Genomic DNA, 222,163 nt, shown 5'->3' with positions numbered 1-222,163 from the left:
AGCTCCGCGCGCGCCTTGCCGATCATGGCTTCGGCGTGCTGCAACCCGATGTCGCGGAGCGCTCGCTCCAGCACGTCGAGGTCGGCCGCGGTCTCGGTCGCCGCACGCCCCTGCCGGGCCTTGGCCTTCACCAGGCCGAGCCGGGACAGCGCCTCGCCGCGCGGCTCGCCCATCGCGCGGAACTCCGCCAGCGACCCGCTGTAGCACTCCTCGGCCTCGGCGTAGCGCCCCGCCCGGTACAGCACGTTGCCCCGCATCTTGTGGTTGTAGGCGAGCGCGCCGACCAGCTGGATCTCGCGGCAGAGCACCTCCGCCTCGGTGAGCAGGGCCAACGCCGCTTCCGGGTCGCCCTGGGCGGAGCGCACATCGGCGATGCCCCGCAGCGCCCAGGCCCGGCCGCGGTCGTCACCCGCGTCGCCGGCTATCTGCGCGGCCTCCTCGAAGAGGGCGAGCGCGCTGTCGAAGGAGCCGGTGTTGCGGTGCATCTGCGCGATGCCTTCGAGCGCCCACACCGTGTGCCGGGCCTCGCCCCGTTTGCGCGCCTCGGCGAGCAGCTTCTCGTGGAGCCTGCCCACGGCCTCGTAGTCGCCCTGGATGCGTCCGGTCTCGGCGAGCCCGGCCAGGGAGTAGCCGCGGGCCACGATGTCGCCGCCCTGTTCGGCGAGTTCTGCCGCGGTGGCGAGCCGGCGCCGGGCAAGTGCGAGGTCGCCGCGCTGGCGGGCCAGGGTGCCGCCGCTCCACACCGCCCAGGCCATCGCGCCCCGGTCGTCCGCCCGGCGGGCCGCACGGTAGCTGTCCTTCCACGCCCGCTCGGCCTCGTCCACGTGGCCGAGCCGCCTGCTCGCCTCGGCCACGGCGAGCCCCGCGTGCGCCAACTCCACGGCATCGCCACTCAGTTGGGCCCGCCGCTGCTCCTCGACGGCCTTGGCGAGCACTTCCTCCAGGGATGTGTTCACCGAGAGCTCGCCCAAGGATCCCCGGTACTCGGGGGCGAATGCCTTGCCGTACATGGTTGTCTCGCTTCGGATCGGAATGCGGAAGCAGAGCGCTCCCGCCTTGATCACGAAGCTATGAGACAACCGGGTGCCGAGGAGTCAGCCTCAGAGCTCGTGTGCCGTACATCTGAAGTCTGACGCCCGGCGCGGAGGTCCGCCCTCAGCGGGACTCCGCGATCTTGGCAAGATAGGCGTCGGCCCGCTCCGGGTCGATCAGCCAGTCTCGGTAGTCGAGCGGGTCCGCGTAGCCGTTGGCGAAGCGGTGGGCGATCTCAGGGAACTCGAAGGCGGCCCGCACCAGGCGCGAGATGTGCTCGGCCGGCGGCTGACGCAACATCAGATCCGTGAAGGCGTGCACGTGCCGCGTGTGCTCCCAGTACGCGTCGAACGTCCCCCGCATCCACCGCTCGTCGTACGGGAGCTCGCCGCGCCGCACGATCGCGTCGAGGTACGCGGCCGCGGCGCGGGCCGCGTTGTTGGCTCCCTGCCCGGTGATCGGGTCGTTGACGACGACCGCGTCCGCCATGCCCAGGACGTACTGGCCGCCTCCGAGCGCGGCCACCCCGTGCCGGACCGTCGGGGTGATCGCGCCGTACAACGCGGCGCCCTCGTCGGTGGGTTCGGCTCCGGCGAAGCGCTCGTACTCCCCCGGCGCGTACGTGCGCAGCAGCTCCACCGCGCGCCGCAGCCCCTCGCGCGGCTTCGGCCGGTCCTCCCAACAGTCGTACGGGCCGCCGAATTTGGCTTCGAGCAGCAGGATTTCGCACGGTCCGCCCACGGTCAGCGCCTGCAGCGCGATCGCGTCGCCGGCCGAGGGCATGCCCGTGTTGCGCAGATACGCATCGGTCTCGTCTCCCCGCGGTGTGACGCCCCATGCGTAGAACGCGGCGAGGGCGCGCTGGGGGCGGTCGTACACCGAGCGCGCTTCGTCGCGGCCGAACAGCGAGGAGAGCGCGCCGCGGCCGGCGGCGACGACGGTGAGCTCGTGGCGTGCGGCGATGTCCGCGAGGTAGTCGGCATCGGCCGCCCGGAACTCCACCCGGCCGCCGCGCGCCTCGAACAGCTCCAGCCACGCGGAGAGTTTGACCCGCTGGTCGACCGAACGGACCTCCGCGTCATAGGTGGTGGTGAACCGCGCCGACCAAGGCTCTTCGGCCGTGGGGTCCCCCTGGTTCATCTCCAGGCCGCCCATCACGGGCGCCGAGTCGTCCCAGAGGTTCAGCCCGGCCGCCCGCTCCAGCGCCAGGGCCGGCCCGAACATCAGCTGAGTCGAGGTGACCCGGCCGTCGCGGATCCGGTCCGCGGTCCGCTCCGACACCAGCGTCACGTCGTACTCCGCGGCCTGGAGTCCCAGCGCCAGTTGGAGCCCGGCCTGCCCCGCCCCGATGATCGCGATCCTGCGCACACATGCCTCCACCTGGTCCACCACCCGTCCCGACTCCCCCGTTGTACTGGGTGGTGTGCGGGACTGCCTAGACGACATCGGCGCCCATGAGGTCGCTCGCAGGACGTGACTGCCCGGCACGCGCCGCACCGGAGCGGGCGGTCACTGCGCGGCGGCCGGCTTCCTGACGCCCTTGGTGCTGTCGCACACCAGGCTCCTGATCCCGGCCGAGCCCTTGGGCTCGGCGACCGCCCGGCCCTTGCGGCAGTCCCCGTCTCCGGCCGCGTCCCGGCAGCCCTGGAGCCACTGCCCGGGCGATCCCTCGGCCTTGGCACCGCCCTGCTCGCTGCGCCACTGCTCGCAGCCACCGTTCTTGAGGAAGTCCTGGGTGCGTCCGGTCGGGTCCGCCTTCATACCGGCCAGGGCCACGACATAGCCGCCTTCGTAGGCGACCTGATCGTGGAAGAGCGGCTTGTCGTTGAACTTCGAGACGACCACGGCTCCGATGCCGAGACAGACGGCGATGCCGACCGCGAGGGCCATCAGGAGGTTCCGTCGGGACGGGCCTTGATGGGACACGTATTCCGGTGCCTGATCGAGAAGAACCATATGGCCGACCTTGGCACACCCGGCCTAACACTCCGCTAACGTCCCGACCAGTATCGGCCTTGCATCAGGGCAACTGACGAAGCATCAGGGACGCGGGCCGCTAATTCCCCCGGTACTGACGGACCATCCAATGCCGGTACGACGACCACAGGGGGCCGGTGTAGTCGGCGCACGCCGTGGCGCACAGCGTCGTGGAGAGATACCGCCGGAACACGGATTCCTTTCGCCGGGCCTGTTGAAGGGCGAGATTCGGCGACAGGGCGTTGATGGAATATCCGCGGTATCCGATGACGACGGGTTTCGGGCCCGGAAGGGAAGCGGCCGCCGATTTCACGAAGCGTGCCGCGACTTCGTGATCGCTGTGATCGCTTCTGGGGCCGCTTCCGCGGTCGATGTTCCGGTAGTCCAGGGTCCGTACGGTCCTGGCATGCGAATCCGCGACCAGCCAGGACAGCGTCGCGGTGAGTTCCTTCGCGTCGTAACTCGCGCTGCGGTCCATGGTCGTGATGCGGCGGATCCTTCGCTGTTCGAGCTTGAGGAGGCTCTGGCCCCCCTGCAGACGGGTGCCCGAGCCGTCGTGCAGCCCGTCCGGCAGCCGGAGGAAGGTGACCCGCACGCCGGGCCGGCCCGCCGGGACGCGCAGCGCGAAGGCACGGACCGTACGCCCGGCGTGTTTGCGGTCCTGGCGGCGCCAGTCGTTGGGGACGCCCGCCAACAGCGCATAGGCGCGGCCGACGCCCTGTTCGCGCCGCTCGGCGTACCCGGTGCCGGAACTGCCCGCGTCACCCGCAGTGAGGTAGACGATGTCGAGACAGGCGCCCCTCCCCCAGTCGTTCAGCAGGTCGGGACTCATGAAGAGGAGATCGTCGTCCTCGTGCGCCACCCCGGCGAACACGGTGCGAGGACAGGGCGCGGGAACCGCGGCGAAGGATCCCACGGGTACGGCGATCTGCCCGCACGCCAGAATCGCCAGGCCGCACACCGCCGAAGCGGCTCGCATTCCGCGTTTTCCCAGCCATTCCGCTGTCCCGTTCACGGGACGGATTATTATCGCAGAATTCACTCAGATCCTGGATTTCCCTCCGGGCGTGCCGCGACCGGCAATTGACAGCGGAATTTCTGGGGTCCGCGGGAGTGCGAATCGGCGGCGGGACCGCCCCGCTACGCTGGCGTCGTGACTCAACTCACCGCCGCCGTCGTCCAGGCGGGCTCGAAGCTGTTCGACACCCCGGCCGGCCTGGCCAAGGCACTGGACCTCATGCGCGATGCGGCCGGCCGGGGCGCCGAGGTCGTCGTGCTGCCCGAGGCGTTCCTGGGCGGCTACCCCAAGGGCCTCGACTTCGGGGTCCGGGTGGGCAGCCGCACCCCGGAAGGTCGGGAGACGTTCCGCCGCTACTTCGAGTCGGCCATCACCGTACCCGGACCGGAGACCGATGAACTGGGCGTTCTCACGCGGGAGTTGGGATGCCACGCGGTGGTCGGAGCGGTGGAGCGTGCGGGCTCCACCTTGTACTGCGTCGCCCTGTTCTTCGGGCCCGAGGGGTATCTCGGCAAGCACCGCAAGCTGATGCCGACCGCCGCCGAGCGCCTGATCTGGGGGTTCGGCGACGGCTCCACGATGCCGGTGGTCGACAGCGGGCACGGCAGGCTGGGGGCGGCGATCTGCTGGGAGAACTACATGCCGCTGTTCCGTACGGCGATGTACGCGAAGGGAGTCGACCTCTGGTGTGCGCCGACCGTCGACGACCGGGAGAACTGGCAGGCCACCATGCGGCACGTCGCCCTCGAAGGGCGCTGCTTCGTGCTCAGCGCCAACCAGTACCTCCTGCGGTCGGATCTGCCCGGCGACGTGCACCCGGTACAGGGCGACGCGCCGGACACCGTCCTCATCGGCGGCGGCAGCACGATCGTCTCCCCGCTCGGCGAAGTCCTGGCCGGGCCCCTCAGGGGCGGCGAGGGGATCCTCGTCGCGGAGCTGGACCTCGGGGACATCCCTCGCGGCCGCTTCGACTTCGACGCCACCGGGCATTACGCCCGCCCGGACGTCTTCACCCTGCACGTGGACGAGACCCCGAGGCCCCCGACCCGGCCGCGTACCCCCTGAGCGCTTACACGGTCTTGACCGGATTCGGACACCGGAGCGCCCGGCCGTGCAATACCGTGCCCCCGTGGACCAGTTGATCTCCCAGGACCCGACGCACATAGGACCGTACCGCCTGATCGCACGCCTGGGCGCGGGCGGCATGGGCCTGGTGTATTTGGGCCGTTCCGAGGCCGGGCGGACCGTTGCCGTCAAGGTCGTCCAGGCCGAGCACGCCCAGCACCCCGAGTTCCGCAGGCGCTTCGCCCGTGAGGTGGCCGCCGCCCGGCGGGTGGGCGGCGCCTGGACGGCGGCCGTGCTCGATGCCGACACCGACGCCGCCGTGCCCTGGGTAGCGACCCAGTACATCCCCGGGCCCGACCTGACGACCGTGGTGGGCAAGGACTTCGGGCCGCTGCCCGAGAACTCCGTGCGGGTCCTGGCCAACCGGCTCGCCCTCGCCCTGCAGGCGGTACACGGGGCGGGGCTGATCCACCGCGACCTCAAGCCGTCCAACGTGCTGGTCACCGTGGACGGCCCCCGCGTCATCGACTTCGGCATCGCGCGGGCCATGGACAGCCTCGCCGGGGACAGCCTGCACACCCGCACCGGCATGCTGATCGGCTCGCCCGGCTTCATGTCGCCGGAGCAGGTGCGCGGCCTCGAACTCACCCCGGCCAGCGACGTGTTCTGCCTGGGTGCCGTCCTCGTCCACGCCGCGACCGGCCGGCTGCTCTTCGGCGCCACGGAGACCGGGCTGAACGCCCACCTGTTCCGGGTCGCCGAGGAGGAGGCGGACCTGACCGGCGTACCGGAATCGCTGATCGGTCTCGTACGCGCGTGTCTCGACAAGGACCCGGCCGGGCGGCCCACTCCCCAGCAGGTGGCCGACCACACGGCGGCAGACACCGGCGAGGAGTGGCTTCCGGGCGCGGTCCTCGCCCAACTCGGCCGTCACGCGGCCGAGTTGCTGGACTTCGCACCCCAGAGTCCGGTTCCCCCGGCCACGGTCCCCGCCGACCCGCGCGTCCCGTCCGGGCAGCCGCTGCCCCCGCCGCCCGCGTACGCGCCCACGACCCCGGCGCATCCCGTGTCACCGCCGGGGGTGGCTCCCTCCCCCACCGACCTCCGGAAATCGCCACCGCCGCATCCCAGACGCTGGTGGGGCCTCGCGGTAGTCGCTCTGGTGCAGCTCTTCGTGCTGCTCGACGCGACGTCCCTGCGGATGGCGCTGCCCTCCGTCATGATGGATCTGCATGCGCCCGCATCCGGCCTGAACCGGGTGTTCTCCGCGTACGAACTGGCCTTCGGCGGGCTGCTGCTGCTCGGCGGTCATCTCGCGGACCTGATCGGCCGCAAGCGGATGCTGATCATCGGCCTGGTGGGCTTCGCGGTGGCCGGGGCGGTCGGCGGCGCGGCCCCGTCGTTCGACGTGCTGGTCGTGGCCCGCGCTCTGCAGGGCGCGTTCGCCGCACTCCTGTCGCCGGCCGCTCTGGCCCTGGTGACGGTCGGCTTCCCCGACGGAAAGGCCCGGGGCAGAGCCTTCGGCCTCTACGCCGCGATCGCCGCGGGCGGCTCCGTCGTGGGCCTGTTCACCGGCGGCTGGCTCCTGGAGAACATGAGCTGGCGTATCTGCCTGTATGCCGACGTGCCGCTCGCCCTGATCGCCGTGATCGGCGCGGCCACCCTGGTCCACGACGGCCCGCTCCGCACCCGCCGCCGCCCCGACCTGCTGGGCCTGCTGCTCGGCTCCGGCGGGATCGTCGCCCTTGTCCACGGTTTCCAGGAGACGGGCTCGCGCGGCTGGACCGACGTTGTGGTGCTCGCCCTGTTCGCGATCGGCATCGCCCTGCTCACGGCGTTCGTGTTCTGGCAGTTCAACACGGCCGCCCCGCTCCTCGCGCCGTACATCCCCAGGGATCTCAGTCGCACGGGTTCCCTGGTCACGTTGTTCCTGACCGGCGCCGGCGCGTTCGCGCTGGTCCTGGTCCTGAACGCGTACCTCCAGAACATCCGCGGAGACGCCCCGGTGCAGAGCGCCGTGCTCCTGCTGCCCGCGGTCGCCGCGATCATCGTCGGCGCCACTCAGGTCTCCGGCCGACTGCTCGACCGCGTTCCGCCGCGCAAACTGATCCTGCCGGGGCTGCTGCTCGCCGCGGTGGGACTGGGACTGCTGACGTTCCTCGACACGGGCAGCGCGTACGTCACGGTGGCTCTGCCCGGCATGCTGCTCGCCGGATTCGGGCTCGGCATCGCCGTGATGCCGCTCTACTCCATCGCGACGGGCGGCACCGGCGCGCAGGACTCCGGCGGCGGCGCGGCACTGACGAACGCGGCCGGCCAGGTGGGCGGAGTACTCGGCACGGCGATGTTCGCCGGCATCCTCGCCACGGCCGTCGCCTCCCGCATGGCGGCGGTCGGGGGACTTCCGCCGACCCTTGCCGAACTGACCCGCAGCGGCCGCGCCGTCGACCCGCGAGCGCTCCCGGGGCCCCTGGCGGACGCGATGAGGCAGGCGACGCTGGACGGTTACACCGACACCCTGTGGTGGGCGGCCGGCCTCACCCTGCTCGCGGGACTGGTCGCCGCGCTGCTGGTCAAGTCCACCCCGCGCTGAGGACTGCGCCGGGTGCCACGCGGGCACCCGGCGTCCCCCGGTCAGACGGGGAGGCTGTCGACGGTCGGGGCGACCGTGCCGAACAGGTCGGTGATCGTCGTCAGGCTCGCGCTCTTCAGTACGGGGGCCGGGATCGGCTTCCCGTCGGGGCCGGGCAGGGTGCGGGTGGCGGTGGCCTCGGCGACGACGGTGGGGCGGTAGCCGAGGTTGAAGGCGCCCTGGGCGGTGAAGGTCACGCACATGTGGGTCATGAACCCGGCGAGGACCAGATCGCCGCCGACGCCGAGCTCGCGCAGCATCTCCTGCAGCTCGGTGTCGTGGAAGGAGTTCGGGAACCGCTTGACCACCACGGGCTCGCCCTTGAGCGGGGTGACCTGCGGGCAGATCGCCCCTATCTCGGCCCGGATGTCGTACGGCGTGCCCACGCCCCCGTCGTTGACGACGTGGATCACCGGGATGCCGGCGCCGCGCGCGGCGGACAGCAGCCGGGACCCGGCGTCCAGCGCCTGCTCGGAGCCTTCGAGGGCCATGACTCCGGTGGTGTAGGTGTTCTGGAAATCGATCATGATGAGGGCGGTGTCGGACAGGTGCGGGAGCTGATTGTCGAGGCCGATCACGTTCCGCAGGGTGGTGGCTGCGTTGTCCATGTGTGCCCTCTCCAGGGGTGGCTGACCTGTGTGTGGCCGACCTATGTGGCCGACCTATGTGTGGCTGACCTATGTGTGGGCGCCAGGAGGGGCGCCGCTGCGCGTCAGGTGAGGGTGCGAAAGCGGCGGCGGTAGGCCGCCGGGGTGGCCCGGAGCTGCCTCTGGAACGCGCGGTGCAGGGATTCCAGGGAGCCGAGGCCCGAGGCCGCCGCGATCTGCCGAAGCGACTGGTCGGTGCTCTCCAGAAGGCGCCGGGCCGCCTCCACCCTGGCCGCTTCGACATAGGCGGCGGGGCTGGTCCCGGTCTCCTCGCGGAAGACCCGGGCGAAGTGCCGCTCGCTCAGGCACATCCGCCGGGCCAGGACGGCGGCGGACAGGTCGCCCTCCAGATGGTCGTCGATGAACCTGCGCAGTTCGGCACTGTCCCGCCGGGTGGATGCGGGCCGGGACAGCGGCACGCTGAACTGGCTCTGTCCGCCCTGCCGTTTGAGGTACATGACCAGGAGTCGGGCGACCGACAGGGCGGCCTCCTCCCCGTGGTCCTCGGCGACCAGGGCCAGCGACAGGTCGAGGCAGGCGCTGATGCCCGCGCCGGTCCAGACCCGTCCCGAGCGTACGAAGATGGGGTCCGGGTCCACCGTGACGCCGGGGTGCTCGCAGGCGAGCTGGGCCGCGGTCGACCAGTGCGTGGTCGCGGTGTGCCCCTCCAGGAGCCCGGCCGCCGCGAGGACGTGCGCGCCCACGCACACCGACGCCACCCGCCGGGCATGGGGCGCGGTGTCGCGCACCCATGCCACGACCCGGTCGTCGATCCGGGCGATGGGCCCTTCGGGGGTCATGTCGACCGCCCCCGGCACGATCAACGTGTCGACCGCGGCGCCGACTTCGTCGAAGGCGAGGTCGGCGAGCAGCCGTACCCCGGCGGAGGTGGCGACCTCGCCCCGCACCGGACCGGCGAGCCGGACCCGGTACTCGGCCCGGCCCCGGATCACCCCGTTGGCCAGCGCGAAGACCTCGGCGGGGCCGGTCACGTCCAGAACGTCGACGTCCGCGAAGACCGCGATGACCACACGATGAGGAGTGGGCATGCCACCATCATCGGGGTGGGGTCCGATGGCGGCAATGACGGTTTTCTGTCACATCCGGCCATCGTCGCAGCGCGTCGGCCGAGGGTCTCCGCCTCCGCCGGCGCCCGCTCCCCCGGCCGTGCTTCAGGCGGCCTCGGCCGCCACGCGGATGTCGGCACGCGGCCGCGTGTAGAGGCGGCCCCGCACCTCACCGCGGGCCAACCGGTCCATCGCCGCCGGGAGTTCGGCGAACGGCACCTCCTGCACCGCCGGCTTGAGCGCGCCGCTCGCGATGAGGTCGTACACCTCGCGCAGTTCGTCCTTGCTCGCGCCGAGGGAGCCGACAAGCTGGACGTTGCGCATCACCAGGGAAGCGATCGATATCGGGGCTACGGCGCCGCCGAGTCCGACGAGCACCACACAGCCGCCCGGGCGCACGCTCTCCACCGCCGCGGCGGCCGTCGAGGGGACACCGGCGAAGTCCACGATCACATCGGGGTGATGGGCCGTGAGCTGCCGTACGTCCTGGAAGCACCCCGAGGCTCCGGCCTGCGTCGCCGGGCCGAAGGTGGCCGTGTTGATGTCGACCCCGTACACGGTCGCGCCGAGCAGTTTCGCGATCCGTACGCCGTTGAGACCGAGGCCGCCGAGTCCTATGACGCCGACGGTCCGGCCGCGCCGCACCGAACCGGCCGTCCGCACCGCGTGATAGGCGGTGGCCACCGAGTCGGTCGCGACCGCGGCCTCGGCGAACGTCACGTTGTCCGGAATGCGCACCAGCGTGGACACATGGGCCAGTTCCTGCTCGGCGAACGCTCCGTCGTGTCCCACCCCGGGCGCGAAGCGGGCCGCTTCGATCGGGTGCGTGACCAGGGCGATGCCCACCCGGTCGCCCACCGCGAAGCCCCGCACCCCCTCGCCTACCGAGGAGATCACCCCCGCACCCTCGTGCCCCAGCGTCACGGGGGACTTCACGGTGAGGTCACCGAGATCCATGCCGCTCATGATGTGCAGGTCCGAGTGGCAGAGGCCGGCCGCCTCTATGTCGACCACCACCCATTCCGGCCCGGGCTCCGGGTCCGGAACGGTCTCCATGTTGAGCGGCCGTCCCGCCCCGGCGAACCGCATGGCCTTCATCTGTACATCCCCACCTTCACCCCTGTGTCGCACAGGTGTTCCCTGTTCTGATGGTTGAATTCCCAAGGTTCGGGCGTTTTATGCGCGTGAATCGTTTCAGCAGACATGATCGTGACACGGGTGTGGCGGGAGATGCCAACGGCGGCCCGCTCCCGGTGAGTTGGGGCGGGCCGCCGAGGGAATCGGCGTGCGGAGCGCCGAATCCGTCTCGCTCAGCTGTCGGCGGCGATCAGGTTCCGTTCACCTCCAACTCGTATACGCGAGCGGCCGGGTCGCTGTTCTGGGTCGGGGTGATCACCGCGAGGCGTACATAGCGGGCCGATCCCGTGACGGAACTCGTCGTGGAATCCGCGGAGTTGCCCCGGACCTGGGCCGCCGTGGTCCACGTAGTGCCGTCGGCGGAGACGCTCAGGTCGAAGTCCTTGGTGTTCCAGTCCGCGCTCTCGCCGCCGGCGCCCGCATGGCGCACGGTGATCGAGGTCAGCGGGTGGGACGCACCCAGATCGACCTGAAGGGTCTTGATGCCCGACGCCTTCGAGCACCACTTGTCACCGGAGCCTCCGGTGAAGCTGCCGTTGACCGCCTTGTCCGGGGTCTCCGAGGTGTTGCAGGACGCGGAGCCCGTGGCAGGCTGCCCGATCGCGAGGTCCCGGGCGCCGCCGCTCGCCCCATAGACCTCCAGCTCGTAGACGCGGGCCGCGTCACTCCCGCCTCCGCCGGTGTTGGAGGGGCTGGTGACGACGAGGCGCACGTAGCGGGCGGATCTGGCCGATACGGGGTGGTACGTGCGGCTGGAGCGCGAGCCGGTGACGGTGGCCGCGGTCGTCCAGGCGGAGCCGTCGGTGCTGGTCTGGATCTGGAAGGCGCCGGTGTTCCAGCCGGTGTTCTCGCCGCCCAGACCCGCGTGTTTGATCACGAAGGACGACACGTTCCGGACGGACCCGAGGTCGACCTGAAGCGACTTGTCGGCCGCGGACGAGCACCACTTGCTGTTGTTCGTCAGGGAGCCGTCCACCGCCTTGTCGGCCGACTCGGCGGACGCGCAGGACGCCGATCCGGTCACCGGCTTGCCGAGCGCGAGGTCGGTCCCGAGCTCCGGTGCGGCAGGCACGGGCGTGGCCCCGTCCTGGAACGAGGGCGGCACGTCCGAGGCGCCGGTGCCCCAGGTGGTGCTGGGCGCGCCGCCCATCGTGTAGGTGAGGGTCGCGCCGCCCGCGACGTCCGGGTAGCGCAGGTAACTGTGGCTGGTGGACGCGCCGTTGACGGCGAGGGACTGCACATAGGAGCCGGTCCCGGAGCTGTTGACGGTGATGTTCCCGGCCGCGCGCTGGATCAGGATGGACGGGAACTGCGGCCCGTGCACCGCGAGCGTGTCCGCGCCGGGCGTGGCCGGGTACATGCCGAGCGCGGCCCACACGTACCAGGCCGAGGTCGCCCCGAGGTCGTCGTTGCCGGGCAGCCCGCCGGCGCCGGTGGTGAACGACTCGGACATCACCTTGCGTACCGCGTCGGTGGCCCCGGCCGGGTGGCGGGCGTAGTTGTAGGCCCACGGCACACCGTGCTCGGGCTCATTCCCTATGTAGTAATAGGGCCTGCTCTGCCCGGCGTTGACCTCGGTGAAGTGGTGGTCGAGACGCTGGACGGCGGTCTGGGGGCCGCCCATGGAGTTGATCAGGTCGGAGAAGTCGTACGGCACCATCCAGGTGTACTGGGAGGCGTTGCCCTCGGTGAAGGTGGACTGACTGGCCGGGTCGAGCGGCCAGCTCCAGGAGCCGTCGCCCTTGTGCTGCTGCACATAGGACGACTCGGAGTTGAATGTGTTGCGCCACCACTGGGCGCGCCCCATGTGTGTGGTGTAGCTCGATGTGTTGCCGAGCGACTTCGCGAACTGGGCCACCGCGAAGTCGGACGCCGAGTATTCGAGGGAGTCGGAGGGGTCGTCGAGGTAGTGCAGGCTCGTGTACGTGGACTGGCGACCGCGTATCGGACTGCCTTGTGCGGTACCGCCGTTGGACGCCTTCTCCATGAGGGACAGGGCCGCCGAGGTGTCGAAGTCGCGGGCTCCGAAGGCGTACATGCTGCCGACGATGATCGGGCCGGGGTCGCCCGTCATGACGAAGTCCTCGTTGGTCTGCTGCGACCACTTGGGCAGCAGCCCGCCCTGCTGTCCGTCCAGAACCATCGACTTGGCGATGTCGCTCGCTTCGGTCGGTGCCATCAGCGCGATGAGCGACGCCCAGGACCGGTAGATGTCCCAGCCGGAGTAGTTCTGGTACACGGGTCTTGCCGAGTTGTGCACGGCGTTGTCGAAGCCCCGGTAGTCACCGTTGACGTCGCTGGAGATGTTGGGGCTCTGGAACACGTGGTAGAGCGCGGTGTAGAACTTCTGCTTGTCTGCGGTACTGCCGCCGGAGACCTGGAGCCGGTTGAGCATCTGGTTCCAGGAACTGTCGGCCGCGGCGCGGACGGCGCCGAAGTCCCAGCCATTGTTCTCCGAGCTCACATTGGCCTGCGCGCCCGCGACACCGACGTAGGACAGGCCGACCTTGAACTGGACCGCCGCGTTGCTGGTGGTGTCGAAGGTGACATAGGCACCGGTGTTGGTGCCGGACGCGCTGGCCGAGCCGTCGCTGACGGTGCCGCCCGACCAGGTTCCGAAGCCGGTCGGCGCCCGGTCGAAGCGCACGTCGAAGTAGATCTGGTACGTCTTGGACGAGCCGCAGAATCCACCCGCGGTCACGCTTCCGGTCAGCTCGTTGCCGTTGATGTGCACCGTTCCGGCGCGGTTTCCGGTGGCACTGCGGCCGGTGTTGATCAGCAGCCGGGACGTGGTCGAGGCGGGATAGGTCAGCTTGCCCATGGCGGTGCGGGTGGTGGCAGACAGCTCCACATCGGTGGCGTAGCGGTCGAGGCGGGTCTTGTAGTAACCGGGCTTGGCGACCTCGTTCGCCTTGGTGTAACCGGACGCGTAGCTGGTCCAGTTGGTGCCGGGCGAGCTGCCGAGCGCGCCGGTGACCGGCAGGAGCGGCAGGTCCTCGTTGTTGGCGCAGCCCGCGCCGTCGAAGTGGGTGAGGCTGAAGTCCTCGACGGAGGTGTCCTTGTAGCGGTAGCCGGACGGGGAGGCGGTGGGGGTGTCGGGGCCGAACTGCACGCCGCCGAAGGGCACCACGGCGCCGGGGTAGGTGCTGCCCCCGGCGCCGCCGGGCACGGGGTTGGGGGCGTTGCTGTCGTCGGTGCCGATGAACGGGTCGACGTACTGGGTCAGCGGAAGCGTCGCCGCGTGGGCGGGCGCCGCGGTGAGACCGGCGAGCCCTAAGGCGGAGAGGGCGAGGGCGCTGAAGGCGCCGACGCATCGGGAGAGGCGTCTGGACCGGATCACGGATCCGGAGGAGGGCACGGAGCGGAGCACGAGGGGGGACCACCTTCTCGCAAAGGACCGCTCGCCGTCCGACGGGCGGCCTCGGGACGGGGGGGATGCTCGATGTGCATGTGAACGTTACCAATCAACTCAGGATTGTTGAGGTGTCCCTGACCACCCGTCAAGGGCCGTGGGTGAAATCGAGCCCCTTGTTCACCTTGAGGTTCCGCCGTCATGGGCCAGAGGGAGCAATCCCCGCCTGTTCGGCTGATTTTGACGACTGGTCAGTTGAGGATGACCCCCGGCCCTCCCCGCATGGGAACGTTAACAAGCCGCAGTGACCCTTGTGACGGCTTCGCCCCCGCCGCCCCAGGCACCCCGTTGGCCGCCTGACATGGGGTGTCGTCTGTCATCATCGAGCCGTCGCCGTGCCGGACCGGGCACGGATCGGTCGATGAGGAGGCTCGTGAAGCGCCCGACGATGAAGGACGTGGCCCGCGCGGCGGGTGTGAGCCCCATGACCGTCTCGCGCGCGGTGTCGGGCGAGCCCGGGGTCTCACCGGACACGGCCGCCCGAGTGGAGCAGGCCATACGGCAGTTGGGCTATCAGCGCAACGACAACGCCCGCAACCTGCGGCAGAAGAACCTGCGCACGTCCACGATCGGTCTCGTCGTCGACGACCTGGCCAACCCGTTCTACGCGCTCATGGCCCGCTCCGTCGAGGACGAGGCGCATCGGCGGGGCTTTCTCGTCCTGGTCGGCAGCACCAATGACGAACCCCGCCGCGAACGCGAGGTCATAGCCGCGTTCACCGCCCGCCAGGTGGACGGCCTCATCCTGGTGCCGACGAACGGGGGCCACGGTTTCCTCAAGCAGCCGATGGAGGGCGGGACTTGCGTCGTCTGCGTGGACCGGCCCGCCAAGGGGCTGGCCGTCGACACCGTCACCGTCGACAACCGCGCGGGGGCCGAACGGGCCGTCAGCCACCTGCTCGGCCACGGACACACCCGGATCGCCTATCTCGGCGACCGCTTCGACATCTGGACCCAGCGCGAACGCCATGCCGGTTACCTCGACGCCCTCGCCTCCCACGGCCTGCCCGAGGACCCGGCTCTCGTACGGCACGGACTGCGTTCCCAGTCCGATGCCGCGGCCGCCCTGGCCGAGCTGCGGGCGCTGCCCGATCCGCCCACGGCGCTGTTCACCACCAACGATCTGATCAGCATCGGCGTGATGGACGGACTCGGCCGCCCCGACCCCGTCGCCCTCGTCGGATTCGACGACTTCCCGCTGGCCGACCGGCTCAGCCCGCCGCTGAGCGTGGTGAGCCAGGACCCGGTCGCGCTGGGTGCGACGGCCGCGAACCTCCTGTTCTCCCGGATCGACGGCGACCTCTCCGCGCCCCGCTCCGTCGTCCTCCTGACCCGGCTCATCGTCCGGGGGTCGGGATCGGTGGGGGGTGTGCGCGGCTAGCCGGTGTCATCTCCGTCGGCGGCCGCGCTTGCGGCCGACGGCCGTACTCCCCTTACCGGAGCAGCCCCTCGGGCAGATAGGGCGACCGTATGGGGACGGGCCAGCCGATGCGGCGGGCGTGGCAGGCCAGCCCCAGGACGTCAAGATTGACGGCGGCTTCCATGTCCTTCCCCCGGGCGCCGACCGTGTAGTGCTCGCGGTGTTCCTCCAGGGCGTCGGCCAGCGCGAGGGCGAAGCCCTGCTGGTCGCCCTGGACGAGCTGGGAAAGGAGCGAGACCGGTGGGGCGAGGAAACCGCCACCGGCCATCCGGGCGGTCGTCGTCAGCGCGTGGTCCGTCGCGGGCTCGGGATCGACGCCGCGCAGATAGTCGTGAAGGGCCGCGCAGTACGCCCCGCCTGGCGAGGGATGGTCGTCCTCCACGAAGAACTCGGGCTCGACGAGCACGCAGTCGGCCAGCGGCCTGCGCGCGCCGACGACCAGCGCGAGCGCCACGGCCTGCTGCCACTGGTGCGGATTGGGCCGGTAGGAGCTGCGCCACGCCGGCAGCAGCCGGGTCGTGCCGCCGATCGCGACCTCCACCTCCGTGCCCGGCCCGGCGCGTGCCACCCGAAGGGCGCCCGCTCCCGCCTCGGCGCCGAGCAGCAGCGCCTCGTACTGGCACGGATCCGTCCCGTACGGATCGAGCGCCGCTCGCACCAGGAAGCGCTGCCGCTGATCCGACATCAACGACGTCAGATCCCGCGCGAGCGCCTTCGGGTCTTCGCAGCGGTCGTGGAAGCGCTCCAGCTCCTGCGCGGCGAAGTCGTCGTACAGCGACGGGTCGATGGACTGCGCCACGAAGGGGTGCGGCGGCCTCTCGACCACCAGGGGGCCGGCAGCGAGCGCGGTCACGGCATCGGCGCGCTTGCCCCGCCCGTACGCCCGGACCCGCGGCACGCCCGGGGCGAAGCCCGTCACCAGCGCGTGCGGAAGGTAGGCGGAGTCGACGCGGGTGGGCCAGCCATGACGGCGGTGAGCCATGGCCATGAGCGCTATGGCATCGAGCGGCAGCAGGCTCCGCGGCCAGGCGTCTCCTCCCGCGGCCCGGCTGCGATGCTGCTCCAACTGCGCGGCCAGACAACGGGTGAAGCCCTCTTCGTCGCCCGCCGCCAGGGCTCGCAGGGTGCTGAGGGCGGCCCGGTGGCCGGGCCAGTCGTCGCCTTCGCCGAGCGTCGCGGTCACCATGTCGATCAGCGCGCACTTCTCGATGTCCTGGACCGGCCCCGGCGAGGCCGGGTCGTCCGGCCCCTCCTCGGGTCCGAAGGCGTACGCCATCAACGCGTGGACGAGCGCCACGTCGGCACGCCCCTCGTTCCCGCGCCACGGCGGGGCGGCCTCGATGAACATCTCGGCCTTGCGGTCCGAGATCCGGGCCAGGAAGGCCAGGCAGAAGCCGTCCAGCCACTCGAAGGAGCGGACCTGTCCGTCCCGCGTCCCGTTCTCCTCATCGCCGTCGAACTCGCCGCCGTACGACACTCCGGCCTCGGCGTAGTCGATGAACACGTCGAACTGCCACCCCGGAAACACGGTCAGCTCCAGGGCGCCCACCGCGGCGGCCGCCGCCGATCCGAGCGCGACCTCGGCGTCCTTACCGCCCAGTTCGGGCAGCCGCGTCGACCGCGCCCCGAGGTAGTCGAGGAAGGCTCCGGCGATCGCACGCCAGCCCCGGGCCGGACGCGGATCGTCCTGCATCCGCTGTACGTCCCCCGCGATCCGCTCGGCGAAGCCGGCCTCCGCGGCGGCCAACGCCGCCTCACCGATTCGATGGCGCTCGATCCGCACCTCTGCCTCCCGACGAGTCCCCGTTCGATCTTGCCCTGCCAGCATAGGAAGGGGGTCTGACAATGCGCCGGGCCCGGCGGACGACCGAGGACGCATGATGGGTCCCGCGGCGCCTTTGTCATCATTTGGTCACATGGACGTGCGATCGTGGTGCTGCCTGCTTGGTCACTTGGCGCCTCGAAGGTTTCGGACCAGATCGGAAATGAAGACTTCCGACTGGAACGCCTTCGTATGTTCCTGGCGTCTTGGCGGCCGACAGCGCAGAGCACAGGGCGAGATCAGCACAGCAAGGCGGGCTGCACTACGTATGAACGAGAAGAACAGCGCAAAGGCGGGCGAGCTTTCCGGCAAGGAGGCAGCACCGGGCGACGAGGCCGATGCGGTGAATGCGGCGGAGGAGGCGGCTGACCGGGCCGAGGCCCGGGCGGTTTCAGCGCCTGCGGACCAGGCCGACGAGGGGGCCGACGAGGCCGGCCCCAACTCCGGCGGCTCCGAGCCGACTCGGGGCCAGGCGGATCCGGCCGACCGGGCCGACCGGGCTGACCGGGCTGACCGGGCTGACCGGGCTGACCGGGCTGACAAGACCCTGGCCGCCGTTCCCCCGGTGTCCCGGCAGGACTCGGCTAGCCCGGCGTCGGAAGGGGCCTCCGAGCCCGACGACGAACACGCCGACGCCGCGACCGACGGCAGCGAGGCCGACGGCAGCGTGGCCGCCCGCGACCCACGCGCCGAGGGCGCCGCGTCCAGCACCCCGCCGAGCGACGAACAGCCCGAACAGCCCGAACAGCGCGAAGAGCGCGAAGAGCGCGAGGAGCAGGCCGGGGAAGAGGGCAAAGGGCAGCCCGAGGCCGACGCGCCCAAGTCACCCGACGCACCCGAGGCATCCGCGAAGCCCGACCCCGTCCGCGCCCCCACACCTGTACGCGGCCCGAACGCGGACGGGGATGCGGATCCGGAGTCCGCGCCGGCCCCGGCGCCCGACTCCGCGAGGAAGCCCCCGGCTCCCTCCTGGGCCGCCCGTAGAGAATCGGATTCCGAGCGGACCAGCGAGTTCGTCGCGCTGAAGCCGGACCTGCCGCGCCCGACCTCGCCCCGACCCGTCACCCCGACCCCCGTGCCGTCGTCGTCCGGCGAGAAGCCCGGCGGGGGTTCCGCCGACTCGGACCGCACCCGGGAGCTCGCCGCGCCCTCGCGTGCGGACAACGACCGCACCATGGCGCTGAGCCGGCCGCCCGCCCCCGCCGCCGCATCGCCCGCGACCTCCTCCGGAGCCGGTGATGCAGCCGGTCCGCCGCCCCCGCTCGACCTGCTCGCGCAGCTGACGAACACGCCGCCGAAGCCCGAGACGGTGGGCCGTACGGTCGCGCGAAGGGTCAAGATCTGGGGCACGCTGGTGGCACTGCTCGCCGTCGTCCTGGTGGCGGTCCAGGCACTGCGCCCCCTCCCGACGCCGACGCTCGAACTGACCGGCAAGTCGAGCCACACCGCCGACGGCGGCGCCCTGTCGCTGCCGTGGCCGACCGAGGGACAGGCCGTGGTCGACATCGACGGCCTCGGCCGGATGGGCTCGTACGGGGAGATGAAACCGCTGCCCATCGGCAGCGTGGCCAAGGTCATGACCGCCTATCTCATCCTGCGGGACCACCCGCTCAAGGCCGGCGACAAGGGGCCGTCGGTCCCGGTCGACCAGAAGGCCGAGGACGACTACACCAGCGGCGTCGCGGAGAAGGAGTCGGTCGTCGAGGTCAAGGCGGGTCAGCAGGTCTCCGAACTGGAGGCCCTGCAGGCCGTCATGCTGCCCTCGGCGAACAACGTGGCCCGCCTGCTGGCCCGTTGGGACGCGTCGACGGAGGAGGCGTTCATCAAGAAGATGAACGACACCGCCAAGGAACTCGGGATGACCAACACGACGTACACCGACGCGAGCGGTCTGATCGAGTCCACGGTCAGCACGGCCGAGGACCAGGTGAAACTGGCCAAGCGGGCCATGACGAACCCCGTCTTCCGGCAGATCGCCAAGCTGCCGTCGTACCAGTCGACGACGACGTCCGGCGGCAGCACGGTGGAGACGGCCAGGACGCAGTACAACTTCAACAAGCTCGTCCCGCTGAACGGTGTCGTCGGCATCAAGACGGGGTCCACGACCAAGGCGGGCGGCAATCTGGTGTTCGCGGCCGAGACGACGGTCGGCGGCAGCAAGCAGCTGATCATCGGCGCCGTGTTCGGACAGCACAAGACGCCCATCATCGGCACCGCGACGGCCGCCAGCAAGAGCCTGATACTGGCCGCGGACAAGGCACTCAGGAGCGAGACGGTGGTGAAGAAGGGCGAGGTGGTCGGCCAGGTGGACGACGGTCTCGGCGGCACGGTCCCGGTCGTCGCGGCCAAGGACCTGACCGTGCCGGTGTGGTCCGGCGCCTCGGTCGCGATCAAGCTGACGGACGGCGGCAGGGCGCTGCCGCACTCGGCGAACGCCGGTACAGAGGTCGGCGTGCTGACCGTGGGCAGCGGATCCGGCGATGCGAAGGTGCCGGTCACGCTCCAGGACGACCTGTCCGAGCCCTCGTTCGGCGCGAAGCTCACCCGGCTCGGCTGACCCCGGAGTCGACGACAGCCCAGCGCGGCCCCGCCGGTTCCGGCGGGGCCGCGCTTCGTTACGGGTCAGCAGGGGACGGCGCCTCCGCACTGGCAGGGTCCGCCGCTCTGGCATCCGCACTGGCAGCTCGGTCCGCACGAGCAGTTGGCCGCGCGGAGCGGTGGGGCCGTCGCGGGGCGGGGAGTTGTGAACGCGGGGTTCGGTGGAGTCGTAGGAGGAACAGGCTGCTCGGGAATCACGGTCGGGCTCCTTCCCTGGTGCGCTGTTTCAGCCCCGAGTCAACTCCAGGCCTCGTCGGTCGTCAACGCCCCGTCCAGTAGGGGGAGTTGTGTCGCTCGAATGACCTCCGCCCGGGTGCCGTACTACGCCCCGGCGCAGCCGGCGTACCCCGTTCGGTCACGTCGGCCCAAGCGCGGGCGAATCACGGGCTCGCGGGGTGCTGCCAGCGGCGATGGGTCCGGGTACGGCGTTCCCTCGCCTTGGCGCACTTCCAGCACAGCCATCCCTCGGGCCGGGCGTGCACACTGGAGTTGAAGCAGTCCGGCTCGGCGCAGCGCCAGAGTTCGCGCGGCCCCTCGTGGATGGGGAATTCCTCCGCGGGGCGTTCATAGCCGGTGGGCTGCTCGGTCACGATGTACTCGGCGTGCCTCCAGGTCTCGAACGGCACCCACTCGGTGCCCATATGGTCCGCCACGACGACGTCCTCATGCGCCGGACAGCACTGCTTCCACCAGCGGCGCACATGCATGAACTCGGGGACCGACCAGACCCACATCAGCCCGCCGGACGAGTTGAGGACCATCTGCCCGGCCCGCCCGGCCGCGTACGGGACGTCCACTCGCTCCCAGCAGCCCTCCCCCAGGTCGAAGATCATGTTCGGGCAGCGCTCGCCCGCGGAGCCCTCCGTGACGATGCACCGCACCTCCTCGATCGCTCCCGGCCCGAGCTGGAGGTTGGTGTGGTGGCGCAGCACATGGCGGACCGGCACCTCCGGCACCTTCGCGGCGGCCGGTGCGGCCGGCTCCTTCGGCTCCACGAGAGCGGGGGCGAACTCGCCTTTTTCGATACGGCTCCTCATGCGTACGGCCAGCATCTGCACGATGGAGTCGATGTCGGGCGGCAGGCCGGTGTGTTCCACGGCGGGGCAGACCGCGGTGTGCGGGATGCGGCAGTAGCCGGAGTCGGCCGGCGCTCCGCGGTAGGCGACTCCCACGTTCACATGCCAACGGAAGCGCTCCGGCACCCGGCGGGCGGGGAGTTCCGGTGTCAGCGGGATACGGCCCGAGTCGTGCCGGTCGAACCATTCGATCGGGGTTCCGCAGTATTTGCAGCGGGCCACGGCTTCGCTGCGCAGGAGTTTGGACTGGTTGTCCCGATGCAGCCGCATGTCGACAGCGCACCTCCGCAGGCTCGGACTTTCACTCCACCGGCCTAACGAGAGCCCGCCCCGCGTGGCACGGCCGGGACCCCGTCGCTTGCTTGCGAAGTCCGATTGTCAGTGGTGCGCGGCACGATGGTGGGCAGGCTGAACGGCAGGCGCGCGCAGAGCCCGTCCGTTCGGCGCGGGAATCGGTTCGGTCCGACAAGGGAGTCCGGGATGACGTCCAGGTTCAGGTTCGGAGCACGTACGGCGGGCGGCGCGGGCCCCGTGAGCGGGGCGGGGCTCCCGGCGCTGCCGGTCGCCGCGGCACTGCTCACCGCCACCGTCGCGCTGTACATGGCGCTCGTCGCCTTCGGCAACATCACCGACTTCGACACCAACCGCCAGTTCGTCCGTCACGTCCTGGCGATGGACACCACGTTCAAGGATCCGGATCTCATGTGGCGGGCCATCACGTCGAGCACGCTCCAGGACATCGCGTACGTCCTGATCATCGTCTGGGAGACGCTGACGGCCCTGGTGCTCATAGCGGCGGCCGCCGTGTGGTTCGGCGGGCTGCGGCGCCGGGCCGGTTTCGCGCGGGCGCGGCGCCTGAGCACGATAGGGCTGCTCATGGTGCTGCTGCTGTTCGGCGCCGGGTTCATAGCCGTCGGCGGCGAATGGTTCTCGATGTGGCAGTCCAAGTCCTGGAACGGCCTCGACGCGGCGGCCCGCAACTTCATGGTGGCGGGCATCGTCCTGGTGGTCGTCCATCTGCCGGGCACCAACTCGCCAGCGATCCTGTGAGTTGACCCCTACGCCGGACCGTTGGGCGCATCCTGCGCGGGCGTCGAACGTGCCCGCGCAGGTGCTGCTCACCCGGGCTGTGCGCTGTTCGCAGCCGTGCCGGTGGCAAAGGAAGTCGGGGCCTTCATCGCGCCGTCACGAGACGTCGGACGGTGTCAGTCGCGCGCCGCGCACAGGTCGGTCCAGTCGAAGCTGTGGTGGCCGGTGTCGCAACACATCATCGGCTCCAGCTGCTGTTCATCGGTTTCGGGCAGTTCCTGCAGTTCCAGAACGAGGCTCTCCATGTGCCGCTTCCCTTCCAGGAGTTGGGTGGTTCTCTCGGGCCGGCCGGTCGACCAGCCACGATCGTGGTCCGCCGTGCGTGAGGCGGAGCAGGAAATCGAGTACGCCGGAGATGCCCACGTTGTACGAGGCGCAGATCTCGCGCAGTGTGTCGTCGGGCACCAGGAAGCGGCCCCGCCGCCGGGCCGCCCGTACGGTCAGGCAGGAGGAGAGGTCGAAGGCGGCCTCCCGGTGCCGGGCCTCGCCGGTCAGCTCGTGGAGGTCGAGCAGCAACTCGGCGTTGCCGGCCACGCCGTGGCAGCTTCCCGGGCCGATCTGCCAGCGCTGCTGCCGGACGGCGCGCGCCGCGCCCTCGGCGTGTTCCAGGAACCGTTCGTCTCCGGTCTCGTGCCACAGCCGCACGAGGAAGGTGCCGATGCCGGAGGTGCCGTTGCACCAGAAGTTCAGCCCGGGGCGCTCGCTGCGGCCGGGGCCCTTCGGCCAGTACGCGCTGCCCGAGCGCCATGCGGCGACAGCGCACAAGGCGTGCCCGCCACCGACGGCGATGTCGGTCAGGTCGGGGCGATCGAGGTCCCGGCCTGCGGCGAGGAGAAAGGCCGCGTTCCCGGCCACGCCGTGGCCGAACCCGTAGCACGCCGAACCGGCCAGCTCGGCGCGGAAGTCGGGGCCCGCCTCCCACTCCACCCCCGGCCCGTCGTGGAGCAGCCGGAGCACGCCGTTGGCACACTGGGCGGCTCGTTCGGCGAAACGCAGGTCGCCGGTCGCGTGCCACAGGTGCAACTGCGCGAGGCCCGCCCCGGACAGGCCGTGGCAGACATCGGGGTTGGCGCCTTCGAGCGGGATGTTCAGGGCGTACGCGATCGAGCGCTCCGCCAGCGCGGCGTCTTCCAGCGTCGTCGCCGCCTCGTACAGGGCCCAGGCGGCGCCGGAGCGGCCGAAGTACAGACCGGGCAGGACACGGCTCGGCGCGGTCAGCCGCCGGTCGAGCCATTCGGCGGCGGTACGCAGGGTGGGCGCGGCCGCCGCGTGCCCGCAGCGCACCGCCCGGTCGAGCACGGCGAGCACCCCGGCGGCTCCGAGCTGCACGTTGCAGGGGTCCCCGTACGGGAGCGCGGCCGGGCCCGGCCAGAGGTACTCCTGCGAGGGATCCATCGTGTCGGCGAGAAAGGCGAGTCCGTCGGCGAGCAGACGGTCCGCGGAAGGGAGGGAGGGGGTTGGGCAGGAGGGCACGGGTTGCGCCCGCTCTCCCGTACGCAAGAACTCCGCAGCCCGTCCCAGCGTCCACCGCCCCGCGCCGTCCCGCGTCAGCCCCGTGATGAGCGGGGCCAGCACGCGCAGGGCGGGGATGCCGGGGGCCGCCTCGGCCATGAGCGAGGCCAGGCGTTCGCCGGTCGGCCGGGCCGGCGCCGAGTCCGGGGCGAGCACCGGGCTGATCCCGGTCGTCACATGGAGCAGCGTCGCGCCCAGGCTGAAGCAGTCCGCCTCCGGTCCGGGCGCGGGCGGGGCGGCGTCGGGGCCGGCGGCTTCGAGGTATTCCGGCGCCGTGAAGCCGCGCGTTCCCGCGACGGGCGCCGGGGCGCCGGTGGGTACCGCGCACTCCAGGTCGACCAGGACGGGCCGGCCCTCGGGGGTCATCACGACATTGCCCGGTTTGAAGTCCCGCAGCACGAGGCCTTCGGCGTGCAACCGGCCGATCATCCGGGCGAGTTCGCGGGCGAGGTTCCACGCCTCGGCGACGCGGACGTGGCGGTCGCCGGTGCGCAGCCGGTCGGCGGTCCACTCCTGAAGGTTCACGCCGTCGATGAGGTCCTCGGCGAGGAAGACATGGCCGCCTGCCTCGAACACCTCGCGTACGGCCGGGGTGATTCCGAGCGGGGCGAGCCGGCGCAGGATCTCGGCCTCGTGCCGGAGCCAGTCCCGCGCGTCCCTGCCGTCGGGTCCGGCGCCGACGTGCGGGCGGGCCTCTTTCAACAGGACGGTGTCGCCGGTGCGCTCGTCGCGGGCACGGTAGACGCCGCCGCGGTTGGAGTGCCGGATCGCCTCCTTGACGAGGTAGCGGCGGGCGAGGAGCACGGGGTCGCCGCGTCGTCGTCCGGAACTCGCCGATGCAGTTCTGGGGAAGGGGCTGCCTGCCCAGGGCGGCGGGGCGAACCAGGGGTTCCGCTCGTCGGCGACGAAGGTGCCGTCGGGCGCGCGCAGGCGGCCCTCGTAGAACCCCTCGTCGTTGAGTTCGCGGGGCCGCGCGAAGCAGCCGTAGCGGTAGTGCACCAGACTGCCGGGACACAAGCGCCGGTCGGTCAGGATCGCAGGCCCGGTCAGGCCGCGCGTCCGGTCGTCCAACTCCTCGGCCAGGAGCCGGAGTTGGCCGTCGTCGGCGGGGTAGGCGGTGAGGAACTTCCCCGACTGGGCGCGGGCGGCGCGGACCGCGTTCATCTCGGCGGCGATGGCTGGAGTCGCCGCGAATTTGAACGCGCACCCGTGAGCCACCAGGACACGGGCCGCGCGCTCCAGAACCTGGGGCGCCGAGACGGGCGTGGCCGACACATGGAGCTTCCAGCCCTGCCTGCGGCTGATGTGGTGGGCCGGAGCGGCCATGTACCAGGGATCGCGGTGGTGCACCCGCCATGGGGTGGTCGGTTCCGCCTGCGCCAGGACCCGCGCGAGGATCGGCCGGTAGCTCGACGTCACCCGGCCAGCATGGCAGCGCGCTCCCCGGGTGCCGGGAGGCGTTTCCCAGCCAAGTCACAGGGGTGTCTCATCTCGCGTCCGGCTCGGCAATCGATCGTATTCGGCTGGGAGTTGAACGGAGCCGGTCGTATCCCCATCGAGGGTGGTCGCCGGACCCCACAGACAAGGTGCATAATGCATGTGTAGCCCTTCGCGCGTCCCCCGTCGCGAAGGGCTACACCTGCTTGCCGCGGCTGTGCGTCCCGGACGCGCCAAGCGCGCAGGGCACAGCAGCCACCCGAGCAAGGAACTCCCCTCGTGGCTCCTTGTTCGTGTTTTTTCGAGTTAACAGTGACGTAGAGTGTTTCCGCAAGTCCGATTACGATCGCGGAGCGAGATGTTCCGTTTTGTCGCCGACGACCGTGGCCGACAGCCTCCCCGTCGGCCGGGCTCCTGTACCAAGGTCGGTTAAAGTACGAATCCGTTGACCGAATCGAACATCGCGCATCCTCGGACAGCGCATGAGCGGCGGACGTGGACGTGGGGACCCTGATGGACAACGGCGAAGAGCGCACTCCCGAGCTGACGACGTTGCAGCAGAAGGTCGAGTACATGGTCGAGAAGACCTTTCCGGGAGAGAAGATCTCGGGCCGGGTCTTCGCCGATCTCGTCAAGGAGCGGGGCGGTTCGCTCTCGCACAGCTATTTCTCCAACATCCTCGCCGGCAAGGTCACCAACCCGTCCGAGGAGATCCTCAAGGCGCTCGGGATCGGCTTCGGCGTGGACTGGCGCTTCTTCAAGGACGAGTCCGAGGTGGTGGACGACGTCGTGGCGGGGCTCCAGTTCCTCGCGAAGCGGCGGACCGGAGAGATCAGCGGTCTGGCGGGCCGGGGCATCGACGACGACGGGCTCGACCCGGAGCTCCTCCAGTTCGTCCTCTCCCTCCTGGAGGACAACAAGGACAGCAAGGACGGGCGGGACAACGGCCCCGGAGCGGCCCCTGGCGGACAGCCCGGGTAGCCGGCACCTCGTGTTCATGACCATTGGCTAAGATCGCAGACCGCTTGTCACACACGCGTGACTACGATCAAGAGGTCTCCATGTCCATGCGCGAGCTGCGGAGAGAGTGCGAAGCCGGCCTTGCGGATCTGCCCATCCCGGCCCCGTTCAGCATTCCGGGGCTTGTGGCGAATATGGAAGAGGCCCGCGGCCGCACCATCGTGCTGCACGAACTGCCCGACCGCCTTGCCCGTGTGAACGCCGCCTGCGGTCTCCGCCTCAAATCGGGCGGCACCAGTTTCGTCCTCTACCGCAAGCGTCCGACCCTCTACCAGACCCAGCACGTCATCCTGCACGAGCTGTGCCACGAGTGGTTCGACCACGGTACGACCCTGAACGCGGACCAGCTGCGACAGCTGCTTCCCGTCTTCAACACCTCGCTGATCAAGCGCGTCCTCGCCGGCGATGAGCCCGCCGCACCGGCAGAGCCCGCCTCCACCGAGCCGGACGAGCTGCCGCCCGCGGTCACCGAGGCGTTCCGCTCCGGCGGCCCCATCCAGGCGCGGGCCCAGTACGACACCCATGACGAGCGGATCGCCGAGTTCGGCGCCTCGCTCATCCCCCGCATGGCCCGCGACGTGACCAGCGACGACATGGTCGGGCGGCTCGCGAACTCCCTCTCGCGGCCTGTCGCCCACCGGCGCCGCGGATTCTTCCGCCGCTCGTAGCCCGCTCCCCCTCCTGTCCCCTTCCCCGTCCCCCGAGGAATCCCCGTGACCGCGCTTGACCTTGCCGGCTATCTCATAGCCGGCGTGATGACTGCCGTCGCCCTGTGGCGCATGCCCGCGGCGCTCTGGGGAGACGAGGAGGACAAACGCAGACGCGCCCTGTGGGGCTGCTACGCCGGCTTCGCCGTCGCCCTGTGGACCAAGACGAAGGTCGTACGCATCGGGCTCAACAACAGCCCCGTCGTCGACCTCGCCGTACTGATCAAGCACTACACGGCGACCATCGCGATCCTGGCGATCCTCAGCTACATCGTGGCGATCTACGGGCACTTCCCGGAGGGCGGCGTCATCCCCCGCCACGTCCGGTTCGCCCGGATCATCCAGCAGGTGGCGGCCAAGGCGTCCGTCGCCACGCTGATCCTGCTGACCGTGCTCTTCTTCACCGTGGTCGACCGCTCGTACGCCTCGGACCGGTTCGTCTCCGACCACGCCGGGCAGTGGGGCGCCACGCTCTACATGAGCGTGTTCTACCTGTACTTGGGTGCCGCATCCGCCGTCTGCGCCTACCAGTGGGCGCTCGCCACCGCCGGGGCCACGGCCCGCCATCTGCGGATCGGGCTCGGCATGATGACGTTCGCCATGTTCATCGGCGTCGGCTACACCCTCAGCCGCACCCTGTTCCTGTGGATCAGCGTGGCCGACCAGCCGAGCCCGGGCTTTGCCCTGAAGTTCGACGAGGTCACCGAGGCGGCCCAGGTCGTCCTGTTCGCGTTCTTCGCGCTCGGCGCGTCCATCCCCGCGTTCAGCAAGGGCTGGCGCCGGGTGCGGCTGTGGCGGGCGCAGGCCCGGCTGCATCCGCTGTGGCGGGAGCTGATGACGGCCTTCCCCGACCAGCCCTTCGAGCCGCCGGCCTCGCTCACCCGCGAGCTGACCCGGTTCGGCACCCCGGCGGACCTGCGGATCGACCGGTGGGCCGCCGACATCGCGGACGCCGTCGAGAAACTGCGCCACTACGTTCCGGACGGCCTGCTCCCGGCCGCCAAGCGGGCCGCCTCCGCCGACAGTCCGCGCGCCGAGAATGAGGGGCCGCTCGCCGAGGCGTACTGGATCAAGGCCGCCCTCGCCGCCAAGGCCGACGGCGCCCCCGCGGGCGATGCCGCGGCCGTCGACACCATGCACGCCACCGATCAGGACGGCGAAGTCGCCCGGCTGGTACGGGTGGCCGCCGCCTACCGGACCATCAGCGGCGAGCGCGCCCGCAGCGTCCTGGACTCCCTGGAGAAGACCGCGTGAGCGACACCCTGACCCAGCCCGTCAGCCGTACGACGGCCACGGCCCGCACCGTCACCGACGTCCTGCAGCCCCGCAACGTCCTGCTCGCCGGGATGCTCGGCATCGGCCTGGCCGCGGCCGGCGAGTGGACCGGTCTGCTGTGGGGGCTGCTCGGCGCGCTGTGTGCGGGGCTCATACCGGCCGGCTACATCGAGTGGGAGCGCAAGCGCGGCACCTGGGGCGACCGGCATGTCGTCGACCGCACGAAGCGGGCGCCGATCTTCTTCGTCATCCTCGGCTCGATCGGGGCCGGCTCGGTCGTCATGGTGCTCGGCCACGCCCCCACCGGCATCCTGACCGCGATGCTCGCCCTGTGGGTGATGACGATCTTCCTGCTTGCCGTGAACACGGTCTGGAAGATCTCGGTGGATTCCGCCGTCGCCTCGGCGGTCGTGGCGCTGCTCGCCGTGGTGCACTCCCCCTGGTGGCTGCTCGCCTACGCGGTCACGGCCGTGGTGTGCTGGTCGCGGGTCGCCCTGACCTACCACACGGTCATGCAGACGGTGGCCGGTGGCGCGCTGGGCGCGGCCACGTCGGCGGCGTTCCTGTTCGTCTGATCCCGGGCGTCAGGCCCGCGCGTGCCGGGCATAGCGTCCCGGCGCCGTGCCCACCACGCGCTTGAAGTGGCGGGTCAGATGGGACTGGTCGTAGAACCCGGTGGCGCGGGCCACGTCACCGGGCGCCTGCCCGTCGAGGAGCAGCCCGCGGGCCCGGTCGATCCGACGAGCCGTCAGATACTGGTGCGGCGCGATGCCGAACTCCGCGGTGAAGGCGCGCACCAGATGGGTGGGGTGCGCGTGCACCAGACCCGCGGCCTCCTCCAGCGTCACGCCGTCGGCGAGCCGGGCGTCGAGAAGCTCGCGCAGGCGCCGTGCCACCGAGCGGCCGGGACCCGCCGGGCCTCTCACGTGGCGCGGGCGCAGATGGCCGCGCAGCCGCTCGGCGATGAGCGCGAGCCTGCTCTCGGCCTCAAGTTCCTCGCCCCGGTGCGCGAGCGCCGTGTGCAGCTGCCCGACCCGGCGCCGCAGTACGGCATCCACGAGGTCCGGCCCGTCGACGGCGGGGGCGATGAGGCTGTCGTCGAGCTGGGTCCGCTCCAGGTAGACCACCCGCTTGCGAAAGCCCTGCGCGGTCGCCGGGGAGCCGTTGTGGGGGACATCCGGCGGCAGCAGGGTCACCGCGTCGCCCGGGGTGCCGTGGGCGTGGCGGTCCAGGTCGTAGCGCACCGCGCCGTCGTCGACGATGAGCAGCGTCCAGCTGTCGTGGACGTGCATCGGGTAGGAGTGCTCGGTGAACCGGGCGTGGAAGACCTCGACGACCCCCGCGACCCGGGGCCGCCAAGCGGAGATCTCCTGTCCGGCCGTCATGCAAGGAACGTACAAGACGAGGCGCGGGCGGGTTCGGCAGTCTCAGTCCATGACATCGCAGCCCATGACCTCAGACAGTGCGCCCGTACGTTTCGACACGAAGATCGCCGTGCTGCTGCGCGACGACCTGCAGACCTGGCAGCGGCTCAATGTGACGGCCTTCCTGGTCAGCGGGCTCGGCACGGCGCTGCCCGAGATCATCGGCGAGCCGTACGCCGATGCCGACGGCACCCCCTATCTCCCGTTGTTCCGTCAGCCGGTCCTCGTCTTCGAGGGGAGCAAGGAGGTCCTGCGCGCGGCCCACACCCGCATCCTGAGCCGCGAGCTGCCCCGGTCGGTGTTCACGAGCGACATGTTCGGCACGGGCAACGACGCGGACAACCGTGCTGTGGTCCGGGCCGTCCCCGGCGCCGACCTCGATCTGGTCGGCCTGGCCGTCCACGGACCGCGCAACGCGGTGGACAAGGTCCTCAAGGGGGCGCGCATGCACCCCTGACCGGGCTCCGCTCAGGGCAGCTGGACGGTCACCGTCAGGCCGCCGCCCGGGTTCGCCCGGGCCGTGGCCTCGCCGCCGTGGGCGCGCGCGATGGAGGCGACCAGAGCGAGGCCGAGGCCGGCGCCCTCGCCGGGCGCGTGCCTGCGTTCGTTCAGACGGCGGAAGGGCTCGAAGAGCTCCGGCACCGCGTCCTGCGGCACGGCCGGGCCGGTGTTCGTGATCCTGAGCGTGCGGTCGGCCGCGGTGAGGACGATGTGGACGCTGCCGTCGCGGTGGTTGTGGCGGAGCGCGTTGCCGATCAGGTTGCGGATCAGATGGGTGAGCAGCACGGGGTCACCGTCGACGGTCAGGGGTTCCAGGGCGGTCGTGAGGGTGATGCCTCGTTCGTTCGCCTCGTCGTGGTGTTCACCGGCGACGGCGGCCACGCTCTCGTCGAGGGTCACCGGTTCGCGGTGCTCCAGGCCCTGGTCGGTGGCGGCGAGCAGGAGCAGCGACTCGATCAACTGCTCGCTGCTGTCGGCCACTTGGAGGAGTTCGCCGCGGATCCACTTGATCCGCTCGGGATCGGGGTCGACGAGGCCGATCTCGGCGGCGGCCCGCTGGACGGCGAGCGGCGTGCGCAGTTCGTGGGCCGCGTTCGCGGCGAACCGACGCTGGGCGCCGACCAGTTGCTCGATCCGGCCCAGCATCTGGTCGAAGGTGTCGGCGAGTTGCTTGAGCTCGCCCGGAGGCCCCTCCAGGTCGATGCGCTGGTGGAGGTTCTCGCCGGAGAGCTTCTGCGCGGTGGCGGTGATGAGACCGACCGGGCGCAGCACCCGCCCCGCCATCCACCAGGCCAGGAACACCGAGAGCACGGCGAACACGGCGAGCGCGATCCCGGAGACGGTCAGCAGCCGGTTGAGGGTGGTGGCCGCGACCACCTGGACGACCTGGGTCCTGGCGTGCTCACCGGCCTGCTCGGACGGGATGAGGTCGCCGGGCAGGGTGGCGGTGGGCTGCGGCTGGGCGCGGCCGCCGGGCACAACTCCCGTGAAGGCGGTGCCGATTCGGTTGTCGAGGCCGTACTGGACGAATGCGTAGATCACGCCGACCAGTACGCATCCGGCGAGCAGGAGGAGCCCTCCGTACAGGGCGGTCAGCCGGGCCCGCTCGGTGGTGGGCAGCAGGCGGCGGATCATCGCTCGGCCCGCCGGGCGCCCTCGATGCCGTCGGGGTCGCGGGCGATGCGGTAGCCCGCCCCGGGGACGGTTTCGATCACCGGTGGGTCGCCGAGTTTGGCGCGCAGCCGACTGAGGGCGACCCGTACCGGGTTGGTGTCGTACCCGGCGTGCTCCTCCCACACCTGCTCGATGAGGTCCTCGCCGCTGACCACCCCGCCGTCGGCCCGCATCAGCGTTTCCAGGACGGCGAACTCCTTGCGGGTCAGGGTGAGTTCGCGGCCGTGGCGGCTCGCTCGGCGGCGTGCGGTGTCCAGGACGATGGCGGCCCGCTCGATGACCGGGGGCAGCGCGGGCCGGGCGCGGCGGCCGAGCGCGAGCACCCGGGCGAGGAGTTCGTCGTACGCGAACGGCTTGGTGAGGTAGTCGTCGGCGCCGAGCCCGAGGCCCTCGACCCGGTCGCGCACGGTGCCCGACGCGGTGAGCATGAGCACCCGGGTGAGCAGTCCGTCGGCGACCACCCGGCGGCAGACCTCGTCGCCGTGCAGGCCGGGCAGGTCGCGGTCCAGTACGAGGACGTCGTAGTCGCCGAGCTGTACTTTGCGGAGCCCGCTGAGGCCGTCGAGGGCGACGTCCACCGCGATCGCATCGCGGCGCAGGCCCTCGGCGATCATCGTGGCCAGGAACGCCTCGTCTTCCACCACCAGTACGCGCATGCCCCCTGTCTACCGGAAACGGACCTTTCGTCGTTGTTACGGCGAGCGGCGGCGGGCGCCGTAAGGGAAACGAAACAGCGGGTTCCTGGACGCTCTCCTCGGCCGCTGCCCGGCGGTCGGCGCGCGCTGCCGCGTCCACGCATGTCCGCGAGGAGACAACGATGAGGAACCACCGGTTCACCCTGGTCCTGGCATCCGGGATGGCAGGTCTCGCCCTGCTGGCCTCCGGTTGCTCCGGCTCGTCCGGCGGGGGACCGGGGAAGGACTCGGGCGCCTCCGGCAACGGGTCCGGCGACGGCTCCGGCGGCGACTCGTCGGCCGCCGACAAGGCCCAGGCGCTGCGCGGCTGCCTGCGCAAGCAGGGCATGGACGTGCCCGACCTCAAGCCGGGCGAGAACCCCTACGCCCAGTCCCTCTCCCAGCCCCCGGGCACCTCGGCGGAGAAGTGGAACAAGGCGCTCAACGCCTGCGGCTCGGGTGTCGAGGGAGGCGGTGGCACCGGCGCCCCCGACCCGAAGCAGCAGGACCAGCAGGTCAAGATCGCGCAGTGCCTGCGGGGCAAGGGCTTCGACATGCCCGACCCGAAGGTCGAGGGCGGTCGCAGCAGCGGCTTCAAGATTCCCGACGGGGCCGACAAGGACAAGTTCATGAAGGCCCTCAACGAGTGCGCCGCATGAGGCCCCGGACCGTGATCGCGGCGCTGGTCGGCGCGGCGGCCGTGACGGGCGGCGGGTTCGCCGTCACAGGTCTCGCTCACCCCGGGCCCGAGGACTCCGGACATCGGCGGACCGGCCTTCCACCCGCCACCGCGCCCATCCAGCAGGGCGATCTGGTGAGCAGCACGAGTGTCGACGGCACCCTCGGCTACTCCCGCGAGAGCAAGCTCAACGCCGGCGCGGGCGGCACGCTGACCTGGATCGCGAGCAGCGGTTCACGCATCGGGCGGGACGGCCGGCTGTACGCGGTCGACGGGAAGGACGTCCGGCTGATGTACGGGGCCGAGCCGATGTACCGGGTCCTCAAGAGCGGAGACAACGGCGCCGACGTACGGCAGTTGAAGGCGAACCTGCGGGCGCTGGGGTACGGCGGCGGCCTTGCCGACGACGAGACATACACGCCCGGAACGGCCGATGCGGTCAAGCGCTGGCAGAAGGAGCACGGGTTTCCCCCGAGCGGTCGGGTGGGGCCCGAGCAGATCGCCTTCGCCACCGGTCCGGTCCGGGTGCAGAGCGCGGACGCCGCGGTGGGCGATCGCACCGCGCCCGGCCAGAAGGTCATGACCACGACCAGTTCCGACCGGGTCGTCCAGCTCCGGCTCAAGGTGTCGGACGCGGCGCTCGCCAAGGCCGGCGGCAAGGTGCAGGTGGAGCTGCCCGACGGGACCAGCACCTCGGGCACGGTGTCCTCGATCGGCGGGACCGCCACGGCCGGCGACGACCCGAACGACAAGACGCCCCGGATCGCGGTGACCGTGACCTTCGACGACCCCGGCAACGTCAAGGGCATCGACAAGTCCCCCGCGACGGTGAAGCTCACCGGCGAGACCCGTAGGAACGTGCTGAGCGTGCCGGTCGGTGCGCTGCTCGCGCTCGACGACGGCTCGTTCGGGGTGCAGGTGGTGGCGGACGGCACGGCGCGCGAAGTGAAGGTGAAGCTCGGCATGTTCGCGCAGGGGCGGGTCGAGATATCCGGCGACGGGCTGCGATCGGGGCTGCGGGTCGGGGTGCCCTCGACATGAGCACTGCCGCCTTCACCCGGCCGCCCGTCGTCGAACTGACCGGCGTGACCAAGGAGTACCCGGGCGGCGTCGCCGCGCTGCGCGGGGTGGACCTCACCGTCGAGCGGGGCGAACTCCTCGCGATCGTCGGCCCGTCCGGCTCGGGCAAGTCGACTCTGCTGCACATCATCGGCACCCTGGACCTGCCGACCGCCGGGTCGGTGACCATCGCGGGGCACGACGTGGCCGCCCTCACCGACCGCAGACTCTCGGCACTGCGGGCCCAGCACATCGGCTTCGTCTTCCAGGCCTTCCATCTCGTGCCGGGCATCAGCGCGCAGGACAACGTGGCCGAGGGGCTGCTCTACTCCGGGCTGCCGCGCGCCGAACGCCGCAGGCGGGCGGCCACCGCCCTGGAGCGGGTCGGCCTGGGCGACCGCATGAAGCACCGGCCGCACGAGCTGTCCGGCGGTCAGAAGCAGCGGGTGGCCATCGCCCGGGCGGTCGTCGGCGAGCCCGACCTGCTGCTCGCCGACGAGCCGACGGGCGCACTGGACTCGGTGTCCGGCGAAGCGGTGATGGAGCTCATCCATGAACTCAACAAGGAGGGCGCGACCATCGCCGTGATCACCCACGACACGGAGATCGCGGCACGGCTGCCGCGCCAGGTGCGGATCCGGGACGGACGTGTGGTGCGGGACATCCGCACGCCTCTCGGGGATGACCACCCTTCGTGCTCCGAGGGGGTCCGATGAGCGGGCAGCCGGTGCTCAGGCCGGCCCGGCTCGGCCCGCGCGACATCCTGCACACCGGTGCCGCCGGGATGCGCAGCCGCCCGCTGCGGGTGGTGCTCTCGGCGCTCGGCATCGCGATCGGCATCGCCACGATGATCGCGGTGGTGGGCATCTCGGCGTCCAGCAAGGAGCAGTTGCTCCGGGAGCTCGACAAGCTCGGCACCAACATGCTGGTCGTGACACCCGGCACCGACCTGCTCACCGGGAAGCCGGTGCCGCTGGCGAAGGACGCGGCCGGGCGGGTGGGGCGGATCGCCGGGGTGGAGCACGTCGGGGCGACGGGCTCGGTGCCGCAGACCGTACGCCGCTCGGAGAAGATCCCGGAGACCATCACCGGCGGCATCCAGGTCCAGGCCGCCACCGATGACCTGCTCACGACCCTGCGCGGCACGATGCGCAGCGGAACCTTCCTCAACTCGGCCACCGGGAAATACCCGTCAGTGGTGCTCGGCGATGTGGCGGCGGGGCGGCTCGGCATCACCGCGCCCGGTCAGCAGGTGTTCATCAACGGCCAGTACTTCACCGTGCTCGGCATCCTCGACCCGCTGCCGCTGGCCCCCGGCATCGCCCGCTCGGCGCTGGTCGGCTGGGACGTCGCGACCAGCCGCCTCGGTTTCGACGGCCGTCCCACGGCCGTCTACGAACGCTCCGCCGACGCCTCGGTCGATCGCGTCCACGACCTGATCCCGCGCACGGTCTCGCCCGAGACACCGCGCAATGTCGGCGTCACCGACCCGTCCTCCGGCCTCCAGGCGAAGGCCGCCACGGAGGGCGCGTTCAGCAGTCTGCTGCTCGGGCTCGGCGGGGTGGCACTCCTGGTCGGCGGGGTCGGCGTCGCCAACACCATGATCATTTCCGTTCTGGAGCGCCGCTACGAGATCGGCCTGCGCCGTTCCATCGGTGCGACCCGGGGCCAGATCAGGGGCCAGTTCGTCACCGAGTCGCTGCTCCTGTCGGGGCTCGGCGGCGCGGCCGGCATCGCGCTCGGGGGCGCGGCGACAGCGGTGTACTCGGTGTCGAGCGGCATCCCCTGGGTGATTCCGCCGTGGGCGGTCGCCGGGGGCTTCGGCGCGACTCTGATGATCGGGACGGTCGCCGGGCTCTATCCGGCGGTCCGGGCGTCCCGGCTGTCCCCGACGCTCGCCCTGCACTCGGCCTGAGCGTCGCGGTCCTCTCCCTGCGGGACCGGGCCCGAGCCATCCGGGCCCGGTTCGCCCGGCGCCGTCCCGACGTGAGGTATCCGACGTCCGACACGCCGGTGCGCACGGAATGCGTGCGCACCCTCGCAGGTTGTCCTCGCGTACGGCCGGGGCGGTACCGGCCCGGGGGACGCACACGGAGAACGGAATACACAGCCATGGGTGAGTTGATCCTCGTACGTCACGGGGAGACCGAATGGTCACTGTCGGGACGGCACACGAGCTACACCGACCTGCCGCTCACGGCACACGGCGAAGAGCAGGCCCGCGCGGTCGCACCGCTGCTCGCCGACCGGCCCGTCGGCCTGGCCCTGGTCAGCCCGCTCCAACGGGCCGTCCACACAGCCGAACTGGCCGGATTCAAGAACGCCCGAATCACCCCTGATCTCCATGAATGGGACTACGGCGGCTACGAAGGCATCACCACCGTGGAGATCCACCGCAGCCGCCCCGACTGGAACCTGTGGACCGACGGCGTCGCCCCCGGCCCCGCCGACCACCCCGGCGAGAGCCCGGCCGAAGTGGGCGCACGGGCCGACCGGGTCCTGGCCGAGGCCGACGCGGCCCTGCGCGCCGGCGACGAGGACGTCGTCCTGATCGCCCATTCCCACTTCCTGCGTGTCCTCACGGCCCGCTACCTCGGCCTGCCCGCCTCCGGCGGCGCGCTGTTCGTCCTCGACACGGGCGCGCTGTCCCGCCTCGGACGCGAACACGACCGCCCGGTCATCACCGCCTGGAACGCGGTGCTGCAGCACACGGCGAACTGAGCGGGCCGATCGCGAGAATGCCGTGCGGATCCCCGGCTCGGGGCGGGTGACGCGCTCCGTCCGGATCAGCCTGCGGGGTCCAGTGCGTGCGGGGTGGACAGGCAAGGGAGGCGGGGCTCAACTGGCCCGTGGCCTGCCGGGGCGGGGTCCCCGCCGGGCAGCGCGAGGCGGCCGGCATCACCTGCACGGTGACCGGGCTCCGGTGCCGCGCGCGTCGGGCGCCGCACACCTGGGCCGGGTTCGGCGACAGCCCTCTCAGACCGCCGCAACCACCGCACGGGCCCTGCGCAGCGCCAGCGCCGCCAGGGCCTCCGGGGCCCCGGCCTGCCCCCGGATCCCGGGGAACGCGTTGATGTCGACGATCAGCGGGATGCCGTCCCCCGTGTCTATGACATCGACCCCGTAGACGTCGAGGCCGAAGACAGCGCCGACCTCGACCACCAACTCGGCCCAGCCGCACGGCAGTTCACCGAGTGCGAGCGGGACGGTGGGGCCGCGCCCCTCGGGAGCGAGCTCGGAGCGGCGCAGTGCCGCGAACACCGTGCCGTCGATTACCCAGAGTTTGTGGTCATAGCCGTTGTTCTCGGCGAACTCCTGCGCCACGACGGGCTCGTCCGCCCAGGCCCCGGCCAGCTCGGCCAACCGGTCCGGGCCGTCGACTCGCGCCACGAGGTCGTGCCGCCTGCTGTGGCGGCTCTTCACCACCAGAGGACGGGCCGGCCCCGCATCGGCCGCGAACTCGGCAAGCGAACCGAACGTCCGGGTCGCCGAGAAGGGCAGCCCCGCAACACGGGCCCGCTCCGCCATGGCCGTACGGTCCTGGCACAGGCTGGTCGCCTCCGCCGAGTTGATCACCGCGGCCCCCCGGGACTCCAGGTCCCGGGCCAGCGCGAGAGCCCGGGGCGTGCGCGACTTCAGCAGGTAGACGTCCGCGAGCGAGCCGATCACTGCGGCGTCGGCCGTCTCCGGGTGGACCGTCACCACCCGGTGTTCGCGGCCCAGCAGTTCCGTGGTGGCGGCCAGCAGCGGATGGTCCGGCTCGGGCGTGATGAGCCCGACCGTCGTCGTGTCCCTCACCGGCCCTCGCCCGCTCCCGCCGGACTCCGGACGGGCTGTGACCCGAACGACTGCTCCGGGATGCGTCCCGTGCCGGACACGAAGGCCGCGGCGGCGACCTCGCTGCCCGTGCGGGCCAGTTCGAGCACCGCGCGGGCCACCTTGGCCGCCGCGTCCGGGACCTGGCGGAAGCTCGGGAAGTCGTTCACGTCGACGACCACCGGCCCGTCCGGGCCGAGCAGCACGTCCACGCCGTACAGGTCGAGTCCGTAGACCGCGCCGACCCGGTCGACGATGGCGGCCACTTCGGCGGGCAGCGGCACATGGCGTTCGCGGACGCCCTGGTCGGGGTGGAGCGGCGAGCGGCGCTCGGTGGCGTACAGCTCGCCTCCGACGCAGTACACCTTGAGGTCGATGCCCGAGTTGGGGACGTACGGCTGGGCTATGAGCATCCCCTCCCCGGCGAGGACGGGCAGCATCTCACCGAGCCGGTCCGGCGACGGCACGAGGTGCACGGCCCGCCCCGAGCTTCCGTCGGCGGGCTTCACCACCAGCGGGTACTCGGACTCGGGTATCTCCGCGAGCAGTTCGGGCCGGGCCGCCGCGTACGTCATCGGCACCGGGAGGCCCCGGCTGCGTCCGATGGCCGAGGCGAGCGCCTTGTCCCGTACGCCGCGGATGGACCGCACATCGTTGACCGTGGTCAGGCCGACCGCGGCGGCGGCTTCCAGGAGCGGGAGCCCCGGGCCGCCGGACACCGTCTTGAGCACCCAGGCGTCGTGACTGCCCGCGCGGACCGCCTCCGACATCCGCAGCAGGGACCCGCCGGGACGCACCACATCGACCTGGTGCCCCCAGGCGTCGAGTTGGCGGATCACCTCGACGGGCATGCCGTCATGGCGGTAGTGCTCTTCCACCAGGAAGCAGAGCCTCATCGACCTTCCCCGTAATGCCCGGACGTCCGCCGATCCCGTCCGGCGAGCTGTGACGTCACAGGATGTCATGAACTTCGGCCGGGCCGACCGCCCACCCCGGCCCGGCTACTTTCCCCGCCGTAGCCGCCCCAGCAGACTTCGCTGTACCCGCGCTCCTCCCTCCTGCGAGGTGGGCTTCCGCCGGGTGCGTTCGGGCCCGGCAGGACGCGCCGCGGGAGCACCGGTCCGGGGGCCGGCCCGCCCCAGGGGCCGCGGCGCGGGCGGTTCCACGCCTGCCGGGGCGCCCCGCTTCGTCACCGCCTCCACGCTCGCCGGCGCACACCGCTTCGTCACCGGCTCCGTGGCCGCCGGGACACCCCGCTCCCCCACCGGGTCCCCGATCGGGCGCGGTGCCGGGCACTGGTCCCGCGCGTCCGCGAGGGCCTCCACCAGGCGCAGCCGGTACCACTCGATCTCGTCCGGCTCGTCCGCCAGGAGCACCCGGTCGGCAATGGCCTGGGCGATCGCGGACTCGGGGTGGATCCTGAACGTCTCGGGCTGCAGGCGCCTGAGACAGGCCCGTTCGTAGGGATCCCGGACGATCTCGGCGAGGTGGGCGCCGTCGAGGACGGAGGCCACCGCGGCCGCCTGTTCCCACTGGTCGTCGGTCTGGCGGGCCAGCATTGCGATCCTGCGCCCGCGCCAGTTGCGCGCCCGCCAGTCCTGGCCGCCGTCGGGCTCCGGGTGGCGGCCGCTCAGCGACTCCGGCTCGCGCAGGGCCAGTTCGACCAGGTCGTCGGCCAGGTAGAGCCAGACGACCGCCCGGTAGCGGTTGAGGTAGCAGCGCACCGGCGTGAGCCGGCCTGTGCGGGCCAGTCTGGTGAAGCGACCCGGGGCGATGCCGAGCAGGTCGGCGCCCTCGCCTGTGCCGACGGTCCGCACCCGTTCGCGCAGGCCCTCGGGAAAGTCGGCCGCGGCTCTCAGCCGGGCCACCTCGCGCGCCGTGACCCGGCGCTGTCCACCACCCGGATCCGGGACCGTGCGAATGTGGCCGAGCTGGACGGCCAGCTCGAACTCACCGCGCCTGAGTTCCAGTTCGCGGGCCGCTGCGCCCGGCGTGAGCCGTGGCGCGGCCGGCGCCGTAGCCCGCGCGGCGACGGCGGGCACCACGGCGTTCTTGGTGGTGACTGTGGCGAAGACGGTCATCGGATCCTCCCCCGTGAGGAACGAGTACGCGAGAGACGAATACTCTCGGTGACGACCGTAACCCGCCGCACGGACATCCCGCGCGGCCTGTGGATAACTCAGATCGAGTGCGTGAAGCGCCGGTTCGGACAGCTCAGAGCTCTGTTGGGCCGAAGTTCCCCGGCTGCCTGGCCGCCACCGAGAGGTGCTCGCCGACCCGGTTGACCAAAAGGGTCATCTCGTAGGCGATCTGGCCGATGTCGGCCTCCGCGGAGGCGAGCACGCACAGGCAGCTGCCGTCGCCGGCCGCGGTGACGAACAGGACGCCCTCGTCGAATTCGACCATCGTCTGGCGGACCTTGCCGGCCCGGAAGTGCAGGCCCGAGCCCTTGGCGAGGCTGTTCAGCCCGGAGGAGACCGCGGCCAGGTGTTCCGCGTCCTCGCGCTCCAGGTCGGCGCTCGCGGCGGTGACGAGACCGTCGTTGGACAGCACGATCGCGTGGCGGACGTGCTCGACCCGCCGGGTCAGGTCGTCGAGCAGCCAGTCGAGTTCCTTGTTCATAGCCATGTCAGGCCTCCCCGCTCATGCAACTCCCCGTTTCCCCGTTCTCCTGCCACCCTTCACCACCGGCGCGCCACGGGCAAGCGGTGCCGGGCGCCGGGGAGTCGCGCGGCGGGCGCGGGCGGCGCATCAGCCGACCGAGTCGAGCAGGCGCGCGGTATACATGCGCCCCGCGTATTCGACCAGCCGGATCAGGACCTCCTTCCCGGAGTCGCGGTCGCGTGCGTCGCACAGCACCACGGGGGTGCCCGGGTCCAGGTCGAGGGCCGCGGACACGTCGGCCGCGCCATAGGAGCGGGCTCCGGCGAAGCAGTTGACGGCGACGACGAACGGGATGCGGCGGTGCTCGAAGTAGTCGACGGCCGGGAAGCAGTCCTCCAGGCGGCGGGTGTCGGCGAGCACCACGGCGCCGAGTGCCCCTTGGGAGAGCTCGTCCCACAGGAACCAGAAACGATCCTGCCCCGGCGTGCCGAACAGATAGAGGGACAGGCCCGAGCGGATGGTGATCCGGCCGAAGTCCATGGCGACGGTGGTCGTGGTCTTCTGGTCCACGCCGCCGGTGTCGTCCACCGACTCCCCCGCCTCGCTCAGGAGTTCCTCGGTACGCAGCGGCCGTATCTCGCTGACCGCTCCGACAAGGGTGGTCTTGCCCACGCCGAATCCGCCCGCGACGAGGATCTTCAGCGCGAGGGCGGGGGTGGGTTCAGAGGGCTCGGAGGCCATCGATCACTTCTCTCAGGATGATCTCGTCGGGCAACTGCGCGGGCGGCACGGGCCGGCTGACAACCACGTGGCCGGCTTCGAGCAGGTCCCCGACGAGGACGCGTACGACACCGACGGGCAGGTCCGCGTCGGCGGCGAGCTCGGCGACGGACTGGGTCTCCTTGCGGCACAGGGCGAGCAGCGCCCGGTGTTCGGGGCCGAGGAGGGATTCCTCGGCGGGCTCGGGCCCCTGCGGCACGGCGAGGGTGACGAGCGCGATGAGATCGAGGCGGACACCACTGGGACCGGGTGCGGTGCGGCCACCGGTCATGGCGTACGGGCGGACCAGGGGCCCCGCTTCGGCGTCGTACCAGTGACTCGGCCGGTACGCGGGGCCGTCCGGCGGGTGCTCGTTCATGGGGTGGGCGTCCCCTTTCCGGTCAACCGGCGGCCGGCGGGCGCACGATGTGGCGCGGCGGCGTGTAGAGGTGTTCGCCGACACGTTTCACCAGGCGCGCCATTTCGTACGCGATGAGCCCGATGTCGGTGGTGAGCGAGGACAGCACGGCGAGGCAGGAGCCGTCTCCGGCGGCCGCGACGAAGAGGAAACCGTCGTCCATCTCGACCATGGTCTGGCGCACGCCCCCGACGTGGAAGTGGCGTCCGGCACCCTTGGCCAGGCTGTGGAATCCGGAGGCGACGGCGGCGAGATGTTCGGCGTCCTCGCGGGTCAGCGCGCTGGAGGCGCCGACGGCGAGGCCGTCGTTGGACAGGACGACGGCGTGCCGGACCTCGCCCACCCGCAGGACCAAGTCGTCCAGCAGCCAGTCGAGTTCGCCGGAGCCGGATCGGGATCCGGAGCGGGCGTCGGAGGCGGGTGCCGCCCCGGCATGGTGCGGGGCGTCGAGCCTCTGGTGGTCGATCATGCGCGGTCTCCTTCGCTCGGGTGGCCGCCGCCGGGCTCGCCCGGTGCGGGAGTGCTTGTGCGGGCGGCGCCGCCGCGGGCCCAGCCGCCCATGTAGGCCGTCATGCGGTCGCGGGCCTGCTCCGGCGTGGGCGAGGCGGCGTCCGGTCCGGTGTCGGGCTCGGGGACGGGGGCCTCGCGCAGTTGGGGGGCGAGGCTCGCCTGGCGTACCCGGCGCGGAAGTCCGGCTTCCGCGCCGTCCGGGGCGACGCCGCGGCCCCGCTGGCGCAGGGTGGTGACGCCGGGCGTCGCGGGTGGTTCGGGCCGGACGGCCGGGGGTGCGTGCTGGGCGACCAGGGCCGGCCGGGGCGCCGCTTCGAGGGGCACCTCGATCCTTCTGCGGGGTTCGTCGCGCGGCCGGTCCTCGCGCCGGGCGGTGGCCGGCGCGGGCTGGGCTGCGGCTGTGACGGCGGCCTGGAGGAGGCCGGTCGGGAGCAGCACGACCGCGGTGGTGCCGCCGTACGGCGAGGTGCGCAGATGGACCTTGATGGCGTGGCGGGCGGCGAGGCGGCTGACGACGAAGAGACCGAGGCGGTCGCTGTCGAAGAGGTCGAGCGCCTCGGACTGCTCGATCCTGCGGTTGGCCTCGTCGAGGGTTTCGTCGCCCATGCCCAGTCCACGGTCCTCGATTTCGAGGGCGTAGCCGTTGCCGACGGGCTCGCCCGTGACACGGACCTTGGTGTGCGGGGGCGAGAACTGGGCGGCGTTCTCGACGAGTTCGGCGAGCAGATGGGTGAGGTCGGCGACGGCGCCGCCGGTGACGGCGGCCTCGGGGAGCCGGCGCACTTCCACCCGGGCGTAGTCCTCGATCTCGGAGACCGCGGCCCGTACGACGTTGGTGAGCGGGACCGGCACGCTCCAGGCGCGGCCGGGCGCGGCGCCGGACAGGATGATCAGGGATTCGGCGTGCCGGCGCATGCGGGTGGTGAGGTGGTCGAGGCGGAACAGGTCGCCGAGTTCTCCGGGGTCGTCGGCGCGCCGCTCCATGCGGTCGAGCAGGTTGAGCTGGCGGTGGACCAGGACCTGGCTTCGGCGGGCGAGGTTGACGAAGACACCGGAGATTCCGCTGGCCAGCTCGGCGCGTTCGACCGCGGCATGCAGGGCGGCTCGGTGGACGGTGCCGAGCGCCTCGCCGACCTGCGCGATCTCGTCCCGTGGGGGCGGCCCGGGCGGCGCCTCGGCCTGGATGTCGAGTTCCTCGCCGGACCTCAACCGGCGCATGGCGGTGGGGAGTTTACGCCGGGCGATCTCCAGGGCGCTGTTGCGCAGGCTGATCAGTTCGACGACGAGCCCGCGCCCGATGCGTACGGAGATGACGAGGGAGGCGGCGACGGCGGCGAGGCCGAACAGGACGGCGGCGCCGCCCGCGGTGAGCAGTCCGCGGCCGAACGGGTCGGCACGGTCGGCGGCGCCGGCCGCGGCGCCGGTCCCGATGTCGCGCATGCCCTTCTGCACGGTACCGAGGACGGCGTCCCAGGCGGCGGGGTCCACGGCGGTGGCGGCGGCGCGCCCCGGCTCTGCGGACTGGATCTTGTCCTCGGCGGCGCCGAGCGAGGCGTAGGCGCTCTGCCCGCTGAGCGTGGCCCAGGCGCTGTGTTCGGGCCCTCTCAGGTCGGCGGTGGCGCCGGCGGTGAGGGTGCGGCGGCTGTCGACGGCGCCGGTCAGGCGGCGCAGGTGCTCGGCGGTAAAGGTGCGGCCGAGCTGCGCGGACGACACCAACGCGTCCTCGCGGGCCAGCATTTCGCCGGCCCGGCCGAACTCGTACAGCACGCGTGCGCCGGAGCCGAGCGCCGGGGCCTGGACCTCGGCGAGCGCGCCGGCGACGGCGAAGCCCGCGCCGATGGTGTCGGTGTACCGCTGGTAGGCCGCGTCCCAGCCGGTGGAGCGGTCTTGGACGCCGGTGCGCAGCGCGGGCAATTTCAGGGCCTCGGCGACGAAGGTGCGCAGCCGGTCGGTCACGCCCGCGGGCATGTCGCCCGCGTCGGCGACGGTGTGTTCCCGGTCGAGCCTCAGCCTGCCGATCGCCGTGTCGGTGCGCTTGGCCTGCTGATCGAGTTCGGCGGCCCGGTCGTCGGCCGGAGACGCCAGGTACCGGACGGCGGACCGGCGTTCGGCCTGGAGTTCGGCGACGGCCGCCACGACCGGGGTGCGGACCTGTTCGTCGACGCGGCGCGCCTGGCGCAGCGCGGACACGTCCTGGGCTGTGGTGACGGTGGCGAAGCCCCACAGGGCGAGCAGGGACACGACGGGCACCATCAGGAGCGAGACGATCTTGGCACGTACGGTGCGCGGCCGCAGCCTCCACAGGGCCTCGGTTTCCTGGGGTGCGGGAGGTTCCCCGAGGGCGTGTTCGTCGGCGGCCGGCGGTCCTGCGTGGGCGCGTCGCCCGCGGGCGCCCACCGGGATCGGCGGCGCGGCGTCCGGGGCCTTGCGGGGTATGCGCACGGATCTCCTCGCTTACGAATAGAGCCAACTGACGGTCGGAGCAGGGGAGTTCAGGAGGTGGGGGCGAGTTGTTCGGCGGAGGCGTACTCGGCGCGTTCGCGGGCCGTCGGCGAGAGGGCGACGAAGGCGGCGGTGATGAAGAGGTAGGACCCGAGGCCGACGGCGAGGGGGAAGATGAACTGCATCGCCGTCGCCCCGGGCAGCTCGGAGCCGCTGGGGGCCACGTCCACGCTCACCGAGATCATTCCGGTGTAGTGCATGCTGCTGACGGCCGCGCCCATCACCAGGGAGGCGACGGCCACCGCGATCGGCGATTTGATGTTGAGCCCGGCCCACAGGGCGGCGGTCGCGGCGACCACGGCGATGACGACGGAGAGCGCGACGAGCACGGGGTCGTAGTGGACCTGCCCGTGCAGCCTGAGGGCCGCCATGCCGAGGTAGTGCATGCCCGCGACGCCGAGTCCGGTGGCGAGGCCGCCGAGCAGCAGGGAGCGGGTGCGGTCCTTGCCGTAGCCGACGGCGAAGACCCCGGCGCCGACGAAGGCCATGGCGACGAGAAGACTGAGGATGGTCAGGAGCACGTTGTAGCGGATGTCGGTGCCGGTGACGGCGAAGCCGAGCATCGCGACGAAGTGCATCGTCCAGATGCCGGTGCCGATGGCGGATGCGGCGGTGATCAGCCAGTTGCGCCGGGAACGGCCGCTCGCCCCCAGAGCGCGCACGGTGCAGCGCAGCCCGAGGGCGGCGCCTATGCAGGCCATCACGTACGACAGCACGGGTGTAAGCCAGCCGAAGGCGGCGTGGTCCAGGTGTCCCATGGCCCAGGGACGCTAGTCCGGGGAGGGGCGCACGGCGGGGGCGCAGTTCGAAAGCTGCTGGAATATGACGAAGAAATGTTCCAGTGCGATCACCCTTTGTTCGAACCTGGCCGCCACGGTCGATTTTCAGCCACCACCGGACCGACCCCCCATGCGGGATCATGACGGTATGGCCGAAGACCACACACACGTTCAGGAATTCTTCGCCGCCCGGGCGGCCGACTGGGACCGCAAGTTCCCCGACGACGGCCCTGCCTATGCCGCGGCCGTCGCGGAACTCGGCCTCGCGCACGGCGATGCCGTCCTCGACGCGGGCTGCGGCACGGGCCGCGCCCTGATGCCGCTGCGCGCCGCGGTCGGCCCCGAGGGCACCGTCCTCGGCGCGGACCTCACGCCCGAGATGCTCGCCGAAGCCGTACGGGCCGGGCGCGACCGGTATGCCGCACTGCTGCGCACGGATGTGGCCCGGCTGCCCCTGCGCACCGGGTCCGTCGACGTGGTGTTCGGCGCCGGGCTCATCTCGCATCTCCCCCGACCGGCCGAGAATTTGCGGGAGTTGGCGCGGATCACCCGTCCGGGCGGCCGCCTCGCCCTGTTCCACCCGATCGGCCGGGCCGCGCTCGCCGCGCGCCAGGGCCGCCGGATCACCGACGACGACCTGCGCGCGCAACCCATGCTCCGCCCGCTGCTCGCCTCGGCCGGCTGGCGGCTGACGTCGTACGCCGACGAGGACGAGCGCTACCTCGCGGTGGCCGTGCGCGAGGACTGACGGCCACCCAGAACCGGTATCCGGTACCTGGATTCCGTCCGGATCAGGCTGCCGCCCGACCAGCCACTTCGCGCACGAAGGCGGCCGGGTTGTCGAACATGATGTTGTGGCCGGCGTCCGGAATCGTCACGACCCGGACGCCGGAGCCGACGAGCTCGGCGCGCCCGGGCAGGGAGTCGTCGAGCCCGCCCACCAGATAGGTGCGGTCGAGCGGCAGCTTCATGAGGAGCTCGCGCATCGTCGGCTCCGTGCCGCGCACGAGGCCGACGGCCGTGCGGTGCAGGCCGAGCGGGTCGGCGAGCCGCATGGTCGCCGCCCACAGCGGGCCGACGCGTTCGAGCACCGCCGCGAAGCCGCCCCCCTGCACGAATTCCTCCTCGCTGTACGAGGCGATGCCGCTGCTGCCCGACGTGGGCCGCGGATGGGGATCGAGGTTGGCCTCGGTCAGGACAAGCCGGGTGACCAGGTCGGGGCGGCGGTCGGCGAGCACGACGGCGACCGCGCCGCCCATGCTGTGCGCCACCAGCTCGGCCCCGGTCACGCTCGCCGCGTCGAGGGCCGCGGCGAGCGCGCCCGCATGATCCTCCAGGGTGTAGCCGAAGTCGGCGGGCCGGTCGCTGATGCCATGGCCGGGCAGGTCGACGAAGAGCAGGCGGCGGCCCGCGAGCGCCGGATGCCCGGCGATGTGCGCGTGGTAGACGGCCGACATCGACCCCAGGCCGTGCACATACACGAGCGCCGGCCCCTCCCCCTCGCTCTCCGTCCACCGGATCCGGCTGCCCCGCCCGTCGAACTCCGCCTGCCGCATGACGCACTCCCCGTCGCTGGTCGCTTCCTTCGGACGAGACCATACCTCGTTAGCGTAGTACTACGCCATCGATGTACACCACACATGAGGCAGAATGCGGGCATGCTCGAACTCGCCATCCTGGGATTCCTCCACGAAGCGCCGCTGCACGGCTATGAGCTGCGCAAGCGCATCACCGCGCTCACCGGTCATGTGCGCCCGGTCGGCGAGAGCACGCTCTATCCGGCGATCAAACGCCTGGAGAAGGCGGGGCTCCTTGCCCGCGAGACCCGGCCGGGGGCGGCGGCCGCACCCCGGCACATGCTCACCCTGACCGAGGCCGGCCGCCAGGATCTGCTGCACCGGCTCGCCGAACCGGACCGCCTCGATGTCACCGACGAGAACCGCTGGTTCACGCTGCTCGCGTTTCTGCGCCATCTGCCGGACCCGGCCGAGCAGGCGGCCGTACTGCGCCGCAGGCTGGCCTTCCTGGAGGAGCCCGCGAGTTTCTTCTACGACGGCGAACGGCCCATCGCCGCAGAGGAGCTGGACGACCCGTTCCGGCGCGGCATTCTCACGATCGCCCGGGCCACCAGCGCGGCGGAGCTCAAGTGGCTCCGCACCACACTGCGTTCACTGGAGTGAGCCGGCCTCACTCGCCTTCGGTCACCTTGAGATGCCGGACGGGACAGCCGCGTACGCCCGGCGTCGGGAACGTGCCGAGCTCCGGCACGCGGTAGCCCTGGGGATAGCCCTTGACCTCGGGGTTCTGGCGCGCGTAATGAGGCACGGAGCGCGGCGGGAGCAGGCGTACGGCGCGGGCCCGCAGGCGCAGTGCACCGCGGACCAGGGCCCGTGCGGCGGGGGCGGGCGGGGCGTAACGGAACGCCCGCAGCAGCGCGTCGTCGAGGAGGGCGATGCTCGCGGTGCGCAGTACGGGGGCCAGCGGCTTCGGATACCACGACGCCATCAGGTCGAGGGTCGCGTCGGACACCCGGCGCGCCCCCTCGTCGAAGCCGAAATGGGCTGCCTCGTACGCGTCGAGACAGCGCTCGAACTCCTCGTAGGAATCCGGGATTTCCTTGATGCCCATGTGCTTGCCGAGCGTCTGGTAGTAGCGGGCCGAGGCGCGCAGTTCGTGGTCGCTCAGGCGCCGCCAGCCGTAGGCGTCGATCCAGCGCTTGGGCATGACGACGAAGGTGCAGAGCACGTAGCGCATGTCGTCGTCGCTGATGTCGTACGAGCGGTGCATCTGGTTGATGCGACGCACGGCGGTGCGTCCGCCCACGCTGTCGAAGCCGTGCTCGAGGACGGTGTCGAGGAGGAGAGCGGTGTCGTCGTACCGCTTCTGAGGACGGTCCGTCAGTTCCGCCGTCTCGGCGAGGAGTCGGCCGATGCCGGGCACGGCGTAGGTGCGGTACAGGGCGAGCTCCAGGGCGCGCGCGTGGTCCCAGGGGAATTCCAGCGTCGCCGACATCCGGTAGACCGTGAGGAAGTCCCGATCGGGGTCGAGCCGCTGGATTTCCTTGAGCCGGTCGAAGCGAGTCACCGCTGCCCCCTATGTCTCGGCGGAGGTTCAACTCTACGTTGGACAGGACCGTTTGTGAGATCGGCGCTGCCGCGCTGCGGCCGGGTCGTCCACGGGAATCCAGGTGGCTCCCGGGGAATCCAGGGAAGGTGGTCCTGATGTTCGGGAGATTCCGGAAGCCGGCCCGGTCGCAAGCGGCCGACGATCGCCACCACAACATCTTCGAGGCGGCGGCCGCGTATGTGGCGGCCTGCGCGGAGGACGACCAGGACGCGCTGGAAGAGGCGGCGGGCTGGGTCTCGCCGGAGGCCCTCTCCTTCGGGGTGCGCGAGCTGGCCTGCCGGGCGGTCATCGCACTGGCCCGCGACCGCGGCGAGTCCCCGAGCGCGGTCGCCCAGGAGCTGATGGGCCTGCCGGCGGCCTGAGGGGCACCCCGCGGGCCGGTGGTTCGGGACCGCCCTGCCACTTGGTCGTTCGCGACCCTCGACGTCCGCGTTACCCACTGGTTAGGGTGCGCCGACGAGCGAACCGAAGGGGAGGATTCCGTGACCGGGACGGACGAGGCCGAAGCGGCCGCAACCGCCGCAGACGAGGCGCTGTATGTGCTCACGGCGGTGCTCCTTACGCCGGCGCAGTTCCCGAGCGTGCTCGGCGACGACTACCCCGAGGCATGCGCGGCGCTCGGCCTCGGGCCGTACGCCCAGGGCTACGGTCTCGTCCTCGGCCAGGACGGCGCGGGCGCCCGCTGGACGGTGGTCGTCGACGACGTGTCGCTGGTGGCGGTCGCGATCGCGTCCTGGGACTGCGGCATGGAGTACGACCTGTCGCCGGACGAGCGCACGGTGGTAGCGGCCCTGCCGGGCTGGCCCCTGGAACTGGCCATCTCGGCCCCGGACGTCCCCGCCCCGCACGACCCCGACCCCAGCCCCGAAGCAGAGGGCCGTGCCCCGCTCGCGCCTCCCGACACGACCAAGTGGGGCCCGGCCCAGCGCCGCCTCGGCGCGGACGAGATCGCACTGCAATGGGCGGCGTGGCGGGACCAGCTGGGGGACGACGCGTTCGGGCCGGCGCCGAAGGACACCGCCGCCTCCGGCTCTGCCGAGGAGGAGGACAACGGCGACGGCTCCACCGATGTGCGTCGCGCGCCGCTGGAGGACGCCCCCGCATTGCCTGGCGCCTCGGACGAGGATTCCCCCGCCCCGGGTGACGCCGACGACACCGAGACGCATGGGGCCACCGGCGGCACAGAGGGCGCTGCGAAACCCGTGCCGGGCACGGATGACGCCGAACTCCCCCACATCGGGGCTCAGTTGTCCGGGGTACGACGCGTGCTGGCCGAGCTGCGCGGCTACCTCGACTCCGCGCCGCCCGTCGGCCGCGTCCGCTCGGCCTTCGCCCCGGGCGACGCCCGCATGCTGCGGGCCGACGGCCCCGGCTGGTCCCTGGTCGCCAGGACGGACGACATCGCCTTCGTCCTGCTCGACGAGTCTCCCGGCGAGGTGCACCCCGTGGGCCGCGGCACGGAACTGCCCGCCCTCCTCGAAGCGCTGGAGGCCATGGCCGTGCGGCCGTCCTGAAGGCGGTTGCCGCCGCCGGACCGGACCCCGACCTGGCGTTCGGCACCACCGTGCCTACGATCGTCCCCGGCACTTCGATCCGATCAGGTGCCGGTCAAGTGCCGCACCAGGCGCAACGGGTAACGGGGAGGAACTGGCATGGCAGGAAACGCCGTCGACGGGGACAAGGCCGGGAACGCGGAAGGGGAAGCCCTGGACGGGCAGGACGTGGTGTGCCGGCCCGTCGGCTGGGTGGTCGGCGGGCGGACCGAGGTCGCCGATGACCACTGGGACCGCGAGACGGCCGTGATCCGGCTCGACGCGGAGCAGTTCGGGCCGGAGGCGCTGTACGGTCTCGCGGACTTCTCGCATCTCGAAGTGGTCTTCCACTTCGACCGGGTGGCCCCCGAGAAGATCGAGTCCGGCGCCCGGCGCCCGCGCGGCAACCCGGACTGGCCGCTGGTCGGGATCTTCGCCCAGCGCGGCAAGAACCGCCCCAACCGCCTCGGCGTCTCGCGCTGCCGTGTCCTCGCGGTCGACGGTCTGGAGGTGCGGGTCGCGGGGCTCGACGCGGTGGACGGCACGCCGGTGCTGGACATCAAGCCGCACATGGCCGAGTTCGGCCCGCGCGGCGAGACCGCACAGCCGGAGTGGTCGGTGGAGCTGATGCGGGACTACTACGTGTGACTCGGGCGGACGCAAGGGAGTGACGCGGGTGCGCGTCGCCGGAGATCGGACGCACGTCGGGGGCAGCGCGGGCGACCGGTGGGCCCGCTGCCCACCCACGCCAAAGCCTGGGGCAGCGCGGGCGACCAGCCCGCACCCGCCTCACCCCTCAACTCCCCCGCACCGCACCCCGGTTGGGGCCCGCCGCCAAGCCTGCCTAAACCCGCTCGAGCGGCCGGTGCGGGCCCGCCGGCAGTTCGGCCGTGATCGGGTCCCCTGGGCGGATCTCGCCGCCCTCACGGACCACACTCATGATTCCGGCCTTGCGGACTATGGTGCCGTCGGCGTCGCGGCCGACGACCTGCTTCAGGAGGCCGTTCTGGAAGCCGTCGATCTGGAGGCACGGGTTGCGCAGGCCGGTGACCTCGACGACCGCCTCGGCGCCGATGTGCAGCAGGGTGCCGGTGGGCAGGCCGAGGAGGTCGATGCCCTCCGTCGTCACGTTCTCGCCGAGCTGTCCGGGGGCGACCTCGAAGCCCTGCCCGGCCACCTCGGCGAACAGCTCCCCGTGGATCAGGTGGACCTGGCGCAGGTTCGGCTGCGTCGGGTCCTGGGCGACGCGGGAGCGGTGCTTGACGGTCACGCCCGCGTGGACGTCTCCCGCCACCCCGAGCCCGGGCAGCAGCGTGATGCTGTCCCGGTTCGGCTTGGTGAACGAGTACTCACCGTTGCTGCTGACCGCCCTGACCGTGCCCTTGGTGCCGCTCATCGCGCGGAGCTCCCCTCTGCCGTGACAATGATCGGCCCGAGCCTATCCCGGCAGTTCAGGGGCATCCAGGGGCTGCCTAGCGGCCGAGCTCCTTGCGGGATATGTTCCGCAGCCTGCGGCGCTGGCTCGGGTCCAGCATCAGGTAGGCCGCCACGGGGACGCCGATCAGCACCAGCAGAGCGAGCCAGAAACCGATCAGTGGGATCAGGATGAGCCCCGCCACGACTCCACCGGCGGCGATCATCGCGCGCTTCGACATGTCCGTCGCCTTCCTTTTCGCGGCCTGTGGCCGCTCTTCCTGTCCAGAGAACGCGCGGCGGCGCCCGCTGGTTCCAGCCCTGCTTCCACTATGCGTCACTTCCGCAGCGGCGCGCCGACCTCGTGCATGTGCTCCAGTGCCTGCCGGTAGGAGTCGGTCAGCGAGGTCTCGGCGTACGGGACACCGAGGGCGGCGCAGTGGGCGCGGACCATCGGCTGGGCGAGCCTGAGGTGCGGGCGCGGCATGTTCGGGAAGAGGTGGTGCTCTATCTGGTAGTTCAGGCCGCCCAGGAACCAGTCGGTGAGGAAGCCGCCGCGTACGTTCCGCGAGGTCAGGACCTGGCGGCGCAGATGACCCCAGCCCGAGTCCCCGGGGTCGTTCGGGTCGGGCATCTCCATGCCCTTGTGGTTGGGGGCGAAGGTCATGCCGAGGTGCAGGCCGAACAGCGCGTGGTGCATCAGGGCGAAGACCAGCGCCTTGCCCGGCGACATGACGCTCAGGAGCAGGGTCGCGTAGCCGACGAGGTGGGCGATCAGGAGGGGCGCCTCCACGGCCCGCTCGCGGGGCGGCTGCCGCTTGAGGTCCTGGAATCCGTACACCTTCAGAGCGATGCCCTCCAGGAGCAGCATCGGGAAGAAGAGGCGGGCCTGGTTGCGGGTGAGCCAGCGGGCGAAGCCTTCGCGCTGCTCGGCCTGGCGCTGGGTCCACACGAGGGCGCCGACCCCTACATCGGGGTCCTTGTCTATGTGGTTGGGGTTGGCGTGGTGGCGGTTGTGCTTGTCGTTCCACCAGGCGTAGCTCATGCCGAGCAGGAGGTCGCTGTGGAACAGGCCGATGAGCCGGCCCGCGCCCTTGCCCCGGGTGATCTGGGCGTGCCCGGCGTCGTGGCCGAAGAAGGCGCTGCGGGCCCAGAACACCGAGAGCGGCACGGCGAGCAGCAGATTCCACCAGGTGTCGCCGGTCAGCACCATTCCCGTCACCGTCGCCGCCAGGGCAAGGAGGTTGACGGCGATGCGGGTCGCGTACCAGCCGGTGCGCCGGTCGAGCAGGCCCTGCCCCTTCACCGTCTTGAGCAGCGGCGCGAACTCGCTGCCCGCCCGCGGCTCGGCAGGGGCGCCGAGGCCCGTGGCGGGCTGCGGCATGGTCGCCTGTGACATGACGTCTCCGGTGGTCGGTCGTCCCCCGCAGTCCCCTGCGCTGACCCGATTGAACGTACGGATCGGCACCCCTCGACGACCATGGAGCCACCACCCCACTACGGGCGGGGGCTTACCCCGCGCCCCCGGGTGGTGCTGGCAACACCCACCCGGATCCCATGTGACGCAGGCCACCCCCAGAAGCCCCCGCCCGGGCCTTCTTTCCTGTACCCTCGGCCGCTCCGGCAACGTAGTCAAATTTGAGGAATGCGTTATCGCTGTGCAGAGGCTCCCCGCTCCCACACCGCCCCAGCTCGCCGAACTCGCCCGCTGTTCCGTGACCTTCCTGCCCGCCGACCCGTCCCGAACCGGCCTGATCGCCTTCTGGCACCCCGAGGCCGGAGAGCCCCCGGCTGCGCCCGGCACCATCGAGGACCTCACCGTCGTCGGCGCGGACGCCACGCTCCACGACGTACGCGCCCTCCTGCTGCCCGTCCGCGACGCGCTGCCCGTGCTCACCCGGGCACGCGCCTCGGCCGAGGCGTCGCGCCCAGCCGCGTTCTGGGGCACGGCCGCGCTGCTCGCCCTGCAACTCGCCGCACGGGGACTGCTGTTGCCCGGTCTCACCGCGAGCGACCACGATGCGTGGCGGGTCGGTCCGCTCGGCGCCGACGAGCTGGACAAGGTGCGCGAGCTGGCCGCCGCCATGCCTCCCGAGGCACATGCCGTGCCGCTCGACGCACCCGGCCCCGTACTGCTTCCGGAGCCCGAGCGGCTGCTGCGCGCCTTCCTCGACGCGGTCGCCGACGGCCTTCCGCGCACCCCCGCAGCCATGCGGGCCACCGGCTCGCCGGCCTTCGCAGCCGAGGCCCCGCAGCGGCTGCCCGAGCAGCGGGCCTGGGCCGCCGATGTGGCCGCCGGACACGACGCGGGCGTACGGATCTCGCTGCGGGTGGAGCTTCCCGGGCTCGCCTCGGCCGATCCGGAGAGCGCGGGGCCGGTGTTCCGGGCCGTGCTCCAGATGCACAGCGTCAGCGATCCCACGCTGGTCGCGGACGCCGCCGAGGTGTGGGCCGGATCCGGTACGGCCGCCGCGTTCGGGCCCCGGGCCCGCATGGACGCGCTGCTCGCTCTGCGCCGGGCGGCCCGCGCCTGGGCCCCGCTGGCCCCGCTGCTCTCGGCCGCCGTGCCGGACGCGGTCGAGCTCGCCGACGACGAGGCGGCCGAGCTGCTCGGCGCGGCCGCGCGCACGCTGGCCGCGATCGGCGTGCAGGTGCACTGGCCGAAGGAGCTGTCCCGCACGCTGACCGCGCGTGCGGTGATCGGCCCGCAGGACTCGCCGGCCCCGCAGGGGCAGGGAGCCGAGCGGATCGAGTCCGGTGCGCCCTCGGCTCTCTCCGCCGACGCGCTGCTCGCGTTCGACTGGCGGTTCGCGCTGGGTGGCGCCGAGCTGTCCCGGCAGGAGCTGGACGCGCTCGCCGAGGCCAACCGTCCCGTGGTGCGGCTGCGCGACCAGTGGGTGCTCGTCGATCCGGTGGAAGTGCGGCGCGCCCGCTCCACCCAGGACCGCAAGGTGACCCCGGTCGACGCGCTCGCCGCCGTCCTGAGCGGCTCGACCGAGATCGAGGGACGCCGCGTCGACGTCGAGGCGACCGGCTGGCTGGCCCGCCTGCGCGACCGGCTCGCCGACCCCGAGGGGGACCGCGAACAACCCGTCGCCCAACCGGCCGCGCTCACCGCCCAGTTGCGCGACTACCAGCTGCGCGGCCTCAACTGGCTTGCCGACATGACGTCGTTGGGCCTCGGCGGCTGTCTCGCCGACGACATGGGCCTCGGCAAGACGATCACGCTCATCGCCCTGCATCTGCACCGCCGGAGCGACCCGGCGACGGCGGGCCCCACCCTCGTCGTCTGCCCCACCTCCCTCATGGGTAACTGGCAGCGGGAGATCGAGAAGTTCGCGCCGGGCACGCCCGTGCGCCGCTTCCACGCGTCCTCCCGCTCGCTCGACGCGCTGGCGGACGGCGAGTTCGTGCTCACCACATACGGCACCATGCGCCTGGACGCCGCCAAACTGGCGCGTGCGCAGTGGGGCATGGTGGTCACCGACGAGGCCCAGCACGTCAAGAACCCGTACTCCGCGACGGCCAGAGCGCTGCGCACCATCGGGGCGCGGGCCCGGGTGGCGCTCAGCGGCACGCCCGTCGAGAACAACCTCTCCGAGTTGTGGGCGATCCTCGACTGGACCACGCCCGGACTGCTCGGCCCGCTCGCCGCCTTCCGCACGAAGTACGCGTCCGCCGCCGAGAGCGGCTCCGACCCGGCGGCCGCCGAACGGCTCTCCCGGCTCGTGCGGCCCTTTCTGCTGCGCCGCCGCAAGTCCGACCCGGGGATCGCTCCCGAGCTGCCGCCCAAGACCGAGACCGACCGGGCCGTCTCGCTCACCAAGGAGCAGACCGGCCTGTACGAGGCGGTGGTGCGCGAGACGCTCGCCGAGATCTCGGGCGCGGACGGCCTGGAGCGGCGCGGCCTGGTGATGAAGCTCCTCACCGGACTGAAGCAGATCTGCAACCACCCCGCCCAGTACCTCAAGGAGGACAGCCCCAGGATCACCGGCCGCTCGGGGAAGCTGGAGCTGCTCGACGAGCTCCTGGACACCATCCTCGCCGAGGACGGCTCGGTCCTCGTCTTCACCCAGTACGTACAGATGGCCCGGCTCATCGAGGAGCATCTGGCGGCGCGCGGCGTGCCCACGCAGTTCCTGCACGGAGGGACGCCCGTGGAGCGCCGCGAGGACATGGTGCGGCGCTTCCAGGACGGTCACGTCCCGGTGTTTCTCCTGTCGTTGAAGGCGGCCGGGACCGGCCTGAATCTCACCCGGGCCGGCCATGTCATCCACTACGACCGCTGGTGGAACCCGGCCGTAGAGGCGCAGGCCACCGACCGGGCGTACCGCATCGGCCAGACCCAGCCGGTCCAGGTGCACCGGTTGATCGCGGAGGGCACCGTCGAGGACCGGATCGCGGAAATGCTGGACCGCAAGCGGGAGTTGGCGGATGCGGTGCTCGGCTCGGGCGAGTCCGCGCTGACCGAACTCTCCGATGCCGAGTTGACGGATCTGGTGGCACTGCGAGGGAGCGGACGATGAGCGACACGTACGAGAACGAGCGCACTTTCGAGCCGCTGCCGCCCGCGCACGGACGGGGCTTCGCGACGAGTTGGTGGGGTCTCGCCTGGCTGAAGGCCCTGGAGGACACCGCGCTCGACGGTCAGCAGCTCAAGCAGGGGCGCCGGCTCGCCAGGGAAGGCGCGGTCGGCGCGGTGACGGTACGGCCGGGCCGGATCACCGCGGTGGTACGCGACCGGGACGGCTCGCACCATCGCGGCGACGTGCTGCTCCAGGAGCTGGACGAGGACGACTGGGACCGCTTCCTCACGATGGCGGCGGAGCGCGCGGGGCACATCGCGGCGCTGCTCGACCGCGAGATGCCACCGCACCTCGTGGAGGACGCGACGAGTGCGGGAGTCGAACTCCTCCCCGCGATAGGCGACTTGGAGCCCAGGTGCACCTGCGAAGCATGGGACCACTGCCCTCACACGGCGGCCCTCTGCTATCAGGTGGCACGGCTCCTGGATCAGGATCCGTTCGTGCTGCTGCTGATGCGGGGCCGCGCGGAACGGCCGCTGCTCGACGCCCTGCAGGAGCGCAGCGCGGCCCCGGTCGCGGACGGACCAGCGATACCGCAGGGCGTCCCGGCCGAGGAGGCGTTCGCGGCCCGGGACATCGTGCCGCCGCTGCCCGACCTGCCCCGGCTTCCACCGGAACCGGGCGAGCCCCCGCACCTGGACACCGAGACGGCTCCGGAAGCGGGTGTCGACCCGGCGGCACTGGAGTTCCTGGCGGCGGACGCGGCGGCACGGGCGCACCGCATGCTGGCGGAGGCTCTGGCCAACGGTCATGAACTCCAGGCACCCGAAGTGGAGTTGACGGAGGATCAGGACACGGTACGCCTGGCCGCCGGCTGCCACGAAAGCCGGATCTCGGCGCGGCTGGCCACCGCCTCGGGTCGTCGCCCGGCAGATCTGGCGACAGCCGTACGCGCCTGGCGGCTCGGCGGAACCGCATCGCTCCAGGCTCTTGAGGAGGAGTGGACTCCGGACGCGGAGGCGCTGGCCCGAGCCGTCGCGGGGCTCGACCGCGCCTGGCCCGAGGGCGAGCGCCCGACGCTGCGGACGGCCGGCGGCAACCGCTGGACCGTGACCGGCCAGGACGCCCAACTGCGCCTCGGCAGGGACGGCCGGTGGTGGCCCTACCGCAAGGAACGCGGCCGCTGGACCCCAGCGGGACCAGCCGACCGGGACCCGGCGGCCGCACTGGAGACGATGCCGGCGGAGGGCGGCACGGGCGGCTGAGCCAGGATGGGGGACGTCACAGGGCATGCCGACGCACGGCGCCACCGGCAGGGGACGCCACCGCCTTCCGAGCCCGACCCGACGCCCCGACGCTCCCCGCGGTTCACCGTGCGGACGGCGGGAGTTCGTGCCCGCCTCCCAGGCTGTGGCTCGCCCGCCCTGTCCGCCTTGGAGGATGCGTGTCCCCTCGCTCCGTCAGACGGTCCGCCGCCGTCGCACTGCCGCTCGCCGTACTGACTGCCGTCGCGGTCACCGGCCCCGCCGATGGCGCGCCCCGCCCCGGCCACCCTCACCACGACGCACGGGTCACCAACACGGCCGTCCTCGGCGACATCCCACTCGGCACGTTCAGCAACACCATGCTCCCCGGCACCGTCGGCAACGACCGCGGGATCCACCTCGGCGGCATCGGCAGCGACATCTACCCGGCCGGGCGCAAGGGCGAGTTCTGGACCGTCACCGACCGGGGCCCCAACGGCCAGGTCAAGGTCGCCGGCGCCAAGCGGCGCACCTTCCCGGTGCCCGGATTCGACCCGGCGATCGTGAAGGTGCGGGTCGAGGGCAGCACCCTCAAGGTGCTCAAGTCGATCCCGGTCACGACCCGTTCGGGCGCGCCCGTCACCGGCCTGTCCAACCAGGCGGGCCACGACGAGGCCCCGTACGGCTACGACGCGCAGCAGCCGCTGGCGTACAACCCGAACGGTCTGGACACCGAGGGCATCGTGCGGGCGGCGGACGGCAGTTTCTGGCTGGCGGACGAGTACGGGCCCTCGCTGGTGCACGTCTCCGCGCGGGGCCAGGTGCTCACCCGGTACGTGCCCAAGGGCCTGAAGCCGGCCGGCACCGACTACCCCGCCGTCGAGGCACTGCCCGCGATCCTGGCCCAGCGGAAGATCAACCGGGGCTTCGAGGGACTCGCCCAACTCTCCGGCGGAGACCTGGTGTTGGCGGTACAGAGCCCCCTGTCGGTGCCGGACACCGCTGCCGGTGAGGGCTCACGCAATGTGCGACTGCTTCGCTTCTCGCCGCGCCGCCAGGCGGTCACCGCCGAGTACGCGTACCGCTTCGATCCGGTCGGTGTCGTCGACCCGGGCGAGGACGACACCTCGGAGCTGAAGATCTCCTCGGTCGTGGCACTCGGGGACGACCGGCTGCTCGTCGAGGAGCGTACGGACCGGGCCGCCCGCCTCCAGGAAGTACGGCTGCCGCGCGGCGCCGGCATCCTGGGCAGCCCGTGGGACAGCCCGGCCACCAGCCCCTCGTACGAGCAGCTCGGCGATCCCGCAGCGGCTGGAGTGCCGGTGCTGCGCAAGAAGCTCGTCGTGGACCTCGGGAAGGTGCCGGGCGTGCCGGGCAAGATCGAGGGCGTCGCACTGGCGGGCCCCGGCACGCTCGCCCTGATCAACGACAACGACTTCGGCATGACGGACGGCCCCGGAGCCTTCGACCCGTCGGGCCGAATCGTGGACAGCGGAGCAAGGACAAAGCTGCTGTACCTCCAGCTCCCTCGCTGATCAAAGGGGCGGGGAGCAACCCTGTTGGAGCGCGGGGAGCTGCGCCACCGGCGGGGAGGCTGGGGCGCGCTCACCCCAGAGCCCGCCCGGCCGACACCAGCCCCTCCACCCCGGAGGGAATCCCGCTGGGCCATTCCGTGGGGAACCCGCTGGGCAGCGCGGTCGGGAAGCCGCTCGGCAACTCTGAGGGCAGGGACGGGAGTTCGGACGGAAATGCAGTAGGGAGCGAGGTCGGGAACCCGCTCGGCAGGCTCAGTGAAGGCGTCGGCGTCGGGCTGGCTGGGCTGCTCCCGGCAGGGCCGCGCGGCTTCTCGGCGCCGCCGCCCCGCGTGACCGCGAAGGCGATCGCGGCGATCGCCACGAAGGCCACCACAATCGCCACGGCGAGGAAGGGGCCTCTGCGCCGCCCTCCGCCCGGCGGCCGAGGCGGCGGTTCCGGCGGCCCGAAACCCCCTCCCGGCGGCGGTCCGAATCCTTGCCCGTACGGCGGACCGGGCGGCTTGGGCGGTACGGGCGGTGTGGCCATACCCCCCAGAGTCGGCGAAAAGGGGGCACCCTCGCGACCCTTCTGCGGAAGTTGCGTCAACCTGGCCGAACGGCCGCACCATGTGAGGGACCCCACCCGCACCCCCGCCCTCTTCCACCCCGCGCGTCCCGGACCGTACGGTAACTGTCGCTAGCCTCTTGCCTGTTGACCGACAGAGGGAGCGCACGGTGCCGGCGGAATCCAGTACGGGAACGGGGCTGGCGAGGAACGCCGTCGGTCTGCGTGAGGTCCTCTTCCAGAGCGTCACCGCGATGGCACCCGCGGCGGCCGTCGCCGCTTCCATCCCGGCGGGCGCCGCGTTCGCGGGCGGCAGCCTGCCCCTGTCGGTCCTGGTGGCGCTCGTGGCGTGCTTGTTCACGGCGTCGTGCGTGGCGGAACTCGCGCAGCATCTGCCCGCCGCCGGTTCGGTCGCCACCTACAGCGCCCAGGGTCTGCATCCGGCGGTGGGGTTCCTGGTCGGCTGGGGCTATGTGTTCGTCGAGGTCCTGGTGCCGCCCCTGCCGCTGCTCCAGCTCGGCTTCACCACGGCGGGCACGTTGCACCAGCGGTGGGCATCGTATCCGGCGGATCTGTGGTGGCCGTGGTCGCTGGCCGGGGCGGTCGTCATAGCGGTCACGGGCTTCTTCGGAGTGCGCGCCTCGGCCCGGTTCGGCACGGCGCTCGGAATCTTCGAGGTCGTGGTGTTCGTCGCGTTCGCGGTGACGCTGATCGTGGCGGCCGGATCGCACAACACCCTTTCCGTATTCGGCACTTCGCACACCGCACAGGGCTACAGCGGAATCGGCGGGGTGTTCGCCGGTTCCGTCTATACGGTGCTGGCCTTCGCCGGGTTCGAGTCGGCCGCCCCGCTCGCCGAAGAGGCCAGGGACCCGCAGCGCACGATGCGCCGGGCGGTGTTCGGGGCGGCCCTCTCCATCGGGGTGGTGTACGTCGTGACCACGTACGCGATGGCGGTCTACTTCGGCCCCGACCGGTTCTCCGGGTTCGGCGCGTCCGGCGACGCCTCGTGGGAGGGCGTGGCGCGAGCGTCGTTCGGGCTGTTCTGGGTCGTCCTCTTCCTGGCCGTGGTCAACTCGACGATCGCGAACGCCAACGCGTCCTCCAACGTGTCGACGCGTACGGCCTTCGCGCTCGGCCGGATCGGGTTCTTCCCCCACGCCTTCACCCGGCTCCACCCCCGCCACCGCTCCCCCGTCACCGGTGTCGCCGTGCAGTTCGCCGTGGCGGTGGCCGCGATGCTGGGGCTCGGCCTCCGGTACGGCCCGGTGACGGCGTTCGCCCTGCTCGCCACGGTCATCGTCACCGTGATCATCGGCGTGTACATCGTGGCCGACCTGGCCTGCGCCGGATACTTTCTGCGGCGGCGCCGCGACCTGTTCAGCCCGATGAGGCATGTGCTGTTCCCGGTGCTCGGCATCGCCGCGTTCGTCCCGGCGCTGCTCACCGCGGCGGGCATCCCGGCCTTCAGCTTCGTCGCCGAGCTCGCGCCGCCGGTGTCGTACGCCGGGCTCGTCGTCGGGGCGTGGATGGCGATCGGGGTCGTCGTGCTCGTGGTCGTCACGCGCCGGCACCCCGAGCGCCTTGCACAGACCGGCCGCGTTCACCTCATCGATCCCGATGAGGACCACGAGGAGACAGGAGCGGTACGAGGATGAGCGACGATCCCCGGATCCTGACCGTGCGGCCCAAGGAGAACGAGTACGCCTGGACGTTCGGAGGCGCGGCCCCGGTCGCCCGGATCACCCCCGGGACCGCCCTCGACCTGTACACCGAGGACTGCTTCGCCGGGCGGGTGCGTTCCGAGCGCGATCTGGTGTCCCGTGTCTGCGAGTTCCCGTTCCTCAATCCGCAGACCGGGCCGTTCTACGTCGAGGGCGCCGAACCGGGTGACACCCTCGCCGTGCACTTCGTGTCGATCCGGCCCGCGCGGGACTGGGCGGCGTCGACGACCGTCCCGCTGTTCGGCGCTCTCACCTCCACCCATGTGACGGCGACGCTCCAGCCGCCGCTGCCCGAGGTGGTGTGGATGTGGGAGCTCGACCGGGCGCGCGGGACGTGTCTGTTCCGGGCCCGCGAGGGCGACATCGAGATCGAGCTGCCCATGGACCCGATGCACGGCACGGTCGGCGTGGCCCCGGCCAACCTGGAGGTGCGTTCCGCCCTGGTGCCCGACGCGCACGGCGGGAACATGGACACGCCGGAGATGCGGGCCGGTGTGACCTGCTATCTCGGGGTCAATGTGGAGGGCGCCCTGGTGAGCCTCGGTGACGGACACGCCCGCCAGGGTGAGGGCGAGACATGCGGGGTCGCCGTCGAGTGCGCCATGAACACGGTGGTGGTGGTCGAGCTCCTCAAGGGCGTCGACACACCCTGGCCGCGCATCGAGTCCGACACCCACATCATGTCGACGGGCTCGGCCCGCCCCCTCGAAGACGCCTTCCGCATCTCGCAGGTGGACCTGGTGCGCTGGCTGGAGCGCGACTACGGCCTTTCCGCGCTGGACGCGTACCAACTCGTGAGCCAGGCGGGTGAGGCTCCGCTTGCCAACGTCTGCGACACCAATTACACCTGTGTCGCCAAGATCCGCAAGGAGTGGCTGCCCCGGCAGGGCGAGCCGCACCGGGGCCTGCACCGCCACCTGCGGAAGCAAGCCACTCAACTCCCTTCTTTCCCGCCTAGTTGAGGAGTACGTCCATGAACCGAAGAAGACTCCTCCAGGGCGCGGCCGCCTCGGCCGCCGCCGGCTTCCTGTTTCCGGCGACGGAGGCGGCCGCCGCCGGCACCACCGACTATCCGGGCGACGCACACTGGATGCCGGCCTCGACCTCCAACTACAGCTCGTCCAGCAGACCTTCGGCGTACCCGATCGACCGCGTCATCATCCATGTCACCCAGGAGACGTGGTCGAACACCATCAACATCTTCCAGAACCCGGCGAAGAAGGTCTCGGCGCACTATGTGACGCGCTCGGCCGACGGGTACATCGCGCAGATGGTCCGGGAGCACGACATCGCCTGGCACGCCGGGAACTGGGACTACAACACCCGCAGCATCGGCATCGAGCACGAGGGCTGGATCGACCAGCCCGCCTACTTCACGAACGCGCTGTACGAAAGGTCGGCGGCGCTCACCGCATCCATCTGCAACCGGTACGGCATCCCGAAGGACCGCGAGCACATCCTGGGCCACTACCAGGTCCCCGGCACCGACCACACCGACCCGGGGCCGGAGTGGGACTGGGTGCGTTACATCAGGCTGGTCAACTTCTCCTGAGCCGACGGCTGATTCCCCGGGGCTCCTTGTCGGGCCGCCGCTCCGGGACCACGATGGCGGGTGGCGGCCATACGGAGTGCGGGGAGGCCGAATTGACGGACCGGCGCGACGATTCCTGGGTAGCTCTGGAGGCAGGGGCCGACCCGGCCGAGCGCAGTCGCCAACTCAGGTGTGCGCACGATGAGTTCACGGCGGACGGGCGCGTGGTACACCCGGTGCGTCCGCTGGTGGCGGCCTCCTGGCAGCGGTCCGCGCGGGCTCGGGTCAGTCCGGACGGAGCGGCCTGTGTGGAGCTCGGCGAGGAAGAGCTCGCCGGATACCGCGACGGGCATCCTCTCGCCCGCGTCATGCCGGTGGTACGGGAGCTGACCGGGGCCTACGCCGGTGACGGCGAGCATCTGGTGGCCGTGTGCGACGCACAGGGGCGGCTGCTGTGGGTCGAGGGCCATCCGCGAACACGTGGCGCGGCCGCCCGGATGAACTTCGTACCCGGCGCCCGCTGGGCCGAGTCGGCCGTGGGCACCAACGCGCCGGGCACCGCCCTGGCGGAGGACCGTCCGGTCCAGGTCTTCTCGGCCGAGCACTTCCGCCGCCCGGTCCAGCGGTGGACCTGCGCCGCCGCTCCCGTGCACGATCCGCGTACGGGACGACTGCTCGGCGCCGTCGACCTGACCGGCGGCGACGGCCTCGCCCACCCGCACAGCCTCGGCTTCGTCCAGGCCGTCGCACGAGCCTCCGAGTCCGAACTGGCCCTGCTGGTACCCCCGTTGATGCGCGAGGCAATCTCCCTCAGCGCTCTGGGCAGGGACGAGGCACTGCTCGTGGCAGACGGCCGCAAACTGCGCCTGAGTCACCGCCACAGCGAGATCCTGGTCCTGCTCGCCCGCCACCCCGAGGGCCTGAGCGGCGACGAACTGCTGGTGGCCCTGTACGAGGACGAGACGGTCAGCCCCGTGACACTACGGGCCGAACTGTCGCGGCTGCGACGCCTGTTGGGCCCTGACCTCCTCGCCTCCCGCCCCTACCGGCTGACCGCACCCGTGGACGCGGACTTCGACACGGTGGCCCGACGGCTCGGCTCGGGCGCGGTGGCCGCGGCGATGACGGTGTACGCCGGCCCCCTCCTCCCCGCCTCTCAGGCGCCCGCGGTCGCCCGCCTCCGCCGACGCCTGGCCGACCAGCTGCGCTCGGCGCTGATAGCCCGCGCCGACCCGGGGTTGCTCGCCGACTGGGCGTACAGCCCGTGGGCCGAGGACGACCTGCCGGTGTGGCAGGCCCTGGCGACCGCACTCCCCCGAGTCCAGCAGGCGGCGGCGCAAGCCAGGTTGAGGGAACTGAAGGGGGAACTGGACATCGCAACGGGGTTGCAACGTCCGGGTGCCTAGTCTGCGCGGCGTGCGCCGTCCAAGGGCGGGCGGCGCGGCAGAGGGAGGCCACGGAGATGACCCGTTTCGCAGCGCCCGGCACCGAGGGCGCGCTCGTCTCGTTCCAGTCCCGCTACGACAACTGGATCGGCGGCGAGTATGTGCCGCCCCGGCTCGGCCAGTACTTCGAGAACCCGAGCCCGGTCAACGGCCGCCCCTTCACGGAGATCGCGCGCGGAACGGCCGAGGACGTCGAGCTGGCGCTGGACGCGGCGCACGCGGCCGCGCCCGCCTGGGGACGCACCTCGCCGGAGGCCCGAGCAAACATCCTGCTCAAGATCGCGGACCGGATGGAGGCGCACCTGGAGGACCTGGCGGTCGCCGAGAGCTGGGAGAACGGCAAGCCCGTCCGCGAGACGCTCGCCGCCGACATCCCGCTGGCCATCGACCACTTCCGGTACTTCGCGGGTGCGCTGCGCGCGCAGGAGGGTTCGCTCAGCGAGCTGGACGACGACACGGTGGCCTACCACTTCCACGAGCCGCTCGGAGTGGTCGGCCAGATCATCCCGTGGAACTTCCCGATCCTGATGGCCGTATGGAAACTGGCTCCGGCACTGGCGGCGGGCAACGCGGTGGTCCTGAAGCCCGCCGAACAGACTCCGGCCTCGATCCACTACTGGATGAGCCTGGTCGCCGATCTCCTCCCGCCGGGCGTGGTGAACATCGTCAACGGCTTCGGCGTGGAGGCGGGCAAGCCGCTGGCGTCGAGCCCGCGCGTGGCGAAGATCGCGTTCACGGGCGAGACCACGACGGGGCGGCTGATCATGCAGTACGCCTCGGAGAACATCAAGCCCGTCACTCTCGAACTGGGCGGCAAGTCCCCCAACATCTTCTTCGACGACGTGTGGGCCCAGGACGACGACTTCCGCGACAAGGCCCTCGAAGGCTTCACGATGTTCGCCCTCAACCAGGGCGAGGTCTGCACCTGCCCGTCCCGCGCCCTGATCCAGCGCGGCCACTACAGCGAGTTCCTGGAGGCGGCGATAGCCCGCACGGAACAGATCGTCCCGGGCCACCCCCTGGACACCGACACGATGATCGGCGCCCAGGCCTCCAACGACCAGCTGCAGAAGATCCTCTCGTACCTGGACATAGGCCAGCAGGAGGGGGCGAAGATTCTGACGGGTGGTCAGCAGATCAGTTATGACGGCGAGTTGGAGGGCGGCTACTACGTCCAACCAACCATCTTCGAGGGTGACAACCGCATGCGGATCTTCCAGGAGGAGATCTTCGGCCCCGTGGTGGCGGTGACCTCGTTCACCGACTTCGACGACGCGATCGGCACGGCGAACGACACCCTGTACGGCCTGGGCGCGGGCGTATGGACCCGCGACACCAACACGGCGTACCGCGCCGGCCGAGCGATCCAGGCCGGCCGAGTCTGGACCAACTGCTACCACGCCTACCCGGCACACGCCGCCTTCGGCGGCTACAAGCAGTCGGGGATCGGCCGGGAGACCCACAAGATGATGCTGGAGCACTACCAGCAGACGAAGAATCTGTTGGTGTCGTACTCGCCGAAGAAGCTGGGCTTCTTCTAGAGGCACAAAAAGGCGCCTGAACTGGTCTTTTGCCGGTCAGGCGCCTTTCGCTCGGCCCGCTCGGAACCAGGAAGTCCGGCATGCTTCATGGATCCTGAGCACCGCGCTCCGGTCAGACGTGGACAACTCCAGAAGGAGTTGGACCGCGTACAGGGAGCCTTCCCCAGGGGGGCTCCCTCACTTGTCCGTGAAAGGCAATGCCTCGCCCGTGTTCAGCACCCGGAGCCTCTTGGCGGGGCGGGGCACTTTCCTGCACCGGCCGGCGTGGCAGGTCTCGGCGACCGCGCCGCCGCATGAGCGGCACAGGGAGCCGGACGGTCAACGGCAGGCCCAAGGGCCGGCCCCGGGGTGGCCGGGCGGACCGGTTGGCGCACCGCGTGGAGGACCGTCCGCCCTGCTGCCTACTTCGCGTCGCAGCGCCGGACCGGCGGCGATTCAAGGGCGCAATCGGACCGGTGAACGGCTGCCGCGGGCGGACACGGTCTGCGGTCCGCTCTCCTCGTTGCTGCCTGGGCTTTGGTGTGAGGCCAGGCGGCAGGAGTCCGGTGCCGGTCTGGATGATGACGCCGTCAGACAGCCGCGACTCACTGCGTCGCTGCTTCTTGCACGGCTCCGGCCACTGCGCATCCAGCTCCCGCCGCACCGCCTTCCACGTCACGATGTACAGGGCCTGGCCCTGCGGCCACCGTCACCGTCCGCACCGACGGACGGCACCGCCGCACCACCCACCTCCGACTGATCACCGCCCTGCTCGACCGTGAGCGGTACCCCGCCATCGAACTCGCCGAGCTCCACCACGAGCGGTGGGAGGTGGAGACCGCGCACCTCGGGTTGAAGGTCACCCTCCGAGGTCCCGGACGCGTCCTGCGGTCGCAGGCCTTCGACCGTGGCGGACAGCCGGGTCAGATGACGGCACATACGGCCCAGGATTTCCTCAGCCCGGTCCGCTCCTCGCATGCTGGAACGGCTCGGTGGCATCTGGTCGACCACCACACCCATCTTCGGAGCACACCGGAAATGGCCTTGCTGCGGGGAGCATCCTCTAGAATTGAAGAGTTCTTCAATTCGCTAGTTGCCGTGGCCTACAAGTCACGGGGGGAAGCGGTCAGCGGTGGGCGGGTTCACTGAGGCACTGCAAGAACGCGTGCACAACGCGCGGGAGGCCGTGGCGGCGGCCCTGGAGGCGGAGGACGCCTACGAGATGGCGCTGGCCCAGGGCGAGCTGGACGACGCGTTGCGGCTGGCCCGGAAGCACGGGATCGACGTCGGGGCGGAGGAAGGGTGATCAGGGTGCCGGTTCCGCTGTATCAGGCGAAGGCGGAGTTCTTCCGGATGCTCGGGCATCCGGTGCGTATCCGGGTGCTGGAGCTGTTGCAGGACGGGCCGCTGCCGGTGCGGGATCTGCTGGCGGCGATCGAGATCGAGGCGTCGAACCTGTCCCAGCAGCTGGCGGTGCTGCGCCGCTCGGGCATCGTCACCGCGACCCGGGAGGGCTCGACCGTGGTGTACGAACTGGCCGGCGGGGATGTCGCGGAGCTGCTGGCCGCGGCGCGGCGGATCCTGTCGACGCTGCTGGCCGGGCAGCAGGACCTGCTCGCCCAGCTGCACGAGGCGGACACGGCGGCTACCTCGTGACGGGTACGGGATGGCTGCCGCCGTGGCGCAGGGGCAAGCCGGTCGCGGCAGTGGAGCATGTGCCGCCCCAGGTGCGGCGGCATGTCGTGTCGGTGCCGGTGGGACCGCAGGCGGTGGCCCGAGCCCGGGAGGCGGTGACCGCACGGTTCGCGGAGGCCGGGGTTATGCCCCGGTCGGCGTTCGCCGATGCGGTGCTGCTGGTGGTCAGTGAGCTGGTCACCAACGTGCTGCGGCACGCGCCGCGCTCGCCCTTCGCCGGCGTGGGGGTAACGGTCGGTTCGGGACAGTTGGTGATCAGCGTGCAGGACACCGGGGCCTCTGTGCCCCAGCTGTCCGGTGATGGCATGGGCGCGGGGTTGCGCATGGTGGCCGAACTGGCCGGCGACTACGACGGAGACCTCAGCTGCGAGCCGGCCTTCCACCACAGCGGGAAGATCGTTCTCGTCCGGTTCGAGATCCCCCGGTGAGGCTTGTGATGTTCGAGACGACTGTGGAGGTGACGCGATGAGTGGCGAGACCACCGACGGGCGGCCGGTAGGCGGTACGAAAGCCGCGAAGGATGAAGAGAAGCAGAAGGAGAACGGCGTCGCGCTGCGGGCCTTCTTCTACATCTTCGGCACGCACCTGTTCGCCGGGTTCGTGTGGCTGCTCTTCTACGTCGGCGAGCACGCCCACAAGTAAACGAACGGAATACCTCGTCGTGATCGCAGCTGTGGGGCACAGTGATCTCACGCCGAAGACCCTGGCACTGCCGGAAGAGGACCTCAGCGCCCGCCTCCCCGATCTACCGACGCGGGCCGGACGGCGTCGGTCCGGGCCGGACCGGGGTTGCCGGTCGTGTTCGGGCGCGCCGCGTGCCCGTTGAGGGCAGTCGCCTCCAGCCGTCCAGAGCTGTCCATCGACTGGAGGCGACCGCCGGTCCAAGAGCCTGCGGTTAGGGGGGCGGTGTGCGGTCCGGCTGCGCGGCTTGCAGGTCGGCCAGCAGCTCGGCCTGTCCGGCCAGGACGCCGGAGAGGATCAAGCGGGCCACTTTGAGGAGGTCGGCCAGTTCCGGGCTGGCCAGCGCGTAGGAGACGGTGGAGCCCTCCCTGCGGCCGACCACCAGGTTGGCCCGGCGCAGCACGGCCAGCTGCTGGGAGAGGTGGGCGGCCTCGACCCCGACCTCGGGCAGCATCTCGGACACCGTGTGGTCGCGCTGGCTGAGCAGTTCCAGCACCCGGATCCGGACCGGGTGGCCCAGGGTTTTGAAGAATTCGGCCTTCAGCTGATACAGCGGCGCGCTCACCGTGCCGCCCCCTCTCCGATGCAGCGCTGCGGCCGCACCAGCCAGTCCTTGGCGCATCGTATCCACCCACACATCACGAGCATGCGGCCCATCCTCTCGCGCGAAACCGGCCAGACCGAACCGCACACCGAGACAGAACCAGCGAAATCAAACGGTGAAGACATCAGGAATTGCTAACATTAGCAACTCCATAGGCTCCTTGAGGGAGGCTCGCGTGAGAACCACCCCGCTGCGCGGCCAAGACGTCGCCTGGCTCAAATGCCCCACCTGCCGCCTCAAGTGCCGGCCCACCGCCGTCGTGGCCGACGGACCGTACCCACGCTGCGGCAGCATGCTCAAGCTGGCCTTCGTCGGCCGCCCCAAGCCCCAACCGCCCACCGCCGAGGAACGGGAAGACGGCCGCTGACCACCCCGATGCGCGAACACATCTGGTGGGCGGAACAGCCCGGCAAGGGCGTCCGATTCGACTGGGGCATGCACGGCGCCGTCCGGCTCGCCGACCCGGACGGCTGCCTCGTGGTCGTGGACGTGCTGTCGTTCTCCACCACGGTGAGCGTCGCCGCCCAGCTCGGCACCCGTATCCACCCCTGCGCGCCCGGCGACGAGATCGCCGCGGCCTACGCGCGCCGCGGAGGCGCGAAGCTCGCGGTCCCCCGCCACGACCTCACCCTCAAGGCTCCGTGGCCGCTCTCCCCGGCCGGCCTGCGCATCGCGCCTCCCACCGCGCGACTGGTGCTGCCCTGCCCGGACGGCTCGGCCATCGCCGCCCTGGCCGCCACCACGGGGACCACCGTCGTGGCGGCCTGTCTGCGCACCGTGGAAGCGGTCGGCAGCTGGCTCATCTCCCAGGGCTACGGGACCTCGGCCCGCCCCGTCACCGCGATCGCCGCAGGCGAGCACTGGCCCGGCGGCAGCCTGCGCCCCGCGACCGAGGACCTGCTCGGCGCCGGCGCACTCATCGCCGAACTGGCCGCTCCTGGCATGGGGACGCAACCGGATCCCCTCCCCCTGGAGACCAGATGCCGGCGTGGTGGCCGCGGCTTCGGCGCTGCGAAGTGCTCGTCGTGCGCCGGCCGGCGCGGTCCGATCCGCTATGGCGACCAGAACTGCTCGGGCTCGGATCCCCCGACCTCCGCAGCGTCGTCGGCATCGCCAAAGATGTCTGCAGCGACGGTCGGGGCGAATCCGGGCGGGCTGCACCCGGGCCCTGCTTGCTCTGCTAGATCACGACCGGGTCGTCGTGCTCCGAGGAGACGGCCAGCTGCTTGATGTTCAAGATGAGGTCGGCCAGGTCCCCGTTGACGCCCGGCACTGTGCTGAACCCTGCAGGACGCCCTCGATCCTGACGGACGTGACCGCGGCGCCGGGAATCGAGTAAAGAAGCACACGGCGCAGGGAGTTGCCGAGGGTGTAGCCGAAGCCCGGCTAGCGGCTCGATGACGAACCCGGATCACCCACCGACCGGCCTTGCTGCCTGGTGGTACCGAAGACATTCCTGCGACTCGCCTACGTCGGGTTCCGGTTCGCCGCATGGCGCTCTTCGGGCCAGTCGGCGGTGCGCCACTGGCGCTGTTCCTCGGAGACTTGATGGGCGGTGAGCGCGGCGGGCAGGTCGCAGTGGACGGGGATGGGCGGGTGCGTACCGTCGGGGACGATGGAGCCGTCGGCCGGGATCGCGGCAAGCTCCAGCACGCGGCCCTGTACGGCGAGGAGTTGGGCGGCCCGGGCGATGGCGAGCCGGCCGCCGGCGGACCAGCCGCGCAGTTCGGTCAGGTCGAGCACGACCGGTCCGGTGCCGCGTGCCGTCACCCAGCCGATCGCGCCGGTGAACCGGTCGACCGCGTCGCCGCCGAGGTGCCCGGCCACCGACAGGACGCCGAGGTTGTCGTGGGTGGTGTAGCGCCACTGGATGGTCATGCTCGCTACCTCATTCGTGCCAGGACCTGCGGGAGTTGAGGGTGTTCACAGGGGGAGGGTGATCCAGATGCTCTTTCCCCTGCCGTCCGCGTCACCGCGTACCACCGCGGTGCCGCCCAGGTTGAGGGTGAGTTCCATGACCATGCCCAGCCCGCTGCCACCGAGACCGGTGACCGCCGAGAACAGGGCAGGCTGGTAGGGATGGCGGTCGTGAACGCCGAACGCAAAAGTGTCCGCGCCCGCCGCGTAGATCACGGTGATCATCGGCGAGACATCGGCGGCGTGCTGGATGCTGTTGGTGACCAGCTCGCTGAGGATCAACAGCGCCGGATCGACGGTCGGGTGACGCCGGGCGATGCCCCATTCGGCCAGGACCTGTTCGGTGGTCTCGCGGGCGATGCGGACGGCGGAGCCCATGGAGGGCAGGGTCAGCACGTGCCGGTGGGGCAGGGTTTCGAGCGGGATGTTCATCGGACACTCTCCGCATGGGCGAGGCGGTAGCCCGTCACCCGCTGGGGCTGGATGCGGACGAGGGTGTCGTGCGGGCCGTGCGCCCAGCCGAACAGCGTCCGCCGGTAGTGCGCGGCCTCATCCGGGTCTTTGATGACCTCGGCAGGGCCGACGGCGGTGACCGTCCACCCGGTTCCGCCCGCGACCTTGATCTCGTCCGCCTGGTGGGTGAGGGTGGCCCTCCCGGACGACGCGGCGGCCCGGGCCGGGGAACGGACGATCAGGCGGCCGTACTTGAGCCGGTGCACGGCCGGACGCACGACCGCGCCCTCCCGCTGGACGTACACGAGTCGTCCCCGGACGGCGCCTTCGAGCAGCCACAGGGCCTCGGTCCCGGAGATCTCGACCATGCGGCGGGGTGTGAGGATGGTCATCTGGCGTGCTCCTGGACGCTGGCGCGGGCCGAGTGGGCGGGAGGGGCGGTCAGCACACCGGCGTCCTCCAGGTAGGTGCGGGCCCCGACGATGGCTTCGGGGGTGGTGGCGTACTCGCGGCCCTCCAGGCGCAGCAAGTCCAGTGCGCCGACGGAGTCGAGGACTTGGCGCTGGCCGGGCCGTATGCCGGAGGTCATCACGACGATGCCGCGCCGGTTCAGCTTCTGGACCGCGTCCTTGAGGACGAGTGCGCCGGTGGCGTCCAGGGTCGTGATCCGCGACATCCGCAGGATCACCACGTGCACGTCGGCGACCTCGCTGAGTTCGAGGAGGAAGCGGCGGGCGCCGACGAAGAACAGCGGGCCATCAAGCCGGTAGGCCACGATGTGCTCGGCCAGCAGGGCGTGTTCCTCCGCGCTGTGTTCGCCGGGCAGGTCGGGGATGAAGTCGACCCGGTCCAGGCGGGCCTGCTTGGCCACCGCCCGCAGGGCGAGGGCTCCGGCCACGGCCAGGCCGATGATCACGGCGTGGACGAGGTCGAGGGCGATCGTGGCGGCGGCGGTCAGGACGAGTATCAAGGCGTCCGAGCGAGTGGCTTTCGCCATGGCGCACAGCGAGCCGGCTTCGACCATCCGGATCGCGGTCGCGATCAGTACCCCGGCCAACGCGGCTAGCGGAATCTTCGAGACCAGCGGGGCGGCTGCGAAAACGATCATGGCGAGGACGACGGCGTGGGTGAGGGCTGCGAGCCGGGAGGAGGCACCGGTGCGCACGTTCACCGCGGTGCGGGCGATGGCACCGGTGGCGGGCACGCCACCGAACAGCGGCGCGGCAATATTGGCGAGGCCCTGCCCGAGCAGTTCCTTGTCCGGGTTGTGTTTCTGGCCCACCGTCATCCCGTCGGCGACCTGGGCCGAGAGCAGCGACTCCAGCGCCGCGAGCGCGGCGACGGCGACGGCCGGGGCGAGCAGCGAGCCCACCGCGGACAGGTCGAGGAAGCCGAGGGAGGGGGCCGGGAGCCCGGACGGCAGGTCGCCGATCGGCTTGGCTGCGTCCAGGCGGAAGAGCTGGGCGGTGATCGTCGCGGCGATCACCGAGACGATGGAGAACGGGATGGTGGGCCGCAGCCGGGCGCCGACCAGCATCAGCACCGCCACGCCCAAAGCCAGGGCGACGGCGGTCCAGTTCGGCGTATGTACGAATTCCTGGATCGCCCGCCAGGTCACCACCAGCACCTTGTCGCCGTCGGGCTTGGCCACCCCCAGCGCATTCGGGATCTGCTGCAGGCCGATAACGCAGGCGATGCCCAGGGTGAAGCCCTCCACCACCGGGGCCGGCACGTACTGCATGTACCTGCCCGCCTTCAGCACGGCGAGCGCGACCAGCAGGAACCCGGCGATCAGGCCGACGGTCAGGACGCCGGTCGGCCCGTATCGGACAACGATGGGTACCAGCACGACAGTCATCGCCCCGGTCGGTCCGGACACCTGGAGATTGGACCCGCCGAAGACCGCCGCGAACGCACCCGCGATCACCGCGGTCGCGAGCCCGGCCTCCGCGCCGAGACCGGAGGAGACACCGAAGCCGAGCGCAAGCGGCAGCGCCACGATCGCCACGGTCAGACCGGCCAGCAGGTCGCGGCGCGGACTGCGGCCCATCTCCGTGAGATCGGCGCGGGCGGGCAGCAGGAAACGCACCGGGTTCCCCGCCCGGACCCGCCGCAGCCGCGTCGGCGACGTATTCAATGCGCCGCGACCTCAGCATCCCGCAGCTCGGTCAGGAGCTCGTTCTGCCCGGCCAGCATCTCGGTCAGGATCCGCCGCGCGGCCCGCATCAAATCAGCGACGTCACCACCGGCCAGCTCGTACACCACCGTCGAGCCCTCCCGGGTGGAGGAAACGATCCCCGAGCGGCGCAGCACCGCCAGCTGCTGCGACAGCGCGGACGGCTCGATCTCGATCGCGGAGAGCAGATCCCGTACCGGCATCGGCCCGTCCTGCAACAGCTCCAGCACCCGTATGCGCACCGGGTGCCCCAGCATCCGGAAGAACTCTGCCTTGGCCTGATACAGCGGAACGGACACGAACCCTCTCCTTCATGCAGTGCTGCGCCCCCGGCTGCCCAGGGACTCAGCAGAGCACAGCATCTATTGAATTGCAGAGTTTTGCAATTCGGATAGTTGGCGTGAGATGGTCGTCCGGTGACCGAGAACCTGCCCCCCTGCCCCGAATGCTCCAGTGCGTACACCTACGAGATGGGTGCGCTCCTGGTCTGTCCCGAGTGCGGCCACGAGTGGTCGCCCGCATCCGCCGAAGACGCGGGCAGCGGCGCCGACGGCGGGGTGATCAGGGATGCGGTCGGCAACGTGCTCGCCGACGGCGACACGGTCACGGTGGTCAAGACCCTGAAGGTCAAGGGCAGCCCGAGCGGCATCAAGGCGGGCACCAAAGTGCGCAACATCCGCCTGGTGAACGGCGTGGACGGCCACGACATCGACTGCAAGATCGACGGGTTCGGCCCCATGCAGCTCAAGTCCAGCGTGGTCAAGAAAGCCTGACCCGGCACACCGGCCGCTCACGGGCCGACCACGGACACACGGTGGCCCTGCCTGTCGACGTGGCGGTTGGCCGTGAAGGTCCGCATCGGTGGGGTGCCCTGCCACACAGGGCGAGCGGATCGGCAGGAGCCCGGGAGACAGGGGATTCCCGCAGCTGTTGGTGCCAAGCGTCACCATGACGACCGCCGGGGGAGACCTCGGGCATCAGGTCGCCCGGTCACCGGCAGGCAGGGGTGGCCGAAGGCTCCGGTCGTGCCCGGAGCTCGGGGAGCGCATGCTGGAGGCAGCGGGGGTGGCCTCTGGAGGTGGTGTGCCATGTCCACACTCGTCGGATGGCATGTGGAACTGGAATTCTCGGAGGAAGGGCAGCGCACAGGCGCGGCGGCCCTGATCAGGCTCGCCGACGGTTCCGAGATCAAGGCACGCGGCTACGCCATGCGCCACCCCTCCGACCCGGATCAGCTACGGGTCGGAGAAGAGATCGCTGGTGCGCGTGCGCTCATGGATCTCGCGTCGCAGCTGTTGCAGAAGGCACATTCCGAGATCGACGAGGCCTCGGGCCGACACTCCTACCCACTGACCCACTGACCCACGCCGGAGCACAGGGAGATCCAGGCGGCCACCAGCCCGCATTGTCCTTGACTTCGCCGTCGTCCGACGGCTCCCCTTGCGGCGACGGAGTTGCCTCATTCCGTACGAGCCGGTCGCCGCTGTCGGGTGCCCCGCGGCACCCCTCGCATCGATCCGTGCCGTCGCCGGCGCGGCCAGAGCGGCCCCGACGAGAGCTTCCTCCCGCAATCAGGCGGGCTCGGGCCACTGTCCACGGTGAGAGCCGTGTCGGCGTAGGGCATGAACTGCCTTCCCTGGCCTCAGTGGAGACACAGCCCGGCGCCCTCAACTCCAAAAGTCCGCTGCCTCCTCCCGGGCCTGTGAGCGCGGAAGCGATACAGGAACCGCAGAGAGGCGGCAGCTGGATCCCGGAGAGACAAAGACACTGCGTGAGTTTCCGGGAACGGTCACGGCGGCGCCGTTGACGCCCGCAGAGAATCCGAGTTGGGACTCGAGAAGCCCACGGCCGCCGCTCCATGAGGCAGTCGCGGTCCGGCCGGTGGATCCTTGCGGCGGCCCCCTCCCCTAAGCCGCGCCGCGAGGACCTCTGGGGGACTTTTCGGGGAAGTCCCCCAGGCTGAGAGGGGCCGTCGGGACATCCGCGCGGGAGTGCGGACCGTTCCTCCCGACATCCGGCGTCTGCCGGCACCGACCCCACGTGGAGGGACCGTTCCGCCCCCGCGCATGGGCCGTTCGGCCCCACCTGAGCGACGCCGGACCGTGCAGGCGGCCGGACGGGTTCACGCGATCTCGAGTACGTCACGCACTGCACGCCGCCCCGTCGTGGGCCCAGTGGGCCCGTGACCCATGCGCAACACCATCTGGACGTAGGCCATGGCCGACAGGGGATCACGCGCGTCCAGCGCAGTTCCTTGCATTCCAGGGCCTCGGTCGTGGGACAGGCGACCAGGCCGCGGCGCGTGGCCAGAAGGAGGACGCGCTCCAGGGCCTGACCCGCGTGCAGCCAGTCCACGGGCTCGTCGCCGGCGGTTCCCAACAGGGCAGGCAGCGGCGCCGCTCCGAAATCGGCGGAGCCCCTGCCCGCGACCGGGCGGTCCCCCGCGAAGTCGCGAACTGCCGCTCCACCCGTGCGTTTGCGCGGCCCGAAGGCGTACTCGGGAACGCCGTCGTCGGCGGTGTCGGCGATCTGCGGGCCCAGGCGGGTCCAGCGGGCCGGCTCTGCCTCCCTGCCAGGGTCCCGGTCGTCGCGAGGTCCATCCTCGGCCAGCGTGAGCAACGGCTGGACGTGCCGTGGACCGGGGTAGTCCAACACGGCGTCCTCGGCTTGGGCACCCCGGCACAGGTCCGCCCGCACCGCCTCCGGTACGGCGATGTCCGCGTAGGGGTAGCGGCTCGTGCGCCGCCGGCTGATGGCGGAATACAACGCGTCGAGCTCCTGGTCCGCTGACGGGCGATCCGTCGTCCGCACGGCCGCGAGCAGATCGCGTCGCGACGGATCGGGCAGGAGGTCGCCCCGGGGGTGCCTGCCTCGGCGGGCGACGGCGACCTGCAGGTTGAACAGCGCCGCTCGGCAGCCGAGATGGAGCGCCCTGTCGACAGGGTCGGCCAGCGGGGACGGCACGTAGCCGGTCGGCGTACAGCTCAAAGGTTCCGGTCTCCCGGAGGGCCCGGAATCGCCACGGCTGGGCGTTGTGGAGGGACGGCGCGGACACGGCATCCCTGACCAGCGTCTCCGCGTCCTTCGGGTCGAACGGCGGTAGCGTCAACGGACTTCCCTCCAACTCCTGCCGCAGGGGGCCGGGGGCCGGGATCGACGGCTCCGGTGGGCATCCCTTGCCTCCACACTGTCCGGGACATCGATCACCTACCCAGGGGCTCTCGGGTACGGCAAGGGGGCCGGAAAGCCCTATTCAGCGCCCCAGCACTGGCGCTCCCCCGGCACGGGCGGGAGGCTCTCCCCCGTGGGAGGTTCGAACGATGCCGGGTGACGGACGCGGCGCGCCGAAGTCTCGTCTCCGCTCCGAGGCGATCACGCTGCGGCGGGCGGTGTACGAGCGTGAGCTGTTCCGGCTCCAGACCGAGCTGGTCAAGCTGCAGGAGTGGGTCCGACTCGAAGGCGCCCGACTCGTCGTGGTCTTCGAGGGCCGGGACGCCGCGGGCAAGGGCAGCACGATCAAGCGGGTCGCGGAGCACCTCAATCCGAGGGTGGCGCGGATCGTGGCCCTGCCACGCCCCACGGAGCGCGAACGCACGCAGTGGTACTTCCAGCGCTACTGCGAGCATTTGCCCGCCGCCGGGGAGATCGTGCTGTTCGACCGGAGCTGGTACAACCGGGCCGGTGTCGAGCATGTGATGGCCTTCTGCACGCAGCAGGAGTACCAGCGCTTCCTTCGGCAGTGCCCGGTCTTCGAGCGGATGCTGGTGGAGGACGGCGTCATGCTCCGCAAGTACTGGTTCTCGGTGAGCGATGCCGTGCAGGAGCAGCGGTTCCGGCGTCGGCTCGGCGACCCGACGCGGCGCTGGAAGCTTTCCGCCATGGACCTCGAATCCATCACTCGGTGGGAAGCCTATTCGCGGGCCAAGGACGAGATGTTCGTCCACACCGACATCGCTGAGGCGCGCTGGCACGTCGTCGACAGCGACGACAAACGCCGGGCCAGGCTCAACATGATCGCCCACCTGCTGTCGACCGTGCCGTACCACGATGCGGCCCCGCCCGAACTCGCCCTTCCCGAGCGCCCGCCCACCACCGGTTACAGGCGCCCGCCGAGGGATCTCCAGTCGTACGTGCCCGACCACTCGGCGACACTCCCAGGGAGCTGAGGGATGCCCAGGAACAACGGGACGGCCCGGTGCTGTGGTGTCCCTTGCCACGCTCAGTCCGTCCAGGTCCAGTCGGCGACCTCGGGCAGGTCGGTGCCGTGTTCGCGGATCCAGGCGTGGTGGCGGGTGCGGGTGTCGGCCATGGTCTGGCGGACGGCGGCCACGCGGACGGCGAGGCCGGGGACGCGGTCGATGACGTCCATGACCAGGCGGTAGCGGTCGAGGTCGTTGCGTACGACCATGTCGAAGGGCGTGGTCGTGGTGCCGGCCTCCTTGTAGCCGCGCACGTGGAGGTGAGCGTGGCCGGAGCGGCGGTAGGCGAGGCGGTGCACCAACCAGGGGTAGCCGTGGTAGGCGAAGATCACCGGCTTGTCCGGCGTGAACAGAGCCTCGTACTCCGAGTCGCCCATGCCGTGCGGATGTTCCTCGCGAGGTAGCAGCCTCGTCATGTCGACGACGTTCACGACGCGGACGGCCACATCGGGCAGGTGACGGCGCAGCAGCGAGGCCGCCGCCAGGACTTCCTGGGTGGGAACGTCTCCCGCGCAGGCCAGCACCACATCGGGTGCCCGGCTTCCGTCGTCGGTGCCGGCCCATTCCCAGATGCCGGCGCCCCGGGCGCAGTGGACGCGTGCCTCGTCCATCGAGAGCCAGTCGAAGCAGGGCTGTTTGCCCGCGACGATCACGTTGACGTAGTCGCGGGAGGACAGGACGTGGTCGGTGACGGAGAGGAGGGTGTTGGCGTCCGGGGGCAGATAGACCCGTACGACCTCGGGGCTCTTGTTGAGCACGTGGTCGACGAAGCCGGGGTCCTGGTGCGAGAAGCCGTTGTGGTCCTGGCGCCACACATGTGAGGTGAGCAGGTAGTTGAGGGAGGGAACCGGTGCACGCCAGGGCAACCGGCGTGCTGTCTTGAGCCACTTGATGTGCTGATTGACCATTGAGTCGACGATGTGGACGAACGCCTCATAGCAGGAGAACAGGCCGTGCCTGCCGGTGAGGGTGTAGCCCTCGAGCCAGCCCTGGCAGCTGTGTTCGGAGAGGATCTCCATCACCCTGCCGTCCGGGGCCAAGTGCTCGTCGGTGGGCAGGGTGTCGGCCTGCCACGCCTTGCCGGTCACCTCGAAGAGCGCGGACAGACGGTTGGAGGCGGTCTCGTCCGGGCCCACGACGCGGAAGTCGCGGCGTTCGGCGGTGTCGGCCATGATCTGGGCGAGCAGGCCGCCCAGCACGCGGGTCGGCTCGTGCGTGGTGGCGCCCGGCTTGTCGACGGGCACGGCGAAGTGCTCCAGCGGCGGAACGGGCAGCGCGCGGGTGAGCAGTCCGCCGTTGGCGTGCGCGGTCGCACCCAGGCGGCGGTTGCCCTCCGGGATGCAGTCCAGGACCTGGGCGGTGGGGCGGCCGTCGGTATCGAAGAGTTCGTCGGGGCGGTAGGAGCGCAGCCATGCCTCCAACTGCCGCAAATGGCCCGGGTTTTCGCGCACCGAGGCGAGCGGCACCTGGTGGGCGCGCCAGGTGCCCTCGACCGGGTTGCCGTCCACGATTGCCGGGCCGGTCCAGCCCTTGGGGGTACGCAGCACGATCATGGGCCAGGGTGGGCGGCCGGTGGCCTGGCCGGTGCGGGCGGCGTGCTGGAGGGCGGCGATGCGGTCGAGGGCCTGGTCCATGGCGTGGGCCATGGCCCGGTGGACCTCTTGGGGGTCGGAGCCGGTGACGTACGCCGGCTCGTGACCGAACCCCCTGAGCAGGGAGTCGAGTTCGGCTTTCGGCAGGCGCGAGAGCACCGTCGGATTGGCGATCTTGTAGCCGTTGAGATGCAGGACCGGCAGGACCGCACCGTCGTGGACGGGGTCGAGGAACTTGTTGGAGTGCCACGAGGCGGCGAGCGGGCCGGTCTCGGCCTCGCCGTCGCCGATCACGCACGTGACCAGCAGATCCGGGTTGTCCAGGGCGGCACCGTAGGCGTGCGCGAGGGAGTAGCCGAGTTCGCCGCCCTCGTGGATCGAGCCGGGCGTCTCGGGGGCGACATGGCTGGGCACCCCGCCGGGGAAGGAGAATTGGCGGAAGAGTCTGCCCATGCCCTCGGCGTCCCGGGCGATGTCCGGGTAGATCCCTGAATAGGTGCCCTCCAGCCAGGAGTTGGCGAGAACGGCAGGACCGCCGTGGCCCGGACCCCAGATGCAGAGTGCGTCGAGGCCGCGGTTCTTGATGACGCGGTTGAGGTGGGTGTGGACGAGGTTGAGGCCGGGTGAGGTGCCCCAGTGGCCGAGCAGCCGGGGTTTGATGTGCTCGGGCCGCAGCGGTTCGGTCAGCAGCGGGTTGGCCATCAGGTAGATCTGGCCGACGGCCAGGTAGTTCGCCGCGCGCCAATGGGCGTCCAGCGCTGCCAGGTTGAGCGGGCGTTGCTCGGGCACGGTGTCTGCCTCTCGTTCCGGGCGGGATGGTCGGGCGTTCCTGTGCGTTCGCCTCCGGTCGTGCGGGACGACTGCCTCGGGCCAGACGCCCGCTGGGGACGCTTCCATCCGGGCCGTGCACGCCGTGAGAGGCGAACCGGCCCCAGTCGGAGAAATTCGGCCCATGCCCTTCCGCGCCTCGCTGTCCGCAGGGTGGGACCGGAGCCGAAGGAAGGTGGCGCGATGGCTGTCCGAATGCGGATCTCGATCATCGGGGTCGGTAACGATTTCCGGCGCGCACGTCCGACACGTGCTGGGCATCACTACCTGGACCGGCGATGACCGGTCGGGACGTCACGGCTGTGCGGCTCGTCGGGCGATTCCGTCGCCGGAGCCCGGCGTTCTACGTGCGCCCTACGTGCCTCCTACGGCCGATACCAGCGGCCACGCCGGTGAAGAGAGCGGGTTGTCCCGTCCGATTGACGTAGCGCGGAGTCCCTCTTCACCACCTCGGCCGCCGCCCATGATCCGCCCTCACGGGACGGCTCTCCCTGCGCCCCCGGCAGTAGCCGACCCAGGCATCTGCGTGCGCCGCGGCTCCAGTTGAGGCGGTCGGCCCGGGTAACGGCACCCGCCCGAACCCGGGGCCGAGCTGCCGTCTCTGTGGCTCAGCCCGACGCCACCGAGGCGAGAGCGGACACTTGCCCACTCGGTCCCGTGTCCACGGCGTCCCGCCAATGCGCGTGCCCGGCGAACGAACCCGCTGAACACAGCACGTCTCGACACCGTACCCCGGCCCAACCAAGCTCAACGCACGATCCAGCACAAAGGACCCCGCGCAAGAGATCCCCGGAACAGCGGAGACAACGTCTCTCGGAAACCGATCACCGGAAACGTCTCTCCGGCCAGTCCTCCAACAACCCAACGGGAACGCCCATGCCCATCCGACACAGACTGTTCACCCTCGTCACCGCCGTGCTGGCACTGCTCGCCCTCGCCGTGGCCGGAGCACCCGCACACGCCGACAGCATCAACAGGATCAACGTCTGGAACTCGAGCCATTGCCTCGACAATGCCACCGAGAACAACGCGAAGCTCCAGATGTGGTCGTGCGACGGCGGCTCCGACGAGAAATGGATAACCGGCTACAACTCCGGCACCGGCGTGTTCACCTTCACCAACCAGCGCACCGGCTGGTGCATCACCGCTCCGGCCTCGGGAGGCGGAGCCGTCACCATGACAGCGCCCTGCGACTGGTCCGCACTCACGCAGCAGTGGCGCGTCTATTTCGCAGACAACCCCAACGGACCGCCCTCCGGCTGGTACCAGGTGTGGCAGAACGTATCCAGCGGGCTCTGCCTGGCAACATCCACCGTCCGCAACGGCAACGTCCCACAGACCATGCCGTGTGATCCCTCCGACCTGTACTTCCGGTGGCACTTCAGCTGACCACCACTCCCGCCGGGGCCGGTCACACTCCCGGCCCCGACGTCAGCCTGCGCCCTGTCACGACTGCCCCTACTGCTTGGCAGAAAAGTAGATGTATCGGCCTGCCCAGATGGAAGACCTCGCGGTCAGCGCAACGTTGGAGGAACCGGATGTTTGCGCGTCGGCTCTTGACCTCCTTGAGGCCATCAGCAGGGCGACGGCCGCATCCGGGCCGATGCCCACCACGGCCAACAGCTACGGGCATGGCACTCCACCAGCCGGGCCACACATTGTTCCAGGTCCTGGAGCCGCTCGGTGAGCTACCCGATCCGGTGGGCCAGCAGGCACAGGGTGATACGGATGGCCCGCAGCACCGTCTCTTCACCGTCCCCGTCGTTCTCACGGTCGTCGGCGAGCCGTGCGCAGGTGCGGAAATGTTCCGCATTGCCCAGCTGGGCCAGTTCCTCCCGCAGCGCCGGGTCGGCGGTCTCGAGGACGGCCTCGAGTTGGTTGATCGGGGCACCCACCCACCCTCCGGCCCGCCACTTCAACCCCGCCCAGAATCACAGAGCATGCTCAGTCATCGACCCAGACCACGTGGACACCACAAGACGCTTCCGCCCACCTGTGCCATGAGGCGCTACGCGAAGCTCCCGCTCTCAAAACCCCGCAGCAAGATCCGGACCAAGTGCGGACCAACTCGGCTCCGCATCTGGCGATTCCCTTCGTTTCCGCAGGCCAAAGGCAGGAGGGGCCGCGTACCACCAGCAGACGAAGAACTTGCTGGTGTACTCGCCGAAGAAGCTGGGCTCCTTCCAGAGGCACAAGAAGAGACACCCGACCTGGGCTTCCGCCCGTCAGGCGCCTTCCGTCCGGCCCGATCAGCACCGGGACCGACGCAGGTTGTACCTCCCAGTTCCTCCCGCCCCATCCCGCGCCTGACCAGTGCTTCCGGACCAGACACGGACCAAGCCCCGACTCACCCCGCAGGTGCCGAGCCCTGGGTGATGCGGTCCCACTTCCGGAACAGTCGACCATCCGGTGCCACACCGAACCGTCCGATGTGCGCAAGGAGGATGCGCACGAACTGCGGCGGGATGGGCACGGGCCGGGTTGCCGTCACCTCGCAGCGCTTGACGAAAACGGCAGTCGTCCAGATCGGCGGGGCAAGCCTGCGTCCACAGCGGGTCAGGAGGATCGGGTCACCGGGCCGGATCTGGCCCGAAGCCTCCCGCTCCCTCAGGTCGCTCTACCCCTCCAACTCCGGCAGTCTCAGGGGTACCTCGCCCCTGGCTCTCGGCACCCAGGACACACGCCACTGCGAAGGCAGCATCCAGACCGCCGTCGAAGGGGCCTCGAAAGCCGGCAGGGAGGCTGCACAACCCCGCACGACAGGCGAAGCGACGGGCCGGTGTCTGTCGGGTTGTCCAGAGTGACCGTTCGCGGCAGTCGTCGTTCACCCGCATGTGAAGACGACCAATATGATCGGTGTTGTCGCCGCCGTCTGCATGACGGTGGCCGCAACGACAGCGGCGGCGCCCCCGCACACCGGCTCCGTAGCACCTGCCGCTCGTCAGGCCGCCGACGAAACCTGCACTCCGGAGACGGACACCTACAGTTCCGACCAGTGGACCTCAGTGCGTTGGCAGACCTGTCTCAGCACCTACGGCGGCCCCCACGGTTCCTTCCAGGCAAAGTGCTGGGGCGGGCAGGTCATCGGCTGGAGCCAGATGAACTGCCGTGTGAGCGGACAGTTCGAGATCCGTGACGGGAAGAAAAAACTGGTGAAGAGTGGTGGTTTCGGTCTGGTCTACAACGGGCTGAGTGACGCACCCACCCTCACCACCAGCGCGTTCCGCTTCACCTGCGACGGAAAGACTCATGGTCAGTTCACCTTCAAGACCTTCGGCACCCAGGCCAAACTGACCGGAAACCACAGCAACTACAAGGCCGCCGAAATCCCCGACACCACGGTCACCCGCACCATGTGCTGAACGAGCCACCGCCTTCCAGCTCTCCGAGTTGCCGGGCGGCCCGAGGGGCCCTGCCTGAGTCGGATGCCGGAGAAACGTGAGACGGGCAGGGCCGCCGAAGACGTCGGGGCGAGAGCCTCCGAAGCCAAGGGCGGGGCAGGTATGGGTGCCTGTACCCGCGATCGACCGCCGCTCTGGACCTACCCCATCGTCTGTCCGTCCAGGCCGGGCGGACAGACGGCATCCGGCTGGTCCATGCCCGCCCGGCCGTGCTGGGCAAGTCCCTTCTTATGAGCAGCCCTGTACCGGTTCCGCACCCACGCAACCGCATGCATCGCCACCTGCGCGCCGACAAACCGCTCTCGACCCAGCGGGCCATCCTCCTCGATCGCATGGCGGCCAGCCTGAATTTCGACGAACAGGACGGCCCGGACCCCGGCCCCCGGAGCCCTCGCTGATGCGGAGGCGGTGTGGCTCATCGACGGCGAGGAGCTGATCGGGATGGCCCGCTCCGCCACGCCCTCTCCCCCGTGCTGAAGTTCTCGGCACCGCCCTCGACGAACTGCGCACCTTCGAGACGCGAAGTCGGCCGGGCAGCGTAGCTCTCCGCATGCGTGACGGCCTGCCCTGGAGTGGTCCGAGGCAGGCCGTCACGGTGATCCGTCCGTCAGCTGGTGACGCACGGCGGTGAGGTTGGATACCCCGTCCAGGCCCCTCGCCCCCACTGGCCGTACGGGTCAGCACGACGAGTAATCACCCCAGTTCGCGCCGTTGGCGTAGGCGTGCCAGGAACCGCCGGCCGGGGAGCAGCCATAGGGAATGGTGACGATCGCCTGCCAGGTGTCGGGGTTCGCCGAGTGGATGGGCACCCACCCGGAATACACGTCCTGCGGGCCGTCGACCGTGTCACCGCCGGCGCACGCCTGACCCACGTAGTTCAGCGTCTGCACGCACGGGTGGGCCGACCAGGCAGTGCCGCTGTGGCCGAGCCAGTAGTTGTGGGAGTACTGGAAGTGGGCTCGGACGTTGCCGCAGCCGTCGTACTGCTGCTCGACCTGGCCCGCGTACATGCCGTCGGCGTTGATGTTGCGGGGTTGCCGATGTTGATGGTGGCGCAACTGGGGGCGGCAGCCTGCGCGGTGCCGCCGGCGCCGATGGCGGCACCACCGGCGAGAGCGAGGGTGGCGGCGGTGAGGGCGATAGCGCGTCGGGGCTTGGGGAGCTTGAGCATGGGTGCTGTCTCCTGCCTTGAGTGGCCCGGCCCGGGTCGGGGCCGGGCATCGGTTTGACCGTGGACGGAGCGATCGTGCCTTGCTTTCAGAGCCCCGAAGGGGGCACGAGCAGCCGGCTCTGATTGGCCCGGCGCCGAAACTGCAAGGTCATCGCAACGAGCGCGTGCCAGGGAGCCCGTTTCGGACTCGACTGCGCTGCCCTGATGACGACAGTTGATGACGCCAGTCAGGAGATCGCTTTCGTGGCTGCGAGAGAGCGGATCTCTTGCCGCATGGTGATTCGGCGCGCATCGCCCACCCCCCCTGGCCTTCGGCGAATCCGACGGTGGTGACGTTATGGGCGCGGGCCCGTCGGACGTCCTAGATTCGTCCTGGTGCCAGGTCGGGGCGCTGATGGTGAAGTGCCGTGGAGAGCTCTGGCCAGTGAATGATCTACGGCTTCACCCCGCTGCCCGGCCACCGGCTGCGCCGTTGGACGTTCTGCCGGGCCACGTTCACCCTCATCAGCCTCACCGGCACCACTCACGACGGACACGCCGAGCCCGTGAACGTCCCCGACCTCGTCCCGCCCGGCAGCCTCATCCTCAACCGGCCGCACCCGGACGAGCGTCAACTATCGCACACACAACGGTAGTTCACCCTGATGCACGTGCGCTACGAGCGCGCCTGGTCCCTGACATCTGCCGCGGATGCCTCACAGACCGCAGCAGTCATTGCACAGGGCCAGCATCGAGAAGGCGCCGAGTTGTTCGAGCGCCCCCGTGGCTCCGCACGCGAACACACTGCCGGCCGCAGCGCGTAGCGCCGTGGACACCACTCCGCCGGACCGGCACCATGCCACCTGGCGCGAGCGGATCGACGACATGACCCACGCCGCCGACCGGATCCACCGCATCCGGTCCGCGCCCGCCGGCCAACCGGAGCCCGATGCCTCCCGAGCCCGTCACCTCCAGGTGCGGCCCTTCGGCTCGTGCGCGCCAAGCGAGATGACACCCGATGCCGAGCGCAACGCCCCACCGTCGGCCTCCACACCCCTACCCCGCGCACCGCGGAGGCCCCATGGCCACGCCGCTCATCGGCGTAGACGTGAACGGGCCCTGCACGAGATCGACCAGGAACTCACCGGCCGTATCCGGACCCTGCGGGCCACGCAGGGCCGCCTGCGCCAACTCGCCACCGGGCAGGTGGCAGCGCTCCCCACCGAGGTCGACGCCCACCTGAAGCGTCTGGCCCGCTGGGGATTCACCCCTCGATGGGTGGATCTTCAACGCGGCCTGTGGATCCTCGTGTTCGCCCCCCCACCCCGACCACGCGATCACCCGTTCAACGACCAGTCCGAGACCTTGGCCGACCCAGCACCGCGGCAACTCTTCCTCGCCTACGACCGCGCACATCTCTCAGTCCCGGTCACGTGCCGCAATCAGCCCGCGTGCGCCGCAAACGACGGTGCAGCCGCTCCCCGATGCGGACTAGTTCGCCAGGTCGGCGGCCGGCAGGGACAGGACCATGGTCAGGCCGCCGCCCGGGGTGTCCTCGGGGGTGAGCGTGCCGGACATGGCCTCGGTCAGGCCGCGGGCCAGGGCCAGGCCGAGGCCCACGCCGGTGGTGTTGTCCGTGTCGCCGAGCCGCTGGAACGGTACGAACGCGCGCTCGCGGTCTTCGGCCGGCAAGCCCGGGCCGCGGTCGATGACCCGTACCTCGACCCGGTTGTCGAGGGTGCTCGCGGTGAGCAGGACAGCCCGATCCGGTGGGGTGTGGCGGGCGGCGTTGCTCAGGAGGTTGGCGACGACGCGTTCCAGGAGGGGCGGGTCGGCCAGGACTGCCGGGACGGCGTTCAGGCACGGGATGTCGACGCGCGACTGCGGGGGAAGCGACTCCAGAGCAGTGGGGAGCACCTCTTCCAGGGTGGTGGCGCGCAGGCTCAGGTCGAGTGCGCCGGCCTGGAGGCGGCTCATGTCGAGGAGGTTGTCGATGAGCCGGCCGAGCCGGGCCATCGACTCGTCCGCGGTGGCGAGGAGTTCGTCGCGGTCCTCGTCCGTGAACTCCACATCCCGGCTGCGCAGCGAGGCGATCGCGGCCCACCCGGCGGCCAGCGGGGTGCGCAGGTCATGGCTGACCGCGGCGAGCAGCGCCGTACGCATCCGGTCGGCGGCCCTGACCGGCTCGATCTCGGCGGCGGCTTCCGCCAGTCGGGCCCGCTCGACGGCCACGGTGACGTGCGCGGCGAACGCGGCCAGGACCTTGCGCTCGGAGGACGGCAGGGTGCGGCCGCGCAGCACCAGATGCGCCTCCTCGCCGATCGGCACCTGTACAGCGGCTGTGTCGGTGACCGGTGCGGAGGTGAGCTCGGCCGAGTCCATCCCGAAGGTCTCCCGGGTACGTTCGAGCAGGGCCGGGATCGCCTGGTCGCCCCGGACGATCGACCCGGCCAGCGAGGACAGGGTCTCCGCCTCCGCCGTCGCCCTGGCCGAGCGGCGCGAGAGCCGCAGCGAGCGGTCCACGACGGCCGCGACCGTCCCCGCGACCACCGCGAACACCACGGTGGCGAGGACGCTGTTCACGTCGGCGAAGGTGAACTGGCCCACCGGCGGCATGAACCAGTAGTTCAGGAGCAGCGATGCGGTGACGGAGGCGACCACGGCGGACACCACACCGCCCACACAGGCCACCGCGACGACGGCGAGCAGGAACAGCAGCGCTTCGCTGGTGAGGTTGAGGGTGCCCCGCATCCCGTCGAGCAGGAGGGTGAGGAGGAGGGGCAGGACGAGGCCGGCCACCGGGCCCGCGATGAGCCGGCGGGTCGACAGGGTGCGGCGAAGCGACGGCAACTGCCGCCCTCTGCCTGCCCGTTCATGGGTGACCATGTGGACGTCGATGTCGCCGGACAGCGCGACGATCGTCTCTCCTATGCCGCGTCCGGTCACGAACCGTTCCAGGCGGCCGCGACTGCTGGTGCCCACCACGAGCTGGGTGGCGTTCTCGGCCCGGGCGAATTCGAGGAGTGCGGTGGCGATGTCGTCGCCGACCACCGAGTGGTAGCTGCCGCCCAGGCTCTCCACCAGCGCCCGCTGGCGGACCTGCGCCACCGGCGAGGACCCGGCGGCGAGCCCGTCGCTGCGCGCCACGTGCACCGCGAGGAGATCACCGCCCACCGACCGGTCGGCGATCCGGGCCGCCCGCCGGATCAGGGTCTCCCCCTCCGGCCCGCCGGTCAGCGCCACGACCACCCGCTCCCGGGTCTCCCACACCCGGTCGATGCCGTGCTCGAAGCGGTACTTCTGGAGTGCGTCATCCACGCTGTCCGCCACCCACAACAGCGCCAACTCCCGCAGCGCGGTGAGGTTTCCGACCCGGAAGTAGTTGGCGAGAGCGGCGTCCACCTTCTCGGGCGCGTAGATGTTGCCGTGGGCCATCCGGCGGCGCAGCGCCGGGGCGGGCATGTCCACCAGCTCGATCTCATGGGCCCGCCGCACCACCTCGTCGGGTACGTTCTCCTGCTGCGGCACCCTAGTGATCTTCTCCACCACGTCCTTGAGGGACTCCAGGTGCTGGATGTTCACGGCGGTCACGACATCGATCCCGGCGGCGAGCAGCTCCTCGATGTCCTGCCACCGCTTGGCGTGCCGCCCGCCCGGAATGTTGGAGTGGGCGAGCTCGTCGACCACCGCCACCCTGGGGCGGCGACCCAGCACCGCTTCGAGGTCCATCTCCTCGAACTCCCCACCCCGGTAGGCGCGTTGAGCTCTGGGTATCACCTCCAGGCCTGCGAGTCCGGCGAGGGTGTGCGGGCGCTTGTGGCACTCGACGTACCCCACCACGACATCGGTGCCGCGATCCGCACGGCGCCGGGCCTCGTCCAGCATCCGGTACGTCTTGCCCACCCCGGGGGCCGCCCCGAGATAGACCTTCAACCGACCCGGCCGGTCAGGTGGGACGTCCCCTCGGGGCGGGACATCCGGCTCCACCACCACAGCACCTGCCTCCTCACGCCATACGCGCGCCCCGGCCGTGCGGAGCACGCACGGCCGGGGCGCGAAGTGTGTTCCCGATCATCGCTGGACAACGCCGCGGAGAGGAGCCGAGGCGGACGACATTGACACGTTCCTGACCCAGACGACCCGCAGGTCAGCGGCGGCCGGCCGGATCGGCCCGCCCTCAGAACCGGTCCGGGTGGATCAGCGCGAAAATCAGGTATCCGAGCAGGCATCCGGCCACGCACAGTCCGACGATGTTCTCGAAGCTCACGACGATCCAACTCCCCTACGCGAACAGCGACGGTGCGACACCTCCAGGGAACACGCCCGCCACCCTCCGGGCGGGCCCCTTGACGCCTCCCTGTCGCGGTCCGCCCTTTCGTTGACGTCGCCTTGATGATCCGCGTATCGATAGGGTGAAGGCGGTGTGCCGGGAAGTCTGGTCGGCGTTGCGGGCCAGTGGGGCCCGCATTCGTTCCTGGGGGCGGCATGCGCGGCGTCGGTACGGTCCTGTTCCTCGTGGTGCTCGCCACGCTGGTGGCCACGGGCGCCCGCCGATGGCGCATCCCCGCCCCCTCCCTCCTGGTCGTCGCCGGTCTCACCGTGGCCCTGCTGCCGGGCAGCCCCGCGGTCCACGTGACGCCCGAACTCATCGGTCTCGTCGTACTGCCGCCGCTCCTGTACGCGAGCGCCGAGGAGATCTCCTGGCGGGAGCTGCGTGCCGTGTGGAAGCCGGTGGGGGTCCTCGCGTTCGGCCTGGTCCTGGCCTCGGCTGCGGTGGTGGGCTTCGTCGCGTCCGTACTGACGCCGCTGCCCTGGCAGATGGCGCTGGTTCTCGGAGCGGTCCTCGCCAGCACCGACCCGGTGGCGGTCACCGCGCTCGGCCGACGCCTGGCGCTTCCCCCGAAGGTCCAGGTCCTCGTCCAGGCCGAGAGCCTGTTCAACGACGCCACCTCGCTGGTCCTGTTCAAGGTCGCGGTGAGCGTCGCGGTCGCCGCATCCGCCGTCTCGTGGCCGGGCGCGGGCGGCGAGTTCGCGCTCCTCGCGGGCGGCGGCACCCTCATCGGGGCCGCGACCGCCGGTCTCGTGGCGCTGATCCGGCGGCGCACCGAGGACCCGGTCCTGGAGACCGTGATCGCCCTCGTCACTCCGTACGCGGCCTACGTCCTGGCCGAGGCCGCCCACACGTCCGGGGTCACCTCCGTGGTGGTCGCGGGGGTGCTGCTCGGCGGCCGTTCGGACCGGCTGACCAGCTCCCGCATACGCCTCCAACTGCACGCCGTGTACGGCACGTTGGTTTTCCTGCTCGAAAGCGTCGTGTTCAGCCTGATCGGGCTCTCGCTGCCCGGCCTGATCCGCGAACTGGGCGACGGCGACCGCCTGTGGCCGCTGTACGCACTCGCCCTGGCCGGCACCCTGATCGCGATCCGGATGCTGTGGATCTTCCCACTCTCCGCGCTGATCCAGCGCAGGAGCGGCAAGGCCAAGACCAACTGGCGTGTCCCCGTGGTGCTTTCCTGGGCCGGCACCCGGGGCGTGATGCCGCTGGCCGCCGCGCTTTCCATTCCCGCCGTCACGCCCGACGGCAGCACGCTCGCCGGGCGCCCCCTGGTCCTTGTCCTCACGACGGCCGTGGTCGTGGTGACCTTGGTGGTGCAGGGCTTCTCCCTTTCGGCCGTGGTCCGCCGCTCCGGCATAGCCCTTGAACCCGACCACACCGAACGCGAGGAGGCCCAGGCCCGGCTCAGCCTCGCCGGTGCCGCGCTGCGCCGTCTGGAGGAGATCGCCGAGCTGGAAGCCGTGCCCGACGTGGTCGCCGACCGGCTCCGCCGCGCCCTGCTCGCCCGCCAGGAACACGCCCGCGAACGCCTCGACGACATGGGTGGCGCCAACGGCCACACCGAGACCGCCGACCACGTCTACCGCCAGCTGCGCCGCGATCTGATCGTGGAGGAGGCCACCGAACTCCAGCGCCTCTACGACGACCACCGCATCAGCGAGACCACCCGCCGCCGCCTCCAGCGCAGCCTCGACCTGGAGGAGGCCCGGCTCGCGGACGCCTGATCTCCGCGGCGTCAGGAATGCGTCAGTCCACCATCAAGACCGGCCGTCGCACGACGACATCTCCGCCCTGCGCGCCTACGGTCCCGGCATGGGGAGACGGACGACGCATGCCGCGCCGGAAGACCGGACGCTGCCGCTCGCGTACGACACGACCTGGGCGGGCGAGGCCCGCTCCGCCGTGGGGTACGGGGCCCTGCTGTTCGCCCTGCTGCTCACGGTCGACGGACTGGCCGGCACCCTCACCGACCTGCGCGCCGCACTGTGGCTGAGCCTGGGCGTCCTGCTGCTCCTGGTGCTGTGGCCGGCCCGGGTGTCGGTGGGCCGGGGCCGCCTCGTCTCGCGGGGCCTGTTCGGCGAGCGCACCGTACGCACCGACCGGCTGGTCTCGGTGCGCTGGTCCAACGGCGTCGCCCAGCGCCTGGTGCTGCGGGACGCCGACGGCAACCGAGCTGAGCTCGACCCGAAGGTGTTTCTCGCCAATCCCCCGCTGTGGCACGTCCTCGACACCGACGCCCGCACCAGCGTCGACCGGGGCCTGCTCCGCTGCGGAGAGACGGCGCTGCGGCAGATGGCGGCGCGTATCGACAAGGAGACAGCGCGCACGGTATTCAAGGTCTCCGGCATCGACTGAACGCTTCATCCCGGTATGTACGCACCGCCGAGAACCTTGACGGGTTCTTGAAAGCCGACCCGCCGACGCCTTTCCCACGCTCACGCCGTGTTCCACGTGACCGGCGCCCTCCAGCGCATCGTGATCGGCCGCGCCGTGCGCAGCGAGGAGCCGGGCGAGACCCTGCTCTCCAAACGGCTCGCGCTGCCGATCTTCGCCTCCGCCCCGCTGTCCTCCGTGGCGTACGCGACGCAGGAGATCCTGCTCGTGCTCACCCTGGGCGGCCTGGCCTGCCTCCACATGGTCGCGACCGGCCCGATCCGGTACGTGCTCGGGGACGCACCAGTCGCCGAGTCCGCCGCGCCCCGCAGGCGCCGCTCTTCGCCCCCGGCACAGAGGCCAACCAGCCTTGATGGCAAGGACGTTGGGCCCGATGGGCAAGGAATGTCGGCCCCTCCTCCCATCCTCGGGAGGTGCCGCCAAGGGCGACGGCGTCAGGGCGACAGCATGCAGTCAGGGGGCGGAGCCTGCGGCCATGCCCTTCCGCAGACCGTAGGCACCGGCGCCCAGGACGAGGACGGCGGCTCCGGAGACCGCAGCCGTCATGGGCAGGGCGAAGGCGAGAGCCACACAGCCCGCCAGGCCCAGGACGGGCACGAGGCGCGGCGGCCGCCCCTCACCGGGTGTCAGCGTCCACGCGGCGGCGTTGGCCACCGCATAGTAGGCAAGCACCCCGAAGGAGGAGAAGCCGATCGCGCCCCGCACGTCGACGGACGCCGCGAGGACGGCCACCACGCCGACGGCCAGTTGGGCACGGTGCGGAACCTGGAAGCGCGGGTGCACCGCGGCCAGGACATGCGGCAGATGACGGTCGCGGGCCATGGCCAACGTGGTGCGCGAGACCCCGAGGATCAGCGCGAGAAGCGACCCGAGCGCCGCGACGGCCGCCCCGCCACGCACCACGGGAACCAGCCCCGGGACCCCCGCCGCACGCACGGCATCGGCCAACGGCGCGGCACTGTGCGCCAAGCGGTCCGGCCCCAGCACCACGAGCACCCCCACAGCAACAGCCACGTAGACGACAAGCGTGATGCCCAGCGCGAGGAGGATCGCGCGGGGAATGGTCCGAGCAGGGTCACGCACCTCTTCGCCGAGAGTGGCGATCCGGGCGTAACCGGCGAAGGCGAAGAACAGCAGCCCGGCCCCCTGGAGCGTCCCCCCGAAGGCCGGGTCCGCGCCGACGTCCAGGCGTACGGTGTCGGCGCTGCCGCTGGTCAGACAGACGGTGACCACGGCAACGAGGACCGTGAGAACCAGAGCAACGATCACCCGGGTCAGCCACGCGGACTTCTGAACCCCGCCATAGTTGAGCGCGGTCAGCGCCACCACCGCGGCGACCGCGACCGTGTGCGCCTGCCCCGGCCACGCATACGTGCCGACGGTCAGGGCCATCGCCGCACAGGAAGCCGTCTTGCCGACCACGAACGCCCAGCCGGCCAAGTAGCCCCAGAAGTCACCCAGTCGCTCCCGGCCGTAGACATACGTGCCACCGGACGCCGGATAGCGGGCGGCCAGCCGCGCCGAGGACGTCGCGTTGCAGTACGCCACGAGCGCGGCCAGAGCCAGGGCCACCGGCAGCCCGGAACCGGCGGCACCGGCCGCCGGGCCGAACGCGGCGAAGATCCCGGCCCCGATCATCGACCCGAGCCCGATCATCACCGCATCGAACACCCCCAGGCGGCGCTTCAATTCACCCGAACCTGCCGAAGCCCTCACCGTGGTCACGCCTTGCTCCTTCACCACAGCCGCTGCTGATCCCGGCGCACGGTAGCGGAAGAAAGCGACGCCCAGCCTTCTGCCGAGGACGTACCGGTACCAGGTGCGCGTAATCGTGGTCACCCCCCCCCCCCCAGCACGCGACCGCACCCGGAACCGACGTGGTCCCACCGCGCGGTCGCCGCACGGGTGGCGGGCATGGTATTGCCGAAAAGGCCTCAGTTGCTGGGCGCCCCTCCTGCGTCGGGCATGAGGCGCACACGGTCGTCCCAGGGAGCGAGCTTCTGGAAGAAGACGTCGTCCCGCCAACGGCCGTCGATATGGATGTGCCCACGTGACACGCCCACAGTCCGGAACCCGCACTTCTTCAGGACACGGCACGACGCCGGGTTGTCTTCCCGCGCGAACGCGTCGACGCGGTGCAACTGCAAGTCGTGGAAGGCCACGTTCAGGGCCAGCGCCACGGCGTCGGTGGCGACCCCCCGCCCATTGTGGCCACTGGAGATCCAGTAGCCGATGAAGCAGCTGCGCAGGCGCCCGAGCAGGATGTTGTTGAGGTCGACCCGGCCGACCACGGCTCCCTCGTACAGGACCACACCGGGCCACATCGCTCCGTTGTCCCTCTGCCGCAGGGCCGCTGCCACGGAGGCGCGCTGGCCGGCCTCTGTGAAGAACTCGTCCGAACGCGGAGGATCCCACGGCCGAAGAAACTCACGGTTCTGCCGGTGGAGAACCGTCAGCGCCTCGCTGTCCTCGATACTCAGGGGGCGGATTGCGGTTGCGGACATAGTGGTTCAGTGCCTTCCGCGGCGGAGATGTGGGGGACGAGGCTGCGTGCGGCCCGATGCGCCAACGGACCCGTCGCCAGTCCCGCGAGAACGAAGACGGCTGCCAGGATCGCCCAGCCGATCCTATCCAGGCCGATGACCAGGCTGGTGCACAGATACGGCCCGACCGAGGACTGCCCGGCCATGCCCATGCTGAAGGCACCGAGATACTCGGCCTGCGCGTGCTCGGGTGCAAGAGCATAGGACAGCGCCGAACGGCTCGCCGCCTGCACGATCTCGCCCCACGTGAGCACGACCACTCCCGAGCAGGCCATGGCGATCGCGAGCCACGGGTGACGACTGTCGGCGAGGCCCATGAGCAGGCTGCTCACCGCCAGCAGTACGGCGGCTTTGCGCGCGGCCCGGGAACCATCGGCCAGGCTCTCCAGATCGCGCGCCAGACGGACCTGGAGGAATACGCACATCACGGTGTTGACCACCATGAGCACGCCGATCAGCGACGTCGGAACGACCGTTCGCTCGACGATCCAGAGCGGGAAGACGACGAGGAGCACCGAAGCGTGCAGTGTCATCACCCCCGTCACTGCCGTAATCGCCAGGAACGGCCGGTTTCTGAGCGCCGCGAGCCGCTTCGGCTTTGCGTGGTGTGCGGCAGGCTCCGGTGCGGGGAAACGCATCGCGAACAGGGCGCAGGCCAGGAACGACAACGCGTTGCCCAGGACGAAGGCGTATTCGGCGAGATGGCTGTTGAAGGAAAGCAGCAACGCGGCCAGTCCGGAACCGACGGAGCAACCACCGTTGAAGAGCGACCGCATCACGGCGCGCACGCGTACTCGTGAGTGCGCCTCCGCGATCAGTGAAACGAGGGCCTGCTTGGCCGGGCTCTTCCCGAAGTCGACGAAGCCGAGAACACTGACCAGTACGAAGAAGGCCGCAAAGGTATGAACCAGCAGGTAGGCCGCGTAGCCGATCGTCTGGACGATGCTCAGCGCGATGAACACCCGGCGGGAGCCGAACCGGTCGGCGACTCTGCCCATGACTGCGAGGGCGACCACACCGGCAAACCCGGCCGCCGAGATTCCCAGGCTGACCTGTCCTGCCGACAGTCCGGCGAACCGGGTGAAATACACGACGTTGCCAGCCAGGAAGATGCCTGTGCCCAGCGCGTCAATCAGCGTCATCCAGGCCAGCGAGCGCTGTTGCCCGGGAGGCAGCATGATCTTCGACATCGACCATCGCGGGGCGCGGTCCGACGGCGCGCCGGTATTCCGGGCAGAGCTCATCGGCCCGCCTCGTGGGGTGGTAGCTGTGCGTCGACCGGGAAGCGGGCGGGGAAACGGCCTGCCGTCGGGGTCGCGGGGCTCAGCTGTCGCAGCCCCAGACAGTGGTCGAGCGCCTCCAGCGCATCGGTGCGCTTGCGGTCCCACTCGTCCAGCCGTTCCTCGTCCAGGAAGGGCAGCAGGACCGTGGCCGCGTCCCCGGGAAGCTCCCGCGACCAGGCGCGCTCCAGGGCGGAGGGAAATCTCAGGCGGTAGTGCACACTCCGGGCGACTTCCAGCGCAAGCAGCGCATGAGCAGGCGTCAGAAGCCCTGTGCGGAGCGACTGGTCCAGCAGCCAGCGTACGTTCACCAGCGGGATGGTCACCGGCTGGTAGGTCTCCGGCTCGAAAAGCAGAGCGACGTCCGCGTCGGAGTCGGTGACACCGTCGAGGTACTGCTGCGTCACCCAGCCGTACCCGGCCATGCCCAGGACACGGCATTCGGTCGCACGCAGCGCGCCCATCGACGAGGCTCCCGACATACGACGACCGGTCTGCAGAAAGGCCCGTACCTCGGTCACCGACACGGACATGTTCTGCCCGAACTCGCCGTCCAGCAGAAGGACTTCGGCAGACGTCGGCAGCTCCCCGGTCAGCTTCTCCAGATCGCCACGGATGATGGGCGGCCGCAGTTCAAGGTCGAGGCCGCGCTCCAGCGCGTCCGAGGTGAGCCGCTCGACATCGGTGGCCCGCAGTGAAGGGCCGGCATACACAACGAGCATTTACAGGTCACCGCCGGAAGTCTCGCGGGCACGGATCTTCGCGAGCGCCCGGGTGATACGGGTGCCGACCCTTCGGTGGTCGACGTGAGTGAACTCGATCCCGGGTACCACTGCCTTCACCACGGAGAAGGGCAGGTCCGGTGGGCTCAGTTCGGTGCTGAGGACGACATCCAGACCCCCACCACGCAGCCGGTCGAGCACAGTGGCCAGATCGCCGTCGACCGAACCGGTACTGAGGTCGGGGATGTCGTCGAAGGAACGCGTCGGCCGTTCCGCGCTCCAGGCGTGCAGGATGTCCTTCATGGAGTCGTACGAGGCGTGCCGACGGTAGGCCTGTGTGTCGAGGTCTTCACGTGCGCCACCGATGACGGCGAGCCGGGACTGGGCGGTCTCGGTCAGTGCCCGGTACAGCGCCACCGTCGGGTCCAGGCTGCATCCGGCCCCGCCGTTGATCAGCATGGCGTCCTGGGCGTGGGTGTCCTCGGCCGTCACGTAGAAGGAGTACATTCCGAGCCCGCTGTCACAGGCGAAGACCGACACCTCGATTCCGGCCCTGCTGAAGCGCTCGATGAGGGCCCGGGCCTGCCCGGGCAGACTGGCCTCGGTGATCCGGAATCCGAGTCTGAGCTTTTCCGCGAACGCCGTACAGTCGTGCTCGACCAATTCGTAGAGCGCGTGCAGCAATGCTTCGTCATGGGTGTTGCCCGAGGCCAGGCCGATCGTGTTGGACCGGAACATCTCACACTCGTACGGGTACGGGGTGAACACCGCCAGGGCCGGGACGAGTACTTCGACATCGCGCAGTACTTCCCGCATCGGCCACCAGCCGATCACGCTGTCCGGACGCCATCCGTGCCCGCGGCGTGGCACCAGCCGACGCGGGTCGAGTGCCAGCCCTCGGCCGTCGGCCTCCTCGTACGAGGTGCGCAGTACGGTACGGCCGCGGACCTCGCAGAAGGTCCGCTCGATGGCCTCCAGCGCCGCGGAGACCCATGCGGCGGCAGCCGTGACGCCTTTGCCGCTGGTCACCGTGTTGAGACCGGCCGCGGCTTCCGGCCTGACGCTGTGGAAGACAGGGATGCCGAGGACATCGAGTTCCGTGACGTCGGCGATGCGGGAGATACCGCACCGTTCGAGGCACGCTATGGCCAGCTCGGCCGTCTCCGCGAGGGAGCGGGCTCGATAGCCGGCGGCCAGCAGAGGATCGGCCGTTGTGGTCATGTGCTTCTCCATCAGCTTTGCTCCGCGGTGCGGTGGGCGGCCGCCATGGCCCGGGCGGCGACCATGAACGGTCGAGCACGGCGGCGGAACTCCTGGACGTCGCGGAATCCGCGGTCCAGGACGGCCGACTCGATGTCCTCGACTCCCCACAGCCGAAGGAACGCCGCGTCGACGGCACTACCCACGATCTGCGCGGCCGAGTACTGGGCCACTCGCTGGTGTGCCAAGCGGTCCAGGCGCAGCGCCTTCTCGCAGTCCGCCGCCAGCCGGTCCCGTTCGCTTTCCTCGAAGAGCCGGTGCGGGAAGTCCTGGTACACGAGGTTGCCGGGGCGCAGACGAAACGACCGGACGAGCAGGAGTCCGGCGAGTTCGGGCTCCGACGCGGTGACGCGCTCCTGGTCGGAGCAGAAACGCGTCAACAGCTCAGCGCGCTCGCTCAATCTCGCGGGCCACAGCCCCACGGCAACTGCCAGCGCGCACGGACCGGCCTCGCTGTGGTCCTCGGCCGCCCGGGTCGTCTGCCGGATGGTGTCCAGCACGTAGCGGCGGTGTCGCTCGGGATAGTCGTGCAGGAACAGTCGGGCGAAGGTGAGCAGTTCGCCGAGCGTGGCCGTCCCGGCAGCATCACCGGGCGAGTAGTCGAGGCGCCACTGACATTCGTAGCTGCTGGTCGCGACCGTGTCCACGCGTCTCGTGGGCCGGTGGGCACCGGCAGTGTCCTCGGCGAGCAGCGCTCGCACCGCAGCTTCTGCGTCGCGCGCCTTCACATCGCCGGGGTCGTCGGCCGCGACGGCCCGCAGCACACGGTCCATCTCATCGGCGATGCCCCGCTCGGCGGCCACTCGCCGAAGGGCCTGCTCGGTCCGTTCGGCGAAGTGCAGCTCGTCAGCCAGCCGCAGCAGGGAATCGGCCTGCGTCTGGGTGAGTTCTCCCTGGGCGCACAGCCAGTCCGTGCTGTGGATGAGGCTGACGAGGGCCACGGAGACGGGGTGGAAGCGGCTGTCCTCGAAGGAGTGGGCCACTGCCACGTCGGCGTCCGATTCCAGGCGGCCCGACGCATACCACTCGTGGACGGTGCCGAGCCCGCGCATGCCGAATTCACCGAGTTCCGCGGCGCGCAGTGCGCCCATGCTCGCGGCGCCCGACATGTCGGCGCCGGCTCGGATCGCGCCGATGATCTCCTTGTGCCGAATCGGCGCGCGGTGCTGATACACCCCGTCGATGATCAGGATGCGGTCCCCGGGCCCGGGTGCGAGGCGGAAGAGATCGCCGTGCTGGATCGGAGGGTGCCAGTGGACTTCGGTCAGCGTGGCCGGCAGATCGGACTTCGCGAGCGAGGGGCCCACGAACACATGCAGCGGCTTCATCCGCGCGCCTCCGCATCCGTGCGGAGCGCGTCGGGGCGCTGGAACTTGTGGCGGGCCTCGAAGTCCAGGCCGGGTGCGGCTACCCGGCAGACGGCGAAGTCCTCGCCTGCAGGGGTCAGGTCGACGGAGAGCACCGGTCGGTCTGTCAGGGCCGTCACCGATCGTGCCAGCGAAGAGAATTCCTCTTCGAACGAGACGTGACGCTCCGGTCGGCTGCCGCTTGTGACGTCCTGCCAGGTGCGCGCGCAGGTGGCAGGCGTCCTGGGCGCGGTCTCGTGCCGCCGCCGGTCGCGGTACGCGCCGAGTTCGATGTCGTCACGGGTACCGGAGATGACGGACAGTCGGCTCTGGGCGGCCTCGGTCAGCGCGCGGGAGAGCGCGAGCCCGGGCATCCGGTGACAACCCGAACCGCCGTACAGGTCCGGCATGCCTGGTTCCCAGAGGTAGACCGCGAAGACCGGGATGCCGGTGAACCGGGTGAGCTCCACGATCTCGACCCAGCAGCCCGCTGCACGGAACCGGTCGATGAGCGAGGCACACAGCGTGTCGTCGACCGTGTCGGGGTCGACGTACCGCCGCTGAGTGACATCGAGGCGGGGCAGCTCGGCCACACAGTGGCGCTCGATCAACTCCAGCAGTGCGTGCACCTGAGCCTCGGCACGGGTGTTCCCGCCGGCCAGGCCGTTGCTGGAGCTGACAAAGGACTTCGGGGCCCAGCCCAGTCCGGCGCGGCCGTCCAGTGCCACCAGGTCGACGGGGAGCCAGCTCGGGGTCCCGCCGAGGGCGGTCTCGGCCTGGCACCAGGTGACGGCCGAATACGGCGTCACGATGCTGGGCCGGGCCAACGAAAGGTCGGTGACCTGGTAGGGCAGTTCCAACTCCGCAGCGGATGCGGTCACGGAGTTGGCGGGCTCGTACGTCTCGGCGACGGCGACCTCGATTCCTTCCATGACCGCGGAGAGCTTGGCCAGCAGTGGTGTCATTCCCTTGCCCTGGCTGGTCGTCAGCGTGGTGGCCGCCGGGCGCACAGCCACGTAGACCGGGATGCCGAAGTAGTCGAGGCCCGTGACATCCGCGACGCGCGTTATGCCGTAGTCCGCGAGGCGCGGTGCCAGCACACGCCAGGTCTCTTCCGGCATACGCGCGCGTACCGTACCCGGGAGCTCGAAACGGCGGCCGTCGCCCGTCATCGGCGGCGTGCCTGCAGCGCGGCGGCACGCGCTATCAGGTCCTGCAGATCGGGTTCGCCGAGGAATCGGCCCATTGCGGTGCGAATCCACTCCGTCTTCTCGGCTGTCGGCAGAAGATGATGCGAAGTGCTTCGCGGGTCCTTTCCGATCCGTTCGATGATTGCCTCGGAGATGGCCCGCACGGTTTCCTCCGCATTCGGTTCGATCACCGTGCATTCGAGGTGAAGTGAACTCTTCTCGGCAACTTCCACTTCGCAGAACATTCCTTGGGGAATGTACAGTACGGTGTCGGCGGCCAAACCGTATCTACGGACCTCCGGCGTTGCTCGTCCGCCGATCTTCCACTCGCTCGCGCCCTCCAATTGGATGACAAAAGTGTGGGTACCGGCCGGCCGTTTCCGTTGCTCCCGACTGCCTGCCGGCGCGAGGAAGGCGTACGATTCGACGATCGCGCTGAATTCCTCTGTGAATACTTCCAGCAGTCGATACACGGATTCTTGCCAGTGGTCCGGCTGGTTCAGTCGCAGTGTCGCACCATCGCAAAATGCCCGACGGGCGGCATCCGGGTCGACAAGGTCATTCAATCGGTTTCCGACGACGACCCGCGACCTCACTGTGGCCGCCGGGTTCACCAGCTTCCCGTCCTTGATGACGGAGAAGTACGGGTGGCTCAGGAGACCGCAGTCGATCATATCGGTGATCTCGCGCTCCGTCAGCATTTCCGCAGGTAGATCACTTGCCTCGAAAACCGCAGGTGTGCTGTTCCAATGAGCAGCGAAAAAGGACGCCCGGTCTTCGACCAGATTGTCCAGACAGAAAGGCACGGTAGCTCCCGCCAGGTAGATCAGTCAGTTCATCGGCACCGCGCGCCGACTGTCAGGTGACCCGCCTGCCGCGCATGGTCGCCAGAGCGTTCTGGACAACCGTGGCGTCGTCCAGAGTGCCCAGAAGGGCCGCAACCGATTCCGAGACTTCGCCGACTCGCTGCTCGGCCGTCAGTCCGGCACTCCGGGCCGCAAGGTCCTCCCCGGCGGGCGAGGACAACCACGAGTCCACGACGGCGCGGACCAACGCCTGGGGCGTGGGTTCCGTGAGCGTGTAGGTGAGGTGGAGCGACCAGCCGCCGACCGCCGTCGCAGCGTGCGGGTAGCCATGCGGCAGGTACATGACGTCCCCCGGCTCCAGCACCTCGATCCGGGGCGGAGCGGTGATGTCCACGTCCAGTCCCGAGTCACTCCTGGGAACCACTCCGGGATCGTAGAGATGCCATTCCTTCCGGCCCTCCAGTTGGATGACCAGCACATGGGAACCGTCCCGGTGCGGCAGCATCCCCGTATTGTCCTGCGGCGTCAGAAAAACGAATGCCTTTGCCTCGACAGGGAGGGCGGATTCGATCCCCCTCAGCAGGTCGCGTGTACCTCGGTGCCAGTCCTCGACCTGATTGAGCTTCAATGTCGCACCATTGTCAAGGTGCCTGGAAACCCCGGCGGAAGCATACCCGGAAGATGTGCGGCCGTTGACGCTACGGGATTCTGTCAATTCGCCGAGGGCGGGCTTGACGCCCTCCTTGAAAACGGAGAAGTAGGGCCACCTGAGCAAACTGCGATGCAGCAGGGAGTCGATCGCGTTCCGGGTGATGAAATCCTCGGGAGCAATGCAGTTCCGGATGATCGCTACCTCTGCGCCACCGAAACGTGACCGCAGCCCATCCGGTCCGTCAAGGATGTTACTCAGCGAATCACTGGCGGACATGAACTGTCACTCCCCGCTTGCGCAAATATTTCAGCAGACCACTCGGGTCCGCCAGATACATCCTGACGGACCCGACTCAACCGCGCACTATCAGGCGAAGTCGATGTTCTCGATCACCATCGGGCTGAGCGTCTCGACCTCGAAGTGCTCGTCGAGGCCGGCAGCGTTGAGCAGAGCCTCGTCGCTGTTGGCGGTGAAAGCCTCGCGAATGGTCTCCATGGGGACTCCAATCTTTGTTGGATCAAGAGAATTCACCATACACATCGAGCAAGATCACCGGCCAAGAGGAAGGGCGCGTTTTTGCGTACTCATTAATTATCGGGTTCGGGCATAATGTGCATTAGAGGGCCAAACTGCTACGAGGTGCACGCCGCCCGCGACGGCACCGACGAAGCGCCGGAACACGGCGGGGGTGGCGACACAGCCGCTGCGCCGCGAGCGGCCGATCACCTCCGATGCCGGTCATGGCAGGTCTTCCCTTTCCCGACCGCCTATCCGGAGGACATCCGGCGACCGTACGTCCCGGTCGGCCGCACCTGACCGTCCGATGGGCAGCGCCTCGACGAGACTCCCTGGAACGCGGAGGTCGATCACACGGGATTCGCTTCGCTCGAAGACGGGGCTCCACTCGCCGGGGCAGCGTCTGCACAGGTGCAGGTCCAGCGGGGGCGGTCCCAGCAGGGCGCCTTTCGGCGGGTGGTGTTTGCTGGATGCCGAGCGCCACGCGGACACCGCTTGGCGCAGTTCGGTCTGACGGCGCATCCGGGCAGGTTCAGCCCGCCGGCCGAGGACGGCACCTTCCGTGACGCCGTCTCCGCCAAGAGCCAACAGGGTGAACACAGCAACGACCAGGCCGGCTTCATGATCTCGCCCCGGCGTTCACCAAGCACCACACCGCCTCGGCGAGCGGCCCGACCTCGCCTCCGCCTCCATGGCGTCGGCCGTCGTCCCGGACTGCCCCCCACCCTCCGGCGCCCCGCTCCATGCCGCCGACACCACCTCCCACCAGGTCAACGACCTTCGGGGCAGTGCACGTCCCGAAGACACACAGCACTCCGCAAAGGCAGGCACCGCCATGCCCACCATCGGCATCATCCTCGGCAGCACCCGGCCCAACCGCGTCGGCGACCAGGTGGCGCACTGGGTCCTCGACCACGCCTCGCGCCGGACCGACGCCCGCTTCGAGCTGCTCGATCTACGCGCCCCCTGCCCCACCTCGACGAGCCGATGCCGTCGTCCCGTCGGACCCGCGTCGGGACTCGACGGCATCGGGCACCTGGGCTTCGCGTGGGGCCCCGCCGACGGCGAACCACCGGTGGTCACCGGCATGGGCATCGCCCGCAGCCGGCAGGGCCTCATCATCGAGCTCCACACGATCGTCACGGAGATCCGCCCGGCACCCTAGGCAGTCCTCTCGCCGTGAAGCACTCGCCCGTGCTGGCGCAATTCGCTCACGTGGCCCGAGCCCCGTATGAACCGGGGAAGCGTCGCCCCCGGGTCGGGCACATCCAGTTCCTCAACTGCCTGCCGATCTCGAACGAGTCGTCATCGGCCACCGGATCGGACCGCCTGCCGGACCTGACGCCATCCAGTCAGTCGAGGACCGCAGTGGCCTCGATCTCGACCAAATGCTGGGGAACATCCAGCGCCGCCACACCGATCAGCGTGGCCGGCGGCACCGGCACCAGCCCGAGCCTTCCGGCAGCCCGGGCAACCCCGTCCATGAGCAGGCGCATCTTGTCGGGCGTCCAGTCGACGACGTAGACGGTCAGTTTCGCCACGTCGCGAAAAGTCCCACCGACCGCAGCCAGGGCGGTGGCGACGTTGAGGTAGCACTGCTCCACCTGAGCGGCCAGATCGCCGACGCCGACCGTGACCCCGTCGAAGCCCCACGCGACCTGTCCGGCGATGAATACCGTCCTCGAACCCGATGCGACCGCGACCTGCCGGTAGGCGTCGACGGTGGGCAGCCCGTCGGGGTTCACCAGGGTGATGGCCATGCTCTTCCTGCCTCCTCGTGCTCTCTTGCGGTTACTCGGAAACCGTAGGAGAGTGACCGCCGACCTGGAAGAACGCACTTTTCGGTGACTGGGGAACCCCATGGTGACCAAGCAGCTCAAGGACTCGGGCCAGGCCAGGGACGAGGCCGACGTGACGCGGGCGGACTCCCTGGCGCGGGAGATCTTCTCCGACATCGCCAACAAGTGGGCACTCCTGATCATCGAAGCCGTGGGTGACCGCACGCTGCGGTTCACCGAACTCCGTGACGTGGTCGAAGGCATCAGCCACAAGATGCTCACCCAGAACCTGCGCCTGCTGGAGCGCAACGGCCTGATCGACCGGACCGTCCACCCCACCGTGCCACCACGCGTCGAATACACCCTCACCGAGCCGGGCCGTGCCCTGCGCGCGACGGTCGACGGCATGTGCGACTGGACCCACCGCTACCTCGCCGACATCGAAACCGCCCGCCAGCGCTTCGACAGTCCCTGAACCGACTGGTCCTCGTCCACCAGAGCTGCCGACGGCCCTGCTCGCGGACCTCGGGGCCCCGCGCACATGCCGACCCGCGCGATCACGTCGTCGCGGGAGAGGAGGCAGTCGGCGCTCTTCGCGCTCTCGCTCCGTCTCGCACAGCACGGACGGTGGTCCCCGGAGCGCCGCGTCCTCACCTTGCCGAGGTGGATGGAAGGCTTGAGACATGGCCCTTCGCGCATGGCTGGACGTCCGGCGTTTCTGGCAGCCGGGGCCCGCGCCCGCGCTGCTGGTGATCCCGCTCGCACTGATCGTCACCGTCTCCGTGGTGGACGTACTGGCTCCGCCGCACATCCACCTCGGCCCACTGCTGGTGGCAGCGCCCGCGATCACGGTGGCGTTCGCCGGCCCCCTCACGACGGCGGTCATGGGCGCTCTCGCGGTAGCAGCCCAGGTGCTGATCAGCGTGCTCAGGGGAGTTGCGGGCACCGCCAACATCCAGGCTCAGATCGCTGCCCTGATCGTCGTCTCGGCCGTCTGCGTCACCGTCTGCGTGGTCCGGGGCCGGCGCGAGGAGCAACTGCACCAGGTGCGGTCGGTGGCCGAGGCGGCTCAAAGAGTGCTGCTGCAGCCACTGCCCGCACACGCCGGCCCGCTGCGGATCGCCGGCCTCTACATCCCCGCCGAGGAGGAAGCCGAGCTGGGTGGAGACCTGTACGCGGCCGCACGCACCGCCCACCACAGCACCCGGCTCCTCATCGGCGACGTGCGCGGCAGCGGTCTGGGCGCCATCAGCAACACCGCCCTGCTCCTCGGCGCTTTCCGGGCGGCCGCCCACCGGCAAGCCACCCTTCCCCGCCTCGCCGTCCATCTGGACGCCGCGTTCCGCTGGGACACCAGACAGTGGCGGCCACCGACGGAGCAGGACACCGTCGAAGACTTCGCCACCGCCGTGCTGCTCGACATCCCCGACCACGAGCCGGTCGTCCACCTCATCAGCTGCGGCCACCCGCCGCCGCTGATCCTCCGCGGAAACCGCCTCATCCCACTCGTGGCCGAGGCGAGCCACCTTCCGATCGGATTCGGCGGGACCTTCGGCATCGCCGACTACACCGTCCAGACCTTCCCGTTCGAGCCCGGCGACCTGCTCCTCCTCTACACCGACGGCGTCATCGAAGCACGCAACACCGACGGACGGTTCTACCCGTTCACCGATCGCGCACCACAGTGGACCACGGACGACCCCGACGAACTCCTGCGCCACCTCCAGGCCGACCTCCTGGCCCACGTCCACGCACACCTCGACGACGACGCGGCCGTCGTCGCCATCCGCCGCACGGCATCCGCCCCTCCACCATCCAACCCGGCCCTGTGAACGAAGCCGGCGCGTCATGTGATCGAGCGTGTCATCGGGGAGCCGCACCAAGCACCGTTCCTCTGGCCATCGTTGGGTGCGGCTGCTGCCCCACCAGCAAACGAGGGTTCTGCACGCCGTCTGGAAGTCGACGCCGCCTTGGCGCCCGGAGAAGGGAAACCCGCAGGTCAAGCCCCTTTGGGCGGCGCAGTGGTCGCTTGTGGTCGGACGCTGGAAGCACCCACTCCCTGTCTCGCCTCCCGGAGGCGATCCCCATGCGTACCAGCGCCGGCCGCGGCCGCACCACCCTCTACCGCTGCCTGGCCACCCCCTCCCGCGCCCTCGGCGATGGCGTCCGACAACACCGCTTCCCCCACACCCCGCTTCTCCCCCGGTCCTGCGCCGCCCACCGGCACCGGAACGACGTATCTGGACGGCAGAGGAAGCTGCACGGTTCCTCACCTACTGCCACCAGGCCGACCCCGAGATGGCCGACCTGTTCGAGTTCCTTATCGGCACCGGCATGCGCAAGGGCGAAGCCCTCGGCCGACTCCGCGCCCCCGCACCGCCGGCCTTCACCACCACGGCCAACCAGCCACGGACTGGGCGTGCGACCACCATGGCCCCAGACACACCGAAGGCCGCCCTCTCATGGATGAGAGAACGGCCTCCGACCTGCTCAAAGCATGGTCGGGACGACAGGATTTGAACCTGCGACCCCTTGACCCCCAGTCAAGTGCGCTACCAAGCTGCGCCACGTCCCGATGCCCGTCCGACCTGGGGATTTCCCCGGCCATTCGTGCGTGAAAACCATACCAGGGTGAATCCAACGCTTGGTTCGCCGAGCCCGGCGGCCGGATCAGGGATCCCGACCGGGAACCCGCCGCGCCACCTGCACCCACCCGCAGGGGTGTCCGGCAGCGGAGGCGGGGTCAGCTGGGGGCCTTGTGCCGAGGGTTCGTGGAGGGCTTACTCGCGGACGCAGGTACAGGTGCTGGTGCTGGTGCGGTTGATGCGGCGGGAGATGTGCATCTGGGAGTGCCGAGTCCGTCGGCGATGGCGTGCTGTGCTTCGTCTTTCGGCGGACTCACCCGTCTCCGGCGCATCGCCCAGGACAGCGCCGATGAACATCGCCTTGGAGGCCCGGCCATGACTACCCTCGCCCCCACCGTCACCGCCCAAGCGGCGCTGATACGCGACCGCCAGGTACACGCCGAGGAACTCCCCCTCTACCTCCGCCCCCACCCTTGACGCCGCTTCTTCGGGCTCCCCATACTGGCGGCCAAATCGATTTGGCCGATTGCATGTGGCTCCCGTCCGGGCCGGTCCACGGCTGAATTCCGCGCTCGCGACCCGAACGGAGCTCGCACGTGTCCCGTCCCCGCCGCATCCCGCCCCCAGCGCCCGCCCACGTCACCGCCCCGGACTCCCCGACCCCCGCCGGCCCGGCGGACACGGCCCCGGCAGCAGCCCGCACCTCAGCCGATGCCGGGCGCGAAACGCCCCATCCCGTCGACGCGTCACGCCCGTTCGGGCGGATCCTGCTCTTCGGCGTTCAGCACGTACTGGTCATGGCCGCAACGCCCATCTCCGCCATCTTCCTGATGAGCGCCACGCTGCGGCTGGACGCGGGTCTTACCGTCGATCTGCTCTCGGCCGCCTTCGTCCTGTCCGGCCTGGGCTCGTTGATCCAGTCGCTCGGGCTGTGGACGTTCGGGCCCCGGCTGCCCTTCGTGATGCTGCCGGGCGGCGCGCCGCTGGTCCTGTTCCTGGCCATCGCCGACGAGCACGGCCTGCGCGTCGCGACGGGCGCGGTCATCCTCACGGCCCTCTTCACCTTCGCCGTACTGCCGGTCTTCGCACGGCTGTTGAAGTACTTCCCGCCCCTCGTCATCGGCACGATGATCGTCATCGTCGGCGTGAATCTGGTGAAGGTGGGGGCGGGCCTGGTCACGGGGCGGCCCGGCGAGCACGGCTTCGCCGATCCGGGCCGGCTCGGGCTGGGCCTCGCGACCATCGGGTTCACGGTCCTCGGCCACCTGCTCCTGCGCGGCGTCCTGCGTCAGCTCTCCGTCATGCTCGGCCTGATCGCCGGTACGGTCCTCGCGCTGCTGCTCGGGGACGTGAGCCTCGGGCACCTGAGCCAGGGCGGCTGGCTCGACGTGCCGCGGCTCGTGCCGTTCGGCTCGCCCCGGTTCGACGTACTGGCGGCCCTGCCGCTCATGCTCTACAGCCTGGCGTCCATGGCCGAGGCCACCGGCCAGACCGTCATCAACGCCGAGGCGGTGGGCAAGGAGATCGACCAGCGGGTGGCCGTGCCCAGAACGATCCGCGGCGATGCGCTCGTCTCGGCGCTCGGCGGCATGTTCGGGATGCCGTTGATGGTGACGAGCGGGGAGAACATCGGGATCGTCCGCGTCACGGGGGTGCGCAGCCGCTACGTCACGGCGGCCGCCGGAGTGTTCCTCATCGCCATCGGGTTCCTCGCGCCGGTGACCCGGGCCATCAGCGTCGTCCCGGCCGCGGTGGTCGGAGGCACCGCCATGGTCGTGTTCGCGGTGATCACCGTGCTCGGCGTGCAGATGCTCGCCCGCTGCGATCTCGACCGGCACACCAACACGTTCATCTGCGCCGTCGCCCTCGCGCTCGGGCTGCTGCCCATCCTCGTCCCCGACGTCTACCAGGGCCTCCCCTCGACCGTCCGCATCCTGCTCGAAAGCGGCGTCGCGGTCGGCGCGTTCGTCGCGGCCTTCCTCAACGTCCTGTTCCACCACGTGGGACCGGCCCTCGCCGGCCGGCTGTCCCTACGCCCCGATCTGCGCACCGAAGGCAACCGATGAACCAGCTCATCCAGGAACGGCTGCGCGCCCGCGGCCCCCTCCTCCTCATCCCCGACGCGGTCCTGCTGCCGGAAGGAGTCATGGAGCTGTACGCGGTGGTCGTCTCCGCCGGCTCCTTCGAGGCGGTGGGCCCGACCGAGGAACTGGAGCGCGCCCATCCGAACCTCCAGGCCCTGCGCCTGCCGGGCCACCTGCTCATGCCGGGCTTCGTCGACAGCCATCACCATCTGACCCAGAGCTTCGGAGCAGCCCTCGCCTTCGGCGAACCCTCCGAGATCTTCCGCCGGGTGTGGGTGCCCCTCGAAGGCGCTCTGGACGAGGAGTCGGCCTATGTGGCGGCGAAGCTCGCCGCGCTGGAGTCGCTGCGCGGCGGGTTCACCACCGTCACCGACGCCGGCACGCGTGCCGATGTGGACACCGATGTCGTCGCCTGCGCCGCGCGGGACGCGGGGATCCGCTGCGTCCTCGGGCTGATCTGCGACGACGCCCATGAAGGCGCCGATTCCGCCGCGGTGCTCGAAAGGGCCGAGAAGCACCTGGCCGCGTACGGCGACGATCCGCTCATCCACCCCTCCCTCGCGATCTCCATCCCCGAGGCCGCCACCAACGCCACCCTGCACGCGACGGGCCGCCTCGCCACCGAGGCCAGAGCGGTCGTCCAGATGCACGTCAACGAGCACCTCGCGGCGGTCGAACGCTCCCTGCTGCGCCACGGGCTGCGCCCCCTCGAACACCTCCACAGCATCGACGCGCTCGGCCCCCACCTCCTGGCCGCCCACACCACCCTGCTGTCACCGCGCGAGGTGTCGCTCCTGGCCGACACGGGAACGGCCGTCAGCTACAACCCCGTCGCCAGCGCCTGGAAGGGCAACGCGGTGGCGCCCGCGACCACCCTCGCCGAGCGGGGCGTGCGCTTCGGGATCGGCAGCGACGGCACCCGCGGTGACGGGTTCCGCCTCGCCGACGCGGCCGAGTTCGCGCAGCGCCTCACGTACGGGCTGGCCACGGGTGACTCGTCCTGCGGAGCGGGCTGGACCTGGCTGGAGCATGCCACCGCAGGAGGCGCGGACGCCGTCGGCCTCGGCGGCCGCACCGGCACCATCGGCGTCGGCATGGCGGCCGACTTCCTCCTGGTGGACGTGTCCACGCCGGAACTCGCGCTGTCCCGGGACCTGCCCTGGGAGTTGGTGCGCCGCGGCAACCGGGACCAGATCAGCGCCGTCTTCGTCGCGGGCCGACTGCGCCTGTGGCACGGCCTGCCCGTCGACTGGGACGGCCCCGCGCTCGTGCGCCGCGCCGCCGCGCTGGCGCGTACCGCCGTCGCCAGGGCGCCCATCACCCGCGCCCACCCCACCTCGACGGCTGCCCGCGCAGCGGCGACCGCCCGGCCCCCTGCCGCCCGCACGACAACAGCGCACCCCCGCACACAGGCAGGCGGCATCCCCGCACAGAACGCCCCAGCACGGAACCGGAGCACCACACAGTGACCGCGCAGACCCTGGTCGTCCTGGCCATCACCGTGGGGATCGCCTCATTCGTCCAGGGCGGCAGCGGGCTCGGCTTCGCGCTGGTCGTCGCCCCCGTGGCCGGCATCGTCGATCCCTCGCTCCTGCCCGTCTTCGTCCTCGCGTCGATGATCCCGCTCAACCTGTACGTCGCATGGCGCGAACGAGCCTCGCTCGATCTGCGCGGGGCCCGCTGGATCGCGGTGGCCCGGCTCGCCGCCACGCCGGGCGGGCTCGCCCTGCTCTGGATCATCCCGGATCGCAGCATCGGACTGTTCGTCGGCGGTGCCACGGTCGCGGCGGCGCTGGTGAGCCTGGCCGCACCGGCCTTCGCGCCCAACCGCGCGGCGTACGTCGGCGCGGGCCTGGTCACCGGCCTCACGGAGACCGCGACCGGGGTCGGCGGCCCGCCGCTCGCCCTGGTCTATCAGCACCGGCCGCCCGCCGAGCTCCGCTCCACCGTCGCCGCCTGCTTCCTGGTGGGTGAAGTGGCCTCGCTCGCCCTTCTGTTCGCCACGGGGCGAGGGCGCGTCGCGGATCTGGGCTGGGCGATCGCGCTGCTTCCGGCGATCGCCGCGGGGGCCTGGCTGAGCCGGGTGGTGCATCAGCGCATCGATGCCCGACGGATGCGGCTGTTCGTGCTGGTCTTCGCGCTGGTCTCCGGCACCGTGCTCATCGCCGGTCCCTGAGCGAGGAGGCGCGCGCGATCAGGGCCGGGGCGGGCGGTGCCGCCGCGGAGGGTGCGGTCGCGGCGCCGCGCAGCCCCGCGAGGAGCAGTTCCACCGCGTCGGACGCGGCCCGGTCCAGATGCAGGTCGACCGCCGTCAAAGGGGGTTGGCAGGTGCGGGCGCGCAGCCCGTCGTAGCGGGTGGCGACCATGACGTCGTCGGGGATGGAGCGTCCGCTGTCCCGGATGGCCCGTACCGCCCCGACGGCGAAGGCGTCCACCAGGGCGCAGACCGCGTCCGTCTCGGGGTGCGCGGCCAGCAGCGCCTTGCAGCGCTCGTACGCCTCGTCCTCGCCCCCCGCCTCGGGCCATGCCTCGACGACGGGGGCCCAGCCGTGCTCGGCGGCCAGCCGTTCGTACGCGGCGCGGGCGTCGACCGACGAATGCCGCGAGCCCGAGCCCACGACGAGCGCCGGATGCCGGGCCCCCTGCTCCCGTAGATGCGTGAGGAGCACACTCGTCACCCGGTCGCCCCACAGATCCACATAGGGCGCGTCGTCGTCCGCCGCGACCGGCCGGCCCAGGGCGACGTACGGCAGCCCCCGCTCGCGCAGTTGCGTCGCCGCCGCGTCGTCGACGTCGGGCTCGACGACGATGGCCCCGTCGATGTCGAGGGAGTAGAGCGCGGACCCGGACTGCACGGGCGGCACCAGCACCAGCGCATAGCCGTGGACGAGGGCGCTCTCCGCGGCCGCGGCAGCCACCTCCATGTAGAACCCGAGCCGCGACGGCCCGCCGGCCACCGCGAACGGCATGGACGACACCAGCGCGATGGCCTTCGCCTGGCCGGTACGCAGGCGCTGCGCACGCAAGTTGGGCCGGTAGCCGAGCTCCAGGGCGGTCTGCTTGATGCGCTCCCTGGTTCGGGGATCCACCTTGCCGAGCCCGTTGAGCGCGTGCGAGACCGTCGTACGCGACACCCCCGCGACGCGCGCGACATCGGCGATCGTCGGCGGCTTGGCACCGTGAGGCGAACCGGAAGCGGGCATCTGCGGGGGCACTCCTCTGCTGCGACGGGCGACGGGGCGTGGCCCCATCTTCGCCGAGGCCGACCGGACTGCGAAACCGGGTGCGCGAACGCGCGAGGGCCATGGGCACCGGTCGTGGCGAGCGCGCGTCAGAGCCATCCCCGGCGCCGGGCGATGCGTACCGCGTCGAGCCGGTTCCTGGATCCGGTCTTCTGCACGGTGGACAGCAGATGGTTGCGCACGGTCCCGACAGAGAGGTGGAGATGCCCGGCAGTCTCCTCGGGGCTCTCGCCCTCGGCCGCCAGCGCGAGGATCTCGGATTCCCTGTGCTCACGTACATAGCGCAGAATCTGCGCCCGGCGGTGCAGGCCCTCGTGCAGGGCATGGGCACCGTCGGCATCAGGCTGTTCGTCACCCTGGGACGGCTGCCCGGCGAGCAGCTACCACGGCCGCCGGCCGCTCCCGGCCCCCGGGCAGCCGTCGCCGTCCCGCACCCCGACGTTCCTGCCGCAAGGAAGCCGGCGGGTATCGCGGTGACCCTGGACGCGGTCGCCTTCTCCTATGCCGCGGGCTCGAACGAGGTCCTCAGCAACATCGACCTTCGCGTGGAACCCGGGGAACACATCGCCGTGGTGGGTCCCAGCGGCATCGGCAAGTCGACCCTGGCCTCGCTGCTGTCCGGCACCCACCGCCCCACGAGCGGCCGGGTCCGTTTCGACGGCGTCGACATCAGTGCGTTCACCCCCCGCCAACTGGCCGCGCACAGGGCCTACTTGCCCCAGGAGGCATACGTCTTCACCGGCACGCTCCGGGAGAATCTCCTCTACTTGAGGGACACACCCGTGGACGACGACGAGCTGGACCACACGGTCGGGGCAGTGGGCCTGGACCGTCTGGTTTCCGGGGCCGGCGGCTACGGCGGTCTCGTCCAGCCGCACCAACTGTCCTCCGGCGAACGCCAGTTGATAGCCCTGGCCCGCGCGCATCTCTCACCGGCCCGGCTGACCGTCCTGGACGAGGCGACGTGCCACCTGGACCCGGCCGCGGAAGCGCGTGCGGAGGGCGCCATGCGGGAACGCCCCGGCACCCTGGTCGTCATCGCCCACCGGATCAGCTCGGCACGGACCGCCGACCGGGTCCTGGTGCTGGACGGCGGAACTCCTCGGCTGGGCACCCACGCCCGGTTGCTCACCGAATCCGACCTCTACCGGGATCTGGTCGGCCTGTGGTCCCCGGGCGGCGCGACCCCGTGAGGGTGGTCGGGCTCGCTCCGGCCGCTCACGGCGCCAACCGGACGGGCCGTACGTTCACCGGCGACGCATCGGGAGACGTCCTCTTCGCGCTTCAGCCCCCTGCGCCGCCGAACACTCCAAGGATGCGCTCCGCGGCGAGGGTGGCCGTCAACTCGCCGTCGCGGACCTGTTGTTCGAGGGTGGGTGCCAGGGACCGTACCTCGGGATCCGCGTGGAGGCGGCCGAGGAGCTCGTCGCGGACCATCGTCCAGGTCCAGTCGACCTGCTGCTCGCGGCGCTTCGCGGCGAGCCGGCCGGTCGAGTCGAGCAGGGCGCGGTGCGCTTCGACGCGTTCCCAGACCGTGTCGAGGCCGGTCGATTCGCGGGCGCTGCAGGACAGGACGGGGGGTGTCCAGGCCGCGTCCACGGGGTGCATCAGACGCAGGGCGCCCGCCAGTTCACGGCCCGCGGCCTTGGCGTCGCGCTCGTGCGGGCCGTCCGCCTTGTTCACGGCGATCACGTCGGCCAGCTCCAGGACGCCCTTCTTGATGCCCTGGAGCTGGTCGCCGGTACGGGCCAGGGTGAGCAGCAGGAAGGTGTCGACCATGTTCGCGACCGCGGTCTCCGACTGGCCGACGCCGACCGTCTCCACCAGGATCACGTCGTAGCCCGCCGCCTCCATCACCACGATGGACTCCCGCGTCGCCTTGGCGACCCCGCCGAGCGTGCCGGCGGTGGGCGAGGGGCGCACGAAGGCGGCCGGGTCCACGGCGAGGCGTTCCATGCGGGTCTTGTCGCCCAGGATGGAGCCGCCGGTCCGGGTCGAGGACGGGTCGACGGCCAGGACCGCGACCCGGTGCCCGAGCGAGGTCAGCATCGTGCCGAGCGCGTCGATGAACGTCGACTTGCCGACGCCGGGTACGCCGCTGATGCCCACCCGCCGGGCCTTCCCGCTGTGCGGGAGGAGTTGGGTGAGCAGGGACTGCGCCAGGGTCCGGTGGTCGGGCCGGGTGGACTCGACGAGGGTGATGGCGCGGGCGATGTGCGCCCGCTTCCCGTCGAGTACGCCCTTCACATAGGTGTCGAGGTCGATGGCCATGGGGCTCAGAGGTCGTGCCCGAGTTCGGCGGCGAGCTTGTCGACCAGGTCGTACGCCGCGTCCGGGATGACCGTGCCCGGCGGGAAGACCGCCGTCGCACCCATCTCCAGAAGGGTCGGCACGTCCTGCGGAGGGATCACCCCGCCCACCACGATCATGATGTCCTCGCGCCCCTCCTCGGCCAGTTGCTCGCGCAGCGCCGGTACGAGAGTGAGGTGCCCGGCGGCCAGCGAGGACACGCCGACGATGTGCACGTCGGCCTCGACGGCCTGCCGCGCCACTTCGGCCGGCGTCTGGAACAGCGGGCCGACGTCCACGTCGAAGCCGAGGTCGGCGAAGGCGGTGGCGATGACCTTCTGGCCACGGTCGTGGCCGTCCTGGCCCATCTTGGCGACCAGGATGCGCGGACGCCGCCCCTCGGCCTCCTCGAAGGCGTCCACCCGGGTGCGGGTGCGCTCCACGGACGGCGACTCCCCTGCTTCGTTGCGGTACACACCGGAGATCGTACGGATCTGGCTGGAGTGGCGGCCGTACACCTTCTCCAGGGCGTCGGAGATCTCGCCGACGGTGGCCTTGGCGCGGGCCGCGCGCACGGCGAGTTCGAGGAGGTTGCCCTCGCCGCCCGCCGCCCGGGTGAGGGCGTCGAGGGCGTCCCGGCACGCGGTCTCGTCGCGCTCGGCGCGCAGCCGGCGCAGCTTCTCGATCTGCTGGACGCGGACCGAGGAGTTGTCGACCTTGAGGACGTCGATCTGCTCGTCGCTGTCGACGCGGTACTTGTTCACGCCGATGACGGGCTGGCGGCCGGAGTCGATCCGGGCCTGGGTGCGGGCCGCGGCCTCCTCGACGCGTAGCTTCGGGATGCCCGCGTCGATGGCCTGCGCCATACCGCCGGCCGCCTCGACCTCCTCGATGTGCTGCCAGGCCCGCCGTGCCAGGTCGTAGGTCAGCTTCTCCACGTACGCGCTGCCGCCCCACGGGTCGATGACCCGGGTGGTGCCCGACTCCTGCTGGATGAGCAGCTGGGTGTTGCGGGCGATGCGCGCCGAGAAGTCGGTGGGCAGGGCGAGCGCCTCGTCGAGGGCGTTGGTGTGCAGCGACTGGGTGTGGCCCTGGGTGGCGGCCATCGCCTCCACACACGTACGGGTCACGTTGTTGAAGACGTCCTGTGCGGTCAGCGACCACCCCGAGGTCTGCGAATGGGTGCGCAGCGAAAGGGACTTGGTGTTCTTCGGGTCGAACTGCTTGACCAGCCTGGCCCACAGCAGGCGCGCGGCCCGCATCTTGGCGATCTCCATGAAGAAGTTCATGCCGATCGCCCAGAAGAAGCTGAGCCGCGGCGCGAACGCGTCGACGTCGAGACCCGCCTCCTGCCCGGCCCGCAGGTACTCCACGCCGTCGGCCAGCGTGTAGGCCAGCTCCAGGTCGGCCGTCGCCCCGGCCTCCTGGATGTGGTAGCCGGAGATGGAGATGGAGTTGTAGCGCGGCATCCGCTGGGAGGTGAAGGCGAAGATGTCGGAGATGATCCGCATCGACGGCTTCGGCGGGTAGATGTAGGTGTTGCGGACCATGAACTCCTTGAGGATGTCGTTCTGAATGGTCCCGGCCAGCTTCTCCGGCGGTACGCCCTGCTCCTCGGCCGCCACGATGTACAGCGCGAGGACGGGAAGCACCGCGCCGTTCATCGTCATCGACACGGTCATCCTGTCGAGCGGGATGCCGTCGAAGAGCTGCCGCATGTCATAGATCGAGTCGATCGCCACGCCCGCCATGCCGACGTCGCCGGTCACCCTCGGGTGGTCGCTGTCGTAGCCGCGGTGGGTGGGCAGGTCGAAGGCGACGGACAGGCCCTTCTGGCCGGCCGCGAGGTTGCGCCGGTAGAAGGCGTTGGACTCCTCGGCCGTGGAGAAACCGGCGTACTGCCGGATCGTCCAGGGCTGATTGACATACATCGTCGGGTAGGGCCCGCGCAGATAGGGCGCGATGCCCGGGTATGTGCCGAGGAAGTCGAGGCCTTCCAGGTCGGTGCCGGTGTAGAGCGGCTTGACCGCGATGCCCTCGGGGGTCTCCCACAGCGGCTCGCTGCCGGCCGCCCCGGTGAGGGCGGCGCGCCAGGCGTCGGCGGAGCCTTCGGCGCGGGGCGCCCCGAGGTCGACCCCGGAGAAGTCGGGGATTCCCATCAGGACACTCCCATGCGGTCGAGGGTGGTGGAGAGCAGGGCGACGGCGTCGCAGCCCGCGTAGACGTACGCGTCGACATCGCTGTACGGTCCGCGGCCGGCGAGGAACACCTGTGTGGCGCCTGCCGACTTGAGGGTGCCGGCGGCGGCCGCCGCCTGTTCCTCGTACAGCGCGTCGCTGGAGCAGAGACAGGATTCGGCGGCGCCGGAGGCGCGGAACGCTTCGGCGGTGGCGTCACCGGTGACCGGTTCGATGCCGCCCGCCTGGAACAGGTTGGCGGCGAAGGTCGCCCGCGCGGTGTGGGCGGCGGCCGGTCCCAGGGTGGCCAGGAAGATCCGCGGCCGGGACCCGGTGGCCGCGAGGTGCGCGTCGGAGCGGGCGCGCAGCGCCTCGAACGCCTCGTCGCGCCGCACCCGGGGCAGCCCTCCGGACGGCGTCGGCGGTGCGGGCGCCCGTTCGACCGGGGGCTCGGCGAGGTTGGGGAACTCGCTGACGCCGGTGATGGGTTCGCGGCGCTTGGCGAGCTTCGCGGAGCGTACGGCCCAGGTGTTCGCCAGGTCGTCACCGATGCGGCCCGAGCGCAGGGCGGCGGCCTGGCCACCCGCCCGCTCGATCTCCTGGAAGTAATCCCAGCCCGCGTGGGCGAGTTCGTCGGTGAGCCGCTCGACGTACCAGGAGCCGCCCGCAGGGTCGATCACCCGGGCCAGATGCGACTCCTCGACCAGGATCGACGACGTGTTGCGGGCGATGCGCCGCGCGAACGCGTCCGGCAGCCCCAGCGCGTGGTCGAAGGGCAGCACGGTGACGGCATCCGCGCCGCCGACTCCGGCGGCCAGCGTGGCGACCGTGGTGCGCAGCATGTTCACCCACGGGTCGCGGCGCGACATCATCACCGGAGAGGTGACGGCGTGCTGGAGCTGGGGTGCCGGGGCGCCGCAGACCTCGGTGACGCGCGCCCAGAGCCTGCGGGCGGCCCGCAGCTTGGCGATCGTCAGGAACTGGTCGGAGGTGGCCGCGTACCGGAACTCCAGCTGGGCGGCGGCCTGTTCGGCCGTGAGCCCCGCCTCGGTCAGCTCCCGCAGATAGGCGACGCCGGTCGCGAGCGAGCAGCCCAGCTCCTGCGCGGCAGAGCCGCCGGCCTCGTGGTACGGCAGGGCGTCCACGGTCAGCGCGCGCAGCCCCGGGTACGCGTCGGCGCACTGCCGCGCGAGCCCGGCCACGGGTGCAAAGCCGAACGCCTCTCCGGTACGCGCCTCGTGACCCAGCGGATCGGCCCCGAGGCTGCCGCGCGCCGCCTCCTCGGCGACCCCGCGCTCCTCGTACAGGCGGAGCAACTCCCGTGCGGCGGGCTCTACTTGAGACCCCGCATCCAGGACGACGGCCGCGAGATCGAGGTACACACCGTCCAGGACCTGGGGCAGGCGCTCCACCGGGAACCCGCCGTCGCCGGCGACGAGCCACAGCGAGGTGACCCCGTTCTCCAGGTCGGCGAGCACCGCACCGTCCGCGACCGCGGTGTGCCGCTGTCGCACATCCCAGCCGCCGTTGGTGCTCCCCTCGGCGCGGCCACCGCGCACAAAGGGGGCAAAACCGGGGAAACCAGGATCGGGCACGGAGTCGTCCGCCGTGTAGAGGGGACGCGTACCGAGCCCGTCCTCCAACGTGGTGGACAGGGCGTCTTCGGTTGCCGCACCCGAGAATTCCTTGCCGGACTTGCGCAGTACGCCTTCCACAAGGCGCTGCCACTGCTCATGTGTCGCATCAGGAAACTCGGCTGCCAGCGAAAGCCCGTCGTCAGGCAGGACCGTCATGCTCGAATGCTAGGCCAGTCCCACAAAGGAGCAGCAGTGCACAGGGCTGTGACCTTGCACTCTCCCGATCACCCTTGATCCTTCGACTGTTTCCCCGCTAAGGAAGTGCGCAGGTGTCGACCAGAGCCGGGTGGCGCCCTGCCCAGCCCCGGCCCCCCGGGCGGGGACTCGCTCCCGCGCCCGCCGCCAAGCCGCCGTGATCAAGAAAAAGCAATCACTGAATCAGGTGACCAGACCCCCAGGAGTGGATCGAACTCAAGATCACGAGGCTCCGGCCCGGCAGCACGGACCTCCGGGCCGGGCTGGAACATCCGAGCGAGAGTTCGCCCGGTCATCACCGTTACGCATGAGCCGGCAGGCAAGTTTTCCGAGCACCTGTCCGCACTGATGCCTATCGGAGGAGCTCCATGCGAACCCAGCCCAACATCATCGGCGTTCACCTTGTGTTCGAACAGTCGGGACAGGTACTCCTCCAACAGCGCTCCCCCGGCGCCCACTTCGCGGCACGGGAATGGCACGTACCGGCCGGGCATCTCGAAGCGGAGTCGGCCGCGGAGTGCGCCGTCCGGGAAGCGGGCGAGGAGCTCGGCGTGCTCGTCGACCGCCAGGACCTCCGCCTGGTCCACCTGCTCCACTACCGCGGCAGCGGCTCCGCCGTCACCCCGCGCATGCACGTGTTCTTCCGCGTCCTCGACTACCGGGGCACGCCGAAGATCTGCGAGCCCGACCGCTGCGTCGCTCTGGGGTGGTATCCGACCTCCTCGCTGCCCAGCCCGCTCGTCGACTACACCGCCGTGGCACTCACCTCCATCGCCGCCAACCGCCTCTACTCCTCCATGGGGTGGGGCGCATGAGCCACACACAGCCGCTGACGCATGCGGCAGGCAGGGCCACGGCGACGAGGGGGCGGGCATGACCGGCACGGACGGACGTGACAGCACCGGCAGCGGCGCGGCCGACATCCCGCGCCCTCGGGAGGAACTGCTGGAGCTCCCTCCCGCCGCCCCTGCCCCGGCCACGGACGGCGACGACATCGTGGACGGCATGAAAGAGGCGTACTGGGCGGTCTACGACGGTGCCGCCGCGAAGGCGTCGGTCGGGCAGATCCTCAGGCGCCTCCCGGTGATCCTGCAGCAGATCGGGCGGCTCGCCTGGCAGGCCGACCGCGGCGCGACGGTACGGCTGGCCGTGCTGCAGATGGCCGCGGCGGCGATGACGGCGTTCGGCCTGGTGGCCACCGTGGGGGTGGCCCAGCATCTGTTCGCGGCCGGGCCGACTCCCGAGCGGGTACGGGCAGCGGTCCCCCAACTCATCCTCGTGGTGGGCCTGTTGTCGCTGCGCGCGCTGCTGGAGTACGGCGTCTCGGTCGCCCAGGCCCGGCTCACGCCGAAGATCCGTACCGCCCTGGAGACCGAGCTCCTGGAGCTGACCGCGCACGTCCGCCTCGACGTCGTCGACGACGCCGACTGGCACGACGAGGCGTACCGGGCCAGGGACCGGGGCCTGTTCTACTCACGGCAGATCGTCGGGCAGGCCGTCGGTCTCGCCGCCGCGCTGCTCGGCCTCGTGGGCACCGCCGGGGTCATCACCGTGCTCCACCCCCTGTTGATCCTGCTGTTGCCGTTGTCCGTCGTGCCCGTCGGTGTCGCCGCGGTCCGCGCGGCACGGGCCCGGTTCTACAGTTTCCGCCGGTGGAACGCCCTGCAACGGCGCATCCAGCTGTTCTCGTGGCTGCTCTTCGACCGGGACGCCGCCGCCGAGTTGCGCTCCAACACCGCCCAGCGGGCCCTGTTGGACGAGCACCTCCGCCTCACCCGGCACGTCGCCGCCGAGGACACCCGCCTCGACCTTCGCTCCGCCCGCCTCTCGCTGCTCGGCCGGACCACCGGCGGCCTCGGCACCACCGTCACCTACATCGTCCTGGGCGCCATGCTCATGCACGGATGGCTGCCGCTCGGCGTCGGCGCGGGCGCCGTCCTGGCGATCCAGAACAGCAGGTCCGCCCTGGTCAGAGTGGTCGACGTGGCTCACCTGGTGTACGAGCACGCCCTGTGGGTCGATGATCTGCTCGCCTTCCAGGCGCGGTGCCGCACCATGCTGCCGCGACGTACCGGCGTCGAGGCGCCGACCAGCGTCAAGGAGATCCGTCTGGACAACGTCTCCTACACCTACCCCGGCAAGGAGAGCCCCGCGCTCGACCAGGTCTCGATGACGCTCCGCGCAGGCCAGACCGTCGCCTTCGTGGGCGTCAACGGCAGCGGCAAGTCGACGGCATCCCGGGTGCTCGCGGGACTGTACGACGTGAGCGACGGCGCGATCCGCTGGGACGGCGTGGACGTGACCGCCATGAACAGCGAGTCGCTGCAGTCCCGCGTGGCGATGGTTCTCCAGGATCCGGTCCACTTCCCGTTCAGCGCCCTCGCCAACATCACCGTATCCCGCGGCACCCTGACCGAGGCCGACCCGCACCGGGCCCTCGCGGCGGTGCGGGCCAGCGGCGCCGAGACGGTCATCGCCGCACTGCGGGACCGCTGGAGCGCGGTCCTGTCCAAACGGTTCAAGGACGGCGAGGAGTTGTCGGAGGGCCAGTGGGCGAAGGTCGCGGTGGCTCGCGGCCTGTACAAGGACGCCCCCGTCCTGCTCCTCGACGAGCCCACCGCCAGCATGGACCCCCGCGCCGAACACGCCGTCTACCAGGCCGTGTTGCGGGGCAACCGGTGCGGCGACCAGATCACCGTGCTCATCTCGCACCGGCTCGCCTCGGTCGTCGAGTGCGACACGATCTACGTCTTCGAGCGCGGCCGGATCATCGAATCCGGCTCGCACCAGGACCTGATGGAACTCGGCGGCGAATACGCGGAGATGTTCACCCTGCAGGCCTCCGGCTACGGGTCCGCGACCGCCCGGGGAACGGAGCCGGCATGACCACGCCGAAGCCGGCCCGCGCTGTGCCGTGCCGGAATGCCGCGGGCGGTGTTCCCCCCGGGGCTGGGCCATCCCGGGGAACCTGATGGCAACCGCGAGTGGGGGGACCAGGAGCGGGCACTGTCCGGGCAGCGCCACATCCGTGCGCCACTCACACTGGAGACATCACATCGTGCGATCCATCAGACGAACCGTCACCGTCGCTGTTCTGACAGCCGCAGTACTGTGCACCACCTCGCTGACGTCGGCCTTCGCCGAGGACGCCAGCCCCGCCGGGGGTCTCGGCACCCTGGCCACCGGTGCCGACTTTCTGGCGAAGACCCTCGTGTCGGTCGCCGGCCTACGTTAGCCACGAGCGCCTTCCCCCTCACGGCCTCGCAGCATGAAGTCCGGTCGCGTACTGGTGCGTTGGCCCCAGCAGTCCGACTTTATGCATGATGTACCCACCGCCCGGGCCCGGGCGCCGCTTCGGTGCGGTGCCCGGGCCCGGGCGCACGATTGCGGTTGGGTTGCGGTCCGCGTTCACGTCGTTGCCCGGACCGGGCAGTGGACGTTGAGGGATCGTGGACCAACTGTCTGAGTCGAAGCCCGTCCATGCCGGGCTGCCGGACGTGTACTGGCTGAAGAGTTCGCGGCGCGAGCAGGAGAACCACTGCCCGAGCGGGCCCGAGCGGACGGACATCCGGCTGGAGATGCTGCACTCCGTCATGACCGGGTTCGCCGCGGGGACGGTCGTGGTCGCGACGATGGTGTCGGTCTGCGGCAAATGAGCCCCGGCGGCCGACCCGCACTCGACCCGCGCTTGCCCGAAGCGAGCGGCATCGCAGCCAACTCGCGTCACATATAAGGGCGTTGGTATACCGAGCCGGACATTGATCAGCCCCTCATCCCCCACGGCACCCCCCCTGCGCCTCCTGGGGATCACGGTCCGTGTTTACGATCAAGGTGCTTCCGGGAGGCGTGCAAAGTGGCCTCGCGGAGCAGGTTGATGCACTGGAGACCCTGGAATGCCCGGATATCAACCGGGCGGTGCGGGGCCCCACACAGAGCAAGGAGCGCGGGCATGGACAAGCGGTACGAGCCGGGGCGGCGGACGGTACTGGGAGCTGCGGCCCTGGGGGCCGGGGCTGCAGTACTGGCCGGAGCGGGACAGGCGAACGCGGCGGGCACGGGGCCGGCGGACCGGTCGACGCCCGCGGGGCCGCTCGCGAAGCTGCCCGTGCCGTTCGTCATCGGCCACCGTGGTGCCAGCGGCTACCGCCCGGAGCACACCTTCGGCTCCTACCAACTCGCCCTCGACATGGGAGCGGACGTCATTGAAGCCGGCGACCTCGTCCCCACCAAGGACGGGCACCTGGTCTGCCGGCACGAGCCCGACATCTCCGCCACCACCGACGTCGCGGACCACCACGAGTTCGCCGGACGCAAGACCACCAAGACCGTGGACGGCACGAAGATCACCGGGTGGTTCACCGAGGACTTCACGCTCGCCGAGCTGAAGACCCTGCGCGCCAAGGAGCGCATCCCCGGCATCCGGCAGCACAACACCCTGTACAACGGGCGCTGGGAGGTGCCCACCTTCGAAGAGGTCCTCCAGTGGGCCGAGCGCGAGGGGCGCCGCCGCGGCCGCCCCATTTGGATCTACCCCGAGACCAAGCACCCCACCTACTTCCGCAAGCTGGGTCTGGGCGTCGAGGAGCCGCTGGCCAGGCTGCTGCGCCGCTACGGCCGGCACACCGAGCACGCCCCGAACATCCTGCAGTCCTTCGAGCCCAGCAGCCTCAGGCGGCTCGGCGAACTCGGGGTGCGGTGCCCCAAGACCGTCCTGCTCGACGAGCCGTCCGTCAGGCCCGCGGACTTCGTCGAGTCCGGCGACCCGCGCACCACCGCCGACCTCCTCAAGCCCGAGGGGCTCCGGTGGATCGCCGGCTTCGCCCAGGGCATCGGCCCCTGGCTGCCGCAGATCATCGCGCAGGACGACCAGGGCAAACTCGGCAGGCCCACCACGCTCGTCCGCGACGCGCACGCCGCGGGACTGTTCCTCACCCCGTACACCGTGCGGAACGAGAACAGCTTCCTGCCGCTCGACTTCCGGGTCGGCAACAACCCCGGGGACTACGGCAACTCACTGGCGTACTTCAAGGCGCTCTTCGCGACCGGCATCGACGGCCTGTTCTCCGACGACCCGGACACCGCACTGCTGGCCGCCGAGGAATTCCGCCGCCGCTGACCCTCCCCAGCACCGGCCCCGAGCTCCCACCCACCCGCGTACTCACGCGAGTTGGAAACGTATCCGCGGAGCTCGGCGCCGGCCCGTTCCGCTCTGCCGGCCACCGGGCCTCGACGCGGTGTACGCCAGTGCCGTCCTTCAGGAATGGCTGAGTACGTTGACGACCCGGCCGTTCGGGTCACGGACGAAGAAGCGGCGGACGCCCCACTCCTCGTCCGTCAGCGGGTGGACGATCTCGGCGCCACGCTCCACCATCGCCCGGTGCACCGCGTCGACGTCCTCGACCTCGATGCTCACGTCCGGCGTGACCGGGGCCGTCTGGTCCTTGGTCATCAGACTCAGCTGCACGGCGGGGTTGTCCGTGGAGGCGAGCGTGACGATCCAGCCGTGGTTCATCACTTCCTCGAACCCGAGCACACCGTAGAAGTCGCAACTCTCGGCGAGGGCCTGCCCCTCGGACCGGAAGTTGGGAACGATCCGGCGAACGTACATGAGCCACTCCGTGGAACGCAGGAACGTACGGAACCCCCACGCTACCCAAACCCCGGTGACCCCACCGGCTGAGCGGCACGGGCCCTTTCGTACTCTGGCGTCCTGCAAGCACAGGGAGCCACCATGCCACGTGACAACCAGGGCGAGCCCTTGCCGGCGTTCCGGTTCGGCTGGCGCGGCAGGCATCACCCGGGCACCCCCGTGGACGACCTCTGGGTGACCATCGGCGCCGCGCCGGACGAAAGTTGGTGGTTCGCCGCCCACTTCATCGGGCGGGTCGCCATGCCCGGCGGAGCCTCCACGGCCGCCGCTTTCGCTCGCTGGGTACTCTCGGCACCGCCCGAGGGCCGGTACGAGAACGAGTTCCTGCTGATCGACGGCGAACAGCAGACCGGAGCAGGGCCTCTCGCGCACGGATCGTGGTTGACGGTCGAGGTCCTGATGGGCCGCCAAGAGCACGGAGAGCCCGAGTACCTTCACCTACTGCTGACCGGCGAGACCTCAGTGCAGCGCATCCCCTTCGAGGTGTGCGCACCACTGCACTGCGAGCCCCTGCCCCGTGCCGAGTTCCGATGCGCCGCTGCCCGACTCCTCGCGTTCTGCACGGCCGAGTAGCGACGCTGCTTCGCTGCTTCCGACAACTCAGGCCATTTGACTGCCATGTGATGCTACGTCAGGAGAACTGCCTCCGCCGGCCAGCCCCGTCACATGGAGCGCTCGCAGCATGGCCGGGAGATCCCAGTGGTCGTGTGCGGACGCGGCGACCAAGGACTGCAGCGCTTCCGGGGTCAGCTCGTACCGTTCGGCTCGGTCCAGGACCGTTTCCGGGGTGTCTCCTTCGCCCTCGCCGAGGTCGATGGCCTGCACGACGTCGTTCCTGTCGGCGAAAGGGCTCATCCCGCAGTCCAGGCCGTCGTCGTCGAGGTCGTCCGGGTACGGGGCGCGCGACCAGGCGCCGTGTTCGTACCAGTAGACACAGCCGAGTTCATACCCTTCGAGCAGGTCGCGGAGCTTCTCGTGGGGGAGCCAGTCGGGGGCGCCGGCCAGCATGTCGATGGCGGGCTTGTGCCACTTGACGTCGCTCGACTCGTCCTCCCCATAGAGCACGAACCGGCCCTCGCCCATCCTGGCCAGCGTCCACCACGTACAGCCGCAGTCGTCGAGGTGGAGGCCGCCGGTGTCGATCCAGCAGCCCGTGCGGTGCACCGACGGCGTCTCCTCGCCCTCGGTCGTCGCCTCCAGAACCGCGAGCAGGCCCCATCGCGCCCAGAGGGTCTCGGGCCGCGGCAGGTCGCCGGGCATGCCCGGACGCCGAATCGTCATGTCGTTCCCCCGTGGGAAGGTGTCGTCGCCAAGTGCGCGATCGAGCCTAGCGGGCTTGCGGGCCAGGCCGGACAGGGCGTCAGCCGATCCGAACCGGCGGCTCGGCCGTGCACGGAGGTCCCCCGTTCGGCGCAACCCGGCGCGACCCCGATGCCCCGGGCACCTTGACTGAGGGAGTGGACACTGTTGCGAAGCCCTCCGCCGCCACGCACAGCGATCTGAAGCCGTCGGCCGCCGCGTACCGCAATCTGGCGATGGCGACGGTCGGGTTCACGCTGACGTTCTGGGCGTGGGATCTGATCGCGCCCTTGGCCGGTGATTACAAGGACCGGCTGCACCTCAGTTCGCTGCAGCAGTCGCTGCTCGTGGCCGTCCCGGTACTCGTCGGTTCGCTCGGGCGGATTCCGGTGGGTGCGCTGACCGACCGCTACGGCGCGAAGCTGATGTTCCCGTTGATGTCCGCGCTGACCATCGTGCCGGTCCTCCTGCTGATCCCGGCGCGCGACAGCTACGGCCTGATGCTCGTGGTCGGCTTTCTGCTCGGCCTGGGCGGCACGACCTTCGCGATCGGCATTCCCCTGGTCAACTCCTGGTTCCCGCCCAGCAGACGAGGCTTCGCACTCGGCGTGTTCGGCATGGGCATGGGCGGCGTGGCCCTGTCCGGGTATCTCACGCCCCGGATCGCCAAGCACGGCTATCACATGCCCTTCCTGGTCGTTGCGATCGCCCTCGCCGCGTACGCCGCCCTTGCGGCGCTGCTGATCACGGACCGGCCGGACCGGCCCGTGCCCACCGCGTCGCTCGGTTCGCGGCTGGGGCAGGCGGGGCGGCTGCGCGTGACGTGGGAGCTGTCCGCGCTGTACGCGATCGGGTTCGGCGGGATCGTCGCGTTCGGCGTGTACCTGCCGACGTATCTCAAGACCTGGTATGCACTGTCGCCGACGGACGCGGGCTCCAAGGCGGCGGGGTTCGCCCTGGCCACGGTCGTCTTCCGGCCCATCGGCGGCTGGCTGTCGGACCGCATCCACCCCGCGCTGGTCACGGCCGCCGCGCTCGGCTTCGTGGCGCTGCTGGCGATCGTGCAGGCCTTCGACCCCACGCTGTACCCCGGCGGCACGATCGCCCTGCTGTGCATGGGCGCCGGGCTGGGTACGGCCAGCGGCAGCGTCTTCGCCCTGGTCTCCCAGGTGACACCACAGCGCCGAGTGGGCAGCGTGACCGGCATCGTCGGAGCGATGGGCGGCCTCGGCGGCTTCGTACCGCCCCTGGTCATGGGCGCGATCTACAGCGCGAAGGATTCGTACTCGATCGGCTTCATGCTCCTGTCCGACCTGGCCCTGGCGGGCTGCGTGTACGCATACGCGCGCATGAGGACGAGCCGGCCTGTGACCGATTGATCAAATCCCCGGTCCCTGGCGTCAGTTGAACCAGGTCGGCCGGCGACCGCCGCGGTGAGCACGTCGTCCGCGCCGGAGAGGGAGCAGTCCTGGGCGGTCGTGGACGAAACCCTGCCGAGGGAATGGAACGTGGCCGCGGCACCGGTCTTCGTCAGACGCGAGGACTCCTCGAGCCCGCATGGGCGCGGTCGTTCCGGAACGAGTGGTGGAGTGTGTACTGCTTGACGTCGAGGCCATGGGTGACGGCCGCCTCTTGCGCGGCGGCGTCGGTCCATTCGGTGACGACGATCGCGCGCTCGCCGTCCGTCGTCAGGTGGATGTGTTCGCCGAGCAGGCCCGGCGCCGCCACACCTGCGTTCTCCGCATCGTCCGCCGCCATCGTGGTCACCGCGAACACGCCCGGCCGGCGCTTCGCGTCGTGCACCACGCTGCGGTGGAGGCGGGTCCGGTCGAGTCCGGGACGTTCGATTCCGGGCACCAGCGTGTCGACACGGTTCACCATCTCCAGACGGCGGGCGCGGGCCCACGCGAGGTGGTCCTCGTCGCTGGTCCACTGCGCGTAGAAGAGGAGCCCGGTGCCGGCGGTGGAGATGAACAAGTGCTGGGCCAGGAGCGCGGAGGGCGTCTCGGCCGCCGCCCACTGGTCGATCATCGCGTCGGCGGCCGCGTGCGAGCGCTCGGGCGTGCCGGTGAGCCATTCACTGATCAAAGCTGTTCCGGCGGCAGGGTGGACGAGGTCCGTGAAGTGCGTCATGGTCATCAACTCTCATACATCAACCGCACTTGAGGTCAAGGCGAGCGCCGACGCGCGAGTCCCCCACACCCCGCCACCCCTCCGCATCCCTCAGCCGTCGGTCGTACGTCGGCGCCGGGATCGCACCACCGCCACGGCCGTCAACGCGGCCACGCCGGTCAGGCAGAGCCAGGCGAAGGTGTCTCCGATCCGGTCGTAGATCGTGGTGGTGCCGTGCGTGGGCACGTAGGCCACCATCGTCTGCTGAGCCGTCGTGAAGTAGTCGGCGGTGGCGAGGACATGGCCTTTGTTGTCGTAGGCGGTCGAAACCCCCTGCGCGTCCTGCCGGACCACCGAGTAGCCGCCCTCGATGGCCCGCAGGCCCGCCTTCGCGGTGTGCGGTCCGCCGTACTCCTTCCAGTCGGCGGAGGGGACCAGCATGATGTCGGCCCGCGTGCGCATCATCGCGGGGAAGTCGGCGTCGTAGCAGATGACATTGGCGATGCGGCCGTACGGAGTGTCGGCGACGGGCACGCGGCCGTCGCCCGGCGTGTACTTCTCCGAGCCGGGGATGGGGTGCGCCTTCTGGTAGGTCCACAGGACCTTGCCGTGCGGGTCGATGAGCAGCGCCTCGTCGCGGCCGAAGGCGGGGGCGGTCGTGCTGTAGACGCGGACGCCGATCTCCAGGTAAATCCCGGACCGGCGGGCCTGTTCCTGCGCCGCCGCGATGGCGGCGGGTGCGTGGGACTCCTGGGTCCTCACGGCCTCCTCCGGCCACGTCACGATCTTCGCTCCGGCCGCCGCCTCGCGCCGGGTGGCTTCCAGCAGGTCGTTCTCGACGGCGGTCATCGCGGGCTCCACCTCCGAGGCGGGCGCGGCAGCGATGTCGGCCGGCCCGCCGTCGATTCGCCCGAGCGCGGTCCGAAGAGCGTCGGTGGCGGTCCGGCTGGGGCTCACCCCGGCGATCCGCACGGTCGTACTCACCGGCGGACCGAAGGCGAGCCGGGCTCCGCCGGCGAGCACGACGGTCAGCAGCACCGTCCCGTAGACCACGGCGCTGCGCCACGCGGGCCGCTCCCAGATCCGGTTGGCGGTACTCGCGAAGTAGCCGATCAGGAACCCGATCCCCCACGGCCCGGTGACCGAGACGATCTGCAGGAGCGGGAGGTCGCCGTACTGCGTGACGGCCAGGCAGCCGTACGCCGTACCGAGCGGGGTCACCATGGTGATCAGGAACTCGGTGGCGGCGAACGCCGCGGGGAAGGCCAGGGCCGCCACCGCCGGGCGCAACCGGCCGGCCAGCAGCCTGTCGGCCAGGAACGGCAGCGTCTGCAGGGCGGCGAGTGCGATCGCGCCCACGACGGTGACGGGGTTGACGCCGAGCTCCGACTCCTGGATCCAGAAGAGGGCGGCAGCGATGTGTGCCGGCCAGATCCACAGCGTTCCTGACCACACTCGGCTCAGGCGGGCGAAGCGCAGCAGGAGCACGGGGAAGATCCAGGCCGCGGCCGCGATGTCCCACCGCCCGCCCACCGCGAAGAGCATCGTGCCCGTGCCGAGCACCAGCAGCCCGTACCGGAGGAGTGCGGACGACGTCCCTTGTTTTTCACAGGAGTTGGTCTTTGCCGTTTCGCTGTGCAGAGGCGGCGACGTCGGGGCGGCGAGGGGGTTGGCCGGCGAGAGGTTCGTCATGGCCAAGACGCTAGGCGGGCCTCTCCACATGGCACGTCCGTCTCCACGGCGATCTCCCGCACGCCCACGCAACTATCGATGCACGACCAGGGGACGATCCGCCGGGTACCCCGGTTCGTCTAGCCTGACGGACCGAGATGGTCATCGACATGAAAGCCGCGCCGCGAGCCGCGCGGCAGTGGACAGCCGACCGGCCGCGTCTGACGGACGTCGCGCTGGGCGGCGGTCTGACGTTGCTCGACGTGGTCACCGTGCTGGACCGCACACCGGAGCCGGCGGGCTGGGGAGTGGCCCTGTGGGGAGCGCAGACCGTTCCGCTGCTGTGCAGGCGGACGCGTCCGCTTGCCGTCCTGGCGGCGATGACCTGCCTGTACGTGGCCTTCCAGGTGCTCAGTCCGATTCAGGGCCGCATACCCGGCCCGTTCCTGCTCATGATCGGCGTGTATGCCGCGGCCCGCTACGCACCGGTCCCGGCAAGCCTGCTGGGAACGCTGCTGTGCCTGGCGACCACCGCCGCCGCCGATGCGCTCACCGGGCACTGGGAAGTCCCTCGCCTGGGATCACTGGAGCCGATCAGCACCACGACCTTCGTCTTCTTCTTCGGCCTCGCCTGGCTTCTGGGGTACGGCCGCCGCAGGATCGGCGCCGACGCGGAGCGCCTGCGTGAGCTCAATGGGCGCCTCAAGGCCGAGCAGGAACGCAACGCCCGGCAGGCGGTGGTCACCGAGCGCGCCCGCATCGCCCGGGACCTGCACGATGTGGTGGCCCACCACGTCAGTGCCATCGCCGTCCAGGCACGCGCCGCCGAGGACGTCATGACACCGGAATCCGTCCCCGCCGAGGCCGTGCAGTGCGCCGGTCTCATCGCGCGGACCGCCGACACCGCGCTCATCGAGATGCGGCGCGTCCTCGGGCTGCTGTCGTTCCACGAACGGGAGCTCGCGCCCGAACCGTCCCTCGACCATCTCGAACCGCTCATCGACGCGGCGACGGCGGCGGGCTGCCGCGTGACGTATGTGTCGGAGGTCCGGGCGCGGACCGCGCTCTCCGCGGGTCTGCGGATCTCGGCCTACCGGATCGTCCAGGAGGCGCTGACGAACGTCATCAAGCACGCCGGTCCCGTCGGCGTGCGGGTCGGCGTGGGCGGTGACGACTCCCGTCTCACCATCGAGGTCGCGAACGACCCGGCGCCACCGGGCCACTCACCTGTGCGCGGGACCGGGCGCGGGCTCGTCGGCATGCGGGAACGTGTCGCGGCCTTCGACGGCGTGCTGGAGGCCGGGCCGCGCGAGGACGGCGGCTGGCGGCTGTACGCGGTTCTCGTCGCGAAGGCGCCCCAATCGGCGGAGGCGGACGCATGACCGTCCGCGTGCTGCTCGTCGACGACCAGGAGATGGTCCGCACCGGGCTCCGCCTGGTCATCGACCGCCGCGAGGATCTGTCGGTCGTCGGCGAGGCGGCCGACGGGGAGCAGGCTGTCGCCCGCGCCGTCGAGCTCCGCCCCGATGTCGTACTGATGGACGTCCGTATGCCCGGCACGACCGGCGTGGAGGCCACACGGCGCATCACCGCGTGCTGGCCCGGGCCGGGCCCGGCACCGCGTGTCCTGGTGCTCACCACGTTCGACCTGGACGAGTACGTGCATGCCGCGCTGCGGGCGGGGGCCGTCGGCTTCCTGCTGAAGAACAGCCCTCCCGAGCAGCTCGCCCAGGCCATCCGCTCGACTGCCGACGGGGAGGCGGTACTTGCTCCCAGCGTCACGCGCCGCCTGATCGACACCGTCACCGCTCTGCCGGCCGCGCTGCTGCCCAACTCCCCGGTCCCCGTCCCCGCGCTGCGCGAGGGCGAGCCGGCGGATCTGCTCACCGAGCGCGAACTCCAGGTTCTCGTACTGGTCGCCCGGGGCCTGTCCAACGCCCGGATCGCCGAGGCCCTCGACCTCACCGAGGGGAACGTGAAGAGCCGCGTCAACCGCATCCTCACCCGGCTCGGCCTGGAGAACCGGGTTCAGGCCGCAGTGCTCGCCCACCGGAAAGGCCTGGTCTGATCCGTCCAACTGGCGCCCATCTTCATGGACGCGCCATGGAAGGCGAGATCCTCGACCGTCGGGCCGAGCCAGTGCTCGACCCCGGCCGCCAGGTCGAGCAAGCAAGGAAAGTCCTGCTCGCGGGCGAGTCCGACGATCACCGGAGCACTGTGACAGACGGCGCGGCCCGGTCCGATGCGGCAGCGTGCACGCCGATACACAACACGGGCTCCGCCCCCGGAGCAGGACCGCGCCGCCCAGCGCCCGCCGCCTGCGAACTCAACCCACCCGCCGCAACTCCCGCGGCAGTGGCCTGCTGTGGACGATCTCCAGGCCCGAGACGGCCCGCGTCAGGACCACGTACAGCCGGTGCAGGCCGCGCTCCTCCGCGGCTGCGATCTCGGCCGGTTCGACGGCGACGACGTGGTCGTATTCGAGGCCCTTGGCGAGGGTGGCGGGCAGCAGCGTGACCCGCGCAGCGGCCGCCGCGTCCAGGCCGGCCGACTCCAGGGCCGCGCCCAGTGCGGGCACGTCGCGGTCGGCCGCGATCACGCCCACCGAGCCCTCCCTGCCCAGCGCAGCCCGCACCGCATCGACCGCCACCTCGGCCAGCTCCTTCGGCATCGCAGCACTCCGATACCTCAACTCGCCATCCCTGCGCAGGGATTGACCGGACGGTACGTCCACGTCGAGCGCGGGGAGCAGCCGGTTGGCCAGTTCCACGATCGCGGCCGGCACCCGGAACCCCGTCGTCAGCGGCACCACCTGGGCGCCCGGCTTGCCCAGGTGGGCGAGCTGCGCGGACCAGCCGCGGGCCGCCCACGGAGTGGTGCCCTGAGCCAGGTCGCCGAGCACCGTCAGCGAGCCGAACACCGCGCGTCGGGCGATCGCCCGGCACTGCATCGGGGACAGGTCCTGCGCCTCGTCGACGACGATGTGCCCGTACCCCTCGGGGTGCTCGATCAGGCCCGCCACCTCGTCGAGCAGCACCAGATCGGCCGCCGACCACGTCGCGGACTTCCACGAGCGGGGCGGCTTCACCCACAGAAGCGCCTTCTGTTCCTCCGGATCGAGGCTGCCGTCGGCCGCCGCGGCCAGCGCGTCGGGGTCCGCGAACAGCTCGGCCAGCACCTCTTCCGGCTTCGCCTTCGGCCACACCGCGTCGACGAACTCGGTCACCGGACGCGCCCTGGTGATCTTCTGGAGCCAGGTGTTGTTCATGGGCCCGGCCCGCCGTTCCGCCTGGAGCTGGATCGCCCGGACCGCCCGGCTGCGCACCCGCTCCCGCCCGATGGCGTACGGCGGCGCCTCGGCCCGTACCGCCGCGACGATCGACGCGAGCTCCCCCCGGGAGACCCGCCAGGTGTACGAACCCTCGCGCAGCGCAAGGGAGTTGGCGGGCTGCGCGACACGGCCGTACAGGGCACGGCGGAGCACCTCGGCCATCCGCACGTCGTGCTTGACGACCGCCGCCTCCGGTGCGTCGACGGCTCGCACGTCGCGGCCGCGCGTCCCGCGCACGACCTCCTCGTCGACGGTCGACTGGCGGATGTCGTACTCGCCGAGCGCGGGGAGGACTTCGCGGACGTACGAGAGGAACGTGCGGTTGGGGCCGAGCACCAGGAGGCCCCGGCGCTGGATGCGCTGTGGATACGTGTAGAGGAGGTACGCCGCTCGGTGCAGGCCGACGGCCGTCTTGCCCGTGCCCGGGGCGCCCTGCACGCAGACGGATTCGGCCAGTTCCGAGCGTACGAGGTCGTCCTGCTCGGGCTGGATGGTCGCCGCGATGTCCCGCATGGGGCCGACGCGGGGGCGCTCGATCTCCCCGGCGAGGATCGCGCTGGCGCCGCGCACCTCCCCCGCCACCAGGCGCTCGTCCTCAAGCCCGGTCAGGTCCTGGGCGGCGCCGGAGCTCCCCTGCGCCCAGCCGAACCGCCGGCGGACCGCGACACCCTGGGGGTCTCGGGCGCTCGCCTGGTAGAAGCGGCGCGAGACGGGTGCACGCCAGTCGACGACGAGGGGTGGGGCGGAAGGGTGCTCGCTGATGCGGCGGCGGCCGATGTGATAGCTCTGGCCGGCGTGGTCACCTTCGGCCGCGGCGTCGAAGTCGAGCCGCCCGAAGAACAGCGGACCCTCCGGCATCTCCCTCAACTCCTTGGCCCAGCTGCGGAGTTGATAGCCGAGCACCTCGGCGTCGGCGCCGGAGGCGAATGCGTTCTCGCCGATGACGACGCGGTGCCCGGCACCCTCGGTCATGGCGGTCAGGGCCGCTCGGCAGGTGTCGTGGTAGGTCCGCTCGTGGTCGAGTTCCCGGTCGAGTGGCTTCATGCCGACCAGGATAACGCAACCGGGTTACATTTTTTACTCAGTAACGAATGAGGGGTGGCCAGGCGGCACGACAGGGACGGCGAGAGGGGGGTCCGGGGTACCAGGAGGGATTCCGGGGGTGTCGGGGCGAGTCATGCCTCCCCGTACTCGGCCCCCAGCCCTTCCGCCAGCTGCGCGAACGCCCGGTCCGCCGCCCGTACCGCCTCCGGGTACAGTGCCCGCTCGCTCTCCCCCGCCACGATCCGGCGCCAGTTCTCCTCCGCGAGGATCCGCCGCACTGCGATGATCTGGCCGGCCGCGATCCGCGCGCCGAGCCCTCCGCCGAGTTCGGCGGCCAGCGCCTGCTCCGACCTCTCCTGGTACCCGTACAGCCGGGCCACCAGGCTCGGCGTGCCGTACAGCAGGCCGTAGTAGGCGCGCACGTGGGGGTTGTCGCACAGCCCGGTCACCGGGTCGCGGCGTTCCAGTCCCTCGCGGAAGTGGGTGTGCAGGGCGGGCAGCGGTGCGGTCCCCTCGGCCCGGCCGGCCGCGACGACGCGGGCCGCCTCGTCCTCGTGGTCGGCGAACCGATGCAGTACGAGGTCCTCCTTAGCGGGGAAGTACCGGAACAGGGTCGGCTTGGAGATCCCGGCGGCCGCGGCGACCTCGGCGACGGACACCTTGTCGAAGCCGCGCTCCAGGAACAGCGCGATGGCCGTTTCCGAGACCGCCTCGTACGTCTGCTGCCTCTTGCGCTCACGCAAACCCATCTCGCTACCCATGGGACGAGCGTACGTGGCCCGGTCCGCGGGGTTCGCCTCCCTGCCGGAGGGGCGCCTCAACGGGCGGGCGGGGTGCGCTGGGGCTCCGCCCCGGGCCCCGTTCGCACCCGCAAGGCACTCGTCCTCAAACGCCGGACGGGCCGGAGTTGGCGGACAGGAAGAAGCCCTCGTTGAGGACGGGGTAGAAGATGGGCTGCTCCGGCAGCCGAGGAGGCCATCCGCGCCAGTCCAGCTCTCGGACCAGGTCCAGCTCCGCGGGCCCGGTGGGGCGCCACAAAGTCGTCGTAGCTTGCCGGCTGGTCATGGGAGCTGCTTTCTCGACGCGGCAGACCTCGGATGCGACTGCCCGGGTGACCGGACGGTACCGGCAGTCCGGCCGCAGGGACCACGGAGTTTCCGTTCCCGCCCACGAGCCGACCGCAGGCCTCGCCCTCAACGCCGATGCAGTGTTTCGAGCGCCTCGACCAGGACCCTGGGGTTGTGCTGGCCCTTGTAGACCGGCGGCGGCTGCCTGTCCGGGTTCAGGAGGTTGGCGACCGCGGTCCAGGCCGTGCGTACCGAGTATTCGACCGTGAACACCACGTCGTCGGGGATCTCGGCGTACTGGCCGATGAAGGCCAGGTTGGTGGACTTCTCGGGTACGACCTCGGGACGGTCGCCCTTGCTGCGTACGAGGAACTGACTGGTGATGTACGGCATCAGGGCCGGGATGACGATCGAGTTGTCCAGGATCTGCGGGCCCTGCTCGAAGCGCAGGTGCTGGAGTACCTCGTCCAGGATCTCGGCGCCGGTGCACTGCGCCATCGTCTTCTTGACGAAGTCGCCCTCCCTGTCGGGGAACAGGGCGTAGCCCCACCAGACGAACGTGTCGTCGGGCTGCTCGCGGAAGTGCGGCTGGTGGTTGAGGACGATGGTCAGCAGCCAGTTGGAGTCCTTGAAGGTGATCAGGCCGCCCTTGCCCGCCTCGCTGCCGCTGAACTCCTCCATCAGCTTGAAGAAGGTGGGGTCCTTGGTGGTGACGGTGAAGGACTCCCAAGTCGATTCCCTGATGGACGTGTTGAACGTCGATGGGTTGCCGAGTCGGCCGGGGCGTTTGGCGGCGAGGGTTTCCCACAGCTTCCAGGATCCGCTGGAGCCGGAGGTGTCCAGGGCGGGGACGGTGTCGGTGGAACCCAGCGTGGAGTTCGCCGTCATCGAGCCGTTGGTGACCATGACCAGGTCGTCCGGGCCCAGGGCGATGTCCTCACTCTTCCCGCCCCTGGTCCAGGTGAGACCGGTCGCGGTGAGCGCGTCACCTTCGGCAAGGCGCACATCGGTGACCCGGGTGCCGAGTTGGAGGGTCACACCCTGGCCGGTCAGCCACGTCAGCAGGGGCCGGACGATCGAGTCGAACTGGTTGAACCGGGTCCGGTAGATGCCCGACATGCTGTCGAACGTCTTGAAGAGGTGCACGAAGCGGTTCAGGTAGCGGCGGAACTCGATGGCGCTGTGCCACGGTTCGAAGGCGAAGGTGGTGCACCACATCCACCAGAAGTTGGTGGTGAAGAACTCGGGGCTGAAGCAGTCGGTGATGCGCTTGCCGTCCAGGTGGCTCTCGGGGGTGGCCACGCACCTGACCAGCTCCAGGCGGTCGCGCTCGGAGAAGCCCATGGAGTGCGAGGCCACCACCTTGCCCGCCGCGTCGACCAGCCGGGCGTGGTCGTTCCACGCGAAGTCGTCGTGGAAGGCGAACGTGTCCTGCGTGACCGACTTCGACGGGTCGTCCAGGGAGGGGATCGAGCTGAGCAGGTCGTAGGTGCAGTCGAAGTGGATCTCGAACATGCGGCCGCCGCGCATGGTGTAGCCGGTCTCGGGCGAACCCGCCGCATCCAGGCTCCCGCCCTCCCGGTCCTGCTCCTCCAGCAGGAGGATGTCCGACCCGGCGAACCCGCCGTCCCGCATCAGGAACGCCGCCGCCGACAGCGCCGCGATTCCACTCCCCACCAGGTACGCCTTCGCCACGATCCGCTCTCCTTCGTCAGCTCCCTGAACCCCCGGACCCGGGCGGCGCCGGGTTCTCGACGATAGGCGATATGCAGAAAACGCGCCTTGTTGTGCAACATGGCCGATATGTGGCTTCGTTCCTACGCCCTGTCGCCGACGAGTCCTGATGCACCAGCGAACTCCTCCCCACCACCGCCCGAGCCGGCCTCGGGCCACAGTCGACGATCAGCTCACGCCGAGTTGCCGCCCCGCCGCCTCCACCGTTTGAGCGAGGAGCACGGCGATGGTCATCGGCCCCACCCCGCCCGGTACCGGGGTGATCAAGGCAGCCCGGTCCCGCGCGGAGGCGTGGTCCACGTCGCCGACGTTGCCCGGGTGGTAGCCCGCGTCCACCACCACCGCGCCCGGTTTGATGTCCGCACCGGTGATGAAGTGCGGCCGGCCCACCGCGGCCACCAGGATGTCGGCCTGCCGGACGATGTCGGAGAGGCCGGATGTGCGTGAGTGGCAGTACGTGACCGTCGCGTTCCTGCTGAGGAGGAGCATGCCGGCGGGCTTGCCCAGGATGGGGCTGCGGCCCACCACGACCGCGTGCTTGCCGGCCGTCTCCACGTCGTACTCGTCGAGCAGCCGCATGATTCCTCCCGGCGTGCACGACACGAAGCCCGGCAGGCCGAAGCTCATCGCCGCGAAGGAGTGCGTGGTCACGCCGTCGACGTCCTTGTCCGGGGCGATGGCCTCGAAGGCGGCGCGCTCGTCGATGTGGCGGCCGACGGGGTGCTGCAGCAGAATGCCGTGCACCGCGGGGTCGTCCGAGAGCTCGGTGATCTTCTCGGTCAGGCCCCTGGTGCTGATCGAGGCAGGCAGGGCCACATGCCGCGAGCGGATGCCCGCCTTCTCGCACCGGGCGCGCTTCATCCGTACGTAGGTCACCGAGGCCGGGTCTTCCCCCACCAGCACGGTGGCCAGGCAGGGGGCCGTACCCGTACGCCCATGAATGTCCGCGGCGGCCGCAGCGCTGGTGTCGATGATGCGGCGGGCCAGGCCCGCGCCGTCCATCAGTCGTGCTGTCCGTGTCCGAGCCATGTGCCGGTCACTCCTGAGCCTCGCAGTGAGTAGCCCAGGCGCGCGGCATCGGCGGAAGTGCCGGGCCGCTCCCCGGTGGTACTCCACCCAAGCGCCAGTCACGGACCAACTCCAGCCTAGCGGACGGAAGTTCGATGCGCTCCGTCAGATGCGCCACGCCCGGATGCGCTCGGCGGCCTGGTACACGCTCACCTTCCCCGCCTGGATGTCCCGTACGAGGTCGACCATCGCACCGTACGGCGGGTCGATGCCCTCGCCCGACGCGTACATGTAGGCGGCCGTCACCTGGCACGCGTAGAGGCTGTTGCGGTGCGGCAGGGGTTGCAGACGTACCAGGGTATGCAGCAACGCCGCGGCCCGCCAGGAGGGTTCGGGGTCGGCGGTGGCCGGGCGGGGGATGCGGGTCTTGTGGCGGGCTACCGCGGCGACCAGGGCCGAGTAGTCGGCGACGCTCACGTCTTCCGGGACAGCCTGCTCCTGGACGTCGAGGAGCCAGGGCACGTCGATGTAGAGGACCATCAGGCGGCATCCACCCCCTCGCTGCGCGAGCTTGGCGGCGCCTCGTCGGGAAAGGCCTCGTCGAACTCGGCGCGCTGCTGCTCTCCCCACGAGAGCGCGTACCGGACGAACTGCAGGCGCTGCTGTTCGCGCAGGGGAAGGTCGTGGACGTACTGCTTGAGCGATTTCCCGTCGGCGGCCGCGGCGGCCCGGACCGCTTCCAGTTCCTCGTCGGTGAAGGTGATGTTCAAGGACGGCATACCCCGATGGTACCTAGTTGGTACCTGCCCGGGCTACGGGGAAGGGAGGAGTGCTTGTTCTCCCAGGTCACAGGCTCGTGCGCCGACAGGCGCGGGAGAAGTCACCACCCGTCGGCCTGCCCCCTTCCGCCCCCCGGTCACATTTCTTGGTCGCGATACGTCAGAGCGGTGACAGCAGGCAGCGCACGACAGCGATGCGCGACAGCCATGCGAAAGACTTGAGGAGATGGTCATGGAGACTCGCCCGATCACCGCGGAAGTACCGATGGTTCCCCGTATGTCCGAAGACCCCGCACAGCTCGTCCCGGAGCTGGCTCAGGTGTCGGCGGCGCTGTTCAAGGTCACCGGCAACGGCTCGGTGCCGCGCGCCACCATCAGCCTGATCCAGCTGCGTGCGGGGCAGATCGTCGGCAGCACCTACCTGACCGTGCTGCACACCGGGTTCCTGCGCAAGGCCGGGGAGTCGGAGGAGCGGATCACGTCGGTGGCGTCCTGGCAGGACTCGCCCTACTTCACCGGTGCCGAACGTGCCGCGCTGGCGCTCGTGGAGGCCGCCCTCCAGCCGGCCGCACACGGCGAACGCGTCCCGGACGAGCTCTACGCGCAGGCCGCCGAGCACTACGAGCCCAAGGCGCTGGCCACCTTGATGTTCGCCATCGGGCAGGTCAACTTCTTCATCGCCGTGGCCCTCATCGCCAAGCCGGTGCCCGGACGGTCCTTCACCGACCCCTGGAACTGACCGCCGCCTCAGCGCAACTCCCGAGGCCCGTACGGGGCGAACGGCTCCCCCGATGCCAGCGCCCAGTAGCGGTCTCCGAACGACCAGTGCCACCACTCGGTGGGGTAGTTCACCAGGCCCGCGGACGTCAGGGCGGATCCCAGGATCCCCCGGTGCCCGCGGGCCTCGGCACCGATGGTGCGGGCCTCGGTGTAGCAGGCACCCGCGCTCTCCTCCGGGGACGCGTTCATGCGGGTGCCCAGGTCCAGCTCGCGTCCCTGCGCATCGGCGAGGGTCAGATCGACGGCCGCGCCCGCACTGTGCGGCGCGATCCCGGGCGGGGACACGTAGCGGCTCGCCGCCGCGTGGACCTGCTCGGCGGGCAACTCCGGGTGCAGCGCCCGCAGTTCTTCCACGTACTCCTCGAAGTACGTCCGCTGCAGCGACAGCGGGCGGTACCCCTCGACGAACAGCAGCCGCAGCCCCCCGGGGAGCAACTCCTGTGCGTACAGCAGCCGTTCATGGACGCCCTTCCGTACGTGCGCGAACGCGCCCTCGGCGTCCTGGAGGCGCACGTCGACGATGAGGGCGCCCCCGCGGCGGACGTCCACGAGCGGCTCGCCGCACTCCTGCAGCGGGACGGCCGCGACCCGCGGATCCGACATCAGGACGACCTGGCTCATTGAGTCACTCATGCGGAGATCATCGCCCGGCACGCGATCCCCCGGGGCGGGCAGGGGGTGAACCGATCCCGCGTGCGCGGTCGCAGGGGGCCGTTGAAATACTCCGGACATGGAGACGAGTACGGGGGCGGGCGGCATATCGCCCGGTCAGGCGCTGCGCGGGGCCAGGTCGGGCGGGCCGGTGGAATGGGCGCTGCGTGCGGCGGTACCGATGGATGTCGAGCCGATCGTCGAGCTGCGGGCTGTGGTGATGCGGCCGGATCTGGAGCGGCTCGGACGGTTCGACGAGCATCGGGTCCGGCAGCGGTTCCGCGACGCGTTCGTCCCGGAACACATGTCGATCGTCCTGGCCGACGGCGCGTTCGCGGGCTGTGTCGCGCTGCGCCCGGCCGAGGACTGCCGGTGGCTGGAGCACTTCTTTCTCTCGCCGGACCTTCAGGGCCGGGGGCTCGGCTCGGCCGTCCTGCGCACCGTGCTGAACCGGGCCGATGCCGATGGCCTGGACGTCCGCCTGAACGTGCTGCGGGGCAGCGCCGCGCGGCGCCTGTACGAGCGGCACGGGTTCACCGTGGAGAGTGAGGATCCCGTCGACGTGTTCATGCTGCGACGGCCGGGCGCGGAGTCCGCCGCCTCGGGAAGGGCGTCCGGCTGAGAGCGGATCCTCAGTTCGCGCGGGGCCTGAGCAGACCGTCCACCAGCGTGTCCACCAGACCGCGGGGGATGCTCGCCCCTGTCAGCGCGCGGTAGACGATCGGGCCGACCAGGGCGTCCATCGTGGCGTCGGGACCGAGCTCGGGCGAGATCTCACCCGCCTCGATCGCGCGGGCCAGCATGTCGCGTTCCTGGGTGCGGCGTGGGCCGAGATAACGCTTGTGGAAACTCTTGGCCGTGTCGGGATCGTGCTGCGCCTGCGCGATGAGCGCGAGCAGGACCTTGCCGGCGGGGTCGCGGGTGAGGAACCGTGCGAAGCCCCGCAGGTAGCCACGGATGCTCTCCGCCGTGGCCTTCTCCGTCGGGACGGGAAGGCTTTTGCCACTGTCCTCGATGAGGGTGTCGAGAAGGATCTCGACCTTCGAGGGCCACCAGCGGTAGATCGTCTGCTTGGCGACCCCGGCGCGCTTCGCGATGGCCTCGACAGTCAGACCGCCGAAGCCGTGCTCGACGAGCAGGTCGTCCGCGGCGTGAAGCACCGCCAGACGTGCGGTCTCGTCCCGCCGGGGGCCGGAGCGGGGCCTGCGGGGCTGGGGGCTCGTGGCGGGCATGCGGAACACATTACCCGGCAGTGGCCCCGATGCCGTTGTCTAGACGCACCGTCTCGTCTAGGTTTAGTGCACACCCGCTGCGAACCCACCATGAAGGAGTACGTGTGTCCACCACACCCAACCGCCGGGCCCTGGTCGTCGGAGCCTCGCGAGGATTAGGGCTCGTCCTCGTCGACGAGCTCGCCCGGCGCGGCTGGCGAGTCGTCGCCACGACCCGTGAGAGCGGCGGCGAGCTGCTGGCGTGCGCCGATACCCGCAAGGGACAGGTCGAGGTCGAATCACTTGAGATGACCAGTCCCCGGCAACTGGCCGCACTGCGCGAGCGCCTGGAACGCCGCCCGGACGGCGGCCGGCTCGATCTGCTCTTCGTCAACGCCGCGATCGACCGGGGCGACCTGCCCATCGGCGAGGTACCGACCGAGATGTTCACCGAGGTGATGGTCACCAACGCGCTGAGCCCCCTGCGTGCGCTGGAGGCCCTGCACGGGCTCGTCGCACCCGGCGGAACCGTCGCGGTCATGTCCTCCGAGCAGGGCAGCATCTCGCTCAACACCGAGGACGGCTACGAGCTCTACAAGGCCAGCAAGGCCGCGCTCAACCAGCTGATGCGCAGTTACGCCACCCGCCATGCCGACGACGGCCACACCAAGCTGCTCATCGATCCGGGCCACAACCGCACCCGACTCGGCGGGCCCGACGCGCCGCTGAGCCCGAAGGAGAGCATCCCGGCCGTCGTCGACGTCCTCGAAGCCCAGGCCGGCGCTCCCGGCCTGCAGTTCCTTGACCGTCATGGCGAGACGGTCCCGTGGTAGCGCTTCGGGCCACGGCGACTTCCGTCTGAGGATGGCCGACGGTCCGGCGGAGGGCTGGCCGACGTTTCGGCGAAGAGATGCCGATGCCCCTCCGTCGCCGTCGCATAGGTTTCCGTCATGACGAGCGAATGGCGCCACGACCGGATCGGAAGTGCCCTGCGGGGCGAAAACCCCACCGTGCTGCGGCGGTTGAGAGCAGGATTCGCGGCCATCGGGGATGTGCAGTTCCTGCCGGGCTACTCCGTTCTCCTGGTGGACGATCCCCAGGTGGAGCGGCTGTCCGAGCTTCCGCGGACCAAGCGGTCGGATTTCCTGTCCGACATGGACGCGCTCGGCGAAGCCGTCGAGCACGCCTGCCGTCGGCTCGACCCGGCGTTTCGTCGGGTGAACCTGGAGATCCTCGGCAACACCGACGGGTTCCTTCACGCCCATGTGTGGCCGCGCTTCGACTGGGAACCGGCCGACCTCGTCCGCATGCCGGTCTGGCTCTATCCCCACGAGAACTGGCGGGACGCGCAGCATGCCCTGGCTCCCCGGCACGACCCCCTGCGGGAGGAGATCGCCCGGGAGCTGGACCGGCTGACCGCGCGCGGGTGACGGAGACGGCTGTACGGTCCGTCACCGGGGCAATGAGCAGTTCCCGTCCCTGAGGCATGTGCGCGGGCCACATGGGCGGGTCCGTACCCGCACGCCCCGCCGTCAGGGGCGAGCTTCCGCCCGCGCGCACCGTCTCCCTACACTTGTCCGGTCTCCCCACGCCGCACTACCTTGCCGGTGTGGATCTCTTCTCGCGCTCCTGGGCGGCCTTGCGCGCCGCGGTCGCCGGGCTCCGGGACCAGGACTTCGGGCGGCCGTCCGGCTGTAGCGGCTGGCTCGTGCGGGACCTCGTGTGTCACCTCGTCATCGACGCCCAGGACGTCCTGATCACCCTCGTCACCCCCGCCGACGGCGAACCGACCGTCGACGCGGTGACGTACTGGAGCGTCGGGGACCAGGCACCGAGCGGCGACGACCCGCTCGACGCACTGATCGTCCGGCTGGCTGCCGCCTACCAGGAACCGGGGCTGCTCAAGTTCCACCTGGACGACGTCGGCTCCGCCGCCGGGCGTGCCGCCGAACTCGCCGACCCCGCCGCCCGGGTCGGCACCCAGGACCAGGTCCTCACCGTGGGCGACTATCTCACCGCGTACGTCCTGGAATGGACGCTGCACCACCTGGACCTGATCGCCCATCTCCCGGACGCCGCGGAGCCGCCCGCCGAAGGACTGGCCCGATCCCGCGCGATGCTGGAGGCGGTCGCCGGAGCTCCGTTCCCCGCGTCGTTCACCGACATGGACGCGCTGCTGATCGGCACCGGCCGCCGAGCACCCACCGATGACGAGGAGTCCGAACTCGGCAGCCTGGTCGAGAAGTTGCCGCTCGTACTCGGCTGACAGGCCACGGGGTGAGTGACGGCGCGCGGTACCGGCAACGCGCTCACACTGCGCCAAGTACACGGCATGGGTCACGGCCAGGACCTGCTCCTGCGGATGCGGTGGACGCTCGGCCTCGCCGCCGTGCACGGCGAAATGTGCAGGATAGGCACCTGCCGGGTATTTCGCGGCCCAATTGCCCACTCCCGTCCGGAATTTCGCGACAGACGGGGTACGAATGTCAACGACACGGGACCGCCATCCCTTCGTCCGAGCCGGCACCCCCAGGGGATCTGAGCCATTCCCGCATGGCGTGAATACCCCCTGTCACCCGCGGGCCCCGTGTGCGGCCCTGTTCACTGGTAAATGACCAAAGGCCCCGGAAGCATGTGAGCCTTCGGGCCGGAACCTGATGGCGGCTGTGCCGAGGGAAGATCGGGGAGCGGACATTGCCATGATCGAAGAAAGTGCAGCACGCGCCGACAACGTGGTCGACGCGCTGGAACAGCATCTTGTCCACGAGGTGCCCCCACTCCGTCTGCAACGGGCCCGGCGCGAATTCCTCACCCAGGGTTTCGTGAAGACCGGATTCCTCGCTCCGTACGACGTCAAGAAGCTCGTCGCGGAGGAGACGGAGTCGCTGATCAGCCGTCATGCCGTGCGGCGGGACAGCGAGTTCGCCGAGACCGGCGGAACACCGCGCCGGATGCACAACGTGCGCCGTGCGGAGATAGCCCGGTACGGCCGGATCCTTCCACGGCTCTATTCCTCCCCCGGACTCAGGGAAGCCCTGACCGTCGTGGCGGGAGAGGACGTTCTTGAATGCCCTTATCCACCCGAGCAATTCGTCATTACCGAGCTCACACAGAGCGGCGACACCCACGGCTGGCATTGGGACGACTACAGTTTCGCCCTCGTGTGGGTGATCGACTGCCCGCCGGTGGAACGGGGCGGGTTCGTGCAGTGCGTACCGCGTACGGAGTGGGACAAGGAAAACCCCCAGCTGCACCGGCACTTCGTTTCGCGGCCCATTCACTCCGTCGAGCTCCGGCCCGGCGATCTCTATTTCCTGCGCTCCGACACCACCCTGCACCGGGTGTACCCGGTGACCGGCGGCAGGCGCCTCATCGTGAACATGGGATATGCCGCGCGCCGTGATCTGGCCAAGCCCCTGTCCCACGAGACCATGGACGCGCTGTGGGCGGACCCGGCGGATTCCGGGCCCGCGGCTTGCGAACCGGCAGCTCGGGACACAGCCTCCCGCGGAACGGAACAGGAGAGTTCCCAGTGGCGGCCAACGTCCTGCGGCGGCACATCGGCGTCCCCGGGCTCGTCGTCCACTACCTGACCTCCGTTCTCGGTGTCGGCCTCCTGGTCATTCCGGTGCTCGCCTGGACCACGGCCGGGCCGCTGTCGCTCCTTGCCTGGGGCATCCTGATCGTCTACAGCTACCCGTTCGCGCTCGTCTTCGCCAAGCTGTCGACGCTGCACCCGACGAGCAAGGGTGTCGCGCGGTTCGTCGAGGTGGCCTTCGGCAGACGGGCCGGCCGCGTCGCCGCGCTCTACCTCCTGATGACGCTGCTCCTGGCCAACCCCGTACTGGGCCTGATCGCCGGCCGCTATCTCCTGGCCGCACTGGCTCCGGGCGCCTCCAACCGGGCCTCGCTCGCGGCCGGGGCGGCGGTCATCCTCGGCTGCATCGCGCTGAACCTGCTCGGCGTCAGGGTCAGCGGGCGCGTGCAGCTCGCCGTGCTCGTGGTCGTGACCGGGGTGCTGTGCGCGATCATCGTCCTGGCGCTCCCCCAAGGGAATCCGGCCCAGCTCCACCCGGTCGCCCCGCACGGCTGGGGCGTGCTCGGCGACTGCCTGCTGATCTGCTTCTTCGGCTTCATCGGATGGGAGAACGCGGCCCCCATCGCGGAAGAGGTCCGCGATCCGGGGCGCACTTTCCCGCGCGGCATCCTGTGTGCCGTCTGTGTCGTGGGGGTCCTCTACTTCGCCATGGCGCTGACGGTGGCGCTCACCATGCCCTCGGACCAGAACATGGTCGAGGGACTCACGGGATTCACCCGCCTGTTGAGGATCGCTACGGGCGCCGACCACACCACCATCGGCTATCTTGTGGCGGCCGTCCTGCTCGTGCTCACCACCAACGCATGGTGCCTGGGCACATCCAGGGTCGTGTTCGCGCTGGCCCGTGAAGGGATCATCCCCCGCGGTCTGAGCCGGATCTCGCCCCGCACGGGCGCGCCGTCGAGGGCCGTGCTGGCCCTCGTCCCGGGCTACAGCCTCACCCTCGGCCTGCTCGCGGCGACCGACTCCAACGAGTCCGTCCTCATCAAGGCGTCCTCGGCCGCCTACCTCCTGGTCTTCCTCCTCGCCTTCCTGTCCGCCATGCGTCTCGTACGGACCGGGCCGATGCGCTGGACGAACTGCCTGGTCACCGCCGTGACCGTGCTGATGCTGCCCTTCATGGGCGTCAGCATCGGCTACGCGGCCGCCATGTTCAGCGCGGCGGCGCTCGCCGAGTGGTGGCCGGCACGGCGCGAGCGGACCCGGCTGCGACGCGCGGCGACCGCGCTCACGCTTCCCCCGTCGCCCGAACTCCCCACCACCGCACCGCACCACCACCATCCGGAGCACGACCGACGAGAGAGGTGACGCCTTGCCCGGCCGCCACATACTCGGAATGACCGACTTCTCCGCCGACGAGTTGCACACCCTGCTCGACCTCGCCGCCCGCATGAAGCGCGGCGAGGACACCCACCCCTATCTCACCGGCACGGACCTGGGGCTCCTCTTCCATGTGCCGTCCACCCGGACCCGGGTCTCCTTCCAGGTGGCCGCCGCCCAACTCGGCGGACGCAGCTACACGTACGGCCCGGAAGAGCTGCGCCTCGCCAACAACGAGACCGTCGAGGACACGGCCGGAGTCCTCAGCCGGTATCTGAGCGCCCTGGTGGTCCGCTGGTACGACATGGCGGACTACGGAGCGGGGCACCGCCGGCTGCACACCATGGCCGAGCACTCCTCCGTCCCGGTCATCAACGCCCTGGACGACGAGGAGCACCCCTGTCAGGTCCTCGCCGATCTGCTGACCCTGCGCGAACGGTTCGGCGACGGCCTTCCGCAGCGGCGGATCGTCTACACCTGGGCGTACTCCTCCCGCCAGAAGACGCCGGGTGTTCTGCACTCCTCGCTCCTTGCAGGGGCCCTGCTCGGCCACCACGTCACGTTCGCGCACCCACCCGGCTTCGACCTCGACGAGCGGTACGTGAAGGAGGCGCACGCCCTCGCGGCCTCGTCCGGGGCGCGGCTCGACTTCTGCCAGGACATCGAGGAGGCGGTGCGGGGCGCCGACGCGGTGTACGTGCAGAGCTGGAAGTCCCTCCAGTTGACCGGGCAGCACGAGTGGCAGGCACGGACCCGGCTCGCCGACCGGTGGCGGGTGACCGAGCCGCTCATGGCGCTCGCCGCGCCGGGCGCGCCGTTCCTCGACTGCATGCCGAGCAACCGCGGCGAGGAGATGGACGCCGAGGTCAAGGACGGGCCCCGCTCGCTGATCTTCGACCAGGCCGAGAACCGGCTGCACGCGCAGAAGGCGCTGCTCGCGATGGTGCTCGGCTCTTCCGGGCGTACTGCCGGCTCATCCGGTGCGGGGAGCGCGCGATGAACGGCCCGGAGGCGGACCGGGTGGTGCTCGTCACCGGGGGCGCCGGCGGGATCGGCTCTGCCGTGTGCCGACGGCTCGCCGACCATCGCACGACGCTCGCCGTGGCGGACCGGGACGTCGAATCCGCCCGGGAGATCGCCCTGGAAGTGCGGTCGGCGGGCGGCCGGGCCGAACCGTTCGGCTGCGACCTGTCCCGGCCCGAGGAGGTCGAGGCCCTGGTCGCTTGCGTCGTGGAGCGCTTCGGCGCGCTGCACGGACTGTGTACGGTCGCGGGCAGCATCCGGCGGGGCGACATCACGGAGTTGACCCCCGCCGACTGGCGGGCCACCTTCGAGGACAACCTGGACTCGGTGTTCCTGACCTGCCGGGCCGCGATTCCCCAGCTGGCGAAGGAGGGCGGGGGCTCGATCGTCACCATCGCCTCGGGCTGGGGCCTGCGGGCGGGGCGGCGCGCCGCCGCCTACTGTGCGGCGAAGGCGGGTGTGGTCATGCTGACGCAGGCCATGGCCCTGGACCACGCGTCGGCGGGCATCCGCGCCAACTGTGTGGCGCCCGGAGACGTACGGACCTCCATGCTCGAACGCGAGGCACATCAACTCGGCCGCCCGGTGGCCGAGTTCTACGAGGAGGCGGCCGACCGTCCGCTGGGGCGGGTCGGTGAGCCGCGGGAGATCGCCGACGCCGTGAGCTTCCTGCTCGGCGAGAAGTCGTCCTTCGTGACCGGCGCGGTCCTGACGGTGGACGGCGGGGGGACGCTGTAGCCGTCAGCCCCGCGCACGAACGGGCGGCGGCCCCGCCGGCACCTGTCCCCGGGCTTGGCCGCCGCCCTAACGCGATATAACGTAAGTTCATCCGCAGGCGTCGAGGCGCCGCCCACAAGATCGGGATGGGGACATGTCGGGACAGACGCCGCCCACTGGCCAGCCGCACGGCCCCGGCGCACCACCGCCCACCAGGGCTTCGCACGCCGACCGGGACCGGACCGTGGACCTGCTGCGCATCGCGGCCGGGGACGGGCTGCTGGACGCCGCCGAACTGGACCAGCGCCTCGAAGTCGCCCTGACCGCGCGCACCCTCGACGAGCTAGCCGGGCTCACGGCCGATCTGCCGCCGACGGCTGCTTCCGGCGGTGCCGCGGTGGAGGTGAAGGATGTCGTCCGGATCGACCAGCAGGCCGGTTCGGTCCGCCGCGAGGGCCGATGGGTGGTGCCCCGGCGGATCGACCTGAGGCCGTCCTGGTGCGATGTGACGCTCGACTTCACCGAGGCCGTGATCACCCAGGACACCCTGCGCATCGACATGAACATGCGGGGCGGAACGCTGCTTGTGGTGACCGGGCCGGGCATCGTGGTGAACACCGAGTCCCTCTCGATGAGCTTCTGCCATGGCAAGACCCCCGGGACCGTGGATCCCGGGGCGGAGCACACCCTGCGCGTGGAGCTGACCGGCCGCTTCGCCTACGGCCGGATCAAGGTCCGGACACCACGGCGGACCTTCGGGCAGTGGCTGCTCCGCAAACCGGCGCAGCGAAGCGGTGGCTGAAGCACAGCCGGGACAAACCCTTGCGGCGGTCGAGAGTTCAGGTCAGCTTGGGCAGAAGGAGTGCGATGTCCGCGGCCGGCAGTTCGATGCCGAAGACGTCGGTGAGAACCTTGGGCACCTCGTTCGGCTCCAGCTCCCGGGTCTCCGGCGGGCCCGGCACCCCCGGCCTGACCGTGGTCAGTTGACGGTTGTCCAGGAGGTGCACCCGGTCCGGGTACAGGCGCTGGAGGAAGACCCGGTCGCTGAAGGCCGAGCGCGGGCTGGAGGCGCCGAAGTGGTTGGCGACCAGGAGGTCGACGGGGTACTGCCGGTGGAGGGTGAAGGTGTGCCGGATCATCCATCCGTCGCTGGTCGTCTCGACCCCCTCGCGCCCGGCCGCGGGCTGGTAGAGCGCCCACCCCTCTTCGCCCGGTGAGACCTCCTGGCGCCGCAGCCGGTACTCCCACACCCCGTCCGACACATCCGTCGCGTCGGTCAGTTCGATGAGTTCGAGCGGGCTCGTCCCGAAGCCGACGTCGCTCAGCCAGCGCTTGCCCTCCAGCTCGACGATCGCCATGGCGTGCGACTCGGGTCTGATCCTGCCCGAACCCAGCTCCACCCGGCCCTGGACGACGAAGAACTCGAAGCCGAGGCGTTCCAGGGCCGCCGCGTACAGGGTGACGTGCTCGAAGCAGGTGCCGCCGCGCGGGTTGCCGATCATCTTGACCTGGACGGAGGGGACGTCGAGCGGGCGGCTCTTGCGGAGCACGGCCTCCAGGTTCTCCCAGCGCACGGAGAGCACATGGGCCCGGTGCAGCGCGCGCAGCGTCGCCAGGGTGGGGGTGCGGTCCCCCTCGTAGCCGAGGTGTGCCAGATAGGCATCGAGATCGAGGGCGTCGCCGTTCCACATAGGGAGCGTCTCCTTGTGTGTCGTCACGTCAATGGGCTGGTCACGTATGCCATTTCAAGCGATCTTCCTCGCGGAGCTATTCCGTCGTGGCCCTCGGTCCTTGGTCCTGGTCCTGTGGTCCTGGGCACCCAGGACGCCTCCCACGGGCCGGGCCTGATGCGGTCACAGCAGCGTATGCGAGACTTCCGGCCACTTCGTGAAGGGGCGGGGCGATGAGCGGCACAAACAGGAGTGGCGGGAAGAAGGGCGGCCGCAGGCAGCCGGCCGCGGCGGTCCGCGGGCTCGGCCCGCGCGGCATGGCCGTGGCATGGGCCGTGATCATCGCCGTGGCCCTGGTGAGCACAGTCGGCCCGGCGCTGCTCGATTTCGGTGTGGGGGTCGTTTTCGGCCTCATCGTTCTGATCACGCTCTACGCGTGGGTGCTGCGCCGGATCGTCTTCGGCAGCCGGGCGATACCGCGCTGGGCGCGTCTGACCTACTGGGTCGGCGGCGCCCTGATGGTGGTCGGCGGAGTGCACGCGCCGGACGCCTTCCTGGCCCTCGTCGGTGAGCAGGGCACGGCCACCATCGCGTACGCCTCCACGGAGACGGGCTCGCACGGCATGAAGTACAAGCAGTGCTGGGTCGATCTGCCGGACGGCAACACCGAGCAACTCCCCCGCACCGGGCCCTGCCCGGCCCCCAACGGCACCCACCGCACGGTCGTCTACGCGCCGGGCGGCGTCGTCGCCCCGATCCTCGCGGCCAAGGGCGACCTGATGTGGTGGTGGGCGGCGGGGTTCCAGCTCGCGGGCGTCGGCCTGCTGACCACCACCGCGGTGCTGACCGTCCGCGATCCCGTCCTGGAGCGGTGGCCGTGGCGCCGGTGACCGAGCGAGCCGGCCACACCAGGGAGGGGAAGCCCGGCGCGACCGGGGCTCGCACGTTCAGCGTGCACCTCAATTGCCTTACTGCCAAGGGGTGTTGACGACAATGCGTAGTTGAATTCCTTCGATTCGTGACCTCGGTAAAGCACTCTGAAGGGTGGGGTGCGTGTGACCACGTTCCGTGACCGGCCCGATGTGCCCGAGCGGCCCACTACTCATGATCATTTATCAAAACGCCTGGTCCGGAAGCTTGGCCGCGGGGTCATGGCGGAGGAGCGGAGCGGTTGACAGGCTCCCGGATATGAAGGTCCTTCCGCGGCTGCATAAAGCCGTCCTGTTGAATTCGGCGCTCGGTGCAGTGCTCATCGCGGCCGTGGGCGGTGCTTACGCGGTGGTGGTGAGCTCCGACGCCTCCTCGGCCAAGCACACGGACACCCGCACGGCCGCCGTCTCCACGGGCAAAGTGCAGGCCACCGTGACCGGGGCCGGCCTGCTGACCTCACCGAGCGATGCCGGGGTCAACTTCACCACCGGTGGGCAGCTGACCAAGGTCGAGGTCGCGCCGGGTGACAAGGTCACCAAGGGCCAGGAGCTCGCGAAGGTCGACGACACCGCGGCGCGCCAGGCGCTCGCCCAGGCGAAGACGTCGCTGGTGGCCGCCAAGGCGAACCTCTCCAAGGTCCAGGAGGGGCAGCCGGCGAGCCCGCCGGCCGGTTCCGGCTCCAACCCGTCGGGGGCTCCCAGCCACTCCGCGTCGCCGGCGCCCAGCACTTCGGCCAGCCCCAGCACGAAGCCCTCACCGTCCCCGAGCGCTTCGGCTTCCACTCCCCCCGGGCCGATCGGCGGGCTCGGCGATCTGTCGGTCCACAACGTCTCCTACGCGGTCCCGGTCGCGAACCCCTCCGTGGACCCCAACCTGCTCGTCCAGGCCCAGGCGCAGGTGTCCCAGGCGCAGACCGCGCTGGACACGGCGCAGCGCACGCTCGACGGGACCGTGCTGACCGCTCCGGTCGACGGCACGGTCGCCTCGGTGGGCGCCTCGGTCGGGCAGACGGTGATCGGCACGACGTACACCTCGGGTGCGGGCGCCGTTCCGGGTGCTCCGCCGGCTCCCGGCACCACGGGCGGCGCCGCGGCGGGCGGCACGCCGGCCGCGCCGAGCGGCTTCATCGTCCTGACCAACCCCACCGGGATGCAGGTGAAGGCCAACGTCTCGGAGGCCGACGCGCTCCGGCTGAAGCCGGGCCAGGCGGCCACGGTCACCCTGACCGCCCAGTCCACCACCGTGCTCAACGCGAGGGTCCTGTCGGTCGGCACGCTCGCCGTGAACGGTGGCACCGGCGCCGCCGCCCAGTACCCGGTGACCCTCGACATCATGGGTCCCACCAAGGACCTCCACACCGGGCAGGGAGTCAGCGTCCAGATCGTCGCGGGCGAGGCGTCCGACGCCCTGTTCGTGCCGACGGCGGCCTTGAGCGGCACCGGCAACCAGCGCACGGTCACCGTGGTCGCAGCGGACGGGACCGCACATTCCGCACGGGTGACGGTGGGCGTCGAGAGCGACACCAACACCCAGATCACCAGCGGTCTGACGCAGGGTCAGAAGGTCCGGATCACCACCGTCGCTCCGTAGGGCCGGGGCGAGTCGACGAGCGGGCCGCACCAGGCCCGCTCGTGGCGTTCCCACACGATCGCACCCACATCAGGAACAAGGGAGTACCCAAGACATGGTCCGAGACGGTGACGCGTTCACCAAGACCGGCGGCCAGGACCCCGAGCCGGCGACGGCCGCCGCGCCCGCCCTCACCGCGGTGCAGCCCGCGGTCGAGGAAGAGCGCGCGGCGGCTCCCGCGACGGGCAGCGCCGTGCAGGCGGCGCCGGCTCCGGGCGGGGCGAAGGAGCGCCCCGCCGTGCCGTTGCGCGAACTGCCGTGGCTGACCCTGCTCCTGGCCGTCGGCATCGTGGCGGCGCTGGCCTTCATCGCCGGCGTACTGGTGGAGCAGCACCACCTTCAGTAGGGCACCGGTCAGGGGGCGATCGGCAGCCGGCGCTTGTGGTCGGTGAGGCGGTAGCGGTCGACGATCGTCTCGAAGGCCCGCGCGTCGACCGGCTTGCCCTCCAGGAAGTCGTCGATGTCGTCGTACGTGACGCCGAGCGCGTCCTCGTCGGCCTTGCCCGGGTCGAGGGTCTCCAGGTCCGCGGTCGGGGTCTTCCACACCAGTTCGGCCGGCGCGCCCAGGGTGTCCGCGACGGCGCGCACCCTGCGCTTGGTGAGGCCGGTCAGCGGGACCAGGTCGGCGGCGCCGTCGCCGAACTTGGTGAAGAAGCCGGAAACCGCCTCGGCGGCGTGGTCGGTGCCGACGACCAGGCCGCCCTGCGCACCAGCCACTGCATACTGGGCGATCATGCGCTGGCGGGCCTTGATGTTGCCGTGCACGAAGTCCTGGTGGGCCTCGTCGCGGAAGCCGACACCGGCGGTCAGCGAGGCCTGGAGCGCGGCGTCGCTGGCGGGCTTGATGTCCACGGTCAGGACGTGGTCGGCCTGGATGAAGGAGAGCGCGACCTGGGCGTCGTGCTCGTCGGCCTGGACGCCGTAGGGCAGCCGCATCGCATAGAAGCGGGCCTCGTGCCCGGCGGCCCGGGCCCGCTCGACGGCGAGCTGGCACAGCCGGCCCGCCGTGGTGGAGTCGACGCCGCCGCTGATGCCGAGGACGAGGGAGCGCAGACCGGTGGCGGTCAGCCGCTCGGCGAGGAAGGCCACCCGGCGCTCGATCTCCCGCTCGGCGTCGAAGGTCTCGGCGACCTCCAGCTCCCGGGCGATCTCCTGCTGCAGGGCGATGGACGCCGGCTCGCTCACGTCTGCTCCTTGTTCCGGTTCATCATGCTCATGAAGTGCTGCGGCACCCACCCTAACCAAGCCGGGATCCGGCAGGTCGGGCGCGGTTGGCGGCGGCGTACGTACTCACCGCTCGGCCTTGATGGTCAGCCGCTTCTTCAGGACGGCCGCGATCCGCCGGCACCAGTCGCGGTGCTCCTCCTCGAAGGCCAGACCGCGCAGGCACGTCAGATACGGGCCGATGCGCTCGCCGTGCAGCAGGAACTCCTCCTCGTCCGCGTCACCCCTCAGCTGCCGCAGCAGCGCACCGAGCAGTTCGATCTTGGCGTCGGCGGCCGAGGCCCGCTCTTCGAGCTGTTCGATCACCGACGCGGTGCCGATGCGGTCGGCGGTCTGGACCTTGACGAGCAGGTCGTCGCGGATGAACGAGGGCTTGGAAGCCGCCGCGGCGAAGTTCTCCAGCTCGTCGCAGCCGGCGGCGGTGACCCGGAAGAGGCGCTTGTTGGGCCGGGTCTCCTGGACCACCTGGCGCCCCGCGACGAGCCCGTCCTTCTCCAGCTTGGTGAGCTCGGCGTACAGCTGCTGGGGAAGGGCGTGCCAGAAGTTCGCGACGCCGATGTCGAACGCCTTGGCCAGCTGGTAGCCGCTGTACTCGCCGTCCAGCAGTGCCGCGAGGACGGCATGTCGCAAGGCCATCGGAGCACCCCTTCCCTTTCCTCGTCCGTCGCTGCATCATACTCAAGAAACTGACTAGTCAGATTGTTGAGTATCGGGAGAGGGCATGGAGATACCCGTCATGGACATGCAGACCGCCGAACGCTTCCGCGCCGCCGTGGAGAAGCGCGATCTCACGGTGCTGGACGACCTGTTCACCGACGACGTGCGGCTCTACAGCCCGGTGAAGTTCGTCCCCTTCGAGGGCAAGGCGATGGTGCTCGGGCTCTTCGGGGTCCTGGTGCGCACCTTCGAGGACCTGCGCTACATCGGGCACTTCGAGGGCACGGCCGAGACCGGCGCCGACGGAGAAGAGGCCCCGTCGGTGATCCTGCCGTTCCGGGCCACCGTGGACGGCAAGCAGATCCACGGCATCGACCTGCTCCAGTTCGACGAGGAGGGCCGCATCAAGGAGTTCACCGTGATGGTCCGCCCCCAGTCCGCCGTGCACACCCTGGGCCAGGCGGTGCTGGCCGGCCTGGTCGCCGACGGCCTCGTACCGGCGCCCTCCGGGCAATAGGCGCCGGTACCGCCTTCCGCGAGAAGGTCACGGGCACTCGGGCACCCCCGGCATCCATGCCGGGCCCTTCAGGAAGATGTTGCTGATCCAGCCCTGCTGCTGCGGAAGGTAGGACCAGGCGTCGTTGGTGATCCCGCCGTAGGTCACCGACTCCGCGTGCTTCTGGCACTTCACGTACACGGTGGTCGGCGCCGGGATCACAGTGACGATTCGGGCCGACGTCGACGGCGTGGCACGGACGTTGATGTTGGTGGCCCACACCTGCTCCGGTGTGTCCGGCGGCGGGTGCACCACATTGCGCTGGGCCACGGCCGCGGTGACCGCACGCTGGGCGGTGCGGGCCGCCACGCGATCGGCGTCGGCCTTGTCACCGGGGCTCTGCGCGATCCCGTTGTCCCGGTACATCACGTGCGGGGCGTTGTCGCCGATCGCGCTGTCGGCGAAGTCCTGCAGCCAGCGGTTCTTCCACTCGTCGGAGCCCGGCACCGCCTGCTCGTTGCAGACCAGGTCGTCGGTGCGGCACACGTCGAAATAGCGTCCGTCACCGATGAACCCGGCGAACACCCCGGGAACGTCGAGGCGTTGCATGAGCCCGCCGCGCGAGACGGAGGCGGTGCCGTCCGTGTAGTCGGGGTTCAGGGTGACCATCTGGCCGTCCTGTTCCATGCCGATCTGGGCATTGCTGCGGGAGGCGTCGCCGACGTTGACGATGGCGCCGATCTCGTCGGAGTTGCGCTGGTTGCCCTGGATCGCGCCCTGCGCGATGGCGTTCTTGACGACCTGCGCGCCCTGCGAGTAGCCGAGCAGGATCAGTGTCGGCCGGTTCGGGCAGGAGGCGTAGAAGCCGACCTCCTGGACGAGCCTGTCCCGGCCCTTGCCCATCGAGGTCCAGTAGTCGTCGGGGCCCCAGTTGCCGGGCAGCCAGGAGGGCCAGTCCACGGCGGACGCCGGGTAGTACAGGTTGCGTACGGTGATGTCACCGGCGGGAACATGGGCGTCGGACAGCGCGTTCGTCAGTGCCCGGATGTAGGTGTCGTTGACGCCCACGGTGCCGTACGGGTGGCCGTCGTCGGTGGATTCCGAGGTCCCGTACGCCGAGAGGATCACCCAGGGTCTGTTGCAGTCGGCCGGTGCCTGGGGCGGGTTGGGGCCCGGGTATTCGGCGTGCGCCGCCGTGGCGTTGCCGAGGTTCAGGGCCAGTACGAAGGCGGACAGGACGGCGAGGGTCAGCACCCAGACCTGCCGTCTCGCCCCTCTGCCCTCTCCGGTCACGGGCGCGGTCGTCATCCGGATCCCCCTCCGTCATGCGCGGCCGAGGGTCCCCACTGATCCCCCGTAGCATCGGTGAACTCACAGTGCAACGCCGCCAGTTGAGCCACCGCAAGGCCCTGACCGTGCGATCCGGCCACGGCTCGACCTGTACATACGCGGAGAGTCGTACAGACGCCGCCCCGGCCGCCTGCGCGGATCGCGCCACGGTGATCGCCCTCGCTGCCGGGAACGTCGACGCGAACTCGCCGACGGGCCGCTCGGGCGGCGCCTACCCGACGAGGGTCTGGGTGCCCAGGACCGCGAGGAGTTCGAGGCGTTCGGCGTCCTGGCTGCCCGGTTCGGCCGTGTAGATCATGATGCGCAGGTCGCTCCCGGCGACGAACAGCACATCGCAGTCCAGGGTCACGGGGCCCACCTGCGGGTGGTCGACGGTCTTGCGGGACGCCTCGTGGTGGCCCACGGTCCCGGCGTCCCACAGCTCGGCGAACCGTTCACTGGTGGCGCGCAGGTCGGCGACCAGCTGCCGCAGCCGCTGGTCGGCGGGATAGCGCCGGACCGCCGCGCGCAGGTCGGCGACGACCGCGCTCTCCAGGGCGGTCCGGGACTGTGTGGTGTGCCGGACGCGGCCGTCCGAGCCGGTGAAGGCGCGCCACGCGCCGTTGCGGTCGCGCCCGTGCCGCTCCCCCATCAGCGCCGTGTACAGCGGGTTGGCGAGCAGCAGCGTCCAGGACGCGTCGGAGACCGCGACGGGCGTGCCGCTCAGCCGGTCCAGCATGCGGTGCACGCTCGGCGTGATGTAGGCGGGCACGGTGCCCTGCCCGGGCGGCACGAGTCCGGCGGCGTGGAAGAGGTGCTCGCGTTCGGCGGCGGACAGCCGCAGCGCCCGGCCGAGTGCCTCGACGACCTGCTCCGACGGGTTGGCCGCGCGGCCCTGTTCGAGCCGGGTCACGTAGTCGACGGAGATCCCGGCGAGCATCGCCAGTTCCTCGCGGCGCAGCCCGGCGGCGCGCCGGTGACCGCCCGAGGGCAGCCCCGCCGCCTCGGGCGGGACCCGGTCGCGAAAGTGCCGCACCATCCGTCCGAACTCCGTGCTCGCCATGCCCCCACTGTGCACCGCCGGCCGGGGATCGTCCTGGTACTGGCAGTCCCAGGAAGAGGGGACGCCTGGCCGGCGCCGGGCCCCGCGCGCAGCCTGGAGCCATGACCACCACACTGATCACCGGAGCGAACAAGGGTCTCGGCTTCGAGACCGCCCGGCGGCTCGTCGCCGCGGGACACACCGTCTACATCGGCAGCCGGGACGAGGAGCGCGGCCGGCTCGCCGCCGAACGCCTCGGCGCGCGGACCGTCCGGCTCGACGTCACCGACGAGGCGTCCGTGCAGGCCGCGGCCAGGACCGTCGAGGCCGACGGCGGTCTCGACGTCCTGGTCAACAACGCGGGCATCGAGGTCCGCGGCGCGGGCAACACCGTGGTGGGTGCGGCGGACGTGACAGCCGACCACATGCGGGAGCTCTTCGAGACGAACGTCTTCGGCACGGTCCGCGTCACCCACGCGTTCCTCCCGCTCCTTCGCCGCTCCGCCGCCCCCGTCATCGTCAACGTCAGCAGCGGCCTGGCCTCGCTCACCCGTCTGTCCGACGCGTCGTCACCGGCGTACGGCTATCCGGGCGTCGCCTATCCGGCGTCCAAGAGCGCGGTCAACATGCTCACCGTGCAGTACGCGAAGGCGTTCCCGGCCATGCGGATCAACGCGGTGGAGCCCGGGTTCACCAGGACCGACCTGAACGGCAACACGGGTATCCAGACCGTCGAACAGGGCGCCGACATCATCGTCCGCATGGCCCTGACGGGCCCCGGGGGGCCGACCGGCGGCTACTTCGACGCCCAGGGCCCGCTCCCCTGGTAGACCACCCGTGCGCCGGTCGCCGAGATGCCGGGGGAGGTGAGCTGTACGAGGGTGGGTACGCGGTCAGGCTGCTGGCCGTCTCCGGACCGAGGAGCCCGTGAACCATGGATGCACTGCACGGCAGAAGTGACGGCGGCCAGGTGCCCGGCGCCCAGGCCGCCCGCCCGGGCGCGACCGACTCACGTGTGACGCTGCGGGTCAACGACGCCACGCACACGGTCGAGCTGGAGCACTGCGCCACCCTCCAGGAGGTGCTGCGCGACAGCCTGGGTCTGACCGGCTCGAAGAAGAGGTGTGACGACGGCCGGTGCGGGGCGTGCACGGTGCTGCTCGACGGGCGCCGGGTCGTCAGCTGTCTGCTCCTCGCCGTCGCGCAGGAAGGCCGCGAGGTCGTCACCGTGGAGGGACTCGCGGGCACGCCGGGCGCGCACGACAGCCTCCATCCGCTGCGGCGCCCCTCCGCCGACCGGGATGCGTACCAGTGCGGCTACTGCGCGCCGGACCAGAACGGTTCACCCGGAGAGAAGCAGAAAGGGGCGGCGGGGCAGCCCCTGGTCGTCACCGACATGGAACTGCCGGAGAACGTGCCCGTAGAGCTGACCGCCGCCGAGGTCCAGGAGCAGCTGAGCGGCAATCTGTGCCGCTGCGGTGCCTACCCGAGCACAGCCGCAGCCGGACAGGACGTGATCGCGTGAAGCCGCTCTCCTATGTCTGTGCCCGGAACGTGGCGGAGGCGGCCGCCTTCCACGGAGGGCGTCCGGAGGCCCGCTATCTGGGCGGTGGCACCAACCTCATCGACCTGATGAGGACGGGCGTCGAGCGGCCCGACATCCTAGTCGACATCACCCGGCTGCCCTTCGACCGGATCGAGGAGCGGGCGGACGGTTCGGTACGGGTCGGAGCGACCGCGCGCAACAGCGATCTCGCCACCCATCCGGCCGTCCTGGAGCGGTACCCCGTGCTGTCGCAGGCTTTGCTCAGCGGCGCTTCGGGTCAGCTGCGCAACATGGCGACCACAGCCGGAAATCTCCTCCAGCGCACGCGGTGCGGCTACTTCCAGGACCTGTCGAGGCCCTGCAACAAGAGGGTGCCGGGGAGCGGGTGCGCCGCAGTGGACGGCGTCAACCGCGATCACGCGGTCTTCGGCCACTCACCGCACTGCGTGGCGACCCACCCGTCCGACCTGGCCGTGGCGCTCGCGTCGCTCGACGCGCTGGTCGAACTGGTGGGGCCGGCCGGGGTACGGACCGTGCCGGTGACCGAGTTCTACCGGCTGCCGCACGACCGGCCCGAGCAGGACACCGTGATCCGGCCCGGCGAACTCATCACGGGCGTGTTGCTGCCACCGGTTCCCCCGGGTGCCGCCTCCCGCTACCGCAAGGCACGGGACCGGGCGTCGGACACCTACATGCTGGCCTCGGTCGCGGCCATGGTGCACGTGGAGAACGGCGTGGTGAAGCACATCGCCGTCGCCCTCGGCGGCCTGGCCCACCGCCCGTGGCGCGCCCGTCACACGGAGGCCGCGCTGCTCGGCACCAAGCCGACCACGGTGACCGTCGAGCAGGCGGTGGAGGAGGAGTTGACCACCGCGGTGCCGCTGCGGCACAACGCGTACAAGGTGGAACTCGCCCGGGCGATGGCCCGGGAGGTGCTGGGTTCGATGACCGTCGGCCACCGCAAGACGTGAGTCCCTGCTCTCCGTACGCGCCGACGACCATGACGGCCGCCTCGCGGAAAGCCAGGGGAAGGCGTCAACTGCTGTTCCTCGACGCGGAGTTGGCGGGCCGCTGAGGTGTGATCGCCTTGACCCACTCCTCCACGGTGACCACATCCGCCCACTGCGGGAACAGCTTCCCGGTGAGGAACCGGTGCACCTCGGGGTCGAGGTCGAGGCAGGCGTCGGGCAGCACGGTGAGGTGGAGGTCCACGTCGTTGGCATGGCACACGGTGTGAAGGACCACCCCGCTGGTGGCGATGCCGGCGAGCACGAGGCTGTCGATGCCGCGCACCCTCAGGACCAGGTCGAGGTCGCTGCCCGAGAACGCGCTCCCCCGCCTCTTGGTCACCACGATGTCGCCCTGCTGGGGCGCGATGTCGGGGTGGATCTCCGTGCCCGGCTCGCCGAGGGTGAAGAGTCCGGACCGGACGACGGTGGTGAGCACCTTGTTGCGCGGGCTGACCTCGGGATCGCCCGGCCGCAGTCCCATCACCACGTAGATGACGGGAATGCCGGCCGCGTGCGCACCGTCGATGGCCCTGCGAAGGCGCGGCAGGTATCCGGAACCGTCGTCGGCCAGGTCCACGACGTCACGCTGGACATCCATCACGAGCAGAGCGCTGTTTCCCATGTATGCCGCCTCCCTTTTTCGCACGTTCATCGGCGTCCGGGCCAAGTCACCCAGTACATCACGGGAGTTGGGCCAGGCAGCGGGGGGTCCGGGCGCCCGCCCCCTGCGCTCAGTGCCCGCCGCTGGGCTGGTCGCAGCCGAAGTGATCGGGGTAGCCGCCGAAGGCGTCCGCCTCGGTGGTGCGGCTGTTCATCGTGCCCTCCAGGCACATCGGCGAGGCGTCGACGAGGAAGCCGACCCCGGTGGGACCGTCCTGGTACGACTGCACCTTTGCCGTGGCGTATCCGAGGTGGGTGAGCGCGCTACGGGTGCTCGCGGGGTCGAAGTCGCCCCGCTTGCGCAGCGGTTCGAGTGCGTGCCGGATGCGCGTGACGGCCGCGAGCCCGTCACACCGCTGCCGGCCGTGCAGGGGGACGGGAACCATGAAGCCGTGGTTCTCGGCATAGTGGTCGCCGGGCTGTGCGGCCGGCTTCGAAGGGCCGGCGGGCTTGGACGGCGCAGGGGTGGGGCTCTCGCCGGGACACGGAAGGTCCACCGGCGTGCTCGGCGTCGCCACGGCGCTCGCGCTCCGTGAGGGAGTGCCCGGAGCGGCTGCCTCCCCTGCCCGCTGCGTCCCGCACCCCGCCACCAGCGTGCCGAGCACCGCCATGGGCAGTATCCCGAACCGGACTGCTCTCGCCTCGACCATCGCCGTTCCCCCGATCCTCCCCGCGCCGCGGCGGGGGCCATGCGTCTTCCCCGAGTGAGCCGAACCCCGCCGGTCAGTGACGGTATTGATCCGTCATCGTCGGCGGCGCGTTGTGCACCGCGAACGTACCGAACGAGACCCGGTCACCATGTGCCTGGGTCCGGCTCTGCTGCTCGATGAGGAGGCCCTCCGCGTTCTCGGTACGGGAGTTCCCGCGCCGCAGCAGCGTCACGACGAGGAGTACCGCTGCCCCGGCGAGCAGGGCGAGGAATACGTAAGCAGTGACCACAGGTGTTCGTCCCTCCGTCGGCCACGGCAGTGGAGTGCTGGTGCCTGGCCGTAGCGGTCGCATGGTGAGTCCGGCCCGCATGACTCCGTGTCGTGCCGGCTTCGCCGGATCCTACGCGCGCACCCCGGCCCTCCACCATCGATCGGCACCGCACCCCAGGCCCGCCGGCCGGCGGAACAGCAGGTTCTCGGCCAACCAGGCTCATCAGCCGTCGGTCGCACCCACCACATCGCGGCAGTACGCCCACGCCGGCTCCGAGAGCAGCGGGCGCCAGGGGGTGAACAGGGCGCGCAGGTCCTGGCCCTGGCCGAGGTGGAACCCCGGGCTGACCACGGCGATGTCCAACTCGTTGGCGACGGTGAGTTCGGCGAAGTCGCGACGTGCGTCGAGATCCGGACACATGGGTACGCCGGTGTACCGGTCGACGAACACACCGTTGTCGTCGGCCAGTGCCGGATAGGACGCCTTGCGATCGCAGGAGGCATAGAAGTACACGAGCGCCTCGGCCTCCGCGCCGATCGCCTCAGTCAGCTCGGCCCGCCGGCCGCGGTCGAGGAGCGCCACCCGGAACCCATCGGTCCCGTAGAACGCATGACACAGCCCGGCCGACACCAGGGCCGGGCGTGCGCCCCACGAGGCCAGAAGCTCACTGGTCCGCCGCAGGTGCGCCAGCAAGGTGCCACCCGGGTGTTCGATCTCCTCGGCCCCGGCCGCCGCCAGCATCTCCAACGCCTTGGCAGTCACCTCGATACACCTGCCCGCGTTTCCCTGCGAGGAATCCCCCGAAACGGCCGCATCGAGGCGGCTTTTCAGACTTTCACCGGCACACCCGCGCTGTTCCGCCGGCGGTGAACACCGGCCCGACCGCCCTCGGCGATCATTACCGTCCAGCCCTATGACGACTATCACCACGCGCACGGTCGAGTACCCGGCCGACGGTCTGACGATGACCGGGCACCTCGCGCTCCCGGCCGGTGTCGGCCGCCGGCCCGCGGTGCTGGTCGGGCCCGAGGGGCCGGGGCTCAGCGATGTCGAGCGCCGCCGGGCCGATGCGCTCGCCGAGCTGGGATACGTGGCGCTGGCCTTCGACGTCCACGGCGGGCGCTATCTGGACGACATCGAGGAGATGCTGGCCCGCTGCATGCCGCTGCTCGCCGACCCCGACCGGATGCGCGGCATCGGCCACGCGGCACTCGACGTGCTGTGCACCGAACCGCGGACCGACCCCGGCCGGATCGCCGCCATCGGCTACGGCACCGGGGGCGCGATCGCGCTGGAACTGGGGCGCGACGGCGTCGACCTGCGCGCGATCGGGACGGTCAACGCGCTGACCACGGGCCGGGCGGGCGAGGCGGCGCGCATCCGCTGCCCGGTGTGGGCCGGGGTCGGGTCCGAAGACCCGATCATGCCGCCCGCGCAACGGGACGCGTTCACCGCCGAGATGCAGGCCGCGGGCGTCGACTGGCGCCTCGTGGTCTACGGCGGCGCCTTGCACGCCTTCCACCATCCGCCGGTCGACCAGGCCGTGCGCCCCGGGGTCGGCCACCACCCGGAGCACGCACGGCGGGCCTGGCGCGACGTCGTCGGCCTGCTCGCCGAGTGCCTGCCCGTGACCCAGTGATCCGGCCGGCAGCCGCGACGCAACTGCCGGGTGTTACACGACGGGTGGCGGCAGGTGTACGAGAACCCGGCCACCGCACACCCATAGGTGACTCGCCCCGGCATACGGCCCCCTCCCGTGCGTAGGGTGCCGGAATGCGCCTGATGGGGGTGCGGCTTCGGAGAGAGGGCACAACCGGTGGAGTCGACGGCTTTCGATGCGAGCGAGCGGCGGATCTGGGCGGGGCGGGCCAAGGCGTACGCGGGCAGCTTCGGCAAGCTGTGTGCCCACCCGGTCCCCCAGCTGCTCGACGCGGCTCGGGTGAGGGACGGGGTGCGGGTCCTTGATGTGGGGACAGGGACGGGCACGGTCGCCGCGGCCGCCTGCGCGCGGGGCGCGCGGGTGACGGGGGTCGACGCCGAGATCAGCATGGTGGAGCTGGCGGCACGGGCCGCGCCATCGGCCGACATGCACCTGGCCGTACTGCCTCAACTCCCTTTCTCCGACGGTCTGTTCGACGCCGTGACGGGCAACTTCGTCCTCAACCACGTGGGTCGGCCGAGGGCCGCACTGGCCGAACTCCGTCGTGTGGTGCGCCCGGGCGGGCGGATCGCGGTGACCATCTGGTCCGTACCCGCCGCGGCCGGGCAGGCCCTGCTCGGCCGGGCCGTCGAGGCCGCGGGCGCGGTCCGGCCGTCCCACATCCCGGCGCTCGCCACCGAGGACGACTTTCCCCGTACCGAGGCCGGACTGGCCGGACTCCTCACATCGGCAGGCCTGAAGGATGTGGTGTGTGAGTCGGTCCGGTGGGACCACCACACGGAAGCCGAGGAATGGTGGGGTGGGGCCGCCGATGGTGTGGGTGCCATCGGGCAGACCGTGGTGAGCCAGCCGGACCACACCCTCGGTGGGATAAAGCGCCACTTCGACCTCCTCAGCGCCGAATTCGCCGGGCCCCCGGGGCGCCTGGTCCTGCCGCACACCGCCCTCCTCGCCCACGCCCGCCGCTGACGAGAACCGGACGAGCCCCACGGGTCGCCGACCGGAGGAAACCGACCCGAACTCGACCACCCGCGCGGGAGGTGTGTCCGGTTCGTGGCCGAGATCGTGCTCGTCCCACGCGCGGCCGCCACGGTGGCGCGGGAACAGGCCCACCACCGTCCGGCACGGTGGGCGGGTGGCCGGCCAGGGGGTCCGGCCGTCGGTCGGGATCACGCCGGCGTCGGGCGGGGCTGCGCCCGCACTGCCCTGGCGAACCCCTCCCGCAGATCCGTACCGCCGCCGCCCATCAGCGGAATCCCTTCGCCGCGGCACAGGTCGGCCACGCGATGCCCTTGATCGACTGGTCACGCCCCATACCGAGGCATAAGGTCGATGAGTGGGCGCCAGCGTCCACGGCCCCTCGCACGAGGGCAAGGTCCGCCATGACGAGTTCGCAGCCGATACCCACGACCGAGACCGCAGCCCCGGGCAAGCGAGGCGGCGGCAAGGGGATCGCGCTCCTGGTCATCGCCTCGTGCCAGTTGATGGTGGTGCTCGACGTCACCATTGTGAACATCGCGCTTCCGCACATCCAGAGCGCGTTGCACTTCTCGACCACGGGCCTGGCCTGGGTGGTCAGCGCCTACACCCTCACCTTCGGCGGGCTGCTCCTGCTCGGCGGGCGCACCGGTGACATCGTCGGCAGGCGCAGGGTCTTCATGTGCGGCGTGCTGCTCTTCGCTATCGCCTCCCTGCTCGGCGGGCTGTCGCAGAACTCCGGCCAGCTGCTCGCCGCGCGGGCGGTCCAGGGGGTCGGCGGCGCCATCGCCTCGCCGACCGCGCTCGCGCTGATCACCACCACGTTCACCGAAGGCCTCGAACGCAACAGGGCGTTCGGTGTCTTCGCGGCGGTCTCCGCGGGCGGCGGCGCGATCGGTCTGCTCGCGGGCGGCGTACTCGTCGAATGGCTCAACTGGCGCTGGGTCCTGTTCGTCAACGTACCGATCGCCGTGCTGATCCTGCTGGCCACCCCTCGGCACATCAAGGAGTCCGAACGCCATTCGGGCCACTTCGACCTGGCCGGAGCGCTGACCTCCACGCTCGGCATGGTCGCGCTGGTCTACGGGTTCATCCGGGCTGCCCAGGAAGGCTGGCGCGACCCGTTCACGCTGGGGTCGTTCGGCGCCGCAGTGGTGCTCCTGTTCACCTTCGTCATGGTGGAGCGGCGCTCGCAGCAGCCGATCACCCCGCTGCACATGTTCGCCGACCGCAACCGCGCGGGCACGTACGGCATCATGCTGAGCCTGGCCGCCGCGATCTTCGGCATGTTCTTCTTCCTCACCCTGTTCGTGCAGGACGTCCTCGGCTTCACCCCGCTCCGGGCCGGTCTCGCCTTCCTTCCGGTCAGCGCGATCATCGCCGTGGGCGCGGGCCTGGCGTCCCAACTGCTGCCGAAATACGGGCCCAAGCCCTTCATGGTGACGGGCGCGATCCTGGCCGCGGCCGGGTTGTCCTGGCTCACGCAGACGGACATCCACTCCACCTATCCGGGCAGCATCCTGGGCCCGATCCTCGTCTTCGGCCTGGGCATGGGCCTCAACTTCGTCTCTCTGACGCTCATGGCCGTCTCCGGTGTCCCGCCGCACGAGGCGGGCGCCGCCTCCGGCATGCTCAACGCCACACAGCAGGTGGGCGGTTCCCTGGGCCTGTCCATCCTGGTCACGGTGTTCGGCACGGCCAGCCGGAACGAGGCGACCGACCAGGTTCCGAAATTCCTGAGCCAGGCCGATCCGGCGCAGCGCCTGATGTTCCGGCGCACCGGCCAGCTGCCGCGCCCGTGGAGCGACCAGGTGCTCACGTCCGGGGTGTCCACGGCCTTCGTCGTGGCCGCGATCTTCGCGGTGGTGGCCGCGCTGATCGCCCTCCTGTGCATTCAGGTACGCCCCTCGGACCTCGAACGCCTGCAGGGTGCAAGGCCGGCCGGCCCCTGAACTGCCCTCCGCCCACCCCCAACTCGTCTGAAGGCACCGGCACTTCACAACACGAAGCACACGTGGCACAGCGGCACGACAGGGCGCCGGGGAGCGGACCGGCGCTCCCTCCGTGCTGCTTCGCGCCGGGTTCCGCGCCGCGCGGGTGGGGAGGATATTCGGGATCCGGGGACGATCCGAGTCCCGGTCGGCGGATTCCTTCCGGAGGTGCCCCACCGTGAGCACGACGACTCCCTCGCGTACGGGAAAGGCCCCAGGCGGCTGGCCGCTGCTGGGCCACGCATGGCAACTCCATTCACGTCCGCTGGAGTTCCTGTCCTCGCTCCCCGCACACGGGGACCTCGTACGCATCGGGATGGGCCCCTGGCCGGCGTACGTCGTGTGTGAACCGGACGCGGCCCATCGCATGCTCACCGACTCCCGCACGTTCGACAAGGGCGGCCCGTTCTTCGACAAGGCGCGCGTGCTCTTCGGCAGCAGTCTGCCCATGGCGGGCTGGCAGGAGCACCGATGGCAGCGCCGTCAGATGCAGCCCGCCTTCCAGAGCGACCGGATCGAGAAGTACGCCGTGGTCATGGGCGAGGAGGTCGACCGCATGACCTCGCGCTGGCAACCCGGCCGGCGCCTGGACGTCACCGACGCGCTGACCACCCTGACCCTGCGCATCGTCACCCGCAGTGTGCTCGGCGCCGAAGCCCAGGACGAGGCCGTCGCCGAGGTACAGGAGAGCCTGCACACCGTGATCGACGGCATCTACCAGCGGGTGATGCTGCCGCTCGGCCCGCTCTACCGGCTGCCCACCCCCGCCAACCGCCGCTACCGCCGCGCCTGCGAGCGACTGCACCGCGCCATCGACGGCATCATCGCCGAGCGCCGGGCGTCCCCGGGCGGCGACGATCTGGTCTCCATGCTGCTGGCCGCGCGCAACGACGACACCGGCGAGCCGATGACCGACGTGGACATCCGCGATCAGCTCATGGTCATGATCGGCGCCGGGTTCGAAACCACCGCCAACAGCCTGGCGTTCGCCCTGTGGCTGCTCAGCCAGCACCCGGAGGCCGAGGCGCAGGTGCACGGCGAGGTCGACCGGACCCTGGCCGGCCGTACGGCCACCACGAAGGATCTCGACGGCCTGACCTACACCCGGCGCGTCATCGACGAGGTGCTGCGCATGTATCCGGCGGGCTGGTTCTTCACCCGCGTCACCACCAGGGACACCACCCTCGCCGGTCGCCACCTGCCGAAGGGGACGGCACTCCTCTACAGCGCCTATCTGCTCCAGCACCGCCCGGAGCTGTTCCCCGACCCCGACCGGTTCGACCCCGACCGCTGGATCAGCCAGAACACCGACAGCCTGCCCCGGGGCACCTTCGTCTCGTTCGGCGGCGGGAACCGCAAGTGCATCGGCGACCAGTTCGCCCTCATCGAGATGACCCTGGCCCTGGCCACGGTCTGCACCCGCTGGAGCCTGCACCCCGACCCCGGCAGCACCATGACCGTCCAGGTCCGAGGCACCCTCGGCCCAGGCAGGCTGATCATGACCTGCCGGCCCCGGAGCAAACCCGAGGAAGGCCGACCCCGCTGACGTACCGGCGGGCCCGGCCGCGAACCGGAATCGGAACCGCCTCGCGCCTCGCGCCGTCCTCCAGCGCGTGATCGTCGCGAGCGGCGGCGGCGCGAGGATCCCGGGCCTGCGGCTCTCCGGGTGGAGGTGGTGCGTGTGCGGGGACTGACCAACGCGGCCCGGTCACGGTCCGGCGCGTCCGAGGAGGACGCTTTCGGGCACACGATGTCGTTCGCGGCGCTGGCCCAGGCGCCGAACCGGCGGCGTACCGAAGCATGGCTACTGGCCTTCGTCGTCGTGATCACGCTCGGCGGCTACGCCTGCACCGGTCTGTCGATGCAGGGACGGCTGCCCGCGGGATTCACCGGGTTCGCCGTCGCCGTCCTCCTGCTCGCCCTGGTCCCGCACCTGGCCGTACGGCGCTGGGCGGCGCGGGCCGATCCGCTGCTCCTGCCGCTCGCCCTGCTGCTCACGGGCCTCGGCCTGGTCCTGCTGCACCGCCTGGACATCACGTATGTGGCCGAGCCCCGTCTGAAGATCGCCCCGGCGGGCAGTGGACAGCTGGTGTGGACGGTCATCGGCGTGGCGGTGTGTGTCGGCCTGCTGATCGTTCTGCGCGATCACCGCCGGCTTCAGCGCTACCTCTACCTGATGATGGCCGTCGCCCTGGTGCTTCTGATGGCTCCCGCGTTCTCCAGCGCCGACCAGTTCGGCGCCAAGCGCTGGATCATGATGGGGCCGCTGTCCGTGCAGCCCGGCGAGTTCGTGAAGATCATGATCGCGGTGTTCTTCGCGGGCTACCTCACCGTCAACCGCGACGCGCTGGCCCTGTCCGGCCGCCGTCTCCTCGGCATGCGGCTGCCGCCCGGCCGCCAGCTCGGCCCGATCGTGGCGATCTGGGTGCTCAGCCTCCTGGTGCTGATCTTCGAGCGCGACCTCGGCACGTCCCTGATCTTCTTCGGCCTCTTCGTGATCATGCTGTACATGGCTACCGAGCGGACCAGTTGGGTGGTGTGCGGTCTGCTGATGGCGGTGGTCGGCGCGGCAGTGGTCGGTTCTCTGGAGCCACACGTGCACGGCCGGGTCGAAGCCTGGCTGAACCCGATGGAGGCCTTCACTCCGGAGGGCATCAAGGCAGGCCTCTCCAACCAGTTGGGGCAGGCCCTGTTCAGCTTCGGCAGCGGCGGCATCACCGGGACGGGCCTGGGCCAGGGGCATCCGGAGCTCGTCGGCTTCGCCGGGAACAGCGACTTCATCCTCACCACCGTCGGCGAGGAGCTGGGCCTGGCCGGGGTGATGGCGGTCCTGCTCCTGTACGGGCTGCTCGCCCAGCGCGGCCTCCACATCGGGCTGCTCGCCCGCGACCCGTTCGGCAAACTGCTCGCCACCGGCATGGCCGGCGCCCTGGTGCTCCAGGTGTTCGTGGTGACGGGTGGTGTCATGGGGCTGATCCCCCTCACCGGAAAGGCGCTGCCGTTCCTCGCGAAGGGCGGCTCCTCGATGGTGGCCAACTGGCTGATGGTGGCCCTGCTGATCCGCATCAGCGACAGCGCGCAGCGCCGTCACGAACCGGCTTCCGGCGCCAACGCCGCGTCCGGGCGTGCGCATTCCGGTGCGCGCGGAGCGGTGGCGGGGGTGGGGTGAGCTGCCGGGCGAACGGCCGGAACCATGAGGTGTCCATGCCGCGTCCACGTCTGTGGTCACGTCATCCACCAGTCCCAGGAGGGGAAACACCATGGTCGACCCGGGCAACACGCTCCCGCCCAACCAGCGCCGCAGGAATGGGGGATGCCTCCCCGCCCTGGTGGTTCTCGTGGTGATCCTGGGCCTCGGGTTCGGCGCGTCCAAGCTCTTCGGGGACGACCACAAGAAGTCCTCGTCGTCCTCGTCCGGCTCCCACGACAGCGGTGAGTGGAAGGTGGGTGATTGCGGCGGCCCCGACCCCGATGACAAGCCGAACGGCTACAAGGCGTTCGGCTGCGGCGATTCGGGCGCGACCTTCAAGGCTCTCGACATCCAGCCTGCCAGTTTCATGCCGGACTCCATCCAGTGCCCGGCCGGTACGGATCTGATCATCCAGGTGAGCGTCAGCTACGGCTCTTCCAAGAGCAAGGGCGGCGGCATCCCCTCCAAGACGGTGTGCGGGCGCAACATCTCCGCCGACCACCCCGGGGACGCGGGCGCCGGCGGCGGCCAGTTGGTCAAGGGTGACTGCGTCACGTCCACGGCGAAGGAAGTCCCCTGCGCCTCGGGGGGTTCGGACACGTACAAGGTGCTCGACCTCACGAAGGAGACCGCACAGTGCCCGACGGGCACCACCGAGCCGATGCGGTTGACCATGGCGATCGGCCGCCCCTACGACGTCATCTGCACCGCGAAGCAGTAGCCGTCCGGTGACTGCGTTCTGAGGTACCGGGACCGCCCGAGCGGGCGAGGCAGCCGTCTCAGCCCGCTCCTCTGCGCGGTGATCGCCCTGCCCTGGCCGTCCTCGTCCTCTGCCCCTGCCCCTGCCCCTGCCCCTGCCCCTGCCTGCGGTGAGGCATCCCCGTAGCGAGTCCACCAGCCCTCCGGGCGCATGGCCGCAGGTCGGACGCTCTATCGTCGAGGCGAAACAATGCCCGCGGCTGCCGGACGATCACCAGGGTCCGGCAGCCCAATAGCCAGGAGTGTGCGACGAGATGGCGAGCAACAGAGCAGACGTGACGGTGGCCGAACGATTCCTCGGCGCCTTCGGCGCGCACGACTGGGAAGCCATGCGCACGGTCCTGGCCCCCGACCTGGCCTGGAGCATGCCCGGCACGGGCACCATCTCCGGCACGATCCACGGCGTCGACGCGGCCGTCAACCGGCTCCAGGAGATCGTCGGCCGGGGCCTCGACACCGAGCTGCTCCACATCCTGACCGGTGAGAACGGCGTCACCCTGTCCCTGCACAACACGGGAGAGACGCCCGACGGCCGCAAGCTCGACGAGTACCTGGCGACCGTACTCACCATCCGCGACGGCAGGGTCGCCGCGATCGACAGCTACCTGTCCGACGTGGACGGCATGAGCGCCTTCTTCAACTAGACGGTACGCACCCATCGACTTGGCGCGGACGTCCTCGGGGGAATCATGAACGTCAGCACTGAACAGCCGGGCCTCATAAGGAGATTGAACGCCGGCCACGTGGTGGCGATCGGGTGGGTGCTGTGTGCCGCCGCTCTCGCCGAACGTGTTCCGAGGTTCGCCTCCGGACACCGGTACCTCCTGTGTCATTCCTCATCCGCCCTCGACCATCTGACGCTCACGGCCCTGGGGCTGGTGACGGCAGCGGGGGTGGCCGCTCTGGTCGGCGCGATCATGATGCAGTCGAAGGAGTCCCACCGGCCTGTGCTTCCCGTGGTGTGGCTCGTCGTCGTGGTCGCCCTCCTCGTCGCCGCGGACGGGGTCGACGCCCATGGGGAGGCGCTGGCCACACAGTTGTCCGCCACACCGTTCACGGAAGGTGCGTGCGACTACGCGCCGCAGGACTACGTCGCCACACCGGGCTGGTTCTTCTGGTAGGCCGCCACCACAGGGGCTTGGGCCACACCATCGGAGTCCGTCCACGGGTCGGCGTCAGGCGCCCAGCGCGGCCAGCAGCATCGGCAGGGATCGGTGCAACTCCCTCTGCCAGTACGGCCATTCATGGATGCCGGGTCCGTAGAAGTCGGTGACGGCCGGGCTGCCGAGGGCGCGCAGCCGGTCGGCGAGGGCCAGGTTCTGCTGCTCGAAGTAGGCCTCGTTCGGGTCCTTGGTCCCCGGCGGATCGTACGGTCCGCCGGGCTCGCCGTTCCCGCACGACAGGAAGATGGGCAGCCCGCGCAGTGAGCTCGCCCGGAGCGTGGGGTCGTGCTCGGCCCACACTGCCCGCTGGCGTACCGGATCGCCCCAGATCGCGTACGGGTCGACGCCCACCTGCCGGTCGAGGTTCAGGAACCAGTCGGGGCCGAACCCGCCGGGCACCTGGAGCAGCGGGTGCACGGTACCGCTGTACGACGCGACGGCGCGGAAGAACCCCGGGCGGCGGGCGGCGTACGACAGCGCACCCAAGCCCCCCATCGACAGGCCCGCGGCGACACGCCGGCTGCCCGCGCCGTAGCCGCGTTCGAGGATCTGCCTGACCTCGGTGAGGTGGAAGGTCTCCCAGCGGGGCGCACCGCCCTTGCCGTAGTTCCACCAGTTGCTGTACCAGCCCGCGGCGCCGGCCTCCGGCATCACGACCAACACCCGCTGAAGTTCCGGGAGTTGGGCCACATCGGTGTACTTCGTCCAGTCGGTGTAGCCCCCGCAGCAGCCGTGCAGCAGCCACAGCGCGGGCCAGCCGTGTCTCCCGGGCGACCAGTCGTCCGGGGTGAGCAGCCGTACGTGGGCGGTCGTGCCCAGGGCCGGGGAGTCGATGGTGAGATCCAGCAGGCGGGGCCCGACGCGCTGCTCGGCGACGACCCGCGCTCCGTCGTCGGCACGTACCGACCGTTCCTGCGCGGTGCCCGTGCCCACCGTGAAGGCGCTGGCCAGCAGGGCGAGCAGAACCGTGACGACAACTGTGATGACCGGTACGCGACGCATCCCGACCCCTTTGTGTGAGCCCCAGGCTCCCGTGGAAGCACCGAGCCGTCCGGCGACCGACGGCTCCAACGGTTTACCAGCCGCACCCCACCCGGCGCGAGAGGCGCTCCCGGCCCACATATGGGTTCACCACGTGTGGGCCGAACCCGTGGAGCGCCCTGCCGCAGGTGGATGCGCCGACGAAGCTCTCTCGGGACTCAGAGCGACAGGCGGGTTGCGTCGCTGCTCAGCCTGGGCGCCGGAAGCGCGTGCTCGCCTCGCGGCCTCGGGGGCGCGGGCCGCGTCGGAGCGTTGCGGGCGACCGAAGTGATGAGTTCCCGGAGTTGTTCCACATAGCGATGGATGTTCTTGTGTGCGATCGCCGTGTCCGGATAGCGGATGGCCAGTTGAAGCCCGCCGTGCAGGCGGGTGAACCACGCGCACACCTGGTCGCCGTAGGACACCCGGAGCATGGCGTACGCCTTCTGCTCGTCCCATTGGCGGGCCCCCGGGATGTCCCTGGCGTCGACGAACGACACGATCGAGTAGAGGTCGGGGGACGTGGGGCGGAAGTCCGAGCCGAGGAGCCGGAGCACGCGGGCGATCGGCAGGTGGGCCAGGGACTTGTTGGCCCGCAGCGCGGCATGGACCATCGTCAGCGCGTCGTCGAAGCCCAGCGCCTGCGCGACCGGAATCTCGATCGGCGCACCGCCGACGTACCACCCCACGGAGTCCGCCCACCGCGACTTCGCCCGGGTGTGGAGCGGCACCACCGTGCGGTAGACGGGTTCGCCGCCGATGTCGTGGACGATGAGGCCGGTGGCCGCCAGAATGCCGACCTGGCCGCCGCCGAACGGCCGGCAGTACGCCGAGAAGGCGGCGGCGTCCGCGTCGTCCACGAGCATCTCGTACAGGAGCTTCTGCTCGGGCAGCCTGCCGCCGGGTTCGAGGCCGAGGTCCACCGGGAAGGCGGGCAGCCTGCCGTCGCAGCGGCCGATGAACTCGCGCCAGCGCGCGATGATCGCGTGAGTGTCGTCGACCTGGTCCGCGCTGGCCCGCTCGATCTCGCAGAAGTCGACATAGCTGCCGGCCGGGGCCGCCTCCTGGCCGCGTCCTTCGGCCCGCGCCGCGTAGAGCTCGTGGACCTCGGAGGGAATGCGCTGGATCGAGTACGCGTCGACGTTGCTGTGGTCGAAAGCCAGGTAAACGCTGGTCGACTCGTCCCTGACCACCGCCGTGTACAGGAAGTTCGGCCAGCCCAGCGCGTCCGCCGCCACATCGAAGCGGTCCTGGAGGTGGTGGCTCAGCTCCTCCCCGTCGCCGAAGTCACCCACGACCTCCCGCCGGAGTGCCACGACGTCGGGCGCCGCGGTGAACCGGCGCATCTCGTCGCCGACCCAGCGGAAGCCGCTGCGCAGCGTCTCGTGCCGGAGCGTCCAGGTCCGCAGTGCCTCTTCGAGGACGTCGAGATCGACGGGCCCCGGGATGTCGAACGCGGCCCCCAGCCAGGTCGGCACGAACAGGCCGTCCCGGCGCACCGACCGGGCCGTGCGGATATGTGATTCCTGCACATAGGCGGGAGGCCGGGCGTCATCGGGCTGGCTGGTCGCCGCCTCGACCATGCCGGGGTCCAGACTCCACTCGACCAGCCGTCCGGGACGGACTTCGCAGCCGTGAATGTCGGTAATTCGCACGCAGTCTTCCATTCACACGCTGTCGGGGAACACGGGCGGGCAGCAGGCCGAAGGAGCCGGAGGCCCCTCCCGCGCCCACGTGGCCAACTCCCTTATCGGGCACGGAGGATCGACGAAATCGAGTGGCTTCCCCTTGCGTAGGCCCGCCCCCACACCCGGGACCACGTTGCGTACGTCCGCCCCAACACCCGGGGCCAGGGCGCCCGTTCGCGGCGCTCCCGGACGGAGAGCGGGAGCCGCGCACCGCAGCTCAGCAAATACGGTCATGCGGTGACCAACGGGCGACGAGCGCCCCCGGGCACGCAGAACCACCCCATCGAGTCGCATGCGCCGACCTGCGCGCCATCACGCCCCGGACGACGACTCGGCCTGCCGCATGGTGCCCTTGACCAGGGAGGCGATGCCCTTCAGCAGCTCCCCCGCCTCCTCCTTGGCATCGGCGACGTCCTTCGCGGCTTCGTTCTTCGTGTCCGCCGTGTCCCTCTTCGCGTCGGCTGCGTCCTTCTTCGCGTCCACCGCGTCCTTGTTCGCGTCCTTCTTCGCGTCCGCGACGAGCTGATCGAGCTCCTTCTTCATCTCCGCCAGCTCGGTCTTGATGTCGTCCTTGGGATCGTCAGCGGGGCGGCGGTCCACCGTTTCGCGCGCCGCACCCGATGTGGACCCAACAGGCGTGTCGGCGGCGGCGAAAGCAGGGGCTGCGGAACTGACGGCGAGAGCGCCGCACAGGGCGATCGCGGCGATGGTGGCACAACGGCGCATGACACGCTCCTCAACAGGTCGACGGCACAGATGCCTCCCCCTCTCTCGATGCACTGATCCACTCTTCGACACCCTCGCCCGGAGAGCCAGCCCGGCCTGGCCGAAAGAGTGAGCACCACCGGCCCCCACATGTGGGGGCGCCCCATGTGGCTGGGAGCCGATCATGGAGGATCTACCCATGGGTGAACGGGTGGAGCGTGTGGACGAGCAGGACCGCGTCATCGGCGTGGTCGAGCGGGGCGAGGCGGTACGGCAGGGATGGCTGTACCGGATGGCCATGGTGCTGTGCCGCGATGCGAGCGGCCGCTATCTGGTGCACCGGCGCCCCGAGAACAGCTCGCGGTTCCCGGGCGAGTACAGCTGGCTGGTGGCCGGCGCCGTGGGTGTGGGCGAGCCCTACGAGGACGCGGCGCGCCGCGAGCTCCGGGAGGAGCTGGGCGTCGAGGCCGTGGTGCGCCCCCTGTTCAAGTTCCTGTGCGACGGCGAACTCAGCCCCTACTGGTTCTCGGTGTACGAGACCGTCGTGGAAGAGGAGGACGTCGCACCGGACGCATCGGAAGTCTCCTGGCACGGCTGGCTGACCGGCGACGAATTGAGGACGGCCATGGCGAACTGGACGTTCGTCTCGGACAGCCGGGACGCCTACGACCGCTATCTGGCCATGGGCATGGGCTAGCCATGGGTTTGGGCCGGGAGCCGGGCCGTCCTCTTTACGTCGTTCCGCCGGCCCATCAGACAGACAGGCAGTCAGGAGCGGTTGACCCGGCCTGCCACCGCGTGGCCGATCAGCAGATAGACCGCGGCGGGCAGACCGTAGTTGACCACCGTGCGCCACGTGTCGGACTTGATGTTGAACATGTCGCGCGACCAGCCCGAGAGCCAGTCGGCCGCGTTCCTGACCCACGAGACGACGTCGTTCGCCGTATTGGCGTTGACCAGGAAGAAGGCGATCCAGAGGATCAGTATCAGTGCCGTGATGTCCGCGATGACGAGGATGCCGGTCGCCGCGGGATTGCCGCCATAGCGCCTGGGCATGTCCAACTCCTTGTCTCTACAGGTGGGTTGACCGGATGGCCCGTCTGGCCGCGTGCCGCCGTTTCGGTGGGCCGGCGGAGACCGGGACTGCGTCGGGATTCATAGGCTCAGCAGGCGCTCCGCGAGCCGGCGGTACGCACGCAGGGCCAGGCGCAGGTCCTCCGTGGCCGCTCCGCCGGACGCGTCCTGCCAGGAAGCGCGCAGGGTGCCGCGCCGCTGCGCGAGGGTCTCGACGACCCGCTCGGTGAGCGCATCGACCGCCGCGGCAGCCTCCTCGACCGCCGCACGAGGCTCGTCGACAAAACCGCCGACCGCGTGCTGAACCCTGAGCTGGAGCTTGTCCCGCTCCTCCGACGGCAACACGGCGTCGGCCTCCGCGGAAACATTGGGCGCGGCCTCCCGTACGGGACGATCAGCACCGCGCCGGCCTGGAACCGCCTGACCGGGCGCCGGGCGCGCGGCCATGGACTGCCCGGCCTCGGCCTGACCAGGGACGGCGCCCCCGGTGGTCACGGACCGGCTCGGCTCTGCTCCGGCCTGCCGGTCCGGCACGGACGGGTCGGCTACGGACCGATCGGGCACAGCCGGGTCAGACACCGACTGGCCGCGACCGGACTGGTCGCGTACCGACTGATCGGGGATGGACTGGTCCGGCACGGACTGGTCCGGCACAGGGCCTTCGGCCTTGGTCATGACTGGCTCCCCCGGGCGATGTCGTGGTGCCGCATGCCGCCTTGGGACGCATGCCGGCCGCTCCGGGCCGCCGGGCGCCCGGGCTTCTGCCCGCGCCGCTCCCCCGCCAGAACCACGAAGAACTCATGGGCCTGTACGAGGGTCTCGCGCAGCTCCTCCGTACTGGCACGCCGCCCGTCGACTCCCTCGGCCACGCACCGGATCCGGCGGTAGCTGTCGAGGTGCCGGGGGTGGTGCACGGAGAGAGCGGCCAACTGCTCCTCGGACGAGCCGTCCGGGAAGCCGCGCTCCTGCGCGAGGCGGCCGAGCAGCGCCTCGGCGTCGGCGACCGCGCGCGTCGGCGAGTCGACGAACTCCTCCTGGATTCGGGCCCATTCGGCGGAGTAACGGCCTCGCGCCTCGGCCGTCGGAGGCACAACCTTCAGGTTGCCGTACCGGCGGACCCGCTCGTCGAGGTCCTTCTCGGCGGCCTTCACATCGCCGTTGTGCTCGGCCACGGTCCGCTCGTACTCGGGCCCGAAGCGACGGCGCAGGCCGTGGCCGCCCCGGCGTACGACGAACATGCCGAGAACCACCGCCACGACAACGATCACCGCGACCGCTGTCAGGATGATGACGACACCACTGGACATGGATTGCTGCCTTCCCGTCGGTGAACGGCCCCGCACTCCGGGCTGTCCCCGTGCGAGTAGGCGCGAGGCGGCCGAATAAACGCGGCCTGCGGTGTGCGTCCCGCAGTACGGGCAGGCGCCGTGGCACAGATGGGTCGAGCCGCCACACGCTCGGAGCCGAGCACTCACGGGTCCATGCCCTGGGATCCCAGCATTCACCCGATCGGACCACGCGGCTTTCCCGCGAGCCCAAGCGCGGAGAGGCTGGCGGGAGAGTACTCCCTCACCTGTAGGAGGAAACGTGCGCATCCGTATCGCACTCACAGCAACCGCCCTGGCCGCCACCGCCGTGATGGGCACGGCGGGCGCCGCTGCCGCCAACGACCCGCCGCCGGTCTCGCAAACTACTAACGACTCCCCCGGCATCCTGTCCGGCGACAACATCCTGATCCCCATCCACATCCCGATCAACGTGTGTGGCGACAGCATCAACGTCATCGGGCTGCTCAACCCGGCTTCCGACAACACCTGCACGAACCACTGATCTGCCGGACCCTCCAGACGACTTCGCCCCGGAACCGCACTGCGCGGCTTCCGGGGCGAATCGTTCGCCCGACCCGCGTCAGACGTGCATCCGTGCCCCGTCCGGAGCAGACTCGCCCTCGCGGGGGGACAGCGAAGATCAGAGCGAAAAGGATTGCCACGTCATGTCGACTGCCACCCACACCGAGCACGCCGAGCACACCCATGAACACGGCACCGGCTGCGGCCATGTGTCCGTGCCCCATGCCGACCATGTCGACTATGTGCACGACGGACATCTCCATCGGGACCACGACGGCCACACCGACGAGTGCGAGCCGGCCGTGCACACCGTGCACGAGAACCACAGCCACCACCACGATGTGGGCTGCGGACACGTAGCCGTGCCGCACGGCGACCATGTCGACTACATCCACGACGGCCACCGCCATGCCGACCACGACGGCCACTGGGACGACCACTGAGCACCCTCGACGTCTCTGTGACGCCTGCCAGAGCGGGCCTGCGGCCGGACGACGCCCACGAAGCTCGCGCGACCCCGTACGACTAGCGCCCTTCCCGCAGGTCACAACCGGTTGCCCTGGCAGCACCCCACTGCCAGGGTCTGGGGCCCCTCCCGCAGACCCCACACCAGCGGTCCGCTACCCGCTACCCGCTACCCGAGGAGCAACGCCGCGTCCCAGGGGAGGAGTCGGGGATCCGAAGAGCCGCCACCCTCCGCCGGCATCCCGCCCTCCACATACGTATGGAGCGCCAGCGCCGCTCCCGCCTCCCCTTCCAGGAAGCCGAAGCCGCCCGCCGCCTCCATCCCGTGCATCCCTTCCCTCTCCTCCACCAACTGCCCGGCCAGAACCGGAAGTTGAGAAGCCAGCTCCGCGTCATCCATCTCGTACGCCATCCGCGCAGCGATCTGCAGCAGCCCGCCGGTGCCGTGGCACAGGCCCGGCCCCTCCAGGGCCCGCGAGCCGACCGGCCGCGCCAGCACGGCGCGCATCGAGCGGGCCGCCTGCTCACACCACTCCTTCTCGGCCAGCGCGCGTCCCGCCAGGAACAGGGCGCGGGCGACGCCCGGGGTTCCGTAGCACCAGGCGGCCCGGGTCGGCGGGTTCGGGGGCCTCTCCCCGCTGAGCTCGTCCTCGGCGCGTACGGTCAGCGGCCAGTACGGTCCGCACCCGTCCTCGTCCCCTCGCCCGGCCAGCCACCTGGCGAACCGGCCGATCGCCTCCGCGTGGCCCCGCACGCGCACGCCCTGCTCATGCGCGAGGGCAAGGACCGCGAGCGGGCCCGGGATCCCGTGCGCCAGGCCCAGGTTGAGGTGGCCGCGGGGGAAGTCCGGGTTGGGCCCCTGGGCCCCGGGGCCGTCCGCCGTCCACCAGCCGGGCAGGGTTCCGTGCGGGGTGACGGCGGGTTCGGCGAGATCGGCCAGGGCCTCCAGGCACTCCCGCAGTGCCGGACCGTGCGGGTCCAGAGCCAGGAGCAGCCGCGCCAGGCCCGATGCGCCGGAAACAGCGTCATACAGGTGTGACGGCGTGCCGGTGCCCGCGGCCCGTGCCGCGCGCAGGGCGCGCGCCCGCTCGACCGCCGCTCGGGCCACGCGCGGGGTGACGGTGTCGAGGAGCGAGCGGTACGTGTCGGGGCCGGTCGCGGCGGCGCGGGCGGCGAAGGCGACGGCCGCCGTCCCGCCGAACAGCCCGGAGGCGCGCAGCCCGCCCGCCGGCCGGATCGCGGCGGCGAGGTGGGCGTGAGCGACCGACCGGGCCTCGGCGTCGCCGTCCGCCGCCAGCGTGGTGAAGAGCAGGGCGATGCCCGGGTGCCCGACGGCGAGTGAGTCGACCCGGGCCGCCTTGAGCGCCTCCGGTGTACGGAGCCGGGCGGCCACGGAGTCGAGGACCTCGCGGGCACGCTCCTTGGAGAGACCTTCTCTCACCTGGACTCCTGTGCTCGGGCGCGGGCGCCGTGCGCTTCGAAGGCGCCCCTGGCCAGGGCGTGGGCGCGACGTTCCGCGTCGGGGTCGATGCCCATGAGCCGGTTGTGGCTCATGTGGATCAGGCTGGCGGCGACGGAGGCGGGCGGGCGCCGGTCCGGGTCACGCGCGTACAGGTCGGCGAGGAGCTGCCCGTACTCGGCGAGGCGCGCGGCCCGCTCCTTCCACGCCTGCCGCAGGGCGGGGTCGACAGCGTCCTGCGCGGGGCCGTCCGGGCCGATCGCGCGCAGGACGGCGGCGCGGTGGTCGCGGAAGGCGCGGTGGTCGCGTTCGGACTTGGCGAAGGCGGCCGGGAACCAGACGCCGGGCGGAGGTCCGCCGACGCCGTCGAGGAAGTGCCGTGCCAGGTCGGCCGAGTTGACGGCGGCGAGCAGGTCGCGTCCGGGGCCGGTGAGCCCGCGCAGTGCCCCGATACCGGCGAGCGCGGCGAGGCTGTCCGCCTCGAAGACGCGCTCGGCGGCGGCCATCGCCTCGGGGCCGCCGTACCGCTCCAGTTCCGGGTCGTACGTCTCCAGGCTCAGCCCGGCCGCGAGGTTCGCCCGGCACAGGTCGGCGGCCCAGTCGCGGACGAGCGGCAGCAGCGCCGCGACCGGCCCGGGTTCGTGGCCGTGGAAGCGGATCCTGACGTGGGGCGCGGGGTCGCGGTAGCGGATGAAGAACCAGCGGTCCACATAGCCGGGGAGTACGGCGAGCAGTTGGGGCAGATGCTCTTCGAGGAGGGTGTCGTGGCGGATCTCGGCCGCCTCCAGGCGGGCGTACAGCCAGTTGCCGCCGGGCAGGACGGCTCGCCCCTGCGGCCGGTGGACCGGCCTCGGCAGCGGAGCCGGGCGTCGGCTGTCCGGCTGTGGGGCGGCGTGCAGGGCGACGACGAGTTCGGCGGTGCGGGACCCGTCGGGCCCGCGCAGCCGGCCGTCCGCTCCGGCGGCCGGCTCCTCCTGGAGGATCGCGTGCTCGGCGCTGCGCGCATGCGCGTACAACAGCCGTTGATGCCAGGGGAGTTCGAGGTCGAGGCTGATGCGCTGGTCTCCGGTGACGAGCCGGACCAGGCCCGGGACGCTCCAGCGCCGCCGCCAGCTCGCCAGCCCGGCGCACCACTGGTCGAAGTCGTCCGCCGGTACGGCCAGCCGCCATGTCGCGGGCGCCAGGACCGTGCGCCCGCACCGCACTCGGGGCAGCGCGGGCAGCGCGTTGGCCGTGCCCCAGTCCCAGGGCTGCCAGGGCCGGTGCCCGGTCAGCGACACCTCGTGGAGGAAGCGGGCGGCGTTCGGTGCGCCGGTGCGCTGGTTGAGTACGTGATGGGCCCTGACCTCGACCGGCCGGCCGAGACTGCGGGAGTGCACCGTCAGCCGCTCCAGGTCGGCGGTGACCAGCAGGTCGTCCAGCGACAGGACTTGAGGGCCGTCCGCGTCCGGGAACGCGCTGACGACGACGCGGTGGTCGAGCCAGCGCGGGGTGCGCGTGATATTGGCGTACCGGGGCCGCGCCGGGCCGAACTCCAGATGCACCGGCACGGGCCCACCGCCCTCTGCCCCGGACACTTCCGGCACCGGGCCGCCGCCCCCGGTCCCGGCCACCTCCGACATGAGCCCGGCCCCGCCGAGCAGCCCGGCGAACCGGCCGAACGTCGCCCCGGCCACATCGCTGCCCACGACGGGGGACAGAACCACCCTCAACTCATCGCCCTGGCCCACGAGTTCGCCGTACAGCTCGAAGGAGGCGGGAACGCGGTGGGCTGCACCTTCACCGTCCGCGTCCGCTGACGGATCCGGTCCGGCCAGCCGGTCGAGCAGCGCGTCGTCGAGCACCACTTCGGGCATCGGCTGCCCGGGCTCGCGGTCGGCGAGAGCCCCGGCCGCCAGCTCGGCGAGCAGCCTGCCGCGCCCCGCGTCGTCGCCCGCGGACCCGGCCGAGGGTGACAGGGCCGCGCCGCCCCTCGGGTACTCGTACCCCTCCGGCGGCCCCAACCCCGTTTCCACGTCGAGCAGTTCGGCGACGGGCACGGCGCGCTCGGTGCCGTAGCGCTCCACGAACGCCTGGTGGTAGGCGCGCAGATGCGCGGGCGCGGTACGGGGCGGCGAGAGGCGCCACAGCACGGTGGCCGCCCGCTCGAACTCCTCGCGCACCTCCGGCGGCAGCACCACGTCCGCATCCAGCGCGAGATCGACCTGGAGGACGTGGTCGGCGGGGCACACGCCGGTCATGCGCTCCCGCACCGAGCGCAGGGCCTTCAGCCTCTCTCCGCCCGCATCCAGTTCCTGGCACTCCAGCAAGTCACCGCGTACGGAGTCGAGTTCGGCCCGCAGCGGCAAGTCACCGGGCAGGCGTGCGGTGACGTGACCGAGCGGATCACCGGCGTCCGGGGGCGGCATCAGGTCGGTGTGCAGGAAGCCCCGCAGCACGAGGGTGTGGACGAGCTGGGTCACGGCCTCGGCGGGTGCGGCCGGGAAGGCGGCACGCACCCGACGGATCAGCTCGGGGAAGGAGACGGGATCCGACGACTGCTTCAACGCCTCTGCCACCGCCGGTGTATGACGGAGGCTCACCTCGCGTCTGACGTCGCCCGAGTTCGTGGGAACGTACGGCAGTGTCACGCGCGAGCCGCGGACGACGTGCTGCTGGTCGGCGACGAGGTGCAGGCCGGTCAGGACCGCGGAATCCTGGTGCAGACGGTCCACGACCGAGGCGAGCCAGCCGAGGTCGGGGCGTACGGCGGTGCGGTGCCGTTCGCCCCAGCGGACCGAGGCGCTGTCGCCGAACCGGGCGAGCGCGACCCCGGCGAGCAGTCCGAAGGGGGTCGGCCGGGTCGTCATGCGCAGCCGGTAGCGGCCGACGGCGGTGGCTGCGCGGCGCAGCGCGTCTCCGGTCGGCGGCGCGTCCCGGGCGAGGACCTGGGCCAGCGAGGGGCTGGACACCTCGATCGCCTCCCGGAACAGCGGGTCGGCCGCGGCCTCGGCGACATAGGCCGCGAGATCGGCCTCCGCCGGGCCGGCCGGGGTGTCGGGGCGCTCGGGTACGGGCCGGGCGGGGGCCCGCAGAAGTACCGGTTCAGCGGCCGTGAACAGCCTTTCCTGTCGTGCCGCACGCTGTCCGCCCACAGTTCCCCTTCGCCGTACGAATGCCGTAATCCGCCCCTGTCTAGCGGAGGTTCGGGGAATTGTGACCAGGTCGCGCAGGCAATGTGCCCGATGATGCAGAACCCCTTTCCCTTTTGTTCACAGTCGTTGACGCGGCCAGTCGACCCCGGCCTACCGTCCATTCGTTCGCTGCGAGATCCGCAGCCGAAACGAGAGGAGTTCCTCATGACCAACGAGACGACCCAGGACCTGTTCGACCTCGACGTCCGCGAGGTACTGGCCGAGGGTGAGGCCCAGAACAGCGCGGGCATCAGCATCTCCTGCGAGGGGTCCTGCCACCGCCCTTACTGCATCTGATTTCTGACACTGCATCTATTTCTGACACTGCGCCTCTTCCTGATGGTGTGTCAGTGGCGGCTGCGGGGAACTGTGGTTCTCCGCAGCCGCGGTGTTCCCGGACTCCGGTCAATCGGCCGTCGGCCAGTCGACCGGCGCGGCGCGCGGCGCCGAGGGCAGCGGTCCCCGCGCCCGCGCGAGCAGTTCCTCGGGGGTGACCGCTTCCAGTCTCTTTCGCGCCGCGTCGATCAACTCGCTTATGGAATCCATGAGTTGAAGCTGCGTCAGAGGCCGGGGCGCGAGGCCGTCACCCGGCTCGGTCAAGAGGTCGGCGAGTGTCTGGCGCAGGCGGTTCGTGGTCGCTTCGCGGATGGTGAGGGCGAGGTGGACGGAGAGGCCTTCGTTGCCGGTCGCGGTGTGCGGGGCACCGCGCGGCACGTACAGGACGTCGCCCGCGCCGATGACGGTACGCAGGGCGGGTTCGCCCGGCTGCGGCACCGGGCCCGGGTGCCAGTGGCCGTCGGCCGGGGCCTCGTACACCGTCCACTCCTTGCGGCCCGCGAGCTGGACGACGAGCACGTCGGCGTCGTCCCGGTGCACGTCGAGGCCGCGCCGCCCCGCCATGGTGGCGAAGCAGAACGCCTCCGTCGTGCGGCCCAGGTCCTGGGAGAGCAGGGCGGTCAGGGCGCCCACCGAGGCGTTCCACTGGTCGAGTTGGGGCAGCAGCAGGGTCGCCCCCTCGGCGAGCAGGCGCATGATCCGTTCCGGGTCGGCGAAGCCCTCCTCGGCCCGGCCGGCGACGACCCTGGGGATGCTGAACTCCGAGGCCGGTACGACCTCGCCCTCCCGCACCATCTCGACGTACGGCGTGCGCATCAGGCCGCCGCTCAGCGCCTGAGTCAACTCCCGGATCCGGGGGGCCTCTTGGGGCAGGCTCGGCGGCGTGAACACATGCGGGCGGCCGCGGCGGCACCGGTCGAAGAACAGCTCGGGCTCCCCCACCAACCGGTCAAGCACTCCCCAGCTCATCGTCTCTCCCCAGGTACGCGGGCGGTCCGGCGCGCCGCCCGAAGCCGAACCTACGGGACGCCCCCGGGAGTGCGTCCCCGGACGGCCGGGCACCGCGGGTGCCGACGAAGCTGCCCGGGAGACCATTGACCCGCCGGCGGCCCCGGTCGGACCCGGACCGTCCACCTGTTGATCTCCGGCTCGCGAATCATTGACCTCAAGTTCGGTAGAGGTCGTACGTTCCTCGCATGAGTATGGAAGCCACCGCGTGGACGCAGCTCCACAACGTCATGAACGCCCAGCAGGACAAGCGGCCCTTCAACCGGGCCACGCTGCGCCGCATCGGCGCCTTCGCCCGCCCGCACCGGCGGCGGATCGCCCTCTTTCTGGTCCTGAGCGTCGCCACGGCGCTGCTCGCGGTGGCCACGCCCCTGCTCGCCGGGCGGGTCGTGGACGCGATCGTCGGCGGCAAGGAGAGCGGCGCCGTCACCCGGCTCGCGCTGCTCATCGCCGCGATCGCCGTCGCCGAGGCGGCGCTCGGCATCGTGAGCCGGTGGCTGTCGTCGACGCTGGGCGAGGGGCTGATCCTCGATCTGCGCACGGCCGTCTTCGACCATGTGCAGCGGATGCCGGTCGCGTTCTTCACGCGGACCCGCACCGGCGCGCTGGTCAGCCGCCTCAACAACGACGTCATCGGCGCGCAGCGGGCCTTCAGCAACACGCTGTCCGGCGTGGTCAGCAACCTGGTCACACTGCTGCTCACGCTCGCCGTGATGCTCAGCATCTCCTGGCAGATCACCCTGCTCGCCCTGGTCCTGCTGCCCGTGTTCGTGCTGCCCGCGCGCCGCATGGGCACCCGGATGGCGCGGCTCCAGCGGGAGGCCGCCGAGCACAACGCGGCGATGGGCACCCGGATGACCGAGCGGTTCTCGGCCCCCGGCGCGACCTTGATCAAGCTGTTCGGGCGGCCCGCCGACGAGTCCGCCGAGTTCGCCGCGCGGGCCGGCCGGGTGCGTGACATCGGGGTGCGTACGGCGATGGCGCAGTCCGCGTTCATCACCGCCCTCACCCTCGTGTCGGCCCTCGCGCTCGCCCTCGTCTACGGGCTCGGCGGCTACTACGCGCTGCGCGGCACCCTCGAAGCGGGCTCGGTCGTCTCCCTCGCCCTGCTCCTGACCAGGCTGTACGCGCCACTCACCTCGCTGGCCGGGGCACGCGTGGAGGTGATGAGCGCGCTGGTCAGCTTCGAGCGGGTCTTCGAGGTGCTCGACCTGAAGCCGCTCATCGCGGAGAAGCCCGGAGCCCGGGAGGTCCCGCCGGGCCCGGTGTCGGTCGAGTTCCACGACGTGCGGTTCGGCTACCCGTCCGCCGACAAGGTCTCCCTCGCCTCGCTCGAAGAGGTCTCCAGCCTGGACACCCGGGGCGGCACCGAGGTGCTGCACAGCGTCTCCTTCCGCGCCGAGCCGGGGCAGATGGTGGCCCTGGTCGGGTCGTCCGGCGCCGGCAAGTCGACGGTCGCCCAGCTGCTCCCCCGGCTGTACGACGCGGACGAGGGCACGGTGCGGCTGGGCGGCATCGACGTACGGGATCTGACCGCCGACTCGATCCGGGACACCATCGGCATGGTCACCCAGGACGGCCATCTCTTCCACGAGTCGGTCCGCGCCAATCTGCTGCTCGCCCGGCCGGACGCCGACGAGGAGCACCTGTGGGACGCGCTGCGCCGGGCCCGCCTGGACGGCCTGGTCGCCTCGCTGCCCGACGGGCTCGACACGGTGGTCGGCGAGCGCGGCTACCGGCTCTCCGGCGGCGAGCGCCAGCGTCTGACGATCGCCCGGCTGCTGCTCGCCCGTCAGCGTGTGGTCATTCTCGACGAGGCCACCGCCCACCTCGACAACACGTCCGAAGCCGCGGTGCAGGAGGCGCTCGCCGAGGCACTGGAGGGCCGCACCGCGGTGGTGATCGCGCACCGGCTCTCCACGGTGCGCTCCGCCGATCTGATCCTGGTCGTCGAGGACGGCCGGATCGTGGAGCGCGGCACGCACGACGAACTCCTCGAACTCGGCGGCCGCTACGAGGAGTTGTACCGCACGCAGTTCGAGCGCCCGGGCGGCGCGCCCGCGCTCGGCTGACCGCCGGTACGGGTTGGTCGGCGCCGTCAGCCCTCGGCGCCGAGGAACCGGTCGACATCGGTGACGGCGCCCAGGGCTCCGAGCAGGGCGCCCACCGACATGTCGTGCAGCTCGGTCCGCGAGAACGCCTCGTTGGTCAGCCAGTCCACGCACAGCGCGCGGACGAACACCAGCCAGCTCATGAGGACGGCGGAGACCGTGTCCCTGGCGGGGCCTTCGAGTCCGGTCGCGTCGAGGACGCGCCGGCTCAGTTCGGCCAGCTCGTCGTTGATGATCGCCTGGATCACCGGGTCGCCCGCGAGCACCCTGTTCGCCGCGAGCACCGTGTGCCTGTTGGCCGCGAAGTAGTCGAAGTGGACGTCGAGCCCGGCGGAGAGCTGTTCGAGCAGCGACTCCGCGGGGTCGATCGGTGTGCCGTCGAGCAGCCGGTCGGCCGCCTGGCGGTAGATGGCGGCGAACAGGGCGCTCTTGTTGGGGAAGTAGCGGTAGAGCAGGGCCCGGGAGACTCCGGCCTGGTCGGCCACGTCCTCCATCAGCACGTCGTCGTAGGGCTTCGCCGCGAACAGGTGGGCTCCGACGTCGAGCAACTCCTTGCGGCGGTCGTCGGGGCTCAGCCTGCGGCGCGCGGTCATGACGCCCAGGTTACTTGACGCGTGTCTACTAGTGAACCTATCCTCGCCTTAGTAGACATGTGCCTACTAAGGCGAAGGGGGGACCACACCATGGCCAGGCTCCTCAAGTGGCTTGCGTGGGCGATGGGCATCGCCGATGTGCTGATCGGCGCCGTACACCTCGCCACCGGGATGGACTCGGTGCCCGGCGCGGGCTCACCGGGGCCGACCGTCGACAGCCTCATGCGGTTCTTCGGCGCGATCTTCCTCGGATACGGGCTCGCCTGGATCTGGGTGGCGCGGCAGTCGCCGATCCCGTCGAGAGCCGTGCGCCTGCTCGCCGGGATCTTCTTCCTGGGCGGCGCCGGCCGGCTCCTGTCGTGGGCCGCGCTCGGCCGCCCCAACTGGTTCCAGCTGGTCCTGATGGGAATCGAACTCGCCCTGCCCCCGCTCTACTTCTGGCTGTCGGCCGCCGACGAACGAGAGGTGTCGGCCCGCCGCTGGAAGGCCGAGGAGTCGTCCCGCGCGGAGGCCCGCTCCACGTCCCAGTGAACTGCACGGGGAGGACCAGATGGCTGAATGGCGGACCAATTTCGCCACATACCGTACGCGTCCGAAAGGTTGGTGATCACGAGGCAACGGATCACGCCGGATACCGGTCTAGTTCCGTGCGCACCCCCGAGTCGGTGCGGCTGGACGGTGGCCGCCGGGCGCCGCGTCCAGGACGATCTCGTGCAGAGAGTGTTCTTGATCCATGGGCCTGACAAGTACCACCGTTCTGGCATTGGCCGTGCTCTGCACGGTTCTCCTGTCCCTCGTCGTCGTGTGGCTGTGGCCCCGGCTGGCGCGGCAGGGGTGGCGGCCGGTCGTGGCACGGGTGGGCCTGATGTGCGCGGTCCAGCTGCTGCTCTTCTCCTCCGTGGGGCTCGCGGCCAACAAGTCGTTCCTGTTCTACGGCTCGTGGGCCGACCTGTTCGGCCGGCAGGACGGCGTGGGGGTCATGGACGCGAAGGCGGCCGCAAGTCCCGGTGTGAAGGTCGACGGGAAGCAGAAGGTCGACGTTCCGGGCGCCGGAAAGCCGAGCATCGGCGGCGAGGTGCAGCGGGTCACGGTGCAGGGGGCGAAGTCCCGGATAGTCACCCCGGCCTATGTGTATCTGCCGCCGGAGTACTTCCAGAAGGGGTACGAGAAGAAGTCCTTCCCCGTCACGGTGGTGCTGACCGGCTTCCCGGGGACCGCCGAGAACCTCATCAAGGGGCTGCACTACCCGAAGACGGCGTGGACGCTGTCCAAGGAGAAGAAGACGCAGCCGATGATCCTGGTGATGATGCGGCCCACCGTCGCCCCGCCGCGCAACACCCAGTGCATCGACATCCCGGGCGGCCCGCAGACGGAAACGTTTTTCGCCGACGACGTGCGCAAGGCGATCTCCGGTACGTATCGCGTCGGTACGAAGCCGAAGAACTGGGGGTTCATCGGCGACTCGACGGGCGGCTACTGCGCGCTGAAGATCGCCCTGCACCACCCGGAGGCGTACGCCGCCGGGGCCGGCCTGTCCGCGGACTACCAGCCGGAGGTGGACTCGGACTCGGGTGACCTCTTCCACGGGAACAAGCACGAGGAGAAGCGGTCCGATCTCCTGTGGAGCCTCGACCATCTGCCCCAGGGCAACTCCTCGTTCCTGGTCACCACGTCCAAGCAGGGCGAGAGCAACCTCAAGGAGACCCAGAAGTTCATCGCGAAGGTCAAGCGGCCCGCGCACGTCTCCTCGATCACACTCGATTCCGGCGGCCACAACTTCAACACCTGGCTCCGGGAGATCCCGCCCTCCCTGGAATGGCTGAGCGCCCGACTCGCCGCCGACTGAGCCGCCTGAGGAACAACCACCTCGTCAGCGGTACGGGTGAACCGGGTGGCAGACGGCAAGGAACCGCCTGCCGCCCGGCCCGTACGCGATGGGGCGGGTCAGACCAGGTCGACGTGGTACTGACCGGCCTTGTAGTCGGCGAACAAGGTGTACTCGACTTCGGTCCCGGCCTCCGCGTCCTCGCCGAAGTCCTTCTCGACGGGCTCGAGGTCGACGAGGGCGTACTCGCTGTAGCCCTCGAAGTCTCCGGGGCCGTCGGCGACGGCGATGTGGATGGGAGTGTCGTCGGACAGGCCGGCGAGAGCTTCTCGCAAGCGGCCTGCGGTCCATACCTGCGGGGTGTGGTCATAGGTGTCCGTCATGGGCGGAGAGTAGCCGCGCCCCCGCCTCGCCCCGCGCTCCCTCGCCAGCGAAAACGCAACGGCAATCGCTTGGCCTACTGGGCGGGGGTCCCGGTCAGTGGCCGCCCCGCTTGATGTCGACGCGTTTGATGTTCACCGGCAGCGTGGGGTACCCGTCGCCCGGTCCGTTCTGGTCGTCCTCGCCGCCCGCCGCGATCTTCTCCAGGACGTCGAGCCCGGAGGTGACCTGGCCGAACGGTGTGTAGGCGGGCGAGAGCTTGGTGTCCTTCCAGACGAAGAAGAACTGGCTGCCGTTGGTGTTGGGCCCGGCATTCGCCATCGCCACCGTGCCCGCCGGATAGGTGGCGCCCGTGAGGTTCTCGTCCGGGAAGGAGTATCCGGGGCCGCCGCTTCCCGTGCCGGTCGGGTCGCCGCACTGCAGCACGTACAGCCGCGCGGTGGTGAGCCGGTGGCAGTGGGAGCCGTTGAAGTACCGCTTCTCGGCGAGGAACCGGAAGGAGTTGGTGGTGCACGGGGCCTTGTCGGTCAGCGCCTTGAAGGTGATGGCGCCCTGGCTGGTGCGCAGGGTGGCGTTGAAGGGCCGGGCGGCCTTGACCGGGTCGAAGTCCGGAATTCCCTTGTAGTTGTCGGCGGGGACGGCCGGGGTGTAAGTGCACGCGGCAGCCCGCTGCGCCGGGGCGGCCGGGCCGGCCTGCGTTCCCGTGGCGGCACCGGCCTGCGTTGCCGTGGCGAGCGGAATCAGTACGACTGCGGCGAGCAACGCGCCTTGTCTGCGGAGCACTGGAGGGCTTCCTTCCGGAGGGATGAGCGTGACATGGCCGCATCATCCCTTCCACCCCAGGAGACCACGGGAAACTCCGATTGGCACATCAACTGACTTACACATTAGGGAAGTTCTTCGGTCCCAGTGGAACGGGTCGCCACCATTGACCGCCTGATGAGGAGTAACATCCACAAAAGGAAAGAAAGGGGCAAAGCGTGTACGTATCTGGAATGCGCAGGATCGTCACCGCAAGCGCGGTGGCGGCACTCGCCGGATCGGGAATCCTGCTCGGCGCAGGCGGAGCTTCGGCGGCGAATCCGACGCCGCAGCCCGTCAGCGGTTCGGCCCAGCAGGGGCCCGCCGCCGCTCCGGCGGCCCAGCCCATGAGTAAGGTCGTCGCCAACGGCGGGGTATGGATCCGCCAGGAAGCGAGCACCAACTCCAAGCGGATCGGCCTGCTGCCCAAGGGCATGGCCGCCGCGCCGGAGTGCAAGAAGATCGGCCAGAGCGTGGACGGCAACAGGTTCTGGTACAAGCTCGGAGCAGGAAAGCAGGGCTGGGTCTCGGCACGCTATGTGCAGAACCTCGGCCGCGTGCCGTACTGCAAGTGAGCTGAGACGGGGCGTCAACAGCCGTATGTCCAGCGGCTGTTGGCGCTCCCGCCTTTCAGGGCCCGGGCAGGAGGCGGCTACCTCAGGAGCCATTCCCGGGTCAGCTCCATGACCTCTGCGCGACTGCGCCCCGCATGATCGGCAGCGATGAAGTGTTCGCCGATGCGGAGCGAGAAGGCGAGCATCGAGCGGGCCTCGACCTCGCCCTCGTCGGAACAGATGCCACCGAACAGCGCGCGCAGGTACTCCATCCGGCGGTTGTCGACCCGCCGGAGCCGCCGGGCGACGTCGTCGTCGCGCCGGGCCCAGTCCCGGATCGCGAGTTCGGCCACGACCCCCGTCGTCGGACCTTGACCCGCCGTGGCAATGACGAACAGCCGCTCCAGTCTGGCCCTGGCGTCTCCCCCGCCGCTCTCGACCCGCTCGATCACCGCTTCGGCCACCTCGCGCTCCCAGGTGTCGAGCATCTCGGCGAGCAGCGCGTCCCGGTTCTTGAAGTAGCCGTAGAAGCCGCCCTTGCTGACGCCGAGGGCCTGCGCGAGCAACTCGATCCTGACCGCCTCCGGGCCGCCGGCGGACAGCGCCCGCAGCCCTTCTTCGATCCACTTCCCACGCGGCGTGCGAGTCGCCCCCATACTGTGTCTCCTCTCACGCCGGCCGCCATCTATACGGTGCCGTATAACCAGTGCTAACATTTATCTATACGGCATCGTATAGATAGGGGCCCGTTCATGAAACTCCCCGCAACCGCGCACACGTCCCGCCCCTGGCGGATCCATGAGATCGCGGCCGACTTCACACTTGAGGACGTGTGGGCGCTGCCGACACCGGGCGGCCCGGACGAACTCGACCGCCTGGTACGCCAGTTCACGAGCGGCAATGACGCACGCGCCGCCTCCCCCATGGAGCGCTTCCTCTTCGCGGCCCGCTGGAAGCTGGGCAAGCTGTTCGGCTGGGACAAGCCCGGCGAAGGCGTGGGCACGCGGGTACGCACGCTGCGCGACCGGCTTCCGGCCGACCTCCGGGAGGGGCCGCGGGGACCCGCGTTCCGGTCGCATCCGTTCACTTCCGTCTACCAGACGCACGACGAGTGGGCGGCCGAGATCGCCAACAAGACGGTGCACGCGGTGCTGCACATCGGCTGGGTCCCGGACGGATCCGGCGGCTACCACGGCCAGATGGCCGTCCTGGTGAAGCCGAACGGACTCTTCGGCACCCTGTACATGGCAGCCATCAAGCCCTTCCGGTACGTGTGGGTGTACCCGGCGCTGATCCGGTCGATCGGAGCCGACTGGGAGGTCAACTCACGTAAAGACAGGTCTAGTTGACGGCCAAGCGGCCGCCGCCCCGGCGGCGCCTCGTCGCCGGCCTGGCCGAGCAGGCGGCACGCCGGGCCCGATCCGAGCAGGAACTCGGTCGCGTCCTCGGCATCGCGGCCCCACATCCCGTACGACTCCGAGGGTGCCACCTCGACGTTTCGCATCCGGCGGCCGAGAGCAGCGCGGCACGCTCCACCACCTGGTGATGACCGGCCGGACCGGCGCACCGGACCCCCCGCGACCAGGCGTTGCGACTGATCGGCCTGCTCGTCGGGGAGCGCCCTGGTGACGGAGCCGGATCAGAGGATTCCGAGCAGCTGGCCCAGGGTGCCGCCGAGGACGAGGTCGCGTAGCTCCCCGGGCGGGGTCACGCGCTCGACGGTGGTACGGGCGAGCAGGGGGTCACCGTAGGGCGCGTCCGAGCCGAAGAGGGTGCGCTCGGGGAGTTCCCGGATGGCCAGCTTCACCGCGAGGACGATGTTGGCGGTGGAGAGTTCCAGGTACATGTTCGGCGTGTCCCGGGCCAGTTCGATGGCGGACATCCAGTTGAGCCCGCCCAGCTGGCTCACGATCAGCGGCACCTTCGGGCAGCGCGCGGCGAGTTCGGCCAGGGTGTGGAGGTCCCCGGCCGTGGTCGGCGCGAAGCCGTGCACCACGACGGGCAGCCCTCCGTGGTCGTGCGCGGCCTCCAGCACCGGGGCGAGCCGGCCGGCCTGTCCGGGCGGCGGGGTGAGTTCCCCGATGCCGTGCAGCCCTCGTCCGACGACGTCACGCTCGACCGCCGCCGCGATCTCCTCCGCGGGCAGGTCCAGGCGCACGGAACCGAACCCGATGAAGCGTTCCGGGTGGGCGGCGAGCGCCTCGTCCAGCTCCCGCCGCGCGGTGCGGTATCCGTCGTCGAGGTCGCCCTTCCCGCTCAGGGCCCGGTCCAGCGCGCTCATCTCGTGGCGCAGGGAAGGCAGGTCGGTGGCCCGCTCGGGGTGGGGCCGGGTGCCGAAGAGCACCGTGCGGTCCACGCCTGCCTCGTCCAGGAGCCTCAGATGGGTCTCCACCGGGTCGTGGACATGGCCATGGGCATCGATGATCACTGTTCGTCCTCTCGGTGACGCGGTGCAGCGGTGGTGCGGGCCGTGGGAATGCGGCCGGCCGGCCCACTGTTGCTCCTTGACACTGTGGGAAGGTCAAACGCGGAAGGACGAGCGGGCGTGCTCATCGGTGAGTTGGCCGAACGGACCGGGACCAGCGAGCGCCTGCTGCGCTACTACGAGCGAGTAGGTCTGCTCAGGCCGCAGCGCCGGCCCAACGGCTACCGGTTCTACGACGGCGCCGCCGAGGAATCCGTGCTGCGGATCCGGGCCCTCCTCGCCGCGGGACTGCCGACCCGCGTCATTCGCCAGGTCCTTCCCTGTACGGCCGCGGACGCCGCGGTGCTGCCGTGTCCCGGCGTACTGGACGCCCTGCGCGGGCAGTTGAGCGCGCTGGAGGAGCGGTCGGCCCGGATCGCATCGGCGCGAGAGACCCTGGTGCGGACCATCGCCGCCACGGAGGGGGCCCTGGCCCCGGTGGATCCCGAGCCGGCCCCCGCGCGGGAGCGGGCTCAGAAGTCGGCGCAGGGCTCGCTGTCAGACCCCGCCTCTACGGTGGAGCCATGACGAATTTCGTGTTGGTCGCCGGAGCGTGGCTCGGGTCGTGGGCGTGGGACGACGTGGTGCCGCCGCTGCGTGCGGGCGGCCATGGCGTCCACCCGCTGACGCTGTCGGGCCTCGCCGAGAAGCAGGGTGTGCCGGCTGGGCAGCAGACCCACGTCCAGGACATCGTCGGCGAGGTCGAGCGTCTTTCTCTGCGCGATGTCGTGCTGGTCGGGCACAGCTATTCGGGCATCCCGGTCGGTCAGGCCGCCGAGCGCATGGGCGACCGCTTGGCGCGGGTCGTCTTCGTCGACTCCAATGTCCCGGCCGACGGCCGCTCGTTCGTGTCCGGCGGTCTGGACTGGCAGGCCGCGGTGGAGGCATCCATAGCCGAGAACGGCGGCTTCTGGGCGCCGCCCACCGCTCCGGACTTCGAGGGCCAGGGGCTGAGCGCGGAGCAGATCGCCCGGATCGTCGACGGCTCGACGCCGCACCCGGGGGCCACGCTGACCGAACCCGCCGTGCTGGCCCGCCCCCTCGGCGAACTCCCGGCGACGTACATCAAGTGCCTGCTCGACGGAGCGAAGCCCAGCGACGACGTGGCCGCGCTGCTCACCGGCGGGCATTGGCGGTTGGCCGAAATGGACACCGGCCACTGGCCCATGTTCTCCCGGCCGGCCGAGCTGGCACGCATACTCCTCGACGAAGCAGGGAGGTGACCGCGGCGGGCGGCACCCCTGGTCGGCGCTGGTCTACGCCCGTAGCCGGCACGGGCTGCGCGGCGTAGCGCGGGCCACGTGGTGAGCTCCGGGATGCGGCCCGTGCGCCTCGCCAGACGCACGCTCCCCGATTTGTTTCCCTCAAGTTTCCTCCCAGCACCTGTACATACAGCTACCCGCCAGTAGTGTGTGGCCGCACGGTCGTGGCCGAAAGCTGCCGTGCCCTCAACTGTCAGTGCCATCAGGGGGATACCCATGCGCGGGATGAACCGCCGTCAGTTCGTTTCCAGGATGTCCGCCGTTGCCGCAGGGGCCGCTCTGTGGTCGGCGACGGCGCAGGACCGGGCGCTGGCAGCCACGGCCGCGCGGGCGGTACGCGTCGGCGGAACCACGCTGGAACAGGCCGCGATGCCGGTGGGCAGCGGCTCGTACAAGCGCCTCGTGGCCGGCCCGGGCTGGCCGCTGGTGGTCCGTGGTGAGCTGGCCGCGGCAGGTTCGGGCCGGGACGACCGGCGGACCGGGCTCGCCTCCTTCGTCCAGTTCACCGACCTGCACCTGGCGGACACCGAGTCGCCGGTGCGGTTCGAGTACCTGGCCCAGTACAACGACAGCGCGCACCGCCCGCAGGAAGCCCTGACGGTGCGGGGTGCCTCGTCGCTGGTCGAGCGGGTCAACTCGGTGCGCCAAGGTCCGTACACGGGGATGCCGTTCGGGATGGTGATGGCCACCGGCGACAACACCGACAACCACGAACTCGTCGAGCTCGACTGGTACTTGTCCGTGATGAGCGGCGGCCGGATCACCCCGAGCAGCGGCGACCCCTCGCGCTACGAGGGCGTGCAGAACTCGGGCAGCGCGGCCTACTGGAACCCGGAGTCGTCCTTCCAGGACACCTACAAGGCCAAGGGGCTCCCGCAGATCCCCGGCTTCCTGTCGGGCGCGGGCCGCCCCTTCGACGCGCCGGGCCTGAGCGTGCCCTGGTACACGACCGTCGGCAACCACGACGACAGCATCGAGGGCAGCCTGCCCGATCTCGGCCTGCTCAACGACCTGTACACCGGGGACCGGAAGATCGAGGGTATCGACGACGCCACCGCGGCCAAGCTCGCCTACGCCCTGCAGCACGACCCGGCCCAGGCCGTGATCCTGCTGGGGAAGCTGCTGGGCAACGGCGGTGCGATACGCAAGGTCACCCCCGACGAGCGCCGTCGCCCCTTCACCCCGGCCGAGTTCGCCAAGGCGCACCTGAACCCGGCGTACACCGGTGCCGGGCCGGTCGGCCACGGCTTCACCTCGGACGCGGCGAGCAGCGGGCACCTGTACTACACGTTCCCGCTCGCGAGCGGCGTGCTCGGCATCAGCCTGGACACCACCAACAGGGCCGGTTTCGCGGACGGTTCGCTCGGCACGGCGCAGCTCAACTGGCTGGAGTCGGTGCTGAAGTCGCACAGCAGCCGCTGGTACGACAGCGACGGGCACGTGGTGCGCGGCGGATCGAACGACTCGCTCGTCGTCCTGTTCAGCCACCACACCAGCACCACGATGGGCAACCTGCTGCCCGACCCGTACCACCCCTTCGAGGGGCGCCACGACGGCAATGCCCTGGTCTCGCTGCTCCAGCGCTATCCGAACGTGGTGGCCTGGGTCAACGGCCACACCCACGAGAACCGCATCACCCCGCACGGCCACGCGGTCCCCGAGCGCGCCTTCTGGGAGATCAACACCGCGTCCCACGTCGACTACCCGCAGCACGCCCGGATCATCGAGATAGCCGACAACGGCGACGGCACCCTGTCGCTGTTCACCACCCTCATCGAGTCCGCCGCGCCCTATACGACGGACTTCGCGGACACCTCCGACCGGGGTCTGGCGGCCCTGTACCGCGAGCTGTCGTACAACGACCCGTACGCCACCCCGGCCGCCAGGCTCGGTTCCTCCGCCGATCACAACACCGAGCTGATCCTGGCCCACCCGGGCAAGTAGCGGCACGGCGAGACTGCTCGACGGCCCCGCGGTGGGCGGCCCGGTACTCCGACGGCCGTGCCCGCCTGGCGGGGCCGTCGGGCGGGCGTTCCACTGGGAGTGCCGACAGCCGCGCGTCACACGACGAGGGAGCACACCCGCCATGGCGGACACCCACCATGTTCTGCTGGTCTCGTTCACCGATCCGGCGCGCTGCCGGTCGGCCTTCGCGGAAGCCGTGTCGCTGCCGGGCCTGCGCCAGGCGGCCATTCTGGAGCGCTCGGCCGATGGGCTGCTCGACGTGCCGGACAACCATGTGCGCGGCGCCGGGGTGCCCACGGTGGGCGGCGGTCTGGTCGGCGGCCTGGTGGGGCTGCTCGGCGGCCCGATCGGCGTGCTGTTGGGCAGCGCGGCAGGGGCCACACTGGCCAACGCGGCGGAGAACCGTCAGCTCCTGGAGGACGGCGCCGGCCTCATCGTGCTCAGCAGCAGGGTCGAGGACGGCATGTCCATGCTGGTCGTCGATCTGCACGAGTCCTCGCGGCAGCCCGCCGACGAGCTGGCCCGGCGCCACGACGGCACCCTGCAACGCTTGTCCGCCAAGGAGTTCGCCGCCCAGGTCGAGGCGGCCGAGCGGGCCGCGCAGGACACCGAGAAGGCTTGACCCGCCGAGGAGGCTTCGCACGTCCGCGCCGCGAACACGCCTCGTACGATCGGCTCAACAGCCTTACTGCCGACGTTAGTTGACGCATCTCGGACACACGGGAGCACGGCCCATCCCCGTCCAGAATCGACCTGTACAGGGCCCCTGCCCGCTGCGATGGTGAGGGCAGGATCGAGAGACCGGTCTTCCTGGCGGCAAGAGCGGTCCCGGCCGATCGGCCCCCAACACACCACCACCTCTCCCGGTGCGCACCATCACTGGCAGGGCAGCCGTCGCGGGAGTTGCAGGCAGCCTGTGCCGCCACCGGGAAGGCGCCCGGCGAGTGGGACGGCGGTTCCCTGGTACTCCCCCCACCAGGTGAGCCCCCTCACTCGCCGGGCCCGCCTTGCCGCCGCTGACGGATCAGGCCGTGCTCACCTGCTTGCGGTACCGGCCGGGCGCCACGCCGTACTCCCGCTTGAAGGCTTTCGCGAAGGCGAACTCGGAGGCATAACCGGCCTGTTCGGCCACCGCTCCCAGTGGGGCGTCGCTCGTCCGCAGCAGTCGGCCCGCCGTCGTCATGCGCCACCAGGTCAGATAGGCGAGCGGGGGCCGGCCGACGAGCGCCGTGAACCGGCGGGCGAAGGCGGCGCGCGAGAGCGAGGCCCGTGCGCCGAGTTCCTCGACCGTCCAGGGCCTGGACGGGTCACTGTGCATGGCTTGCAGCGCGGCCGTGATGGCCGGGTCGCTGAGGGCGGCCGCCCACCCGGTCGGCCCCTCGGGACGCTCGGCCAGCCACCAACTGCGCAGCAAATACAGCAGCAGGGTGTCGAGGAGTGCGAGCACGATGGCGTCGGATCCGGGCTGGGGGTCGGCCAGTTCGGCTCCGAGCAGGTCGACGGCCGCACGCAGCCGGTCGTGGGCGCCGAGGCGGGCCGGGAGGTGGATGCAGGGCGGAAGGTCGGTGAGCAGCGGGTGGGCCCGCGCCTTGTTCAACTGGTAGGCGCCGCACAGCATGAGCGTGTCGTCACCCCGGACCGGCCCGCGGTGGCGCAACTTCGGCCAAGAGCCGTCCGGATCCAACTCGGCTTCCTCCAAAGGCGTTTCTGGATGGTCGGCGAGACCGTGGCCGTATCCGTGAGCGAGGAAGACGACATCGCCGACCCCGAGCCGCACGGGTTCACCGCCGTCGGGCGGCAGCAGCCAGGCCGAGCCCTGGAGCACCACATGGAATCCGGCACCGTCGGAGGCGGGGAACCGCACACCCCAGGGTCCGCGCTTGACGGTGCGCGACGAATGCGGGCGCCCAGTGCGCATGGCGGCGATCGCATCACTCAGTACGTCCATCACGGCACCCTAGCGCAGCGGCCGGGGGCGAGTGGAAGACGATCGGACATGAATGGGAGGTTCTGGGATATGGATCGTCCCTCGCCGCGTCCGTACGGTCGTTCCCATGGATACCACCAACGCAGTGAGCAACTCAGAAACCAATACTTCAACTCCCGATGCACATACGCCATTTGACGAGAAGGCGTTCACCCGAGCCGTGCTGTTCCATGAGACGGGAGGGCCCGAGGTGCTGAGTGTCGAGGACGTGCCGCTGGCACAGCCCGGACCCGGCGAGGTCCTCATCCGGGTGGAGGCGATCGGCCTGAACCGGGCCGAAGCCCTGTTCCGCGCGGGCGCCTACTACTACCCGCCGACGCTGCCCGGCTCGCGGCTCGGCTATGAGGCGGCCGGGGTGGTCGAGTCGGTCGGCGAGAACGTGACCGCGTTCGCGCCGGGCGACGCGGTGATGTCCGCGGCCAACTTCGACTTCGGCGTCCACGGGGTGTATGCCGAACACATCGTCCTGCCCGAGGAGTCCGTGGTGCGCGGCCCGGACGGTGCGGACGCGGTGACCTCCGCTGCCATGTGGCTGGCCTACACAACCGCGTACGGCGGCATGGTGGAGACCGGCGGGCTCGCCCCCGGTGACCATGTGGTGATCACGGGTGCGTCCAGTGGTGTCGGTACGGCCGCTGTCCAAACGGCCCTGCGGCTGGGCGCGATCCCCATCGCCACCACGCGCGGCGAGGCCAAGCGCCCCGGGCTGCTGGAGCTCGGCGCGGCCCATGTGATCACTACGGACACCGAGGACCTGGTGAAGGAGGTCAGGCGGGTCACGGGCGGCGCGGGCGCCCGGATGGTCTTCGACGCGGTGGGCGGCCCTGGCTTCGCGGCCCTCGGCGACGCCCTGGCGCCGGGCGGAACCGCGATCCTGTACGGCTGGCTGGACCGGCGCCCGGCCGAGCTGTCGATGAACTGGCCGCTCACCGTCCACACGTACGCCAACGGCACGCTCACCCGTGACCCGGAGTTCCGCCGCCGTGCCGCCGCCTTCATCGGCTCGGGCCTGACGAGCGGCGCGCTGGATCCCGTGATCGCCGAGACCTTCGACAGCCTGGAGCGCATCGGCGACGCGCACCGGCTGATGGAGTCCAACACCCACACCGGGAAGATTGTGGTGCGGGTAGGAGAGGGGCGGTAGAGGCCAAAGTCCGGGTGGTCAGGGGGTTCGGAAAATCCGAACCCCCGAAGCGGGGGCTCCACGGCCCTCCGTCCGCTTCCCCGGGGTGCGGTTCGTGAAGTAGGTGCTGCGAGCCGCCCGGCCATCCGCGCACCCGGCCCCGCGGCGGGGCCGGGTGCGGCCGAGCGCCGCTGACCACCGGCTTCGACCACTACAGCGACCGCTCCACCGCCCCGAAAGGAATTCGTGTGCACGTCGGCCGCCCGCCCGTTACCGTGGACGGCATGAAGGTCATCAGCCGTATCGACAGCGCCACCGCGCGAGCGACCAGCTCGCCGGTTGCCGCCGCCTGACCTCATTCCCCACTCCCCCCGGCGACCGGAAACGGCCCGCCGGTGGATCGTCGGATTCATGGTCCGGAATCCCAGTCCTGGATTCCTCCTTCTGGATCTCTGTCGCGTCCCGTGTCCGCGGTCCTTTTCCGGCTGCCCCACAGCCAAGGAACCGCAGCCATGAACACCATGAACACCGAGCGTGTCGTCCGCACCTTCGTCGAGTACTTCGAGGACCGGGGCCACCGGCGCATCACAGGGTCGTCCCTGCTGCCGCCGCCCGGTGACCCCGTGCTGTTCACCACCTCCGGCATGCATCCGCTCACCCCCTATCTGGAGGGCCGGCCCCACCCGCTCGGCCGGCGCCTGGTCAACGTCCAGCGCTGTCTTCGCACCACCGACCTGGAGGAGGTCGGCGACGACACCCACCTGACGGTCTTCGAGATGCTCGGCACCTGGTCCCTCGGCGACTACGGAAGCTCCCAGAGCCTCACCTGGGGCCACGACCTGCTGGTCAACGGCTTCGGCGTCGATCCGGGCCTGTTGTACGCCACGGTCTTCGGCGGCGACGAGCACTCGGGCCCCGACACCGAATCGCTGCGCATGTGGCAGGAGCTCGGGGTGCCGGTCGAGCTGACCACCGAGGAGAACTGGTGGTCCAACGGCCCCACCGGCCCCTGCGGTCCGGACTCGGAGATCTTCATCTGGACGGGCGACACACCGCCGCGCTCCACACCGACCGGAGACGGGCGATGGGTGGAGGTGTGGAACCACGTGATGATGCGCTACCGCCGCCGCGGCGACGGCACCCTCGACGTGTTGCCCCGGCCGACCGTCGACACCGGGCTCGGTCTCGAACGGCTCGTCTCCGTCCTCCAGGGCAAGGGATCGGTCTTCGAGACCGACCTGTTCGAGCCGTGGCTGGGCTCGGTGCCGTCGCTCTGGCGGCTGGAAGGGCAGTCGGTGCGGCTGGTCTGCGACCATCTGCGGTCGAGCATCGCCGTGATCGGCGACGGCGTCCTGCCGTCCAACACCGGGCGCGGATACGTCCTGCGGCGGCTGATCCGGCGGGTGCTCACCACACTGTGGCGCATCGATCCGTCCCGCACGCTCGGCGACCTGCCCGAAGACCTGGTCCGTCACACGCTGGACCACTTCGGGCAGCGCGGGCACAGCGGCCCGGTCCGCGACGTACTGCTCGACGAGGAACGGCGCTTCACCCGGCTCCTCGAACGAGGCCGCCGCGTCCTGTCCCGGCCCCGCTACTCCGGTCCGCTCACCGACGGCGACTACAGCTACCTCCACGACACCCACGGCCTGCCCCACGACCTCGTACTCGGCCTCCGGGGCGGCACACTGGGATGACCCTTGGCGCGGGGCCGTTGGGGGCGGCCCCGCGCCGACACCTCGAAACCGCCGGAACCGGGCGCCCGGGGACCCAGGCGCCCGGACCGTAGACTCGGCGGATGGCAAAGTACTTCGACGTGCACCCCGAGAACCCTCAGCGGCGCACCATCAGCAGTGTGGCGGACAGCATCCGTTCCGGCGCGCTCGTCGCGTACCCGACGGATTCGTGCTACGCGCTGGGGTGCCAGCTGGGCAGTCGTGACGGCATCAACCGGATCCGGTCGATCCGCGAGCTGGACGACCGCCATCACTTCACCCTGGTGTGCCAGAACTTTGCGCAGCTGGGTCAGTTCGTACAGATCGACAACGACGTGTTCCGTGCCATCAAGGCCGCGACGCCCGGCAGTTACACCTTCATCCTGCCCGCGACGAGGGAGGTGCCGCGCCAGCTGCTGCACCCGAAGAAGAAGACGGTCGGTGTGCGGATCCCCGACCACGCCGTCGCTCAGGCCCTGCTCGCCGACCTCGGCGAACCGCTGCTTTCCAGCACGCTGCTCCTGCCCGACGAGGACGAGCCGATGACGCAGGGCTGGGAGATCAAGGAGCGCCTCGACCATGTGGTGGACGCGGTCCTCGACTCCGGGGACTGCGGTACCGAGCCGACGACCGTCATCGACTTCTCGGGCGGGGAGATGGAGATCGTGCGCCGGGGAGCGGGCGACACCTCGCGCTTCGAGTAGTCGCCCGCGCCCACGCGGCCCCGTCGCTGCGGCGTCGGTCAGTCGCAACGGGGTCCGACGACGGCGCTCCCGTCGTGCACCGTGATCGCCTGGGCGGGGCAGGCGTCGGCGACGTCGAGGATGCGTTCGTCCGGCTCGATGCCGTCCGGCAGCACACGCGCGTGCTCGCCGTCCAGTGCGAACACGTCGGGGGCCGCTCCCGCGCACATGCCCGAGGCCAGGCAGAGCTGCGGGTCCACGCGTACGGTCCAAGGCATGGCGGTCACCACGCGACCGGCATGACGCGCGGGCCACGAACCAGCATCTCGGACTTCCAGGTCACGTCGCCGGCCAGTTTCAGCCCGGGGAAGCGGGTGATGAGGGCGCCGAGGGCTTCCTGGAGTTCGAGGCGGGCCAGCGGGGCGCCCAGGCAGTGGTGGACTCCGTGGCCGAAACCGAGGTGCTGGTTGCCCTCGCGGGCGATGTCGAGCACACCGGGCGCGGTGAAGCGGAGCGCGTCGCGGTTGGCGGCGCCCATCGCGACCAGGACCGGGGTGCCGGCCCGCACCAGGGTGCCGCCCACCTCGACGTCCTCGGTGGCGTACCGGGCCTGGCCGGCCCCGCTGCCCAGCGGTACGAAGCGCAGCAGTTCCTCCACCGCGCCCACGACGAGTTCGGGCCGGTCCCTGAGCCGTGCCAGCTGGTCGGGGTGGTCCAGCAGCGTCAGGGTGAAGTTGGGGATCTGGGACGCGGTGGTCTCGTGGCCCGCCACCAGGACCGCCACGCACAGGTCGACGAGTTCGAGTTCGGTCAGGCGGTCACCGCCGTCGCGGGCCTCGATGAGCGCGGTCATCAGATCGTCCTGCGGATCCCGGCGGTGCCGCTCGATCAACTCGCGCATGTAGGCGCGGAGTTCCTCTCGGTTGGCCTCGAACTCGGCGGCGGTGAGGGAGCTGGTGGACAGGGCCGCGTCGCTCCACACGCGGAAGCGCGGGCGGTCCTCGGTGGGCACGCCGAGCATGCGGCAGATCACCGCGACCGGCAGCGGCAGCGCATAGGCGTCCACCAGGTCGGCGGGCGCTCCGGCCGCCTCCATGTCGTCGAGCAGGCTCGCGGTGAGTTCGCGGACCTGCGGGCGGAGCTTCTCGACCTGGCGGACGGTGAACGCCCGCGCCACCAGGGAGCGAAGCCGGGTGTGGTCCGGCGGGTCCATGCCGAGAATGCCGCTGTCGTTCTGCCCCTCGGACTGCCGGGGCTCGTCGTGCGAGGCTCCTTCGGCCCGGCTGAAGCGCTGGTCGCCGAGGACGAGCCGGGCGTCCGCATAGCGGGTGACGAGCCAGGCGGACTCGCCGTACGGCAGCTGCACGCGTAACAGACCCGGCAGTTCGCGTACGCGCTCGTACTCCTCGGCGAGCTGGAGTCCGTCGGAGGTGTTGAAGGGATAGGCGAGGGGGGTGGTGTCGGCTGTCGTCACTGCGGCCTCCCGGATGTAAGCAGCTGCTTACAACGGTAGGGGTGGCTCTTGGGGGCGGTCAACGGCGCATTGTGGCCGTTATCCTGACGGGCCGTCTGAGAGGACCTGCCCCATGCGCGAAGCCCCCGACCCGGCTTCCCCTGAATCGACTGCTCCCGACTCGGCTTCCCCGAAATGGCCTGCTCCCGGTTCCGCTGCTGCCGAATCGGTTGCCCCCGAACCGACTGCTCCCGGCTCGGCGGCCACCGACTCCACCACCCCCGAGGTGGCTGTTCCCGGCTCGGCTGCTCCCGACTCGGCTGCCGGCGAGCGCCGTCGTGATGCCGGGGCCACCCGCCGCCGGCTGCTCGACGCCGCCCGGGACCTGTTCGCGGAACGGGGCTACGAAGGGGCAACGGTCCGCGAGATCGCCGAGCGGGCCGGCGCCAACCAGGCGTTGCTGTTCCGGTACTTCGGTTCCAAGCAGGGGCTGCTCACGGAGGTCGTCGCGCAGGGGGGCCTGGAACAGTTGCGGGCCACCCCGCCCGAGGAGCTCTTCGAGACCGCGCTGCGTTCGATGCTGACGAGCAGCGCGTCGGGGACGGCCGACCGGTCCCTGGAGGTCTATCTGCGCTCCATAGGGCGCGGCGACGAGGCGACCGGGACGCTGCGGGAGCTGGGCGAGCAGTACCAGAGCGCACTGGCCGCACTCTCCGGTGCCAAGGACGGTGCCCTGCGGGCGGATCTGGCCATGGCCTGGCTGCTCGGCATCGGGCTCATGCGGACGGTCGTGGCGCGCGAGCCACTGGCCAGCGCGGATCCGGACACCGTCTGCCGCATGGTGGTCGACACTCTCGACCACCTCTGGTCAACGCCGGGCGACAAGACGCCGTAGCCCGCCGACTGGCCATCAACTGGTCATGTCCCAACGGCAGATGACGTCGGTGAGCTCTGCGGGGCGGCTCAGCGCGAGGAGGTGTCCGCCGGAGATGGGCTCGATGTCGATGCCCAGCCGTTCTTTGGCGATGCGGCGCTGGAAGTCGAGCGGGAAGAAACGGTCGTCGCGTCCCTGCAGGAAGCGGGTCGGGACATCCGGCCAGGCGCTCAGCGGCCAGGGCTGGGTGAAGAGGGCCGCCGCCGGCCCGGCCGGACCCGCCGCCATTGCCTCTTCGGTCACCGCGGGCGGCACGTCGTGGAAGAAGTCGGTCAGCAGGTCGAACTCCGCCGCTGGGTCGCGACCTTGCTGCGCGGCGAACGCCGAACGCGCCTCGGCCTGCCCGGTGTCGGCCCACCAGTCGCCCGCGGTCTCACCGGGCGCCGGAATCATGGCATTGACCAGGATCAGCCCGTCGACGGGGACGCGTTCGCAGACGAGCGGTGCGAAGAACCCGGCCAGCGACTGGGCGACGAGGATCAGCTCGCGCGGCGTCCCGGAGCGGTTCTGGTCGTGCTCGTGGTCACCGATCGCCCGTACGACGGCGTCGACGTGCTCGGCGAGACCGGCCGCGGGATCGTGCGGCAGATCCATCGTGACCACCTCATGGCCGCGACCGCGCAGCTCCGGCACGACCAAGTGCCAGTACCAGGCCCGGCCGTCCGCGCCGGGGATGAGTACGTACGTCGTCATGGGCCGCTCCTCACGGACTGGAAAGCCCCCAGCCGGCGCTCCCGGGGGCCGGGAAGCCCATCGTCGCCCCGGCCGTCCCGACGGGCCACCACCGACACCGCGGGATCCGCGCGCGTACCGCGCGTCGGGGGCGGAAGCGGGCAGCGTGAGAAGAAGACGCTCGTCCGGACCGGAGCCGCTTGGGCGGCCCGGTCCGGACGGAGCCGGGACCTATTCGCTGATCCGGACGGCGCCGGACGGACAGAGGTTGCCGGCCTGGCGGGCGGCGGGCTGCTGGGCGTGATCGGGGTCCGGCGTGATCACAGCCACGAGACCGTCGTCGTCCTGGTCGAAGACGCCGGGCGCGGTCAGCGCGCACAGTCCGGCGCCGACGCAGACGTCCCGGTCGGCGGACACCCGCATGGGGCCTCCCTTCTTCCCGGTCACCAGGTGACCGGGAGTTCGTTGACGCCCTGGATCGTCGTGCCCGGGCGCAGCGTCAGCCGATCCACGGGCACGGCCAGGCGCAGGGTGGGAATGCGCTCGAAGAGCGCGGTGAGGATGACTTCGAGTTCGAGGCGGGCCAGGTTCTGCCCGAGGCACTGGTGCACCCCGTACCCGAAGGACAGGTGATGGCGGGCCGAGCGGTGCACATCGAAGACGTCCGGGTTCTCGAACACCGAACTGTCGCGATTGGCAATGGAGTTGGTGACGATCACGCCCTCTCCGGCGCGGATGAGCTGGCCGTCGATCTCGATGTCGGCCGTGGCGACGCGACCGCCCGCGATGTCGGCGATGGCGAGGTAGCGCAGCAGTTCCTCGACCGCGCCGGGCAGCAGCGTGGGGTCGGCGCGCAGGGCGGCGTGCTGGTCGGGGTGTTCGAGCAGAGTGATCACGCTGAGGGAGGTCATCGAGGCCGTGGTCTCGTGGCCGGCGACGAGCAGCAGCAGCGCGGTCGAGATCAGCTCCTCGCGGTCGATCTCACCCGCCGCCAACTGGCGTGTCACCAGGTTGTTCAGCAGGCCGGGGCCGGGCTTGGCCTGCATGGTGGTGATCAGCCCGTCCAGGTAGTGCTGGAAGTCGTCGCGGGCGGCGATCGCACCGGCCGCGTCCGTCGCCTGCACGAGGCGCCTGCTCGCGTCCTGGAAGAAGTCGTGGTCGGCGTAGGGAACGCCGAGCAACTCGCAGATCACCATGGACGGTACGGGCAGCGCGAACTGGCTGACCAGGTCGGCGGGCGGACCTTCGGCGAGCATCCGGTCGAGGAAGCCGTGCACGATGCGCTCGACGTCCGGGCGCATCCCCTTGATGCGCTTGACGGTGAACTCGCTGATCGTCATCCGCCGGCGCGGCCCGTGTTCGGGCGGATCCAGGCCGATGAAGGCCGGGCGGACCTCCCGGATGGCCTGGAAGCGCGGCGACGTGGCGGGGAATTCGTCGCGGGTGCGGTCCGAGGAGAGGCGCGGGTCGGCGAGCAGCTTGCGCGCCGTCTCGTGCCGGGTGACCACCCAGGCCCGTCGGCCGTCGAAGAGGGTCACGGCGTTCAGCGCATCGGGCGCGTCGCGTAACTGGCGGTAGGTCTCGGGAAGTTGGTAGGGGCACGTGCGGTCGGCCGGGAAAGCGGGAGCCTCACGCGTCTGGATCGCTGCGGCGGTCTCGGTCATGTCGGTCATCGAATCCCTCGAAACCTCAGACATTAAAGAACGGACAGTTCTCTAACTGCGAGGCTAAGCTGTCCCCCTTAGAGAACGCAACGGCCCCTATCGGACACACCCGGGAGGCATGGGTGCCCAGCAGCACCGGCCCGGTCACCGAACCGCCCGCTGACCACCGCAAAGGGCCGCGCCGCCGCGGCGAGGAACTGGAAAGCGCCATTTTGCGGGCCACCTTGGACGAGCTCACCGAGGTGGGCTACTCGGCGCTGACCATGGAGCGGGTCGCCGCACGAGCCCGCACGGGCAAGGCAGCCGTCTACCGCCGCTGGCCGAGCCGGGCCCAACTGGTCCTGGACGCCTGCAAGTTGGGCAAGATCTCCGAGGTCGACCTGCCCGACACCGGCGGAGTCCGCGGTGACGCCCTGGCCCTGCTGCGGCAGATGGCGGCCACGATGTCCAGCCCGCTCGGCGGGATCATGCGCGGGCTCCTCGGAGAGATGACCCGCGATCCCGAGCTGGCCGAACTGATCCGGGAGCGGATCCACACCGTCCGCCCGCTCGCGGTCCACGTCGTCCTGGAACGGGCCGTCGAGCGCGGCGAGGTCGAGCCGTGGGTCCTCACCTCCCGGCGGGCCACGGTCGCGACGGATCTGCTGCGCAACCAGTTCCTGCTGTTCGGCGCGCCCGTGGAGGACGAGGTCATCGTGGACATCGTCGACGACATCTACCTGCCGCTGATCCTGAGCCCGGCCCCGCACCCGCCGGACAAGGCCGACTAGTCGCCGGGCGCCCCACCCATCATCCTGAGCATCCTCATGCCCCCGGTCCGGAAGAAACGTACGACCAGGGCTGCTGCCGGCACGAGGAACACCATGTTGAGCCAGGTCGTGTAGTTCCAGGCCACACCCGCCATGGGGATGGTGGCCGAGCTCCGGTCGGGTACGAGGCCGAGGCCTCCGAAGGCGAACTCCACGACATACCCGGCGACGACCATCGCCACATAGAACGTGCCGAGCAGGAAGGCGGCCATGCGGGCGCCGTAGTACTTCCGGTAGATGGTGAGGATCGGCAGGATCAACAGGTCCGCGAAGATGAACGCGACCACCCCGCCGAAGCTGATCCCGCCCTTCCAGAGGACCACCGCCAGCGGCACGTTGCCGATGGAGCAGACGAACGAGGCGACGGCGACGAGCGGGCCGATCAGCGGCCCCCAGAGCTTGGCAGCCAGCGGATGCCCGTCGAAGAAGAAGGTGCGCCAGAAGGCGTCCGGCACCCAAGCGGCGATCGCGCCGGCGACGAGGAGACCGATGATGAGATCGCGCAGGATGGCGGCCCACTCCATGACGAAGACGTGTGCGGTGGAGGTGAAGCCGTCGGCCGAGAACAGCCGCCGGACGAACGAGCCCTCCTTCTGTACGGACATGTCCATCGCGGCATGCCCCTCCATCGAGCCGGCCAGACCGCGCTCGGCCTGTTCGCGGGCCCGGCTCAGCAGCCCCTCGCGGAGGAAGAGCCGGAACAGCACCGCGAGCAGCACGATCATGAGGGGGCCGCCGACGAACTCGGCCGCCGTGAACTGCCAGCCCATCAACAGGGCCAGAATCACGCCGAGTTCGACGACGAGGTTGGTCGAGGCGATCTCGAAAGCCATCGCCGCGGTGAAGTGCGCGCCCTTGCGGAACAGCGAGCGGGCGAGCGCAACGGCGGCGTACGAGCAGGAGGACGAGGCGGCGCCGAGCCCGGCCGCGAGAGCCAGGGTGCGCGGCCGGTCGTCGCCGAGCAGCGCCACGACGGTGGACCTGCGCACCACCGCCTGCACGACGGCGGACAGGGCGAACCCGAGGACCAGGGCCCAGGTGATCTCCCAGGTCATGGAGCCGGTGATACGCAGGGCGTGCAGTACGGCATCCATGGGCGTGCCTTCCGCGAGGAGGGGCGGATGGAGAGAGAAGGAGAGAGAGGGGGTGGGTTCCGGGCTTTCGCTTCGGCGAGGGCCCGGAACCCACTTCCTGTCGCTTGTCGGCTGCCATCCGTCGGCCGATATCTGTTATCCGGTATCTGTCAGCCGACAGCTGATGAGGGAAAGCCGACGACCTGCGGCTGACAACCCGCGGCCGACGACCGCTACTTGAGCCGGTTGACGATCTTGTTCATCTGCTCGATCTCCGCATTCTGGGCCGCGATGACATTGCCCGCGAGCCGCTTCGCGTCGGGGTTGCTGCCGTCCTTCTGCTCGTCCTTGGCCATGGTGACCGCGCCCTGGTGGTGGCCGATCATCAGCTGGGCGAACCTCTTGTCGAAGTCCTTGCCCTTGGCGGACTTGAGGTCGCTCATGTCCTGGTCGGACATCATCCCGGCCGTGCCGGACGGGCCGTGGTTCATCCCCGGCATGTCTCCCATGGACGACGCGGCCGAGGCCGAAGGGAGCGGCTTGCCCCACGACTTCAGCCAGCCCTTCATCGTGTTGATCTCGGGGTCCTGGGCCTTCTCGATCGCGGAGGCCAGGCTCTTGACCTCGGAGTCGACGGCGCGGCCGTCGGCGAGCCGGGCCATCTCGATGGCCTGCTGGTGGTGCGGGATCATCTGCTGGGCGAACGTCACATCCGCGTCGTTGAAGGCGCCGCCCGGGGACGAGGCGCTGGAGGACGGGGCGCTGTGGGCCCCGTGATTCATGCCGGGCGTGGCCGAACCGTCGGACTTGGAGCTGTCCGAGGAACCGCAGGCCGCCACCGTCAGGGCGAGGGCGGCGACGGTGCCTGCGGCCGCGAGGGTGCGGCGACGGGCAGTGGAAGAGAGGCACATGGACATCAAAGGGTTCTTTCCAGGTGGGCGACCCCGTGCTGGGGCACGCGTGAACGGGCAGGGCAGTTCGCCGGTCCGACCGGGGGCCGGGCCGGGCAGCGCCTGTCACGTCCGCGCGACGCACACCTGAAGGAGCAGACCTCTGCCGCCGAGCGGCGGTCCACGCCGCGCCGCGGCGAACAGGCCCGTACGGCGCAGTCCCCATGCGACGGGGACCACCAGGCCGAGCACGGCGAGGAGACCGGCCGCGGCCGGCGACAGCCGCTCCCGAGCAGGGGTGGACACGCAGAGCTCGCCGCCCGTCCCCGTGGTGACGGGGGCCGCGTGATGCTGCCCCCGCATGCTCGTCTGTGTGTCTGCCCGCATGTCCGCATGGGCCGTACTCATGGGCGCGGCCATGCGCGCGGTCGCGGGCGCCGGCATGGCCGTCTCGCCGTGGCAGCCCGCTGCGGCATTCGCCGGAGCGCCATGCATGGCGAAGAGGCCGAACAGGACGGCACACAGCACGAGCAGCCGAGGAAGCCCCGCCCTGCGCGTCCGTTCGCGGTCCACGGCTTCCTCGCCCTTCTCTCGCTCGTACGGGTCGTACGACTCTGCGCTCCAGCCCGACGATACCCCCACCGGGTTTACCCGGGGCACTCCCCACCCTGGTGTGCGCCCACACCGTGCGCCACATTCGCTCAGGCCCCCAAGACTGTGTGCCTCACCGAAGTAGCCAGGTCAGTGGTGGAATTTGGGGTGGTCCGCCACAAGGGTGAGCTATGTTTTGAGCACACATGGCACGAGAAGGAGGCCCGCCGGTGTCATCGGGGCAGCAGGTACGCGCCCAGTCGGCCGCGATCACGCCGAGCGGGGAGCCCTCAAACCATGAGCGCGCCCCGGCGGACCGGGTCCGCGCGCTGTTCGACGGCCACCGGCTCTCCCCCGGGCAGCGGCGCATCGCGCAGTACCTCATCGACCACCTCACCGACGCGGCCTTCCTCTCGATCACCGAGCTCGCGGAACGGGTCGGCGTGAGCCAGCCGTCCGTGACCCGCTTCGCCTCGTCCCTCGGCTACAGCGGTTATCCCGCGCTGCGGGAGGTACTCCAGCCGATCGCCCTGAGCGCGGTCGCGGGCATTCCGGAGGGCCGCGAGGAGAGCCGTCACAACGAACTCCAGGCGGCGGTGGACGCCGAGATCGAGAACCTGGAGCACGTGCGCCGCCTGGTCGCGAACACCACCCAGGTCCTGGAGATCGGCCGCGAGCTGGCCTTCTCCGTGCCGCTGACCGTCCTCGGCCTCAGGATCTCCGTGTCCCTCGCGGAGTACTTCGCGTACGCGGCCCGGCGCATCCACCCCGATGTGCGGGTGGTGACGCGCGGCGGCAGTGTCGCCTATGACGCGCTGCTGCAGTCCCGCTCGGCGGGCGGGACCTGGGTACTGGCCTTCGCGATGCCCCGGCACGCCAAGGAGACCCTCTCCGCGATGCGGGCGGCCCGCAGCGCCGGGCTTCGGATCGCGCTGGTCACGGACACCACGCTCGGCCCGCTCGTCGACGAGGCCGACGTGGCGCTGACCGCGGGCACCGGCTCGCGGCTGGTGTTCGACTCGTACGCGGCTCCGAGCGTGCTCGCCGCGGCCCTCCTCCAGGCGATGGCCGACGCCGATCCCGAGCGGACGCAGGCGCGGCTCGAAGAGTACGAGCAGGCCGCCGACAAGCACGGCTTCTTCCTCTAGGGCCATGACGGTGCTCTAGGGGTATGACGGCCTTCTGAGGCGGCGCCCGGTCCGCCAGGGCCGGGCACAGCCGGCCCTTTCCGTTTCTTCCCTCCGGGCCCGATTCGCCCAGGTCACTGCGCAAGATCTTCACACCATCGAGGCGCATGAATTTTTTCATACCCTTGTGTACTCAACGGTATATATGTTTACTGAGCCGTGGCGACCACCGATCTCTTCCTGCCGAAGGAGCGCGACCCCAGTCCCTCTGAGAACGAACAGCCGGCGTGACGCTCTCCCCCTCCTCCTCACGTCGCGCCGACTGTCCGATCCAGGCTGTCGGATCCGGTGGAACGCCCATGGCGGCCTCGGCTAACCCCTGAGCCGGGGCCGCCCCCCTCTCTCGATCAGAGTTCGACAATCTTCGGAAGCGACGAGAATGTCCCCTACGGCCCCCACCACCACGCTCAGCCCGGACTGGCCCTGCCAGGTCAAATCGCCGGGGAGTCGTGACTGGGAACGCACCGCCACCCGTTGGCTGCGCGACCTGCTGCCGGCCCGCTACGCCGGCTACTCACCCCTCATCCGCCACCACGTCCTGCTCGCGCGGCACGCCCAGATCCAGGTGCAGCACGAGATACGCGCGGTGCGCGTCGCCCTCCAGACCAGCCGCGCGGAACTGCCCACCCTGGGCGTGGCCCCGGCCGTCATCGAGAACACCATCCGGATGTACGCGATGGAGCTCGAACAGCTGGGCCGCCTGGCCCGGGGCGTCCGCCTCGTCATGGAGGCCCTCATGGACGACGGCGCGCCGTCGCGCAGGACACACGTACCGCGCAGGTGACTCCGGCGCCTCCGGGGTCTACACCGGCCCCGGCAGGTCGAGCCGCGTGAAGTGTTCGGGCGTGAGCGCGCGCAGGAAGTCCGCCGCGTCGAAGGCCTCCCCGGCGGCGACCGCACCCGTCGCGCGGGAGCGGCCGTCGAGGATGCGTTCGAGAGCCTCGACGACGAGCGGCGCCGTGACCGCGTAGATGTCACGGCCGCCCGCGACCGCCCGGCGCGTCTCATCGCCCCTGCGAACGACTGCCTCGACGAGGAACGTCTGGGCCGAGCGCCCGCTGCTGTCGGCGGGCACGGGCTCGGGGGTCGTGGCATCGCGTACGTCACGCAGCGGCGCCAGGTTCATGACGGCACGCACCTCGGGTGTGCGCACATGGCGCGAGACGGTCACCTGGTCGGCCGTCGCGAACGGAGCGGCCCCCTGCCTGCCGAACGGCTCGGGAAAGTCCCACGGAAATTCCTGCGGCGTGTAGTCGAAGGGCCTCAACTTGCCTGCGGTGTACGTGAGTTGCTGCCCGGCGTTGCTCTTTCCGGTGAGCCGGCTGCCGAGTGTGGGCAGCCAGCTGTCGAGGGCGTACGCGAGGACCACCTCGTCCGCCTCCATCCAGTCACCCAGGGCCGCGGTGGCCAGCAGGTCGCCGACCGCGCCGTAGAAGGCGACCGAGGGTGCGAGGACGATGCCCGCCTCCCTGGCCCGCTCGTCGTAGGTGTCGAACAGCGCGGCCGTGACGGCCTGTTCGGCGGCCACGTCCAGGTACGGAACGCGGGCGCGCAGCGCTGCCTGGGCCACGGGGAGCGCGGTCGCCAGGAACGGCCCCGCACAGTTGACGACCGCCGACGTGCCCTCCAGGGCGCGGTCCAAGGAGGCCGCGTCCCCGGTCGACGCGACGCGCACCGAGGCGTCGGGGGCGAGTTCGCCGAGCCCGTCGAGCCTGGCCCGGTCACGGCCGACGAGTACGACTCGCGCACCCCGGTGCAGGAGCTCCTTCACGGCGAAGCGACCCGTGTGGCCGGCGGCCCCCACAACGGCGACGGGCCGATCGTCGGGCCACGTAGCAGTGTGCGGTACAGACATGGGGGAAAGGGCGGAACTCATCGCTGGCTCCCGAATTTCTGCAGGTGGTATGTGGTGTGACGCCATAGTGCGGGCCCGGGGCCCACACCCACCAGCGGCCGGAATGACGAGGGGCGTACAGTTTCGGACATGACTGCTTCGGGCGTGACTGCTTCGGACACGGCCGCTTCGACCACTGGTGCTTCGGACACGACTGCACCGGCGACTTCGGGTGGCCGGTCCGTGGCGCTCGCCGTCGCCGAGGGGAGCATGCTCTTCGAGGCAGCGGCGGCCTGCGAGGTGTTCGGCACCGACCACTCCGAGCTGGTCGACCCCTGGTACTCGTTCCGCGTCTGCGGCTCGCGCCGGGCCCGCGTCGGGGGCTGGCTGCGCGCCGACACCACCCACGGCCTGGACGCCCTGGTCTCCGCACACACGGTGATCGTCCCGGCCCAGGACGACATCGAGGGCGACCCTCCGGGCGAGCTGATCGATGCCGTCCGCGCCGCGCACGCCGCCGGCGCCCGCATCGTCTCGCTGTGCACCGGGGCGTTCGTCCTGGCCGCGGCGGGGCTCCTGGACGGCCGCCGCGCCACCACGCACTGGGCTCACGCCGACCTGCTCGCCGCGCGGTATCCGAAGGTGACGGTCGACGCCGGGGTGCTCTTCACCGATGAGGACGGCGTTCTCACCTCGGCGGGCAAGGCCGCCGGGATGGATTTGTGTCTGCACATCGTCCGTACCGACCACGGCGCGACGGTGGCCAACGCGCTGGCCCGCCACCTGGTCGTGCCCCCGCACCGGGACGGCGGCCAGGCACAGTTCATTCCCGCGCCGGTCACCCACGGGCGCGACCACCCGCTCGCCGACCTGCTGCCGTGGGCTCTCGACCGTCTCGACCAGCCGCTCACGGTCGAGGATCTGGCCCGGCAGGCGGCCATGAGCAGCCGCAATCTGGCCCGGCACTTCCATGCCGTCACCGGGACCTCGCCCCTGCGCTGGCTGCTGAGTCAGCGTGTACGGCTTGCCCAGGAACTCCTGGAGTCGGGCGACGACAGTGTCGAGCACATCGCAGCGCGCACGGGCATGGGGACGTCCGCCACTCTGCGCCGCCATTTCGCCCGCGTCACGGGACTGCCGCCCGAGGCGTACCGGCGCACTTTCGGCACGCGCTGACATCCCCTCGGGCCGAGCACCGGTCCGAGGGGACGCCGGGTTCAGAGGACGAACACGCTCCGGCTTCCGTTGGGGCGGTAGGTCTCACCGGGATAGATCAACCACGTGACCTGCCCGGTGCAGTCGGGCCCGGAGTGCACCTCGGCGATCGCGTCCGTGTGGTTGCTCACCACGGGCGGCACGAAGTCCCCGAGCGGGAAGCAACCGCTCGGATCCCGGTGGGCCACCCCGTCGACGACCAGGGACCCATGAGCCGCGTACGCCGCGTTCGGCGCCCCCAGCGCGAGTGCCGCGGCCGCGGTGAACACACCGAGCGCCGTCGCCATGCGTCGCACCATGCACATACCCCTTCCGTCACCACAGGCCACACTCACAAGCAGCCCGCTGATGCAACTCACCGTATGCGTGCCGCTACCTGACGTCACAGGCGTACGGAGGTGAAGCCCGTCCGCGCCAACGCGCCCCGAGCCGACGGACCGGCCGCACGGTGTCGGCCCACACCCGACATGCGATCTACCGGGGTGCGTGCGAGCGTGGAGGTGGCTCTACCTCCGACCTGCCCAGCAGGGGGCGACCACCATGAGCAAGAAGCAGACCCGCCAGAACCGGGGAGCACGCACCGGCGGCCATGACCGGAGCACCACCTCCGAGGTCAAGGAGCAGGTGAAGACCCCCACCGCGCCGGAAACGACGCACTCGACGCCAGAGGCCTCCCACAAGCAGCCGCGGAAGTTCGGCCACAACTAGCCGTACCTGGCTGCTCCCACGGCTGTATCTGGCCGCCGGATCCGCCTTGGTTCCTCGACCGGGCGACGGATCCGGCGGCGTTCATACGCTGTCGCCCCATCCGGTGCGCCGCGCAACCAGGTTTCTGTGTGCGCGAGTTGGCGGCACGTGCGGCTGCTCGGTGGTCAGGACGCGCGCCCGGCCGCCCGCCACTCCGGCGCCAGCACGGACCAGATCTCTTCGTCGTGCCGCATGCCCCGGTACAAGTAGCTCTCCCGCAGCACGCCTTCTTTTGTCATGCCGAGGCGTCGGGCCACCGCGATGCTGGGTTCGTTGGCTGCCGAGACCCACCACTCCACGCGGTGGATGCCACGCTCCTCGATGGCCCAGTCGATGATCGCGCGCACGGCCCGGGTCACCAGGCCCCTGCCCACCGCCGACGGCTCCAGCCAGCAGCCCGCCTCGGCGATGCCCTGCGTGGTGTCCAGCCTCCGGAACAGCACGGCGCCGACCAGCTTGCCGTCGGTCCGGATGCCCCAGAGGCGCCCGGTGTCGGCGGCCGTCCTGTCCGCGTACGTCTGAAGGAATGCCCGGCTCGACTCCAGGTCCGTCACGACGTCGGGCAGGCCGTTGTACCGCCCGATGAACTCCCGCCCGCGCTCCACGTGGTTCAGGAACTCCTCGGCCTGCCAGGGTTCGAGCGGGCGCAGCTCGGCGCCGTCCTCGCCCAGGGATATCGCGTACATCCACACCCTCCACGGTCTCGTCGTGCGCCCACGGCGCCGTCGATCCGACCCTACGGTCCACGGTTGCCGGGTGGCTGCCCGGACCTCGCGAGAACACGACATCACCCTGCGCCCCTGCTGGTGGCGTCGCGGATCCGCCAGAACCAGCCTTCCCTTCCTGCTGGAGTAGTGGCCACACCCACCCCCGGCCACGCCACGTGGTGCGCCTCCACACACAGGACGGGAGCCATGTCCTCCACAGCGATCGCCACTTCCGACGAAGCCTCCGCACCACCGGCCCGTTCCGCGCTCCTGTCCTGGCTTGCCGTGCTGTCGGTGATGTTGGGGATCTTCTCGATCGTCACCACCGAGATCCTGCCCATCGGCCTGCTGACGTCGATCGGGTCGAGCTTCACCATCTCGGACGGCATGGCCGGCCTGACGATGACCATGCCGGGTTTCCTGGCCGCCCTTTCGGCGCCGCTGGTCACGGTCGCGACCGGGCGCATCGACCGCCGGCTGATGCTGGGCGCGTTCGTCCTCCTGCTGGCGCTGGCCAACTTCCTTGCCGCAGTGGCGTCGAGCTACTGGATGGTCCTGGTCTCACGCGTCATGGTCGGGGTCACCATCGGTGGGTTCTGGTCCATCGGTGCCGGCCTGGCCGGCCGTCTGGTGCCTGCGGAGTCGGTGGCCCGGGCGACCTCGGTGATCTTCGCGGCGGTGCCCCTCGGCTCGGTCGTAGGGGTGCCGCTGGGCACGTTGATCGGCGATCTCGCGGGCTGGCGGACGGCGTTCCTCGTCATGGGCCTCTTCGCCGTCGGGGTACTTGTGCTGCTGCTCCTGGTGCTTCCTCCGCTCCCTGCCACCCGCACGACCCGGTTGGATGTGCTCGGCGGCATGGTCCGGAGCGTCAACACTTGGTTCGCGCTGGGGATGACGTTCCTCGTCGTCCTCGCACACTTCGGCACCTACACCTATGTGGCGCCGTTTCTGGAGCGCGTGACACATGTGGGCTCCGACCACATCACAGTCTTCCTGCTCATCTACGGAGTGGCGGGCATCGCCGGCAACTTCCTCGGCGGGTCGTCCGTCGCGCGCCATCCCCGGGCCACTGTCGCGGCAGCCGCCGCGCTGATCGCCGCCGCCACCCTGCTGCTCCCGGTACTCGGCCGGTGGGAGCCGGGCGCGGTGGCTCTGCTGATCGTGTGGGGCGTCGGCTACGGGGCCGTGCCGGTCTGCTCGCAGACCTGGTTCTCGAAGGCCTCCCCCGAGGCGCCGGAGGCGTCCACCGTGCTGTTCACCGCGTCGTTCCAGGCCACGTTGTCCACCGGCGCGCTGGTCGGCGGCGTCGTGGTCGACCACGCATCGCCTTCGACGGTCATGACGACGGGGGGTGTGGCGGCCGTCCTGATGGTGCTCGTGGTGTGGGTCCACCACATGAGGAGGGTTACGTGGCCCGAGCCCCGGCAGGGGGCGCCGATGACGCCCAATTCCCTTGAATGAGAGCCGAGTTGACCAGTGACAAGCGGGGCATCGGGTCGGGTCATCAGGTCGAGCCGTCAAGTCATCGGTCAGGGCAGATCCGAGCGGCCCAGCCATGCGGGCTTCACCGGGACGCCGTCCGCGTACCGCGCCGGCGGAGCGGACGGCAGCGGGGGTGTCCGGGGCGGCACCGCGTCGGCGGGTTCCGGTTGCGGCTCAGGTTGCGGTTGCGGTTGCGGTTCTGGCTCACGCCTCGGCGTCGGCGCGGCGGAGTCCTCCAGCAGCTCGGCGACGGTGAACCGGGCGCTGTAGGACTGCCAGGAGCCGTCGATGACGAGCACGAAGCCGTCGCCGTCCCGGAAGAGCCGGCGCCGCTTCGGATTCCGTGGGTGCTCGGGCGTGAAGCGCCGGGCTCGGCCCTCCAACTCCGCGAGGGCTTCGTCGCGCGAGCCCTCCACATGTGTCAGCACGTACGCCTCCACATGCTTGCGATCCCCCGTACCCACCGTCATCTCGGCGATCAGCCCCCATGTCGGCACGAGCCACTCCTTTCCACTCCCGTAGGGTCGAGCACCGCAACCAGTGAAACCGGACGTCCCCCGTCGGCGCCCTCAGAACTCGGAGTTGGCGACCCAGCGCGCGAGCAGGTCCTCGTTCCCGGAGGTCTCGAAGGCGTCCGAAGTCCGGTCGAGGCGTCCGTACATGAGCAGCAGCAGATCCGCGGCGGCCCCTTCGACAGTGGCATCCGCCGGGTGGACGGCCTCGGGGTTCGTGGCCCCTGGGCCAGTGGCCCCGGCGTCCGCGGCAGGCACGAGCCCGAAGCCGTCGGGGCGCAGCCGGATCAGCCAGTCGCCGGCCCGGTCGGTGCAGCGGAAGCGCACGGTCTCGTCCTGGCCGCGCAGGTGCGCGGTCTTGGGCGCGAAGGACGCGGCGAACGGCAGGTTGACGAGGAATTCGTCGACCCCGTCGGCCGCGAGAGCGGGATCGACGACGGGTCGCAGGCCGACGGCGAGTTCCGCGTCGACGCGGTGCATCAGCGTCTCGAACAGCATCCGCCGCATCCAGAACCGGGCATGGGGATCGGCGCCCCACACCCACATCGGGGCGTCCGGGTCGGTGTCGGCGAAGGCTCGGGCCGCCACGTGCGAGCTGGCCGTCAGCCAGCCGGGGTAGCCGGCGTCGTCGGTCGGCAGGTCCAGTTCCGCGTCGCGGGTGAGAGGCCGTTCCTGGACGCGCTGACGCAGCAGCCAGGAGAACATGCGCTGCACGCTTCCGGTGTGCCTGATCAGGTCGACGAGCGTCCAGCCGGGGCAGCTCGGCACCGGCGCCGCCAGGTCCGCTCCCTCGACGACCGCCACGAACCCGGCGGTCTCCGTCATCACCGCCTCGCGGTGGATCTCCGGGGCGGAAACCCAGCGCGAGTCATGTGACCCGTCCATGCCCATGCCCACACCCATACCCGTGCCGCTGTCCATATGGCTGCACCTTTCCCTCTGCGGTTCTACGGTCAGACAGCCCGGGTCGGTGCGCGTCTCGGGCGCTCCTCCACGGTCTGTCCGGGATCAGTCTGCTCCGGGGGCGGTCTCCACGCGGACTCGGGGCACCTCTGCGGCACCTCTGCGGCACCTCCGCGGCACCTCTGCGGCAGTGTGCTCGGAGCACACTCGGCCAGGCGTGCTGTGTGGGGGTGGCGGTGCAGTGTATTCAGGAGTGATGGATCTTCAGGCGCTGCGCGCGGCCGGCCGACCCTCCCTGGCGAAGCGCCACGCACTGCTTGCCGTGCCGTTCGCGATGATCGCGCTCGTCACGGTGGGCGACGTGCTCGCCCCGCCCGACGTGCACCTCGGCCCGTTCCTGGCGGCGGCCCCCGCCGTCACGGCTTCCTTCCGGGGCCCCCGGGCCACGGGGTTCATCGGCGCGGTGGCCGTTCTGGCGCAGGTGGTCGTCGCGGCGGTGCGCAGCACGGTCACCGACCTCAACCACACCTTCCAGATCATCACGCTGGTCCTGATCTCGGTGTTCGTGACGCTGTTCGCCCATCTGCGGGAGGTGCACGAGAGGGAGCTGGTCCAGTTGCGTTCGGTCGCCGAGGCCGCGCAGCAGGTCGTGCTGCGGCCCCTGCGCGAGCGCCTCGGCCCGCTGCGCGTCGCGAGCGTGTACCTGGCCGCGGCGGCGGACGCGCAGATCGGCGGCGACCTGTACGCGGCCGCCCGGACCGCCCATGGCACGCGGCTCATCATCGGTGACGTACGCGGCAAGGGGCTTGAGGCGGTCGGGGACGCGGCTCTCGTCCTGGGCGCGTTCCGGGCCGCCGCCCACCAGGAGGCCGACCTCCCGGGTCTTGTCGACTACCTCGAACGGGCGGTCGCGCCGGACTTGGACCAGGGCCCCGGAGTGGGCCCCGACGACACTTCCAGCCGTGCCCCCGGCCCGGACCATGACGCCGCCCCACACTCCCGCTCGCTCTCCCCCTCCAACGACCCCAGCGAGGCGTTCATCACCGCGGCCGTGCTCGACATCCCCGACCTCGGCCAGGCCCTCCAGCTCGTGAACTGCGGCCATCCCCCGCCGCTCCTCCTGCGCGGCAACCGCGTGATCCCCCTGGAGGTGGACGAGCCGGCGCCGCCGCTCGGCCTGTCCGGCCTCGTGGAGTCCCAACTCGCCGTGCAGGGCTTCCCGTTCGAGCCCGGCGACATCCTGCTCCTCTACACCGACGGCGTTCTCGAAGCCCGCGACGAGGCGGGCGCGTTCTACCCGCTCGCGGAACGCGCCGCGGCCTGGAACGGCACCGGACCCCGCGCGCTGCTGAACCACCTGCGCGGCGACCTCCTCGCCCACACTCCCACCGGGACCCTGGACGACGACGCCGCGATGGTGGCCATCGAACGGCTCCGTCCACCCGCGCAGCAGGGTGCGGCCCACCCGTAGGGGCCCGATGATGGGGAAACCTGTGCAGCGTATGTATCCGAGAGGCGGGACCAGGCCATGCCGCAGGAACCAGCAGGCGAGCGGGCCTGGGCCGGGCGCGAGGGCGCGAGGGCTTTCGCGGCGGTGGACGCGGCCACCGACTGGCTGGTCGGCTATCCCTTCGTGTTCCGGGCGCTGGCCGAGAACAGCCCGGCGGGCGGGGCGCTCCTCGACTTCGGTTGCGGGCCCGGGCGCGTCGCCGACCATGCCGCCCGGCGGCTCGGCATGCGGATCATCGGCGTGGACGCCTCTCCGGAGATGCTCGTCCTGGCCCGCCAACAGGACACCCCGGGGGCCGAGTACCACCTGGTCACGGACGGCAGGGCGGACGAGTTGCCCGATGCCTGCGCGGACGCCGCGATGTGCAACCACGTCCTCGCGTCGCTGCCGGACGAGCAGACCGTCCTCGGCGTGTTCGGCGAGATCCACCGGCTGCTGCGGCCCGGAGCCCCGCTTGTCCTGCTGACGACGGACCCAGCGGGCAGCGGAATCGAGTACGCGTCCTTGCGGGTCGGCGATCCCGGCGTCACCTACCACCCCGGGCAGCCCATGACCGTACGTCTGCGTCGCACCGACGGCACCTGGCAGACCATGCCGAACCATGCCTGGCCCCCCGCCGCGATCTCCGGCCTCCTGGAACGCGCGGGGTTCACCACCACCGCACAGCACCACCCGACGCCGGACGAGGCGGAAGGCGTCGCCGACCCGGAGCACGCGCACAGCCGCGACTGGGCGGCCGAGCGCAGGCTGCCCCCGCTCGTGGTGACGGTCGCCACCAAGGCCTGAGCCGGGCCGCCCCGGGCTTCTCAGAGATTGCCGTCCAGGAATTCCATCAATGCGGGCCCGTCCATCGGACCGGCCTTCGTGGCCACCGCCTCCCCGCCCTTGATCAGGACGACGGTGGGCGCCCCGGTGACTCCGTAGCGCTGTACGGGGCCGGGGCACCGCGTCATGTCGACCTTGACGACGGTCAGGCGCCCCGCGTACGCCTCCGCGGCCTCCCCCACAACCCCGTCCGTCTCCTTGCACGCCTTGACGGCTTTCGGCCAGGTCCCGCAGAAGTACGCGAGCACCGGGCTGTCGGCCATGCCGAGGATGAAGTCGAACTCCTGGTTCTCCAGCGGTTGGTGGACCCTGCGGGCCATGGCACTCCTCGTGTTCCGAGCAGTACTCCGGTCGGTACTGCGATCAGCACGGTCACCTGTGCTACGGCTCCCATCATGACCCGCGCGGCCGGCACAGCCCGCCAGGACCCCGTTGTCAGGCGGCGTTCCGGGGGATCGGCCCACCGGCACAGGTCCGGTCGATCGACCGGCGAGGCGCACCGCCCGAGGGGCGCGCGGGGGGCGGATACTGGCGGCATTTCCGTACGCCGCGCGCCCGAGGAGCCGGTCATGGTCCTGCCTCCCCCGCCCTGCCGGCATCCGCCCGGCATCTTCGCCCGTCGTTCGGTGCTGCTCGGCACGGCGGCCTGGTGTGTGAGTGCCGTCGCGTGCTCGGGCGGGGCGAAGACGTCGTCGGCCGCCGCCACCTCTTCACCTGCCACGGGCTCGCGCACGCCGTCCGCCGCCGCGCCCGCGACCATGTCTCCGTCTGCCTCCGGGAGCCCTGGCTCCGGGCTGCCCCGGGCCGTGCCGTGGAGGCCGGGGGCCGGTGAGATCGAGCCGGCGGCCAAACTCGCCGCCGTCGAGCTCGTCGAGGCACTGGGTACGTGGCCTGCCGGGCAGGGCGGCGAGCAAGCGGCGGCGGACCGGGCCGCGGCCCTGGGCATCCCCGCTTCCTCGGCGTCTCGGCTGGCGGCCCAGGCAGGGGCGTTGATGCCGACGGCGGATGCGGCCGTCGTCCGGGTGATCGACGCCCAGTACGGCGGGATCCTGTCCGACACAGCGAGCGTTCTGGTGGTGTGCGACCAGCCCACCCTGACGGGTACGACCGTGGGGCCCGGCGGGACCACGGTCGACGTACGGCTCAGCCGCGGCTCGGCCGGCTGGCGTGTCACCGCCCTCCACCCCGCGGCACCCGGCCCGGCGAAACCACTGGAGCCGCCGGCACGGGAGGTGCTCGGCCAGTCCCGGATCGAGCTGCCGCCCGCCTCCGCCGCCGACATCCACAGCGGCGCCGTGCACGACAGCGTGCTGCGCGCGATGCTCCAACTGGCGGGCACCTACCGGCTGTCGGTCAGCGTCGTACGCTCCGGGCATCCGCTGGATGTGTTCGGCACCGATCGCCCCAGCGACCATCCACTCGGCCGGGCTTTCGACGTATGGCGCATCGACGGCCACCCCGTCGTCGATCCGGCGACCTCCCGCAGCCTGATCACCGCCTTCATGCGGGCCGCGGCGGCAGCCGGTTCGTACAACGTCGGCGGCCCCGTGCAGGTGACGGGCGGCGCCACGGCGAACCAGTTCTTCTCCGACAACACCCACCACGACCACGTTCATGTGGGGTTCACCCTCTGACGCCGCCGCTTCACTCGATCAGGGCCGTGGTTCCGGTCATGGGCCGGGGGGCCATGTGGCGGTCCTGTCATCGGCCGTTCGACCATGTGGCCACTGGGGCGGCGGCATGGCTGACGGAGACGGTGTGGGTGACCCACATGGGTCCGGCACCCATATGGAGCAGGAAAGAGGTGGGTTCGGCCAGGTAGTTGGGGATCTCGCCGCGCAGGGCGAGGCCACTCTGGAGGTATGTGCTGGGGGCAACGGCCAGGGTGCTGCCCGCGAAGGCGGCGGTGACGGACCGGTGGACATGGCCCGCGAGGACCCGCGCGACGTGCGGATGCCTCCCGACCACCTCGGCCAGGCCGTCGCCGTCGGCCAGCCGCATCGCGTCCAGGAAAGGGATCCCGACGGGGATCGGCGGATGGTGCAGGCAGACGAGCGCGGGCATGTCGGGTCGGCGGGCAAGTGCCGCATCGAGCCAGGCCAGTTGGGCTGTCCCCACGTGGCCACCGGGTGATCCCGGCACCTTCGTGTCCAGAACGACGACGGTGAAGGCGGGGTGGTCCACCACATAGTGCGTCTCGTGTGTGTGGCCCAGGAATGTGGTGCCACCGAAGGCGTCCCGGAGGGCTTCTGGGCCGTCGTGGTTGCCCGCGACAAGATGCAGCGGCAACGGGAACCCGCCGATGACTTCCCGCAGTACCGCGTACTCCTCGGGGCGGCCGCGGTCGACGAGATCGCCCGTGATGATCACAGCGTCCGGCTGCGGATCGAGCGCGAGGACACGGCCGAGCGTACGGCTCAGGGCCTCGGCCGGGGCGCCGGCCAGCGCGCCGGATGCGATGTGCGGATCACTGAGGTGAGCGATGGCCAGGGTCATCCCCGCACGCTTCACCATCGCCTCCCTGGGCCACAACCGATCACGCTCAGGGCGAAAGCCCGCGCCCCATGCAGCCGTACGCCGTCGCCCAGTTGGCCCTATGTGCCTCTCGTGCACCGTGGCCGCTCGCCGCCGGCCCACTTCACCAAACCTGCTACGCGGCGAACAACGATCGGAGGTGCTTGCCATTGACCAGGGCCGCGACGGCGATCAACAGGACGCCGCAGAGAGCCTGTTCGGCCTTCATCCACACGGGGAACGCACCTGGCAGCGCGATGATCGCGGCGATGGCCACGGCCATCACGCCGGTGATGACCCGGAGCCGGCGATACGCCGAACGCGAGCCGCGAGCCGCACGGATGGCGCACAGGTACGTGACCAACGCACTGGCGACGACGATGGTTCCGCGCACCCATACGGCCGAGTTCACGTCCGCGGAGTCGTTACGGAGGAGCACGATGGCCACCAGGGTGAGCACGCTGATGCCGAGGTATCCCCCGACAAGAAGCTTCGTACCGCGGAAGGCCGCCAGGCTGCGCGGATGGTTCAGACGTTCCGGGGAAACGGGGACGGGCGCGGCTGCGGCCGCTGAGGCAGAGGCGGAGTGCGTGCTTTGGGCGGCGTTCATGATGGTCCCTTCTCGGTGACTGTCCGGTCCTGGCGATGAGTGGCGGCCGGGGCCTTGGGGCACCGCACCATTGCACCCCCGGGTACGCCCCCTCATCCGGCCAGACCCAGTGTCCACCCCGCCCGCCGCCCATCCATCGCCCCCGCGGACGAAGCCCGGTCGACGCGGCCTCGGGGAGCGGTGAGGGAGGTCCCGTAATGGAGCCCGGACTCGAACCCCTACGGCCGGGGGCGGGCAGGGTCGCGCGGGACCGGTACGACAGTTTCCTCCGTGGGGGTGACCACTGGCCCATTCCCCCCGCTTCATGATCCGCGCCCGCTACAAAGGGACCTGTCCTGTTCATCAACAGATGGGCTGTTCCTGCATGTTGAGCACCGCTCTGCGCGTCCTCGCCGCCACGTCCCTGGCCGCCGCCTCGCTGACCGTCGCCGCTCCCGCCGACGCGACCGTCCGGGAGGCCACGACGGCACGGGCGCAAGCCCCCGACACCGGGCCCTGCGGGCCAGTCGACCGGTTCCACCCGTCGGACTGGTGGCGCACCACCACATCCCCGTCCATCGCACCGGCCGTCCGGCACGCGGCGCAGGACGAGAACTGGCAGTGGCGCGACGACGCCAACACGCTCTGGCGGGGTGACACGCGGGACAATGTGCAGCAGCTTTTCGACGACGGCTTCACCCCGCGAGGCGGGACGGTCACTCCTCTGGCCGAGTACATCGTCAAGGGCGGCGGCCAGAACACCGCGCATGTCAGCACGAGTTGTGAGAAGTGGGTGGCGGAGAAGTTCGCCACATACGGTGCGGCGAAGACGGGATGGGTCTACGAGATCGAGGCTCCGGGTGGCATCGACGTGAACGCCACGGCCCACCTCAACGGGTATCAGTCCCCGTACCTGTGGAACAAGGAGATCGACTTCCCCGGCGGGATCAAGGGGAGTTACATCAAGCAGGCCTGCAAGTACCGCCTCCTCAAAACCGATCCGGACTCCAAGGTCAACACGTACGAGAACCTGGGCTGCAGGACCAACGACCACTTCGAGCCCGCCTTGGCTGCTGCCGCGCGCTGAACAGGGGGAGGGGGCGGCGGGTAGCACCCGAAGGAGCTCCTGAATGCCCTGGCGGGGTGGCCGGGCGAGAACCTCGCCGCCCGGCCACCCCGCGCCACCCTCAAGAACTACGCTTCCGCCTTGCGGGCCAAAAGGCAGGCGTGGCGTCGCTTCACCGGACCGTC

The 222,163-nt window shown here is 70.7% G+C and carries 221 protein-coding genes, 1 tRNA gene, 3 pseudogenes and 1 riboswitch (2 of these 226 cut by a window edge); of the genes and pseudogenes, 111 read left to right on the top strand and 114 right to left on the bottom strand.

What is annotated here, in order from left to right; genetic code table 11:
* From ABD346_RS11290 to ABD346_RS11275, 4 genes are all read right to left on the bottom strand, one after another.
* Nucleotides 1-1,010, bottom strand: the 5' portion of a protein-coding gene (locus tag ABD346_RS11290) for a tetratricopeptide repeat protein (protein WP_344374153.1). 37 nt of this gene lie to the left of the window's left edge; only the first 1,010 of its 1,047 coding nucleotides appear in the window; it begins with the start codon at nt 1,008-1,010; its stop codon lies beyond the left edge, outside the window.
* A gap of 145 nt (nt 1,011-1,155) precedes the next feature.
* On the bottom strand, nt 1,156-2,424 hold the full coding sequence (locus tag ABD346_RS11285) for a styrene monooxygenase/indole monooxygenase family protein (RefSeq protein WP_344374152.1): 1,269 nt from the start codon (nt 2,422-2,424) through the stop codon (nt 1,156-1,158).
* Nucleotides 2,425-2,541: 117 nt separating this feature from the next.
* Nucleotides 2,542-2,922: a hypothetical protein gene (locus ABD346_RS11280; protein WP_344374151.1), complete on the bottom strand. Its 381-nt coding sequence runs from the start codon at nt 2,920-2,922 to the stop codon at nt 2,542-2,544.
* A 166-nt stretch (nt 2,923-3,088) separates the two neighbouring features.
* Nucleotides 3,089-3,988: a PIG-L family deacetylase gene (locus ABD346_RS11275; RefSeq protein ID WP_344374149.1), complete on the bottom strand. Its 900-nt coding sequence runs from the start codon at nt 3,986-3,988 to the stop codon at nt 3,089-3,091.
* Between the two features lie 174 nt (nt 3,989-4,162).
* Here ABD346_RS11275 and ABD346_RS11270 point away from each other — a divergent pair, with 174 nt between their 5' ends.
* Nucleotides 4,163-5,092: a nitrilase-related carbon-nitrogen hydrolase gene (locus ABD346_RS11270; RefSeq protein ID WP_344374148.1), complete on the top strand. Its 930-nt coding sequence runs from the start codon at nt 4,163-4,165 to the stop codon at nt 5,090-5,092.
* A gap of 64 nt (nt 5,093-5,156) precedes the next feature.
* Nucleotides 5,157-7,685, top strand: coding sequence for an MDR family MFS transporter (locus ABD346_RS11265; RefSeq protein ID WP_344374146.1), 2,529 nt, complete (start codon nt 5,157-5,159; stop codon nt 7,683-7,685).
* A 41-nt stretch (nt 7,686-7,726) separates the two neighbouring features.
* Here the strand turns inward: ABD346_RS11265 and ABD346_RS11260 are convergent, their stop codons facing one another.
* The 4 genes from ABD346_RS11260 to ABD346_RS11245 all read right to left on the bottom strand — a co-directional run bounded on the left by ABD346_RS11260 (nt 7,727) and on the right by ABD346_RS11245 (nt 13,945).
* The gene (locus tag ABD346_RS11260) at nt 7,727-8,332 is read right to left on the bottom strand and encodes a cysteine hydrolase family protein (RefSeq protein WP_344374145.1); all 606 of its coding nucleotides are present in this window, start codon (nt 8,330-8,332) and stop codon (nt 7,727-7,729) included.
* A 104-nt stretch (nt 8,333-8,436) separates the two neighbouring features.
* Nucleotides 8,437-9,420 carry a GlxA family transcriptional regulator gene (locus ABD346_RS11255; protein WP_344374144.1) on the bottom strand — a complete coding sequence of 328 codons (984 nt, stop codon included), beginning with the start codon at nt 9,418-9,420 and terminating at the stop codon, nt 8,437-8,439.
* A 123-nt stretch (nt 9,421-9,543) separates the two neighbouring features.
* Nucleotides 9,544-10,536: a zinc-binding dehydrogenase gene (locus ABD346_RS11250; RefSeq protein WP_344374142.1), complete on the bottom strand. Its 993-nt coding sequence runs from the start codon at nt 10,534-10,536 to the stop codon at nt 9,544-9,546.
* 229 nt (nt 10,537-10,765) lie between these two features.
* Nucleotides 10,766-13,945 carry a GH92 family glycosyl hydrolase gene (locus ABD346_RS11245; RefSeq protein WP_344374141.1) on the bottom strand — a complete coding sequence of 1,060 codons (3,180 nt, stop codon included), beginning with the start codon at nt 13,943-13,945 and terminating at the stop codon, nt 10,766-10,768.
* 403 nt (nt 13,946-14,348) lie between these two features.
* Here ABD346_RS11245 and ABD346_RS11240 point away from each other — a divergent pair, with 403 nt between their 5' ends.
* Nucleotides 14,349-15,368, top strand: coding sequence for a LacI family DNA-binding transcriptional regulator (locus ABD346_RS11240; protein ID WP_344374140.1), 1,020 nt, complete (start codon nt 14,349-14,351; stop codon nt 15,366-15,368).
* Between the two features lie 52 nt (nt 15,369-15,420).
* Here the strand turns inward: ABD346_RS11240 and ABD346_RS11235 are convergent, their stop codons facing one another.
* Nucleotides 15,421-17,190: an immunity 49 family protein gene (locus tag ABD346_RS11235; RefSeq protein ID WP_344374138.1), complete on the bottom strand. Its 1,770-nt coding sequence runs from the start codon at nt 17,188-17,190 to the stop codon at nt 15,421-15,423.
* Nucleotides 17,191-17,497: 307 nt separating this feature from the next.
* On the opposite strand from ABD346_RS11235, the gene ABD346_RS11230 reads away from it, so the two are divergent.
* Nucleotides 17,498-19,786 carry a D-alanyl-D-alanine carboxypeptidase gene (locus ABD346_RS11230; RefSeq protein ID WP_344374137.1) on the top strand — a complete coding sequence of 763 codons (2,289 nt, stop codon included), beginning with the start codon at nt 17,498-17,500 and terminating at the stop codon, nt 19,784-19,786.
* Nucleotides 19,787-20,207: 421 nt separating this feature from the next.
* On the opposite strand, the gene ABD346_RS11225 is transcribed toward ABD346_RS11230, so the two are convergent.
* Nucleotides 20,208-21,173, bottom strand: a complete 966-nt coding sequence (locus ABD346_RS11225) for a DUF6083 domain-containing protein (protein ID WP_344374135.1) — start codon at nt 21,171-21,173, stop codon at nt 20,208-20,210.
* Between the two features lie 210 nt (nt 21,174-21,383).
* Between ABD346_RS11225 and ABD346_RS11220 the strand changes: the two genes are divergently transcribed.
* Nucleotides 21,384-21,953, top strand: a complete 570-nt coding sequence (locus ABD346_RS11220; protein ID WP_344374134.1) for a DUF2165 domain-containing protein — start codon at nt 21,384-21,386, stop codon at nt 21,951-21,953.
* Between the two features lie 155 nt (nt 21,954-22,108).
* On the opposite strand, the gene ABD346_RS11215 is transcribed toward ABD346_RS11220, so the two are convergent.
* On the bottom strand, nt 22,109-22,237 hold the full coding sequence (locus ABD346_RS11215) for a hypothetical protein (RefSeq protein WP_344374132.1): 129 nt from the start codon (nt 22,235-22,237) through the stop codon (nt 22,109-22,111).
* Nucleotides 22,191-24,923: a class IV lanthionine synthetase LanL gene (lanL, locus tag ABD346_RS11210; RefSeq protein ID WP_344374131.1), complete on the bottom strand. Its 2,733-nt coding sequence runs from the start codon at nt 24,921-24,923 to the stop codon at nt 22,191-22,193. Before lanL ends, ABD346_RS11215 begins: the two co-directional genes overlap by 47 nt.
* A 531-nt stretch (nt 24,924-25,454) precedes the next feature.
* On the opposite strand from lanL, the gene ABD346_RS11205 reads away from it, so the two are divergent.
* From ABD346_RS11205 to ABD346_RS11190, 4 genes are all read left to right on the top strand, one after another.
* Nucleotides 25,455-25,922, top strand: coding sequence for a hypothetical protein (locus ABD346_RS11205; protein WP_344374471.1), 468 nt, complete (start codon nt 25,455-25,457; stop codon nt 25,920-25,922).
* A gap of 80 nt (nt 25,923-26,002) precedes the next feature.
* A complete protein-coding gene (locus ABD346_RS11200; RefSeq protein ID WP_344374130.1) occupies nt 26,003-26,629 on the top strand; it encodes a toxin in 627 nt (208 codons plus the stop codon).
* Nucleotides 26,630-26,674: 45 nt separating this feature from the next.
* The gene (locus ABD346_RS11195) at nt 26,675-27,922 is read left to right on the top strand and encodes an MAB_1171c family putative transporter (protein ID WP_344374129.1); all 1,248 of its coding nucleotides are present in this window, start codon (nt 26,675-26,677) and stop codon (nt 27,920-27,922) included.
* On the top strand, nt 27,919-28,518 hold the full coding sequence (locus ABD346_RS11190) for a phosphatase PAP2 family protein (protein ID WP_344374128.1): 600 nt from the start codon (nt 27,919-27,921) through the stop codon (nt 28,516-28,518). The genes ABD346_RS11195 and ABD346_RS11190 overlap by 4 nt, the downstream gene beginning before the upstream one ends.
* A gap of 9 nt (nt 28,519-28,527) precedes the next feature.
* Here ABD346_RS11190 and ABD346_RS11185 read toward each other — a convergent pair whose 3' ends face one another.
* Nucleotides 28,528-29,328: a helix-turn-helix transcriptional regulator gene (locus ABD346_RS11185; protein ID WP_344374127.1), complete on the bottom strand. Its 801-nt coding sequence runs from the start codon at nt 29,326-29,328 to the stop codon at nt 28,528-28,530.
* Nucleotides 29,329-29,392: 64 nt separating this feature from the next.
* Here ABD346_RS11185 and ABD346_RS11180 point away from each other — a divergent pair, with 64 nt between their 5' ends.
* Nucleotides 29,393-29,824, top strand: a complete 432-nt coding sequence (locus ABD346_RS11180; protein ID WP_344374125.1) for a DUF2000 family protein — start codon at nt 29,393-29,395, stop codon at nt 29,822-29,824.
* A gap of 11 nt (nt 29,825-29,835) precedes the next feature.
* Here the strand turns inward: ABD346_RS11180 and ABD346_RS11175 are convergent, their stop codons facing one another.
* Nucleotides 29,836-31,002 carry a sensor histidine kinase gene (locus ABD346_RS11175; RefSeq protein ID WP_344374124.1) on the bottom strand — a complete coding sequence of 389 codons (1,167 nt, stop codon included), beginning with the start codon at nt 31,000-31,002 and terminating at the stop codon, nt 29,836-29,838.
* Nucleotides 30,999-31,697 carry a response regulator transcription factor gene (locus tag ABD346_RS11170; protein WP_344374123.1) on the bottom strand — a complete coding sequence of 233 codons (699 nt, stop codon included), beginning with the start codon at nt 31,695-31,697 and terminating at the stop codon, nt 30,999-31,001. The genes ABD346_RS11175 and ABD346_RS11170 overlap by 4 nt, the downstream gene beginning before the upstream one ends.
* Before the next feature lie 161 nt (nt 31,698-31,858).
* Here ABD346_RS11170 and ABD346_RS11165 point away from each other — a divergent pair, with 161 nt between their 5' ends.
* The 5 genes from ABD346_RS11165 to ABD346_RS11145 all read left to right on the top strand — a co-directional run bounded on the left by ABD346_RS11165 (nt 31,859) and on the right by ABD346_RS11145 (nt 36,174).
* Entirely contained in the window at nt 31,859-32,374 is a 516-nt protein-coding gene (locus tag ABD346_RS11165; protein ID WP_344374121.1) for a hypothetical protein, read from the top strand.
* Nucleotides 32,371-33,435 carry a peptidoglycan-binding protein gene (locus ABD346_RS11160; protein WP_344374120.1) on the top strand — a complete coding sequence of 355 codons (1,065 nt, stop codon included), beginning with the start codon at nt 32,371-32,373 and terminating at the stop codon, nt 33,433-33,435. Before ABD346_RS11165 ends, ABD346_RS11160 begins: the two co-directional genes overlap by 4 nt.
* Complete coding sequence (locus ABD346_RS11155) at nt 33,432-34,169, top strand: ABC transporter ATP-binding protein (RefSeq protein ID WP_344374118.1); 738 nt, start codon at nt 33,432-33,434, stop codon at nt 34,167-34,169. The genes ABD346_RS11160 and ABD346_RS11155 overlap by 4 nt, the downstream gene beginning before the upstream one ends.
* The gene (locus ABD346_RS11150; RefSeq protein ID WP_344374117.1) at nt 34,166-35,368 is read left to right on the top strand and encodes an ABC transporter permease; all 1,203 of its coding nucleotides are present in this window, start codon (nt 34,166-34,168) and stop codon (nt 35,366-35,368) included. The genes ABD346_RS11155 and ABD346_RS11150 overlap by 4 nt, the downstream gene beginning before the upstream one ends.
* Before the next feature lie 197 nt (nt 35,369-35,565).
* On the top strand, nt 35,566-36,174 hold the full coding sequence (locus ABD346_RS11145) for a histidine phosphatase family protein (RefSeq protein WP_344374116.1): 609 nt from the start codon (nt 35,566-35,568) through the stop codon (nt 36,172-36,174).
* 255 nt (nt 36,175-36,429) lie between these two features.
* Here ABD346_RS11145 and ABD346_RS11140 read toward each other — a convergent pair whose 3' ends face one another.
* The 9 genes from ABD346_RS11140 to ABD346_RS11100 form a co-directional block, all read right to left on the bottom strand.
* Entirely contained in the window at nt 36,430-37,251 is an 822-nt protein-coding gene (locus ABD346_RS11140; protein WP_344374115.1) for an ATP-grasp domain-containing protein, read from the bottom strand.
* Nucleotides 37,248-38,165: an ATP-grasp domain-containing protein gene (locus ABD346_RS11135; RefSeq protein ID WP_344374113.1), complete on the bottom strand. Its 918-nt coding sequence runs from the start codon at nt 38,163-38,165 to the stop codon at nt 37,248-37,250. Before ABD346_RS11135 ends, ABD346_RS11140 begins: the two co-directional genes overlap by 4 nt.
* A gap of 105 nt (nt 38,166-38,270) precedes the next feature.
* A complete protein-coding gene (locus ABD346_RS11130; protein ID WP_344374112.1) occupies nt 38,271-39,350 on the bottom strand; it encodes a DUF6397 family protein in 1,080 nt (359 codons plus the stop codon).
* A gap of 133 nt (nt 39,351-39,483) precedes the next feature.
* Nucleotides 39,484-39,897, bottom strand: coding sequence for a roadblock/LC7 domain-containing protein (locus tag ABD346_RS11125; protein ID WP_344374111.1), 414 nt, complete (start codon nt 39,895-39,897; stop codon nt 39,484-39,486).
* Between the two features lie 123 nt (nt 39,898-40,020).
* Nucleotides 40,021-40,614, bottom strand: a complete 594-nt coding sequence (locus ABD346_RS11120) for a GTP-binding protein (RefSeq protein ID WP_344374109.1) — start codon at nt 40,612-40,614, stop codon at nt 40,021-40,023.
* The gene (locus ABD346_RS11115; RefSeq protein ID WP_344374108.1) at nt 40,595-41,011 is read right to left on the bottom strand and encodes a DUF742 domain-containing protein; all 417 of its coding nucleotides are present in this window, start codon (nt 41,009-41,011) and stop codon (nt 40,595-40,597) included. Before ABD346_RS11115 ends, ABD346_RS11120 begins: the two co-directional genes overlap by 20 nt.
* A 22-nt stretch (nt 41,012-41,033) precedes the next feature.
* A complete protein-coding gene (locus ABD346_RS11110) occupies nt 41,034-41,519 on the bottom strand; it encodes a roadblock/LC7 domain-containing protein (RefSeq protein ID WP_344374106.1) in 486 nt (161 codons plus the stop codon).
* Nucleotides 41,516-44,002, bottom strand: a complete 2,487-nt coding sequence (locus tag ABD346_RS11105) for a sensor histidine kinase (RefSeq protein WP_381228713.1) — start codon at nt 44,000-44,002, stop codon at nt 41,516-41,518. The genes ABD346_RS11110 and ABD346_RS11105 overlap by 4 nt, the downstream gene beginning before the upstream one ends.
* Nucleotides 44,003-44,052: 50 nt before the next feature.
* A complete protein-coding gene (locus tag ABD346_RS11100; RefSeq protein WP_344374105.1) occupies nt 44,053-44,820 on the bottom strand; it encodes an MHYT domain-containing protein in 768 nt (255 codons plus the stop codon).
* A 169-nt stretch (nt 44,821-44,989) separates the two neighbouring features.
* Here ABD346_RS11100 and ABD346_RS11095 point away from each other — a divergent pair, with 169 nt between their 5' ends.
* Entirely contained in the window at nt 44,990-45,589 is a 600-nt protein-coding gene (locus ABD346_RS11095; protein ID WP_344374104.1) for a class I SAM-dependent methyltransferase, read from the top strand.
* 43 nt (nt 45,590-45,632) lie between these two features.
* Here ABD346_RS11095 and ABD346_RS11090 read toward each other — a convergent pair whose 3' ends face one another.
* Complete coding sequence (locus ABD346_RS11090; RefSeq protein ID WP_344374103.1) at nt 45,633-46,397, bottom strand: alpha/beta fold hydrolase; 765 nt, start codon at nt 46,395-46,397, stop codon at nt 45,633-45,635.
* A 102-nt stretch (nt 46,398-46,499) separates the two neighbouring features.
* Here ABD346_RS11090 and ABD346_RS11085 point away from each other — a divergent pair, with 102 nt between their 5' ends.
* Entirely contained in the window at nt 46,500-47,021 is a 522-nt protein-coding gene (locus ABD346_RS11085; protein ID WP_344374101.1) for a PadR family transcriptional regulator, read from the top strand.
* A 7-nt stretch (nt 47,022-47,028) separates the two neighbouring features.
* On the opposite strand, the gene ABD346_RS11080 is transcribed toward ABD346_RS11085, so the two are convergent.
* Complete coding sequence (locus ABD346_RS11080) at nt 47,029-47,925, bottom strand: oxygenase MpaB family protein (protein ID WP_344374100.1); 897 nt, start codon at nt 47,923-47,925, stop codon at nt 47,029-47,031.
* A gap of 137 nt (nt 47,926-48,062) precedes the next feature.
* Here ABD346_RS11080 and ABD346_RS11075 point away from each other — a divergent pair, with 137 nt between their 5' ends.
* The 3 genes from ABD346_RS11075 to ABD346_RS11065 all read left to right on the top strand — a co-directional run bounded on the left by ABD346_RS11075 (nt 48,063) and on the right by ABD346_RS11065 (nt 50,147).
* Entirely contained in the window at nt 48,063-48,329 is a 267-nt protein-coding gene (locus tag ABD346_RS11075; RefSeq protein WP_344374099.1) for a hypothetical protein, read from the top strand.
* A 120-nt stretch (nt 48,330-48,449) separates the two neighbouring features.
* Complete coding sequence (locus ABD346_RS11070; protein ID WP_344374098.1) at nt 48,450-49,481, top strand: hypothetical protein; 1,032 nt, start codon at nt 48,450-48,452, stop codon at nt 49,479-49,481.
* Nucleotides 49,482-49,619: 138 nt separating this feature from the next.
* Entirely contained in the window at nt 49,620-50,147 is a 528-nt protein-coding gene (locus ABD346_RS11065) for an SAM-dependent methyltransferase (RefSeq protein ID WP_344374096.1), read from the top strand.
* 196 nt (nt 50,148-50,343) lie between these two features.
* On the opposite strand, the gene ABD346_RS11060 is transcribed toward ABD346_RS11065, so the two are convergent.
* The 3 genes from ABD346_RS11060 to ABD346_RS11050 all read right to left on the bottom strand — a co-directional run bounded on the left by ABD346_RS11060 (nt 50,344) and on the right by ABD346_RS11050 (nt 52,296).
* Nucleotides 50,344-50,895, bottom strand: coding sequence for an MOSC domain-containing protein (locus tag ABD346_RS11060; protein ID WP_344374095.1), 552 nt, complete (start codon nt 50,893-50,895; stop codon nt 50,344-50,346).
* A 76-nt stretch (nt 50,896-50,971) separates the two neighbouring features.
* Entirely contained in the window at nt 50,972-51,154 is a 183-nt protein-coding gene (locus tag ABD346_RS11055) for a hypothetical protein (protein WP_114034603.1), read from the bottom strand.
* A gap of 95 nt (nt 51,155-51,249) precedes the next feature.
* Complete coding sequence (locus ABD346_RS11050) at nt 51,250-52,296, bottom strand: fatty acid desaturase family protein (protein WP_344374468.1); 1,047 nt, start codon at nt 52,294-52,296, stop codon at nt 51,250-51,252.
* Between the two features lie 274 nt (nt 52,297-52,570).
* Here ABD346_RS11050 and ABD346_RS11045 point away from each other — a divergent pair, with 274 nt between their 5' ends.
* From ABD346_RS11045 to ABD346_RS11035, 3 genes are all read left to right on the top strand, one after another.
* Nucleotides 52,571-55,438, top strand: a complete 2,868-nt coding sequence (locus tag ABD346_RS11045; protein ID WP_344374092.1) for a DEAD/DEAH box helicase — start codon at nt 52,571-52,573, stop codon at nt 55,436-55,438.
* Nucleotides 55,435-56,703: an SWF or SNF family helicase gene (locus ABD346_RS11040; protein ID WP_344374090.1), complete on the top strand. Its 1,269-nt coding sequence runs from the start codon at nt 55,435-55,437 to the stop codon at nt 56,701-56,703. The genes ABD346_RS11045 and ABD346_RS11040 overlap by 4 nt, the downstream gene beginning before the upstream one ends.
* 179 nt (nt 56,704-56,882) lie before the next feature.
* The gene (locus ABD346_RS11035) at nt 56,883-58,217 is read left to right on the top strand and encodes an esterase-like activity of phytase family protein (RefSeq protein WP_344374088.1); all 1,335 of its coding nucleotides are present in this window, start codon (nt 56,883-56,885) and stop codon (nt 58,215-58,217) included.
* Nucleotides 58,218-58,287: 70 nt separating this feature from the next.
* Here ABD346_RS11035 and ABD346_RS11030 read toward each other — a convergent pair whose 3' ends face one another.
* Nucleotides 58,288-58,599, bottom strand: coding sequence for a hypothetical protein (locus ABD346_RS11030; protein WP_344374087.1), 312 nt, complete (start codon nt 58,597-58,599; stop codon nt 58,288-58,290).
* Between the two features lie 332 nt (nt 58,600-58,931).
* Here ABD346_RS11030 and ABD346_RS11025 point away from each other — a divergent pair, with 332 nt between their 5' ends.
* From ABD346_RS11025 to ABD346_RS10980, 9 genes are all read left to right on the top strand, one after another.
* A complete protein-coding gene (locus tag ABD346_RS11025) occupies nt 58,932-60,419 on the top strand; it encodes an APC family permease (protein WP_344374085.1) in 1,488 nt (495 codons plus the stop codon).
* Nucleotides 60,416-61,447 (top strand): acetamidase/formamidase family protein, encoded by a 1,032-nt coding sequence (locus ABD346_RS11020; protein WP_344374084.1) that lies wholly within the window; start codon nt 60,416-60,418, stop codon nt 61,445-61,447. Before ABD346_RS11025 ends, ABD346_RS11020 begins: the two co-directional genes overlap by 4 nt.
* Before the next feature lie 11 nt (nt 61,448-61,458).
* Entirely contained in the window at nt 61,459-62,037 is a 579-nt protein-coding gene (locus tag ABD346_RS11015; RefSeq protein ID WP_344374083.1) for an N-acetylmuramoyl-L-alanine amidase, read from the top strand.
* A gap of 53 nt (nt 62,038-62,090) precedes the next feature.
* Complete coding sequence (locus tag ABD346_RS11010; RefSeq protein WP_344374467.1) at nt 62,091-63,422, top strand: GAF domain-containing protein; 1,332 nt, start codon at nt 62,091-62,093, stop codon at nt 63,420-63,422.
* 56 nt (nt 63,423-63,478) lie between these two features.
* Nucleotides 63,479-65,002 carry an aldehyde dehydrogenase gene (gene adh / locus ABD346_RS11005; RefSeq protein ID WP_344374081.1) on the top strand — a complete coding sequence of 508 codons (1,524 nt, stop codon included), beginning with the start codon at nt 63,479-63,481 and terminating at the stop codon, nt 65,000-65,002.
* A gap of 1,111 nt (nt 65,003-66,113) precedes the next feature.
* A complete protein-coding gene (locus tag ABD346_RS10995) occupies nt 66,114-66,287 on the top strand; it encodes a hypothetical protein (RefSeq protein WP_344374080.1) in 174 nt (57 codons plus the stop codon).
* 5 nt (nt 66,288-66,292) lie between these two features.
* A complete protein-coding gene (locus tag ABD346_RS10990) occupies nt 66,293-66,637 on the top strand; it encodes an ArsR/SmtB family transcription factor (protein ID WP_344374079.1) in 345 nt (114 codons plus the stop codon).
* Entirely contained in the window at nt 66,634-67,104 is a 471-nt protein-coding gene (locus tag ABD346_RS10985; protein WP_344374078.1) for an ATP-binding protein, read from the top strand. The genes ABD346_RS10990 and ABD346_RS10985 overlap by 4 nt, the downstream gene beginning before the upstream one ends.
* 37 nt (nt 67,105-67,141) lie before the next feature.
* Nucleotides 67,142-67,318: a DUF6126 family protein gene (locus tag ABD346_RS10980; protein WP_344374077.1), complete on the top strand. Its 177-nt coding sequence runs from the start codon at nt 67,142-67,144 to the stop codon at nt 67,316-67,318.
* Nucleotides 67,319-67,571: 253 nt separating this feature from the next.
* Here the strand turns inward: ABD346_RS10980 and ABD346_RS10975 are convergent, their stop codons facing one another.
* Nucleotides 67,572-67,922 (bottom strand): ArsR/SmtB family transcription factor, encoded by a 351-nt coding sequence (locus tag ABD346_RS10975; RefSeq protein WP_344374076.1) that lies wholly within the window; start codon nt 67,920-67,922, stop codon nt 67,572-67,574.
* Nucleotides 67,923-68,136: 214 nt separating this feature from the next.
* Between ABD346_RS10975 and ABD346_RS10970 the strand changes: the two genes are divergently transcribed.
* Together ABD346_RS10970 and ABD346_RS10965 are read left to right on the top strand one after the other, a co-directional pair.
* The gene (locus ABD346_RS10970) at nt 68,137-68,328 is read left to right on the top strand and encodes a hypothetical protein (protein ID WP_344374075.1); all 192 of its coding nucleotides are present in this window, start codon (nt 68,137-68,139) and stop codon (nt 68,326-68,328) included.
* Between the two features lie 8 nt (nt 68,329-68,336).
* A complete protein-coding gene (locus ABD346_RS10965) occupies nt 68,337-69,191 on the top strand; it encodes a hypothetical protein (RefSeq protein ID WP_344374074.1) in 855 nt (284 codons plus the stop codon).
* Here the strand turns inward: ABD346_RS10965 and ABD346_RS10960 are convergent.
* The 6 genes and pseudogenes from ABD346_RS10960 to ABD346_RS10935 all read right to left on the bottom strand — a co-directional run.
* Nucleotides 69,145-69,372, bottom strand: a pseudogene (locus ABD346_RS10960) (DNA-directed RNA polymerase subunit alpha); the annotation flags it as partial. The gene ABD346_RS10965 and the pseudogene ABD346_RS10960 sit on opposite strands and share 47 nt — an antisense overlap.
* Before the next feature lie 56 nt (nt 69,373-69,428).
* Entirely contained in the window at nt 69,429-69,839 is a 411-nt protein-coding gene (locus ABD346_RS10955) for an STAS domain-containing protein (RefSeq protein WP_344374073.1), read from the bottom strand.
* A 45-nt stretch (nt 69,840-69,884) separates the two neighbouring features.
* Nucleotides 69,885-70,310 carry an ATP-binding protein gene (locus ABD346_RS10950; protein ID WP_344374072.1) on the bottom strand — a complete coding sequence of 142 codons (426 nt, stop codon included), beginning with the start codon at nt 70,308-70,310 and terminating at the stop codon, nt 69,885-69,887.
* Nucleotides 70,307-70,723: a pyridoxamine 5'-phosphate oxidase family protein gene (locus tag ABD346_RS10945; RefSeq protein ID WP_344374071.1), complete on the bottom strand. Its 417-nt coding sequence runs from the start codon at nt 70,721-70,723 to the stop codon at nt 70,307-70,309. The genes ABD346_RS10950 and ABD346_RS10945 overlap by 4 nt, the downstream gene beginning before the upstream one ends.
* On the bottom strand, nt 70,720-72,381 hold the full coding sequence (locus ABD346_RS10940) for a SulP family inorganic anion transporter (protein WP_344374466.1): 1,662 nt from the start codon (nt 72,379-72,381) through the stop codon (nt 70,720-70,722). Before ABD346_RS10940 ends, ABD346_RS10945 begins: the two co-directional genes overlap by 4 nt.
* 83 nt (nt 72,382-72,464) lie before the next feature.
* Nucleotides 72,465-72,806 (bottom strand): ArsR/SmtB family transcription factor, encoded by a 342-nt coding sequence (locus ABD346_RS10935; protein WP_344374070.1) that lies wholly within the window; start codon nt 72,804-72,806, stop codon nt 72,465-72,467.
* Nucleotides 72,807-72,923: 117 nt separating this feature from the next.
* On the opposite strand from ABD346_RS10935, the gene ABD346_RS10930 reads away from it, so the two are divergent.
* The 3 genes from ABD346_RS10930 (at nt 72,924) to ppk2 (ending at nt 76,673) form a co-directional block, all read left to right on the top strand.
* The gene (locus ABD346_RS10930) at nt 72,924-73,280 is read left to right on the top strand and encodes a zinc ribbon domain-containing protein YjdM (protein ID WP_344374069.1); all 357 of its coding nucleotides are present in this window, start codon (nt 72,924-72,926) and stop codon (nt 73,278-73,280) included.
* Nucleotides 73,281-73,595: 315 nt separating this feature from the next.
* The gene (locus ABD346_RS10925) at nt 73,596-73,868 is read left to right on the top strand and encodes a DUF1876 domain-containing protein (RefSeq protein WP_344374068.1); all 273 of its coding nucleotides are present in this window, start codon (nt 73,596-73,598) and stop codon (nt 73,866-73,868) included.
* Nucleotides 73,869-75,827: 1,959 nt separating this feature from the next.
* On the top strand, nt 75,828-76,673 hold the full coding sequence (gene ppk2, locus ABD346_RS10920; protein ID WP_344374067.1) for a polyphosphate kinase 2: 846 nt from the start codon (nt 75,828-75,830) through the stop codon (nt 76,671-76,673).
* 53 nt (nt 76,674-76,726) lie between these two features.
* On the opposite strand, the gene ABD346_RS10915 is transcribed toward ppk2, so the two are convergent.
* Entirely contained in the window at nt 76,727-79,195 is a 2,469-nt protein-coding gene (locus ABD346_RS10915; protein ID WP_381228691.1) for a phosphoketolase family protein, read from the bottom strand.
* 807 nt (nt 79,196-80,002) lie between these two features.
* On the opposite strand from ABD346_RS10915, the gene ABD346_RS10910 reads away from it, so the two are divergent.
* Nucleotides 80,003-80,515, top strand: a complete 513-nt coding sequence (locus tag ABD346_RS10910) for an RICIN domain-containing protein (protein ID WP_344374065.1) — start codon at nt 80,003-80,005, stop codon at nt 80,513-80,515.
* Nucleotides 80,516-80,814: 299 nt separating this feature from the next.
* Here ABD346_RS10910 and ABD346_RS10905 read toward each other — a convergent pair whose 3' ends face one another.
* A complete protein-coding gene (locus ABD346_RS10905) occupies nt 80,815-81,021 on the bottom strand; it encodes a hypothetical protein (RefSeq protein ID WP_344374064.1) in 207 nt (68 codons plus the stop codon).
* 939 nt (nt 81,022-81,960) lie between these two features.
* On the opposite strand from ABD346_RS10905, the gene ABD346_RS10900 reads away from it, so the two are divergent.
* Entirely contained in the window at nt 81,961-82,488 is a 528-nt protein-coding gene (locus ABD346_RS10900) for a hypothetical protein (RefSeq protein WP_344374063.1), read from the top strand.
* Between the two features lie 716 nt (nt 82,489-83,204).
* Here ABD346_RS10900 and ABD346_RS10895 read toward each other — a convergent pair.
* Entirely contained in the window at nt 83,205-83,537 is a 333-nt protein-coding gene (locus ABD346_RS10895; RefSeq protein WP_344374062.1) for a hypothetical protein, read from the bottom strand.
* A gap of 589 nt (nt 83,538-84,126) precedes the next feature.
* Here ABD346_RS10895 and ABD346_RS10890 point away from each other — a divergent pair.
* Nucleotides 84,127-84,333, top strand: a complete 207-nt coding sequence (locus ABD346_RS10890) for a hypothetical protein (RefSeq protein WP_344374061.1) — start codon at nt 84,127-84,129, stop codon at nt 84,331-84,333.
* Nucleotides 84,334-85,168: 835 nt separating this feature from the next.
* Here the strand turns inward: ABD346_RS10890 and ABD346_RS10885 are convergent.
* Together ABD346_RS10885 and kdpF are read right to left on the bottom strand one after the other, a co-directional pair.
* Complete coding sequence (locus ABD346_RS10885) at nt 85,169-87,610, bottom strand: sensor histidine kinase (RefSeq protein WP_344374059.1); 2,442 nt, start codon at nt 87,608-87,610, stop codon at nt 85,169-85,171.
* 244 nt (nt 87,611-87,854) lie between these two features.
* Nucleotides 87,855-87,944: a K(+)-transporting ATPase subunit F gene (gene kdpF / locus ABD346_RS10880; protein WP_344374058.1), complete on the bottom strand. Its 90-nt coding sequence runs from the start codon at nt 87,942-87,944 to the stop codon at nt 87,855-87,857.
* Between the two features lie 218 nt (nt 87,945-88,162).
* Here kdpF and ABD346_RS10875 point away from each other — a divergent pair, with 218 nt between their 5' ends.
* The 3 genes and pseudogenes from ABD346_RS10875 to ABD346_RS10865 form a co-directional block, all read left to right on the top strand.
* On the top strand, nt 88,163-89,737 hold the full coding sequence (locus ABD346_RS10875) for a Na+/H+ antiporter (protein ID WP_344374057.1): 1,575 nt from the start codon (nt 88,163-88,165) through the stop codon (nt 89,735-89,737).
* Between the two features lie 88 nt (nt 89,738-89,825).
* Nucleotides 89,826-90,368 carry a hypothetical protein gene (locus tag ABD346_RS10870; protein ID WP_344374056.1) on the top strand — a complete coding sequence of 181 codons (543 nt, stop codon included), beginning with the start codon at nt 89,826-89,828 and terminating at the stop codon, nt 90,366-90,368.
* 87 nt (nt 90,369-90,455) lie between these two features.
* A pseudogene (locus ABD346_RS10865) lies at nt 90,456-90,647 on the top strand (hypothetical protein); the annotation flags it as partial.
* Between the two features lie 213 nt (nt 90,648-90,860).
* Here the strand turns inward: ABD346_RS10865 and ABD346_RS10860 are convergent.
* From ABD346_RS10860 to ABD346_RS10815, 10 genes are all read right to left on the bottom strand, one after another.
* The gene (locus ABD346_RS10860; RefSeq protein ID WP_344374055.1) at nt 90,861-92,132 is read right to left on the bottom strand and encodes an APC family permease; all 1,272 of its coding nucleotides are present in this window, start codon (nt 92,130-92,132) and stop codon (nt 90,861-90,863) included.
* Nucleotides 92,133-92,341: 209 nt separating this feature from the next.
* Complete coding sequence (locus tag ABD346_RS10855) at nt 92,342-92,911, bottom strand: GNAT family N-acetyltransferase (protein ID WP_344374054.1); 570 nt, start codon at nt 92,909-92,911, stop codon at nt 92,342-92,344.
* Complete coding sequence (locus tag ABD346_RS10850) at nt 92,884-94,194, bottom strand: MFS transporter (protein WP_344374053.1); 1,311 nt, start codon at nt 94,192-94,194, stop codon at nt 92,884-92,886. The genes ABD346_RS10855 and ABD346_RS10850 overlap by 28 nt, the downstream gene beginning before the upstream one ends.
* The gene (locus ABD346_RS10845; RefSeq protein WP_344374052.1) at nt 94,191-94,952 is read right to left on the bottom strand and encodes a TfuA-like protein; all 762 of its coding nucleotides are present in this window, start codon (nt 94,950-94,952) and stop codon (nt 94,191-94,193) included. Before ABD346_RS10845 ends, ABD346_RS10850 begins: the two co-directional genes overlap by 4 nt.
* Nucleotides 94,953-96,173 (bottom strand): YcaO-like family protein, encoded by a 1,221-nt coding sequence (locus tag ABD346_RS10840; RefSeq protein WP_344374051.1) that lies wholly within the window; start codon nt 96,171-96,173, stop codon nt 94,953-94,955.
* Between the two features lie 11 nt (nt 96,174-96,184).
* Complete coding sequence (locus tag ABD346_RS10835) at nt 96,185-97,540, bottom strand: TfuA-like protein (RefSeq protein WP_344374050.1); 1,356 nt, start codon at nt 97,538-97,540, stop codon at nt 96,185-96,187.
* A complete protein-coding gene (locus ABD346_RS10830; RefSeq protein ID WP_344374048.1) occupies nt 97,537-98,679 on the bottom strand; it encodes a YcaO-like family protein in 1,143 nt (380 codons plus the stop codon). The genes ABD346_RS10835 and ABD346_RS10830 overlap by 4 nt, the downstream gene beginning before the upstream one ends.
* 47 nt (nt 98,680-98,726) lie before the next feature.
* Nucleotides 98,727-99,554 carry a hypothetical protein gene (locus ABD346_RS10825; protein WP_344374047.1) on the bottom strand — a complete coding sequence of 276 codons (828 nt, stop codon included), beginning with the start codon at nt 99,552-99,554 and terminating at the stop codon, nt 98,727-98,729.
* A gap of 52 nt (nt 99,555-99,606) precedes the next feature.
* The gene (locus ABD346_RS10820; protein WP_344374046.1) at nt 99,607-100,482 is read right to left on the bottom strand and encodes a JmjC domain-containing protein; all 876 of its coding nucleotides are present in this window, start codon (nt 100,480-100,482) and stop codon (nt 99,607-99,609) included.
* A gap of 90 nt (nt 100,483-100,572) precedes the next feature.
* Nucleotides 100,573-100,701 (bottom strand): hypothetical protein, encoded by a 129-nt coding sequence (locus tag ABD346_RS10815; RefSeq protein ID WP_344374045.1) that lies wholly within the window; start codon nt 100,699-100,701, stop codon nt 100,573-100,575.
* An 856-nt stretch (nt 100,702-101,557) separates the two neighbouring features.
* On the opposite strand from ABD346_RS10815, the gene ABD346_RS10810 reads away from it, so the two are divergent.
* Entirely contained in the window at nt 101,558-101,887 is a 330-nt protein-coding gene (locus ABD346_RS10810) for an NADPH-dependent FMN reductase (RefSeq protein ID WP_344374044.1), read from the top strand.
* Nucleotides 101,888-102,074: 187 nt separating this feature from the next.
* Here the strand turns inward: ABD346_RS10810 and ABD346_RS10805 are convergent, their stop codons facing one another.
* Entirely contained in the window at nt 102,075-102,482 is a 408-nt protein-coding gene (locus tag ABD346_RS10805; protein WP_344374043.1) for a RidA family protein, read from the bottom strand.
* 100 nt (nt 102,483-102,582) lie between these two features.
* On the opposite strand from ABD346_RS10805, the gene ABD346_RS10800 reads away from it, so the two are divergent.
* On the top strand, nt 102,583-102,975 hold the full coding sequence (locus tag ABD346_RS10800; RefSeq protein ID WP_344374042.1) for a winged helix-turn-helix transcriptional regulator: 393 nt from the start codon (nt 102,583-102,585) through the stop codon (nt 102,973-102,975).
* A gap of 208 nt (nt 102,976-103,183) precedes the next feature.
* The gene (locus ABD346_RS10795) at nt 103,184-104,332 is read left to right on the top strand and encodes a PP2C family protein-serine/threonine phosphatase (RefSeq protein WP_344374040.1); all 1,149 of its coding nucleotides are present in this window, start codon (nt 103,184-103,186) and stop codon (nt 104,330-104,332) included.
* Nucleotides 104,333-104,998: 666 nt separating this feature from the next.
* On the opposite strand, the gene ABD346_RS10790 is transcribed toward ABD346_RS10795, so the two are convergent.
* Nucleotides 104,999-105,075: transfer RNA gene (locus ABD346_RS10790), tRNA-Pro, on the bottom strand.
* 606 nt (nt 105,076-105,681) lie between these two features.
* Here ABD346_RS10790 and ABD346_RS10785 point away from each other — a divergent pair.
* From ABD346_RS10785 to ABD346_RS10775, 3 genes are read left to right on the top strand one after another with little or no spacing between them, the layout of a single operon-like run.
* Nucleotides 105,682-107,151, top strand: coding sequence for a uracil-xanthine permease family protein (locus tag ABD346_RS10785; RefSeq protein WP_344374039.1), 1,470 nt, complete (start codon nt 105,682-105,684; stop codon nt 107,149-107,151).
* Nucleotides 107,148-108,638: an amidohydrolase family protein gene (locus ABD346_RS10780; RefSeq protein WP_344374038.1), complete on the top strand. Its 1,491-nt coding sequence runs from the start codon at nt 107,148-107,150 to the stop codon at nt 108,636-108,638. Before ABD346_RS10785 ends, ABD346_RS10780 begins: the two co-directional genes overlap by 4 nt.
* Complete coding sequence (locus ABD346_RS10775) at nt 108,635-109,345, top strand: TSUP family transporter (protein WP_344374037.1); 711 nt, start codon at nt 108,635-108,637, stop codon at nt 109,343-109,345. Before ABD346_RS10780 ends, ABD346_RS10775 begins: the two co-directional genes overlap by 4 nt.
* Here the strand turns inward: ABD346_RS10775 and ABD346_RS10770 are convergent.
* Nucleotides 109,329-110,372, bottom strand: a complete 1,044-nt coding sequence (locus tag ABD346_RS10770) for a LacI family DNA-binding transcriptional regulator (protein WP_344374036.1) — start codon at nt 110,370-110,372, stop codon at nt 109,329-109,331. The genes ABD346_RS10775 and ABD346_RS10770 overlap by 17 nt on opposite strands.
* A gap of 128 nt (nt 110,373-110,500) precedes the next feature.
* Complete coding sequence (locus ABD346_RS10765) at nt 110,501-110,656, bottom strand: response regulator transcription factor (RefSeq protein WP_344374465.1); 156 nt, start codon at nt 110,654-110,656, stop codon at nt 110,501-110,503.
* On the opposite strand from ABD346_RS10765, the gene ABD346_RS10760 reads away from it, so the two are divergent.
* Entirely contained in the window at nt 110,615-111,604 is a 990-nt protein-coding gene (locus ABD346_RS10760) for an ATP-binding cassette domain-containing protein (RefSeq protein WP_344374035.1), read from the top strand. The two genes, ABD346_RS10765 and ABD346_RS10760, sit on opposite strands and share 42 nt — an antisense overlap.
* A 91-nt stretch (nt 111,605-111,695) precedes the next feature.
* On the opposite strand, the gene meaB is transcribed toward ABD346_RS10760, so the two are convergent.
* From meaB to ABD346_RS10745, 3 genes are read right to left on the bottom strand one after another with little or no spacing between them, the layout of a single operon-like run.
* Nucleotides 111,696-112,682 (bottom strand): methylmalonyl Co-A mutase-associated GTPase MeaB, encoded by a 987-nt coding sequence (gene meaB / locus ABD346_RS10755; RefSeq protein ID WP_344374033.1) that lies wholly within the window; start codon nt 112,680-112,682, stop codon nt 111,696-111,698.
* A 5-nt stretch (nt 112,683-112,687) separates the two neighbouring features.
* Complete coding sequence (gene scpA / locus ABD346_RS10750) at nt 112,688-114,859, bottom strand: methylmalonyl-CoA mutase (protein ID WP_344374032.1); 2,172 nt, start codon at nt 114,857-114,859, stop codon at nt 112,688-112,690.
* Nucleotides 114,859-116,670 (bottom strand): methylmalonyl-CoA mutase family protein, encoded by a 1,812-nt coding sequence (locus ABD346_RS10745; protein WP_344374031.1) that lies wholly within the window; start codon nt 116,668-116,670, stop codon nt 114,859-114,861. Before ABD346_RS10745 ends, scpA begins: the two co-directional genes overlap by 1 nt.
* Before the next feature lie 407 nt (nt 116,671-117,077).
* Here ABD346_RS10745 and ABD346_RS10740 point away from each other — a divergent pair, with 407 nt between their 5' ends.
* The 5 genes from ABD346_RS10740 to ABD346_RS10720 all read left to right on the top strand — a co-directional run bounded on the left by ABD346_RS10740 (nt 117,078) and on the right by ABD346_RS10720 (nt 121,825).
* A complete protein-coding gene (locus tag ABD346_RS10740) occupies nt 117,078-117,524 on the top strand; it encodes an NUDIX hydrolase (RefSeq protein ID WP_344374030.1) in 447 nt (148 codons plus the stop codon).
* Between the two features lie 58 nt (nt 117,525-117,582).
* Entirely contained in the window at nt 117,583-119,595 is a 2,013-nt protein-coding gene (locus ABD346_RS10735) for an ATP-binding cassette domain-containing protein (RefSeq protein WP_344374029.1), read from the top strand.
* Between the two features lie 172 nt (nt 119,596-119,767).
* Nucleotides 119,768-119,944, top strand: a complete 177-nt coding sequence (locus tag ABD346_RS10730; protein ID WP_344374028.1) for a hypothetical protein — start codon at nt 119,768-119,770, stop codon at nt 119,942-119,944.
* Between the two features lie 214 nt (nt 119,945-120,158).
* Nucleotides 120,159-120,365 carry a hypothetical protein gene (locus ABD346_RS10725; protein ID WP_344374026.1) on the top strand — a complete coding sequence of 69 codons (207 nt, stop codon included), beginning with the start codon at nt 120,159-120,161 and terminating at the stop codon, nt 120,363-120,365.
* A 293-nt stretch (nt 120,366-120,658) separates the two neighbouring features.
* The gene (locus tag ABD346_RS10720; RefSeq protein ID WP_344374025.1) at nt 120,659-121,825 is read left to right on the top strand and encodes a glycerophosphodiester phosphodiesterase; all 1,167 of its coding nucleotides are present in this window, start codon (nt 120,659-120,661) and stop codon (nt 121,823-121,825) included.
* 138 nt (nt 121,826-121,963) lie between these two features.
* Here the strand turns inward: ABD346_RS10720 and ABD346_RS10715 are convergent, their stop codons facing one another.
* Nucleotides 121,964-122,317: a VOC family protein gene (locus ABD346_RS10715; RefSeq protein ID WP_344374024.1), complete on the bottom strand. Its 354-nt coding sequence runs from the start codon at nt 122,315-122,317 to the stop codon at nt 121,964-121,966.
* A 123-nt stretch (nt 122,318-122,440) separates the two neighbouring features.
* Here ABD346_RS10715 and ABD346_RS10710 point away from each other — a divergent pair, with 123 nt between their 5' ends.
* Nucleotides 122,441-122,932, top strand: coding sequence for a hypothetical protein (locus ABD346_RS10710; protein ID WP_344374023.1), 492 nt, complete (start codon nt 122,441-122,443; stop codon nt 122,930-122,932).
* Between the two features lie 27 nt (nt 122,933-122,959).
* Here ABD346_RS10710 and ABD346_RS10705 read toward each other — a convergent pair whose 3' ends face one another.
* Entirely contained in the window at nt 122,960-123,640 is a 681-nt protein-coding gene (locus ABD346_RS10705; protein WP_344374022.1) for a hypothetical protein, read from the bottom strand.
* 254 nt (nt 123,641-123,894) lie between these two features.
* Between ABD346_RS10705 and ABD346_RS10700 the strand changes: the two genes are divergently transcribed.
* Entirely contained in the window at nt 123,895-125,037 is a 1,143-nt protein-coding gene (locus ABD346_RS10700; protein ID WP_344374464.1) for an MFS transporter, read from the top strand.
* Nucleotides 125,038-125,188: 151 nt separating this feature from the next.
* On the opposite strand, the gene ABD346_RS10695 is transcribed toward ABD346_RS10700, so the two are convergent.
* Nucleotides 125,189-125,791 (bottom strand): hypothetical protein, encoded by a 603-nt coding sequence (locus ABD346_RS10695; protein WP_344374021.1) that lies wholly within the window; start codon nt 125,789-125,791, stop codon nt 125,189-125,191.
* Nucleotides 125,792-125,881: 90 nt separating this feature from the next.
* Nucleotides 125,882-127,462 carry a nitrilase-related carbon-nitrogen hydrolase gene (locus tag ABD346_RS10690; RefSeq protein ID WP_344374020.1) on the bottom strand — a complete coding sequence of 527 codons (1,581 nt, stop codon included), beginning with the start codon at nt 127,460-127,462 and terminating at the stop codon, nt 125,882-125,884.
* Nucleotides 127,463-127,611: 149 nt separating this feature from the next.
* Here ABD346_RS10690 and ABD346_RS10685 point away from each other — a divergent pair, with 149 nt between their 5' ends.
* Nucleotides 127,612-128,823: a sensor histidine kinase gene (locus ABD346_RS10685; RefSeq protein ID WP_344374019.1), complete on the top strand. Its 1,212-nt coding sequence runs from the start codon at nt 127,612-127,614 to the stop codon at nt 128,821-128,823.
* Nucleotides 128,820-129,509: a response regulator gene (locus tag ABD346_RS10680; RefSeq protein ID WP_344374017.1), complete on the top strand. Its 690-nt coding sequence runs from the start codon at nt 128,820-128,822 to the stop codon at nt 129,507-129,509. The genes ABD346_RS10685 and ABD346_RS10680 overlap by 4 nt, the downstream gene beginning before the upstream one ends.
* Before the next feature lie 258 nt (nt 129,510-129,767).
* Here the strand turns inward: ABD346_RS10680 and ABD346_RS10675 are convergent, their stop codons facing one another.
* From ABD346_RS10675 to ABD346_RS10645, 7 genes are all read right to left on the bottom strand, one after another.
* Complete coding sequence (locus tag ABD346_RS10675) at nt 129,768-131,816, bottom strand: HelD family protein (protein WP_344374016.1); 2,049 nt, start codon at nt 131,814-131,816, stop codon at nt 129,768-129,770.
* 131 nt (nt 131,817-131,947) lie between these two features.
* Nucleotides 131,948-132,577 (bottom strand): TetR/AcrR family transcriptional regulator, encoded by a 630-nt coding sequence (locus ABD346_RS10670; RefSeq protein WP_344374015.1) that lies wholly within the window; start codon nt 132,575-132,577, stop codon nt 131,948-131,950.
* A 124-nt stretch (nt 132,578-132,701) separates the two neighbouring features.
* Nucleotides 132,702-132,881, bottom strand: a complete 180-nt coding sequence (locus tag ABD346_RS10665; protein ID WP_344374490.1) for a hypothetical protein — start codon at nt 132,879-132,881, stop codon at nt 132,702-132,704.
* A 128-nt stretch (nt 132,882-133,009) separates the two neighbouring features.
* Nucleotides 133,010-134,578 (bottom strand): oleate hydratase, encoded by a 1,569-nt coding sequence (locus tag ABD346_RS10660; protein WP_344374014.1) that lies wholly within the window; start codon nt 134,576-134,578, stop codon nt 133,010-133,012.
* A gap of 207 nt (nt 134,579-134,785) precedes the next feature.
* Nucleotides 134,786-135,646: a bifunctional 5,10-methylenetetrahydrofolate dehydrogenase/5,10-methenyltetrahydrofolate cyclohydrolase gene (locus ABD346_RS10655; RefSeq protein WP_344374013.1), complete on the bottom strand. Its 861-nt coding sequence runs from the start codon at nt 135,644-135,646 to the stop codon at nt 134,786-134,788.
* 25 nt (nt 135,647-135,671) lie between these two features.
* Nucleotides 135,672-135,758, bottom strand: a riboswitch (ZMP/ZTP riboswitch).
* 32 nt (nt 135,759-135,790) lie between these two features.
* Nucleotides 135,791-136,165, bottom strand: a complete 375-nt coding sequence (locus tag ABD346_RS10650; RefSeq protein ID WP_189960120.1) for a toxin Doc — start codon at nt 136,163-136,165, stop codon at nt 135,791-135,793.
* Entirely contained in the window at nt 136,165-136,404 is a 240-nt protein-coding gene (locus ABD346_RS10645; protein ID WP_344374012.1) for a hypothetical protein, read from the bottom strand. The genes ABD346_RS10650 and ABD346_RS10645 overlap by 1 nt, the downstream gene beginning before the upstream one ends.
* Before the next feature lie 232 nt (nt 136,405-136,636).
* Here ABD346_RS10645 and ABD346_RS10640 point away from each other — a divergent pair, with 232 nt between their 5' ends.
* Nucleotides 136,637-137,143, top strand: coding sequence for a carboxymuconolactone decarboxylase family protein (locus ABD346_RS10640; protein WP_344374010.1), 507 nt, complete (start codon nt 136,637-136,639; stop codon nt 137,141-137,143).
* A gap of 8 nt (nt 137,144-137,151) precedes the next feature.
* Here the strand turns inward: ABD346_RS10640 and ABD346_RS10635 are convergent, their stop codons facing one another.
* Entirely contained in the window at nt 137,152-137,805 is a 654-nt protein-coding gene (locus ABD346_RS10635; RefSeq protein ID WP_344374463.1) for a M15 family metallopeptidase, read from the bottom strand.
* 211 nt (nt 137,806-138,016) lie between these two features.
* On the opposite strand from ABD346_RS10635, the gene ABD346_RS10630 reads away from it, so the two are divergent.
* Nucleotides 138,017-138,457: a GNAT family N-acetyltransferase gene (locus ABD346_RS10630; RefSeq protein ID WP_344374462.1), complete on the top strand. Its 441-nt coding sequence runs from the start codon at nt 138,017-138,019 to the stop codon at nt 138,455-138,457.
* Between the two features lie 10 nt (nt 138,458-138,467).
* On the opposite strand, the gene ABD346_RS10625 is transcribed toward ABD346_RS10630, so the two are convergent.
* On the bottom strand, nt 138,468-139,067 hold the full coding sequence (locus ABD346_RS10625) for a TetR/AcrR family transcriptional regulator (protein WP_344374009.1): 600 nt from the start codon (nt 139,065-139,067) through the stop codon (nt 138,468-138,470).
* A 104-nt stretch (nt 139,068-139,171) separates the two neighbouring features.
* On the opposite strand from ABD346_RS10625, the gene ABD346_RS10620 reads away from it, so the two are divergent.
* From ABD346_RS10620 to ABD346_RS10585, 8 genes are all read left to right on the top strand, one after another.
* Nucleotides 139,172-139,879, top strand: a complete 708-nt coding sequence (locus tag ABD346_RS10620) for an SDR family NAD(P)-dependent oxidoreductase (RefSeq protein WP_344374008.1) — start codon at nt 139,172-139,174, stop codon at nt 139,877-139,879.
* A gap of 117 nt (nt 139,880-139,996) precedes the next feature.
* Nucleotides 139,997-140,476: an HIT family protein gene (locus ABD346_RS10615; protein WP_344374007.1), complete on the top strand. Its 480-nt coding sequence runs from the start codon at nt 139,997-139,999 to the stop codon at nt 140,474-140,476.
* 179 nt (nt 140,477-140,655) lie between these two features.
* Nucleotides 140,656-141,312, top strand: a complete 657-nt coding sequence (locus ABD346_RS10610) for a maleylpyruvate isomerase N-terminal domain-containing protein (RefSeq protein ID WP_344374006.1) — start codon at nt 140,656-140,658, stop codon at nt 141,310-141,312.
* Nucleotides 141,313-141,703: 391 nt separating this feature from the next.
* Nucleotides 141,704-142,639, top strand: a complete 936-nt coding sequence (locus tag ABD346_RS10605) for a HalD/BesD family halogenase (RefSeq protein WP_344374005.1) — start codon at nt 141,704-141,706, stop codon at nt 142,637-142,639.
* Nucleotides 142,579-143,952 (top strand): APC family permease, encoded by a 1,374-nt coding sequence (locus ABD346_RS10600; RefSeq protein ID WP_344374004.1) that lies wholly within the window; start codon nt 142,579-142,581, stop codon nt 143,950-143,952. The genes ABD346_RS10605 and ABD346_RS10600 overlap by 61 nt, the downstream gene beginning before the upstream one ends.
* A gap of 4 nt (nt 143,953-143,956) precedes the next feature.
* Nucleotides 143,957-144,964, top strand: coding sequence for an ornithine carbamoyltransferase (locus ABD346_RS10595; protein WP_344374003.1), 1,008 nt, complete (start codon nt 143,957-143,959; stop codon nt 144,962-144,964).
* Nucleotides 144,961-145,725 (top strand): SDR family NAD(P)-dependent oxidoreductase, encoded by a 765-nt coding sequence (locus ABD346_RS10590; RefSeq protein ID WP_344374002.1) that lies wholly within the window; start codon nt 144,961-144,963, stop codon nt 145,723-145,725. The genes ABD346_RS10595 and ABD346_RS10590 overlap by 4 nt, the downstream gene beginning before the upstream one ends.
* A 133-nt stretch (nt 145,726-145,858) precedes the next feature.
* The gene (locus tag ABD346_RS10585) at nt 145,859-146,506 is read left to right on the top strand and encodes a DUF1707 SHOCT-like domain-containing protein (RefSeq protein ID WP_344374001.1); all 648 of its coding nucleotides are present in this window, start codon (nt 145,859-145,861) and stop codon (nt 146,504-146,506) included.
* A 37-nt stretch (nt 146,507-146,543) separates the two neighbouring features.
* On the opposite strand, the gene ABD346_RS10580 is transcribed toward ABD346_RS10585, so the two are convergent.
* Nucleotides 146,544-147,422, bottom strand: coding sequence for an arylamine N-acetyltransferase family protein (locus tag ABD346_RS10580; RefSeq protein ID WP_344374000.1), 879 nt, complete (start codon nt 147,420-147,422; stop codon nt 146,544-146,546).
* 185 nt (nt 147,423-147,607) lie between these two features.
* Here ABD346_RS10580 and ABD346_RS10575 point away from each other — a divergent pair, with 185 nt between their 5' ends.
* From ABD346_RS10575 to ABD346_RS10565, 3 genes are all read left to right on the top strand, one after another.
* Entirely contained in the window at nt 147,608-148,264 is a 657-nt protein-coding gene (locus tag ABD346_RS10575; RefSeq protein WP_344373998.1) for a hypothetical protein, read from the top strand.
* A 298-nt stretch (nt 148,265-148,562) separates the two neighbouring features.
* The gene (locus ABD346_RS10570; RefSeq protein WP_344373997.1) at nt 148,563-149,894 is read left to right on the top strand and encodes an efflux RND transporter periplasmic adaptor subunit; all 1,332 of its coding nucleotides are present in this window, start codon (nt 148,563-148,565) and stop codon (nt 149,892-149,894) included.
* Nucleotides 149,895-149,988: 94 nt separating this feature from the next.
* A complete protein-coding gene (locus ABD346_RS10565; RefSeq protein WP_344373996.1) occupies nt 149,989-150,279 on the top strand; it encodes a hypothetical protein in 291 nt (96 codons plus the stop codon).
* A gap of 8 nt (nt 150,280-150,287) precedes the next feature.
* Here the strand turns inward: ABD346_RS10565 and nadE are convergent, their stop codons facing one another.
* The gene (gene nadE / locus ABD346_RS10560) at nt 150,288-151,118 is read right to left on the bottom strand and encodes an ammonia-dependent NAD(+) synthetase (RefSeq protein WP_344373995.1); all 831 of its coding nucleotides are present in this window, start codon (nt 151,116-151,118) and stop codon (nt 150,288-150,290) included.
* 105 nt (nt 151,119-151,223) lie between these two features.
* Entirely contained in the window at nt 151,224-151,793 is a 570-nt protein-coding gene (locus tag ABD346_RS10555; protein WP_344373994.1) for a PadR family transcriptional regulator, read from the bottom strand.
* A 106-nt stretch (nt 151,794-151,899) separates the two neighbouring features.
* Between ABD346_RS10555 and ABD346_RS10550 the strand changes: the two genes are divergently transcribed.
* Nucleotides 151,900-152,331: a nuclear transport factor 2 family protein gene (locus ABD346_RS10550; protein WP_344374461.1), complete on the top strand. Its 432-nt coding sequence runs from the start codon at nt 151,900-151,902 to the stop codon at nt 152,329-152,331.
* A 27-nt stretch (nt 152,332-152,358) separates the two neighbouring features.
* Here ABD346_RS10550 and ABD346_RS10545 read toward each other — a convergent pair whose 3' ends face one another.
* Together ABD346_RS10545 and ABD346_RS10540 are read right to left on the bottom strand one after the other, a co-directional pair.
* The gene (locus ABD346_RS10545) at nt 152,359-153,618 is read right to left on the bottom strand and encodes a cutinase family protein (RefSeq protein ID WP_344373993.1); all 1,260 of its coding nucleotides are present in this window, start codon (nt 153,616-153,618) and stop codon (nt 152,359-152,361) included.
* 253 nt (nt 153,619-153,871) lie between these two features.
* On the bottom strand, nt 153,872-154,702 hold the full coding sequence (locus tag ABD346_RS10540; protein WP_344373992.1) for a helix-turn-helix transcriptional regulator: 831 nt from the start codon (nt 154,700-154,702) through the stop codon (nt 153,872-153,874).
* Nucleotides 154,703-154,803: 101 nt separating this feature from the next.
* Here ABD346_RS10540 and ABD346_RS10535 point away from each other — a divergent pair, with 101 nt between their 5' ends.
* From ABD346_RS10535 to ABD346_RS10525, 3 genes are all read left to right on the top strand, one after another.
* Nucleotides 154,804-155,511, top strand: a complete 708-nt coding sequence (locus tag ABD346_RS10535; protein WP_344373991.1) for an SDR family NAD(P)-dependent oxidoreductase — start codon at nt 154,804-154,806, stop codon at nt 155,509-155,511.
* A 104-nt stretch (nt 155,512-155,615) separates the two neighbouring features.
* Nucleotides 155,616-156,206 carry a 2Fe-2S iron-sulfur cluster-binding protein gene (locus tag ABD346_RS10530; RefSeq protein WP_344373990.1) on the top strand — a complete coding sequence of 197 codons (591 nt, stop codon included), beginning with the start codon at nt 155,616-155,618 and terminating at the stop codon, nt 156,204-156,206.
* Entirely contained in the window at nt 156,203-157,198 is a 996-nt protein-coding gene (locus ABD346_RS10525) for an FAD binding domain-containing protein (RefSeq protein WP_344373989.1), read from the top strand. Before ABD346_RS10530 ends, ABD346_RS10525 begins: the two co-directional genes overlap by 4 nt.
* Before the next feature lie 64 nt (nt 157,199-157,262).
* On the opposite strand, the gene ABD346_RS10520 is transcribed toward ABD346_RS10525, so the two are convergent.
* The 4 genes from ABD346_RS10520 to ABD346_RS10505 form a co-directional block, all read right to left on the bottom strand.
* On the bottom strand, nt 157,263-157,859 hold the full coding sequence (locus tag ABD346_RS10520) for a cysteine hydrolase family protein (RefSeq protein ID WP_344373988.1): 597 nt from the start codon (nt 157,857-157,859) through the stop codon (nt 157,263-157,265).
* 109 nt (nt 157,860-157,968) lie between these two features.
* Complete coding sequence (locus tag ABD346_RS10515) at nt 157,969-158,415, bottom strand: hypothetical protein (protein WP_344373987.1); 447 nt, start codon at nt 158,413-158,415, stop codon at nt 157,969-157,971.
* Nucleotides 158,416-158,620: 205 nt separating this feature from the next.
* On the bottom strand, nt 158,621-158,836 hold the full coding sequence (locus ABD346_RS10510) for an HU family DNA-binding protein (RefSeq protein WP_344373986.1): 216 nt from the start codon (nt 158,834-158,836) through the stop codon (nt 158,621-158,623).
* 204 nt (nt 158,837-159,040) lie between these two features.
* Complete coding sequence (locus ABD346_RS10505) at nt 159,041-159,580, bottom strand: DUF6817 domain-containing protein (RefSeq protein WP_344373984.1); 540 nt, start codon at nt 159,578-159,580, stop codon at nt 159,041-159,043.
* A 151-nt stretch (nt 159,581-159,731) separates the two neighbouring features.
* On the opposite strand from ABD346_RS10505, the gene ABD346_RS10500 reads away from it, so the two are divergent.
* Both ABD346_RS10500 and ABD346_RS10495 read left to right on the top strand, forming a co-directional pair.
* Nucleotides 159,732-160,457, top strand: coding sequence for a dienelactone hydrolase family protein (locus ABD346_RS10500; protein WP_344373983.1), 726 nt, complete (start codon nt 159,732-159,734; stop codon nt 160,455-160,457).
* 177 nt (nt 160,458-160,634) lie between these two features.
* Nucleotides 160,635-161,447: a class I SAM-dependent methyltransferase gene (locus ABD346_RS10495; RefSeq protein WP_344373982.1), complete on the top strand. Its 813-nt coding sequence runs from the start codon at nt 160,635-160,637 to the stop codon at nt 161,445-161,447.
* Between the two features lie 45 nt (nt 161,448-161,492).
* Here the strand turns inward: ABD346_RS10495 and ABD346_RS10490 are convergent.
* Nucleotides 161,493-161,761: pseudogene (locus ABD346_RS10490) on the bottom strand (DUF2201 family putative metallopeptidase); the annotation flags it as partial.
* Nucleotides 161,762-161,860: 99 nt separating this feature from the next.
* On the opposite strand from ABD346_RS10490, the gene ABD346_RS10485 reads away from it, so the two are divergent.
* The 6 genes from ABD346_RS10485 (at nt 161,861) to ABD346_RS10460 (ending at nt 168,517) form a co-directional block, all read left to right on the top strand.
* Nucleotides 161,861-163,408, top strand: coding sequence for an MFS transporter (locus ABD346_RS10485; RefSeq protein WP_344373981.1), 1,548 nt, complete (start codon nt 161,861-161,863; stop codon nt 163,406-163,408).
* A gap of 217 nt (nt 163,409-163,625) precedes the next feature.
* Entirely contained in the window at nt 163,626-164,993 is a 1,368-nt protein-coding gene (locus tag ABD346_RS10480) for a cytochrome P450 (RefSeq protein ID WP_344373980.1), read from the top strand.
* A gap of 204 nt (nt 164,994-165,197) precedes the next feature.
* Nucleotides 165,198-166,616 (top strand): FtsW/RodA/SpoVE family cell cycle protein, encoded by a 1,419-nt coding sequence (locus ABD346_RS10475; RefSeq protein WP_344374460.1) that lies wholly within the window; start codon nt 165,198-165,200, stop codon nt 166,614-166,616.
* Nucleotides 166,617-166,707: 91 nt separating this feature from the next.
* The gene (locus tag ABD346_RS10470) at nt 166,708-167,358 is read left to right on the top strand and encodes a hypothetical protein (protein WP_344373979.1); all 651 of its coding nucleotides are present in this window, start codon (nt 166,708-166,710) and stop codon (nt 167,356-167,358) included.
* 292 nt (nt 167,359-167,650) lie between these two features.
* Nucleotides 167,651-168,040, top strand: coding sequence for a nuclear transport factor 2 family protein (locus tag ABD346_RS10465; protein WP_344373978.1), 390 nt, complete (start codon nt 167,651-167,653; stop codon nt 168,038-168,040).
* A gap of 45 nt (nt 168,041-168,085) precedes the next feature.
* On the top strand, nt 168,086-168,517 hold the full coding sequence (locus ABD346_RS10460; RefSeq protein ID WP_344373977.1) for a hypothetical protein: 432 nt from the start codon (nt 168,086-168,088) through the stop codon (nt 168,515-168,517).
* Between the two features lie 54 nt (nt 168,518-168,571).
* Here the strand turns inward: ABD346_RS10460 and ABD346_RS10455 are convergent, their stop codons facing one another.
* The 3 genes from ABD346_RS10455 to ABD346_RS10445 form a co-directional block, all read right to left on the bottom strand.
* On the bottom strand, nt 168,572-169,561 hold the full coding sequence (locus tag ABD346_RS10455) for an alpha/beta hydrolase (RefSeq protein WP_344373976.1): 990 nt from the start codon (nt 169,559-169,561) through the stop codon (nt 168,572-168,574).
* 197 nt (nt 169,562-169,758) lie between these two features.
* Nucleotides 169,759-171,234: a condensation domain-containing protein gene (locus ABD346_RS10450; protein WP_344373975.1), complete on the bottom strand. Its 1,476-nt coding sequence runs from the start codon at nt 171,232-171,234 to the stop codon at nt 169,759-169,761.
* Between the two features lie 345 nt (nt 171,235-171,579).
* Nucleotides 171,580-171,993 (bottom strand): hypothetical protein, encoded by a 414-nt coding sequence (locus ABD346_RS10445; protein ID WP_344373974.1) that lies wholly within the window; start codon nt 171,991-171,993, stop codon nt 171,580-171,582.
* 178 nt (nt 171,994-172,171) lie between these two features.
* Here ABD346_RS10445 and ABD346_RS10440 point away from each other — a divergent pair, with 178 nt between their 5' ends.
* Nucleotides 172,172-172,669, top strand: coding sequence for an NUDIX hydrolase (locus tag ABD346_RS10440; RefSeq protein WP_344374459.1), 498 nt, complete (start codon nt 172,172-172,174; stop codon nt 172,667-172,669).
* A 71-nt stretch (nt 172,670-172,740) separates the two neighbouring features.
* On the opposite strand, the gene ABD346_RS10435 is transcribed toward ABD346_RS10440, so the two are convergent.
* From ABD346_RS10435 to ABD346_RS10425, 3 genes are all read right to left on the bottom strand, one after another.
* Complete coding sequence (locus ABD346_RS10435) at nt 172,741-173,028, bottom strand: hypothetical protein (protein WP_344373973.1); 288 nt, start codon at nt 173,026-173,028, stop codon at nt 172,741-172,743.
* 99 nt (nt 173,029-173,127) lie between these two features.
* The gene (locus ABD346_RS10430; RefSeq protein ID WP_344373972.1) at nt 173,128-173,721 is read right to left on the bottom strand and encodes a hypothetical protein; all 594 of its coding nucleotides are present in this window, start codon (nt 173,719-173,721) and stop codon (nt 173,128-173,130) included.
* Nucleotides 173,718-174,353, bottom strand: coding sequence for a hypothetical protein (locus ABD346_RS10425; RefSeq protein ID WP_344373971.1), 636 nt, complete (start codon nt 174,351-174,353; stop codon nt 173,718-173,720). The genes ABD346_RS10430 and ABD346_RS10425 overlap by 4 nt, the downstream gene beginning before the upstream one ends.
* Nucleotides 174,354-174,633: 280 nt before the next feature.
* Between ABD346_RS10425 and ABD346_RS10420 the strand changes: the two genes are divergently transcribed.
* A complete protein-coding gene (locus ABD346_RS10420; RefSeq protein ID WP_344373970.1) occupies nt 174,634-174,876 on the top strand; it encodes a chaplin in 243 nt (80 codons plus the stop codon).
* 163 nt (nt 174,877-175,039) lie between these two features.
* Nucleotides 175,040-175,339 carry a hypothetical protein gene (locus tag ABD346_RS10415; protein ID WP_344373968.1) on the top strand — a complete coding sequence of 100 codons (300 nt, stop codon included), beginning with the start codon at nt 175,040-175,042 and terminating at the stop codon, nt 175,337-175,339.
* A gap of 191 nt (nt 175,340-175,530) precedes the next feature.
* Here the strand turns inward: ABD346_RS10415 and ABD346_RS10410 are convergent, their stop codons facing one another.
* Both ABD346_RS10410 and ABD346_RS10405 read right to left on the bottom strand, forming a co-directional pair.
* Complete coding sequence (locus ABD346_RS10410; protein ID WP_344373967.1) at nt 175,531-176,802, bottom strand: lanthionine synthetase C family protein; 1,272 nt, start codon at nt 176,800-176,802, stop codon at nt 175,531-175,533.
* Nucleotides 176,799-179,954 carry a lantibiotic dehydratase gene (locus ABD346_RS10405; protein WP_344373966.1) on the bottom strand — a complete coding sequence of 1,052 codons (3,156 nt, stop codon included), beginning with the start codon at nt 179,952-179,954 and terminating at the stop codon, nt 176,799-176,801. The genes ABD346_RS10410 and ABD346_RS10405 overlap by 4 nt, the downstream gene beginning before the upstream one ends.
* Before the next feature lie 204 nt (nt 179,955-180,158).
* On the opposite strand from ABD346_RS10405, the gene ABD346_RS10400 reads away from it, so the two are divergent.
* Nucleotides 180,159-180,290: a hypothetical protein gene (locus ABD346_RS10400; protein ID WP_264197750.1), complete on the top strand. Its 132-nt coding sequence runs from the start codon at nt 180,159-180,161 to the stop codon at nt 180,288-180,290.
* Between the two features lie 108 nt (nt 180,291-180,398).
* Here the strand turns inward: ABD346_RS10400 and ABD346_RS10395 are convergent, their stop codons facing one another.
* The gene (locus tag ABD346_RS10395; RefSeq protein WP_344373965.1) at nt 180,399-181,298 is read right to left on the bottom strand and encodes a JmjC domain-containing protein; all 900 of its coding nucleotides are present in this window, start codon (nt 181,296-181,298) and stop codon (nt 180,399-180,401) included.
* 227 nt (nt 181,299-181,525) lie between these two features.
* On the opposite strand from ABD346_RS10395, the gene ABD346_RS10390 reads away from it, so the two are divergent.
* Complete coding sequence (locus ABD346_RS10390) at nt 181,526-183,409, top strand: ABC transporter ATP-binding protein (RefSeq protein WP_344373964.1); 1,884 nt, start codon at nt 181,526-181,528, stop codon at nt 183,407-183,409.
* 26 nt (nt 183,410-183,435) lie between these two features.
* Here ABD346_RS10390 and ABD346_RS10385 read toward each other — a convergent pair whose 3' ends face one another.
* Nucleotides 183,436-184,041 carry a TetR/AcrR family transcriptional regulator gene (locus tag ABD346_RS10385; protein ID WP_344373962.1) on the bottom strand — a complete coding sequence of 202 codons (606 nt, stop codon included), beginning with the start codon at nt 184,039-184,041 and terminating at the stop codon, nt 183,436-183,438.
* A 90-nt stretch (nt 184,042-184,131) separates the two neighbouring features.
* Here ABD346_RS10385 and ABD346_RS10380 point away from each other — a divergent pair, with 90 nt between their 5' ends.
* Nucleotides 184,132-184,572, top strand: coding sequence for a DUF4345 domain-containing protein (locus ABD346_RS10380; RefSeq protein WP_344373961.1), 441 nt, complete (start codon nt 184,132-184,134; stop codon nt 184,570-184,572).
* 202 nt (nt 184,573-184,774) lie between these two features.
* On the top strand, nt 184,775-185,887 hold the full coding sequence (locus ABD346_RS10375; RefSeq protein ID WP_344373960.1) for an alpha/beta hydrolase: 1,113 nt from the start codon (nt 184,775-184,777) through the stop codon (nt 185,885-185,887).
* Between the two features lie 98 nt (nt 185,888-185,985).
* Here the strand turns inward: ABD346_RS10375 and ABD346_RS10370 are convergent, their stop codons facing one another.
* Both ABD346_RS10370 and ABD346_RS10365 read right to left on the bottom strand, forming a co-directional pair.
* Complete coding sequence (locus tag ABD346_RS10370) at nt 185,986-186,249, bottom strand: DUF6225 family protein (RefSeq protein WP_344373959.1); 264 nt, start codon at nt 186,247-186,249, stop codon at nt 185,986-185,988.
* 94 nt (nt 186,250-186,343) lie between these two features.
* Entirely contained in the window at nt 186,344-187,030 is a 687-nt protein-coding gene (locus ABD346_RS10365; RefSeq protein WP_344373958.1) for a peptidylprolyl isomerase, read from the bottom strand.
* Nucleotides 187,031-187,227: 197 nt separating this feature from the next.
* Here ABD346_RS10365 and ABD346_RS10360 point away from each other — a divergent pair, with 197 nt between their 5' ends.
* The gene (locus tag ABD346_RS10360) at nt 187,228-187,623 is read left to right on the top strand and encodes an SH3 domain-containing protein (protein ID WP_344373957.1); all 396 of its coding nucleotides are present in this window, start codon (nt 187,228-187,230) and stop codon (nt 187,621-187,623) included.
* Between the two features lie 77 nt (nt 187,624-187,700).
* On the opposite strand, the gene ABD346_RS10355 is transcribed toward ABD346_RS10360, so the two are convergent.
* Nucleotides 187,701-188,258, bottom strand: a complete 558-nt coding sequence (locus ABD346_RS10355; RefSeq protein WP_344373956.1) for a TetR/AcrR family transcriptional regulator — start codon at nt 188,256-188,258, stop codon at nt 187,701-187,703.
* 96 nt (nt 188,259-188,354) lie between these two features.
* Between ABD346_RS10355 and ABD346_RS10350 the strand changes: the two genes are divergently transcribed.
* A complete protein-coding gene (locus tag ABD346_RS10350) occupies nt 188,355-188,951 on the top strand; it encodes a DUF2867 domain-containing protein (protein ID WP_344373955.1) in 597 nt (198 codons plus the stop codon).
* A gap of 290 nt (nt 188,952-189,241) precedes the next feature.
* Here the strand turns inward: ABD346_RS10350 and ABD346_RS10345 are convergent, their stop codons facing one another.
* A complete protein-coding gene (locus tag ABD346_RS10345) occupies nt 189,242-190,030 on the bottom strand; it encodes an amidohydrolase family protein (RefSeq protein WP_344373954.1) in 789 nt (262 codons plus the stop codon).
* 117 nt (nt 190,031-190,147) lie between these two features.
* Here ABD346_RS10345 and ABD346_RS10340 point away from each other — a divergent pair, with 117 nt between their 5' ends.
* The 4 genes from ABD346_RS10340 (at nt 190,148) to ABD346_RS10325 (ending at nt 193,915) form a co-directional block, all read left to right on the top strand.
* Nucleotides 190,148-190,594 carry a MerR family transcriptional regulator gene (locus ABD346_RS10340; RefSeq protein ID WP_344373952.1) on the top strand — a complete coding sequence of 149 codons (447 nt, stop codon included), beginning with the start codon at nt 190,148-190,150 and terminating at the stop codon, nt 190,592-190,594.
* Entirely contained in the window at nt 190,591-191,289 is a 699-nt protein-coding gene (locus ABD346_RS10335; protein WP_344373951.1) for an alpha/beta fold hydrolase, read from the top strand. The genes ABD346_RS10340 and ABD346_RS10335 overlap by 4 nt, the downstream gene beginning before the upstream one ends.
* Before the next feature lie 255 nt (nt 191,290-191,544).
* On the top strand, nt 191,545-193,272 hold the full coding sequence (locus tag ABD346_RS10330; RefSeq protein WP_381228623.1) for a TIGR03767 family metallophosphoesterase: 1,728 nt from the start codon (nt 191,545-191,547) through the stop codon (nt 193,270-193,272).
* A 142-nt stretch (nt 193,273-193,414) separates the two neighbouring features.
* Nucleotides 193,415-193,915, top strand: a complete 501-nt coding sequence (locus tag ABD346_RS10325) for a histidine kinase (protein ID WP_344373949.1) — start codon at nt 193,415-193,417, stop codon at nt 193,913-193,915.
* Between the two features lie 402 nt (nt 193,916-194,317).
* Here ABD346_RS10325 and ABD346_RS10320 read toward each other — a convergent pair whose 3' ends face one another.
* Nucleotides 194,318-195,241, bottom strand: coding sequence for an AraC family transcriptional regulator (locus ABD346_RS10320; RefSeq protein ID WP_344373948.1), 924 nt, complete (start codon nt 195,239-195,241; stop codon nt 194,318-194,320).
* Between the two features lie 247 nt (nt 195,242-195,488).
* Between ABD346_RS10320 and ABD346_RS10315 the strand changes: the two genes are divergently transcribed.
* The 3 genes from ABD346_RS10315 (at nt 195,489) to ABD346_RS10305 (ending at nt 198,822) form a co-directional block, all read left to right on the top strand.
* The gene (locus ABD346_RS10315; RefSeq protein ID WP_344374458.1) at nt 195,489-196,424 is read left to right on the top strand and encodes a zinc-dependent alcohol dehydrogenase family protein; all 936 of its coding nucleotides are present in this window, start codon (nt 195,489-195,491) and stop codon (nt 196,422-196,424) included.
* A gap of 500 nt (nt 196,425-196,924) precedes the next feature.
* Nucleotides 196,925-198,100 (top strand): alanine--tRNA ligase-related protein, encoded by a 1,176-nt coding sequence (locus ABD346_RS10310; protein ID WP_344374457.1) that lies wholly within the window; start codon nt 196,925-196,927, stop codon nt 198,098-198,100.
* Nucleotides 198,101-198,201: 101 nt separating this feature from the next.
* Entirely contained in the window at nt 198,202-198,822 is a 621-nt protein-coding gene (locus tag ABD346_RS10305; RefSeq protein WP_344373947.1) for an L-threonylcarbamoyladenylate synthase, read from the top strand.
* Nucleotides 198,823-198,860: 38 nt separating this feature from the next.
* Here the strand turns inward: ABD346_RS10305 and ABD346_RS10300 are convergent, their stop codons facing one another.
* Nucleotides 198,861-199,079 carry a ferredoxin gene (locus tag ABD346_RS10300; protein ID WP_344373946.1) on the bottom strand — a complete coding sequence of 73 codons (219 nt, stop codon included), beginning with the start codon at nt 199,077-199,079 and terminating at the stop codon, nt 198,861-198,863.
* Nucleotides 199,080-199,084: 5 nt separating this feature from the next.
* A complete protein-coding gene (locus ABD346_RS10295; protein ID WP_344373945.1) occupies nt 199,085-200,275 on the bottom strand; it encodes a cytochrome P450 in 1,191 nt (396 codons plus the stop codon).
* Nucleotides 200,276-200,540: 265 nt separating this feature from the next.
* Here ABD346_RS10295 and ABD346_RS10290 point away from each other — a divergent pair, with 265 nt between their 5' ends.
* Entirely contained in the window at nt 200,541-201,149 is a 609-nt protein-coding gene (locus ABD346_RS10290; protein WP_344373944.1) for a TetR/AcrR family transcriptional regulator, read from the top strand.
* Nucleotides 201,150-201,164: 15 nt separating this feature from the next.
* On the opposite strand, the gene ABD346_RS10285 is transcribed toward ABD346_RS10290, so the two are convergent.
* The 3 genes from ABD346_RS10285 to ABD346_RS10275 form a co-directional block, all read right to left on the bottom strand.
* Nucleotides 201,165-201,881: an alpha/beta fold hydrolase gene (locus ABD346_RS10285; protein WP_344373943.1), complete on the bottom strand. Its 717-nt coding sequence runs from the start codon at nt 201,879-201,881 to the stop codon at nt 201,165-201,167.
* A gap of 210 nt (nt 201,882-202,091) precedes the next feature.
* Complete coding sequence (locus tag ABD346_RS10280; RefSeq protein ID WP_344373942.1) at nt 202,092-202,283, bottom strand: ferredoxin; 192 nt, start codon at nt 202,281-202,283, stop codon at nt 202,092-202,094.
* A gap of 20 nt (nt 202,284-202,303) precedes the next feature.
* On the bottom strand, nt 202,304-203,524 hold the full coding sequence (locus tag ABD346_RS10275) for a cytochrome P450 (RefSeq protein WP_344373941.1): 1,221 nt from the start codon (nt 203,522-203,524) through the stop codon (nt 202,304-202,306).
* 122 nt (nt 203,525-203,646) lie between these two features.
* Between ABD346_RS10275 and ABD346_RS10270 the strand changes: the two genes are divergently transcribed.
* Nucleotides 203,647-204,294 carry a TetR/AcrR family transcriptional regulator gene (locus tag ABD346_RS10270; protein ID WP_344373940.1) on the top strand — a complete coding sequence of 216 codons (648 nt, stop codon included), beginning with the start codon at nt 203,647-203,649 and terminating at the stop codon, nt 204,292-204,294.
* Here the strand turns inward: ABD346_RS10270 and ABD346_RS10265 are convergent.
* The 3 genes from ABD346_RS10265 to ABD346_RS10255 form a co-directional block, all read right to left on the bottom strand.
* Complete coding sequence (locus ABD346_RS10265) at nt 204,291-205,427, bottom strand: permease (RefSeq protein WP_344373939.1); 1,137 nt, start codon at nt 205,425-205,427, stop codon at nt 204,291-204,293. The two genes, ABD346_RS10270 and ABD346_RS10265, sit on opposite strands and share 4 nt — an antisense overlap.
* Nucleotides 205,428-205,639: 212 nt before the next feature.
* Nucleotides 205,640-206,323, bottom strand: a complete 684-nt coding sequence (locus tag ABD346_RS10260; RefSeq protein ID WP_344373938.1) for a DUF305 domain-containing protein — start codon at nt 206,321-206,323, stop codon at nt 205,640-205,642.
* Nucleotides 206,324-206,422: 99 nt separating this feature from the next.
* The gene (locus ABD346_RS10255; protein ID WP_344373936.1) at nt 206,423-206,938 is read right to left on the bottom strand and encodes a hypothetical protein; all 516 of its coding nucleotides are present in this window, start codon (nt 206,936-206,938) and stop codon (nt 206,423-206,425) included.
* A 179-nt stretch (nt 206,939-207,117) separates the two neighbouring features.
* On the opposite strand from ABD346_RS10255, the gene ABD346_RS10250 reads away from it, so the two are divergent.
* Together ABD346_RS10250 and ABD346_RS10245 are read left to right on the top strand one after the other, a co-directional pair.
* On the top strand, nt 207,118-208,035 hold the full coding sequence (locus tag ABD346_RS10250; protein WP_344373935.1) for a MurR/RpiR family transcriptional regulator: 918 nt from the start codon (nt 207,118-207,120) through the stop codon (nt 208,033-208,035).
* Between the two features lie 418 nt (nt 208,036-208,453).
* Nucleotides 208,454-208,858 (top strand): hypothetical protein, encoded by a 405-nt coding sequence (locus tag ABD346_RS10245; RefSeq protein ID WP_344373934.1) that lies wholly within the window; start codon nt 208,454-208,456, stop codon nt 208,856-208,858.
* A gap of 18 nt (nt 208,859-208,876) precedes the next feature.
* Here ABD346_RS10245 and ABD346_RS10240 read toward each other — a convergent pair whose 3' ends face one another.
* Nucleotides 208,877-209,929 (bottom strand): saccharopine dehydrogenase family protein, encoded by a 1,053-nt coding sequence (locus tag ABD346_RS10240; protein WP_344373933.1) that lies wholly within the window; start codon nt 209,927-209,929, stop codon nt 208,877-208,879.
* 249 nt (nt 209,930-210,178) lie between these two features.
* Between ABD346_RS10240 and ABD346_RS10235 the strand changes: the two genes are divergently transcribed.
* Nucleotides 210,179-211,084, top strand: coding sequence for a helix-turn-helix domain-containing protein (locus ABD346_RS10235; protein ID WP_344374456.1), 906 nt, complete (start codon nt 210,179-210,181; stop codon nt 211,082-211,084).
* 41 nt (nt 211,085-211,125) lie between these two features.
* Here ABD346_RS10235 and ABD346_RS10230 read toward each other — a convergent pair whose 3' ends face one another.
* Nucleotides 211,126-211,422 carry a hypothetical protein gene (locus ABD346_RS10230; protein ID WP_344373932.1) on the bottom strand — a complete coding sequence of 99 codons (297 nt, stop codon included), beginning with the start codon at nt 211,420-211,422 and terminating at the stop codon, nt 211,126-211,128.
* 241 nt (nt 211,423-211,663) lie between these two features.
* Here ABD346_RS10230 and ABD346_RS10225 point away from each other — a divergent pair, with 241 nt between their 5' ends.
* Nucleotides 211,664-211,831 (top strand): hypothetical protein, encoded by a 168-nt coding sequence (locus tag ABD346_RS10225; RefSeq protein WP_344373931.1) that lies wholly within the window; start codon nt 211,664-211,666, stop codon nt 211,829-211,831.
* Between the two features lie 164 nt (nt 211,832-211,995).
* Here ABD346_RS10225 and ABD346_RS10220 read toward each other — a convergent pair whose 3' ends face one another.
* Nucleotides 211,996-212,556, bottom strand: coding sequence for a GNAT family N-acetyltransferase (locus ABD346_RS10220; protein WP_344373930.1), 561 nt, complete (start codon nt 212,554-212,556; stop codon nt 211,996-211,998).
* 228 nt (nt 212,557-212,784) lie between these two features.
* Between ABD346_RS10220 and ABD346_RS10215 the strand changes: the two genes are divergently transcribed.
* The gene (locus tag ABD346_RS10215; RefSeq protein WP_344373929.1) at nt 212,785-214,038 is read left to right on the top strand and encodes an MFS transporter; all 1,254 of its coding nucleotides are present in this window, start codon (nt 212,785-212,787) and stop codon (nt 214,036-214,038) included.
* A gap of 68 nt (nt 214,039-214,106) precedes the next feature.
* Here ABD346_RS10215 and ABD346_RS10210 read toward each other — a convergent pair whose 3' ends face one another.
* Together ABD346_RS10210 and ABD346_RS10205 are read right to left on the bottom strand one after the other, a co-directional pair.
* Nucleotides 214,107-214,556, bottom strand: a complete 450-nt coding sequence (locus ABD346_RS10210; protein ID WP_344373928.1) for a hypothetical protein — start codon at nt 214,554-214,556, stop codon at nt 214,107-214,109.
* Between the two features lie 72 nt (nt 214,557-214,628).
* Nucleotides 214,629-215,492 carry a maleylpyruvate isomerase family mycothiol-dependent enzyme gene (locus ABD346_RS10205; protein WP_344373927.1) on the bottom strand — a complete coding sequence of 288 codons (864 nt, stop codon included), beginning with the start codon at nt 215,490-215,492 and terminating at the stop codon, nt 214,629-214,631.
* A 238-nt stretch (nt 215,493-215,730) separates the two neighbouring features.
* Between ABD346_RS10205 and ABD346_RS10200 the strand changes: the two genes are divergently transcribed.
* Together ABD346_RS10200 and ABD346_RS10195 are read left to right on the top strand one after the other, a co-directional pair.
* A complete protein-coding gene (locus ABD346_RS10200; RefSeq protein ID WP_344373926.1) occupies nt 215,731-216,945 on the top strand; it encodes a PP2C family protein-serine/threonine phosphatase in 1,215 nt (404 codons plus the stop codon).
* 57 nt (nt 216,946-217,002) lie between these two features.
* Nucleotides 217,003-217,770, top strand: coding sequence for a class I SAM-dependent methyltransferase (locus ABD346_RS10195; protein ID WP_344373925.1), 768 nt, complete (start codon nt 217,003-217,005; stop codon nt 217,768-217,770).
* 20 nt (nt 217,771-217,790) lie between these two features.
* Here the strand turns inward: ABD346_RS10195 and ABD346_RS10190 are convergent, their stop codons facing one another.
* Entirely contained in the window at nt 217,791-218,129 is a 339-nt protein-coding gene (locus ABD346_RS10190) for a thioredoxin family protein (RefSeq protein WP_344373923.1), read from the bottom strand.
* Nucleotides 218,130-218,378: 249 nt separating this feature from the next.
* Here ABD346_RS10190 and ABD346_RS10185 point away from each other — a divergent pair, with 249 nt between their 5' ends.
* A complete protein-coding gene (locus tag ABD346_RS10185; RefSeq protein WP_344373922.1) occupies nt 218,379-219,443 on the top strand; it encodes a hypothetical protein in 1,065 nt (354 codons plus the stop codon).
* A gap of 67 nt (nt 219,444-219,510) precedes the next feature.
* Here ABD346_RS10185 and ABD346_RS10180 read toward each other — a convergent pair whose 3' ends face one another.
* Both ABD346_RS10180 and ABD346_RS10175 read right to left on the bottom strand, forming a co-directional pair.
* On the bottom strand, nt 219,511-220,305 hold the full coding sequence (locus ABD346_RS10180) for a phosphodiesterase (protein ID WP_344373921.1): 795 nt from the start codon (nt 220,303-220,305) through the stop codon (nt 219,511-219,513).
* Between the two features lie 154 nt (nt 220,306-220,459).
* Complete coding sequence (locus tag ABD346_RS10175; RefSeq protein WP_344373920.1) at nt 220,460-220,933, bottom strand: hypothetical protein; 474 nt, start codon at nt 220,931-220,933, stop codon at nt 220,460-220,462.
* A 364-nt stretch (nt 220,934-221,297) separates the two neighbouring features.
* Between ABD346_RS10175 and ABD346_RS10170 the strand changes: the two genes are divergently transcribed.
* Entirely contained in the window at nt 221,298-221,999 is a 702-nt protein-coding gene (locus tag ABD346_RS10170) for a scabin-related ADP-ribosyltransferase (protein ID WP_344373919.1), read from the top strand.
* 107 nt (nt 222,000-222,106) lie between these two features.
* Here ABD346_RS10170 and ABD346_RS10165 read toward each other — a convergent pair whose 3' ends face one another.
* On the bottom strand, nt 222,107-222,163 hold the end of the coding sequence (locus tag ABD346_RS10165) for a class I SAM-dependent methyltransferase (RefSeq protein ID WP_344373918.1). It continues 597 nt past the right edge of the window; 57 of the gene's 654 nt are visible here — the last part of the coding sequence; the start codon falls outside the window, past its right edge; its stop codon occupies nt 222,107-222,109.

Source organism: Streptomyces mauvecolor (genome assembly GCF_039532965.1).
In the GTDB taxonomy this organism is placed as follows: domain Bacteria; phylum Actinomycetota; class Actinomycetes; order Streptomycetales; family Streptomycetaceae; genus Streptomyces; species Streptomyces violascens.
The sequence above is the reverse complement of the archived record's forward strand: the minus strand, read 5'-3'. Positions and strand labels throughout refer to the sequence as shown.

Excerpts from the sequence above, each read along its gene's own strand:
- adh (WP_344374081.1), top strand. The coding sequence starts at position 63,479 with ATGACCCGTTTCGCAGCGCCCGGCACCGAGGGCGCGCTCGTCTCGTTC.
- ABD346_RS10890 (WP_344374061.1), top strand. The coding sequence starts at position 84,127 with ATGATCTACGGCTTCACCCCGCTGCCCGGCCACCGGCTGCGCCGTTGG.
- ABD346_RS10845 (WP_344374052.1), bottom strand. The coding sequence starts at position 94,952 with ATGCTCGTTGTGTATGCCGGCCCTTCACTGCGGGCCACCGATGTCGAG.
- ABD346_RS10815 (WP_344374045.1), bottom strand. The coding sequence starts at position 100,701 with ATGGAGACCATTCGCGAGGCTTTCACCGCCAACAGCGACGAGGCTCTG.
- ABD346_RS11060 (WP_344374095.1), bottom strand. The coding sequence starts at position 50,895 with ATGAGCGGCACCAAGGGCACGGTCAGGGCGGTCAGCAGCAACGGTGAG.
- ABD346_RS10830 (WP_344374048.1), bottom strand. The coding sequence starts at position 98,679 with ATGCCGGAAGAGACCTGGCGTGTGCTGGCACCGCGCCTCGCGGACTAC.
- ABD346_RS10720 (WP_344374025.1), top strand. The coding sequence starts at position 120,659 with ATGGACAAGCGGTACGAGCCGGGGCGGCGGACGGTACTGGGAGCTGCG.
- ABD346_RS10205 (WP_344373927.1), bottom strand. The coding sequence starts at position 215,492 with ATGGACAGCGGCACGGGTATGGGTGTGGGCATGGGCATGGACGGGTCA.
- ABD346_RS10485 (WP_344373981.1), top strand. The coding sequence starts at position 161,861 with ATGACGAGTTCGCAGCCGATACCCACGACCGAGACCGCAGCCCCGGGC.
- ABD346_RS10215 (WP_344373929.1), top strand. The coding sequence starts at position 212,785 with ATGTCCTCCACAGCGATCGCCACTTCCGACGAAGCCTCCGCACCACCG.
- ABD346_RS10300 (WP_344373946.1), bottom strand. The coding sequence starts at position 199,079 with ATGCCTTGGACCGTACGCGTGGACCCGCAGCTCTGCCTGGCCTCGGGC.
- ABD346_RS11020 (WP_344374084.1), top strand. The coding sequence starts at position 60,416 with ATGAGCGACGATCCCCGGATCCTGACCGTGCGGCCCAAGGAGAACGAG.
- ABD346_RS10805 (WP_344374043.1), bottom strand. The coding sequence starts at position 102,482 with ATGGCCATCACCCTGGTGAACCCCGACGGGCTGCCCACCGTCGACGCC.
- ABD346_RS10470 (WP_344373979.1), top strand. The coding sequence starts at position 166,708 with ATGGTCGACCCGGGCAACACGCTCCCGCCCAACCAGCGCCGCAGGAAT.
- ABD346_RS10305 (WP_344373947.1), top strand. The coding sequence starts at position 198,202 with ATGGCAAAGTACTTCGACGTGCACCCCGAGAACCCTCAGCGGCGCACC.
- ABD346_RS10220 (WP_344373930.1), bottom strand. The coding sequence starts at position 212,556 with ATGTACGCGATATCCCTGGGCGAGGACGGCGCCGAGCTGCGCCCGCTC.
- ABD346_RS11015 (WP_344374083.1), top strand. The coding sequence starts at position 61,459 with ATGAACCGAAGAAGACTCCTCCAGGGCGCGGCCGCCTCGGCCGCCGCC.
- ABD346_RS10955 (WP_344374073.1), bottom strand. The coding sequence starts at position 69,839 with ATGACCATCCAGTGGCGCTACACCACCCACGACAACCTCGGCGTCCTG.
- ABD346_RS10355 (WP_344373956.1), bottom strand. The coding sequence starts at position 188,258 with ATGGGGGCGACTCGCACGCCGCGTGGGAAGTGGATCGAAGAAGGGCTG.
- ABD346_RS10575 (WP_344373998.1), top strand. The coding sequence starts at position 147,608 with ATGAGCGGCACAAACAGGAGTGGCGGGAAGAAGGGCGGCCGCAGGCAG.
- ABD346_RS10285 (WP_344373943.1), bottom strand. The coding sequence starts at position 201,881 with ATGACGACGTACGTACTCATCCCCGGCGCGGACGGCCGGGCCTGGTAC.
- ABD346_RS10430 (WP_344373972.1), bottom strand. The coding sequence starts at position 173,721 with ATGACCAAGGCCGAAGGCCCTGTGCCGGACCAGTCCGTGCCGGACCAG.
- ABD346_RS11220 (WP_344374134.1), top strand. The coding sequence starts at position 21,384 with ATGACGTCCAGGTTCAGGTTCGGAGCACGTACGGCGGGCGGCGCGGGC.
- ABD346_RS10565 (WP_344373996.1), top strand. The coding sequence starts at position 149,989 with ATGGTCCGAGACGGTGACGCGTTCACCAAGACCGGCGGCCAGGACCCC.
- ABD346_RS10795 (WP_344374040.1), top strand. The coding sequence starts at position 103,184 with ATGGCCCTTCGCGCATGGCTGGACGTCCGGCGTTTCTGGCAGCCGGGG.
- ABD346_RS10230 (WP_344373932.1), bottom strand. The coding sequence starts at position 211,422 with ATGGTGCGACGCATGGCGACGGCGCTCGGTGTGTTCACCGCGGCCGCG.
- ABD346_RS11175 (WP_344374124.1), bottom strand. The coding sequence starts at position 31,002 with ATGATCCGCCGCCTGCTGCCCACCACCGAGCGGGCCCGGCTGACCGCC.
- ABD346_RS10325 (WP_344373949.1), top strand. The coding sequence starts at position 193,415 with ATGGCGGACACCCACCATGTTCTGCTGGTCTCGTTCACCGATCCGGCG.
- ABD346_RS10640 (WP_344374010.1), top strand. The coding sequence starts at position 136,637 with ATGGAGACTCGCCCGATCACCGCGGAAGTACCGATGGTTCCCCGTATG.
- ABD346_RS10275 (WP_344373941.1), bottom strand. The coding sequence starts at position 203,524 with ATGACCGAGACCGCCGCAGCGATCCAGACGCGTGAGGCTCCCGCTTTC.
- ABD346_RS10240 (WP_344373933.1), bottom strand. The coding sequence starts at position 209,929 with ATGTCTGTACCGCACACTGCTACGTGGCCCGACGATCGGCCCGTCGCC.
- ABD346_RS11100 (WP_344374105.1), bottom strand. The coding sequence starts at position 44,820 with ATGGGACACCTGGACCACGCCGCCTTCGGCTGGCTTACACCCGTGCTG.
- ABD346_RS10965 (WP_344374074.1), top strand. The coding sequence starts at position 68,337 with ATGCGCGAACACATCTGGTGGGCGGAACAGCCCGGCAAGGGCGTCCGA.
- ABD346_RS10390 (WP_344373964.1), top strand. The coding sequence starts at position 181,526 with ATGAGTATGGAAGCCACCGCGTGGACGCAGCTCCACAACGTCATGAAC.
- ABD346_RS10850 (WP_344374053.1), bottom strand. The coding sequence starts at position 94,194 with ATGAGCTCTGCCCGGAATACCGGCGCGCCGTCGGACCGCGCCCCGCGA.
- ABD346_RS10310 (WP_344374457.1), top strand. The coding sequence starts at position 196,925 with ATGAACACCGAGCGTGTCGTCCGCACCTTCGTCGAGTACTTCGAGGAC.
- meaB (WP_344374033.1), bottom strand. The coding sequence starts at position 112,682 with ATGGCCATCGACCTCGACACCTATGTGAAGGGCGTACTCGACGGGAAG.
- ABD346_RS10445 (WP_344373974.1), bottom strand. The coding sequence starts at position 171,993 with ATGCGCCGTTGTGCCACCATCGCCGCGATCGCCCTGTGCGGCGCTCTC.
- ABD346_RS11075 (WP_344374099.1), top strand. The coding sequence starts at position 48,063 with ATGTTCGGGAGATTCCGGAAGCCGGCCCGGTCGCAAGCGGCCGACGAT.
- ABD346_RS10980 (WP_344374077.1), top strand. The coding sequence starts at position 67,142 with ATGAGTGGCGAGACCACCGACGGGCGGCCGGTAGGCGGTACGAAAGCC.
- ABD346_RS10945 (WP_344374071.1), bottom strand. The coding sequence starts at position 70,723 with ATGACCATCCTCACACCCCGCCGCATGGTCGAGATCTCCGGGACCGAG.
- ABD346_RS10745 (WP_344374031.1), bottom strand. The coding sequence starts at position 116,670 with ATGACGGTCCTGCCTGACGACGGGCTTTCGCTGGCAGCCGAGTTTCCT.
- ABD346_RS11145 (WP_344374116.1), top strand. The coding sequence starts at position 35,566 with ATGGGTGAGTTGATCCTCGTACGTCACGGGGAGACCGAATGGTCACTG.
- ABD346_RS10385 (WP_344373962.1), bottom strand. The coding sequence starts at position 184,041 with ATGACCGCGCGCCGCAGGCTGAGCCCCGACGACCGCCGCAAGGAGTTG.
- ABD346_RS10570 (WP_344373997.1), top strand. The coding sequence starts at position 148,563 with ATGAAGGTCCTTCCGCGGCTGCATAAAGCCGTCCTGTTGAATTCGGCG.
- ABD346_RS10350 (WP_344373955.1), top strand. The coding sequence starts at position 188,355 with ATGAAACTCCCCGCAACCGCGCACACGTCCCGCCCCTGGCGGATCCAT.
- ABD346_RS10625 (WP_344374009.1), bottom strand. The coding sequence starts at position 139,067 with ATGCCCGCCACGAGCCCCCAGCCCCGCAGGCCCCGCTCCGGCCCCCGG.
- ABD346_RS10710 (WP_344374023.1), top strand. The coding sequence starts at position 122,441 with ATGCCACGTGACAACCAGGGCGAGCCCTTGCCGGCGTTCCGGTTCGGC.
- ABD346_RS11240 (WP_344374140.1), top strand. The coding sequence starts at position 14,349 with ATGAGGAGGCTCGTGAAGCGCCCGACGATGAAGGACGTGGCCCGCGCG.
- ABD346_RS10545 (WP_344373993.1), bottom strand. The coding sequence starts at position 153,618 with ATGACGACCGCGCCCGTGACCGGAGAGGGCAGAGGGGCGAGACGGCAG.
- ABD346_RS11165 (WP_344374121.1), top strand. The coding sequence starts at position 31,859 with ATGAGGAACCACCGGTTCACCCTGGTCCTGGCATCCGGGATGGCAGGT.
- ABD346_RS10260 (WP_344373938.1), bottom strand. The coding sequence starts at position 206,323 with ATGTCCATGTGCCTCTCTTCCACTGCCCGTCGCCGCACCCTCGCGGCC.
- ABD346_RS10370 (WP_344373959.1), bottom strand. The coding sequence starts at position 186,249 with ATGACGGACACCTATGACCACACCCCGCAGGTATGGACCGCAGGCCGC.
- ABD346_RS10695 (WP_344374021.1), bottom strand. The coding sequence starts at position 125,791 with ATGACGCACTTCACGGACCTCGTCCACCCTGCCGCCGGAACAGCTTTG.
- ABD346_RS10375 (WP_344373960.1), top strand. The coding sequence starts at position 184,775 with ATGGGCCTGACAAGTACCACCGTTCTGGCATTGGCCGTGCTCTGCACG.
- ABD346_RS10415 (WP_344373968.1), top strand. The coding sequence starts at position 175,040 with ATGTCGACTGCCACCCACACCGAGCACGCCGAGCACACCCATGAACAC.
- ABD346_RS11050 (WP_344374468.1), bottom strand. The coding sequence starts at position 52,296 with ATGCCGCAGCCCGCCACGGGCCTCGGCGCCCCTGCCGAGCCGCGGGCG.
- ABD346_RS10650 (WP_189960120.1), bottom strand. The coding sequence starts at position 136,165 with ATGGTCCTCTACATCGACGTGCCCTGGCTCCTCGACGTCCAGGAGCAG.
- ABD346_RS10630 (WP_344374462.1), top strand. The coding sequence starts at position 138,017 with ATGGATGTCGAGCCGATCGTCGAGCTGCGGGCTGTGGTGATGCGGCCG.
- ABD346_RS10555 (WP_344373994.1), bottom strand. The coding sequence starts at position 151,793 with ATGGCCTTGCGACATGCCGTCCTCGCGGCACTGCTGGACGGCGAGTAC.
- ABD346_RS11090 (WP_344374103.1), bottom strand. The coding sequence starts at position 46,397 with ATGCGGCAGGCGGAGTTCGACGGGCGGGGCAGCCGGATCCGGTGGACG.
- ABD346_RS10475 (WP_344374460.1), top strand. The coding sequence starts at position 165,198 with ATGTCGTTCGCGGCGCTGGCCCAGGCGCCGAACCGGCGGCGTACCGAA.
- ABD346_RS10460 (WP_344373977.1), top strand. The coding sequence starts at position 168,086 with ATGAACGTCAGCACTGAACAGCCGGGCCTCATAAGGAGATTGAACGCC.
- ABD346_RS11135 (WP_344374113.1), bottom strand. The coding sequence starts at position 38,165 with ATGAGGCTCTGCTTCCTGGTGGAAGAGCACTACCGCCATGACGGCATG.
- ABD346_RS10690 (WP_344374020.1), bottom strand. The coding sequence starts at position 127,462 with ATGACGAACCTCTCGCCGGCCAACCCCCTCGCCGCCCCGACGTCGCCG.
- ABD346_RS11095 (WP_344374104.1), top strand. The coding sequence starts at position 44,990 with ATGGCCGAAGACCACACACACGTTCAGGAATTCTTCGCCGCCCGGGCG.
- ABD346_RS11065 (WP_344374096.1), top strand. The coding sequence starts at position 49,620 with ATGGCAGGAAACGCCGTCGACGGGGACAAGGCCGGGAACGCGGAAGGG.
- ABD346_RS10225 (WP_344373931.1), top strand. The coding sequence starts at position 211,664 with ATGAGCAAGAAGCAGACCCGCCAGAACCGGGGAGCACGCACCGGCGGC.
- ABD346_RS10670 (WP_344374015.1), bottom strand. The coding sequence starts at position 132,577 with ATGGGTAGCGAGATGGGTTTGCGTGAGCGCAAGAGGCAGCAGACGTAC.
- ABD346_RS11255 (WP_344374144.1), bottom strand. The coding sequence starts at position 9,420 with ATGCCCACTCCTCATCGTGTGGTCATCGCGGTCTTCGCGGACGTCGAC.
- ABD346_RS10200 (WP_344373926.1), top strand. The coding sequence starts at position 215,731 with ATGGATCTTCAGGCGCTGCGCGCGGCCGGCCGACCCTCCCTGGCGAAG.
- ABD346_RS10910 (WP_344374065.1), top strand. The coding sequence starts at position 80,003 with ATGCCCATCCGACACAGACTGTTCACCCTCGTCACCGCCGTGCTGGCA.
- ABD346_RS10655 (WP_344374013.1), bottom strand. The coding sequence starts at position 135,646 with ATGGCTCGGACACGGACAGCACGACTGATGGACGGCGCGGGCCTGGCC.
- ABD346_RS11125 (WP_344374111.1), bottom strand. The coding sequence starts at position 39,897 with ATGGCTATGAACAAGGAACTCGACTGGCTGCTCGACGACCTGACCCGG.
- ABD346_RS10875 (WP_344374057.1), top strand. The coding sequence starts at position 88,163 with ATGCGCGGCGTCGGTACGGTCCTGTTCCTCGTGGTGCTCGCCACGCTG.
- ABD346_RS10675 (WP_344374016.1), bottom strand. The coding sequence starts at position 131,816 with ATGAAGCCACTCGACCGGGAACTCGACCACGAGCGGACCTACCACGAC.
- ABD346_RS10835 (WP_344374050.1), bottom strand. The coding sequence starts at position 97,540 with ATGAAGCCGCTGCATGTGTTCGTGGGCCCCTCGCTCGCGAAGTCCGAT.
- ABD346_RS11215 (WP_344374132.1), bottom strand. The coding sequence starts at position 22,237 with ATGGAGAGCCTCGTTCTGGAACTGCAGGAACTGCCCGAAACCGATGAA.
- ABD346_RS11085 (WP_344374101.1), top strand. The coding sequence starts at position 46,500 with ATGCTCGAACTCGCCATCCTGGGATTCCTCCACGAAGCGCCGCTGCAC.
- ABD346_RS10770 (WP_344374036.1), bottom strand. The coding sequence starts at position 110,372 with ATGCCCGCTTCCGGTTCGCCTCACGGTGCCAAGCCGCCGACGATCGCC.
- ABD346_RS10465 (WP_344373978.1), top strand. The coding sequence starts at position 167,651 with ATGGCGAGCAACAGAGCAGACGTGACGGTGGCCGAACGATTCCTCGGC.
- ABD346_RS10780 (WP_344374038.1), top strand. The coding sequence starts at position 107,148 with ATGAACCAGCTCATCCAGGAACGGCTGCGCGCCCGCGGCCCCCTCCTC.
- ABD346_RS11170 (WP_344374123.1), bottom strand. The coding sequence starts at position 31,697 with ATGCGCGTACTGGTGGTGGAAGACGAGGCGTTCCTGGCCACGATGATC.
- ABD346_RS10530 (WP_344373990.1), top strand. The coding sequence starts at position 155,616 with ATGGATGCACTGCACGGCAGAAGTGACGGCGGCCAGGTGCCCGGCGCC.
- ABD346_RS10870 (WP_344374056.1), top strand. The coding sequence starts at position 89,826 with ATGGGGAGACGGACGACGCATGCCGCGCCGGAAGACCGGACGCTGCCG.
- ABD346_RS10700 (WP_344374464.1), top strand. The coding sequence starts at position 123,895 with ATGGCGACGGTCGGGTTCACGCTGACGTTCTGGGCGTGGGATCTGATC.
- ABD346_RS11055 (WP_114034603.1), bottom strand. The coding sequence starts at position 51,154 with ATGTCGAAGCGCGCGATGATCGCCGCCGGTGGAGTCGTGGCGGGGCTC.
- ABD346_RS11160 (WP_344374120.1), top strand. The coding sequence starts at position 32,371 with ATGAGGCCCCGGACCGTGATCGCGGCGCTGGTCGGCGCGGCGGCCGTG.
- ABD346_RS11120 (WP_344374109.1), bottom strand. The coding sequence starts at position 40,614 with ATGGCCTCCGAGCCCTCTGAACCCACCCCCGCCCTCGCGCTGAAGATC.
- ABD346_RS10190 (WP_344373923.1), bottom strand. The coding sequence starts at position 218,129 with ATGGCCCGCAGGGTCCACCAACCGCTGGAGAACCAGGAGTTCGACTTC.
- ABD346_RS11230 (WP_344374137.1), top strand. The coding sequence starts at position 17,498 with ATGAACGAGAAGAACAGCGCAAAGGCGGGCGAGCTTTCCGGCAAGGAG.
- ABD346_RS10940 (WP_344374466.1), bottom strand. The coding sequence starts at position 72,381 with ATGGGCCGCAGTCCGCGCCGCGACCTGCTGGCCGGTCTGACCGTGGCG.
- ABD346_RS10680 (WP_344374017.1), top strand. The coding sequence starts at position 128,820 with ATGACCGTCCGCGTGCTGCTCGTCGACGACCAGGAGATGGTCCGCACC.
- ABD346_RS10540 (WP_344373992.1), bottom strand. The coding sequence starts at position 154,702 with ATGGCGAGCACGGAGTTCGGACGGATGGTGCGGCACTTTCGCGACCGG.
- ABD346_RS10395 (WP_344373965.1), bottom strand. The coding sequence starts at position 181,298 with ATGAGCTGGGGAGTGCTTGACCGGTTGGTGGGGGAGCCCGAGCTGTTC.
- ABD346_RS10440 (WP_344374459.1), top strand. The coding sequence starts at position 172,172 with ATGGGTGAACGGGTGGAGCGTGTGGACGAGCAGGACCGCGTCATCGGC.
- ABD346_RS11155 (WP_344374118.1), top strand. The coding sequence starts at position 33,432 with ATGAGCACTGCCGCCTTCACCCGGCCGCCCGTCGTCGAACTGACCGGC.
- ABD346_RS11260 (WP_344374145.1), bottom strand. The coding sequence starts at position 8,332 with ATGGACAACGCAGCCACCACCCTGCGGAACGTGATCGGCCTCGACAAT.
- ABD346_RS10645 (WP_344374012.1), bottom strand. The coding sequence starts at position 136,404 with ATGCCGTCCTTGAACATCACCTTCACCGACGAGGAACTGGAAGCGGTC.
- ABD346_RS11010 (WP_344374467.1), top strand. The coding sequence starts at position 62,091 with ATGGCGGGTGGCGGCCATACGGAGTGCGGGGAGGCCGAATTGACGGAC.
- ABD346_RS10235 (WP_344374456.1), top strand. The coding sequence starts at position 210,179 with ATGCTCTTCGAGGCAGCGGCGGCCTGCGAGGTGTTCGGCACCGACCAC.
- ABD346_RS10840 (WP_344374051.1), bottom strand. The coding sequence starts at position 96,173 with ATGACCACAACGGCCGATCCTCTGCTGGCCGCCGGCTATCGAGCCCGC.
- ABD346_RS10245 (WP_344373934.1), top strand. The coding sequence starts at position 208,454 with ATGTCCCCTACGGCCCCCACCACCACGCTCAGCCCGGACTGGCCCTGC.
- ABD346_RS10520 (WP_344373988.1), bottom strand. The coding sequence starts at position 157,859 with ATGGGAAACAGCGCTCTGCTCGTGATGGATGTCCAGCGTGACGTCGTG.
- ABD346_RS10590 (WP_344374002.1), top strand. The coding sequence starts at position 144,961 with ATGAACGGCCCGGAGGCGGACCGGGTGGTGCTCGTCACCGGGGGCGCC.
- ABD346_RS11280 (WP_344374151.1), bottom strand. The coding sequence starts at position 2,922 with ATGGCCCTCGCGGTCGGCATCGCCGTCTGTCTCGGCATCGGAGCCGTG.
- ABD346_RS11250 (WP_344374142.1), bottom strand. The coding sequence starts at position 10,536 with ATGAAGGCCATGCGGTTCGCCGGGGCGGGACGGCCGCTCAACATGGAG.
- ABD346_RS10170 (WP_344373919.1), top strand. The coding sequence starts at position 221,298 with ATGTTGAGCACCGCTCTGCGCGTCCTCGCCGCCACGTCCCTGGCCGCC.
- ABD346_RS10400 (WP_264197750.1), top strand. The coding sequence starts at position 180,159 with ATGACCAACGAGACGACCCAGGACCTGTTCGACCTCGACGTCCGCGAG.
- ABD346_RS10685 (WP_344374019.1), top strand. The coding sequence starts at position 127,612 with ATGAAAGCCGCGCCGCGAGCCGCGCGGCAGTGGACAGCCGACCGGCCG.
- ABD346_RS10635 (WP_344374463.1), bottom strand. The coding sequence starts at position 137,805 with ATGAGCCAGGTCGTCCTGATGTCGGATCCGCGGGTCGCGGCCGTCCCG.
- ABD346_RS10705 (WP_344374022.1), bottom strand. The coding sequence starts at position 123,640 with ATGACGATTCGGCGTCCGGGCATGCCCGGCGACCTGCCGCGGCCCGAG.
- ABD346_RS10330 (WP_381228623.1), top strand. The coding sequence starts at position 191,545 with ATGCGCGGGATGAACCGCCGTCAGTTCGTTTCCAGGATGTCCGCCGTT.
- ABD346_RS11205 (WP_344374471.1), top strand. The coding sequence starts at position 25,455 with ATGGACAACGGCGAAGAGCGCACTCCCGAGCTGACGACGTTGCAGCAG.
- ABD346_RS10265 (WP_344373939.1), bottom strand. The coding sequence starts at position 205,427 with ATGGATGCCGTACTGCACGCCCTGCGTATCACCGGCTCCATGACCTGG.
- ABD346_RS11200 (WP_344374130.1), top strand. The coding sequence starts at position 26,003 with ATGTCCATGCGCGAGCTGCGGAGAGAGTGCGAAGCCGGCCTTGCGGAT.
- ABD346_RS10735 (WP_344374029.1), top strand. The coding sequence starts at position 117,583 with ATGACCGGCACGGACGGACGTGACAGCACCGGCAGCGGCGCGGCCGAC.
- ABD346_RS10585 (WP_344374001.1), top strand. The coding sequence starts at position 145,859 with ATGTCGGGACAGACGCCGCCCACTGGCCAGCCGCACGGCCCCGGCGCA.
- ABD346_RS10895 (WP_344374062.1), bottom strand. The coding sequence starts at position 83,537 with ATGTACGCGGGCCAGGTCGAGCAGCAGTACGACGGCTGCGGCAACGTC.
- ABD346_RS11115 (WP_344374108.1), bottom strand. The coding sequence starts at position 41,011 with ATGAACGAGCACCCGCCGGACGGCCCCGCGTACCGGCCGAGTCACTGG.
- ABD346_RS10500 (WP_344373983.1), top strand. The coding sequence starts at position 159,732 with ATGACGACTATCACCACGCGCACGGTCGAGTACCCGGCCGACGGTCTG.
- ABD346_RS11130 (WP_344374112.1), bottom strand. The coding sequence starts at position 39,350 with ATGACCGTCTTCGCCACAGTCACCACCAAGAACGCCGTGGTGCCCGCC.
- ABD346_RS10550 (WP_344374461.1), top strand. The coding sequence starts at position 151,900 with ATGCAGACCGCCGAACGCTTCCGCGCCGCCGTGGAGAAGCGCGATCTC.
- ABD346_RS11110 (WP_344374106.1), bottom strand. The coding sequence starts at position 41,519 with ATGATCGACCACCAGAGGCTCGACGCCCCGCACCATGCCGGGGCGGCA.
- ABD346_RS10820 (WP_344374046.1), bottom strand. The coding sequence starts at position 100,482 with ATGTCCGCCAGTGATTCGCTGAGTAACATCCTTGACGGACCGGATGGG.
- ABD346_RS10195 (WP_344373925.1), top strand. The coding sequence starts at position 217,003 with ATGCCGCAGGAACCAGCAGGCGAGCGGGCCTGGGCCGGGCGCGAGGGC.
- ABD346_RS10855 (WP_344374054.1), bottom strand. The coding sequence starts at position 92,911 with ATGTCCGCAACCGCAATCCGCCCCCTGAGTATCGAGGACAGCGAGGCG.
- ABD346_RS10435 (WP_344373973.1), bottom strand. The coding sequence starts at position 173,028 with ATGCCCAGGCGCTATGGCGGCAATCCCGCGGCGACCGGCATCCTCGTC.
- ABD346_RS10185 (WP_344373922.1), top strand. The coding sequence starts at position 218,379 with ATGGTCCTGCCTCCCCCGCCCTGCCGGCATCCGCCCGGCATCTTCGCC.
- ABD346_RS11225 (WP_344374135.1), bottom strand. The coding sequence starts at position 21,173 with ATGCGGCTGCATCGGGACAACCAGTCCAAACTCCTGCGCAGCGAAGCC.
- ABD346_RS10335 (WP_344373951.1), top strand. The coding sequence starts at position 190,591 with ATGACGAATTTCGTGTTGGTCGCCGGAGCGTGGCTCGGGTCGTGGGCG.
- ABD346_RS11180 (WP_344374125.1), top strand. The coding sequence starts at position 29,393 with ATGACCTCAGACAGTGCGCCCGTACGTTTCGACACGAAGATCGCCGTG.
- ABD346_RS11040 (WP_344374090.1), top strand. The coding sequence starts at position 55,435 with ATGAGCGACACGTACGAGAACGAGCGCACTTTCGAGCCGCTGCCGCCC.
- ABD346_RS10280 (WP_344373942.1), bottom strand. The coding sequence starts at position 202,283 with ATGCGGGTGTCCGCCGACCGGGACGTCTGCGTCGGCGCCGGACTGTGC.
- ABD346_RS10535 (WP_344373991.1), top strand. The coding sequence starts at position 154,804 with ATGACCACCACACTGATCACCGGAGCGAACAAGGGTCTCGGCTTCGAG.
- ABD346_RS10715 (WP_344374024.1), bottom strand. The coding sequence starts at position 122,317 with ATGTACGTTCGCCGGATCGTTCCCAACTTCCGGTCCGAGGGGCAGGCC.
- ppk2 (WP_344374067.1), top strand. The coding sequence starts at position 75,828 with ATGCCGGGTGACGGACGCGGCGCGCCGAAGTCTCGTCTCCGCTCCGAG.
- ABD346_RS10800 (WP_344374042.1), top strand. The coding sequence starts at position 102,583 with ATGGTGACCAAGCAGCTCAAGGACTCGGGCCAGGCCAGGGACGAGGCC.
- ABD346_RS11275 (WP_344374149.1), bottom strand. The coding sequence starts at position 3,988 with ATGCGAGCCGCTTCGGCGGTGTGCGGCCTGGCGATTCTGGCGTGCGGG.
- ABD346_RS10320 (WP_344373948.1), bottom strand. The coding sequence starts at position 195,241 with ATGGACGTACTGAGTGATGCGATCGCCGCCATGCGCACTGGGCGCCCG.
- ABD346_RS10950 (WP_344374072.1), bottom strand. The coding sequence starts at position 70,310 with ATGAACATCCCGCTCGAAACCCTGCCCCACCGGCACGTGCTGACCCTG.
- ABD346_RS10760 (WP_344374035.1), top strand. The coding sequence starts at position 110,615 with ATGCCCGGCAGTCTCCTCGGGGCTCTCGCCCTCGGCCGCCAGCGCGAG.
- ABD346_RS10615 (WP_344374007.1), top strand. The coding sequence starts at position 139,997 with ATGACGAGCGAATGGCGCCACGACCGGATCGGAAGTGCCCTGCGGGGC.
- scpA (WP_344374032.1), bottom strand. The coding sequence starts at position 114,859 with ATGGGAATCCCCGACTTCTCCGGGGTCGACCTCGGGGCGCCCCGCGCC.
- ABD346_RS10175 (WP_344373920.1), bottom strand. The coding sequence starts at position 220,933 with ATGAACGCCGCCCAAAGCACGCACTCCGCCTCTGCCTCAGCGGCCGCA.
- ABD346_RS10425 (WP_344373971.1), bottom strand. The coding sequence starts at position 174,353 with ATGTCCAGTGGTGTCGTCATCATCCTGACAGCGGTCGCGGTGATCGTT.
- ABD346_RS10740 (WP_344374030.1), top strand. The coding sequence starts at position 117,078 with ATGCGAACCCAGCCCAACATCATCGGCGTTCACCTTGTGTTCGAACAG.
- ABD346_RS10455 (WP_344373976.1), bottom strand. The coding sequence starts at position 169,561 with ATGCGTCGCGTACCGGTCATCACAGTTGTCGTCACGGTTCTGCTCGCC.
- ABD346_RS11185 (WP_344374127.1), bottom strand. The coding sequence starts at position 29,328 with ATGACGGCCGGACAGGAGATCTCCGCTTGGCGGCCCCGGGTCGCGGGG.
- ABD346_RS10180 (WP_344373921.1), bottom strand. The coding sequence starts at position 220,305 with ATGACCCTGGCCATCGCTCACCTCAGTGATCCGCACATCGCATCCGGC.
- ABD346_RS11150 (WP_344374117.1), top strand. The coding sequence starts at position 34,166 with ATGAGCGGGCAGCCGGTGCTCAGGCCGGCCCGGCTCGGCCCGCGCGAC.
- ABD346_RS10605 (WP_344374005.1), top strand. The coding sequence starts at position 141,704 with ATGGCGGCTGTGCCGAGGGAAGATCGGGGAGCGGACATTGCCATGATC.
- ABD346_RS10915 (WP_381228691.1), bottom strand. The coding sequence starts at position 79,195 with ATGGAAGCGTCCCCAGCGGGCGTCTGGCCCGAGGCAGTCGTCCCGCAC.
- ABD346_RS10665 (WP_344374490.1), bottom strand. The coding sequence starts at position 132,881 with ATGACCAGCCGGCAAGCTACGACGACTTTGTGGCGCCCCACCGGGCCC.
- ABD346_RS10925 (WP_344374068.1), top strand. The coding sequence starts at position 73,596 with ATGTCCACACTCGTCGGATGGCATGTGGAACTGGAATTCTCGGAGGAA.
- ABD346_RS10380 (WP_344373961.1), top strand. The coding sequence starts at position 184,132 with ATGGCCAGGCTCCTCAAGTGGCTTGCGTGGGCGATGGGCATCGCCGAT.
- ABD346_RS10810 (WP_344374044.1), top strand. The coding sequence starts at position 101,558 with ATGCCCACCATCGGCATCATCCTCGGCAGCACCCGGCCCAACCGCGTC.